209 protein-coding genes, 16 pseudogenes and 3 riboswitches (1 of these 228 only partly in view) are annotated in these 230,686 nt (G+C 39.5%); of the genes and pseudogenes, 48 read left to right on the top strand and 177 right to left on the bottom strand.

What is annotated here, in order from left to right:
- A protein-coding gene (gene hxlB, locus ACZ9AO_RS10115) for a 6-phospho-3-hexuloisomerase (protein ID WP_048686231.1) crosses the window boundary here: on the top strand, positions 1 to 543 show its 3' portion. 15 nt of this gene lie to the left of the window's left edge; the window shows 543 of its 558 coding nt (coding positions 16-558); its start codon lies off the left edge, out of view; its stop codon occupies positions 541 to 543.
- A 140-nt stretch (positions 544 to 683) separates the two neighbouring features.
- Positions 684 to 1,400, top strand: a complete 717-nt coding sequence (locus tag ACZ9AO_RS10110) for a 3-ketoacyl-ACP reductase (RefSeq protein ID WP_476108985.1) — start codon at positions 684 to 686, stop codon at positions 1,398 to 1,400.
- 168 nt (positions 1,401 to 1,568) lie between these two features.
- Here ACZ9AO_RS10110 and ACZ9AO_RS10105 read toward each other — a convergent pair whose 3' ends face one another.
- The 4 genes and pseudogenes from ACZ9AO_RS10105 to ACZ9AO_RS10090 all read right to left on the bottom strand — a co-directional run.
- A complete protein-coding gene (locus ACZ9AO_RS10105) occupies positions 1,569 to 1,790 on the bottom strand; it encodes an IS3 family transposase (RefSeq protein ID WP_476108984.1) in 222 nt (73 codons plus the stop codon).
- Between the two features lies 1 nt (position 1,791).
- A complete protein-coding gene (locus ACZ9AO_RS10100) occupies positions 1,792 to 2,013 on the bottom strand; it encodes a DDE-type integrase/transposase/recombinase (RefSeq protein WP_476108983.1) in 222 nt (73 codons plus the stop codon).
- Between the two features lie 14 nt (positions 2,014 to 2,027).
- Positions 2,028 to 2,444 (bottom strand): IS3 family transposase, encoded by a 417-nt coding sequence (locus ACZ9AO_RS10095; protein ID WP_476108982.1) that lies wholly within the window; start codon positions 2,442 to 2,444, stop codon positions 2,028 to 2,030.
- Positions 2,445 to 2,752: 308 nt separating this feature from the next.
- Positions 2,753 to 2,932, bottom strand: a pseudogene (locus ACZ9AO_RS10090) (Tn3 family transposase); the annotation flags it as partial.
- A gap of 1 nt (position 2,933) precedes the next feature.
- On the opposite strand from ACZ9AO_RS10090, the pseudogene ACZ9AO_RS10085 reads away from it, so the two are divergent.
- Positions 2,934 to 3,221: pseudogene (locus ACZ9AO_RS10085) on the top strand (Tn3 family transposase); the annotation flags it as partial.
- A 324-nt stretch (positions 3,222 to 3,545) separates the two neighbouring features.
- Here the strand turns inward: ACZ9AO_RS10085 and ACZ9AO_RS10080 are convergent.
- Positions 3,546 to 4,474, bottom strand: a pseudogene (locus ACZ9AO_RS10080) (IS3 family transposase); the annotation flags it as partial.
- A gap of 388 nt (positions 4,475 to 4,862) precedes the next feature.
- Positions 4,863 to 5,891, bottom strand: coding sequence for a zinc-binding alcohol dehydrogenase family protein (locus ACZ9AO_RS10075; RefSeq protein WP_289318555.1), 1,029 nt, complete (start codon positions 5,889 to 5,891; stop codon positions 4,863 to 4,865).
- A gap of 99 nt (positions 5,892 to 5,990) precedes the next feature.
- On the opposite strand from ACZ9AO_RS10075, the gene ACZ9AO_RS10070 reads away from it, so the two are divergent.
- The 5 genes from ACZ9AO_RS10070 to ACZ9AO_RS10050 all read left to right on the top strand — a co-directional run bounded on the left by ACZ9AO_RS10070 (position 5,991) and on the right by ACZ9AO_RS10050 (position 9,260).
- Positions 5,991 to 6,164: a transposase gene (locus ACZ9AO_RS10070; protein WP_476108981.1), complete on the top strand. Its 174-nt coding sequence runs from the start codon at positions 5,991 to 5,993 to the stop codon at positions 6,162 to 6,164.
- A complete protein-coding gene (locus ACZ9AO_RS10065) occupies positions 6,130 to 6,684 on the top strand; it encodes a hypothetical protein (RefSeq protein ID WP_251540075.1) in 555 nt (184 codons plus the stop codon). The genes ACZ9AO_RS10070 and ACZ9AO_RS10065 overlap by 35 nt, the downstream gene beginning before the upstream one ends.
- Before the next feature lie 720 nt (positions 6,685 to 7,404).
- On the top strand, positions 7,405 to 7,845 hold the full coding sequence (locus ACZ9AO_RS10060) for an OsmC family protein (protein ID WP_476108980.1): 441 nt from the start codon (positions 7,405 to 7,407) through the stop codon (positions 7,843 to 7,845).
- A gap of 375 nt (positions 7,846 to 8,220) precedes the next feature.
- A complete protein-coding gene (locus ACZ9AO_RS10055; protein ID WP_476108979.1) occupies positions 8,221 to 8,928 on the top strand; it encodes an IS6 family transposase in 708 nt (235 codons plus the stop codon).
- 104 nt (positions 8,929 to 9,032) lie between these two features.
- Positions 9,033 to 9,260 (top strand): DeoR family transcriptional regulator, encoded by a 228-nt coding sequence (locus tag ACZ9AO_RS10050; RefSeq protein ID WP_285856484.1) that lies wholly within the window; start codon positions 9,033 to 9,035, stop codon positions 9,258 to 9,260.
- Here ACZ9AO_RS10050 and ACZ9AO_RS10045 read toward each other — a convergent pair.
- From ACZ9AO_RS10045 to ACZ9AO_RS10015, 7 genes and pseudogenes are all read right to left on the bottom strand, one after another.
- Positions 9,205 to 9,372 (bottom strand): annotated as a pseudogene (locus tag ACZ9AO_RS10045) (recombinase family protein); the annotation flags it as partial. The gene ACZ9AO_RS10050 and the pseudogene ACZ9AO_RS10045 sit on opposite strands and share 56 nt — an antisense overlap.
- A gap of 157 nt (positions 9,373 to 9,529) precedes the next feature.
- Positions 9,530 to 10,867: a glucose-6-phosphate isomerase gene (locus ACZ9AO_RS10040; RefSeq protein ID WP_289318559.1), complete on the bottom strand. Its 1,338-nt coding sequence runs from the start codon at positions 10,865 to 10,867 to the stop codon at positions 9,530 to 9,532.
- A gap of 239 nt (positions 10,868 to 11,106) precedes the next feature.
- The gene (locus ACZ9AO_RS10035; protein ID WP_476108978.1) at positions 11,107 to 11,598 is read right to left on the bottom strand and encodes a hypothetical protein; all 492 of its coding nucleotides are present in this window, start codon (positions 11,596 to 11,598) and stop codon (positions 11,107 to 11,109) included.
- A 350-nt stretch (positions 11,599 to 11,948) separates the two neighbouring features.
- Positions 11,949 to 12,842 carry a phosphogluconate dehydrogenase (NAD(+)-dependent, decarboxylating) gene (gene gnd / locus ACZ9AO_RS10030; protein WP_476108977.1) on the bottom strand — a complete coding sequence of 298 codons (894 nt, stop codon included), beginning with the start codon at positions 12,840 to 12,842 and terminating at the stop codon, positions 11,949 to 11,951.
- 85 nt (positions 12,843 to 12,927) lie between these two features.
- The gene (zwf, locus tag ACZ9AO_RS10025; protein WP_476108976.1) at positions 12,928 to 14,382 is read right to left on the bottom strand and encodes a glucose-6-phosphate dehydrogenase; all 1,455 of its coding nucleotides are present in this window, start codon (positions 14,380 to 14,382) and stop codon (positions 12,928 to 12,930) included.
- A gap of 87 nt (positions 14,383 to 14,469) precedes the next feature.
- Entirely contained in the window at positions 14,470 to 14,634 is a 165-nt protein-coding gene (locus ACZ9AO_RS10020; protein ID WP_251540084.1) for a hypothetical protein, read from the bottom strand.
- 407 nt (positions 14,635 to 15,041) lie between these two features.
- A complete protein-coding gene (locus ACZ9AO_RS10015) occupies positions 15,042 to 15,407 on the bottom strand; it encodes a winged helix-turn-helix transcriptional regulator (protein WP_375564804.1) in 366 nt (121 codons plus the stop codon).
- Positions 15,408 to 15,750: 343 nt separating this feature from the next.
- On the opposite strand from ACZ9AO_RS10015, the gene ACZ9AO_RS10010 reads away from it, so the two are divergent.
- Complete coding sequence (locus ACZ9AO_RS10010; protein ID WP_072273098.1) at positions 15,751 to 15,918, top strand: aspartyl-phosphate phosphatase Spo0E family protein; 168 nt, start codon at positions 15,751 to 15,753, stop codon at positions 15,916 to 15,918.
- A 65-nt stretch (positions 15,919 to 15,983) separates the two neighbouring features.
- On the opposite strand, the pseudogene ACZ9AO_RS10005 reads toward ACZ9AO_RS10010, so the two are convergent.
- From ACZ9AO_RS10005 to ACZ9AO_RS09990, 4 genes and pseudogenes are all read right to left on the bottom strand, one after another.
- Positions 15,984 to 17,080 (bottom strand): annotated as a pseudogene (locus ACZ9AO_RS10005) (IS3 family transposase).
- Between the two features lie 308 nt (positions 17,081 to 17,388).
- Entirely contained in the window at positions 17,389 to 18,477 is a 1,089-nt protein-coding gene (locus tag ACZ9AO_RS10000) for a GerAB/ArcD/ProY family transporter (RefSeq protein WP_251540086.1), read from the bottom strand.
- Between the two features lie 26 nt (positions 18,478 to 18,503).
- Positions 18,504 to 19,583: a Ger(x)C family spore germination protein gene (locus ACZ9AO_RS09995; RefSeq protein WP_476108975.1), complete on the bottom strand. Its 1,080-nt coding sequence runs from the start codon at positions 19,581 to 19,583 to the stop codon at positions 18,504 to 18,506.
- Positions 19,584 to 19,611: 28 nt separating this feature from the next.
- Entirely contained in the window at positions 19,612 to 21,147 is a 1,536-nt protein-coding gene (locus ACZ9AO_RS09990) for a spore germination protein (RefSeq protein WP_251540090.1), read from the bottom strand.
- A 678-nt stretch (positions 21,148 to 21,825) separates the two neighbouring features.
- Between ACZ9AO_RS09990 and ACZ9AO_RS09985 the strand changes: the two genes are divergently transcribed.
- A complete protein-coding gene (locus ACZ9AO_RS09985) occupies positions 21,826 to 22,089 on the top strand; it encodes a hypothetical protein (RefSeq protein ID WP_476108974.1) in 264 nt (87 codons plus the stop codon).
- A 149-nt stretch (positions 22,090 to 22,238) separates the two neighbouring features.
- Here the strand turns inward: ACZ9AO_RS09985 and ACZ9AO_RS09980 are convergent, their stop codons facing one another.
- The 11 genes and pseudogenes from ACZ9AO_RS09980 to ACZ9AO_RS09930 form a co-directional block, all read right to left on the bottom strand.
- The gene (locus tag ACZ9AO_RS09980) at positions 22,239 to 23,930 is read right to left on the bottom strand and encodes an L-lactate permease (RefSeq protein ID WP_458349913.1); all 1,692 of its coding nucleotides are present in this window, start codon (positions 23,928 to 23,930) and stop codon (positions 22,239 to 22,241) included.
- Between the two features lie 371 nt (positions 23,931 to 24,301).
- Positions 24,302 to 24,602 (bottom strand): annotated as a pseudogene (locus tag ACZ9AO_RS09975) (IclR family transcriptional regulator domain-containing protein); the annotation flags it as partial.
- A gap of 9 nt (positions 24,603 to 24,611) precedes the next feature.
- Entirely contained in the window at positions 24,612 to 25,391 is a 780-nt protein-coding gene (locus ACZ9AO_RS09970; RefSeq protein WP_251540096.1) for a fumarylacetoacetate hydrolase family protein, read from the bottom strand.
- 24 nt (positions 25,392 to 25,415) lie between these two features.
- Positions 25,416 to 25,640, bottom strand: a pseudogene (locus ACZ9AO_RS09965) (NAD-dependent malic enzyme); the annotation flags it as partial.
- A 224-nt stretch (positions 25,641 to 25,864) separates the two neighbouring features.
- On the bottom strand, positions 25,865 to 28,045 hold the full coding sequence (locus tag ACZ9AO_RS09960; RefSeq protein ID WP_251540098.1) for a malate synthase G: 2,181 nt from the start codon (positions 28,043 to 28,045) through the stop codon (positions 25,865 to 25,867).
- A gap of 210 nt (positions 28,046 to 28,255) precedes the next feature.
- Complete coding sequence (locus tag ACZ9AO_RS09955; protein ID WP_251540099.1) at positions 28,256 to 29,722, bottom strand: FAD-binding oxidoreductase; 1,467 nt, start codon at positions 29,720 to 29,722, stop codon at positions 28,256 to 28,258.
- Positions 29,723 to 31,081, bottom strand: coding sequence for a (Fe-S)-binding protein (locus ACZ9AO_RS09950; RefSeq protein ID WP_048679958.1), 1,359 nt, complete (start codon positions 31,079 to 31,081; stop codon positions 29,723 to 29,725).
- 2 nt (positions 31,082 to 31,083) lie between these two features.
- Complete coding sequence (locus tag ACZ9AO_RS09945; protein ID WP_476108973.1) at positions 31,084 to 32,412, bottom strand: FAD-binding oxidoreductase; 1,329 nt, start codon at positions 32,410 to 32,412, stop codon at positions 31,084 to 31,086.
- 72 nt (positions 32,413 to 32,484) lie between these two features.
- Complete coding sequence (locus ACZ9AO_RS09940) at positions 32,485 to 33,171, bottom strand: FadR/GntR family transcriptional regulator (RefSeq protein ID WP_476108972.1); 687 nt, start codon at positions 33,169 to 33,171, stop codon at positions 32,485 to 32,487.
- A gap of 840 nt (positions 33,172 to 34,011) precedes the next feature.
- Positions 34,012 to 34,206, bottom strand: a pseudogene (locus ACZ9AO_RS09935) (flotillin family protein); the annotation flags it as partial.
- 39 nt (positions 34,207 to 34,245) lie between these two features.
- Positions 34,246 to 34,566 (bottom strand): annotated as a pseudogene (locus ACZ9AO_RS09930) (NfeD family membrane protein); the annotation flags it as partial.
- A 284-nt stretch (positions 34,567 to 34,850) separates the two neighbouring features.
- On the opposite strand from ACZ9AO_RS09930, the gene ACZ9AO_RS09925 reads away from it, so the two are divergent.
- Entirely contained in the window at positions 34,851 to 35,423 is a 573-nt protein-coding gene (locus ACZ9AO_RS09925; protein WP_048679976.1) for a biotin transporter BioY, read from the top strand.
- 263 nt (positions 35,424 to 35,686) lie between these two features.
- On the opposite strand, the gene ACZ9AO_RS09920 is transcribed toward ACZ9AO_RS09925, so the two are convergent.
- Positions 35,687 to 36,172 carry a YusW family protein gene (locus ACZ9AO_RS09920; protein WP_063593840.1) on the bottom strand — a complete coding sequence of 162 codons (486 nt, stop codon included), beginning with the start codon at positions 36,170 to 36,172 and terminating at the stop codon, positions 35,687 to 35,689.
- 99 nt (positions 36,173 to 36,271) lie between these two features.
- Complete coding sequence (trhA, locus tag ACZ9AO_RS09915) at positions 36,272 to 36,916, bottom strand: PAQR family membrane homeostasis protein TrhA (RefSeq protein ID WP_251540107.1); 645 nt, start codon at positions 36,914 to 36,916, stop codon at positions 36,272 to 36,274.
- Positions 36,917 to 37,077: 161 nt separating this feature from the next.
- Between trhA and ACZ9AO_RS09910 the strand changes: the two genes are divergently transcribed.
- The gene (locus ACZ9AO_RS09910) at positions 37,078 to 37,665 is read left to right on the top strand and encodes a DUF2087 domain-containing protein (RefSeq protein WP_476108971.1); all 588 of its coding nucleotides are present in this window, start codon (positions 37,078 to 37,080) and stop codon (positions 37,663 to 37,665) included.
- 60 nt (positions 37,666 to 37,725) lie between these two features.
- Here the strand turns inward: ACZ9AO_RS09910 and ACZ9AO_RS09905 are convergent, their stop codons facing one another.
- The 3 genes from ACZ9AO_RS09905 to ACZ9AO_RS09895 form a co-directional block, all read right to left on the bottom strand.
- A complete protein-coding gene (locus ACZ9AO_RS09905) occupies positions 37,726 to 38,325 on the bottom strand; it encodes a cell wall hydrolase (protein ID WP_052137268.1) in 600 nt (199 codons plus the stop codon).
- A 106-nt stretch (positions 38,326 to 38,431) separates the two neighbouring features.
- Positions 38,432 to 39,007 (bottom strand): GNAT family N-acetyltransferase, encoded by a 576-nt coding sequence (locus ACZ9AO_RS09900; protein WP_421163461.1) that lies wholly within the window; start codon positions 39,005 to 39,007, stop codon positions 38,432 to 38,434.
- Between the two features lie 39 nt (positions 39,008 to 39,046).
- The gene (locus tag ACZ9AO_RS09895) at positions 39,047 to 39,451 is read right to left on the bottom strand and encodes a secondary thiamine-phosphate synthase enzyme YjbQ (protein ID WP_048679988.1); all 405 of its coding nucleotides are present in this window, start codon (positions 39,449 to 39,451) and stop codon (positions 39,047 to 39,049) included.
- Between the two features lie 186 nt (positions 39,452 to 39,637).
- Between ACZ9AO_RS09895 and ACZ9AO_RS09890 the strand changes: the two genes are divergently transcribed.
- A complete protein-coding gene (locus ACZ9AO_RS09890) occupies positions 39,638 to 39,895 on the top strand; it encodes a VOC family protein (protein ID WP_476108970.1) in 258 nt (85 codons plus the stop codon).
- A 144-nt stretch (positions 39,896 to 40,039) separates the two neighbouring features.
- On the opposite strand, the gene ACZ9AO_RS09885 is transcribed toward ACZ9AO_RS09890, so the two are convergent.
- The 11 genes from ACZ9AO_RS09885 to ku form a co-directional block, all read right to left on the bottom strand.
- A complete protein-coding gene (locus tag ACZ9AO_RS09885; RefSeq protein WP_476108969.1) occupies positions 40,040 to 41,932 on the bottom strand; it encodes a PTS fructose transporter subunit IIABC in 1,893 nt (630 codons plus the stop codon).
- A gap of 4 nt (positions 41,933 to 41,936) precedes the next feature.
- Positions 41,937 to 42,857 carry a 1-phosphofructokinase gene (gene pfkB, locus ACZ9AO_RS09880; RefSeq protein WP_476108968.1) on the bottom strand — a complete coding sequence of 307 codons (921 nt, stop codon included), beginning with the start codon at positions 42,855 to 42,857 and terminating at the stop codon, positions 41,937 to 41,939.
- Entirely contained in the window at positions 42,857 to 43,609 is a 753-nt protein-coding gene (locus tag ACZ9AO_RS09875) for a DeoR/GlpR family DNA-binding transcription regulator (protein ID WP_048679998.1), read from the bottom strand. The genes pfkB and ACZ9AO_RS09875 overlap by 1 nt, the downstream gene beginning before the upstream one ends.
- 226 nt (positions 43,610 to 43,835) lie before the next feature.
- Positions 43,836 to 45,113, bottom strand: a complete 1,278-nt coding sequence (gene odhB / locus ACZ9AO_RS09870; protein ID WP_251540113.1) for a 2-oxoglutarate dehydrogenase complex dihydrolipoyllysine-residue succinyltransferase — start codon at positions 45,111 to 45,113, stop codon at positions 43,836 to 43,838.
- A gap of 1 nt (position 45,114) precedes the next feature.
- Positions 45,115 to 47,967: a 2-oxoglutarate dehydrogenase E1 component gene (locus ACZ9AO_RS09865; protein WP_063593846.1), complete on the bottom strand. Its 2,853-nt coding sequence runs from the start codon at positions 47,965 to 47,967 to the stop codon at positions 45,115 to 45,117.
- 376 nt (positions 47,968 to 48,343) lie between these two features.
- Entirely contained in the window at positions 48,344 to 49,111 is a 768-nt protein-coding gene (locus ACZ9AO_RS09860; protein WP_476109004.1) for a dioxygenase family protein, read from the bottom strand.
- A gap of 78 nt (positions 49,112 to 49,189) precedes the next feature.
- Positions 49,190 to 49,957 (bottom strand): polysaccharide deacetylase family protein, encoded by a 768-nt coding sequence (locus ACZ9AO_RS09855; RefSeq protein ID WP_476108967.1) that lies wholly within the window; start codon positions 49,955 to 49,957, stop codon positions 49,190 to 49,192.
- 104 nt (positions 49,958 to 50,061) lie between these two features.
- A complete protein-coding gene (gene metH / locus ACZ9AO_RS09850) occupies positions 50,062 to 53,511 on the bottom strand; it encodes a methionine synthase (protein WP_476108966.1) in 3,450 nt (1,149 codons plus the stop codon).
- Positions 53,504 to 55,351: a bifunctional homocysteine S-methyltransferase/methylenetetrahydrofolate reductase gene (locus ACZ9AO_RS09845; RefSeq protein WP_476108965.1), complete on the bottom strand. Its 1,848-nt coding sequence runs from the start codon at positions 55,349 to 55,351 to the stop codon at positions 53,504 to 53,506. The genes metH and ACZ9AO_RS09845 overlap by 8 nt, the downstream gene beginning before the upstream one ends.
- A gap of 103 nt (positions 55,352 to 55,454) precedes the next feature.
- Positions 55,455 to 55,553: riboswitch (SAM riboswitch) on the bottom strand.
- Positions 55,554 to 55,664: 111 nt separating this feature from the next.
- Positions 55,665 to 56,315 carry an MOSC domain-containing protein gene (locus ACZ9AO_RS09840; protein ID WP_476108964.1) on the bottom strand — a complete coding sequence of 217 codons (651 nt, stop codon included), beginning with the start codon at positions 56,313 to 56,315 and terminating at the stop codon, positions 55,665 to 55,667.
- Positions 56,316 to 56,807: 492 nt separating this feature from the next.
- Positions 56,808 to 57,650: a non-homologous end joining protein Ku gene (ku, locus tag ACZ9AO_RS09835; RefSeq protein ID WP_048687774.1), complete on the bottom strand. Its 843-nt coding sequence runs from the start codon at positions 57,648 to 57,650 to the stop codon at positions 56,808 to 56,810.
- A 150-nt stretch (positions 57,651 to 57,800) separates the two neighbouring features.
- Between ku and ACZ9AO_RS09830 the strand changes: the two genes are divergently transcribed.
- Positions 57,801 to 59,648 (top strand): DNA ligase D, encoded by a 1,848-nt coding sequence (locus ACZ9AO_RS09830; protein ID WP_476108963.1) that lies wholly within the window; start codon positions 57,801 to 57,803, stop codon positions 59,646 to 59,648.
- 424 nt (positions 59,649 to 60,072) lie between these two features.
- On the opposite strand, the gene dapF is transcribed toward ACZ9AO_RS09830, so the two are convergent.
- The 5 genes from dapF to ACZ9AO_RS09805 form a co-directional block, all read right to left on the bottom strand.
- Positions 60,073 to 61,059, bottom strand: a complete 987-nt coding sequence (gene dapF / locus ACZ9AO_RS09825; RefSeq protein ID WP_251540122.1) for a diaminopimelate epimerase — start codon at positions 61,057 to 61,059, stop codon at positions 60,073 to 60,075.
- 185 nt (positions 61,060 to 61,244) lie between these two features.
- Positions 61,245 to 62,546, bottom strand: coding sequence for an NCS2 family permease (locus tag ACZ9AO_RS09820; RefSeq protein ID WP_318292854.1), 1,302 nt, complete (start codon positions 62,544 to 62,546; stop codon positions 61,245 to 61,247).
- A gap of 156 nt (positions 62,547 to 62,702) precedes the next feature.
- Positions 62,703 to 63,275, bottom strand: a complete 573-nt coding sequence (locus ACZ9AO_RS09815) for a beta-class carbonic anhydrase (RefSeq protein ID WP_096337423.1) — start codon at positions 63,273 to 63,275, stop codon at positions 62,703 to 62,705.
- A gap of 89 nt (positions 63,276 to 63,364) precedes the next feature.
- A complete protein-coding gene (locus ACZ9AO_RS09810; RefSeq protein WP_476108962.1) occupies positions 63,365 to 64,159 on the bottom strand; it encodes a hypothetical protein in 795 nt (264 codons plus the stop codon).
- A gap of 513 nt (positions 64,160 to 64,672) precedes the next feature.
- Positions 64,673 to 64,993, bottom strand: a complete 321-nt coding sequence (locus ACZ9AO_RS09805; protein WP_034311189.1) for a DUF4870 domain-containing protein — start codon at positions 64,991 to 64,993, stop codon at positions 64,673 to 64,675.
- Positions 64,994 to 65,201: 208 nt separating this feature from the next.
- Between ACZ9AO_RS09805 and ACZ9AO_RS09800 the strand changes: the two genes are divergently transcribed.
- The 4 genes from ACZ9AO_RS09800 to ACZ9AO_RS09785 all read left to right on the top strand — a co-directional run bounded on the left by ACZ9AO_RS09800 (position 65,202) and on the right by ACZ9AO_RS09785 (position 68,126).
- Positions 65,202 to 65,981, top strand: coding sequence for an undecaprenyl-diphosphate phosphatase (locus ACZ9AO_RS09800; RefSeq protein WP_476109003.1), 780 nt, complete (start codon positions 65,202 to 65,204; stop codon positions 65,979 to 65,981).
- A 333-nt stretch (positions 65,982 to 66,314) separates the two neighbouring features.
- Entirely contained in the window at positions 66,315 to 66,869 is a 555-nt protein-coding gene (locus tag ACZ9AO_RS09795; RefSeq protein WP_034307447.1) for a GNAT family N-acetyltransferase, read from the top strand.
- 206 nt (positions 66,870 to 67,075) lie between these two features.
- Positions 67,076 to 67,468 carry a CidA/LrgA family protein gene (locus ACZ9AO_RS09790; RefSeq protein WP_034307450.1) on the top strand — a complete coding sequence of 131 codons (393 nt, stop codon included), beginning with the start codon at positions 67,076 to 67,078 and terminating at the stop codon, positions 67,466 to 67,468.
- A complete protein-coding gene (locus tag ACZ9AO_RS09785) occupies positions 67,443 to 68,126 on the top strand; it encodes an LrgB family protein (protein WP_063593858.1) in 684 nt (227 codons plus the stop codon). The genes ACZ9AO_RS09790 and ACZ9AO_RS09785 overlap by 26 nt, the downstream gene beginning before the upstream one ends.
- Positions 68,127 to 68,167: 41 nt before the next feature.
- On the opposite strand, the gene ACZ9AO_RS09780 is transcribed toward ACZ9AO_RS09785, so the two are convergent.
- On the bottom strand, positions 68,168 to 68,311 hold the full coding sequence (locus ACZ9AO_RS09780; protein WP_072273150.1) for a DUF2639 domain-containing protein: 144 nt from the start codon (positions 68,309 to 68,311) through the stop codon (positions 68,168 to 68,170).
- A gap of 52 nt (positions 68,312 to 68,363) precedes the next feature.
- Positions 68,364 to 69,452, bottom strand: a complete 1,089-nt coding sequence (locus tag ACZ9AO_RS09775; protein ID WP_476108961.1) for an undecaprenyldiphospho-muramoylpentapeptide beta-N-acetylglucosaminyltransferase — start codon at positions 69,450 to 69,452, stop codon at positions 68,364 to 68,366.
- A gap of 192 nt (positions 69,453 to 69,644) precedes the next feature.
- Between ACZ9AO_RS09775 and ACZ9AO_RS09770 the strand changes: the two genes are divergently transcribed.
- Positions 69,645 to 70,757 carry a mechanosensitive ion channel family protein gene (locus ACZ9AO_RS09770; RefSeq protein WP_476108960.1) on the top strand — a complete coding sequence of 371 codons (1,113 nt, stop codon included), beginning with the start codon at positions 69,645 to 69,647 and terminating at the stop codon, positions 70,755 to 70,757.
- 129 nt (positions 70,758 to 70,886) lie between these two features.
- A complete protein-coding gene (locus ACZ9AO_RS09765) occupies positions 70,887 to 72,242 on the top strand; it encodes an MATE family efflux transporter (RefSeq protein WP_251540133.1) in 1,356 nt (451 codons plus the stop codon).
- Between the two features lie 62 nt (positions 72,243 to 72,304).
- On the opposite strand, the gene ACZ9AO_RS09760 is transcribed toward ACZ9AO_RS09765, so the two are convergent.
- Positions 72,305 to 73,078, bottom strand: a complete 774-nt coding sequence (locus ACZ9AO_RS09760) for an SDR family oxidoreductase (RefSeq protein ID WP_082162913.1) — start codon at positions 73,076 to 73,078, stop codon at positions 72,305 to 72,307.
- Between the two features lie 157 nt (positions 73,079 to 73,235).
- On the opposite strand from ACZ9AO_RS09760, the gene ACZ9AO_RS09755 reads away from it, so the two are divergent.
- Complete coding sequence (locus ACZ9AO_RS09755; RefSeq protein WP_289350236.1) at positions 73,236 to 73,703, top strand: Hsp20/alpha crystallin family protein; 468 nt, start codon at positions 73,236 to 73,238, stop codon at positions 73,701 to 73,703.
- Between the two features lie 198 nt (positions 73,704 to 73,901).
- On the opposite strand, the gene ACZ9AO_RS09750 is transcribed toward ACZ9AO_RS09755, so the two are convergent.
- From ACZ9AO_RS09750 to ACZ9AO_RS09725, 6 genes are all read right to left on the bottom strand, one after another.
- Positions 73,902 to 74,660 (bottom strand): CAP domain-containing protein, encoded by a 759-nt coding sequence (locus ACZ9AO_RS09750; protein ID WP_476108959.1) that lies wholly within the window; start codon positions 74,658 to 74,660, stop codon positions 73,902 to 73,904.
- Positions 74,661 to 75,106: 446 nt separating this feature from the next.
- On the bottom strand, positions 75,107 to 75,544 hold the full coding sequence (locus tag ACZ9AO_RS09745; RefSeq protein ID WP_251540138.1) for a FixH family protein: 438 nt from the start codon (positions 75,542 to 75,544) through the stop codon (positions 75,107 to 75,109).
- Between the two features lie 19 nt (positions 75,545 to 75,563).
- A complete protein-coding gene (locus ACZ9AO_RS09740; RefSeq protein ID WP_251540140.1) occupies positions 75,564 to 76,979 on the bottom strand; it encodes a sensor histidine kinase in 1,416 nt (471 codons plus the stop codon).
- A complete protein-coding gene (locus ACZ9AO_RS09735) occupies positions 76,976 to 77,662 on the bottom strand; it encodes a response regulator transcription factor (protein ID WP_251540142.1) in 687 nt (228 codons plus the stop codon). Before ACZ9AO_RS09735 ends, ACZ9AO_RS09740 begins: the two co-directional genes overlap by 4 nt.
- 5 nt (positions 77,663 to 77,667) lie before the next feature.
- A complete protein-coding gene (locus ACZ9AO_RS09730; protein WP_251540144.1) occupies positions 77,668 to 78,630 on the bottom strand; it encodes a YncE family protein in 963 nt (320 codons plus the stop codon).
- A gap of 119 nt (positions 78,631 to 78,749) precedes the next feature.
- Positions 78,750 to 79,016, bottom strand: coding sequence for a hypothetical protein (locus tag ACZ9AO_RS09725; protein ID WP_063575892.1), 267 nt, complete (start codon positions 79,014 to 79,016; stop codon positions 78,750 to 78,752).
- A gap of 111 nt (positions 79,017 to 79,127) precedes the next feature.
- Between ACZ9AO_RS09725 and ACZ9AO_RS09720 the strand changes: the two genes are divergently transcribed.
- A complete protein-coding gene (locus tag ACZ9AO_RS09720) occupies positions 79,128 to 79,370 on the top strand; it encodes a hypothetical protein (protein ID WP_034307479.1) in 243 nt (80 codons plus the stop codon).
- A gap of 57 nt (positions 79,371 to 79,427) precedes the next feature.
- Here ACZ9AO_RS09720 and ACZ9AO_RS09715 read toward each other — a convergent pair.
- The 7 genes and pseudogenes from ACZ9AO_RS09715 to ACZ9AO_RS09685 all read right to left on the bottom strand — a co-directional run.
- Positions 79,428 to 79,574 (bottom strand): annotated as a pseudogene (locus ACZ9AO_RS09715) (DUF2188 domain-containing protein); the annotation flags it as partial.
- Positions 79,575 to 79,640: 66 nt separating this feature from the next.
- Positions 79,641 to 80,567 carry a CobW family GTP-binding protein gene (locus ACZ9AO_RS09710; RefSeq protein WP_476108958.1) on the bottom strand — a complete coding sequence of 309 codons (927 nt, stop codon included), beginning with the start codon at positions 80,565 to 80,567 and terminating at the stop codon, positions 79,641 to 79,643.
- A gap of 438 nt (positions 80,568 to 81,005) precedes the next feature.
- On the bottom strand, positions 81,006 to 81,539 hold the full coding sequence (locus ACZ9AO_RS09705) for a cupin domain-containing protein (protein WP_251540235.1): 534 nt from the start codon (positions 81,537 to 81,539) through the stop codon (positions 81,006 to 81,008).
- Positions 81,540 to 81,563: 24 nt separating this feature from the next.
- Positions 81,564 to 82,193: a methylthioribulose 1-phosphate dehydratase gene (locus ACZ9AO_RS09700; RefSeq protein ID WP_476108957.1), complete on the bottom strand. Its 630-nt coding sequence runs from the start codon at positions 82,191 to 82,193 to the stop codon at positions 81,564 to 81,566.
- Positions 82,190 to 82,849 (bottom strand): 2-hydroxy-3-keto-5-methylthiopentenyl-1-phosphate phosphatase, encoded by a 660-nt coding sequence (locus ACZ9AO_RS09695; RefSeq protein WP_251540149.1) that lies wholly within the window; start codon positions 82,847 to 82,849, stop codon positions 82,190 to 82,192. Before ACZ9AO_RS09695 ends, ACZ9AO_RS09700 begins: the two co-directional genes overlap by 4 nt.
- A 6-nt stretch (positions 82,850 to 82,855) precedes the next feature.
- On the bottom strand, positions 82,856 to 84,088 hold the full coding sequence (gene mtnW / locus ACZ9AO_RS09690) for a 2,3-diketo-5-methylthiopentyl-1-phosphate enolase (protein WP_476108956.1): 1,233 nt from the start codon (positions 84,086 to 84,088) through the stop codon (positions 82,856 to 82,858).
- 108 nt (positions 84,089 to 84,196) lie between these two features.
- Positions 84,197 to 84,350, bottom strand: a riboswitch (SAM riboswitch).
- Positions 84,351 to 84,468: 118 nt separating this feature from the next.
- Complete coding sequence (locus tag ACZ9AO_RS09685; protein ID WP_285856492.1) at positions 84,469 to 85,641, bottom strand: pyridoxal phosphate-dependent aminotransferase; 1,173 nt, start codon at positions 85,639 to 85,641, stop codon at positions 84,469 to 84,471.
- Between the two features lie 98 nt (positions 85,642 to 85,739).
- Here ACZ9AO_RS09685 and ACZ9AO_RS09680 point away from each other — a divergent pair, with 98 nt between their 5' ends.
- From ACZ9AO_RS09680 to mtnA, 3 genes are all read left to right on the top strand, one after another.
- Positions 85,740 to 86,522, top strand: a complete 783-nt coding sequence (locus ACZ9AO_RS09680) for a carbon-nitrogen family hydrolase (protein ID WP_251540153.1) — start codon at positions 85,740 to 85,742, stop codon at positions 86,520 to 86,522.
- Between the two features lie 71 nt (positions 86,523 to 86,593).
- Positions 86,594 to 86,747: riboswitch (SAM riboswitch) on the top strand.
- 78 nt (positions 86,748 to 86,825) lie between these two features.
- Entirely contained in the window at positions 86,826 to 88,028 is a 1,203-nt protein-coding gene (gene mtnK, locus ACZ9AO_RS09675) for an S-methyl-5-thioribose kinase (RefSeq protein WP_476108955.1), read from the top strand.
- 14 nt (positions 88,029 to 88,042) lie between these two features.
- Positions 88,043 to 89,089 carry an S-methyl-5-thioribose-1-phosphate isomerase gene (gene mtnA, locus ACZ9AO_RS09670; RefSeq protein WP_476108954.1) on the top strand — a complete coding sequence of 349 codons (1,047 nt, stop codon included), beginning with the start codon at positions 88,043 to 88,045 and terminating at the stop codon, positions 89,087 to 89,089.
- 174 nt (positions 89,090 to 89,263) lie between these two features.
- On the opposite strand, the gene ACZ9AO_RS09665 is transcribed toward mtnA, so the two are convergent.
- From ACZ9AO_RS09665 to ACZ9AO_RS09580, 18 genes are all read right to left on the bottom strand, one after another.
- Positions 89,264 to 90,151: an LCP family protein gene (locus tag ACZ9AO_RS09665; RefSeq protein ID WP_476108953.1), complete on the bottom strand. Its 888-nt coding sequence runs from the start codon at positions 90,149 to 90,151 to the stop codon at positions 89,264 to 89,266.
- Positions 90,152 to 90,265: 114 nt separating this feature from the next.
- Positions 90,266 to 91,729 (bottom strand): lmo1851 family serine protease, encoded by a 1,464-nt coding sequence (locus tag ACZ9AO_RS09660; RefSeq protein WP_476108952.1) that lies wholly within the window; start codon positions 91,727 to 91,729, stop codon positions 90,266 to 90,268.
- A gap of 281 nt (positions 91,730 to 92,010) precedes the next feature.
- Complete coding sequence (deoD, locus tag ACZ9AO_RS09655) at positions 92,011 to 92,715, bottom strand: purine-nucleoside phosphorylase (RefSeq protein ID WP_034307509.1); 705 nt, start codon at positions 92,713 to 92,715, stop codon at positions 92,011 to 92,013.
- A 228-nt stretch (positions 92,716 to 92,943) separates the two neighbouring features.
- On the bottom strand, positions 92,944 to 93,114 hold the full coding sequence (locus ACZ9AO_RS09650) for a YozD family protein (protein WP_064505166.1): 171 nt from the start codon (positions 93,112 to 93,114) through the stop codon (positions 92,944 to 92,946).
- A gap of 171 nt (positions 93,115 to 93,285) precedes the next feature.
- Positions 93,286 to 93,993 (bottom strand): hypothetical protein, encoded by a 708-nt coding sequence (locus ACZ9AO_RS09645; RefSeq protein WP_034307510.1) that lies wholly within the window; start codon positions 93,991 to 93,993, stop codon positions 93,286 to 93,288.
- 152 nt (positions 93,994 to 94,145) lie between these two features.
- A complete protein-coding gene (locus ACZ9AO_RS09640) occupies positions 94,146 to 95,912 on the bottom strand; it encodes an ATP-binding protein (RefSeq protein ID WP_476108951.1) in 1,767 nt (588 codons plus the stop codon).
- A gap of 14 nt (positions 95,913 to 95,926) precedes the next feature.
- The gene (locus tag ACZ9AO_RS09635; RefSeq protein ID WP_034307512.1) at positions 95,927 to 96,169 is read right to left on the bottom strand and encodes a YozE family protein; all 243 of its coding nucleotides are present in this window, start codon (positions 96,167 to 96,169) and stop codon (positions 95,927 to 95,929) included.
- 489 nt (positions 96,170 to 96,658) lie between these two features.
- Positions 96,659 to 96,934: a YokU family protein gene (locus ACZ9AO_RS09630; protein WP_034307515.1), complete on the bottom strand. Its 276-nt coding sequence runs from the start codon at positions 96,932 to 96,934 to the stop codon at positions 96,659 to 96,661.
- Between the two features lies 1 nt (position 96,935).
- Positions 96,936 to 98,339, bottom strand: coding sequence for a lysine 2,3-aminomutase (kamA, locus tag ACZ9AO_RS09625; protein ID WP_053535371.1), 1,404 nt, complete (start codon positions 98,337 to 98,339; stop codon positions 96,936 to 96,938).
- 118 nt (positions 98,340 to 98,457) lie between these two features.
- Positions 98,458 to 99,837, bottom strand: coding sequence for a sigma-54 interaction domain-containing protein (locus tag ACZ9AO_RS09620; RefSeq protein ID WP_476108950.1), 1,380 nt, complete (start codon positions 99,835 to 99,837; stop codon positions 98,458 to 98,460).
- Positions 99,838 to 99,919: 82 nt separating this feature from the next.
- Positions 99,920 to 100,768 carry a putative beta-lysine N-acetyltransferase gene (gene ablB / locus ACZ9AO_RS09615; RefSeq protein WP_476108949.1) on the bottom strand — a complete coding sequence of 283 codons (849 nt, stop codon included), beginning with the start codon at positions 100,766 to 100,768 and terminating at the stop codon, positions 99,920 to 99,922.
- 79 nt (positions 100,769 to 100,847) lie between these two features.
- On the bottom strand, positions 100,848 to 102,119 hold the full coding sequence (locus ACZ9AO_RS09610) for a peptidase (protein WP_095395353.1): 1,272 nt from the start codon (positions 102,117 to 102,119) through the stop codon (positions 100,848 to 100,850).
- 9 nt (positions 102,120 to 102,128) lie between these two features.
- The gene (locus ACZ9AO_RS09605; RefSeq protein ID WP_251540178.1) at positions 102,129 to 102,794 is read right to left on the bottom strand and encodes a 3-oxoacid CoA-transferase subunit B; all 666 of its coding nucleotides are present in this window, start codon (positions 102,792 to 102,794) and stop codon (positions 102,129 to 102,131) included.
- Positions 102,761 to 103,471, bottom strand: a complete 711-nt coding sequence (locus tag ACZ9AO_RS09600) for a 3-oxoacid CoA-transferase subunit A (RefSeq protein WP_048686783.1) — start codon at positions 103,469 to 103,471, stop codon at positions 102,761 to 102,763. The genes ACZ9AO_RS09605 and ACZ9AO_RS09600 overlap by 34 nt, the downstream gene beginning before the upstream one ends.
- Before the next feature lie 2 nt (positions 103,472 to 103,473).
- Entirely contained in the window at positions 103,474 to 104,838 is a 1,365-nt protein-coding gene (locus ACZ9AO_RS09595; RefSeq protein WP_476108948.1) for an aspartate aminotransferase family protein, read from the bottom strand.
- Positions 104,839 to 105,018: 180 nt separating this feature from the next.
- Positions 105,019 to 105,348 (bottom strand): hypothetical protein, encoded by a 330-nt coding sequence (locus tag ACZ9AO_RS09590; protein ID WP_458340736.1) that lies wholly within the window; start codon positions 105,346 to 105,348, stop codon positions 105,019 to 105,021.
- Positions 105,349 to 105,569: 221 nt separating this feature from the next.
- Positions 105,570 to 106,544 carry a S66 peptidase family protein gene (locus ACZ9AO_RS09585; RefSeq protein ID WP_476108947.1) on the bottom strand — a complete coding sequence of 325 codons (975 nt, stop codon included), beginning with the start codon at positions 106,542 to 106,544 and terminating at the stop codon, positions 105,570 to 105,572.
- 307 nt (positions 106,545 to 106,851) lie between these two features.
- The gene (locus tag ACZ9AO_RS09580) at positions 106,852 to 107,007 is read right to left on the bottom strand and encodes a YjcZ family sporulation protein (RefSeq protein WP_133347152.1); all 156 of its coding nucleotides are present in this window, start codon (positions 107,005 to 107,007) and stop codon (positions 106,852 to 106,854) included.
- Positions 107,008 to 107,302: 295 nt separating this feature from the next.
- On the opposite strand from ACZ9AO_RS09580, the gene ACZ9AO_RS09575 reads away from it, so the two are divergent.
- Entirely contained in the window at positions 107,303 to 108,391 is a 1,089-nt protein-coding gene (locus ACZ9AO_RS09575) for an SGNH/GDSL hydrolase family protein (RefSeq protein WP_476108946.1), read from the top strand.
- A gap of 51 nt (positions 108,392 to 108,442) precedes the next feature.
- On the opposite strand, the gene msrB is transcribed toward ACZ9AO_RS09575, so the two are convergent.
- Together msrB and msrA are read right to left on the bottom strand one after the other, a co-directional pair.
- Entirely contained in the window at positions 108,443 to 108,871 is a 429-nt protein-coding gene (msrB, locus tag ACZ9AO_RS09570; RefSeq protein WP_251540184.1) for a peptide-methionine (R)-S-oxide reductase MsrB, read from the bottom strand.
- A complete protein-coding gene (msrA, locus tag ACZ9AO_RS09565) occupies positions 108,861 to 109,403 on the bottom strand; it encodes a peptide-methionine (S)-S-oxide reductase MsrA (protein WP_476108945.1) in 543 nt (180 codons plus the stop codon). Before msrA ends, msrB begins: the two co-directional genes overlap by 11 nt.
- A gap of 182 nt (positions 109,404 to 109,585) precedes the next feature.
- Between msrA and ACZ9AO_RS09560 the strand changes: the two genes are divergently transcribed.
- A complete protein-coding gene (locus tag ACZ9AO_RS09560) occupies positions 109,586 to 110,326 on the top strand; it encodes a DUF4397 domain-containing protein (protein ID WP_476108944.1) in 741 nt (246 codons plus the stop codon).
- Positions 110,327 to 110,380: 54 nt separating this feature from the next.
- Here the strand turns inward: ACZ9AO_RS09560 and ACZ9AO_RS09555 are convergent, their stop codons facing one another.
- The 11 genes from ACZ9AO_RS09555 to ACZ9AO_RS09505 form a co-directional block, all read right to left on the bottom strand.
- Positions 110,381 to 110,965, bottom strand: a complete 585-nt coding sequence (locus ACZ9AO_RS09555) for a YpmS family protein (protein ID WP_063593886.1) — start codon at positions 110,963 to 110,965, stop codon at positions 110,381 to 110,383.
- On the bottom strand, positions 110,962 to 111,804 hold the full coding sequence (locus ACZ9AO_RS09550) for an SGNH/GDSL hydrolase family protein (protein ID WP_476108943.1): 843 nt from the start codon (positions 111,802 to 111,804) through the stop codon (positions 110,962 to 110,964). Before ACZ9AO_RS09550 ends, ACZ9AO_RS09555 begins: the two co-directional genes overlap by 4 nt.
- 277 nt (positions 111,805 to 112,081) lie before the next feature.
- Positions 112,082 to 112,672 (bottom strand): SCO family protein, encoded by a 591-nt coding sequence (locus ACZ9AO_RS09545; protein ID WP_063593888.1) that lies wholly within the window; start codon positions 112,670 to 112,672, stop codon positions 112,082 to 112,084.
- 153 nt (positions 112,673 to 112,825) lie between these two features.
- Entirely contained in the window at positions 112,826 to 113,668 is an 843-nt protein-coding gene (locus tag ACZ9AO_RS09540) for a DegV family protein (RefSeq protein ID WP_476108942.1), read from the bottom strand.
- 226 nt (positions 113,669 to 113,894) lie between these two features.
- The gene (locus ACZ9AO_RS09535) at positions 113,895 to 114,140 is read right to left on the bottom strand and encodes a DUF2535 family protein (RefSeq protein WP_309518832.1); all 246 of its coding nucleotides are present in this window, start codon (positions 114,138 to 114,140) and stop codon (positions 113,895 to 113,897) included.
- A 153-nt stretch (positions 114,141 to 114,293) separates the two neighbouring features.
- On the bottom strand, positions 114,294 to 115,040 hold the full coding sequence (tatC, locus tag ACZ9AO_RS09530; RefSeq protein WP_034307555.1) for a twin-arginine translocase subunit TatC: 747 nt from the start codon (positions 115,038 to 115,040) through the stop codon (positions 114,294 to 114,296).
- 85 nt (positions 115,041 to 115,125) lie between these two features.
- A complete protein-coding gene (gene tatA / locus ACZ9AO_RS09525) occupies positions 115,126 to 115,317 on the bottom strand; it encodes a twin-arginine translocase TatA/TatE family subunit (RefSeq protein ID WP_034307557.1) in 192 nt (63 codons plus the stop codon).
- Positions 115,318 to 115,511: 194 nt separating this feature from the next.
- Positions 115,512 to 116,780 carry a threonine ammonia-lyase IlvA gene (gene ilvA / locus ACZ9AO_RS09520; protein ID WP_202186864.1) on the bottom strand — a complete coding sequence of 423 codons (1,269 nt, stop codon included), beginning with the start codon at positions 116,778 to 116,780 and terminating at the stop codon, positions 115,512 to 115,514.
- Between the two features lie 150 nt (positions 116,781 to 116,930).
- Positions 116,931 to 117,416, bottom strand: a complete 486-nt coding sequence (locus ACZ9AO_RS09515; RefSeq protein WP_476108941.1) for a dihydrofolate reductase — start codon at positions 117,414 to 117,416, stop codon at positions 116,931 to 116,933.
- Positions 117,413 to 118,207: a thymidylate synthase gene (locus tag ACZ9AO_RS09510; protein ID WP_476108940.1), complete on the bottom strand. Its 795-nt coding sequence runs from the start codon at positions 118,205 to 118,207 to the stop codon at positions 117,413 to 117,415. The genes ACZ9AO_RS09515 and ACZ9AO_RS09510 overlap by 4 nt, the downstream gene beginning before the upstream one ends.
- A 57-nt stretch (positions 118,208 to 118,264) precedes the next feature.
- A complete protein-coding gene (locus ACZ9AO_RS09505) occupies positions 118,265 to 118,978 on the bottom strand; it encodes an anthrax toxin lethal factor-related metalloendopeptidase (RefSeq protein WP_476108939.1) in 714 nt (237 codons plus the stop codon).
- A gap of 223 nt (positions 118,979 to 119,201) precedes the next feature.
- On the opposite strand from ACZ9AO_RS09505, the gene ACZ9AO_RS09500 reads away from it, so the two are divergent.
- Positions 119,202 to 119,444, top strand: coding sequence for a hypothetical protein (locus tag ACZ9AO_RS09500; RefSeq protein ID WP_048686776.1), 243 nt, complete (start codon positions 119,202 to 119,204; stop codon positions 119,442 to 119,444).
- A 1,031-nt stretch (positions 119,445 to 120,475) separates the two neighbouring features.
- On the opposite strand, the gene ACZ9AO_RS09495 is transcribed toward ACZ9AO_RS09500, so the two are convergent.
- The 3 genes from ACZ9AO_RS09495 to ACZ9AO_RS09485 all read right to left on the bottom strand — a co-directional run bounded on the left by ACZ9AO_RS09495 (position 120,476) and on the right by ACZ9AO_RS09485 (position 122,865).
- Positions 120,476 to 121,006, bottom strand: coding sequence for a dihydrofolate reductase family protein (locus ACZ9AO_RS09495; RefSeq protein WP_476108938.1), 531 nt, complete (start codon positions 121,004 to 121,006; stop codon positions 120,476 to 120,478).
- A 274-nt stretch (positions 121,007 to 121,280) separates the two neighbouring features.
- Positions 121,281 to 122,051, bottom strand: coding sequence for a TerC family protein (locus tag ACZ9AO_RS09490; protein WP_476108937.1), 771 nt, complete (start codon positions 122,049 to 122,051; stop codon positions 121,281 to 121,283).
- Positions 122,052 to 122,247: 196 nt separating this feature from the next.
- Positions 122,248 to 122,865, bottom strand: a complete 618-nt coding sequence (locus ACZ9AO_RS09485; RefSeq protein WP_476108936.1) for a YpjP family protein — start codon at positions 122,863 to 122,865, stop codon at positions 122,248 to 122,250.
- Positions 122,866 to 123,300: 435 nt separating this feature from the next.
- On the opposite strand from ACZ9AO_RS09485, the gene ggt reads away from it, so the two are divergent.
- Positions 123,301 to 124,989 carry a gamma-glutamyltransferase gene (ggt, locus tag ACZ9AO_RS09480; protein WP_476108935.1) on the top strand — a complete coding sequence of 563 codons (1,689 nt, stop codon included), beginning with the start codon at positions 123,301 to 123,303 and terminating at the stop codon, positions 124,987 to 124,989.
- Here ggt and ACZ9AO_RS09475 read toward each other — a convergent pair whose 3' ends face one another.
- The 9 genes from ACZ9AO_RS09475 to ACZ9AO_RS09435 form a co-directional block, all read right to left on the bottom strand.
- A complete protein-coding gene (locus tag ACZ9AO_RS09475) occupies positions 124,990 to 125,769 on the bottom strand; it encodes a class I SAM-dependent methyltransferase (RefSeq protein WP_476108934.1) in 780 nt (259 codons plus the stop codon).
- Positions 125,770 to 125,845: 76 nt separating this feature from the next.
- Positions 125,846 to 126,274 carry a BrxA/BrxB family bacilliredoxin gene (locus ACZ9AO_RS09470; protein WP_048681014.1) on the bottom strand — a complete coding sequence of 143 codons (429 nt, stop codon included), beginning with the start codon at positions 126,272 to 126,274 and terminating at the stop codon, positions 125,846 to 125,848.
- 171 nt (positions 126,275 to 126,445) lie between these two features.
- A complete protein-coding gene (ilvD, locus tag ACZ9AO_RS09465) occupies positions 126,446 to 128,116 on the bottom strand; it encodes a dihydroxy-acid dehydratase (protein WP_034311212.1) in 1,671 nt (556 codons plus the stop codon).
- 282 nt (positions 128,117 to 128,398) lie between these two features.
- Positions 128,399 to 129,535, bottom strand: a complete 1,137-nt coding sequence (locus ACZ9AO_RS09460) for a conserved virulence factor C family protein (RefSeq protein WP_048681019.1) — start codon at positions 129,533 to 129,535, stop codon at positions 128,399 to 128,401.
- Positions 129,536 to 129,665: 130 nt separating this feature from the next.
- Positions 129,666 to 131,543, bottom strand: a complete 1,878-nt coding sequence (locus ACZ9AO_RS09455; protein WP_048681024.1) for an ABC-F family ATP-binding cassette domain-containing protein — start codon at positions 131,541 to 131,543, stop codon at positions 129,666 to 129,668.
- Entirely contained in the window at positions 131,540 to 132,184 is a 645-nt protein-coding gene (locus tag ACZ9AO_RS09450) for an HD domain-containing protein (RefSeq protein WP_063593896.1), read from the bottom strand. The genes ACZ9AO_RS09455 and ACZ9AO_RS09450 overlap by 4 nt, the downstream gene beginning before the upstream one ends.
- Positions 132,185 to 132,237: 53 nt before the next feature.
- Positions 132,238 to 133,083 (bottom strand): DegV family protein, encoded by an 846-nt coding sequence (locus ACZ9AO_RS09445; protein WP_048681030.1) that lies wholly within the window; start codon positions 133,081 to 133,083, stop codon positions 132,238 to 132,240.
- Positions 133,084 to 133,220: 137 nt separating this feature from the next.
- Complete coding sequence (locus ACZ9AO_RS09440) at positions 133,221 to 133,697, bottom strand: glutathione peroxidase (protein WP_034307586.1); 477 nt, start codon at positions 133,695 to 133,697, stop codon at positions 133,221 to 133,223.
- A gap of 78 nt (positions 133,698 to 133,775) precedes the next feature.
- On the bottom strand, positions 133,776 to 134,309 hold the full coding sequence (locus tag ACZ9AO_RS09435) for a hypothetical protein (protein ID WP_048681034.1): 534 nt from the start codon (positions 134,307 to 134,309) through the stop codon (positions 133,776 to 133,778).
- Between the two features lie 167 nt (positions 134,310 to 134,476).
- On the opposite strand from ACZ9AO_RS09435, the gene metA reads away from it, so the two are divergent.
- Entirely contained in the window at positions 134,477 to 135,385 is a 909-nt protein-coding gene (gene metA / locus ACZ9AO_RS09430) for a homoserine O-acetyltransferase MetA (protein ID WP_034307589.1), read from the top strand.
- 108 nt (positions 135,386 to 135,493) lie between these two features.
- Here metA and ACZ9AO_RS09425 read toward each other — a convergent pair whose 3' ends face one another.
- From ACZ9AO_RS09425 to ACZ9AO_RS09405, 5 genes are all read right to left on the bottom strand, one after another.
- Positions 135,494 to 136,189 carry an AIM24 family protein gene (locus tag ACZ9AO_RS09425; RefSeq protein ID WP_476109002.1) on the bottom strand — a complete coding sequence of 232 codons (696 nt, stop codon included), beginning with the start codon at positions 136,187 to 136,189 and terminating at the stop codon, positions 135,494 to 135,496.
- Entirely contained in the window at positions 136,189 to 136,884 is a 696-nt protein-coding gene (locus ACZ9AO_RS09420) for a class I SAM-dependent methyltransferase (protein WP_251542708.1), read from the bottom strand. Before ACZ9AO_RS09420 ends, ACZ9AO_RS09425 begins: the two co-directional genes overlap by 1 nt.
- Before the next feature lie 230 nt (positions 136,885 to 137,114).
- Positions 137,115 to 137,543, bottom strand: coding sequence for a transcriptional regulator MntR (mntR, locus tag ACZ9AO_RS09415; protein ID WP_048687667.1), 429 nt, complete (start codon positions 137,541 to 137,543; stop codon positions 137,115 to 137,117).
- A gap of 102 nt (positions 137,544 to 137,645) precedes the next feature.
- Positions 137,646 to 139,823, bottom strand: coding sequence for a DNA topoisomerase III (locus tag ACZ9AO_RS09410; protein WP_476108933.1), 2,178 nt, complete (start codon positions 139,821 to 139,823; stop codon positions 137,646 to 137,648).
- A 693-nt stretch (positions 139,824 to 140,516) separates the two neighbouring features.
- Complete coding sequence (locus tag ACZ9AO_RS09405) at positions 140,517 to 141,062, bottom strand: TetR-like C-terminal domain-containing protein (RefSeq protein WP_063593904.1); 546 nt, start codon at positions 141,060 to 141,062, stop codon at positions 140,517 to 140,519.
- Between the two features lie 181 nt (positions 141,063 to 141,243).
- Here ACZ9AO_RS09405 and ACZ9AO_RS09400 point away from each other — a divergent pair, with 181 nt between their 5' ends.
- On the top strand, positions 141,244 to 141,990 hold the full coding sequence (locus tag ACZ9AO_RS09400; RefSeq protein WP_063593905.1) for an SDR family oxidoreductase: 747 nt from the start codon (positions 141,244 to 141,246) through the stop codon (positions 141,988 to 141,990).
- Positions 141,991 to 142,101: 111 nt separating this feature from the next.
- Positions 142,102 to 142,809, top strand: coding sequence for an SDR family oxidoreductase (locus ACZ9AO_RS09395; protein WP_476108932.1), 708 nt, complete (start codon positions 142,102 to 142,104; stop codon positions 142,807 to 142,809).
- Positions 142,810 to 143,077: 268 nt separating this feature from the next.
- Here ACZ9AO_RS09395 and ACZ9AO_RS09390 read toward each other — a convergent pair whose 3' ends face one another.
- Positions 143,078 to 143,929 carry a helix-turn-helix transcriptional regulator gene (locus ACZ9AO_RS09390; RefSeq protein ID WP_476108931.1) on the bottom strand — a complete coding sequence of 284 codons (852 nt, stop codon included), beginning with the start codon at positions 143,927 to 143,929 and terminating at the stop codon, positions 143,078 to 143,080.
- Between the two features lie 121 nt (positions 143,930 to 144,050).
- On the opposite strand from ACZ9AO_RS09390, the gene fabF reads away from it, so the two are divergent.
- Positions 144,051 to 145,286, top strand: a complete 1,236-nt coding sequence (gene fabF / locus ACZ9AO_RS09385; protein WP_476108930.1) for a beta-ketoacyl-ACP synthase II — start codon at positions 144,051 to 144,053, stop codon at positions 145,284 to 145,286.
- 170 nt (positions 145,287 to 145,456) lie between these two features.
- Here the strand turns inward: fabF and ACZ9AO_RS09380 are convergent.
- The 5 genes and pseudogenes from ACZ9AO_RS09380 to ACZ9AO_RS09360 all read right to left on the bottom strand — a co-directional run.
- A pseudogene (locus tag ACZ9AO_RS09380) lies at positions 145,457 to 145,563 on the bottom strand (GNAT family N-acetyltransferase); the annotation flags it as partial.
- Between the two features lie 103 nt (positions 145,564 to 145,666).
- The gene (locus ACZ9AO_RS09375) at positions 145,667 to 145,894 is read right to left on the bottom strand and encodes a hypothetical protein (RefSeq protein ID WP_476108929.1); all 228 of its coding nucleotides are present in this window, start codon (positions 145,892 to 145,894) and stop codon (positions 145,667 to 145,669) included.
- Between the two features lie 635 nt (positions 145,895 to 146,529).
- Positions 146,530 to 147,474 (bottom strand): sporulation protein, encoded by a 945-nt coding sequence (locus ACZ9AO_RS09370; protein WP_476108928.1) that lies wholly within the window; start codon positions 147,472 to 147,474, stop codon positions 146,530 to 146,532.
- 601 nt (positions 147,475 to 148,075) lie between these two features.
- On the bottom strand, positions 148,076 to 148,504 hold the full coding sequence (locus ACZ9AO_RS09365; RefSeq protein ID WP_476108927.1) for a MarR family winged helix-turn-helix transcriptional regulator: 429 nt from the start codon (positions 148,502 to 148,504) through the stop codon (positions 148,076 to 148,078).
- 267 nt (positions 148,505 to 148,771) lie between these two features.
- Entirely contained in the window at positions 148,772 to 149,398 is a 627-nt protein-coding gene (locus ACZ9AO_RS09360; protein ID WP_476109001.1) for a fumarylacetoacetate hydrolase family protein, read from the bottom strand.
- A gap of 614 nt (positions 149,399 to 150,012) precedes the next feature.
- Here ACZ9AO_RS09360 and ACZ9AO_RS09355 point away from each other — a divergent pair.
- Positions 150,013 to 150,210 (top strand): annotated as a pseudogene (locus tag ACZ9AO_RS09355) (transposase); the annotation flags it as partial.
- 237 nt (positions 150,211 to 150,447) lie between these two features.
- Here ACZ9AO_RS09355 and ACZ9AO_RS09350 read toward each other — a convergent pair.
- Positions 150,448 to 151,083 carry an FMN-dependent NADH-azoreductase gene (locus tag ACZ9AO_RS09350; protein WP_048686842.1) on the bottom strand — a complete coding sequence of 212 codons (636 nt, stop codon included), beginning with the start codon at positions 151,081 to 151,083 and terminating at the stop codon, positions 150,448 to 150,450.
- Between the two features lie 236 nt (positions 151,084 to 151,319).
- Between ACZ9AO_RS09350 and ACZ9AO_RS09345 the strand changes: the two genes are divergently transcribed.
- Entirely contained in the window at positions 151,320 to 152,138 is an 819-nt protein-coding gene (locus ACZ9AO_RS09345; RefSeq protein ID WP_251542721.1) for a histidinol-phosphatase, read from the top strand.
- A 358-nt stretch (positions 152,139 to 152,496) separates the two neighbouring features.
- The gene (locus tag ACZ9AO_RS09340) at positions 152,497 to 152,658 is read left to right on the top strand and encodes a hypothetical protein (RefSeq protein ID WP_476108926.1); all 162 of its coding nucleotides are present in this window, start codon (positions 152,497 to 152,499) and stop codon (positions 152,656 to 152,658) included.
- Between the two features lie 141 nt (positions 152,659 to 152,799).
- On the opposite strand, the gene ACZ9AO_RS09335 is transcribed toward ACZ9AO_RS09340, so the two are convergent.
- The 17 genes and pseudogenes from ACZ9AO_RS09335 to ACZ9AO_RS09255 all read right to left on the bottom strand — a co-directional run.
- Positions 152,800 to 156,729 carry a TIM-barrel domain-containing protein gene (locus ACZ9AO_RS09335; protein ID WP_476108925.1) on the bottom strand — a complete coding sequence of 1,310 codons (3,930 nt, stop codon included), beginning with the start codon at positions 156,727 to 156,729 and terminating at the stop codon, positions 152,800 to 152,802.
- Positions 156,730 to 156,785: 56 nt separating this feature from the next.
- On the bottom strand, positions 156,786 to 157,934 hold the full coding sequence (nagA, locus tag ACZ9AO_RS09330) for an N-acetylglucosamine-6-phosphate deacetylase (RefSeq protein WP_476108924.1): 1,149 nt from the start codon (positions 157,932 to 157,934) through the stop codon (positions 156,786 to 156,788).
- Positions 157,935 to 157,959: 25 nt separating this feature from the next.
- The gene (locus ACZ9AO_RS09325) at positions 157,960 to 158,376 is read right to left on the bottom strand and encodes a PTS sugar transporter subunit IIA (protein ID WP_251542730.1); all 417 of its coding nucleotides are present in this window, start codon (positions 158,374 to 158,376) and stop codon (positions 157,960 to 157,962) included.
- Between the two features lie 45 nt (positions 158,377 to 158,421).
- Positions 158,422 to 159,237, bottom strand: a complete 816-nt coding sequence (locus tag ACZ9AO_RS09320) for a PTS system mannose/fructose/sorbose family transporter subunit IID (protein ID WP_268571806.1) — start codon at positions 159,235 to 159,237, stop codon at positions 158,422 to 158,424.
- A complete protein-coding gene (gene agaW / locus ACZ9AO_RS09315) occupies positions 159,227 to 160,003 on the bottom strand; it encodes a PTS N-acetylgalactosamine transporter subunit IIC (protein WP_251542735.1) in 777 nt (258 codons plus the stop codon). The genes ACZ9AO_RS09320 and agaW overlap by 11 nt, the downstream gene beginning before the upstream one ends.
- A gap of 41 nt (positions 160,004 to 160,044) precedes the next feature.
- Positions 160,045 to 160,524, bottom strand: a complete 480-nt coding sequence (gene agaV / locus ACZ9AO_RS09310; protein ID WP_251542738.1) for a PTS N-acetylgalactosamine transporter subunit IIB — start codon at positions 160,522 to 160,524, stop codon at positions 160,045 to 160,047.
- Positions 160,525 to 161,102: 578 nt separating this feature from the next.
- Entirely contained in the window at positions 161,103 to 162,089 is a 987-nt protein-coding gene (gene lacD / locus ACZ9AO_RS09305) for a tagatose-bisphosphate aldolase (protein WP_268571809.1), read from the bottom strand.
- Between the two features lie 13 nt (positions 162,090 to 162,102).
- Positions 162,103 to 163,038: a tagatose-6-phosphate kinase gene (gene lacC, locus ACZ9AO_RS09300; RefSeq protein ID WP_476108923.1), complete on the bottom strand. Its 936-nt coding sequence runs from the start codon at positions 163,036 to 163,038 to the stop codon at positions 162,103 to 162,105.
- Between the two features lie 328 nt (positions 163,039 to 163,366).
- Positions 163,367 to 164,533, bottom strand: coding sequence for an SIS domain-containing protein (locus ACZ9AO_RS09295; protein ID WP_476108922.1), 1,167 nt, complete (start codon positions 164,531 to 164,533; stop codon positions 163,367 to 163,369).
- Positions 164,534 to 164,552: 19 nt separating this feature from the next.
- A complete protein-coding gene (locus ACZ9AO_RS09290; RefSeq protein WP_350299233.1) occupies positions 164,553 to 165,455 on the bottom strand; it encodes an ROK family protein in 903 nt (300 codons plus the stop codon).
- 363 nt (positions 165,456 to 165,818) lie between these two features.
- A complete protein-coding gene (locus ACZ9AO_RS09285) occupies positions 165,819 to 166,577 on the bottom strand; it encodes a carbohydrate ABC transporter permease (protein WP_251542807.1) in 759 nt (252 codons plus the stop codon).
- Between the two features lie 89 nt (positions 166,578 to 166,666).
- Complete coding sequence (locus ACZ9AO_RS09280) at positions 166,667 to 167,587, bottom strand: carbohydrate ABC transporter permease (RefSeq protein ID WP_232522829.1); 921 nt, start codon at positions 167,585 to 167,587, stop codon at positions 166,667 to 166,669.
- An 84-nt stretch (positions 167,588 to 167,671) separates the two neighbouring features.
- Complete coding sequence (locus ACZ9AO_RS09275; protein ID WP_476108921.1) at positions 167,672 to 168,916, bottom strand: ABC transporter substrate-binding protein; 1,245 nt, start codon at positions 168,914 to 168,916, stop codon at positions 167,672 to 167,674.
- Positions 168,917 to 169,207: 291 nt separating this feature from the next.
- Complete coding sequence (locus tag ACZ9AO_RS09270; protein WP_476108920.1) at positions 169,208 to 170,485, bottom strand: Gfo/Idh/MocA family protein; 1,278 nt, start codon at positions 170,483 to 170,485, stop codon at positions 169,208 to 169,210.
- An 85-nt stretch (positions 170,486 to 170,570) separates the two neighbouring features.
- On the bottom strand, positions 170,571 to 171,620 hold the full coding sequence (locus tag ACZ9AO_RS09265; protein WP_476108919.1) for a LacI family DNA-binding transcriptional regulator: 1,050 nt from the start codon (positions 171,618 to 171,620) through the stop codon (positions 170,571 to 170,573).
- A gap of 399 nt (positions 171,621 to 172,019) precedes the next feature.
- Positions 172,020 to 172,751 (bottom strand): GntR family transcriptional regulator, encoded by a 732-nt coding sequence (locus ACZ9AO_RS09260; protein WP_285856612.1) that lies wholly within the window; start codon positions 172,749 to 172,751, stop codon positions 172,020 to 172,022.
- A gap of 124 nt (positions 172,752 to 172,875) precedes the next feature.
- Positions 172,876 to 173,066: pseudogene (locus tag ACZ9AO_RS09255) on the bottom strand (FMN-dependent NADH-azoreductase); the annotation flags it as partial.
- 128 nt (positions 173,067 to 173,194) lie between these two features.
- Between ACZ9AO_RS09255 and ACZ9AO_RS09250 the strand changes: the two are divergent.
- Complete coding sequence (locus tag ACZ9AO_RS09250; protein WP_476108918.1) at positions 173,195 to 173,362, top strand: hypothetical protein; 168 nt, start codon at positions 173,195 to 173,197, stop codon at positions 173,360 to 173,362.
- A 451-nt stretch (positions 173,363 to 173,813) separates the two neighbouring features.
- On the opposite strand, the gene ACZ9AO_RS09245 is transcribed toward ACZ9AO_RS09250, so the two are convergent.
- Positions 173,814 to 174,803: an MBL fold metallo-hydrolase gene (locus ACZ9AO_RS09245; protein WP_476108917.1), complete on the bottom strand. Its 990-nt coding sequence runs from the start codon at positions 174,801 to 174,803 to the stop codon at positions 173,814 to 173,816.
- Between the two features lie 271 nt (positions 174,804 to 175,074).
- Between ACZ9AO_RS09245 and ACZ9AO_RS09240 the strand changes: the two genes are divergently transcribed.
- Complete coding sequence (locus ACZ9AO_RS09240; protein WP_176474523.1) at positions 175,075 to 175,239, top strand: hypothetical protein; 165 nt, start codon at positions 175,075 to 175,077, stop codon at positions 175,237 to 175,239.
- Positions 175,240 to 175,742: 503 nt separating this feature from the next.
- Here ACZ9AO_RS09240 and ACZ9AO_RS09235 read toward each other — a convergent pair.
- Positions 175,743 to 176,005, bottom strand: a pseudogene (locus ACZ9AO_RS09235) (IS4 family transposase); the annotation flags it as partial.
- 302 nt (positions 176,006 to 176,307) lie between these two features.
- The gene (locus tag ACZ9AO_RS09230; RefSeq protein WP_251542813.1) at positions 176,308 to 176,934 is read right to left on the bottom strand and encodes a hypothetical protein; all 627 of its coding nucleotides are present in this window, start codon (positions 176,932 to 176,934) and stop codon (positions 176,308 to 176,310) included.
- Between the two features lie 400 nt (positions 176,935 to 177,334).
- On the opposite strand from ACZ9AO_RS09230, the pseudogene ACZ9AO_RS09225 reads away from it, so the two are divergent.
- Positions 177,335 to 177,562: pseudogene (locus tag ACZ9AO_RS09225) on the top strand (Tn3 family transposase); the annotation flags it as partial.
- A gap of 363 nt (positions 177,563 to 177,925) precedes the next feature.
- Complete coding sequence (locus tag ACZ9AO_RS09220) at positions 177,926 to 178,546, top strand: NAD(P)-dependent oxidoreductase (protein ID WP_476108916.1); 621 nt, start codon at positions 177,926 to 177,928, stop codon at positions 178,544 to 178,546.
- A 142-nt stretch (positions 178,547 to 178,688) separates the two neighbouring features.
- On the opposite strand, the gene ACZ9AO_RS09215 is transcribed toward ACZ9AO_RS09220, so the two are convergent.
- Entirely contained in the window at positions 178,689 to 179,429 is a 741-nt protein-coding gene (locus tag ACZ9AO_RS09215; RefSeq protein WP_476109000.1) for a VCBS repeat-containing protein, read from the bottom strand.
- A 407-nt stretch (positions 179,430 to 179,836) separates the two neighbouring features.
- On the opposite strand from ACZ9AO_RS09215, the gene ACZ9AO_RS09210 reads away from it, so the two are divergent.
- Both ACZ9AO_RS09210 and ACZ9AO_RS09205 read left to right on the top strand, forming a co-directional pair.
- Positions 179,837 to 180,418: a TetR/AcrR family transcriptional regulator gene (locus ACZ9AO_RS09210; protein ID WP_063593920.1), complete on the top strand. Its 582-nt coding sequence runs from the start codon at positions 179,837 to 179,839 to the stop codon at positions 180,416 to 180,418.
- A gap of 25 nt (positions 180,419 to 180,443) precedes the next feature.
- Positions 180,444 to 181,646, top strand: coding sequence for an MFS transporter (locus tag ACZ9AO_RS09205; protein WP_063593921.1), 1,203 nt, complete (start codon positions 180,444 to 180,446; stop codon positions 181,644 to 181,646).
- Between the two features lie 156 nt (positions 181,647 to 181,802).
- Here the strand turns inward: ACZ9AO_RS09205 and ACZ9AO_RS09200 are convergent, their stop codons facing one another.
- The 10 genes from ACZ9AO_RS09200 to murQ form a co-directional block, all read right to left on the bottom strand.
- Positions 181,803 to 182,531, bottom strand: coding sequence for a GntR family transcriptional regulator (locus tag ACZ9AO_RS09200; protein WP_476108915.1), 729 nt, complete (start codon positions 182,529 to 182,531; stop codon positions 181,803 to 181,805).
- Positions 182,532 to 182,644: 113 nt separating this feature from the next.
- Positions 182,645 to 183,511, bottom strand: a complete 867-nt coding sequence (locus ACZ9AO_RS09195; protein WP_048683641.1) for a MurR/RpiR family transcriptional regulator — start codon at positions 183,509 to 183,511, stop codon at positions 182,645 to 182,647.
- A gap of 25 nt (positions 183,512 to 183,536) precedes the next feature.
- Complete coding sequence (locus ACZ9AO_RS09190; protein ID WP_476108914.1) at positions 183,537 to 184,433, bottom strand: N-acetylglucosamine kinase; 897 nt, start codon at positions 184,431 to 184,433, stop codon at positions 183,537 to 183,539.
- Positions 184,434 to 184,467: 34 nt separating this feature from the next.
- Positions 184,468 to 185,571 carry a DUF871 domain-containing protein gene (locus ACZ9AO_RS09185; protein WP_476108913.1) on the bottom strand — a complete coding sequence of 368 codons (1,104 nt, stop codon included), beginning with the start codon at positions 185,569 to 185,571 and terminating at the stop codon, positions 184,468 to 184,470.
- 14 nt (positions 185,572 to 185,585) lie between these two features.
- Complete coding sequence (locus ACZ9AO_RS09180; RefSeq protein WP_034307713.1) at positions 185,586 to 185,915, bottom strand: PTS lactose/cellobiose transporter subunit IIA; 330 nt, start codon at positions 185,913 to 185,915, stop codon at positions 185,586 to 185,588.
- 80 nt (positions 185,916 to 185,995) lie between these two features.
- Positions 185,996 to 187,342, bottom strand: a complete 1,347-nt coding sequence (locus ACZ9AO_RS09175; RefSeq protein ID WP_336866515.1) for a 6-phospho-beta-glucosidase — start codon at positions 187,340 to 187,342, stop codon at positions 185,996 to 185,998.
- A 40-nt stretch (positions 187,343 to 187,382) separates the two neighbouring features.
- Positions 187,383 to 187,667 (bottom strand): hypothetical protein, encoded by a 285-nt coding sequence (locus ACZ9AO_RS09170; protein ID WP_063575835.1) that lies wholly within the window; start codon positions 187,665 to 187,667, stop codon positions 187,383 to 187,385.
- 69 nt (positions 187,668 to 187,736) lie between these two features.
- A complete protein-coding gene (locus ACZ9AO_RS09165; protein ID WP_476108912.1) occupies positions 187,737 to 189,026 on the bottom strand; it encodes a PTS sugar transporter subunit IIC in 1,290 nt (429 codons plus the stop codon).
- Between the two features lie 48 nt (positions 189,027 to 189,074).
- The gene (locus tag ACZ9AO_RS09160; protein WP_034307721.1) at positions 189,075 to 189,380 is read right to left on the bottom strand and encodes a PTS sugar transporter subunit IIB; all 306 of its coding nucleotides are present in this window, start codon (positions 189,378 to 189,380) and stop codon (positions 189,075 to 189,077) included.
- Positions 189,381 to 189,419: 39 nt separating this feature from the next.
- Positions 189,420 to 190,304 (bottom strand): N-acetylmuramic acid 6-phosphate etherase, encoded by an 885-nt coding sequence (murQ, locus tag ACZ9AO_RS09155; RefSeq protein WP_072273977.1) that lies wholly within the window; start codon positions 190,302 to 190,304, stop codon positions 189,420 to 189,422.
- A 329-nt stretch (positions 190,305 to 190,633) separates the two neighbouring features.
- On the opposite strand from murQ, the gene ACZ9AO_RS09150 reads away from it, so the two are divergent.
- On the top strand, positions 190,634 to 192,244 hold the full coding sequence (locus tag ACZ9AO_RS09150) for a glycoside hydrolase family 10-like protein (protein WP_476108999.1): 1,611 nt from the start codon (positions 190,634 to 190,636) through the stop codon (positions 192,242 to 192,244).
- A 163-nt stretch (positions 192,245 to 192,407) separates the two neighbouring features.
- Positions 192,408 to 193,580 carry an anhydro-N-acetylmuramic acid kinase AnmK gene (gene anmK, locus ACZ9AO_RS09145; protein WP_476108911.1) on the top strand — a complete coding sequence of 391 codons (1,173 nt, stop codon included), beginning with the start codon at positions 192,408 to 192,410 and terminating at the stop codon, positions 193,578 to 193,580.
- Positions 193,581 to 193,670: 90 nt separating this feature from the next.
- On the opposite strand, the gene ACZ9AO_RS09140 is transcribed toward anmK, so the two are convergent.
- The 10 genes from ACZ9AO_RS09140 to ACZ9AO_RS09095 form a co-directional block, all read right to left on the bottom strand.
- Positions 193,671 to 195,110 (bottom strand): NAD-dependent succinate-semialdehyde dehydrogenase, encoded by a 1,440-nt coding sequence (locus tag ACZ9AO_RS09140; protein WP_476108910.1) that lies wholly within the window; start codon positions 195,108 to 195,110, stop codon positions 193,671 to 193,673.
- Complete coding sequence (locus ACZ9AO_RS09135; protein WP_034307729.1) at positions 195,107 to 196,495, bottom strand: solute carrier family 23 protein; 1,389 nt, start codon at positions 196,493 to 196,495, stop codon at positions 195,107 to 195,109. The genes ACZ9AO_RS09140 and ACZ9AO_RS09135 overlap by 4 nt, the downstream gene beginning before the upstream one ends.
- Before the next feature lie 14 nt (positions 196,496 to 196,509).
- Entirely contained in the window at positions 196,510 to 197,661 is a 1,152-nt protein-coding gene (locus ACZ9AO_RS09130) for an iron-containing alcohol dehydrogenase (protein WP_476108909.1), read from the bottom strand.
- A gap of 133 nt (positions 197,662 to 197,794) precedes the next feature.
- Positions 197,795 to 199,399, bottom strand: coding sequence for a sigma-54 interaction domain-containing protein (locus ACZ9AO_RS09125; RefSeq protein ID WP_476108908.1), 1,605 nt, complete (start codon positions 199,397 to 199,399; stop codon positions 197,795 to 197,797).
- Between the two features lie 1,217 nt (positions 199,400 to 200,616).
- Positions 200,617 to 202,110: an aldehyde dehydrogenase family protein gene (locus tag ACZ9AO_RS09120; RefSeq protein WP_476108907.1), complete on the bottom strand. Its 1,494-nt coding sequence runs from the start codon at positions 202,108 to 202,110 to the stop codon at positions 200,617 to 200,619.
- Positions 202,111 to 202,164: 54 nt separating this feature from the next.
- Positions 202,165 to 203,130, bottom strand: coding sequence for a PDR/VanB family oxidoreductase (locus tag ACZ9AO_RS09115; protein ID WP_063593932.1), 966 nt, complete (start codon positions 203,128 to 203,130; stop codon positions 202,165 to 202,167).
- A gap of 5 nt (positions 203,131 to 203,135) precedes the next feature.
- Entirely contained in the window at positions 203,136 to 203,654 is a 519-nt protein-coding gene (locus ACZ9AO_RS09110; RefSeq protein ID WP_053535485.1) for a hypothetical protein, read from the bottom strand.
- A 12-nt stretch (positions 203,655 to 203,666) separates the two neighbouring features.
- Positions 203,667 to 204,656, bottom strand: coding sequence for a heme-dependent oxidative N-demethylase family protein (locus ACZ9AO_RS09105; RefSeq protein WP_476108906.1), 990 nt, complete (start codon positions 204,654 to 204,656; stop codon positions 203,667 to 203,669).
- A gap of 45 nt (positions 204,657 to 204,701) precedes the next feature.
- Positions 204,702 to 206,114: a purine-cytosine permease family protein gene (locus ACZ9AO_RS09100; RefSeq protein WP_476108905.1), complete on the bottom strand. Its 1,413-nt coding sequence runs from the start codon at positions 206,112 to 206,114 to the stop codon at positions 204,702 to 204,704.
- Positions 206,115 to 206,196: 82 nt separating this feature from the next.
- A complete protein-coding gene (locus ACZ9AO_RS09095) occupies positions 206,197 to 206,427 on the bottom strand; it encodes a hypothetical protein (RefSeq protein ID WP_048683687.1) in 231 nt (76 codons plus the stop codon).
- A 167-nt stretch (positions 206,428 to 206,594) separates the two neighbouring features.
- Between ACZ9AO_RS09095 and ACZ9AO_RS09090 the strand changes: the two genes are divergently transcribed.
- Positions 206,595 to 208,427 carry a sigma-54 interaction domain-containing protein gene (locus ACZ9AO_RS09090; protein ID WP_476108904.1) on the top strand — a complete coding sequence of 611 codons (1,833 nt, stop codon included), beginning with the start codon at positions 206,595 to 206,597 and terminating at the stop codon, positions 208,425 to 208,427.
- A 319-nt stretch (positions 208,428 to 208,746) separates the two neighbouring features.
- Here the strand turns inward: ACZ9AO_RS09090 and ACZ9AO_RS09085 are convergent, their stop codons facing one another.
- The 9 genes from ACZ9AO_RS09085 to ACZ9AO_RS09045 form a co-directional block, all read right to left on the bottom strand.
- On the bottom strand, positions 208,747 to 209,523 hold the full coding sequence (locus ACZ9AO_RS09085) for a YibE/F family protein (protein ID WP_476108903.1): 777 nt from the start codon (positions 209,521 to 209,523) through the stop codon (positions 208,747 to 208,749).
- Positions 209,523 to 210,659, bottom strand: a complete 1,137-nt coding sequence (locus tag ACZ9AO_RS09080) for a YibE/F family protein (RefSeq protein WP_406593518.1) — start codon at positions 210,657 to 210,659, stop codon at positions 209,523 to 209,525. Before ACZ9AO_RS09080 ends, ACZ9AO_RS09085 begins: the two co-directional genes overlap by 1 nt.
- A 614-nt stretch (positions 210,660 to 211,273) precedes the next feature.
- The gene (locus ACZ9AO_RS09075; protein ID WP_476108902.1) at positions 211,274 to 211,612 is read right to left on the bottom strand and encodes a VOC family protein; all 339 of its coding nucleotides are present in this window, start codon (positions 211,610 to 211,612) and stop codon (positions 211,274 to 211,276) included.
- Positions 211,613 to 211,866: 254 nt separating this feature from the next.
- Positions 211,867 to 213,282, bottom strand: coding sequence for an amino acid permease (locus tag ACZ9AO_RS09070; RefSeq protein ID WP_034307751.1), 1,416 nt, complete (start codon positions 213,280 to 213,282; stop codon positions 211,867 to 211,869).
- 51 nt (positions 213,283 to 213,333) lie between these two features.
- A complete protein-coding gene (locus ACZ9AO_RS09065; protein ID WP_476108901.1) occupies positions 213,334 to 214,095 on the bottom strand; it encodes a dimethylarginine dimethylaminohydrolase family protein in 762 nt (253 codons plus the stop codon).
- 189 nt (positions 214,096 to 214,284) lie between these two features.
- The gene (locus ACZ9AO_RS09060; protein WP_476108900.1) at positions 214,285 to 215,472 is read right to left on the bottom strand and encodes an amidohydrolase; all 1,188 of its coding nucleotides are present in this window, start codon (positions 215,470 to 215,472) and stop codon (positions 214,285 to 214,287) included.
- Positions 215,473 to 215,523: 51 nt separating this feature from the next.
- The gene (locus ACZ9AO_RS09055; RefSeq protein WP_476108998.1) at positions 215,524 to 216,867 is read right to left on the bottom strand and encodes a YfcC family protein; all 1,344 of its coding nucleotides are present in this window, start codon (positions 216,865 to 216,867) and stop codon (positions 215,524 to 215,526) included.
- Between the two features lie 165 nt (positions 216,868 to 217,032).
- The gene (locus ACZ9AO_RS09050; RefSeq protein WP_476108899.1) at positions 217,033 to 218,649 is read right to left on the bottom strand and encodes a M20/M25/M40 family metallo-hydrolase; all 1,617 of its coding nucleotides are present in this window, start codon (positions 218,647 to 218,649) and stop codon (positions 217,033 to 217,035) included.
- Positions 218,646 to 219,524 (bottom strand): dimethylarginine dimethylaminohydrolase family protein, encoded by an 879-nt coding sequence (locus ACZ9AO_RS09045; protein ID WP_476108997.1) that lies wholly within the window; start codon positions 219,522 to 219,524, stop codon positions 218,646 to 218,648. The genes ACZ9AO_RS09050 and ACZ9AO_RS09045 overlap by 4 nt, the downstream gene beginning before the upstream one ends.
- 174 nt (positions 219,525 to 219,698) lie before the next feature.
- Between ACZ9AO_RS09045 and ACZ9AO_RS09040 the strand changes: the two genes are divergently transcribed.
- Positions 219,699 to 220,439, top strand: coding sequence for an IclR family transcriptional regulator (locus ACZ9AO_RS09040; RefSeq protein ID WP_476108898.1), 741 nt, complete (start codon positions 219,699 to 219,701; stop codon positions 220,437 to 220,439).
- A gap of 76 nt (positions 220,440 to 220,515) precedes the next feature.
- Here ACZ9AO_RS09040 and ACZ9AO_RS09035 read toward each other — a convergent pair whose 3' ends face one another.
- The 3 genes from ACZ9AO_RS09035 to ACZ9AO_RS09025 are packed head-to-tail and all read right to left on the bottom strand — an operon-like array spanning position 220,516 to position 222,382.
- Positions 220,516 to 220,764 carry a biotin/lipoyl attachment domain-containing protein gene (locus ACZ9AO_RS09035; RefSeq protein ID WP_048687574.1) on the bottom strand — a complete coding sequence of 83 codons (249 nt, stop codon included), beginning with the start codon at positions 220,762 to 220,764 and terminating at the stop codon, positions 220,516 to 220,518.
- A 17-nt stretch (positions 220,765 to 220,781) separates the two neighbouring features.
- Entirely contained in the window at positions 220,782 to 221,072 is a 291-nt protein-coding gene (locus ACZ9AO_RS09030; protein ID WP_034307765.1) for an SAV0927 family protein, read from the bottom strand.
- Positions 221,073 to 221,104: 32 nt separating this feature from the next.
- Positions 221,105 to 222,382, bottom strand: a complete 1,278-nt coding sequence (locus ACZ9AO_RS09025; RefSeq protein ID WP_476108897.1) for a Glu/Leu/Phe/Val family dehydrogenase — start codon at positions 222,380 to 222,382, stop codon at positions 221,105 to 221,107.
- 516 nt (positions 222,383 to 222,898) lie between these two features.
- On the opposite strand from ACZ9AO_RS09025, the pseudogene ACZ9AO_RS09020 reads away from it, so the two are divergent.
- Positions 222,899 to 223,136 (top strand): annotated as a pseudogene (locus ACZ9AO_RS09020) (transposase); the annotation flags it as partial.
- A gap of 265 nt (positions 223,137 to 223,401) precedes the next feature.
- On the opposite strand, the gene ACZ9AO_RS09015 reads toward ACZ9AO_RS09020, so the two are convergent.
- Entirely contained in the window at positions 223,402 to 224,748 is a 1,347-nt protein-coding gene (locus tag ACZ9AO_RS09015; RefSeq protein ID WP_048687571.1) for an APC family permease, read from the bottom strand.
- Between the two features lie 414 nt (positions 224,749 to 225,162).
- Between ACZ9AO_RS09015 and speB the strand changes: the two genes are divergently transcribed.
- Entirely contained in the window at positions 225,163 to 226,131 is a 969-nt protein-coding gene (speB, locus tag ACZ9AO_RS09010; RefSeq protein ID WP_289350312.1) for an agmatinase, read from the top strand.
- Between the two features lie 220 nt (positions 226,132 to 226,351).
- Here the strand turns inward: speB and ACZ9AO_RS09005 are convergent, their stop codons facing one another.
- From ACZ9AO_RS09005 to ACZ9AO_RS08995, 3 genes are all read right to left on the bottom strand, one after another.
- A complete protein-coding gene (locus ACZ9AO_RS09005) occupies positions 226,352 to 227,416 on the bottom strand; it encodes a M14 family zinc carboxypeptidase (RefSeq protein WP_251540697.1) in 1,065 nt (354 codons plus the stop codon).
- A gap of 454 nt (positions 227,417 to 227,870) precedes the next feature.
- Positions 227,871 to 229,064 (bottom strand): M14 family zinc carboxypeptidase, encoded by a 1,194-nt coding sequence (locus ACZ9AO_RS09000; protein WP_476108896.1) that lies wholly within the window; start codon positions 229,062 to 229,064, stop codon positions 227,871 to 227,873.
- Positions 229,065 to 229,597: 533 nt separating this feature from the next.
- The gene (locus ACZ9AO_RS08995) at positions 229,598 to 230,683 is read right to left on the bottom strand and encodes a GerAB/ArcD/ProY family transporter (RefSeq protein ID WP_476108895.1); all 1,086 of its coding nucleotides are present in this window, start codon (positions 230,681 to 230,683) and stop codon (positions 229,598 to 229,600) included.
- Positions 230,684 to 230,686: the final 3 nt, after the last annotated feature.

The following is a 230,686-nucleotide window of genomic DNA, read 5'->3' as shown; positions in this document are numbered from 1 at the left end:
TATTTAGCAGAAATCTTAAAAGAGCTTAATCATTCAGCCGACTTAATCTCAGATGAAGAAGCTGAAAAACTCGTCAACGGGATACTTGAATCGAAAAAAGTTTTTGTCGCCGGTGCAGGCAGGTCCGGATTCATGGCCAAATCCTTCGCCATGCGGATGATGCATATGGGAATTGATTCTTATGTAATCGGTGAAACTGTAACTCCCAACTTTGAAAAAGAGGATATCTTAATCATCGGATCCGGATCCGGGGAAACGAAAAGCTTAGTCTCCATGGCTGAAAAAGCAAAAAGCATTGGTGGTAAAATTGCAACTGTCACGATATTCCCTGATTCCACTATTGGACAGTTAGCAGATATCACCATTAAATTGCCTGGATCCCCCAAAGACCAATCAGAGGGCGATTATAAAACCATCCAACCAATGGGCTCACTATTTGAGCAGACCCTTTTACTTTTTTATGATGCCGTCATCTTGAGATTCATGGAGAAAAAGGGGTTAGATACCAATAAGATGTATGGCAGGCATGCCAATCTTGAATAAAACATAGTCCTAAGAATGTAATAACCAAAAGACCGCAAACATACTAAAGAAACTTTGCGGTCTTTTGGTTAGTCTTTAAAACAACATTATTTTGTTATTATTAACAATTATTCTAAATTTTTTTAAAAAGGAATGATATCATGATTTCATTAAAAGGAAAAACTGCTTTAATTACTGGGGCAGGCAGAGGAATCGGGCGTGCTACTGCGATTGCTTTAGCAAAAGAAGGAGTTCATTTAGGATTGATTGGATTAACGATGTCAAATCTTGAAAAGGTAACCACGGAACTAGAGCAATATGATGTGAACGTTTCAGCAGCAACAGCAGAGGTAGCCGATCTTGAAGCAGTTCATCAAGCTGTTGAACACATCAAATCAGACCTAGGTTCTATTGATATTTTAATCAACAATGCAGGTATAGCTAAATTTGGCGGTTTTCTTGATTTAACTCCTGAAGAATGGGAAAACATCATCCGAGTAAACTTGATGGGTGTATATAATGTAACAAGAGCCGTTTTACCTGATATGATTGAAAGAAAATCAGGAGATATTGTGAATATATCCTCAACTGCGGGCCAAAAAGGAGCACCTGTTACAAGTGCTTACAGCGCTTCTAAATTTGCTGTTTTAGGACTAACGGAATCACTCATGCTAGAGGTAAGAAAGCATAATATCCGTGTAACGGCTTTAACACCAAGTACAGTTGCAACTGATTTGGCCATTGAAAACAATCTTATTAGTGGAAATCCTGAAAATGTTATGCAATCAGAGGATTTAGCAGAGCTGCTTGTAGCCGGGTTAAAGCTTCATCCAAGAGTCCTAGTAAAGACTTCAGGATTATGGTCAACTAATCCTTAATTGAGAAGCGATCGTCTCTTCTTGTCTATATTGGTTAAGAAGTAGGCTAGTTGTAAAGTGTACCCTTTATAAAGGACATTTCTAAAAAAGGGATTAGGCAGCCTAAAGAAGATGATCTCTGTATTGTGGAGAGACCCCAGTCAAATAGACAGAAATAAAAAAGACCATTTAAGCAACCTGTGTTCTATATTGATATGGACTCAGGTTGTTTAATTTTTTCTGTAAGCGATGATGGTTATAGAATCGAATATACATACTTACAGCACCTCGAACCTCTTCAGAGGTACCGAAAGAGTTCATATAGAAACACTCCGATTTAAAGTGGCTGAAGAAATTCTCCATACAAGCGTTATCCAAGCAGTTTCCCTTTCTTGACATACTGGATTGCATTTTATATTTTTTTAAATAGGTTATTGTATTGGTGGGAAGTGTATTGGTACCCCTGGTCGCAATGCTGAAGAGTTCCTTTAACATTCCGTTTTTTCTTTGCTTTTTTTATTGTTACAATTACAAGTATTAAGTCGTTTCTCCGTCTGACTTGGTAAGAAATGATTTCATTGTTATAGAGGTCTTTTATGGCGGATAGGAAAAGTCTCTGTCTATTAAAAATCAAATATGTAATGTCAGTTACCCATTTCTCATTAGATCTGGATGCATGAAAATCCCTATTAAGAAGGTTTTTAGAAATGACATAGACATATGCTTCTTTCTTCCCGTAATAAGGTTTCCTTTTCGGAAAAGGGACTTTAACCCTAGCTCCCGCATAAGACGCTGGACACGCTTGTGGTTCAGGTTTAATCCAGCCATACCTTTTCCTCTTCGATACCCATAGATTCCTTTGAGTTTATTGTAGCATCCTATAATTTTTTTCTTAATCTCTACATCATCCAGGTGCTTTTCAGAAGGGGATATTTTACGTTTTAACCATTTGTAGTATCCGCTTCTTGATACATGTGCAATTTCGCATAATAACTGAATAGGATAGTGTTCCTTGGACATTTCCCTAATTACCTCATACTTTTTCCTTGTCGTTACTGCCTTCATTCCCCCTTTTACATCTTTAAGAGCTTTTTTAGCATTTCGTTCTCCGCCTCTAAACGTCTGATTTTTTCTTCTGGATCCTTCGGAGCTGTTCTTGGTCTGCCCTTACCAAGCCCCTTCGCGTCTTCTTAAGTATTGCCTTTTCCCCTAAATTCCAGAAATCTATTTTCATGGTAGTTCATTAAGAAATGATTCAATATTCAACTATATTTAGCCATTGACCATCAGGACCAATTGTTATGTGAGGGATATGTATCTCAATATGCATGAAGATGCCATGAATGAGGCGCAAGCCGTATTAGTGAATTTTGAATAGCATCTCTTGAATTGGTATGAATAATTTTTGTGTAATACGATGAGAACTGGTCACTGGTAAATCGATAAATTGTAGTTCCTTTTCCTGTTCCGTAATGAGGATTTGCGTCTGCGTGCAAAGATGAAACTCCAACCTGCATTCTCATTCCATCTGACGAAGAAGTTGTACCGTCACCCCTTCTAGATGGTTTATTGCATCATGAGACCGACTTAAATATAGAAGAGCAATTCACTGACACAGCAGGCTATACAGATCAAATTTTTGGATTAACGCACCTATTAGGCTTTAAATTCGCCCCAAGAATACGAGATTTGTCAGATTCAAAACTTTTTACATTAGAAAAGGCAAACGAGTATCCAAAATTAGAGTCCTTTTTACGCGGTCAAATCAATATAAAAATTATTAAAGAAAATTATGAGGATGTTTTACGATTAGCTCATTCTATAAGAGAAGGAACTGTTTCAGCATAAAAATCCTGTACCTGACTTTCTCCTTTTGATACATCCAGACCAATGACTGAATTCATACTTTATCTCCTCCTAGAAATACAATATTAGTCTGTATCCCCTAGGGCTTTTTGTAATGTCATAGGTTCGCTTGTTAAACGGGATCGTTGTCCCAACCAGCCTGAAACATGGTTATACAAGTAGGGGGTAAACAGTTTAGCTGACGGGATTAAATCCCACGGGTGCGACGTTCTACCCCGACTACCGTTATATTAAGACCATATGAAAAAAGGTCAACCAGAAAAATAAACTGTACCCTTTGTAAAGGACGTTAAAAAAAGGTTAGGCCACACAAAGAAGATGATTTCTGTATTCTACAGGGGTCATCTTCTTTAAATTCCATTGGTATCTAAACCTATTATAATACGTCATATAACTTCTTATTTCCTTTTTAAGTTCTTCTAGAGTATTACAAGGTTTAATATAGGCTTCATCTTTGAAATGACCAAAGAAGGACTCTAGAGGAGCGTTATCCCAACAGTTCCCTCTTCTTGACATGGATTGTCCAAGTCCTAGTTTTTTTACGTGTTTCTGAAATGTGGGACTAGTATAGTGTACTCCTTGATCAGAGTGAATAAAGGCCCCTTCGGCAAACTTTACTCGTTTATTCTTCATTAACTTTACTAACGTATCTGTAGCTAAATCTAATGTCAGTCGGCTAGACACATTATAGGCTAGTATTTCATTCGTTGAACTATCTTTAATCGTTGATAAATAAGCCTTCTGTCCATTGTCATAATATAAATATGTAATATCAGTAAGTAATACTTTTCCTGGAATTGCTTGTTTAAACTCTCGGTTTAATAAGTTCGGCAGAACGGTGTGTTCTTGAGTGGCTTTCAACATCTTCTGGTAAGGGTTGGTTCTTCTAATTGGACAAACAATCTTGTATTTTCTCATAATCCTTCGGATTCGCTTCAAGTTATATGTAATTTGAAACTGTCTTTCTAACGTCATCTTAATCTGTCGTGCACCTTTTTTACGGCGTTTAAATTGAAAAGCTTTTAAAATATTCACTTTTAGTATCAAGTCTTTTTTCTTCTTTCCTGAGATTCTGAAGAAAAGTAATTATAATAACCAGAGCGCGAAACTCCTGAAATCGAGCATAAGAAAAAAACCATATTTTTAAGTTCGTACTTTTCAATCACTGAACGTATTAAAAGAAACCTCTGTTCTGCAGAGACTTTTACTCGTTTCTCTCCAGCCTTCTTAGTGTTTTTTAGACATTTGATTTTTCCCCGATTCTGCCATTTTTATTCATTATAAATAAAAATACCCTATAGAGCAGACCTTTTTTAAAGTGTCTACTCTATAGGGTACAGTTTAAAATTTGGCTAACCTTATATTACGAACGGGTGCAAGAGTTACAAAAGCAACGCTGCTTGGCGTTACTTTTGTAACTAAAAATACTTTTGATAAAATTCTTGCCGGTGCTTTCCACTTAGCTGTGAACTGCACCTCCAATTGTTAGTTAAGTCTAAGAATTGGGGTGTAGTTCACAGCAGTCGGCCTTTTATTTATTTCCCATTGCTTATAATCGTATCACCGATTTATCGGGCAACGGAATTCTATTATTTTGTACTTTCCACGAACAGGTTTTTAAACAAAACCCTCTAGAACAACTTTGCCAATCGTCCTATTGCTCTCCAATAACTTGTGGGCTTTACGAAGATTCTCTGCTGAAATGGGTTCAAGCACTTCGGCGAGCGTTGTCTTCAATTTTTGATGGTCCACTGCATCAGCAATCCGATTAAGCAACAGGTGCTGCTCAATCATATCATCCGTTTCATAAAGTGAGCGCGTAAACATAAACTCCCACACGAAGGTGACGCTTTTTTGCTTGAGCAGTTTGAGGTCAAGCGGAGAGGTCGGATCATCAATTGCGCATACAACCCCTTGGGGAGAAACGGCTTCGCTGATGCCGGCCCAGTGTTTCTCCAAAGCATTCAGGCAGAAAATGTACGGTACGTTTGGAAACCCAATTGCTTGAAGCTGCGGAAGTAGCGGGTCATGGTGATCGATGGTATAGTCGGCGCCCATTGATCTAACCCAATTGACAGTTTCCGGCCGGGAAGCAGTCCCGATTACAGTAAGCCCCGCTTGTTTTGCAAGCTGAGTGGCAATGGACCCTACACCCCCGGCTGCCCCAATGATCAGCAGGGACTTTCCTTCATTGGCACGCGGATCTTGGGAAATTAACATTCGGGTAAATAACGCTTCCCAAGCTGTGATAGAGGTTAGAGGAAGGGCTGCGGCTTCCGCGAAATTCAAGGAAGCGGGCTTGCGTCCAACGATTCGTTCGTCAACCAGATGATATTCACTGTTTCCGCCTTGTCGTGCAATACTACCAGCATAAAAAACTTCATCACCTGGACGGAACAACGAGCAATCCGGTCCCGCCTCTTCAACAATTCCTGCTACATCCCAACCTAAAATTTTAGAGACTTCTTCAACTTTGTCTTTAGGCGCCCGCACCTTGGTGTCAACCGGATTGACCGATATGGCGACTACTTTAACCAAAATGTCACGACCCGTCGCTCTTGGTTTCTCTATAACTACATCTACCAGGCTTTTTGGATTTCCAATTGGAAGGTACCGGGTAAGTCCTACCGCCTTCATTGTATCCATGATAAACCACATCCTTTCCTAAACAGTATACCCTATGCAAGTAATGATTTATAATAGGGTTTGCCATTCTAATACTACCATCTTTCATACAAAATAAATGTGTTTTTTGTTCTATTTCATGAACTACTTTTTATCCTGCTCTTTCTTCAGGCGCTTTATAGACTGTCTGATGATACAGTGATAGAGAACGCCCGGGTTAATCTTGCTTATAAATGGTTTCTTAGATTAAATCCGGAGGATGTCCTCCGACCCTTCCCAATTAAGCCGGTTTAGAAATCACCGGCTTGGAGCCGATAATGTAGTAAAGGTTGTAGACGCCATAATAAATCAATGTATTGATAAAGGGCTGATTAAATCAAAGTCTATCATCCTAGATTCCACCCATTCTTATGAATGCATCCAAGCAAAAGCGAATCAAAGTATTGACGGAGCAGCGAACAGGTTAATACGAGCTGTTAAAAAGAAAAATAAAAAGGTATATCAGGAATTGCCTAATTTACCCAAGCTCGAAGAAGCTTCCGATGAAACACTTGCCAAAGAAATGCTTCATTATCTGGCTGAACTCGTCGAAATGGTCGAAGAAAAAATTCCTTACGCCAAAGGCGCCATAAACGAAAAGATGACAATTGCCAAACAAATTGTGGAAGACGAATGCCTATTAGCGAAAAAGGGAATTCAGTCTGCCATGGATCCCGATGCCCGCTTTGCCTGGAAATCCACCACCAAAAATTTCACGGGATATAAAAGCCATCTCGCTTTGACTGAAGAAGAAATGATTACGGGGTGTAACTGAACGCCTGGAAATAGCAGATGATGGGAAATAGTTCAAATCCCTGGTAGAAGCAAGCCAGAAACATTCCCTTGAAATTGAAAATGTATTCGCAGATACAGCCTATTCAGGAAAAGATAACCAAACGTATCTTCAGAAGGAAAAGATAAAAGCCTATATCCCATTGAATCTATCTGTTTATGGTAACGTGAAGAGGCCTCTTTTAGGTACGATAAGGAAAAAGACCAGGTTCAATGTCCAGCCGGACAGTGGACCACCAGAAAGGCAAGAACGGGGAAAAGCAAAACCTATTCAATTTCAATTAAATCCGAAGAACATAAAAGGCAGATGAAATTCCTTGAATCGGGTGACTACAGGAACGGAAAAAGGTGCGCTTGCTAATTGAACATAAGAATGCTGAAATGAAAAGGGTTCATGGTTTAACCAGGGCAAAGTTTATTTGGCATGCGAATACAAACTTACCTGACTGCATTCACGGTCAAGGTGAAAAAGGCCTCCCAGTAACCTGGAGGAGGCTTTGAAAGTAAAATAAGAAAAAAGAGCACCTAATAAATATAAAAACATTCATTGGGTGCTCTTTTTAATACTGCCTTTGAGAAATCGTGACTTTTTACAGGACTCTCTTATTGGGGTCATCTTTTTTTCCTATACGTGAATATCTATATTCTATTTGGGACAGAATAAGTCTGTTCCAAAATGAGCGTAAAGGAAGGATTTATTTTTTTGGAAAATAAATTAAACTTTCATGTAACTGGAAAATCTAAGGGAATGCAAACTATTGCAAAATCTGACCAACATACAATCACTATTGATGAGCCACCTGTAATGGGAGGGGAGGATACAGGTCCCGACCCATTAACTACTTTCCTATGCGCTTTGTCTGGCTGTGAAAATGTCGTTGCAAATGTAGTGGCTAAGGAACTAAAGTTTGACCTTCAAGGAATTGAATTTGATATTCGTGGCGTTGTCGATCGAAGGGGAATTATGGGGGATCCAAACGTTAAGCCTTATTTCGAAAAGGTTACTATTGATACCAAAGTACAAACAAGTGAAACTGAAGAAAGGATAGCTGAATTACAGAGAATTACCGATTCCCGCTGTCCGCTTTATACAACCTTGAAGGCTGCTGGGGTTGAACTTAAATCGAAATGGTCAAAAGCTTAATTACATAACCTCATTAGAATACAGATCCAAAAAAGCCCGGTGACTAGCCAACGGGTTTGGTTTTATCTGATGAGGTAATTATTGTGAAATTTAGGCATGACAAACAGTCAAGAATTGGTCATACTCCTATTTTATTTTTTATTGCCATATAAAAAGAGCGTTGCTTCTTTGTTTACTTTCCGAAAAGTCGAGCAAAGAAGCCTTTTTTTTTTTTGCTTTTTCCGCTTCTCTTTCTCATTTAATAGTTTCTATTTCCTCTTTAGCACTTCTTTTTAAGTTGCTTCCGTGGGCTAAAAAATTCCTGCGTTTTTTCTTTGGATGGATCGAATACCTTTATCTTTGATACTATTACTCTAAAAAAGGTGTGTGATCTGTATGTCTAAGGAAAATTTATTTAAATGGAAACAATATCAACCAGAAATTATTCTTCTCACTGTCAGATGGTACCTACGATACAACCTTAGTTTTCGTAATCTTGTAGAAATGATGGAGGAACGTGGCCTATCAATGGCTCATACAACGATTATGCGTTGGGTACATCAATATGGCCCTAATTTAGATAAGAGAATTCGTCGGCATCTCAAGCAGACCAATGACTCGTGGAGAGTAGATGAAACATACATAAAAGTAAAAGGAAAATGGATGTATTTGTATCGTGCAGTTGATTCAGAAGGGAATACGATTGATTTTTATCTAAGTGAATTAAGAGATAAACAAGCAGCCAAGCGCTTTTTTAAGAAAGCCTTGGCTACTTGCCGTTCTACAACTCCACGTGTGATTACGGTTGATAAGAACCCAGTTTATCCTGTAGCGATTCAAGAGTTAAAAGAAGAAAAAAGTATGCCAGAAGGCATACGAGTACGACAAATACGGTATCTGAACAACATTGTGGAACAAGATCATCGTTTTATAAAAAAACGGGTTCGTTCCATGTTGAGATTGAAATCGTTTCGAACAGCCACCTATATTTTGAGTGGTATCGAAGCTATACATATGGTTAAAAAAGATCAACCTCATCAACGGGCAAATTCTGCCCAAAATGAGGATGAATTCATTCATATGTTGTTCGGAGTAGCTGCTTAATCCCAAAGTTAACAGGATATTACTATTATGTTCTATTTCATTATTTTTGCACCAGAACCAAATTTCACGAGTGAAAAGTAAGGTTAAAATTTGGAGGTGGAGAAATGCTTCCACAAGATAGACAAAGTGAAATCATGAAACAACTACATGAATTTAAAACAGTCAAAATTTTGGAACTAAGCAGAGAGTTAAACGTAACGCGAGAAACAATACGAAAAGATTTACCACAAATTTTTATAAGTATACATAGTCATGAGATTAAAAGGGGGAACAAGCATCCAGACGACTTATTACATCTAGCAATGAGTAAAGTCCATCTCTATCCTTTATAGTCCCAGTAAATTTCTCTTGAACCATTTTTTCACAGCCTCACTCGGAAAGTAATATAATTTGTCGGTCTAAATTTTGGTCAACTGTCGAAACTCGAGCATAACCGATTATCATAAAGAAGCCTCCTGCACAATTTAATAATCTAATTGTACAAGAGTCATCATTTTTGCAAAGTATTTGGTAAAACTTTTGGTAATTATTTTTGGCAACCTATAAAATTAGTAAAATCAAGCATCAGTATTTCTCATAAATATTGTTACAAAACCAATCATTATTTTGATAAACGCTCCATGAGAGTAGCTTTTTCTGCTTCAAAACCAGGTTTGTCAAGTAAAGCAAACATATTCTTCTTGTATGCTTCGACTCCAGGCTGGTCAAATGGGTTAACTCCTAATAGATGGCCACTAATCCCACATGCCTTCTCAAAAAAGTAAACCATCTCACCGTAAGTGTATTCATTCATTTCATCCAGTTCAATCACGAGATTAGGTACTTCTCCATCTATATGGGCCATAAGGGTACCCTGAAATGCACTTTTGTTGACTTCATCCATCGTCTTACCTGCCAGGAAGTTTAATCCATCAATATTTTCTGGATCCTCCTGAATAGTCACTTCAATTCGAGGTTTCTTAATCTGTAAAACCGTTTCTAAAAGGTTTCGTCGACCTTCTTGTACATATTGCCCCATGGAATGCAAATCCGTTGAAAAATCAACGGAAGCAGGGAATAGCCCCTTTTGATCTTTTCCTTCACTTTCCCCAAACAGCTGCTTCCACCATTCCGATACGTAGTGAAGGGAGGGCTCATAGTTAACAAGCACTTCAATTGCTTTTCCCTTATTGTAGAGTACATTTCGGACCGCAGCATACTGATAGCTCTCATTTGTCAATAAATCAGAATTGTTGTATTTACGGGCTGCTGCTGCTGCCCCTTCCATCATATGATCAATATCAAGTCCTGCTACGGCAATTGGTAAGAGACCAACTGCTGTTAGCATAGAATACCTTCCACCTACATCATCCGGAATAACAAACGTTTCATATCCTTCTTTGTCCGCGAGCTTTTTTAATACTCCTTTTTCCTGATCTGTAGTGGCAAAAATACGTTTTCTCGCCTCTTCTTTTCCGTATTTTTTCTCCATATAGTCACGAAAAATTCGGAAAGCAAGGGCTGGCTCTGTCGTTGTTCCTGATTTGGAAATGACGTTAACAGAGATATCTTTCCCCTCTAATAGTTCAAATAAATGAGATATATAAGTAGAACTGATATTGTGACCGGCAAAATACACTTTTGTCTTATCGTTCATTTGGTTATGAAAGCTATGGGACAAAGCTTCTATAGCTGATCTTGCACCCAAATACGAACCACCAATACCAATTACAACCATTGCGTCTGAATGTTTCTTGATTCTTTCAGCAGCTTGTTTAATTCTTTCAAATTCACTCTTATCATAGTTTAGTGGCAAATGGACCCAACCAAGATAATCAGAGCCGGGGCCTGTTTTTTCATGTAGCATTTTATGAGCCACTTTTACAAATTCACTTAGATTATCTACTTCACTCTTTTTCATAAATGCTAATGCATTGGAGTAATCAAACGAAATAGTCATACATTACTTCCCCTTTCAATCAAATTTAGCTTAGCTGCTTCAATCGGAGATCCTTTTCCCTAAAAAAGGTCTCTCGGCATAGTAAAACGTTTCATGTTAGTGCATTCTCCTTTTCTACAGTATATAAGGGAAGTTTTTAAAAACACATTTAAACTCCCCTTTTCAATTTTGAAAAATCCTTAGTGGGACCGTGTAATTATCAATAGCGTACATTAAAAGATAGTTAGTATTAAGAAAACTCAATGGTCCCTCACTACATTGGCACTTAGTATGTCTTCTGTTTTGATTTCAAGTAATATTTCCAAGAATCTTATCGTTCCTAATACTTTTCGAGTGTCTCCCTCATTTTGAACATTCTCCATTTTCTTTTGTTGGATCAGTTCACTTATTACTTGCTTGAAAGCATTGGTTTTTATAAGCCATTCTCCAACCAGTAGCTTAGTTGAGTCTCTCTCGTGTTCGGTTTTGACAGCAAATAAACTTTCGGTATCTGTCTCTTTTAACGTAATTGAATTAAATTCTTCGCTCATTTGAATCCGAAAATAATTCCTTTCACTATCATAATATTTTCCGTCCCTTAGAAGAAAATACTCTATCCCTAATACTATTTCATAAAAGGGCTCATTATCTGATGGAGAATGGAGTTCTTTTACTTCGATATTCTTCACCATGTCTAAATAGGTTTCTAAACCATATTGTGTGTTAATGATTTTTGCATCAAATATGTTCATGATGTCACACCTCAATATTATTGTTTTATTTTTTTGGCTCTGTTAAACTTGTCTGTTGGCTCCAGGTGCTCGCTTTCCGCGGGCGAGCCGGGAGCCTCCTCGGCGCTGTGCGGCTGCGGGGTCTCCCTTGTCCTGTTTTTCCCGCAGGACGTTGAATCATCATCCGTGAATAAGCACCGCACGAGAAAATGTGAATGCATCTTCGAGGAGTCTCGCTCCTTCCGCTTCAATTAACATAGTTAGCACTATCAACGACTTAAGTAAATATACCAATTTTGGGGATATACCAAACTAAAAATCCAATGAATTTCCGGCTCATTTTAAACGAAAGACATATACAGCAGATGGCTTTATGATTTTTCCACAGCATGTCCACCAAATTCGTTTCGCAAAGCAGCTACCACTTTACCCGTAAAGGTATCATTGTCTAAGGAACGATAACGCATTAATAAAGACATAGCGATAACAGGGGTAGCAGCTTGAAGATCTAATGCTGTTTCAACTGTCCATTTCCCTTCACCAGATGAATGCATAATGCCTTTAATTTCATCTAATTTTGCATCTTTAGAAAACGCGTGTTCTGTCAATTCCATGAGCCAAGAACGAATAACCGAACCATTATTCCAAACTTTTGCTACTTTTTCATAATCAAAATCGAATTCACTTTTTTCTAATACTTCAAATCCTTCTCCAATCGCAGCCATCATTCCGTATTCAATTCCATTGTGAATCATTTTTAAGAAGTGACCACTACCTGCTTTTCCAGCATATAAATACCCATTTTCTACAGCTGTATCTCGAAAAATGGGCTCGACAATGCTCCATGCTTCAGGATCTCCCCCAATCATATAACAAGCTCCATCCCGAGCACCTTCCATACCCCCGGATGTGCCGGCATCCATAAAGCTCACTCCCACTTCCTTTAGCTGGTTGTATCGACGAATGGATTCCTTATAGTGAGAATTACCAGCTTCAACCACGATATCTCCCTCACTCAGAAATGGTGTTATCTCACTAATAACGGAATCAACAACGGAGTGTGGAACCATAATCCAAAAAACTCGTGGCTTTTCTATTGATTGAACAAGATCTTGTAAGCTAGATGTACCTTCAGCCCCGTATTTCATTATATCTTCAACAGCATTTGTATTTAGATCAAATGCTACTACATCATGTTTATGGTCAATTAGGTTCTTTCCTAAATTTAGCCCCATTTTTCCTAATCCAATTAATCCTACCTTCATCATTAATCCTCCTTGAGTATTTCTATATTTTTTGAGTTTTTCATCTATAGCAGAATGGATTCAAAGTATAATCATAATCTTTCTTTTACCACCATCTATAACCATCCTCTTCCAATAATTGATGAGCAGCTTCAGGTCCCATCGAGCCAGATTGATATGAATGAAGTGGAACAATATTTTCCTCAAATGTCTCTAAAATAGGCTGTACCCATTTCCAAGATAATTTCACTTCGTTCCAATGAGCAAAGAAGGTAGAATCTCCACGCAGAGCATCAAATATTAAGAGTTCATATGCTTCGGGCACGTCTTTTTTACTCGCTGAAAAATCAACAACAATAGGTTCTAACTTTCCATTAATCGGATTTTTACTATTTAACTGCAACGAAACACCTTCATTAGGACTTACATTAATAACTAATAGATTGGGTTCAGCATTTTGGATTTCATTGGTATACAAATTCTTTAATGGGTTTTTGAATTCAATCACAATCCGCGTTAATTTTTCCGTCATTCTTTTTCCTGTCCGGATATAGAATGGGACCCCGTCCCAGAAGGAATTATCAATCCAAAGACGAGCAGCAATGAATGTATCGTTTTTAGAAGAAGCATCAACGCCAGGTTCTTCTAAGTATCTGACTACTGGTGTACTGTTTATTTCACCTGATCCATATTGGCCACGAACGACGTGGATACCTACAGTATTTTTCTGTAATGGTCGCAGAGATTCCATAACTTTTCTTTTCTCATTACGGATATCTTTTGCACTAATCTGATTTGGGAGATGCATGGCTGTCATCATCAACAGCTGTAGCATATGATTTTGAACCATATCACGAATAGCGCCTGCTTGGTCATAATAACCAGCCCTCTCTTCTACACCAACTGTTTCACTAGCCGTAATTTGCACATTGGCAATAAACCGATTGTTCCAAAGTGATTGCAGAACAGGATTGGCAAATTCCAAGGCTTCAAGGTTTTGAACCATTGGTTTTCCGAGATAATGGTCAATCCGGAAAATTTCATCTTCTTCAAAAGCTTTGCTTAATTTTTCATTTAAATCTTCAGCAGATTTTAAGTCATACCCAAATGGTTTTTCGATAATCAATCGTTTCCATCCCTTTGTCGAACCTAAGCCACTCTTCTTTATGTTTAAAGCAATTACATCAAAGAATTCAGGAGCAACAGAAAGATAAAACATTCTATTCTCTTCAATAATCTGGTCTTTTTCATTTTGTTGAACGAATTCAACTAAATTCTTATACCCTTCAGTATTCATGAAATCTAACTGGCAATAACGAAATGCTCTTACAAACTCTTGTTTTTCGGATTTATCATTTATCAAGTGTCTAGAAAAAGTGTATAGCGAGTCTGTTACATGGTTTTGAAAATCAACATCAGACATTTCGTCTATTCCTACACCAATGATCAAAAAAGAATCTGGTAATTTTTGATTCAAATATAAATTAAACAAGGCAGGGTAGATTTTTCGCTTAGCTAAATCCCCAGTTGCCCCAAATAAGACAAACGTCATAGAATCCACTTTTCATTCCTCCACATTTTCAAATAGAAAAATGTCTGATTTTCTTCGTTTTTCCCTACAAAAACAACAAGGATTTTCGCTATTGCGTTATCCTACTTTTGGATGTAAGATTCGTTTATTTCTCCCAGCTTGTCCGGTAATAATGATATCTTTTAATTGAGAATGTCCACATTTTGGACAGGTTTCATTATTTATGGTGATGGTTAGACATCTTTCACAAACTTTTCGCTGCTTAGTTTTGAACTTTCCCATGCGGATCTCTCCTTTCGTCAAAAGCAACAACATGTATAAATTATTAAATGAAGTTTCACTTCATCTCACCATGCTTGTAGTAGTATTCTCTTAAGGTTTGGTAGTATTCTTTAAGCTCGCTATTACTTGAGCAAAATCAGTATATTACGTAAGTTATACTTTTGAAAGTACGTACTTTATTAACATATAGATACATTGGTATAACATAGTGTTAAAAATAACACTATAAACATGAATCCAATACCAAGTAACTGATTCCTTTATTATATGTTGTGTTTTTTCAACCTTTTAAATACGTAGAGATACAAAAAAAAACCACGGACAGCATCTTTATTAAGATAGCTAACCGTGGTTTTTTAGTATATGAATTTTTTACACTTTTTCGAACCCCTAGGAGAAACTCTTTTTTACTGAATAGACGATTTGTTTTCTGTTTCTTTTTCTAATACATTCTCAATATAATCTTTACCCCAGTCATACATAGCATCCAGAATAGGCATCAGACTTCTTCCATACTCAGTGAGTGAATATTCAACTTTTGGCGGAACGACAGGATAGACTTCACGATGAACAATCAAATGGTCTTCAAGTTCACGCAATTGATTAACAAGCATTCTTTGAGTGATACCAGGCATGAGGGTCTTTAGTTCACCAAAACGTTTGGTTCCTTCTTTTCCTAGATGCCACAATATCAACATTTTCCATTTTCCGCCAATAATCGAAAGAGTCAATTCTTTTTCACAATTAAACACTTTTTCCCCAAGATTCGGCATTTATTTCACCTCCAACTCTTATTATGTCCCATAGTATACTTTTTGTTACTATATGATAAAATAGTGCATACTTTCTATTTAGTAACATAACCAGTATACTGACTATCGTACCGTTAGTAAATAGCTATCATTTAGCTGATCTTAAAATCATGGATGCAGCTGATATGAAGTTAGCCAAGCATCTGCAGCAGGCGCTGATATCATTCTACTGTGACGTATTGCAGTATAATTTTATGTCGATTTCCCTACTTATTAGCAAGTTTAAGAAAAAACATTTTAATCATTACATAATTGTAATATAATCCTAAAATAGAAATTATTTACCCGCAAAGGAGTATTCAAAATGTGCGAAATAAAAATGTATAGAGAGTTAGAATTAAATATAAAGAGCCTAAGAAAATTACTTATAGAAACTGGTGTTAAGAAAGGTCTAAATCATCAGGAAACACTTGAATATAGTGAAAAGCTAGACAAGTTAATTCTTAAGAAATCCCTAATAAATAATTATTAAATACTTTAAAAATTTACCAAAGTCATGGATTTGAGTCAATATTTTGGACACAAACAAGTTAAATCTTAAGCTGTATTTGTCATTTGATCTTCAATGGCTTGTGGAGTTTTATATCCTAAGCTGCAAGTGAATTCTTTTTCGGTTTACCAACCTTCAATAAATTGGAATATCGCTAATTTAGCTGTTTGGTAGTCTAGATACTGTACATGGTTGACTTCTTCCTTCTTTAATATCGCATGAAAAGATTCAATACTGCATTATCGTACGGGCAACCCTTCTGGCTAAAGGATCGCTTAATATGATGTTTCTGGGTATGTTGAGTAAACTCACTGCTTGTATATTGTGAGCCAAGATTCGTATGAAGAACTAAGCCCTCCGATGGCTTTTGTGAAGAGTGAGCGTTATCGAAAGCTTTTTATGACCAGTTCTGTCGCCATAGAACATGAAAAGGAATACCCTACTATTTCCTTAGAATGAAGATCCAATACAGAAGCTAAATAACACCATCCGTCTTTTAACGTGTGGATATACGTAATATCAGCTACCCATTTCTCATTAATGGTCTGGGTATTAAAGTCTCGTTTAAGCAAATTACCTAACTGAATAATCTTTTCTTTTGATGGATAAGGATGGTATTTTTTCTTCCTGATAGAACGAATATTCGCTTTGTTCATTAGGCGTTGAACACGCTTTAGACTTAGGGAAAACCCTTTGGTTAATAAGATTTTATGTATCTTGGGAGCACCATAACGTCCCTTTCTTTCTAAGTAGATGAGATGAATTTTCTTCGTAGCTCTTGGTTTCCCTGTTCGCGATTGGATACGACAAGTCGAAGAGACTGATAATGGCTGCTTCTTGGGATTTCTAGTATTTCACACATCTTCTGTATGGGATATTGTTTCTTGTGTTCCTCTATAAATTAAGTAAGATCTGTCTCAGTTACTTTTTCGCGAATATGGCCATAGCCTTTTTTAAGATTTCAACTTCTTGCTTTAACCGAAGGTTTTCCTTCTGTATGGCTGCTAATTCCTTTGGAGTCATGGACTCTTCCCCTAAACCGAATGGAGTAAATTCTTTAACCCATTTATAAATGGTCTTCTGATACGCCATATTCGCCGCATAATTCTTTGACCGAATTACCCGAGTGATAAAGATCTACAATAGTCGTCTTGAATTCATTATTATTTTTTTACCTGTATTCTTACGTTCCAAGACGGACACATCCTCTCAAAAATCATTGTAAGGACTTAACTAAAATGTGTCCATGAAACTATACTAACTCCACATCAGTGTGACAAATCCCCGACGCAATAAGGCGAACTAAAACCTCACTTAGTTTAGGATCATCCATTGTAATTTCTGTGATTTGGAATGGTTCACCTTCCCAAATGTAACTGCTGACCTTTTCTGTTGAATCCTTACAAAACGATTTGCCCAGATTGTATTATAAGTTAATAGAAGCTTTCTATCCTACTTATTTATTTTATGCTTAATATGAATGTACAAAAAGAGAAAAGGGATATATAAATACACAAAGTAAAAAGCAATGTTTGAATACATTTCATTCAATCGCTCTATTTGACTCCTCTCTTTGAGCACATTAGCTAGAATAAAGAATAGGACCAGTACAATGAACAGACTTATACGTTGTTTCACATTTATTACTTTCTTAATAGCACGACAACCTGCCCATATTTTCACACTGATATTGGGTAATATGAGAAGTAACCAAATCGAAACAACGATAAATTCGACTCTTTCTATTAGAGGGAATTTCGCAATTTTCATTTGAACTAATGTTGGCCATATTGTATGGTTTAATTGTCCTTCACTAAAGAAAACAATTGTGATGAGTGCTACTATTAGATAAAGTAAGCTTGAGACCAAAAGTCCAAAATGGGCCCATTTTTGTGATCTGTCTGGATTTTTTATGAATGGGTAGAACATGAATAAGGTCTCAAAGCCAACATACTGAAACAACATAGCTTTAGAAGATGATACGATTTCCTTCAGAGAGTGGTTAAAGACGGGTAATAAATTGTTAAAATTGGCAAATTCCAACGAAAAAAAATTAAGAGGAAACAGGATAATAAAAGGTATAATAGTTCCCCAGAAACACATTCCAGTAATCACGCGGAATCCACCGGATACAACGTAATAAATGAGGACTAGAAGAATGAGGCTTATTTGCCAGGTCTTCATTAAGGGAAACAGCCAAACTTGAACAACTTCAATATAAACACGGAAAACAATTAACGCTAATATAAGAAAGTAGAAAATCACGAAAATGTTGAACAGTCCGCCAATCCATTTTCCAAAGCAAAATTTGTGTACATGTATGACATCATTTTTAGCAATTCCAAGAATACGATAGATCATCCAAACTAGTATATGAATGCTTATACTTGATAAAATGATGGATATCCATGCATCATAACCTGCGTCCTTCATTATATCTCGTTGAAAACTCATGATTCCTATGCCAATAATATTCGTGTAGATCAGAAAGAAAACGTAAAAGGAAGATACTAAATGTCGTTCGTCTAGTAATGATTTCACGTGGCTCCTCCTCTTATTATGCAGACTTACTCTTCAATACCTGTATTTAGGATGTCAATATTTGTGTGTACAGTGGTTTTTACTTCTGGGTATATGTCCATAAACCGTTGATAGTCCCAATTTCTTGAGTTGGCTCTAACCTTTTCTCCCAACCCAATGGGATCTACATTGTATCCTTGTGTCAGTGAAATTAAACGTTGGACCTCTTCCTTAAAATGTTCATTTAAAATTCCTTCCAATTTTACAATATCTTTATCTTTTTTCAAATCAAACCAGGATGATGCTTTTTCAATCTCTGCATGGATGGTTAAATCGATGAATATACTCGGAGTGCTTTCGCTTTTCTCAACCGTATATGTAGTTTTTGCATCCAGGTTTTTCAAGATAATAAAACCTTCCTTTTTATTTTGCGTGATTTTGGTTTTATATTGTCCATTTTGAGACCCATCAATTAATGTTTTTAGAATTAAGGACTGTCTTAAATTAATATGATTTATGTACTTCCCGTTTTTTAATAAAGCTAACCCGTCAATTTTAATTTGATTTTCCTCTAGGATAAGGTAAGGTAAAATTTGATCCCTCCCTTCTTGATGAAAATTGTTCAAAAACATGTGCAGATTCATTTTTGGCAAATTACCACTTTCAATGTTTTGATTGATTTTTTCACTTAAATGGAATGAAAGATTCACATGTTTACTGGATTGAAGTATATCTTCGGCTGTGTTTTCAGCAATGCCCAACTGCATTCGACTCGCTGTATTTGGATTTCGGGCAAAATTAGTGATAACATCTTCGATCCCTTGTGTGGCATATTCCTTGCCGAACAATACAAAATCTAATTTTCCTGTCTCAATAGGATAGGCTGATTTTGCATTCATTCTCGGGAGTATGTCTTCATATGAATCAGACACCGTTTTATAAATCTTCAATTTGACATTTCCCTGCTCTGCAAAAGTAGGATAAATAGCAATTCCTTTAACTTTGCCTTCTTCCCGATCATATCCTAGAGCTTCAATTATCTGAACTTCATCAATGATCCTCTCATGTATAACACACCCTGATAAAAAGAAAGTTAAGCTAAAAGTTAACAGAAAACATAATTTCATTTAATTCACCTTTATGATCCTTTCCTGATTATTCATCAAAATCACTTTTCTTTTTTTTGTGATTATGTGGGTGGTATCTCCAAATTGATTTAGGACGTAAATAATTTGGCCTTTTGGATGTTTTACTATAAGGGGAACGGATCAGGCTGTCCGTTAAATCCTCAGGCCTAAAAGGATAAAATGGAACGGTATAGGGTGTTCCTAAAGATTCTAACCGTGTAAGGTGAATGATTAAAAAGGCAATCCCGATAACGATACCTAGTCCCCCCCAAATGGATGCGAAGAGAATTAAAGGAAAACGTAAAAAACGTATAGTGTTCGACATTTTATAAATGGGCGTAGTAAAGGATGCTAAGGCAGATAAGGCGACTATAATGAGTAAGACATTACTTGTAAGGGACGCCTCAACTGACGCTTGGCCGATAACAATACCGCCCACTATTCCCAATGTTTGTCCTACCTTTGTAGGTAACCGGACTCCCGCTTCACGTAATAGTTCAATCGTGAATTCCAGAAAAATCACCTCTAATACCGGCGGAAATGGGACATTATAACGAGAAGTACTAAGTGAACCGAATAAATCGTTTGGAATCATCTCGTAATGGTAAGTGATAACGGCTATATAAATAGATGTTCCAAAAATGGAGAAAAGGACACTGAATACCCGTATTAAACGAAAAAAAGATGCAAGAATCCATGGGAGAAAGTAATCTTCAGGTGAAATAAAATAATCAATGATCGTAGAAGGACCTGTAATGACATATGGCGACCCACTACTTAAAACAGCTACTTGTCCGTTAATAAGAGCTTGAACCGCCCTATCCACACGTTCAGTTGGCAGAAGCAAAGGAAACGGTGTAAGGGAATTATCTTCTATAAATTGATGCAGCAGAGCAGTATCAAAAATGACATCAAAATCAATATCTTGAAGCCGTTGGGTCATGGTATTAACATGCTGCTCACTCGTAATCCCATCAATATGAGCAATAATAACTCGAGTATTTGAAGTAGAACCAATGTTTAGTTCCTTCGTAATTAGATCAGTTGTATTTATTTGTTGTCTTAATAAATGTATATTTACATCAATATTCTCAAGAAACCCAATTTGTGGCCCCACCACACTAAACTCATTTTCAACGTTATTTTGTTCACGCAATCCAGCTTTATCATTAGATAAGAGAATTAAAGCAACCCTTTGATCATTTTCCTTCATTTGAAGTATCGCATACCCTTTAAGTAACTTTGATTCAGCTTCGTTCCGATTATCCGTTATTATAATATCTTCTATTGCGATGATTTTCTTTATATCATCAATTTTCTCTAGCCTGTCTAGTTCAAAAGGGGTTTCTCGGAAAATCATTAAAATTTTCAGTTGAAGTTGTTGTTGATCGACCAGTGTATTGTAGTAAGAAATGATTAAATGTCCCGCTTCATCCGTAAGTGGAAATTGTTTAAAATCACTGGATTTTTTAACCTTAGCAAACAGCTGGCCAATATCTTGTGAATTCTCAGTCACGGCCTGTTTGTCTTTATTATTTCTAATCTTTCGTTTTTTGAAGAACATCTAATCACCTCCCTATTACAAAGGAATTTATCTCCTTCTATATTATGTAAAGGCATCCCCATATTTATGTAATCCGTTTTATAATAAGTGAAAACTTTATCCTCTCCAGTTTACATAATATAAATATGGCTGTAAGCAAAGGACCATGATCCTAATATAAATAATCCCTGTAGGGGGAGGGGAGGACTGCAAAACACAAATTTACAAATTTAAAACTTTTTCAAAATAAAAAGAGCCAAAAGGCTCTCTTAAATCATCGAATGGAGTTTAAACTCTAATGCTCCCCTCAATTTTATACCTAATTCAAAATACTCATTTAAACCGGTCCATACATTAACCCAATAGAAAGTCCTGTCCCGCAAAAATTAAAGAAATGGAAGTATACGTAAAAAAAGAGAACGTTTAGTAACATTTCCCTACCCATTTATTCTCCAACATCACACGATTTGTTTTTTGTATGATCATAAGGGATGAACATTTTTGTATACGCTTCCATTTCTAACAAGTTAGTTTCATCGTAAATGAAAAAGAATCTAGAACCTCATTTAAAGTTGTCCCTTCTGATAAGGTTCTGGATAAAAGATAAATATATTCAAAGCTTAATAGCGTAGTAATATACTTAACTATTTATAATTACAAAATAACTTAAGTTCATACTTTATACGGGAGCTGTTTAGTATGTTAACATTCCTAGCATTATTAATGATCATTGTATTCATTGTACTTCTCTCAAAAAATAAATTATCTGTTTTCGGGGCATTAACAATTATTCCATTTGTTTTTGGAGCAATTGCAACCTTTGTAACGGGTGCTTCCTTTTTGGACCTCTTTGAATGGATTAAAGAAGGTATTTTATTTAGTGTAGATGAAGAAACAGGAAAGGTTCCTAATTCTATAAGTGCGTCATCAACTTCATGCGTAGCTATCTTTTATTTCCAATGAAAAAAACACCATTTAAAAGTCGTTTGACAAAGCTGCGACTTTTAAATGGTGTTTTTCTTATTTTTATCAACTCATATTGATCTCATTTTTATCAACTCATATTGATCTCATATTTACTCTAAATAAAGATATTTGCTTTGCAATCTTACTTAAGGAATCATCCAGGATAACACCCCATTTTGCAAATATGTCATGATTCCAACAATAATCACCAGTATAATACTATGCTTTATAGTGAATCGAAACAAATCAGATTCTTTCCCTGCTAGGCCTACTGCGGCGCAAGCTACTGCAATTGATTGAGGCGAAATCATCTTTCCGGTAACTCCGCCTGAAGAGTTTGCTGCCACTGCGAGCACCGGATCCATGCCTATTGAAGTAGCTGTAACTTTTTGCATGTTACCGAATAGTAAGTTGGCTGAAGTATCAGAACCAGTAATGAACACTCCTAGCCAGCCTAGTATAGGAGAGAAGAAAGGGAATAAAAATCCTGTTTTCGCCAATACCATCCCCATAGATGTGCTCATTCCTGAAGAGTTTGTTACATAAGCGTATCCTACAACAGAAGCGATTGTGATAATGGGAAATTTAAGTTCGTTTAGTGTTTCACCGAATGTAACAATCCAACCCTTCCAAGAAATTTTTACAATATATTTCGTAATGATTGCTGCAATCAGAACCGCTGTACCAGCAGCACCTAGCAATTCCAGCTTGTAAAAGGCAGGTATCGCTTCTCCCGCAGCGTTTATAATCTTATTATTTAATAATGGAACGTTGGGTATAAACGAAAATGCATGCCCTATAGAATTAATCGTTGATAAAACAACATTTGTTCCTTCATAGTGTCCTGTTAGTGCCTGCTTTATGGTTGGAATTCCCCAAAGGGAGATTACTCCCGTTAAAACCAGGAATGGTGACCACGCTTTAAAAATTTGTCCGCCGGTATAAGTTAGCTTGTGGCCAGAAGGTTCATTTACAGCAAGTGTTGCAGCCATTTCTTGTTCGGCTGAAAAACGGAAGATGGTTTTCGGTTTCCAAAATTTAAGGAAAACTGCTAAAGCAAGTAATGAAACAAGAGCCGATAAAATATCCGGAAGTTCTGGCCCAAGGAAGTTAGAGCTTAAGAATTGTGTTACAGCAAAAGTAATACCAGTTACTAAAATTGCAGGCATGACTTCGAAGGCTTTTTTAAAGCCTGCCATAATCACGATTAAATAAAATGGTATGACTACAGATAAAAACGGTAATTGGCGACCAACCATTTTTGAAATCTCCATCGCAGAAATTCCGGTAGGCCCCTCAAGCGCAATAATTGGTGCTCCTATTGCACCAAATGCAACCGGTGCTGTATTGGCAATTAAACACAAGCCAGCTGCATATAAAGGATTGAACCCAAGACCAACAAGAAGTGCAGCAGAAATGGCAACAGGAGCACCGAAACCAGCGGCTCCTTCAAGAAATGCCCCAAATGAGAACGCTACCAATAGTGCCTGAAGACGACGGTCTTCCGTAAGTGAAACAACTGAATTACGAATAATATCAAATTGTCCTGTTTTTACGGTTAATTTATAAAGGAAAACTGAACTGATAATGATCCAACCAATAGGCAAAACCCCGTATACTGCCCCGTGTGTAGCAGACATAATCGCCATTTGTGTTGGCATTCCAAATGCAATAACCGCCAACATCAATGCAATTAATAGCGTCGTGAGCCCTGCCAGATACCCTTTCATTCTCTTCACTGCCAATGCCCAGAAGAAATAAAGTATTGGAATTACTGCCACGATAGCGGATAAAGCGAGGCTATCTCCTACCATTGTAAAGTTTTGTGTATATGTCATATTGTACCCTCCAATTTATAGTCCCTAAAAGTAACCGCTTACATATTTTTATTAAAATATGCTACCATTTCTTCTGGTCTAATTTACAAGAAAGTGAAAAAAATTTGAATCCACTGAAAATATTCAATTTTTTCGTGTTGTAAAGTCCGGATGTTTCTGATTTTATCTTGGTTGCGTAATGATAAAATCATAATAGTGCTTGTCCGGTAAAGGGACTATAAAGTACTTTAAACCTTTAGTTACTAAAGGTTTATTGCGACTAAGGTGAGATATACAAAAAGAAATTTGCCCGATTATTTTGGAAAAAAGATATATCGGGCAAATTTTCTTTGAAAAAAAATCCTAAAAATATATTGGAAAGTAATTCCACTTTAAAATCCAAGCCTTGTTGAAATTTTCTTTCCAATTCGAATCATCTGTAACTGTAGTAGATCGATTCGCTGTTCAGTCATACGCATTGTTGGACCAGATCTGATGCCAGCAGCAATGACTTTCCCCGAATGATCGAAAATAGGAACGGCAATACAAGTAATTACGTATTCATTTTCTTCTAGCATAAACAACTAGATGGATAACCTTATTTGTGGTATTCTCCAGTTCTTGCAAGTATTGCCTTGCTTCCGATCTCAAATCAATTGATTCCAGCAATTTGGAACTAACCTCTAAAAATTTTAACCGTACCTAATACGCTCTTGCCCCTTCTTTAGCCGTAACAAATGTATTTCGAAGATTTCCAATTTCCTTTATTTCACATTCTATAACGTCGCCTGCGCCGACCAACTCTGCTCCAACAGGACTACCTGTTAATATTACATCTCCCGGTTTAAGTGTCATAACTTTTGTCAGATAGGAAACCATTCTGCGAATTGGAATAATCATCAGTTCAGTTGCACTGTTTTGTTTTTCAACATCGTTCAGTTTTGCTTTGACCTTTACATTAAATGGATCAAGTACGGTTTCAATAACAGGACCTAATGGAGTGAACGTGTCAAATGATTTACCAATTGTCCAGTGGCCATCCTGGTGGAAAAACTGAGGTGCTGTTACGTCATTTCCAACTGTGTATCCAAAAACATAATCCAGTACGTCGGATTCAGGCACATTTTTTGCCTCTTTCCCAATGACAATCGCTAATTCGGATTCAAACTTTACTTCCTTGATACCCTCTGGAATGATAATTTCATCTTCAGGTCCAATCACTGATGAAGTTGGCTTAAAGAAGAATACTGGAATTTCCGGGAGCTGTTCCGGAAGATCCTCCACATTTGAAACGAAGTTTGCACCGATTCCAATGATTTGATTTGGTTCTAGGGGTGCAATAGACTTAACTTCACCCTGAGAAAATGTTTGGCCTGTATACTCCCAAGCACCAAAAATATCGCCCTTAATTACTCTTATTATACTTTTTTCTTTAACACCTGTATGAATGGAAGAATTAGCTATAAACCTAGTAAACTTCATTGTTTTATTGCTCCTCTCAGACTTCTATTTCGGTTTTTTTCTCGCAACACCAGACTGTATTGCTGCCTCTGCTACAGCATTGGCGACAGATTCTACTACTCGGTTGTCGAAAGCATTTGGTATTACATAATCATGTGTCAGTTCTTGCGGCTGAATTAAGTTTGCAATTGCATAAACCGCTGCCACTTTCATTTCCTCATTAATTTCAGAAGCGAACACCTGAAGTGCCCCTTTAAAAATCCCTGGAAATTTCTACAGCTACTTTACATTTACATTTATTTTCCCTTTAGTACTCATATGAAGGTCTAGTGCTTTTTCCCTAAGTTCTTTCATAGCTTCAACTCCCCCAATCTGTTATCACTATTTAATAATGAAAGTTAGTTGTTGAAACTGCAGTACTTCAATTAAATTAGCAATATACTCTTTACATTGTAAATCGTGACGTTGTAAAAAATAGAATGTCCCCTAGTTGTTTATTGTTTTATAGCAAACTTTGCTTTTGCTTCAATGCGGCGACGATGCAATATTGGCTCAGTGTAGCCACTTGGCTGATTATAACCTTCAAAAATCAGGTCACATGCAGCTTGAAATGCCACCGAATCGTCAAAATTCGCAGACATTGAGCGATATGCAGCGTCTCCAGCATTTTGTTCGTCTACTACTTTAGCCATACGCTGAAGCGTCTCTAGCACTTGTTCCTTTGTTATGATACCGTGGTGTAGCCAGTTCGCCATGTGTTGGCTGGATATACGTAAGGTTGCACGATCTTCCATTAGTCCCACGTCGTTGATATCAGGTACTTTCGAGCAACCAACTCCCTGGTCCACCCAGCGAACAACATAACCTAGCATAGTTTGAGCATTGTTATCAATCTCTTCCTGTATTTCCTCCGGGCTCCAATTAGAATGTTTCGCAACTGGGAATTGTAAAATGTCATCCCTCAAGTCTCTAGATTCACTGATCTTTTCATTTTGGACCTTCGTTACATCAACTTGATGGTAGTGCAGTGCATGCAATGTAGCTGCGGTAGGTGATGGAACCCACGCCGTAGTTGCACCTGTTTTTACATGTCCAATCTTTTGTTTTAACATTTCATCCATCAAGTCCGGCATAGCCCACATCCCCTTTCCAATCTGGGCACGCCCCTGGAAGCCGCTTACAAGGCCTGTATTAACATTCGATTTTTCATAGGCTTGCAACCAAGTGGATGATTTCATTTCACTTTTTCGAATCATTGCTCCCGCTTCCATAGAGGTATGGATTTCATCACCAGTACGGTCTAAAAAGCCGGTATTTATGAATACTACCCGTTCCTTAACTTCGCTTATGCAAGCTTTTAAGTTTAAAGATGTGCGGCGCTCCTCATCCATAACACCAATTTTTAGAGTATTCCGTTTTAGACCGAGCAATTCCTCTACTTGATCAAATAGATGGTTGGCAAAAGCGACCTCTTCTGATCCATGCATTTTAGGTTTAACGATGTAAATGGATCCTTCGGATGTGTTTTGGTATGGGCCGTTTCCTAAAAGAGTATGTTTTCCAAGAAGACTAGTGATGATTGCATCTAAAATTCCCTCTTGGATTTCCTCCCCATTTTGATCTAAGATTGCATTATTCGTCATTAAATGACCTACATTACGAACAAACAAAAGTGAACGACCTGACAAAGACAATTCTTCTCCCGTCGGGGTCAAATAAACGCGATTAGGATTAAGAGTTCTTGTCATTGATTTATTGCCTTTTATGAAGGTAGCAGATAAATCTCCTTTCATTAATCCTAACCAGTTACGGTAAACTAGAACTTTATCCTCGGCATCTACCGCAGTTACTGAATCTTCACAGTCCATAATCGTCGTTACTGCTGCTTCTAATAGAATATCTTTAACGCCAGCCTCGTCAGTTTTTCCGATTGGATGACTGAAATTGAATTGAATTTCAAAGTGCAGGCCATTATTTTTCAAAAGTACAGCACTTGGATTTTGTGGTTGTCCTTGATAGCCAGTTAATTTCGATTCGTCCTCAAGTCCTGTCGTTTCTCCATTCCGGAGTGCAACATTCAGCTTTCCAGACTCAATTGTGTATTTTACAGCATCTTTATGAGAAGCTTCCCTTAATGGAGCTGCTTGGTCAAGAAACTCTCTTCCAAACTCAATAACCTTAGCACCACGAACTGGGTTGTAGCCACCTTCTCGATGTGCACCTTCTTCTTCACTGATTGCATCTGTACCATAAAGTGCGTCATAAAGGCTTCCCCAGCGGGCGTTGGCGGCATTGATTGCATAACGAGCATTATTAACTGGAACAACCAGCTGCGGTCCAGCTTGGATAGCTACTTCGGCATCCACACCTTCAGTGGTAATCTTGAAGTCTTCAACCTCTGGTTCAAGATATCCAATTTCTTTTAAAAATGATTTATACTCTTCAAAATCAAAATCATTATTATTTTTTCGATACCAAGCATTTATTTGATTTTGAATCTCTTCACGGTGTGCCAATAATTCCTTATTTTTAGGAGTTAATTCATTTATCAAATTTTCTAAACCAGACCAAAACTGATCACGATCCACTTCACTACCTGGTAGAGCTTCTGAATTAATAAATTCAAATAATTCCGTTGCAACTTGAAGATTCCCTGATTTAATATATTTTGTCATTATAAGTTCCTCCTTGTAAATCAAGATTTTATTTAGATAATTCTTCTCTGGAAAAAAGTAATTTGTTCACTCTAGGTTGTACTTATCCTAATCGCCCTGTTTGTTTGTTATTACAAAACAATGTTTCTTTATCTGTGTATAAAAACGATGGCACGAGAAATGAATTGGCTTCATCCGTTTTATGGACTGCGCCTTACCAGACAAACATATTTAAGATATAGCAGCTGCTTCTTTTTCTTTTAAATCTCTTTTTATCTCAACACAGCGTCCCGGCATCGGGAATAATTTCCCGGCATTTAAAAGGTTATGAGGATTGAATACTTCTCGAATATCTGTTTGTGCAATAATCTCTTCGTCAGAAAAGACGAAACGCATTTCCTCTATTTTTTCAATCCCCACTCCGTGTTCACCTGTAATCGTCCCCCCAACATCAGCACATGCTTTTAAGCAGGCACTACCAGCTGCCAGGGCCTTTTCGCTTTCCCCAGGGATTCTGGCATCGAAAAGAACAAGTGGATGTAAATTCCCATCACCCGCGTGGAAAATATTAGCGATTCGCAAGCCATATTCTTCGCTGATTCGATTGATTTTGTTTAATACCTCGGGCAATTTGCTTCGTGGAATGACACCGTCCTGTACTAAATAGTCCGGTGAAATGGCTCCCATGGCACCAAATCCTGTTTTACGATTGGCCCACCATCTACCTCTTTCGAGTTCATCCTGTGCTACCTTCACTTCAAGTACATTCCTGTACTTACACACTTCCAAAATTTGTTCGATTTGCTCTTCAATACCTGCTGAGATTCCATCCACTTCAATGAGTAGGACAGCCTCAATATCACTTGGATGACCTACTGGAAAAGCAGCCGCCTCCACTCCCTCAATCGCTGTTTTATCCATCATTTCAAGCGCTGCCGGTACGATTCCTGCTGAAATTATATCAGACACGGCCTGACTTCCGTCCTCCACTTTATCAAAGTAAGCAAGAACAGTTTGTTTCGCTTCCGGGTTTTTCAATATACGAACAGTGATTTTCGTTACAATGCCTAATGTTCCTTCAGAACCTGTCAACAGACCGAGCAAATCATATCCAGGAGAATCAGGAATTCCATTTTCACCCATTTCTATAATTTCCCCGTTTGGCAGTACTACTTCCAGCCCTAGGATGTGATTCGTGGTTACTCCATACTTAAGACAGTGAGCCCCTCCAGCATTCTCTGCGACATTTCCGCCAATTGTACAACAATATTGACTAGAAGGATCCGGAGCATAATAATATCCTTTATCAGAGATAGAGTTCGTGAGTTTAAGATTGATAAAACCAGGCTGTACAACAGCACGCCTATTTTCGAGATCAACGCTTAATAGCTTCTTCATCCTTACCAGACTGATAATGACTTCTTCATTTAAAGGTATAGCACCGCCGCTTAATCCAGTTCCAGCGCCACGGGCTAGGAACGGCAGTTTATTTTCGGAACAATATTTAACTAGTTTGGCTACTTCCTGAGTATCTTTTGGAAACACAACCGCTTTAGGTAAGTGTCTATGAAGCGTAAATCCATCGCTATCATAGGCAAGCAGATCCTCTTTGTGAAATAGAATTGAATTGGCGTCGCCAACAATCGCCTCTAAATTTTTTATATGTCGATCATTCGATTTTATTTTTTTCGGTGCCATTTACTGTCCCCCCTTTAGATCATCCTCTTTTTGATAAGCCCAATCCAGAAGCTGAATTGTATGGACGACTTTTTGATTTCTACCATATTTCTGTACCCCCATTGCCATCTGAAGCATACATCCTGGGTTACCCATTGAAATCATCTCAACATCGCCTGGCACATTTTGCATTTTGCTTTCTAGCACGGCACCGGCCATTTCCGGATTAGTGATGTTATATATACCTGCACTTCCACAGCAGCGATCAGCGTTTGGCATATGTACCATTTCAACTCCTGGAATACTAACAAGAAGGTCTCTCGGTTCCTGGCGAATTCCTTGACCATGTGCTAAATGGCATGCGTCATGATATGTGATACGAGTGTTCAATTCAGCTTTTGGTATTTCATAGCCTGTTTCATGAATATATTTAGAGATATCCTCGACCTTAGCGGAAAATTTTTCAGCTTTATCATGCCATTCAGGCTCTTCCCGAAACAATTCAGCATATTCCTGAAGCATACAGCCGCATCCTGCTGCGTTAACGATTACTTTATCAGCATCCTTAAACGCTTCGATATTCTGTTTCGCCAGCTTTCTTCCAGTTTCACGGTCACCGGCATGAACATGTAAAGCTCCACAGCAAGTTTGGTTTTGCGGAATTGTCACATCATTTCCGTTTCGTGTTAAAACATTAATCGTGGACTGATTAATATCACTGAACATAACGTCCATCACGCAACCTGTCATAAACGCCACTTCGGCTTTCGTTTTTCCTAATGCTTTGATCACTTTTTCATTTTTGTATTTTTTGCGTACAGGCTCTTTAATTTCAGGCATAATTGCTTCCATCTCAATTAAATGCTGTGGCATAATATTCATTAACCCTATTTTGCGAACCACTTTCTGCAATCCGCTCTTCTGATAGAACTTTAATAAACTCCCCACTGTATTCAGTCTGTTTTGATGTGGGAACATTCCTTCAAGTACTAATCTACTTACTTTTCCTTTCACTCCTGTCAATGGAATCGCCTGTCGAATTTGTCCGCGAGCCTCTTCAATTAATCCTCCGACATCTACATTCGCCGGACAAGCAGTGGTACATGCACGACAGTCAAGACAAGCAAAAACAGGATCCATGAATTGTTCGTTCACCTCAAGCTTTCCTTCTGCTACTGATTTGATAAGATGAACACGCCCACGGGGAGAATGCTGTTCCTGGCCTGTTAGCTCATATGTTGGGCAGGATTCCAAACACATACCACAATGTACGCAATCTGCCCATTTGTTTTCATCAGGCTTATCACTCCATAGATAGTTGCTTAAGCTATTAGATGTACATGATGGATCTTGCTTTATATCAACTTCTCTCAGACTCACTATTAAATCCCTCCCACGAATCTTTTATTATTAAGTACTCTATTAGGATCGATCTTTGTTTTAATTCCTTCTAACAAGAAGAAATGTGATGGTTTTTCACCCCATACATCAATTTGCTGACGGAGCGTTAAAGGCAGATGCTTCACAATCACATAACCACCCAATGCTTCGACGGATTTTCTGAGCTTTAATATTACCTGTTTTAATTCTTCATCTTCAGTTCCCTTTAGGTTAACCTGGCATATTCCATGACCTAGTCCACCATGTGCTTCTACTGTAAGAGTACTAGAGTGATGTAAAATGTGGCTTTCTTTAATGACCTTCAAAACATCTAGGTTAACAACGCCTATTTTCAATGCCGCTTCTATCTGATTTCCACTAGCAAGTGTTGCCCCATTTGGAGAAATCGAATAAAATTTTTCCCAAAAAGCTTGTGCCTGATTTTGTGAAAGCACTGTCATTTTTGCGTTAGAAGGTTGGATGTTCTTTACAAAATCCTCCTGGTAATGAACAGAGCTCTCCACATCTTCAAATGAAATTGCTAAGGTATAAACGTTTTGACCCGTTAACCTTTCCGACAAAGCAGGATTTAGCAGTTCCAAAGCGATTGGTTCCATCACTGAATCCAACAACTTAACTGCTAGTGACCGAACTTCTTCGAGATTTCCATCGGGAAACACTAACAGTCCAAGGCTTTCGTACTTTGGTATTGGTCTAAGCTTCAAAGTCACTTCAGATAAAATACCAAGTGTTCCCATCGATCCTATAAAAAGTTTGTTCATATCGTACCCAGCAACATTCTTTACTACATTACCCCCAGCTCTTATGATACTGCCATCCGGGTAAACCAAGCGAAGTCCTATTACCACATCTCTGGAAGAACCATAACCCAATCTTTTGGGACCGCTTTCATTTGAAGCGATGATTCCGCCAATTGTCGCATCTTCAGGCCATACAGGGTCCAGCGAAACCTTCTGATTATGTTGTGCCAAATATTCTTGCAATTCTTTAAATGAAGTACCTGCTTTGACCGTTAATGTCATATCTCCTACAGTATGTTTGACAATTCCTTTATATTTCGATAATGAGAGTAAAATATCAGCTGTTTCAATCAATCCTCCAAAACCTCGCTTGGTTCCGCCTCCTACCACCGTTATTTTTTTCCCTTTATCGTTTGCATACTTTAAAATACTTGCTATTTCTCCCTCTGTTTTCGGGTAAACCGATACCTGACCACCATTCCCAAGTGGATGTCTTTGGTTTATCCCATCAACTAGTTGCACATCAGGTAAAAATGACTTCAAATCTGATAGAAGATCCACTACGATCAAAACCCACGCCTCCTTTTTGTTTCGTAATATCCAACATCGTTTCTATATTGTTGCAAAAAAAACATTTAAACTTCATACCTTTTGTAAAATATTGTTTTGCAAAATTTCTTCAACATAATGTAGGTGGTTAATCATCGACTGATTAGCTTTTATAGGGTTCCCCATCTTTATTGATTCATAGATTTTATCATGTTGTTCATCCATCGTTTTTACGATGTTCTCATTCTCTTGAATATACCTGTGAAAATCAATCATTGCCTTCTTCATGGTGGTTGAAATGGTTTGCACTAATTGGACCAGGCTTTTGTTTCCTGTCGCATTAGCAATCGCCATATGAAAGTGGTAGTCCCCTTCCCAGCCATTGATAGAGAGGTTTGAAAGGATTTCTTCCATACGTACCAAATCTTGTACCGACCGATTGGAAGCAGCCATTTCCGCAATGCCTGTCTCCAATATTTTCCTGACTTGAAATAAGTCTTTTATGTCTTCACAGCTGGGGATTAACATATGGTTGGTAAACAATTTTGTGGAATCAAATTCGCAAATGTATGTACCTTCCCCTTGTTTCACGTAAACAGTACCTTTTCCTTTAAGTGTTGTGATTGCATCTCGGACAGCGGAGCGTCCAACACCGAATAAATCACATAATTCCCTAACGGAAGGTAGCTTTTCACCTGACTGGAATTTGCCAGACTCAATCATCTTCTCTATTTCTTCTTCGACTGTTTCCGATACTTTCTTGGTGATTATTTTCCCCACATTTACACACCCACCCTCTATCCTTTCAGACATCACATATCCGATAAGTTATATTCTTACATTTATTAAAACACCTTCCAATATATATTTCAACAAATAATTCAGAATTTAGAAAATAATTAAAAAATATTTATTATGGATTATTGGAGACATACACGATCGCCAGGCCGAGCTTTGCTGTTTCTTAATGCACTAAACGTTGTTTCACCAGCACACATAAGTGGTGCTGCTTCTAATATATATAATTCATTCGCCCTTTAGACGGAATCTGTATAGCTTTCATCATTTTCATCACATATTAGCTCCTACAGTTTAGTAATGGAATTTTTGAAAATAAGATAAAAAATAAAATAGTTAATTGTTTAATAGAATGTTAAGTTACCTTTATTAAGGTCTGTTTTTTAGATTAGTGATTTCAAAAACTGCCTGATCAGCTGCCAGGAGTGCACCTTCAAGATGTCCCCCATATTGTGAATATTATATTGCTGATAGTGTCATTTACGATGATGAATCTTATTTTGTCGATAAAATGTATGATTTTGCATTTAACAAAGCATCCTACCTAGCAAAAATAAAACGAGATTTCTCTGCATATGTTGATTTAAATACGTTGACTAAGTAGGTTTAAAGAAAAGACTTGTCTTTAAATACATTACTAAGTTTAAGTATTATGTACATCCAAATCGGTTTCAAACATTTAATAATAGCCAAAACTAAAAACGATTTAGGCTTAAAAAGCAAAAAAATAAACAACCAATCATCCTTGGTTGTTTATTCTCTATAAGTAAGTCCAATAACCTCAGCCTTACTAACAGTATAATTTATGTATATTCTTAATCGTTACTCTTCCTTGCCTGCTGCCATATTCATATTCGCTTCGACCTCCTGGCTGATGGTGGTAAACGGTAAATTTCGCTTTCCTGAGAAATTCTTAAGCAGGTCTTTGACATCAATTCCCGAGGATGCCTTTAATGACTCCTGCAAGGATGCCATTAAATCCGTTGCATATCCAGTCACTTTATTAGCCCCGCCATTCAGGTCATTATCATGAAATGTCAAACTTTCTTCAGCTGATGAAATGGGAATCAAAACAAATACCTTCAGTAAAGTGACGATGGTAAATGAGATGATGAGGGAAATGCCGGCACACAATCCAGCATTAAGCCCTGAAAGCGATTCAAGCAAAAAACCACTTGCAAAAAACACGGTCAAAAAGCTAAAAATGAGCGTAGGGTTAAATATATCAGGTAATTCAAGGCCGGAAAATATATCATTAAACAAGATAAATAAGAATATTACCCCCCCCCGAATATAATTAATCCATATAAATAGACAGTTTCTAATGGAACCCCAAATAACTCCATCTCTTTCATCCTTTAAATTCGATTTTTCCAAGCCGCATACTGCTTTAATGGCCCAGGGTAATTATTTTACCAGCTTTATTAATATATGGTTATAATCCCCTCCATTTACTTCGCTTACCATTCATACGAATGATGCATTCAAAAAGTTTCATTTATTTTCCAAGTTTTGAATTTACACTTGGAAAACCCTGTATTCTCTAGGACCATTATTGAAATAAAATGCATAATACCATTGACAGTGTTTACTTAACATATTAAAATTCTTTATATGTCAACTCGTTATAACACAAGGTTTACATAAAGGGAGGAAGCACGATGAAGGAGCGTCATGAGAAGTTAAGAATGATGATGGTTACAGCATTATTTGCAGCACTTATAGGAATACTTGCCCAAATTACAATTCCACTGCCCTTAGTTCCAATTACAGGACAGACTCTAGCTGTTGGACTGGCAGCAACGATACTGGGTTCACGTTATGGAACCTCTTCCGTTTTATTATACTTGTTCATAGGGGCAGCGGGAGTACCGGTTTTCGCTGAAATGTCTGGGGGACTAGCTAAGATATTCGGTCCGACTGGCGGTTATTTATTATCCTATATCCCGACAGTATATATAACGGGTCTGATATTGGAAAAAACCCGTTTCTCCGTTGCAATGGCTTTCGTTGCAAATACAATCGGGATGATAATTACTTTGGTAATCGGTACGGTTTGGTTAAAATATATGAGTTCATTATCTTGGCCAGTGGCATTTGCCAGCGGTTTTGCACCATTTATAATCGTAGGCGTTTTAAAGGCATTCCTTGCATCTTGGCTTGGCATCACGATCCGTTCAAGGTTAGCGTCGGCTAATATGCTGCCTAAAAAAAATGCACCAATTTCCCAATGATGGGTAAATGAAAGAGAGGGTACCGCTTGTGGTATCCTCTCTTTTCTTCTATATTCAACTTCCAGATCACTGCAAAAAAAAAGACTCTTAAAAAAGAATCTTTTTTGCAAGTGTTTATTGCGGTCCTATCCCCATAAGTCCGAATATGAATAGCAAATGTATATTATCCCCTTTGCTAACCGTAATCATTTTACTATAGGAACAGTAATTTGACAACTATTGTCGGCACATATGAATACGCGGAATATAGTAACGTATTTTAGTTACTTATTATTCACTTTATATTCTTTTTTCGTACTATCTTCGAAAACAACCTCTAAATCAAATTCTTGATAGTCATCCTTCAAATTAAAAGCTTTTGTCACTTCTTGAATGACTTCCTCATCTGTTGAATCTTTAGTGAATGTCAATTTTTCTAGAATAGGGGTCAATTCTTTCATTGCTTCATCACCGTGAACTTCGTGTTTGTTAAGTTTGTCCTCGATCGAAGCTTCTGTTTGAGCTCCCATTGTATCATATTCAGCTTCGTATTCGTTATCATTGCCGGTATAATCCACTTCTAATTGAAAATCCTTATATGTGAAAGGCAGTTTTTCATTATTATCCGTACCTGTTTCAGGATTATTTTCCGCTTGATTTTCATTTTCCTGAACCGGCGGGTTTTTCACTTCATCGTTTTCTTCGCCGCATCCAGCCAAAACAAGCATAGCGGCAAACGGCACTGATAATATTTTGATTGATCTTCTCATTAGTTTTTTCCTCCTTTAGTTTGTATACCTTAATTATTTCCTGATCGGGTCATTTAAAACCTCAACCACTCTCTCAAATACATCAAATCGGCCAAGTGATCATTGTGGAAGGATATAAAACAATACCGCAAAAAAGTGTGTGGCCGTTCCCCCAAGCACGAATACATGCCAAACCGCGTGATGGAACGGAAAACCGCGCCAAACATAAAAGATGGCTCCAAACGTATAAAGCAATCCCCCTGCAATCAGTAACTGAATACCCGCTGCAGGCATCGTAGCTGTAAGGGGTCCCCAAACGATAACGATCATCCACCCCATGGCAATATAAAGAATCGTCGAAAGGAAGAGGAATTTTTTCACATAGAAAGCTTTGAAGACGACGCCAATGATTGCAACTCCCCAAATGATCCCCAGCAGGGTCCAGCCTAGTGACCCTTTGATCACAAGAAGCATGATGGGCGTGTATGTTCCTGCAATGAATATATATATGGCTGAATGATCAAAGATTTCAAATATATCCTTTGTTTTACCTTCTGGAAAACTATGCACTAAAGTGGAAGAGACGTATAAAAGAAGCATGGAAACACCATATATGACCGAAATGACTACATTCCAAGGCGATCCTGTTTGGGCTGAGATTATGATTAAAAACACAAGTGCGGCAATACTCAACAAAACGCCGACACCGTGGGTTATCGCATTGACCACTTCTTCTTTTTTTGTATAAACATGAGTATTGGCCATGTTACAGCTCCTTAATTCCGGATTATTTTTTTTTAGTATTCCCCTAAAGTATACATCAGATCTTCCAAGCAATATAGAAAAGTGAATAGTAACTTGATTAACTGCCACTAATTAGATTATTATCTAATTAGATGATAATCTAATTAAAAAGGGGGATAAAAGTGCAATTAGAAAAATTGGTCGCTTTCCACAAGACGATTGGTGATGTGACAAGGATCAGGATAATATCCATCCTGGCAAACGGTCCAAAACACGGACAGGCACTTGCGGGAATACTAAAATTGACGGCTCCGACCATCTCACACCATTTATCGAAATTGAAAGACATTAATTTAGTGAAGGATCGGAGGGAAAAAAATACGGTCTATTATTTTTTGAATGAAGATGTCCTGAAGCATTATTCGTCAGCATTGTCTAAAATGGTTTCAACTAAGGGGGACTCCAATAAAATGGATAATCAAAAGCTGATTTTAGAACATAATAAGATTCTTGAAAACTTTTTTACGCCAGATGGTCGACTAAAAACCATACCAGCACAGAGAAAAAAGAAAATGATCGTACTTCATCATATTGGAAGCCTTCTGGAAAAGGGACGTAAATATCCAGAAAAGGAACTGAATGAATTCATCCAGTCTTTCCATGATGATTACGCAACCATAAGACGTGAACTCATTATCGGAAGCATCATGTACCGCGAAAACAGCATTTATGAACTGAATCCCCGCGAAATGTGGGCTGATATCGGTTAACCGTATTCTAAAATAAAAGAACCGGCTCCCCATTTGGAAAGCCGGTTCTTGAGATGCAGTTTATATGGCAAAATGGTGTCCGCCAATAATTTTTATTACTTCTAATTGTTTCATCCATTCGCTGTCCGAAATACTGGGATTCCAAAAATACAAGGCATCATTTGTGTAGCCATGAATAGCCAATGCTTCATTGACAGCTCTCTTTGCATCATTTCCTGCCGGTTTGTTAATACTGCCATCACCAACAGGCGAGAATTGGTTTTTTTGATAAATCACTTCCCGGACCGTATCAGGGAATTCATTGCTATCAAGGCGATTCAAAACAACTCCCGCCACCTCGACCTTTCCTCTGTATGGTTCCCCTTTGGCTTCTGCATGCACAAGCCTTGCTAATAATTCTTTATCTTTATCATTCATTACATGCGGAATAATCAATGTTTTACCAGGTTCGGCAACATTATTTACGTTATGATTGACTTCTTTTAACTTACCGATCGGAACACCGTGCTGCTTTGCGATATCCCATATCGATTCACCTTGTTTAATGACATGTTTGGTTGCCCCATCAGAAGCTTTACTTGTCGTTCCCTTAGGAAAAGCTATACCAAGTACGATGACACTTAGAGTCATTATCACGGATATTAATACTGATAATTTCATCCTGTTACCTCCTCGTTAAGCACCTTCCTAGGATAACAGACCATATGGGAGAAAACAGTGCTAAATTTTTTCCAAGGAAATGAAGGAAAAATTTTCTCAGTTCCATTTACCTTCGGAATTTTAATGATTCCCACTCTTCCCGCAGCATTCCCATTCTGATTGAATCATAATAATAACCATCATGATAGCGGCATTTTCTCATTCTTCCCTCTACTTGCATGCCCACCTTTTTTCCAACTTCAATCATACGTTCATTACCTGACCAAGTTGTAAGTCCAACCCGCTCAATCTCCAGGTTTTCGAATAAATACCCAATGAACATCATTAATGCTTCTGTTCCATGACCGCCATTCCAATACTTGGGATCGAAAATAGTAATACCGATTTCAAGCCAGCGTGAAGCTTCATGTTCCCAGTAATATACAACAGATCCAATAATTTGATCGTTTTTTTCCATTAATAGCTCGGAGTAAGCCCCGATTTTCTCATCATAAGTTTTATGCTTCGTTTCTTTATCGATAAACGTATGGAAATCAATGAGTTCAAGAGGGAGATAAGGTGCATCCCACTTTTTCCATTCCGGATCGGTTTCGCCATATTTCAGGCTCCATAAACGTTTTAAATCGGCTTGTTTAACATTCCTCAATATGACTTTGCTTCCTTCAATCCGAACATCATCCAATCCGCTTCCTCCCACTTCATCCATGCTGTACCTTCCATTTTACTGGTCGACACATAATTTAATAAAATATTGCCTTTCTCTGGGACCGTCGAATTCACAAAAATACACACCCTGCCAAGTACCAAGGACTAAGCTCCCTTTATGGATGATCACCTGTTGTGAAGAACCAACCGTACTTGATTTCAAATGGGCAGCCGTGTTTCCTTCCATATGTAAATCCAATGTATGGTTCCATGGGTATTGCTCATCCAGTCTTCTTAATATATCCTTTTTGACATCGGGGTCAGCATTTTCATTGATCGTGATCCCTGCAGTCGTATGTGGACAATATATAAGAGCTACCCCCTCTTGAATCCCCTTTTCCTTGATGAATGCCTGTACTTCTGTCGTAACATCTATCATATCATCCCTTTTCACCGTTTTTAAGGTATTTTTCTTCAGCATGTACATTCACTCCTTTTGTTCATTTTAATACTCCTATACCCATAAACATAAAAATTCATGCTTTCTTAAACCATCCACGACTAAAACATAAGGAAATCTTATCGATAGCAATTAAAAAAATAATCTATCCTTATTGATCTTTTTATTTTAAAATTGGATATATAAGGAATTGGGAGGAGTTGCAAGATGAACTTCATTTTTAAGTCAATCGACCATTACCAATTAGCATCTCCTAAAAATACCGAGGACCAATCAAGGAAGTTCTTCACTGAGATACTAATGTTCCGGGAAGTGAAAAAGCCTCCGTCATTAAGTTCCAATGGCGGGTTATGGTTCGAATCGGGATCGATCAAGATACATGTAGGAACGGAGGATCATTTCATTCCCGCAAGAAAAGCGCACCCAGCACTTGAAGTTGAAAATCTCAACGAATTTAATGACTAAGCATATTTCTTTTACAGAAGATGGAAGGTTGCCTGGTGCGAACCGTATATATTTATCCGATCCCTTCGGCAACCGGATCGAAATTTTGGAATGGAAATAATAAAAAGCGGGCCCATTTATCTCGGACCCGCTTTCGCAACATATTTATTTTTGTTTCTTTTTCCAGAATCCCAATATTAAAGCGGTAATGAGGGCTCCTATTAAAATCGCCAGCAAATAGCGGAAAGGATGGTTGACTAGGGGGATGACGAATATACCCCCATGCGGCGCTGGCAATGTTACACTAAAAGCCATTGACAGCGCTCCTGCCGTCGCTGACCCAATAACACTGCTGACGATAACCCGCAATGGATCCGCCGCCGCAAAAGGAATGGCTCCCTCTGTAATGAACGATGCACCCATGAAGTAGTTAGTGAAGCCAGATTTCCTTTCCATTTCACTGAACTTACTTTTAAAGAATGTAGTTGCAATTGCGATTCCAAGAGGAGGAACCATTCCACCAGCCATAACTGCAGCATGTGGTCCGAAACTTGATGCTTCAATGGCTGCAATTCCAAAAGTGAATGCCGCTTTATTTAAGGGGCCACCCATATCCACAGCCATCATACCCCCAAGAATCAAGCCGAGGAATATTGCGTTCGTGCCGGATAAGCCCTGCAGCCAATTGGTCAGGCCCGTGTTAATTGCAGTTACTGGTTCATTTACGAGAAATATCATGATAAACCCTGTAATTAACATCCCGAATACAGGATAGAGTAAAACCGGTTTAATGCCATCAAGTGTTTGCGGTAATTTGGAAAACAATTTTCTTAATAGTAAGACGACATAACCTGCAAGGAAACCGGCGATCAGTCCGCCAAGAAAACCGGCATTAGCCTGTGCTGCCAATAATCCCCCTACCATACCAGGGGCAAAACCTGGACGGTCGGCTATACTTGAAGCAATGAATCCAGCGAGTATTGGGACAAGTAAGAAGAAGGCACCATTTCCCCCGCCAATATCACTTAATGCTTTGGCAATGGGATTATAATCCGGATTTGCCGGATCGGCTGCCTCGATTCCAAAAAAGAAAGAAAGCGCAATCAAGATTCCGCCCCCGACGACAAATGGAAGCATATTACTTACGCCATTCATTAAGTGCTTGTAAATCCCCAAACCTCCTTTAGCTGATTCACCTTCATCATTTTTATCATTTCCAGTTCCATTGTAAACAGGTGCATCCTGATTCACAGCTCTGGTTAACAGTTCCTCGGTCTTCCGGATCCCATGGGCAACAGGGACAATAATGACATGTTTTCCATTAAAACGATTCATTTCAACCTGCTTATCGGCCGCAACGATAATGGTATCCGCCTCATCAATTTCTGCGGCGGTTAAACCATTTTTGATTCCTGTGGAACCATTTGTTTCCACTTTGAAATCGATTCCCATTTCCTTCGCTTTGGCCTTTAACGCATCGGCAGCCATATAAGTATGGGCAATTCCTGTTGGACAAGCTGTAACGGCAAGGATTTTAACTCCTTTATCGTTACCGCTGGCGCCATTACTCGATTGCTGCTCTTCACTTTCTTCTTCATAAGCTTCCATTTCTTTTTGATTGATTATCTCCAACACTTCCTCACCAGAAGAAGCAGAAATCAATCGGGCCCTGAATTTATCATCCATCAGTAACGAAGAAAGCCGGGAAAGAGTTTCCAAGTGATCTGCATTCGCTCCTTCACTGGCTGCAATCATAAAGAACAAATGGGCCGGCTGTCCATCAAGCGATTCATAATCCACACCACTGACCGATTTGCCGAAACAGATGGCAGGTATCTTTACAGCATTTGTTTTTGCATGCGGTATGGCTATCCCTTCACCAATCCCTGTTGTGCTTTGCTCTTCACGTTTTAAGATGGCAGCTTTGAAACCATCCACATCATTTAACCTATCTGTCTCGGCTAACTTTCCTGATAGTTCATCAATGACTGCTTGCTTTGTAACACTTTGCAGATTGATTATGATTGTATCCAATTTTAACAAGTCTGTAATTTTCATAGAGTCAGCCTCCTGTTAGTTGATTGATAGCAATTTGCGGTAATAACTCTTCAATTTTATCCAATGTACCGAGATCGGATGAAAAGGCTGTAGCACTTCCTGCCGCAAGACTGAAGCGGAAAGCAGATAGAATATCCCCTGTCCTTTCATATGTCCCGATGAAACCTGCGACCATGGAATCACCGGCACCCACTGAGTTGATGACATTCCCTTTTGGAACATTTGCGGAATATGATTCTCCTCCCGAGCAAAGGACGGCACCCTGTCCCGCCATTGAGACAATAACGTTTTGTGCTCCTGCTTCAACCAATTTTGCGCCATATTTCCTAGCATCATCAACCGTACTTATTTCGGTGGAAAAAAGCTCACCCAGTTCATGATGATTGGGCTTTATTAAAAATGGCCGGTGTGGAAGGACATTCAGTAATTCCTTGCCACTCGTATCCACCACCACTTTAATGCCATTATGGATACAAGACCTTGACATGGCTTCGTATACATCCGAAGGAACGCTTGGAGGGATGCTTCCTGACAAAATGAGGATATCATTATTGTTCAACTGTTCAATCTGACTAAATAATTGTTGATAATTCCCTTTTGAAATGACTGGCCCTTGGCTATTTATTTCTGTCTCAAGCCCTGTTTTCAATTTTATGTTAATTCTTGTATCTCCAGCTATTTCTGTAAAGTCCGTGAAAATCTCTTCCTGTCTTAAAAACCTTTTTACAAATTCACCTGTTTGTCCACCGATGAAACCTAACGCTGTTGTACTATTTCCCAGCCTTTTTAGCACACGGGAAACATTGATTCCTTTCCCTCCAGGGAATTTTGCATCATAACTGGTTCGATTCACCTTGCCCATTTGAAAGCTCTCCACTTCGACCAGGTAATCGATGGATGGATTAAGTGTCACTGTATAAATCATTAAATGGTCACGACCTTTACCTTTGGATTTTTTTGAAGGTAAGCAACAGCCTCTTCATCATTGCTGTCAGTAAGGATAATGGCATCGCTTACATCTGCTACCTTGGCGAAAGTAGCTTCATTAAGTTTTGAACTGTCAGCAAGCACGTAGGTCTCGTTAGAGAGGCGTAATGCCATCTTCTTCAGCAGGGCTTCCTCCGGGTCGGGTGTTGTGAAACCCAATTCTTGATGGATGCCGTTCATTCCCAAGAAACATTTATCAAAACGGTATTCATTCAAAAACTGTACAGCATTACTTCCTATAATCGCATTTGTCGAAAATTTTATGGTTCCGCCAACTAACACTGTTTTGATTTCCAATTCGATGAGTTTTGGAATATGCATAAGACCATTTGTCAGTACCGTTATATTTTTATCTTTTAAATAAGGAATCATTTCGGCAGTTGTCGTGCCTGCATCAAGATATATACAATCATTTTTCTCTATGAATGAAGCCGCCAGCTTTGCTATAAGTTGTTTTTCAGCTCTTGCTTTGTATTGCTTTTCCATAGTTGTTGGTTCAAGGCCTTTTCTTTGCAGTAAAGAGGCCCCGCCATGCACGCGTTTCAAGAGCTTCATTTCTTCGAGTTGCACTAAATCTCTCCGAATGGTCGACTCCGAGGCTTGTAACTGATCTACAAGCTCCTGCAGCTTTACCGTTCCTTGTTCTTTAAGGATCGATAAGATGAACTGGTGCCTTTCAGTTGTCAACAATTCGCCCACCTCACTTTAATATCATCATCATATATGAAAACGAAAGAATAATCAATCATAAACGTTTAAAAATAATCAAATCCATTCAAAAATACATTCAAAAACATTCATTTTTATTAGAAATGAACTTTCTTGAATTTCATTATCTTTTTTTCTATGAAAATATCCTTTCTGTTCAACAAAAAAAACCCCCATGTCAAGATGACAGGGGGGTAGTATTATTTTATTAGCCTTGAAGTAAAAGTTGTTCTGGATCTTCAAGCATATCCTTGATGGCCACTAAGAAACCAACTGCTTCTTTTCCGTCTACGATACGGTGATCATAAGATAATGCAAGGTACATCATTGGTCTGTTTTCGATTTGGTCTCCAACAGCGATTGGACGAGTCTTGATTGTATGCATGCCCAAGATCCCAACTTGAGGGGCATTCAAGATTGGTGTTGATAATAGGGAACCGAAAGTCCCTCCGTTAGTGATGGTAAAAGTACCACCTGATAGATCTGAAAGTCCCAGTTTGTTGTTACGCGCTTTAACAGCTAAATCCGAAATGTTCTTTTCGATTTCAGCAAAGCTTTTGCGGTCAGCATCCCTTACAACCGGAACGACAAGACCTTCATCAGTGGATACTGCTACACCGATATCATAAAAGTTCTTTTTCAGGATATGGTCGCCTTGGATTTCAGCATTCAATAACGGATATTTTTTCAATGCGCCAATGACCGCTTTAGTGAAGAATGACATGAAACCAAGTTTAACATCATTTGTTTTCACGAAAGAATCCTTATGGCGGTTACGCAATTCCATGACTGCAGAAAGATCGACTTCGTTAAAAGTAGTAAGCATGGCTGCTTCTGATTGTACTTGAACTAGACGTTTGGCAATGGTTTGACGACGGCGTGTCATCTTAACCACTTCAATGCGGTCATCATTCACTTCAACAGGGGCGGCTGCTTGTTTAGCTGCAGGAGCTTGTTTTGGAACTGCCGCAGGTGCTGCAGGAGCTGCAGGTGCATTACTTGCTGCTTCTACGTCTTGTACACGTACACGACCTAGTGGATCTGCTACAGGCACTTGAGTCAAGTCAATTCCTTTTTCACGAGCCAATTTCCTTGCAGCTGGTGATGCAATAACTTGTTGAGTGGATGATGCTTCTTTCGCTTCTGCTTTAGGAGCCTCTTTAGCAGGAGCCGCTTGTTCAGCCTTAACTGGTTCTGCTTTAGCTTCTTCAACCTTAGGAGCTTCCGCTTTTGGAGCTGCTGCAGCTGATCCATTTTCATCAACGATGGCGATAGCCTGTCCGACTTGGACAGTATCGCCTTCTTCTGCTAAATGTTCCGAAAGTGTACCAGTATAATCTGAAATGATTTCAACGTTCACTTTATCCGTTTCAAGCTCAAGGACATATTCTCCTTTTTCAACGTGATCACCGGGTTGTTTTAACCATTGCGCAATAGATCCTTCAGAAATTGATTCTGCTAATTCAGGTACTTTTACTTCAGCCATTTTATTTCTCCCCCTCATTATTGCGTGTAATTGCTTGAGTCATAATCCGTTGTTGTTCATTTTTATGGACAAGTGGATCTCCCTCAGCCGGGCTTGATCTGCGCTTCCTTCCTATATATGTTACTGAAAGATTGCCAGGAGCCGCTGCATTTAGGCGAGGTTCAACAAATGTCCAAGCACCCATGTTTTTAGGTTCTTCTTGAGCCCAGAAGATTTCTTTAAGATTTGTATATTTTTTCAGGGCTTCTTGAACTCCAGTGAATGGGAATGGATAGATTTCTTCGATACTGATGATTTGCAACCAATCCGTATTTTTTTCAGTTGCCGCTTTTTCACGAAGTTCAACCGCCAATTTACCAGTTGCAAAAACAATGCGTTCAACCGATTTAGGTTTTTTGCCCAATGCTTTGGTTTCAACGAATGATTCAAATGCGCCTTCACTGAATTCTTCTGTTGTAGAAGCCATCACTTGATTACGAAGCATACTCTTCGGTGTCATGATGACAAGCGGACGTACTTGTTCTTGATCCAAAATCTTAGCTTGTCTTCTAAGGATATGGAAGTATTGAGCTGCCGAACTTAAGTTAGCAACTGTCCAGTTGTTTTCAGCTGCTAATTGAAGGAAGCGTTCCAGTCGTGCACTTGAGTGCTCTGGCCCTTGTCCTTCATAACCGTGTGGAAGCAGCATGACAAGACCTGATTTTTGACCCCATTTAGCACGGCCAGCCGCGATGAATTGGTCAAAGATCACTTGTGCTGTATTAGCGAAGTCACCGAATTGGCCTTCCCATAATACAAGTGTCTCAGGAGCAAAAACATTATAACCATATTCATAAGCCAGAACTGCCGTTTCCGTAAGCGGGCTGTTATGAACAGCGAATGAAGCTTTGGCAGTTTCAAGTGTGTGAAGTGGTGAATATGTTTTTCCATTAACACTATCATGTAACATGATATTTCGTTGTGCGAATGTTCCACGCTCTGAATCTTGTCCTGTCAAACGGATTGGCGTGCCGTCACTTAAAATCGAAGCAAAAGCCAATGTCTCGGCATGTGCCCAATCGATTTTTCCTTCAGGACCAAAGGAATCCAAGCGACGTGATAAAATCTTTCCTAATTTTTTATTAGGGGTGAATCCTTCCGGCCACTTAACAAGTTCTTCGTTAATTGTAACAAGTTCTTGTTTCGGAACTGCCGTTTCAATGGCTGGAAGTCCTTTTTCAATAATCCCAGGAGGATTACATTCTTTGGAAGCTTCCGGTTTATTTCCGGAAATTTTCGCATATGCATCTGCAAGCCTTGTATCCACTTGCTCAGCAATCGCTTTAACTTCAGCTTCAGTGAACTCGCCGGATTCAATAAGTTTTTTCCCATAAAGCTCTTTTACGGTTGGATGCTTATGGATTAATGCATACATTTCAGGTTGAGTCACCAATGGCTCATCCATTTCGTTATGGCCGAAACGTCTGTAACCGATTAGGTCGATCAAGAAATCCTTGTTGTATTTTTCACGATATAGGTTAGCAAGGTTCACAGCAGCCATACATGCTTCTGGATCATCTGCATTTACATGCACGATCGGCACTTCGAAGCCTTTTGCCAAATCACTAGCATATAAGGTTGAACGTGAATCTTCACTTTCCGTTGTAAAACCGATCATGTTATTGGCGATGATATGGATTGCGCCGCCAACTTGATAACCGCGTAAACGGCTTAAGTTAAACGTTTCAGGTACAATTCCTTCACCTGGGAATGCAGCATCACCATGAATCAGGATTGCAAGAGATTTGGAAATGTCTTGCACCGGGAATCCTTTTTCTGTACGGTCTTCTTGAGCCGCACGAGAATACCCTTCCACGATTGGACCGACTACTTCCAAGTGACTTGGGTTATTGGCAAGTGTAATCCTTGCTTTTTGTATATTAGCTTTAGTAATCTGTTTATCCAGACCCAAATGATATTTAACATCACCTGTCCATCCATTGTTAATGCCTGTCGAACCTTCGGAAGGAACCAAATCTTTATTCGGTGAATGTTGGAATTCAGAGAAAATGACCTCATAAGGCTTTCCTAATACATGTGCAAGCACATTCAAACGTCCACGGTGAGCCATGGCAATATTCACATTACCCGTTCCGTTTTGGACAGTTTGTGAAATCATTTCATCTAAAATCGGAACCAAAGCATCCAGTCCTTCAATAGAGAAACGTTTTTGCCCTACATATGTGCGGTGAAGGAATTTCTCGAAACCTTCTACTTCATTCAATCTTTTAAGTAATAGTTCTCTTTTCTCTTTTCCCACTTCCGGGAACATGTTTCCAGATTCGACCATATCAGTAAGCCATTGCTTTTCATCCAAGTCATTAACATGATGAAATTCAAAGGCTATCGTTTTTGTATAGAGTTGTTTTAGGTATTGTACGGCTTCGTATCCGTCTTTAACGTCTTCAGGTGATTCCGGACAAATTAAGTCCGCCGGTATTTTCCTTAAATCATCTGCAGTCAAGCCATATTTTTCAAAGTGAATTTGTTCAGTGTCCAGAGCTTCTTCTTTTAAAGGATAAATATTTGCAGCAAGATGCCCGTATGCACGGATATTTTCAGCTAAATTAACTGCAGACATAATTTTCTTCATTGGAAGAACTTCTCCAGTTTGTACAGTTGATGCACTTACAGTCGTTGTTTCTGCCGATACATCGAATGAAGGAGGACCTGCTACTTCAAAAAAGTTTTTCAGTTCCGGATCCACTTCTTCCGGGTTGGCTAGAAATAAATCGTATTGCTCCATGACATACCCAAGGTTTGGACCCGAAAAAGCTTTCCAGTGGTCTAATACCTTAGAATCATTGATGGTCATTTTGTAAACCCCCAAATTTTTCTCATAATTTTTTTCATTACGTTTTATCCATCCCCAAATTTCTTTCTTCTAAATTTTCCCCAAATATATGATATATATAAGATATATAATAAATAACTTTGGTTATTGAATAATAAAATTTTAAAGGATAAAACGTTTTCAGATGTTATATTAACATGTTTTTGTCGAAATATCCAAAGGTTAAACCACTTTATACAACCTTTTTTCAACTATATTTCTGCTTAATTCGTCAAAAATCGCTTTTAACTGTCTTTTTTGCTCATTTAAGTCTTTTTTTCGCTAAAAAAAGATTTTTGTATTTTTGTATAATGATTATTTTTCAGGTAAATTTAACTAGTTTGAAAGCCCTTTCACCTCACTCAAACTTCCAAGCTGTTAAACTTAGATTGCCATATTGAAAGCTTCTGTGCAGAAGAGCCGCTTTTTTATTGTCATCCCCTGAGCCCATTGCGATGACCAATGGAATGAAATGCTCTTTGGAAGGCACAGACTCTGTACTGTAAGGGGCGATATCTTCATAATTGAACAAAGATTGCAAATCCCATTTCAGGATTTTTTCTTCGACCCAGTTTTCAAACTCGATTGCCCATCCCTCTGCAACATGCATATCTTTCTGAATATGAGTGAAATTATGGACAATTCCGCCGCTTCCTATGATAAGGACATTATTTTCCTTTAATTCCCTCAACGCTTTCCCAATTTCATACTGCTTGTCCAATGGCAGCGAAGGACTAATGGACATAGATACGGTCGGGATATCAGCTTCGGGGTACATGAGGTGCAAAAGCCCCCATGCTCCATGATCAAGGGGGCGCCTTTCATCAAGTTCCCCCAATACATCTATCCTGGACAATAAGGTTAAAATTCGATCTGACAGCTCCAGGCATCCCCTCGCAGGATATGTTATCTGAAATATTTCTTCAGGAAATCCAGCAAAATCGTAAATGACTTCATGCTTCCCCACTGCAGAAATCATTTGATCTTCATTTTCCCAATGTGCTGACAAAATAACGATGGCAGCAGGTTTCTTCATAGTTTGCATATACTCCTTCAAAAAAATAGTATAGCTATTCTTTTCCAAAGCTAATAGCGGTGTTCCATGTGATAAAAACAATGATGGCATCATAGAGACGTTTAATCCTTTCGCATTGTAATCTCAATATCCTATACCTTAATTTACTATAGTTAAACAATGTGTTCATCAATTAAATTGCATTTTCGGCGTAGTCTCGTCAATAGTATCAAAGGAATATCCTTCTTTTTTAAGGAATTCAATTATATCAGGCAACGCTTTCACAGTGTTTTTCATACTATTGATATCATGCAATAAGATATTAACATGCTTTTGATTTTTCATCCCTTTTTGTACAGCAGTAATGATTTGTTGTTCACTTATTGACGGACTGAAGCCATCTGTCGAGTCAATGGACCAATCAAAATAAATATACCCTTTTTCCTTTAGTTGCTGAAGGATTCCATTGATGATTGGTTTCGTTGACGCCTGATGCCGCAGACGATTATTCGAGCCGCCAGGAAGGCGCACAATACGGCTTTTTATCCCATACTCCTCTTGCAGCATGGTTTCAAGCCTATTCAAATCTTGAAAGAAACTCTCAGTCGACCGATAAACGATGGAATAATCATGAGTATAAGAATGAAGGGCGATTGAATGACCGCGGGATATCATTTCCTGATAACATCTCTTTGCGTATGGTTCTTCGTTACCTTTAACGAAAAATGTGGCCTTAACATGATAGCGGTCCAAAATATTCAATATCTCCATGGTATTCAAGGATGGTCCGTCATCGAAGGTCAAATAAGCGATTTTCTGATTCGCCTTACTTTTTAGCAGCGGTGTCATCTCTTCAGGAACCACTGCATGCACTTGAATGTTTTGCACATCCACATCAAAAAAAATAATAATGAAAGAACTCGCCATGACAAGAATTAATTTTAGCATCTTCTTCATAGGTACTGCATCCCCTTCCTTTTGACCATTAAGGTGTACCAGTTAAGGGGTTTCATGCGCAATAAGGCAGCGGTAAAAAATACCGCTGCCTTTATTAAATGAAGTTATCGATCGACATTAAAGTAACGAGCTTCAGGATGTGCAAAAACAATGGCTGAAACGGAAGCCTCTGGTTCCATCATGCATCCTTCAGTCAATTCTACGCCAATATCTTGAGGTTGCAACAGGCGGAATAGCTTCTCCTGGTCTTCCAGATTAGGACAAGCAGGATAACCAAATGAAAACCTTTGCCCTGTGTACTTAGCTGCAAATCGCTCTTTCATGGACATATCAATCGGATCGCTTATACCTAAATCATCCCGCATTAATTGATGAATTCTTTCCGCGAACCCTTCAGCTGTCTCGAGAGCAAGAGATTGAAGGGCGTGATTTTTCAAGAAATCACCTTCAAGCTTCAGTTTTTCCGCCCATTTCCTGATTCCTTTTCCGGCAGTGACCAGGAAGAAACCAACATAATCCATTTGCCCGGAGGAGATCGGTTTTGCGAAGTCCGCTAAACAAAGATGCGGATTCGTATCTTGCCGGGGGAAGTCGAAAGTTTCCAAAACCTCATGATGATTGTCCGGGTTGTATATAAATAGCTTATCTCCTTCGCTTTGAGCAGGGAAAAATTGATAAACTGCATGCAAACCATAATCCGGTTCCGTCTTTAGGAATTCGATCAATTCGTCAACGAGATCATTGAGCTGCACTGCTTTTTCATTCCCTTGCTTAAGCAACTCGGCAACTTTTCCTTTTAACCCCAAATGATGACCAATCAGCATTTGCCTATTTATATATGGCTGGACGACATCCAATGGATAGTTTTTCAGGACGTGACGTTTGATATCACGCGGTGTTTGAACAGGAACATCGCTTAAAGGAGCCGCTGTGGACTGCTTACGAACAGGTTTTTCCAACGTGGCAGCAATGGCGGCATTCGCTTTCGACCTTTCTCGTTTCTCGACCAACTCTTCCAAGTACACCACTTTTTTGTCGGCGTCATGTAAAATATTCGTTACCGCCAAACCATCCATCGCATCTTTGGAATATAAAACCGGCCCTTCATATTCAGGTGAAATTTTAAAATCGGTGAATTTACGGGATAATGCTGCCCCTCCAACTAAAATGGGGGTATCTATTCCCGCTTGCCTTAAATCCTGCGCAGTTAAAACCATTTGCTGTGCAGATTTGACAAGTAACCCAGATAGGCCAATGATGGTTGGCTCATGTTTTCGAACCTCTTCAATGATTTGTTGCGGTGCGACCTTTATTCCCAAATCAATGACTTCATAGCCGTTATTGGATAGGATGATATCCACTAGGTTTTTCCCGATATCATGCACATCTCCCTTGACGGTCGCCAACAGGATTTTCCCTTTCTTAGCACTATCTTCAGAGTTTTCCATAAGTGGTTCAAGGTGAGCTACAGCCGCCTTCATCGCTTCAGCACTCTGAAGCACCTCTGCGACAATAAGTTGGTTGTCATTGAACAGCCGCCCCACTTCACTCATCCCATCCATCAATGGTCCATTGATGATTTCCAATGGGGTATCACCGCGCTCTATCGCTTCATTTAAATCATCAATCAATCCTTCTTTCGTTCCTTCGATAATATAGTAACCAAGACGTTCGTCCAATGGCAGGATCACACCATCATCCTTCTTCTCCGCTTTTTTCCCACGATAAAATTCGGTAAAAATCGCTAAAGTTTCAGTTGAAGTCTCAAACAGGAGTGCCTCCGCCAATTTCACTTCCTCTTCCGGTATCAAGGCGAAACGTTCAAGTTTTTCTGTATTCACGATAGCATAATCGAGACCCGCTTTTGTACAATGGTAAAGGAAAACGGCATTTAATATTTCCCTTCCCCTCTCCGGCAGACCGAAAGAAACGTTGGAAATCCCAAGTATCGTTAGGCATTCCGGAAACTTTTCTTTAATCGCCTTTATTCCATTCACCGTCTCCAATGCAGATCCAATATATTGTTCATCCCCGGTGCCTACAGGAAATACCAGCGGATCAAAAATGATGTCATTTTTGTTTAGACCGTACTTATTGACGAGCAAATCCACAGATCGCGTAGCCACTTCCAATTTCCGTTCAGCATCAACGGCCATCCCAATTTCATCAATGGTTCCTACGACAACGGCAGCACCATATTGATGGACTAAGGGTACTATTTTTTCAAAGCGCTCTTCACCATCTTCAAGGTTTATGGAATTAATGATCGATTTTCCTTGTGAATGTTTTAATGCTTGTTCAAGTACGACTTCATCCGTAGTGTCGATGACCAATGGGACTTTCACTTTTTTGACGACCTCTTCTACAAACTCCTTCATGTCGCCAAGCTCATCCCCATCAGGATCAGCAAGACAGATATCAATGACATGGGCGCCTTTCTTTACCTGGTTACGTGCAATTTCGGCAGCTGGCTCGTAATGCTTTCCACGTATCAGCTCCTTGAATTTTCGGGAACCGATAACATTCGTTCTCTCCCCTACGAATAAAGGACGCATTGAATCATCATAAATAAGCGGCTCTATCCCTGATACGGCATGACCATGGGCAGTTTCCGTAATTGTACGGGGCTTCATGCCTTCGAGTACCCTGGAAAGTTCTTTAATATGTTCTGGTGTCGTACCACAACATCCGCCTATGATATTGACCCATCCCTTTTCGGCAAATTGCTTCATTTTCTCTGCCAGGGATGTAGGTGATTCATGATAATGGCCTTCTTCATCAGGGAGCCCGGCATTCGGATAACAGCTGATGGCACTATTTGATATATCTGCAAGTGTCCTGATATGGTCTATCATGAATTCCGGCCCTGTTGCACAATTTAGGCCGACAGCTACGGGCTTCATATGTTCAACCGATAAATAAAAAGCTTCTATGGACTGGCCGGCAAGTGTCGTGCCCATCGGTTCGATTGTTCCTGATATGATGACAGGCACATCTTTTCCCGTTTTAGCGAATGCTGCTTTGATTCCAGAAAAGGCAGCCTTGACATTAAGCATATCCTGACAGGTTTCCACCAACAGCAAGTCTACCCCGCCATCCAAGAGACCCAGTGCCTGCTCTTCATAAGAATCTGTTAAAACATCAAAAGTCGTTCCGCCCGTTACGGAAAGCGTTTTTGTAGTGGGGCCCATCGAGCCAGCTACATATCTTGGCCATTCATCATTGGAATACTTTTCACAAGCTTTAACGGCAAGCTCAGCTGAAATTTTATTTAGCTTGTAGGCAATCGTACTTATTTGGTATTCCTCAAGGACGATACTGGTCGCTCCAAAGGTATTTGTTTCTATGATATCTGCGCCCGCTGCTAAATATTTTTCATGAATGGATTGGATGATTTCCGGTTGCGTCAGTGATAAATATTCATTGCAGCCCTCGAATTGTTCCCCGCCAAAATCGTCTGCTGTCAAATTCTCCGCTTGAAGCATCGTTCCCATCGCCCCATCAAGTAGGAGAATCTTAGAATTTAACTGATCTTGAATCGCTTTTTTATTCATGTACTGCCACCTCTGATGTCTGTTTACTATCGACTTTTCTAATATATTTCGTAAGTTCCGCCGTCATTTCATAGCGAAGGAATGGAGTGATTAAATATATGCCCTTGAATTTTTCCCTAGCCGCGTCCACCAGTTCCCGCGCGATATTCACCCCTTCAATCCTTGACTTTACAGGGTCATCCCCCGCTAGAGCCATGGCCCTTCTAACATTATCAGGCAATTTGATGCCTGGGATCTCATTATGGATGAATTCGGCGTTCCGGGTGCTTGTTAAGGGCATGATACCGATGAAAATCGGGGTTTCTAGATGTTTTGTCGCTTCATATACTTCTTCGATTTGCTCCACGGAATAAATTGGCTGTGTCAAAAAGGATTGAGCACCGCAGGCAATCTTCTTTTCCATTCTCAGTACGGCTTTATCCAGATATTTCACATTGGGATTAAAAGCTGCCGCAATTTTAAAATTTGCCCGTTGACCCAAACTTTGACCAGAATAGGAAAGACCTTCATTAAATTGTTTGACCATACTTATCAGGTCAAAGGAAGATAAATCATAAACCGAAGTGGCACCCGGGAAGTCCCCAATTTTTGAAGGGTCTCCGGTGATGATCAATATTTCGTTCAGCCCTACCGTCTGCAGACCCATTAAATGTGACTGCAGGCCAATCAAATTTCGATCACGGCATGTTATATGCACCATCGGATTTATATTCAATTGGTTCTTCAGTAAATTAGCCAGTGCATCATTCGATATCCTTGGTGAGGCAAGTGAATTATCCGCTAATGTAATGGAATCGACCCCTGCTTTTTTCAAAACCTCAGCACCAGTCATGAAGCTCTCTATCCCTAGCTTTTTCGGTGGATCAAACTCAACAAGAATCGTCCGTTCCGTTTTGGCTTTTTCGTAAAGGGGAAGTTCCAATTCCCTATCGTTCACTTCAATTACTTCTATTTCACGGGATTTCGTAAATTTCTCTTTCACGGGAGCCAAACTTCCAATTGCATGCTTTACAGCTTGAATATGCAGTGGAGTCGTTCCACAGCACCCTCCTATGATCGCGGCGCCTTGCTCACGAAGTTCCAGGGCACTAGAACCGAAATATTCCGGCACAGCTTTATAAACGAGCCTCCCATCGACATAATCCGGCAGGCTGGCGTTAGGGTAAATGGCAATCGATGCTTGCTTTGGCAAACTCACTTCTTCCAAGGCCCGAATCATATGATGTGGTCCGAGGCGGCAATTCACACCAACCACATCGGCACCCAATTGCTCGAGTTTTTGAAAGGCTTCATTTAAATGGATTCCATTTTGAAGATTACCCAGTTCATGCATCGAGACATTTGCGATAATCGGCAGTCCCGTTTCATTTTTAACGATTTGCAGGACGGTTTCCAGTTCTTCCAGGTCATAAAATGTTTCCAGGAGAATCCCATCAGGATTTTCCATCAACAGACTGTATAGCTGTTCACGAAAACCCCGTTTTATCTCTTCCATGCTTAAATCCGATTTCCTGATACTCCGCTGAGCCCCTATGGTACCGAAGACGTATGCTTTTCCTTTTGCCGCTCTTTTAGCAAGAATGACTCCCTGGCGATTGATTCTACTCACTTCATCTTCAAGTCCATACCGCTTCAATTTATTGAAATTGGCTCCGTATGTATTCGATTGAAGGATATCTGCACCAGCTTCCAGATAGGCTCGATGGATGGACTCTATTTGATCTGGGTTCGTGCAGTTTAATTCCTCATAACATTGATCAATGCCATTAGAGTAAAGCAAGGTCCCCATTGCCCCTTCTCCAACCAGCATTCTTTCTTTTAATTCTTTACGAAAATTCATCATTACACCCTCTCTCAAAAACAATCCTGTTTTTGCCGTATTCTATGAGTATGAGAGAAAAGGAAAAAAAACCTTCTCAAAGAAGAAGGTTTTTGAAACATTCTCCTCATCTATCAAGCTCTGCTTGCTGGATTTAGCACCTTTGCCTAAGCTGGTTGCTGAGGTTTCTTCGGGCCAGTCCCTCCACCTCTCTCGATAAGATCCATTTATATAATTTTCATAAGATTTCAAAATTTGATTATATTTAATTTACATTAATAATCTGTCAATTTCAATACCTGATCGACATTTTTTTCACTTTTGCAAAAATCATTCAATTTTTTTCTGCTTGAACCCTCTTCAAGATCCTTTGTTTCCAGTCTTCCGCTAACGAGTCTAGTGAAAGTAAAGCCTTAGCTCCTTCCAGCCCATCTCGTTTATGAAGGATGACCTCTGCTGCGTAATGGACAGAAATTTTTTCTTGTAGACGATCTATTAACACAATCTCGTTTTGTTTATTTATCGTTCCTTCTTGAAGTACTCTAGCAAAATAACCAGTGAAACTCGTTTTCAGTACGAGTTCCAAAAACTTAGGTTCTTGATTGAAGAAGGAAATGGTCGAACAAGGTATCCTCCCTTGGTTAATTTGAACAATCACATCGCCTATTTGATAAATATCGCCGATATACGTTGTTTCTTCCCTCATCCCCGCTATAGTTAAATTTTCACCGAATGCAGGGATATCCAGCTTTTTAGAGAATTTTTCATTCCATAATGAATAATGCTCAAATGGGTAAAAGCACAAAGCCCGATCAGGACCTCCATGGAACTTTACATTACCGACACCATCACCGATTATGCCAGATTTAGTCACTGTCAAATTATCCTGTGCTTGTTTATCCATGGCTGAAAAGATATCGATATTCGAAAAAATTTCATGTTTCGGCTTCCCTGCATGTAGTGATTTAATTTTTCCATTTTCCATTTTGCATCTTCCATTCATATTAAATTTATATCATCCTATATGTATAAATTATACTAAAAATCCATTTTATTCAGTACCTTTTTATATGTATATGAAATGAAAAAGCCATATGAGCAGTTAATGGGCGAAATATCATTGATTTCCAGAAAAATTCATAGGTTAGTTTCAGTAATTTAGTTGCTATTTCAGAATTAAATATGGTAGAATATGAACACAATATATAGTCGAAAACTACAACCGTTCGCCTATATGTTGATTTTCACGATTGAATTCCTCATTGTCGCTCTTTAGGGAGCGAATTTTTTTTGCTTTCATTAATATCCACTAATTTCCTGTAATTCCATTCAGTTTCTTGCATCGTGATCGACTCACCTATTTGTACTTTCCTCCCCTCCTTATCAAGTCCCTTTCAATTTTTTATTAGAAGCCTGATCCTTGCAAAAACAAGCAGAAAGCCGAGCGACATCATCCGTCTTCCGCTCAGCTTCCTGTTTACGCTTGTTTCTTTTTTTTCGGTGCCGCTTTCTTTCGGGTCGTCTTTTTCTTTTCCGGTTCATCATGTTTTGTACGGTCTATGGATGCCTGTAATGCCTCCATTAAATCAGTTACATTGTTGGAAACTGGTTCTTTTGTTTTCGCTGTAATCGTCGTCTGTCCCGTTTTCTTTGATTCAATCAATTCTAGTAACGCGGTTCGATAGTCATCGGTGTATTTTGTCGGATCGAAAGTAGTCGTTAATTGATCTATCAATAATACGGCAGTATCGATTTCTTTTTTTACTATGGTATCATTGGCAGGGATATTCGGAACATCCGCTGTGGAGCGGACTTCATCCGGATAATGAATCGTTTCCATAACCAAGGTATTATCAACGACTCGGATTACCGCCATTTGTTCTTTGGAGCGAATGATGATTTTTGCCAACCCCACCTTATTCGATTCCTTGAGGGCCTGCCTCAAAAGGGAATAAGCTTTTATCCCCCCGTCATTTGGGGACATGTAATAACTCCGGTTAAAATAAATGGGATCTATTTCTTCAATTTTAACGAAATCCACGATTTCCACGGCTTTTTCTTCGTTTTGTTTTTTCAGTTGTTCTAGTTCATTGTCTTCCAATACAACAAACTTTCCCTTTGTATACTCAAAAGCGCGGACTATATCATCCTTCCCCACTTCTTTCTCGCATACTGGACAAACCTTTTCGTATTTAATCGGTGTATGACATTCCTTATGCAACGTCCTTAAAGATATATCCTTATCCTCCGTTGCAGCATGAAGTTTGATCGGAATGTTCACCAAACCGAATGATATGCTCCCCTTCCACATCGTATGCATATTCGTCACCTCATAACTTATTTTTGATAAGAAGAACAATTTTATTATTCCCCTTTGTTCAAAAAAAAACGAAAAAACAATTGCCAACTCTAACACTTCGTTTTTTTGGCAAAATAATGTTATCAATTATTTGCGGAGGTAAATACAAAAATGAAACCGATGCTGCCTACCTATTACCCTGAAGCCCCCAACTCCAAGGATTGGCGTTATGAAGTCAAATATGACGGCTTTAGGGCTATTTTAACGATAGACTCCGATACCATAAGCATTTCGAGTCGGAATGAAAAGGAATTATCACCTCAATTCCCAGAAATCATTTCTTTCATCAAAGACCTGGACCTGGAAGATTATCTCCCGCTTCAGTTAGATGGAGAATTGGTCTGGCTTACGAATCAGGCGAAGGCGGACTTTTTTCAAATACAGTGGCGAGGACGCCTTGGGAAACAATCCTTAATTTCAGAAAATGCCCGTTTTTCCCCATGTCGGTTTATAGCGTTTGACCTGCTTCGCATCAGCGGAAAAGAGGTAGCAGATAAACCTATGGTGGAACGAAGGGAATTGATGTTGAATATGGGGGAAAAACTCGGTCTTCCTATGCCTCCTGATCCCACCGATAAGGCTTTGATACAATTAATAGAGAGTTTTGACGTTTTGGATATTGCCTTGAATAAGGTCACCTTGTTAGATGGCGAAGGGATTGTCGCCAAGGAAACTCGGGGTGCTTGGCAAGAAGGAAGACGTACAACATCTTGGATTAAGGTGAAAAATTGGAAGACCGTTTCTTGTTTCATCACAGCATTGCACAAAGAAAATGGCTACGTTTCCCTTGCAGTATTCAAAGAAGGTGCCGTAACGAAAATCGGAAGTGTCAAAAATGGACTGAGTGCTAGAGATAAAAGTATATTGCATCAATTGATCAAGCAAAATGCATCAGACGAAGACGCACAATTTTTTTATATCCATCCATCCATTTGCATTGAAGTTCAATTCTTACACGTTTATGAGGAAAATGAATTGCGTGAACCTCAGTTTTCGCAGTGGCTTTTACAAACTTCTCCCGACGAATGTACCTGGGAGAAATTCGTGCTAGGGCAATATACATTTCCAGATACTGTACAAATAACTTCAAGGGATAAACCGCTTTGGAAAACAGAAGGTAAACAGGTGGTAAAAGTAGAATACCTTCATTATTTACGGGAGGTTTCAGCTTTCTTCTTACCCTTCTTGAAGGATAAGCTTCTTACCACGATCCGCTATCCTCATGGAACTTTGGATAAAGAAAGATTTTTCCAAAAAAACAAACCTGATTATGCGCCTGACTTTATTAAAACGTTCATGGATGAGGATATCGAGTATATGCTGTGTAACGACATTGAAACTCTCCTTTGGTTTGGTAATCAACTTGCATTGGAATTTCATGCCCCATTTCAGAAAGCCGGTAAAACAAGACCCGACGAAATCGTCCTGGACTTGGATCCTCCTTCCATCGAATATTTCTCCTTTGCGGTAAAGGCTGCACAGGAAATAAAAAAGGTGATGGAATCATTAAGGATTAAAGCTTTTGTAAAAACTTCAGGTAACAAAGGACTGCAAATTCACATCCCTCTGCCTGAAGACAGATTTACTTATCAGGAGACACGCATATTCACTGACTTTCTGGGTGATTATTTAACAAGTTCCAATCCGAATGATTTTACAACGGAAAGAATGAAAATAAATCGGCATAATCGACTTTACTTGGACTTTGTGCAGCATAGTGAAGGAAAAACCATCATTCTTCCTTATTCCCCACGGGGAAATTCTTTCGCTGGTGTGGCTACACCTTTGTTTTGGGAGGAAGTGAACGAAAGTCTCCAGTTAAAGGACTTTACGATTGAAACCATACCAAACAGAATAAAAAGAGACGGGTGTGCGTTTATGGATTACCGACTGGTAGATAATGGACCAGCCTTTTTGGAAGTATTGTCGTTCCTAAAACAAAAAAAGACCAATAACTAATTGGTAAGATGGAAAGTTGCTCTAGAAAATCGCTTTCCGCGGGCGGTCCGCCCTCGGCGCTGGCCTGCGGGGTTTCCCTTGGCCACGCTTTTCCCGCAGGAGTCTCGTACCTTACGTTCCAATCAACTGGGACGTTTCTTTAAAGAAAAACTCTAGGCTAGTCTCATCCCGAATAATGTTTAAGACTAGGTTACCTTCATGTTTTTTTACTATAATCTTTAATGGATTGAAGAAATTTGCGACACTCCTGCCGAATAACTGGCTAGCCGAGACCCCACAGGCTCTTGAGCCGAGGAGGCTTGGCAGACAGTCGGCAGACAGTCGGCGGAAAGCGAGCGGATCTCTGAAATCAACTGCAACTTTAAATAAGAAAACTGCAGGAAAACTCGCTTTTTTCGAGTTCGCCTGCAGTTTGAAAATTTCATTATAATTTTGTTTTCAAATACCTTTGCACTTCATCCTGCAGCTTGGCATATAAGCTTGTTTCCAATTCAAAATCCTCTTTTCCAAGCATTTCAAATTTTTCAGGCTGATCTAAGTCTATTTCAATCGATACCTTGAATTCATAGGTTGCATTCCCGATTAAATCAATTGAATATGTTTGGCTTTCTTCATCATGGTGGACCACGCATTTAACTTTTCCACCGTTATTGTAGACAGATATTTCACTTTCCAACGCGTTTAACCCAACAGAGCATGTTACTAGGCTAGAAGCCGACATCGCCGTTCCACATGCATTCGTGAATCCTACTCCACGTTCGAATGTCCGCACATAAATGCTCCCTGGTTCCAAATCTTTCACAAAGCTGACATTGACACCATCAGGGAAAAGCTCATTCGGTTGATTGACCTTTGTTGAAAGTTTTTCCTGCAAATCACTTTGTAAAACATCACTATCGACAAGTGAGATCAAATGTGGATTAGGAACCGCTAATGCCGAAAATAAAAGGGTATCATGCAGTTCCGGTAATGTTTCGTTTTGCAGCTGTTCTTTATCCAATACAAGAGGTAGATCCCTCACATTAAAACTTACCGGGGAAATTTCCACCTTGAAAGTCGGAATCCCCTCATAAATATCTTCCGTTTTTTCGACGAGTAAATTAGCCTTCATGGTTTCCACGATCATTTTATCGAGCCCAAGAACGTCATACGCGTAACGTGCCACACAGCGAAGTCCATTACCGCACATTGAGGCTTCCGATCCATCTGCATTAAAGACACGCATCCGGCAATCAGCATGTTCACTTTTCATTACGAACAAAATACCATCCGCTCCAAGCCTCTCCCTATTGCATAGGGCCTTCGCGAAATTTTTCCGCTCTTCTTCAGTAAACGTCAGGGTAGTAGTCAATTCATCAATGATCAAGAAATCATTTCCTGAACCATGGCTTTTTAAACCTTCAATAATCATCCTGTCACATCCTCTAATATGCTGCTTGTCATTTATCATTTTTTTAATATTCTATATCATAGCATTTTCAAGATGGATGTGTCATCGCGTAAATCATAATAAATCCATTTTTTTTCGACGAAAAGTCCAATAAGAAAAGCGGTTGGAATATGAATTAACTCATACCAACCGCTCTTTTATGATTATTAACCGATCATACCGATGATGAAATAGACGATAAACATTCCGGCACTCACATACATCGGGGCTGACACTTCTCTTCCTTTTCCGGTTACAAGCTTCAAGAACGGGTACAGGATGAAACCGAATGCCATTCCATCGGCAATACTGTAAGTGAAAGGAATGATCGTAATGATCATGATTGCAGGTATGCTCTCGGTTAAATCGCTGAAATCCAGCTTTTTTATATTTCCGAGCATCAAAATGCCAATGATAATTAATATGGGGGCAATGGCGCTATCAGGGATTACTTTAATCACCGGTATAAATAGCAGTGATAGAATGAATAGCACGCCCGTCACCACTGAAGTAAAACCAGTCCTGCCTCCTGATGCGATTCCTGCTGCCGTTTCAACTGTAGCAACAGTAGGACTCGAACCGAATAAACCTGAAAACAGAACGGATACACTAGTCGCCTGCAGCGACTTTTTATAGGCACCCTGGCGGTTTATGCTGTCTACATGCCCGTGCACAAGACCAATATTTTCAAAAACAAGAACCATCGTCATCGCAAATACACTTATCCAGAATTCAATCCGGTTTGCTTCCAAGAACGATAATGAAAAGAAGAGATCGCCGTAGGAAGCAGTGTTTATGCCTGAAAAATGGATTTCCGATAGTTGAACCGTCCCGAACCAATAGGCAATGAGGCTGCCTGCCAGGATGGTAATCATGAAATTACCGGGGACATTCTTGATGAACAGCGTGATTGCCAGTAAAAAGGTCAACACCGTTGCACACACAGCTGGATCGCTTAAATCTCCCAGTGCGACGATTGATGATGAACCTCTTGTGATTATCCCGCCCTTTTCAAGTCCGATCAGCATCAAGAATAAGCCAAGACCAACAGATATGGCTTCTTTTATCGAAATTGGAATCGAATCACTGATTATCTTGGAGTATTTTGTAAAAGCGATGATTACAAAAATTACCCCCGAGATAAACACAGCACCAAGAGCCGATTGCCAAGATAGACCCATTCCTTGAACCATGGTATAAGCAAATAGGGCATTGACGCCCATTCCTGGAACGAGAAGGATTGGGACGTTCGCCCAAAGTCCTATCATGACACAGCTAAAAGCAGATAAAAGAATCGTGGCAATCACTGCAGCATTAATCGGTATGCCCGCTTCCGATAAAATCAGGGAATTCACGATGAGAATATAGACTATCGTAAAATAGCTGACCACTCCAGCAAGGATTTCACGTTTTCCATTCGTTCCATAGTCGGAAAAATGAAAAAACGTTTCCAAGTTTAATTTCTTCATGTTGTATCCTTATTAAATTTATCCCTCGCCCACCCGTTTGTATTAGTGACAAACTACACTTGGCGATTTTAACAAAAAAAAGGATAAAAATAAATAGCAATGATAAAAATTTGAAAAAAACTGTCGGAAATGAGCCCGACAGCCTCGATGAATATATTATTTTTGTTCTTGCGAATACCCATCGACTACCAATTCCAGCTTCCCTGTATCAGGCGAAATGATTAGACCATGTACAGGAATATTTTTAGGAATCAAAGGATGTCCTTTAATCACTTCGACACTGTTCTTACAACTTTCATAAACATCATCAAATCCACGGAGCCAACTGCGGATATCGATTCCTGCAGCTCCCAGTGTATCGATGGTACTCTTTGGTATATCACGTTCGATCATCTTGTCCATTACAGAGTCGGCATCGACTGATGCCATCCCGCAGTCATGGTGAGGTATGACCAATACTTCATCTGCCTTTAGCTCATAAATAGCAACAAGGATACTCCGCATGACACTTCCGAATGGGTGGGAGACGATTGCCCCTGCAGTCTTCAGGATTTTGATATCGCCATTTTTGACATTCATGGATTTTGGCAAAAGTTCAACGAGCCGAGTGTCCATACAGCTTATGATGACCATACGTTTCTCAGGAAACTTGTCCGTTCTATACTTAACATATTCACCTTTTTCTACAAACTGTTCATTGTAATCAAGAATCTCATTAAGTAAACTCATAATTTACCACCTTTTTATTTTGTATTGAATCTATGTATCTCCTATTATTATATCAAATTTTTAAAAGATTTGCTAAAGGGGAACCATAGTCAATTTGAACGATGATTCAAAGTGGCTGCACAGAACCCAAAGACAATGATTTTAGGAATTTCAGCAACATTTGATGAAAAAGAAAGTATGGGTGTATTAGTCTTGAATCGTTTTCCCCACTCCAAAGGCATCCAGCCTTCTTGGTATGAAGCGATCTTTTCCCCGTCTTTTGTGGCAATCTCGAAAGAATTCACAGTTCCCGGCGTTTCAATTGGCATCCATTCCGTACCATCTTCCTTATAGATCATTCCATTGACGTTTACGAATGACCGATTTTCTTGATACAATCCAATAATGCCGCCCTGATCATCCAGGATCGTCATTTTATTGAAAAGCCCCCTTTTGATATGGTACTTAGCCAGCAAACGCCCCTCATGGTCCACCAGTTCATATCGCTTGGCCAATAGCATCGACAAGAAATTGGGAATCATCCACATGAACCACTTCATATTCAAATCACGTACCTCGCCCATTAGTGACCCATTCGGCGCAAAGAGAAGCAGTCGCAAAGTCGGTGCTGGCATAAACGTCAATAAAACATGTTCATTTTCTAATAACCCGGCATTCGTCCCGATGTGTTCATCAGGCAATTCCTTCATTCTGTTTTCATATATGCGATGACTGACAAATTGAGCAATGCTAAAGAAAATAAAAGGAGATGTTATCAATAATATATTGCCCGGAATCATCGCAAAAATATGGCAAATGAAAAAGACAACGGCCAAAAGAAGAGATACCCAAGATGCATGAAAATTTGAATTGCTCGTTTTCTGATAATATTCACGTATATTCATATCCCGCTTTGCTCCTCACTCCTTACAAGAAAGATTACCGCCTTTAGGACGGCCATTGATTAGCAGTACCACAACCCGCCCGGCATCCGCTTCCTAAACGTGCATAGAAGCAGTTATCATAATACTTTATTCGCTTTAGTGTGATCTATTCCCTCTTTAATGTAAGGGAATTCCCAACACGGACCAAATAAAAAAGGACTCCGAATTGAACGGAATCTTATTGTAGACAGAATGGGGTCCTACCCAATTTTAAAACAAGACTAGATTTTTCTTAATGTTACTGTATTCCTTATTGGATTGAAGTAATTTGCGACTCTCCTGCCGAATTACTGGCTCGCCGAGACACCGCAGCCGCTAGGCGAGGAGGCTTGGCAGGCAGTCGGCGGAAAGGGAACGGATTTCTGAAATCCACTGGAACGTTTTCAAATAAAAAACTGCAGACAAACTCGCATTTCTTCCAGTTTGTCTGCAGTCTTAAAAGACTCCGAATGAACGGAATCCTTTTACATCATTCTATAATATCCTGAAAATCAACGGGAATCGATAATCCGTTCCTTCATAAGCCCTAACAGCAGCAATGATGGTGAATACGACTAATGCTATCCCGATTACCGGCAATAGCAAGAATCCAACCAATACTATAGTGAGTATCCCTGCGACTATTGAATATACGGTGTAGGAAATGAAAAAATTCAAGTATTCCCTTCCGTGATAATCCACAAATTGTGACGAGTCCTTCTTCAATAACCAAATCACCAAAGGACCGATAAATGCTGTAAAAAAGCTGATCACATAAATAAGGGCAGCAAACACTCTTTCATCTTTAGTAGGCATAGTGTCTTCTCCTCCTTTCTCATATAAATAATTACGAATCAAACGAAAAATAGTTTCATTTTTCCTCTCATTATATTCGAAAGAAGGTATATCTGGACTGCCTTTTCTTGATATGAACAATAAAATCCGGACATGTTCATCGGTCTTGAGCATACAGTTTAAATAATGGATTGTCCTATACCTTCTAGAATGGAGTGATGTTTTTTTGCTGAATGAATTTCAAGCCTTCATCCTTGGGATCATTCAAGGCTTGACTGAGTTTTTACCTATTTCAAGCACTGGACATTTATATTTAGGACGGCATATTTTCCACCTTGACGAGGCCGGCATTTTTCTGGATACCATGCTCCACATCGGAACCTTGCTGGCGTTATTGGTCGTCTATAAGAGTGACATAATTGCCATTTTGAAAAATCCTTTCTCCAAAATGACTCTGCTTCTCATTGCTGGGACGATTCCTGCCGTGATTGCCGGCATTTTACTTGGTGATTGGTTTGATGGCCTTTCAAAAACAGGCGTGACCATAGGCTGGGAATTTTTAGCAACCGGACTGATTTTATGGGTAGCCGACGGAGTAAGAAAAGGCGGCAAATCCCTTCATGAAATTTCGATTAAAGACGCGCTGATCATCGGTACTTTCCAAGCTGCTGCCATCATGCCAGCTCTTTCGCGCTCCGGCTTAACTATAGCTGCTGGCCTCTTCTGCAGACTGGATAGGGCCACTGCAGCCTATTTTTCCTTTTTGCTTTCCATTCCTGCCATTACGGGTGGCATCGTATTTCAGATGAAACCGATTTTTACAGGAGAAGTTGAACGGCTTCCACTCACTGCGCTTTTCGTCGGAACCCTTTCAGCAGCAATCTTTGGTTATATAGCCGTAGTATGGATGATCGATTTCTTAAAAAAGCGTTCACTCAAAATATTCTCCATTTATGTATGGGCCCTTGGCGTAATCATTTTATTCATGCAATTCACAGGTAAATTTTAAAGAAAAAAGCGGGCGAAAAAAGCAGTTTTTCATGGAAGAATGCAGACGGTTGCCTAAAGATTTCACCCTTCGAGAAAAAGTTGAAATTTGACGAAAAAAAAAGGCAAAAAACCTATTCCCAAACCGTTTTTTTTTTAGTATTATACCTTCGTAAGGTTCTTTAGATTTGCATACTTTCTGACAATAAAAATAGGGAAGGCAAATGGTGCGCCACCGGTTTCCGGTTCTAGTGGGTTCGATTCCCACCCCGAAATTTTTTGATGAACGACTTAAAAAATTTCGAGGGTGGGCAGCGACTACGCATAAGAACTGCCCTCAAACGGAGGGACGGAAATGTTAAAAAAGAGAGATTTCACAGATTGTTTTTCTCTTTATGAACAAATGACGCATCCAGATGTCTTCCCTTTCGTGCGCCATAAGGTAGATTCATATGAAGAATATGTTTTCATTACTAAGCAAACGATTGAAGCCGAAGATGCTGGGCAACTCATTTCACGAACAATCTTGGATGAATGGGAAAATCCCATCGGTTGTATTTCTTTATACGATATTGAAAATGGTGCAGGTTTCTTAGGCACATGGCTTGGCAAGCCTTATCATGGAAAAGGGTATAATGCCATCGCAAAAGACGCTTTCTTCAAAGAGCTTTTTTTCGAGCTCGGTTTGGAAACGGTCTTCATGCGAATTCGAAAAAAAAATATCCGCTCCATAAAAGCCGCAGAAAAGCTTCCCTATGCCGTCAATGCCAACGAAACAAGAAAATCCCTTTATGATCAAATCAATCATGAAGGAGATATCTACGATTTGTATGAAATCCCTAAAGATTTATACACCTTTCATATCCTTAGACAGCATGATGATGACGAACAGCAGTTACTTGAAGCATAGAGCGAAGAACATTTTCAATATGGCTTTGTTTATCCTTTCATATAATGGCCGGAGCTTCCATACCTGGAAAGCTCTTTTTTCCAGTTTCACGGGATGTTTAACATAGATTGCTGCAAATCCCTATTCTTTTTAGGGATATTTTTTTATAATGAATACAATTGACCAATTCAACAATATATTCAAAGCGTCATTGAAAGGACTTAATCATGAAAAAAACATTTGCTTTTATCGTGCAGCTTATCTTCCTGCTCATCATTTGCAAGCTTGGCTATTATTTAGCCAATTTACTTCACTTACCTATACCAGGTAACGTCATCGGCATGATTCTGTTATTCGGTTTATTACAGACGAAGGTCATAAAAGTCGAATGGATTGAACTTACTTCAGGATTTTTGGTAAAGCACCTAGCCTTTTTCTTCATTCCCATTTCAATCAGTTTAATGACGATGGGATGGCTTTTCATTGAATTCGGTTTGCCTTTGGCACTTACATTGGGAGTCAGCCTGATATTTGGATTCATCGTTTCAGCATGGACCGTTCAGAAGCTATCCCATAGAGGAGAGGTTAAACAGCATGACAGCGCTCATCACAATATATAGCATCTTGATAACCATCCTTGCCTATTTCATTGGAAGGAAAATCTATGCTAAACATCCATCACCTTTTACGACGCCCGTATTTTTCAGTACGGTTACAATTATTCTCGTACTGCTGATCAGCGGTTTGGACTTCAAGGATTATTCACCAGGAAAAGACATCATCACCTATTTCCTGGGACCAGCTACCGTTGCTTTGGCCGTCCCACTTTATAAAAATAGAAAAATAATCGTTAAATATGCAATGCCGGCAATTAGCGGCATGATTTTTGGTCTCCTTGCCACATTGATCATTGCCTTCGCCATCGCTAAAGCATTTTCACTTCCGCCATTCATATTCCAAGGATTGGCAGTTAAATCCATTACAGTGCCCATCGCGGTTGAAATCACGGAACTTTATGGCGGAAATTCCAATATATCAGCTGCCTTCGTCGTTTTGACAGGGGTGCTGGGTACGATGATTGCTCCAAAAATGATGGATAAACTAAACATTACGATGCCCTTCGCACGTGGTATCGCATATGGTACGATCGCTCATGGTCTCGGAACGGCTCAAGCTGCCCAGGAAAGTGAGTTTACCGGGGCTGTCGCAGGTGCGGCAATGGCTATCGCAGGTATCCTTATATCCTGTTTCTTTCCTTTTATAAGTAAATTCCTATAAAAATAACCGCAACGTCAACGACGTTGCGGTTATTTTTATGATTATCTTTTTTGCAGATCCTCGTATAAACGCCTTAGGATATAAGTTTTATACAGCTCCAGCTTTCTTTTTTCAATTGGATGGTAGCTAATCCCTGCGGCTTTTAGCTGCTGAATGAACCATCCTTTGGAATATTCATAAGCCATTCTACCCCCTCCTCTTTTCGAAAAAGATATGCTGAATAGAGGGGAATGATACTTATTTTTTTGCAGCTATTACTTTAAGCAGTAATTCATACATTTCAGCTGCCGTTTTGAATGGGCGTTTTTGACGCATTTTCTCTTGATATTCATCCGATTTTTTCAATAAATCCGCTAATGTAGCATTAAAAATCCGATCATTCAGCTCTTCTTCTTGGATTACTTTACAAAAACCCTGTTTTTCAAAACTTGACGCATTCAGGATTTGATCTCCACGGGATGCATTGGCACTTAGAGGGATAAGCAGCATCGGCTTTTGCAAACCAAGGAATTCAAAGATAGAATTTGAACCAGCCCTTGACACAACGACATCTGCAGCCGCCAAAAGATCGAATAATTCTTCGTGCACGAATTCAAAAGGAGCATATCCCCTTTGTTTCAATTCGCTTTTCACATTTCCCTTCCCGCAAATGTGAATAATCTGATAATCCTTTAATAAGGCATCAAGGTTATCTGTAATTAAATTATTGATTTTAACGGCCCCAAGGCTTCCGCCCATAACGAGTAGCACCGGTTTGTTATTCGTGAATCCACAAAATGCTTTACCAGCAGAAGCGTTTCCCGTAAAAATGCCATCGCGTAATACAGCGCCAAGATACATGGCCTTCTCTTTTGGAAGTTCTTTTTCCGTTTCTTGGAAGGTAGTGAAAATTTTCGATGCAAGTGGCATCGCGATCTTATTAGCCAGACCAGGCGTATAATCCGATTCATGTATCGCAATCGGAATCCTCAGCATCCTGCCTGCCAAAACGACTGGAACCGAAACGAAACCACCTTTAGAAAAAATGAAATCAGGCTTGGTCTTTTTTAATATTTTTCGTGCATCAAAAATCCCTTTTATGACCCGGAAAGGGTCTTTCATATTTTCAACAGAAAGGTAACGTCGGAATTTCCCAACGGAAATCGTTTCATAACGGACCTCGGGAAATTCCGTTTCGATGATATTTTTTTCAATGCCTTTTTTTGAACCAATATAAGTAACATCCCAATCATTCTTTAAAAATTCCGGGATGATTGCTGCATTAACAGATACATGACCGGCAGAACCGCCTCCGGTAAATACTATTTTCTTAGTCAATATTTCCACCTTCCAAACTTAAAAAATCACTTTGCATACATATTACCATATATCCTTGCCATTAATAACTTGAAAAAGTATTCAGTGAACCGAAATCCCCCATTATGTATGTAATTATCGATTATTTTTCCTTTTTCAGCGTGAATATATTATAATCTTAGTATTCTACAATACTACAAGATACAATGGAGGAGTAATACATTGCAAGAAGTTTCTGAATCACTCAATCAATTTGATGGAATCGAAGCCTGGACCAAATTAGGAATTTCCATAGGCATTTTTCTAATCTTCCTTTTGCTTCGAAAAGTATTTACTACATATATATTCAAGTTCTTTCTACGGATTGCAGAAAAACGTAAAGTTGAATTTGCCGCCAACTTAATGCTCGCAATAGAACAGCCAGTAAGATGGCTTATCGTTTTGATTGGGGTTATCATTTCACTGCACTACTTTCCGATCGACTCACCTTCGGCTGAATTCAGATCGAAAATATACAGATCGTTTTTTGTCTTCTTATTCTTTTGGACGATTTTTAATATCAGTTCGATCTTAACCATTTTATTTCCGAAATTGGTAAGTAAATTCGGACTAGAAGTCGATCAAATCGTCATGCCGTTCTTTACGAAAATCATAAACATAATCATCATTGCTTTTGGGGCTTCCATCATTGCGGAAGAATGGGGATTTAATGTCGATGGATTTGTTGCAGGGCTTGGTTTGGGTGGATTGGCTTTCGCACTTGCCGCTAAAGATACCGTCAGCAATTTCTTCGGGGGTATCGTCATCGTTACCGAAAAACCTTTTACCATAGGAGATTGGGTCAAAACTCCAAGTGTGGAGGGAACCATTGAAGACATCACATTCCGAAGCACTAAAGTTCGGACTTTTGCCCAAGCTTTAGTTACAGTCCCGAATGCGACCCTTTCGAATGAACCGATCATCAACTGGTCCAAGATGGGTAAAAGACAGATTGCCTTCCATTTGGGTGTTAATGTCACGACACCAAAAGAAAAATTGGAAAATGTCATTAAAGACATTGAAAGAATGCTTATTGATCATCCTGAAGTACATCCGGAAACGATTTTGGTTAAATTTGATGAGTTCAGTCATTCCGGTTTCAACCTTTACCTATATTTCTTCACGAAAGCCACGGACTTTGGAGGATATTTATCAATCAAAGAAGATGTGAACTTTAAAATAATGGAGATATTGGAACAGGAAGGTGTACAAATTGCCATTCCTTCACAGGCATTCATTCTTCAAAAAGACTCAGATATGGAAGCCATGAATGATTTTGAATCCATGCGCGACTGACAAAAAAGACTTGCCCCAAACGGCAAGTCTTTTTTGTTTCAAATAAAAACTCTTAAAACATCACATGCTTATGTGATATAATTCTTTCATTGTGTTGAAAATTCCAAATATTGATATTGAGGTACTTTGATGAATCAGACTTATACTAAATCACAAAAGATCCGCCTGTTATTTTATATATTGATACCTATCCTGATCACCCAAATCAGCATGTATGCCATGACTTTTTTTGATGTGATGATGTCGGGGCAATACAGCACTCAGGACGTTGCTGGCGTCTCCATCGGCAGTTCGCTATGGACACCCGTGTATACGGGGCTGAGCGGGATATTGATTGCCTTAACACCCGTGGTTTCACAGCTGGTGGGTTCCAGGCAGTCCAAATCCGTTTCCTATTCCGTGATGCAGGCCATTTATTTAGCTGTAGCTTTAGCCTTGATCATTTTAATCATTGGAGCATTTTCTCTGAACCCCGTATTGAATGCCATGGACCTTGAAGATAGTGTCCACATGGTGGCTCATGATTATTTGATCGCCCTTTCACTCGGTATCATTCCTTTATTCATTTATAATGCGTTGAGGGCTTTCATCGATGCTCTGGGGCAAACTAGGATTTCCATGATCATTACCTTATGTGCGCTCCCGGTAAACGTCCTTTTTAATTACCTGTTAATATACGGGAAGTTTGGATTCCCTGAACTTGGCGGTGTCGGTTCCGGGTATGCCACTGCCATTACCTATTGGTTAATTGCCCTGGTGGCCATACTGGTCGTGATAAAAATAAACCCATTTTCGACATATCAGGTTTTCACTGAATTTTTCCGGGTTTCCTGGAAAGAATGGAGGGCCTTATTATTGATTGGGGTACCCATCGGGCTCGCTATTTTCTTTGAAACAAGCATTTTTTCGGCTGTCACCCTTTTGATGAGTAAGTATGATACCGTTACGATTGCGTCACATCAGATTGCCATGAATTTTGCGTCACTGCTTTATATGATACCGTTAAGTATATCCATGGCATTGACGATTGTCATTGGATTTGAAATTGGGGCAGCCCGTTATAAAGATGCCAAAGAGTATAGCTGGATTGGCATTTCGATGGCCTTGACGATGTCACTCGTTTTGTCGACCATCCTCTTCCTCTTCCGTGAACCTGTGGCCTCTTTATACACTAAAGATCACGAAGTAATGATGCTGACATCACATTTTTTAATATATGCCATCTTCTTTCAGATATCGGACGCCCTGCAGGCACCTATTCAGGGCATTTTGCGTGGATATAAGGATGTAAATGTCACATTTGCCATGTCACTGGTCTCCTACTGGATTCTCGGGCTTCCAATTGGCTATTTCTTTGCAAAGTTTACGGATATGGGAGCCTTTGGGTATTGGATCGGTTTAATTTCCGGTTTGGCTCTTGGGGCTATAGGCTTGGCTGCTCGCTTACGGTACATTCAGCAAGTAAAATATAAAAAAATGGCATAAAAAAAGTGGGGCTGGATTACACCGGCCTCACTTTTTTTATACCGAATTCAAATTCTAAATCATTAGGCTTTATATATTTTCCCAAGAACATCCTTACCACCTGTTACCGGTATGATGCTCCCGGTAATGAAATCTGATTTTTCATCACAAAGGAACGTGATCACCCTCGCTATATCTTCCCCCGTACCCGGTCTGCCGACTGGAACCGTATCATCCTTTTCTGCTCTCGCGACCCTTATTTCCTTCTCTTTCCAATCCCCTATGATATCACCAGGACAAACCATATTCACGGTGATTCCATGAGTAGCTTCTTCCGCAGCCAAAGTTCTTGTCAAGGAGGTCAAGCCGCTCTTTGCAGCGGCAAAAGCAGAACGATAAATCCAACCTGGTGCAGTTTCACACCGTTCAAACCCTAAGGTAATGACTCTGCCCCAGTTTCTGCTGCGCATTTGTGGAATAAGTTCCTTCGCAAAATAGAAAAAACCATTTAAATTTCCGTCCATGATGTACTTCCATTCATCGCTTCCATAATCAGTCATCGGTTTACGATCATGCATATATGGCCCTGCGTTATGAATGAAGATATCAACATGGCCAAATGTCTCCGAAATCTTTTGCAATATATTCCGGCAATCTTCCTCACTTGACGAGTCACCTTGAATCGCAATTGCCTTAACATGGTACATTTCCTGTAATTCATCCACTAATGCTAAAGCTGCCTTTTTACTTTTTCGATAAGTAATGATAATGGACATTCCATTATCCGCGAGTGAAAATGCCATCCTTTTGCCGATACCCGTTGCTCCACCAGTAATAAAAGCTACTTTTTCATCCACAGGCTTACCCTCTTTATCAATGGATTTTACTTAATTATACATAAGTTTATTCCATTTTCTATAATTTAGTAATTATAAAAAAGAACCTCTGGGCTTTAGCTGCATAAAATATAACAAATAAACCTGTCAGACCATAAGCAGGAGAGAGGAATTCAATATGTTTCCCTGGAATTCACTTTTTTCTTTTAAGAATAACCCGAACCAAAAGGAATTCATGAAAAATATGCAGCAAAGTGATGTTCAATCGTTCATTGAAAAGGTATTTTCACAAGTGATCCCTGACAATATGCAAGGTATGATGAACCAAAATGATGGCGGCTCACAAAAAGTAAATGCCAGATCTGAACATCCTTTACATGCCGAAGTATTTGAAACCCACTTATATGTCTTCGTAAGAATTCCAATACAAGATGAATCTTGGCTAAAGAAAATGAAACTTTACCATACATCTAACCAATCCATCATCGAGGGGATTCCTGAAGAGTCAGATCGGCATGTCATAACACTCCCCGCACCTGTAAAGAAAAAAGGGGCATCAGCCCAATATAAAGAATCAACATTGGAAATACGGCTTCAAAAAAGTTTCAATACACAGTATTCAGAAATCGATGTATCGGAATTTTAAGTGGCTTCACCGGGACCTCACTTATGTTAAGGTGCGGTTCCAGTTATTTCTTGGTTCAATTTTTTTTAGATTTGGGTACATTATAGAGAACCAATCGATGTCACAATTGATTTTTTTCACATGGAATGGAATGATCCATTCTCGCAAAAAAAAAAAAGCGCACCCCAATTTAATGGGATGCACTATTCTATTAATCTATTATTTACCGATGAATTGTTGAGTCCAGTAGTTACCAGATTCTACGTAACCTACTCCAATATGAGTAAAGCTAGAATTCATGATGTTTTCACGGTGTCCTTGGCTATTCATCCAAGCTTGTACCACTTCTTCAGGTGTTTGTTGACCTTGTGCGATGTTTTCGCCAGCTGTTTTATAGCTGATTCCGAATTGTTTCATCATATCGAAAGGTGAGCCGTAAGTCGGGCTATTGTGGTCAAAGTAGTTTTTATCTTTCATGTCTTGAGACTTGATACGTGCAACTTTGCTCAACTCAGTGTCGATTTTAAGAGCTGCCAAACCTTGTTTTTCACGTTCTGCATTCGTTAATTTAACAACTTCTTGTTCAAAAGCACTTAATTCAGAGCTTGTCTCTGGTTTTTTATCAGTTGATTTTTCAGGTGTTACTTCTGGTGCTGCAGGTTTTGCTGCTGGTTTTGATTGGTTCGTTGTTCCAGCTTCTTGTTGAGCTGGTTTTTGAGCTGGTTTTTGAGCTGGTTTTTGAGCTGGTTGTTGAACTGGTTGTTGAACTGGTTTTTGTTGTGCCTGCGCTGCAGGTATAGTGATATTGTATTTAGCTAGGTATTGGTTAAGGACTTTTTGCATATCCTCTTTATTCGTAGTTTTATAAGTTACTTGTTTCACTGTATCACAGTTGGCTGCTTCAGCTTGGTTAGCTCCTACTCCTGTGAATATAATAGCTGCAGCCGCTGCTGCTGACATAATCATTTTCTTTTTCATTCGTATTTCCTCCTGTGATGTTCATTTTTTGTTGTGCTTTGCTTCTGGAATTATCATAACATGCACTTTTTGTAATAAAGGCACCATCAATTTCCATCAAATTCACAGGATGAGAATGAAAATATATTTATGATCCAAGTTTCAGTGAAAACAAGCATAAACGCTTTAACTATCTATGTTTCTGCCATCAGTATAAATACTCATATTTTTCCAGTAATTATTTGTCAATGGTAGTTACATAGAACCATTTCCATGGAATACTAATAACTTTTAGTTGACATATCGTTACTAACCGAATTATTATGACTTTCTTTACTTTTATGTTACAAATTTTTCGGTTTCACTTCAACATTTCGTCATTTTCCCCCTATCGTCTTGAACATTTTTCCAAATAAAAAAACAATCCGGATTTAAGCCCGAATTGTTTGTATTTGATGGTACATTCATCATTTCATTTCTTCATCATTCATCTCGTCCATTTCTTTTTTTCCGCCATTTTGTTCGGGAGTACTTGGTTTACCTATGACGAATTCTTTCTTTGGCATGTTGTGCATGTCCCTTGCCGTTACGTGGGCATATACATAATAGGTTCCTTCTTCATCAAAAGCCTTTTCCAGTTCATATATACCGTTCCCTTTATGTTTTACTGCTATCTTGTCATGGTCCTCGCTATTCGCAAGCCAAATTTCAAAACTGACATCATCCGCATCTGTCACGACTTCGTCCCCATATGTTACTTTTGCCTGAAATTTCACAGGCTCATTCACTTTACCCTGAATTGGATCGACAGCTAAATCGACGTTTAACATTTTTGGAATTTCCTCTTTCTTGCCGCATCCAGCCAAAAAAATTAACGCCATGCAAAATAACATGATTTTTTTCATATTTGAACGTATCCCCTTTTTATGAATTCCATTCTTCTTTTATATTCGGCAGGATGACCCTGACTGATGTTCCCCTTTTTTCCTTGCTTTCTATTTCGATTTTACCATTTTGTAATTCCACCAATTTTTTGACAATGGACAGTCCAAGCCCTGAACCGCCATCAAAACGGCTGCGTGCTTTGTTCACACGGTAAAAACGATTCATGATATACGGCAGATCCGCTTCCGGAATCCCGTTGCCCGTGTCAGTTACCAGCAGTTCGCAATCATCTTTATGCTGAATTAGGGTAATATGAATCGCCCCTCCGGAATCCGTATACTGAATGGCGTTATCAAAAATGTTATGTAAAATCTGTTCCATCCTTCCTTCATCCCCAAAAATAATCGGGTCTGGATCCAGGTCTAGCTTCAAGCCCAATTGTTTTTCCTTTATTATCGGTTCATATTTCACAAGTACGTCTTCAATGAATTGCGCATAGGCAATCGGGGTTTTATTTAACAAGAATGGAGCACTTTCCATTTTTGATAAGTCCATAAGATCTCCCACAAGCCGCTGCAGCCTAAGAGCCTCCCTTGAAATGAGTTGAAGGTATTTCCGTTGCTCTTCATCATTTTTCACGACACCATCCAATATGGCCTGCGTATATCCCTTTACGTAACTAAGGGGGGTTCTGAGCTCATGTGCAACATTTTCTAGAAATTCTTTTTTTCTTTCTTCTTCCAAATGGATGGAATTGGCCATATCATTAAAGGCTATTGCCAGTTTACCTATCTCATCATGACTCCTTACCTCGACCTGTATGTCATAATCCCCCTGTGAGACACGATGGGCCGCAGTCTCGATTTCCTTAATCGGACTGACTAGCTTTTTCAACCATTTAGTAGTAAACAAAATCGCGACAATCAAAAATAATAGAACCGCCGCCAACCATTTTGCAGCAAATTCCTTAAATAAGACCGTAATGGAATCTACAGGAATATATGTATAGATGATACCTTCGAGGCGATTTTCGTCAATCAGGGGTATGATCGCCGCTACGATGTTCTTTTCAAACCTTTTCTCATATCCTTCTTTTTCAACGGCTTTTCCATCTAAAAGCATTTGCCGTTCTTCTTCAGAAATAAGGGTATCGTAATTGATTTCAAAAGGCAGACAAGCACTCAATTCCCTGGGATTATTGACGACAAAGACTTCGCTGTCGTTCTTACTGTTAAACCATTCGACTTTTTGCTTAAAGTCTTCGCTGATTTCACCGCCGGAATAATCCGCCCCTAGCAATGATGCTTCATTGACTAAATCCGTTTTAAGCTTCTCCACATATAGATTTTTATAATAATATTGAGAAAGGGAGTAAGCGAACAGCACGGATAGGATGATTGCGGAGATAATGGTGAGCCATAATTTAAAAGAAAGGGTTCGCCATTTATCGATCATTTCTTTTCCTCTATCTTATAACCGATTCCCCAGACGGTTTGAATGTAATCGGCCGCTCTTAATTTCATTCGTAACGTTTTAATATGGGTATCCACAGTACGTAAAGATCCTCCATACTCACCGCTCCATACATTTTCAAGCAGTTGTTCACGGCTGAGTGCCTGGCTTTTATGACGCATGAGGAATAACAGCAATTCGAATTCTTTCAAGGTTAAATTGATTGGCTTCCCTTCCACTAAAACCGTTCTGGATTGTAAGTTCAAGCTAATTTTACCGAATCGGACATGGTTTTGATTCTCTTCATTCAATGATAATTTCCCTGTCCTTCGCAATACCGCTTCGACCCTTGCGACCAATTCTCCTGGATTGAACGGTTTAACGATATAATCGTCGCCGCCAAGCTTCAGCCCTTTCACCTTATCCCATTCTTCACCTTTCGCACTGACAAATATCACAGGGATCTCCCCAATTTCACGAATTTCTTCACAAACGGAGAAACCGTCCTTACCTGGCATCATGATATCCAATAGGATTAAATCCACTTCCTCTGTTTCAACCATACTTATAGCTTCTTTTCCATTCGCAGCTTGAAGGCATCGATAACCTGAGTTCAGCAAATACATTTCAACTAGATTACGCATATCTTCTTCATCATCCACGACTAAAATGGTGTAAACATGCATGTCATCTACTCCCTCAACATCAATTGGAATGGACCTTCGCCGACTTTGATCGTTTTTTTAACATCGACTGTTTCAGCATCCATTACATACACTTCATCACTATCATATCCCGCCACGACCACATCTTCATTAAAGTTCGCCATTTCAAAGGGGTTTACGCCGACCACTTTGCTTTTGACTTCCTCATATTGATCATTCAATTTATATAAGGAGCTAGTCCCATGACTAAGGACAAATATTCCTTCATCATTTTCCAGGAACTTTATCGGCATGGTCGGGGCCTTAAGCTTTTTCTTCAACTCTCCCGTTTTTGCCGAATAAATATATAGATCTTCTTCCACTTGATCCCCATCACCGTGTCCTCCGATCCATATTTCATCCTTTTCTTCCCTTAATAATGTGCCTGTGCTGGAACTATGTACGGGAAATTCGAAATCGACCTTTTTCGTTTCAAGATTTATCACTGAACATTTGGTATCACCAAAATTAATAACATACAATCGATTCGCTTGCTCTCCTTGAAGAACGGTCAAGGGGCTTTTACCAACCTTGACAATATCCTGTTCCTCCCCATCAGCATTTAAAAAATAAATGGAGTGATTCGATTGATTGACCGCCACGATGCTTTTACCATCACGTAACAACTGCATATTGACGATCCCTTTCCCAATTTCCCAACTGTTTATCAGTTTTCCTGCAGATAAAGAGTACACTTGGACTTTCTCCATCTCTTTTCCATAAAGCAGGATAGTATCTTTGTCTGCCAGGAGCAGGGCTCCGGTAAATGGTTCTGAAATATCCCATTTTGCAAAAGCATGATAGTTTTCGTCTATGAAAGTCAGTGATGTATCCTTGATATTGACAGTTGCCAGGAAAGATTGACTTTTATTGATTTTAGTAAATGCATTACCGCTATTACACCCCGTAAGCAGTACGATGGCAAGAAAAAGCCCAATGCCCCACTTCATAATTTTAAGCTCCTTATTCATTAAATATCTATTTTTTAAAGATTTTAACAATGATTTGTGAAAAAAGTATGAAGCATAAAAGAATATTTGCTAACAAGCATCCGTACACACTCAAAAAATCATAATCTTTCCAATTCAGTGATATAGGCCATTACAATCGCATTTTTCATTTCTTCCGAAAGCGAAGATTCCATCACGCGTTTAATAGAAAGGTAAAATTTCTCCAAAACTGGTTTTCGGGCGCGGGGATGGGCGTTTTCATCCAAAAGCTCTCGTCGGATGAGTTCCGGCAACACTTCCCTTCCCCCTCCATCGTTCACCTTACGATTGTTCCAAATGCTTAAATAAGCCACCAGTAATTCTTCTTGCCTGACATTTTCTTTCATAGTATCCCTTCCATCCATTACTAATTTATACATATTAATGTTCAAGTTTGTAAAGACTATCTTAATAATAAGATATCATGCTTTTTAAAATCCAAAAAAGGAGTGAGTACAATGTCTCAAGTATACCGCTGTCCGAATTGCCGGACAAATAAATCTCGCTTCAATCTCATTCAGCAAGTAGCAACACCCATTAAAAAGGATCCCCAATCCGGTGAGATTGTTGAACAATATTCGAACGACTCCCTTCTGCCATTCCATCTAGCATATAATGGTCCTGAAGTTCGGGTTCAGTGTGCTGCATGCGGATTGATAGAAGACGAAAAGACATTTGCCGCCTTTGGAATGCAACAATAAAAATGGTCAGACCCCTATGTGGGTCTGACCATTTTCTCAATCATTTCCTACTGACATCTTAGCCCGGTCTATGGCAATTGGAATGGCTTTTCCATCCTCATATCCTTCATCCAATAAAGCATTCGCGATTTCTATAGCCTTTTCCCTAACATCTTTATCTAGATTCTTCATCGAGTTTGGGTAATCGTTCTTATTCCATGGCACTAATACCGCCTCCTTAATAAGAAAGTCTTCTTTTCATGTTTCCCTTCTTTAATGGGCGGTAAACGTTTATCGGGCCGCTTTCGCTTCCAAAGCTTTTAACTGACCAATCAACATTTCCTTATCCAACTTTTCCCCTATCATGACGATATTCAATGGCATTTTCATCATTTCATTCATATACATCGGCATTCCGTAGGAGTATTGAAATAAATGCGGGTATTGTGAATGTGTGAAGGAAATATATCCTTTCATTCGATAGACCGTTTCCGGCAGAGCCCTAAGCCACTCTTCAAAGTCGGTTTGTGCCACAGCACCTTCAAATGTATGAACGATTGCAGTTAAGTGCAAATGGTCATGTACATCAAGCTTTTGATGTCCATTATGCCTTTTTCTTTGTATTTGCTGCAATGATGCCAAGGAAACGGCTGCATACTCCGTCAATAAACATACAGCATCCGTATTCAGCGCCTGTATCGTATATATTAGCTGTGCGGCCTCCATCTCACTTACCATATCCGCTTTATTCAATAAAATGAAATCGGCATGATGGATTTGCTCTGCAAGCAACTGTCGAAGCTGCGGAGACAGTTCCTCCCGATCGCGCCACCTTAATAAATCGACGACCGTGATGATCCCTTTATACTCCAGCTTTTTGGCGAAAATCGGCGACATGATGCCATCCAATACTTCAACTGGATGAGCTGCACCCGTCGTTTCAATATAAACCGCATCCAGTTCATTTTCGGTTAGTAACTCATGAAGCTGAACCTCCAGTTTATCTTGAATTGTGCAGCAAATGCACCCGTCAAACAACTCCTTCAGAGGCACTCCATCACCAATGAGTCCGCTGTCAACCGATACACTGCCGAGCTCATTTAAAAGCACTGCCACTTTTCTGCCCGCTTCACTTTCCTGTTTTAAAATATTTCGAAGAAGCGTCGTTTTCCCGCTGCCGAGAAAGCCGCCCAATATGTACACTTCGGTCGTTTTCATTCTTATCTGCTCCTAAATCCGGTTAAATTCGATTCCGTTAAATTTTATCATAATTAGCTTACTAAAGCACTTGCCGGATTCACATAAAAAAACCAGCCCGTAAGCTGGTTTCAGACTAGGCATATTCGAAGAAAAGCGAGTTCGACTGCAGTTTTTTATTTAAAAACGTCCAGTCGATTTCAGAAATCCGCTCCCTTTCCGCCGACTGTCTCCCGAGCCTCCTAGACGCAAGCGCCTGTGGATTCTCGGCTAGCCAGTTTTTCGGCAGGAGTGTCCCAAATTTCTTCAATCTTGCGAGATTTCTTTCCTATAAAATAGAAAAAACACAAAGGGATTAATCATGTTTTTTTAAAAAAATCAAGGTTAGGTGAGACCATTCCGACTTCCCTTTTTTCTACAAATAGAAACCAATCCGTAAGCTGGTTTTTCAACATTGATTCATGCTTGAACTTCGTCTTTTTCGTAAATCGGCACCCATCCCGCAGCTGTTACGAAAATCCGGACAGCAACAGTTTTCCTATCTTCCGCGAGCGTGAAATAATGTCTTGTTGATTCTGGTACACTAATAAGATCTCCTGGATTAAGCCGTACATCAAACCACTGTTTATTATTGCCTTCAATGGCAAAGATACTCGTTCCGCCTGCTATGAAACGCACTTCATCATCTTCGTGATGGTGTTCCTGCTTAAAGTTTTCAAGCATTTGATCCAAGTTCGGGTTTGCATCGGATAATGTGATGATATCATGGGCTTTATAGCCTCTTCTTTCAGAGATTTCCGCTATCTCTGATTGGAATGTTACAAGGATTTCCTCCTTGTCAGCATCTGTTAAATCGTATTTTTCCACAAGATGGGCAGGTAATTTAGCAATGTCCCATTGCTCATAAATAACCCCTTGTGTTTCTAAAAAACCTTTTACCTGTTCACCGTTTTCAATAACCTCGTTTGTTTCATGGAATCTGATCGTCGCCATCATTCATTCCTCCTCTATGAGTATTTATCTTATAGAACCTGTAAACGCCTTTTGTTGATTAAGCAACAGTTGATATTGAAATAAAAATTCGCAAGCTTCAAGTATTCTTTTTGCTTCGAATCCGCTTTTGCCCCAAACCGTAATGCCATGATTGCGTATCAGCACAGCGCCAGAGTCTCCTTCGACATGCGGCTTGAACTTATCGGATAGCAGCGGAATGTCAGCGTGATTATATATGATTGGAATCCGAAGCTCCGAATCTTCATCCCACCGACCGGTCGCTTTAATGATTTCATGATTACGAAAGGAAACTTGGCCTTCATCTCCGTACAATTCCGATATCACATTATTTTCAACTGTATGGACATGGAGTACACAGTTCGCATTGGTTTTTCGGTAAATGTCTGTATGAAGTAAAGTTTCGGCCGATGGTCTTAGGTTCGTTTCTTCAACTGGTTTTCCTTTTAAATCCACCAGTAAAAAGTCCGAATCCGATTGCTTCCTTTTATCCTTACCGCTTGCAGTAATATAAAAGAAAGGGCTTTTGGGTTCGCGGATGGACAAATTCCCGCTAGTTCCCATAAACCAATCCCTTTCGGCCAGTTCAGCTTTAATATCTGCCAACTCCTGCCATTCTTTAGAATGAGTGCTCACGCTTTAACCACCTCCTGCTGCTTTATAATGTCAATTACATCAAAAAATGTTTCGAATCCTTGATGTGGCATTCCTTCCCTATCGCATTTTTCAAGCAGTATGTCACGGGCTATGACAAAATCGGCCTGTTTTGCCGCTTCAAAATCCGTCACTGAATCTCCAATAACGAGTTTAAAATCTTCCGGACCCGTAATTTTCCTCATAATGGATGGCTTGCAGCAACCGCAATCATTATTACATTGCTCATCACAAGCATGTGGCCACTCAATATAAATCTTTTCCTTATCAAAAAATGCATGGTTGCAATAAACGGACTCTGTTGGCAAGATATCATTCAAAAGGGGTGCAATGAAAAAATCCATGCCCCCGCTTACAATATATAAAGGGATATTGGCTTGTTTCGTATACTCAACGAATTCATAAAACCCCGGACGAATGCCGGCCGTTTTTCTTACATATTGGATGATGTCATCCTTCAAGCCACTATCAAGCAGGGAAAACATATCCCCAACTCCTGAAGATATACTGATTTTTTGCTGAAGGACACCGTCTTTCAACGCTTCCCATTCCGGAGGCGCAAATTTCTTCATAATTGAAATGATATTATCTGTGTTGGTGATCGTTCCGTCAAAATCACAAAAGATGATCGGTTTCATTATTTCTTATAGGCCTCCCCACAACACAAGAGCTTTTTTTAGGGTTTCTTCCTCAGCCGCCGCTTCAGAAAGTTCCTTTCCTGCTAGAACGGCTTCCACAGCAAAACGGAATGCCTTGGCACCGCCCTCTGCTCCGTCAGGGTGCCCGTGAATTCCGCCTCCGGCATTAATCACACTATCAAGCCCGAAATCCTTGATCAGGTCCGGAACCATGCCCGGATGAATGCCTGCCGAAGGAACAGGGAAGGCTTTTTTCCATGAAAGATCATCTTTTGTCAGAGCTTCAGCAATCGCTAAGGTCTCCGTTTTTTCAAGTGCGACATTTCCATAAGGAGAAGGGAACAAGGATAAATCCGCACCTGATATTCTTACTAATTTACCAAGCAATAATGGATAGCCGATACCATAAAATGATGAAGATGCCAATGCCCCGCTATATGCGGGGTGCGCCATGATCGGCAGCTTGATACGATCATGTTCACTCAAGGCCTGTAATACATCCAAACCATATGTATGAACGTTGAACAATAAAGCATCTGCCCCTGCTTCAGCCGCTTGCTCTGCCTTATCCAATAATTCAAATGTTTTCCCTGATAGATTGACAGCATATAAAGTCCGGTGGCCAGTGGTTTCATAGACTTCATTCAATATTCTTTTTCCCGTTTTTATTCTATCGAAAAATGGAGTCAGTTCCTGGTCAAAGAGGATCTCATCATCCTTAACTAGGTCAACACCTCCCAATGCTTGTTGTCTCAGTTGCTCATTATGAAATGTTAGGTCTCTTCCCAATACGCCTTTAAAGATGCTCATCACCAAGGGCCGGTTAAATACGCCAACCTTTTCCCTTATGCCTTCAATGCCAAATTGCGGCCCGGGAAAAGCTTTTTGAATATCACCGACAAAATCCAAGTCAATAAGTTTTATTTCACCGTCCAATGAAAGTTTACCGAAGACCGTTGTAAGGATTGCGGGTAAATCATTGGAAAAATTCCTTGCCGGATAGGCAATTTTAATCAGCGAACGGTATACTTTCCGATTAAAGTAGCTGTTTGCCCTCTCCTCTTCAGATAGGGGTGTCACCGATACGACGCGTCCCTTATGTTTTTCCAGTTGTTTCTGTACCAAATGTGGCAATTCCGTCCATGTCCCCACAGTCAGACCCAAGGCAATGCTCTCTGCTTTTTTCTCATGATTTCCATTAAAGTCATGAATTAAATAAGTAGCGACTATATCGCTCATTTGATCACTCCTATAACACGTTAGTAAACTCTCGATGTCATTAATAACCTGAGATGGTCTCAAAATGGCAAAAGCCCCTTCATAAAGAAGAGGCTTTAAAAAGCCATCTTCTTATCTCCCAGCCCTCGGCTGCAAGAATTAGCACCGTGCCTTGTGGATTTCAAAAAAATCCGGCGGAAGGATTCCGCCCCATTTTACAATGGAATTACGGTCGGTTGCTGGGCTTCATCGGGCTAGTCCCTCCACCTGCTCAAAATAAGAAAACGCTGATATATAAGTTGCATCCAAGTATCGAAAGATTAAGAATTTATTTTGTATTCTGACAGGTAATTCCTACTTTGTCAATAAGTTTTAACTATTTAAAGGTGAACCTTATTGCATTAAAATAAGTTTAATGTACGTATTCGTTCCACAGCCTCTTGCAGCCGTTCTTCCGAAGTCAGTAGCCCTACCCTGACATAACCTTCGCCAAATTCACCGAACCCATTCCCTGCGGCAACAGCTACATGGGCATGCGTTAATAAATAGTCCGCAAAACTCTCGGACGTAAAACCTTCAGGTACTTTGAGCCAGGCAAAAAACGATGCCGCTGGAGCTTTGACATCCCAGCCGATGGCCCTCAATCCCTCAATGAAAACATTCCTTCGCCCCTCGTACATCTGCACTAACTGCTCTACACAGGTCTGTGAGTCAAGCAAAGCGCTTGCCGCAGCTTCTTGTATCCCCGGGAAAAGACTCACATAAAGATGGTCTTGTAATAGTTCAAGAGCTTCTATTACACTCTTATTGCCCACTGCGAAGCCGACTCTCCACCCTGCCATATTGTATGTTTTCGATAGGGTGTATATTTCAACTCCTACATCCTTCGCTCCCTCCGCCTGGAGAAAGCTTATCGGTTTTTTTCCGGCGAATCCTATCGCCCCATAGGCGAAATCATGGACCACACATATTGAATGTTCTTTTGCAAAGGAGACGGTTTCATCAAAGAAACTTTCAGTTGCAGAAGCGCCTGTGGGATTATTCGGATAATTCAAGAACATCATTTTGGCTTTATCAAGAACTTCTTTATGTATGTCATCGTATTTCGGAAGAAAATCATTTTCTTCTGTCAAGGGCATCAGTTCGGTCTTTGCCTGGGCTAAAACAACACCGGAAAGATAATCCGGATAGCCGGGATCTGGAACAAGAATCGTATCACCTGGATTCAATAAACACTGCGGAAGTTCGACAAGACCTGCCTTTCCCCCGAAGAGAATCGCCACTTCAGTATTCGGATCCAGCTTGACACCGTATTCTCGTTCATAAAAGACGGCAGCAGCATCTTTTAAATATTGATGTCCCCGGAATGGCGAATATTTATGATTAATCGTTTTTTCAGCGGCAGACTGCAAACTTTTGACGATATGTTCCGGAGTCGGCTGATCAGGGTTTCCCTGGCCTAAATTAATGACATCATGTCCTTGCTCCGTGATTGCATTGACTTTTGCTACTAGTGAAGCAAAAAACTGCTTGGGCAGGTCCTGAAGCAGCCCGGATTTTTCGAATTGCACCATTTATACACCTTCTCTGAAATTTCTTGAAATTCTAGTCACAAATGATATATGTTTATCGTAGTCTTGTAAAGCATTTTTTACATGTGGGGGTTTTAACGATGAAGTGGAAAATAGCTTGTATTCAAATGGATATAGCCTTCGGGCAACCAGATATCAATTTTCAGGTTGCAGAACGATGGATGGAAAAAGCAGCTCGGTCCGAGCCCGATATCGTCATATTACCAGAGCTTTGGACAACCGGATACGACTTGACCAGGCTGAATGAGATTGCTGATCAAGAGGCAGAAAAAACGATTGAATTTCTTAAAACACAGGCACAGAAACACCAGATTCACATCATCGGCGGTTCCATTGCAAAAAAAACAAGCAAGGGAATCTATAACACCATGATCATCATCGATAAACACGGAAAGCTCATTAAAGAATATGATAAGCTTCACTTATTTCAATTAATGGATGAACATCATTTCCTGCAGCCAGGTGAAAAAGATGGTTTATTTACTCTTGATGAAAAAATATGTGCCGGGTTCGTTTGTTATGACATTCGTTTCCCTGAATGGCAGCGGGCCCATACCGTTCAAGGCGCGGAAGTTCTATTCGTTACGGCTGAATGGCCAAAGCCGAGACTCGATCACTGGAGAGCCTTATTGATAAGCCGTGCCATCGAGAACCAAGCCTATGTTGTAGCCGTTAATCGTACAGGTTCGGATGTCAATAATATATTTGCGGGCCATTCCTTGATTATTGATCCATGGGGGAATATCATAAGTGAAGCCGGAGAAGGAAACGAACTATTGACAGGCACCTTGGACTTCAACAAAGTTACGGAAGCACGTAACAAAATACCTGTATTCGAAGATCGCCGTCCTGATTTTTATTAATTTACCCATTGACAAACTATTTAAAAAGTTGATATTATTTTCCCGAAGATTAAAATTTCAGAAAACATTTACTCTTATCAAGAGCAGGCTGAGGGATAAAGGCCCTATGAAGCCCAGCAACCGACTGTAATACCATTGTGAAATGGGGCGGATTCTCCGCCGGATTATTAAATCCACAGAGCACGGTGCTAATTCCACCAGAATTCATTTTCTGGAAGATAAGAGGTCCGAAGCCAAAACTTCTGCCTCTTTCTATATGAAAGAGGCTTTTTTATTCTTATTTTGAATCTGGAGGGGAAAAGAATGACTCAAAACCATTCAAATTTTAAGAGATTGACAAACGAAACAGCTATAACCCTTGCAAAAAAACTTGGGTTGGTCAATGCGGATGCAAGTTTGAAATGTAATGAAATCGGCGATGGAAACTTAAATTATGTTTTTCATATTACAGACACGGTCACAAACAAAGGTATAATAATCAAACAAGCGGTCCCTTATGCCAAGGTACTTGGTGAAAGCTGGCCGCTGACATTGAAAAGGGCAGCCATTGAAGCGAATGCGCTGATTCATTTCAGAAGTTATTGCCCCGAATTCGTACCGCAAGTCTACTATTCGGATGAACAGCTGGCCATCACAGTCATGGAGGATTTATCGCACTTGAAAATCGTTAGAACAGGATTGATTGATGGCGATTCATATCCATTGCTTTCACAGCATATTGGTGAGTATGTTGCGAAGACGGCATTTTATACATCCGATTATCATTTAGAACCCTCCTCGAAAAAGGAGGTGGCCCGACATTTCACGAATCCCGAACTCTGCAAAATCACTGAGGTCTTTATTTTCACGGATCCATTTTTTGAGGAACTCCCGGGAGATTTCGAGGTGGAATTGACTGATGCCGCCAAAAATATATGGAATGATCAAGAAGTGATACTTGAGGTCGCCAAGCTGAAACAAAGCTTTGAAACCGAGCAGGAAGCCTTACTTCATGGAGATTTACATACTGGAAGTATATTTGCAAGTGAAACTGAAACAAAGGTTATTGATCCTGAATTCGCTTTTTATGGGCCCGTTGGTTTTGACCTTGGTCAATACACCGCCAACCTTCTTTTTCAGGCAATTACACGAAATGACGCTGGTAAGGAAGAGATTTTCTCACACCTTCATGAATTTTGGAATGCCTTTGAAGAAACTTATACCGAATTATGGGAAGCCCAAAATAAAAGCCCATTCCGCCATGTGAAAGGGTATCTGCCTTATTTGCTGACAAAATTCAAAAAAGATGCATTCGGTTTTGCAGGCTGTGAACTGATTCGGCGAACCATTGGCCTTTCCCATGTTGCCGATTTAAACGTCATTGAAAATAAAGAAACAAGGATCGCAGCCAAAACGGCAACATTGGAAATCGGTACTTTATTAATTAAAAAACGGGAGGAATTGGATGTTCCAGCCGTCATTGAAGCGTTGAAGCAACGGACACTGCCATCTTACTCAACCATTTAAAAGGAGACCTGAACATGACTACAATAGCACCCTTACCATATTCGGTACATTGGGATGATACCCATATTACATTATTAAATCAACAAGCCCTTCCTTCCATAACTGAATTTATAGAACTTCATTCTGTTGATGATGTATATGACAGCATTTTGACTTTAAAAGTTCGCGGTGCCCCTGCAATTGGACTGACGGCAGCATTTGGTGTTGCACTTGGTGCCAAGCAGGAAACAACCGCTGATTTAGGGGAATTCAAGAAAAATGTAACGAGGCATATTGAAAAACTCGCCTCTTCACGGCCTACTGCAGTCAACCTTTTTTGGGCTTTAAAGAGGATGGAGAACACCTTGCAGGCTGCGCAAAGCATTTCAACTGCCAAGGAAGCACTTGTAGCGGAGGCTAAAGCCATCTTTGCTGAAGATGAAGAAATGTGCAGGAAAATCGGGGAACATGGTTTATCCCTATTCACTAGAGGTGATTCCATTCTAACGCATTGCAACGCTGGGGGAATTGCCACGGCTCGGTATGGCACAGCCTTGGCTCCCTTCCATCTGGCTAAAGAAAAGGACTTTCCGCTAAAAGTGTATGCATGTGAAACCAGGCCTGTCCTGCAAGGGGCGCGTTTGACTGCTTGGGAATTGATGCAAGCGGGGGTGGATGTCACATTAATTTCTGATAATATGGCTGCCCATACGATTCACCAGAAAGGAATAAATGGAATTATCGTCGGGGCCGACAGGATTGCGGCCAATGGAGATACAGCCAATAAAATCGGGACATTGGGATTGGCCATATTAGCCAAGCACTTTGGTATCCCCTTTTATGTGGCCGCACCATCAAGCACATTCGACCTGTCTATCGAATCCGGCACATCCATCCCGATCGAAGAACGGAATGAAGCGGAAATCACCTTCATTCAAGGTGTAAGGATCGCTCCGGAAAACGTGAAGACTTTCAATCCAGCCTTTGACGTTACACCGAATCATCTAATTACAAGCATCATTACCGAAAACGGCATCATAACACCGGATTTCTTCAAAAACATTCCGCATTTTGTTAATTGATCCAGGTTCCTTTATTGGTGATAAAAAACGAGAAGGATTTCTTATCCCTCTCGTTTTTTAAAGGTGATCGAATTAAGATTATTCTTGCGAGGTCTATAATACAATATTAAATTTCGAACATCTTCAGTTAATATAAGGATGTCTTCGATAATAAAAGATAATTGGACATTCTTATTATTTTGAAAAGAACTCCTGAAGTGCCTTTTTATTTTCAGTGCAGTCCATTTCCAAAACGGCTCCGGACTGGGGATATATTTCATCTTTAAAGCTTCCTTCCACTGGAACTCTTAAGGTTTCGACGGTGTCCGGTGTATGGAAAACGGCTTTTGGTCCCATTTCCATTATTGTGCTCAGACCAATATCTGTATCCAAGTACGATAGTCCTTGTTCTATGATACTAGGAAGGGCTGCCATCCCTTCGAAGGATGAGATTTGATTTATAAACGCTGTTTTTAATTGAACCATTACTTCTTGTTGACGCTCAATCCTTCCAAAATCACTTTCATCGTCATGTCTAAAACGGACAAATTTCAATATTTCCTCCCCATGTAAAACATTTTTACCGACGCTTGCTTGAATGCTCATATCATCAATGATTTCCTGGTCCACATTCACCGCCACCCCCTCAGGGGCAAGTAAATCGACCATCTTCACGAATCCCTGAAAGTCAATTACCGCTACATGGTCGACCTTGACACCGAAGTTTTCCTGTATGGTTTTCTTCAGCAATTCCCTGCCACCATAATAATAAGCTGCATTTATTTTGTTATATCCTGATTTATTCCCGGGGATTTTCACATAACTATCACGCATAATCGAAGCCAGCTTCAGTTTTTCCTGCTCAGGAAAGTATTTTGCCAGGATAATCGCATCTGATCGTGATTTTTCCTCTCCCCTTGTATCAACACCAATTAACAGAAATGTTTTCACGCTTTCCTGGTTCTCTTCTTTGGTTAGTTTTTTTTCCGTACCTGCATTTCCATTTTGTTTGGGTAAAGGGGCATAAGTGCAGGCTGCCAGAATCAAGATCAATAGATATATGAACAATACCTTTTCTTTCATTACCTCACCTCATCGGAAAATTACCCCTATTCTCTGCCTAATATTGGAATCCTATGCATGAAACGACAAAAAAAGCCTGCCAACGATAATCGCTGACAGGCTTTTAGGGCTAAATCATTTATTGATTTCTTTCTTTAATACTTCTACCGCCTTTTTCACTTGTGTGTCATTCTTAAGGATTTTCTCCTGGATGACCTGCATCAATTTCACGGTAGTATCATCCTTAATGGTGCCAGTTTCTTTAATTTTTTGTTCCCTTTGGAATGCTATGACCGCATTCGTGGTTGCTTCATCAAAGAATCCATCTATCTTACCTGGATCATGGCCCGCTTCCTTCAGCATCTCTTCAGCTGCTTTCACTTCACTCGAAGAATCGGATGCTTTCAATTCCTTTTCAGGGGAAATGTACGGAAGGCTGGCATAATCAGGAAGCTTCACATTAATATCCGGCTTGATCCCTTTTTTATGAATCCAATTGCCTTCAGGAGTCAACCATTTAGCTGCCGTATATTTGAAGTTAGATCCATCTTTAAAGGGTTTTTCGGCAGTCTGCACTGTCCCTTTCCCAAATGACTTGACACCAATCAATGGAATGTCCGCAGATTCACTGACAGCAGCTGCAACGATTTCAGAAGCACTGGCACTTCCGTCATCAATCAGCACGACTACCGGGATTTTCAGTTCTCCATCATTCACCGATTTTTCGACTTGTTTTTTCCCGCTGCGATCCTCAACCTGAAGGACCACTTCCCCATTAGGTATGAACAGGCTTGCCATTTCTATTGCTTGTTCAAGCAGTCCCCCCGGGTTTCCCCGCAAATCCAATACGAGACCCTTCATATCCTTCTTGGACATTTCTTCAAGCGCCGTTTTCAGCTCTTGGACTGTATGTTCGGAAAAACTGGTCACTTGAATTTTTGCAACTCCATCATCAAGCATTTCCGCATAAACCGTCTCAATCGGAATTGTGTCCCGTTTAATGGTGAGCTCAATCGGTTCCGACTCACCAGCTCTTGAGATGGATAGATCCACTTTCGTACCCTTCTCGCCCCTGATTTTCAGGACAGCTTCAGAAGAGCTTAGCCCTTCAACGCTTTTACCGTCCACACTTAAAATGATATCATTCGGCTTTACCCCTGCTTTTTCTGCTGGGGACCCTTTTATCGGTGAGACGACCATGATTTGTCCATCCTGCTCCTGAATCTCGGCACCGATTCCTTCAAAAGATGAAGAGATGCTTTCCTGGAAAGTCGATGCTTCCTTTTTATCCATATAAGCGGAGTACGGATCATCCAATGATTTGATCATTCCATTAATTGCCCCGTCAACAAGTTTTTCTTCATCAATCTCTTCATAATAGTTATCTTTTATCGTATCGTATGTAGAATACAGCTTTTCAAATTCCGAATGCTTATCCGGTGCTAATGACTCTACTTTTTCATCTCCAAAGGTCAAGGCTATTGTAGTAATCCCTGCAGTTAGAAATATGACCAAGAAAATCCCCATAATGAACGTAAACTTCTTTATTTTAATGAATTTCCCTGCCTCTTTTGGCTGTTTTTGATTTTCTTCTTCCACTGAAGCCTCACCACTTTCATTCTTCATGACGATATAAACGATTTCATTCCTATTTTATCAGCTTTCATGCCAATCGAAAAATAATAGTTATCAAAAATAACAACTTATAGCCATATGTATTTTTTAAAAAAACTTCAAATCATGGAGAATGCTCCAAGGACAACAGGCATCTCCTGATATTACAAAAATGCGGATACCTGGAACAAATGAGCCTGTATCCAACCTGCCATTATACAGCATCACTTATTCCTGGTCACCCGCCTGTCATTTACATCCAATTATCAGTCCTGGATAGCTGCTTCCAATGCCACTTCAACCATTTCGTTAAAGGTTGACTGGCGCTCATCCGCCGACGTTTCTTCACCAGTTAAAATGTGATCGGAAATGGTCAATACAGATAAAGCTTGGCGTCCAAATTTAGCAGCAAGCGTGTAAAGGGCCGCTGATTCCATTTCTATCGCAAGTATTTGGTATTTTGCCCATTTTTCCAATTCACTATTATCGTTATAAAACTGATCGGCCGTAAATACATTACCGACCTTCAATTGCAAGCCCTTTGCCGTGCCGGCGTCATAAGCTTTTCTAAGTAATTCGAAATCCGCGGTCGGGGCAAAGTCCACCCCGCCGAAAGTCATACGGTTCATTTGGGAATCGGTGGAAGCACTCATTGCAAGGATCACATCCCTGACTTTTACATCTTTTTGAATCGCTCCTGCAGTTCCCACACGAATCAACTTCTGGACATTATAGCTATTCATCAATTCATTCACGTAAATCGAAATGGATGGGACACCCATGCCTGTACCTTGTACAGAAATTCGTTTTCCTTTATATGTCCCTGTATATCCAAACATGTTACGAACTTCATTATAAAGTTTAGCATCCTCTAAAAATGTTTCAGCAATATATTTTGCACGCAACGGGTCCCCAGGAAGTAAGACCGTTTCCGCAATTTCATTCTCTTTTGCACCAATATGTACGCTCATACGACTATGTCCTCCTTAACTTGTGGTTGAAATGATATTCAAAAACTACTATACCATATCAACCACAAGTTAGGAAAATCGAACCTTATCTGGAACTTGAAAAATGGAAATCACGAAACGACTTTTGGCACCCTTCCTAAATCGCAAACAAAACGGCGGAGGTCCGCCGTCTTTTTTTAATGGTTAATAAAATTAAGGGAAAGGAAGCTGCTAACCGTCTAATGACAGCTACTCATCGACTTCTTCATCAATTATGCATTTTTCAAGAAGATATTCGAATGTGATGTCAGCAAGATCTTCAACTTCAGCTTCTGTTGGAAGATAGCCCCGTCTTATCAATTCTTGAAAAAAGAATTCCGCTATCTCTTCTGTATCGATAAAAACCTCAATTTCTCGCAAATCATCGCCCCCTTATTTAAAGGTCTATGAATGTGTAGAGACAAATATACCAGTAAGGCATCCCTTAATGGAAAAACATATGAAGGGTCTATCGTTATCAAGTTCCATTCGTGTTCAATTTGAATGGATACTTCTATAGGGAATCTGGAATTTGCCCTTTATAGATGCCTTTCACTTCGTTTGCTTCTTTTTATGATCTGGATAAATTTCCTCTGCCGCCTTTTCTATTTTAGCGAGGGCGATCTTCATGATGTGACGATATTCATCATCGCCAAAATGTTCGTAGAGCTTACAATAATCATTATATAAATCCAACAGGCCATCAATCATTTCCTTTTTTTCATCTTTTGTCATTGTCATTTCTCGCTCACCTTTACCAGGGTTGTTTTGTTTAGCAATGATAGCAAGCTCATTTTTCTTTTGAGGAAGGAGCAGACCCAACTTTTTAATGATTCCATCTGCTCGTTTAGCATCGGCAATCAAAGTCAGTTCTTCTTCATGCGCTTCAAGCCATTCACCATCAGAGATTCTTGATAACTCATAGATTACATCCTCCCAGGCATTTTCCTTATAGCGCCAAATTTCCGTTCGATAGCCGATAATCTTGAAATAATCCTGTTCATATCCATCCACTTGGACCAAGTCACCTAATAAAAATTTATATTCAATATCGATTTGTTCTTTCGGATAAAGGATTTCTCCTTCATATTCATTTATCGATTGCAATGTTTTTTCGATATAAAGACCTTCACTATAGTTCACTTCATACACATAAGCACCATCGAGAAATTTCACATCGGTTATATTCCCGACTGTCCCATACATTGTTATTACGACTGTATCGCCTAATTTAAATTTCGGCTGTTTTTTTTTGCCCATAAGAGACATCCCCCAATATGGTCCTTATCGTTTGATTAGTAAATTATATGCACAAACAAACATGGAGGTTAATGGAAATAAGCGGGCATTTTGCTCATTTAGCTAATTAACCGGCCCATTTATTTAAGGGCACTACAACCAAAAAAACCGCCTCATTTAATGAGACGGTTCGTAGTGGGGATTGTGAGCGTCACTTTCGTTCCTTCGTCGCGGACGCTCTCAATTTGGAATTTCCCTTTTAATTCCTCCATTATCTGAATGCATGTCGCCACACCTAATCCGTTTCCATCCGGTTTGGTGGTATAAAAGGGCATACCGATATTTTTTAAATTCTCGGGACTGATGCCTTTTCCATCATCGCTGATCACTAATCTTATATATTGGGAGGTGGAATTGTGATGCAGTTCAATCTGCCCCCTTGCTTCGATGGCTTCACATGCATTATTCAAGACATTCAAGAGAACCTGCCTTAACCGGTTCCTGTCTGAATAAACAATGACGGATTGTGTCACACCATTAATTATTCTTACATGAGAACTCGGAATTGAGGAAGTATAGGTATCTATAATTTCATCAAGGAAATCCTTTAAATCGATTTTCTCCCATTCCAGTTGATGCGGTTTTGCCAAATCAAGAAGTTGTGTCACAAATACATTGACCCGATCCACTTCATGAAGCATGACATCGCTATATTTTTCTATCAATGATTTATCATGATCCTGGCTCTTCAATAGTTGAAAAAAACCCTTTATTGTCGTCAATGGGTTCCTGATTTCATGGGCGACACCGGCAGCTAGCTGGCCTACATATTTCAATTTTTCCGTACGGACGATTTCCTTCTCACGATCTTCTATCGTTTCCATCATTCTTAGAAAGGCAAGGTTCAATTTTTCCATTTCCTCGAAGCTTCTTTTATCGGAAATGATGAATTCCTTTCCTCCTATGAAATCCTCTGTCGCTTCGACAAGTTCTTGAACTGGCCGAACGAGGGTCTTTGTTAGTAAATAGACAGCCAGAATGATAGAAACAAAAACGATGCTGTAGATGGTCAGGTACCGTGTCAATAGGTCATTCAAAGGCTGAAACACCTGCTTCTTATCAGCACCCACAACAACAAACCATTTATTCTCTGTTTGTGCTACCGTATGGACAGGCTGGATGGAATATATTTTTTCCCCATTCTCTTCACTGTATAATTCATCCGTTAACGATGCTCCCATCAGCTTATCTTTCGTTAATCCCATTTCTCTCAAGGCAGAATCCTGCATCATGCCATGTGGGTCTTTTTTCGAAATCATGATGCCTTCTTGGTTGATCATGTAAAAGTTGACTGGGTATTTATCGCTAATTTCATTAGCCTTTTTCTCCATCATCTCCCAAAGCCCTTCCAATCGGAAAGCTGTGGATACGACTCCGATCATTTCCCCTGAATTATCATATACCGGAGCACTCAGAGCTATAATCGGTTCTGAGAAAGCCCGGGTTTTATATACGTCTGAAAGGAATTCATGACCTTCTATTGCCTCTTTGAACCATATTCTCTTCGCGAGGTTATCCCCGATCATTTTATTGGATGTATCTGCAATGACATTGCCTTCCATATCCAAATGCAAAACTCCGTAATAATTTCCTTTTGCATCGATAAACTTTTTTAGTTCATCTGACTTCTCTTCTTTTGAGTGGCCAGGATTGATGATTGCAGAATTTGCACTCATTAACTTCACATCACTGATCCGTTCGTTCAAATAGCTGTATGTTTCATTTACAATATTCAGTGAACCTGCATTCAGGGCATTTTTTGCTTCCTTCTCCAGAAGGGAGCGTTGTGATCCATAGGATATGATTCCCAAAATCAGAAGAGGAACACTTGCAATAAGTAAAGAATAAAGCAAAATTCGGGTTTGAAGGCTTTTTAACATCCTTCCGATCCTCCCTATTCCTGATCTCCCAATATGAGTCCTTCTTCTATTTGGACATACTGTTCCCACGCTTGATCGAATACCGACATACTTTCGAGATAGTCTGCATTCAATTCTAAATAACTGCTCAGTTCATTATAATCAGTCGATTGTTTTGGGAAGCCATGATCCTCATAGGCATAATTGGCAAATTTAGTGATTGCATCAATTTCCTTTGGTTGTCTAAATTTCATTAAATATAAATAAAATGGTCTCATGATGTCGAGCCCCCCCTAAAATAACTATGATTTCTGCTTTAATATATCGGAAACTTTCGCTTCCGTCCACTTTTTTAAAAAACAATTTGGTTTTTTCTTCCTCATTTTATGAAAACCGCGATTTTTCAACACAAAATGCATACGTTAAATTACGAAGCTATACTAACATATCGTACTCATTCCATATTGATTACATCCTTTTAAGATTTTTTTATATGATTCGATAAAGGAAAGCGAAGTGCTTAAATATTATTTATCCTACTCTTCAACCAATAAACCCCATTCCCATAATAAAACACGCGGCGCATGTCCTAACATGCTGCTTGAAGGCTGGCGGAATTTCTTCAAAAACTTATTAGCCAATTTAAACGCTGGCGATCATTTTCTGAAATGGAAAATCCCCTTCACCTAGGATAGAAATAGTGGTTTACACTATTCTGTCTAAAATGAGGGGATTAATTCATTTATGGAAATGTAATACACCTGCCGCTAAAAGTCAAAGTAATTACGTTTCAACAGCCTTTTCATGTTCATTAGCTCACTGTACTTCGTTTGTTTTTCAAGCTTTTTCGAATCAATTAAAAATAATTGATCTTCAATTTCCTTCACTATTTCATCACTTTGAAAAAAGGCATCGCAACTTTCACAATGAGATGAAGGGGTTTCCGTAATTTCAACCGCCCTCGAACCATCCGGCAGTTCCCAATACACAGTCCCCTTTACTGATGCAAGCTTCCCTTTCTCACACCATGGACACATCTCCATGCTATTCATCCCCCTTAGGAGTGCTCTTTTTTTGCTGTGCCTGGAATTTCTTTTCTTTTAACAAATCACGCTTTTCACGTTTGTTTTTCAATGAAGCATGCTCTGGGTTGGTCACGTAATTTTCCCGTCGGTTCATTCGCTTCAGCCCTTCAGGCACTAAATTGAATTGCTTGTCGTTCATTAAACCAGATACACCTATATCTGACTGTTTTTCTTCCATATCAGGATATACCCCTTTGAAATAATCATCTGCAAGTCCTGGTGTATATTGCTCAGGTTCAGGATATGTGGTTATCACACCTTCAAAATTGCGCAGTACCGTTTTTGTTGGAGATTGTGAAAGGATATAATTCGGCTGCAGGGTGATTTTCCCTCCCCCTCCTGGAGCATCGACGACGAAGGCAGGTACAGCATACCCGGATGTATGGCCCCGGAGCCCTTCGATGATTTCAATTCCTTTTGAAATGGGTGCCCTGAAATGACCGATCCCTTCCGAGAGGTCGCACTGATAGATATAGTAAGGGCGGACACGGATCTTAACAAGATCATGCATCAGCTTTTTCATGATTGCGACACTGTCATTTATCCCCGCTAAAATAACTGCCTGGTTGCCTACAGGTACACCCGCATCGGCAAGCATCTCACATGCTTTCTTTGACTCTTCGGTAATTTCTATCGAGGTATTGAAATGAGTATTCAGCCAAACCGGGTGATATTTTTTTAAAATGGCACATAAATTTTCAGTGATTCTTTGAGGAAAAACAACCGGTGCCCGTGTACCTATCCTGATTATTTCAACATGAGGAATTTCCCTTAAGTTTTTGAGGATATATTCAAGGATCGTGTCATTGATCAATAATCCGTCCCCGCCGGAAATAAGGACATCCCGAACTGCCGGTGTGTCACGTATATAACCGATTGCAGCGTCCAATTGTTTTTTGGGCACGCCCATGCCAATTTGGCCTGAAAAACGTCTTCGCGTACAATAACGGCAGTACATGGAACATTGATTCGTCACCAAAAAAAGAACGCGATCCGGATATCTATGGGTCAATCCCGGTACAGGGGAGTCCTCATCCTCATGCAGGGGGTCTTCCATGTCATATTTGGTTTTATGCATTTCTTCCGAGATTGGGACCGATTGCATCCTGATTGGACACCTTGGGTCATCTTTATTCATTAACGAAGCATAGTATGGGGTGATATTCAATGGAATGGTTTTTGTGGAAATCCTCACACCTTCCTCTTCATCCGGAGTCAGGTTTATCACTTTTTTCAAATCATCAACTGTTCGGATCGTATTTGTAAGCTGCCACAGCCAGTTGTTCCATTGTTCTTCGGTTACATCTTTCCATAGCTCTATATCTTTCCAATTGCGATCTGGCTTATATAAGTCAAATAACATGGTTATACCTCCTGAGTTATGATAGTAGTATTAAATGCAAGAAGGGTGCCAAAATGACCCAAAAATTCGAATGCCCATAAAAAAAACCGGACTGCAGGCTACATCCGGATTTTTTCCATCAAACATGTTTTTTTATTTTATATTGCAAGGTCTGTCTTGGAATTTGCAATAGCTTCGATGCTTGGAAAACGTTACCGTTCGTTTGAAGAAGGGCCTCGGTAATCAATTTTGTTTCCATCTCAATCATGGCCTCACGAAGCGGAAGTATTTTTTCGGATGGGTTGCGCTTCTTTAAAAACTGGGGCAAATCTTCAAGATTCATAACATCATTTTCCGTATGGTTCATCATGAATTCTATCGTATGTTTAAGTTCCCTTACATTTCCAGGCCAGTGATATTTCCGAAAAAAATCCTTTGTCTTCTCATCCATGCCTTTTATGGACAGCCCTAATTTACTGTTAAATATTGATATGAAATGTTCAGAAAGAAGCTCTATATCATCAATCCGTTCCCTTAGCGGAGGCAGCTCGTAGCTCAATACGTTCAATCGGTAAAATAAATCCGGCCTTAGCCTGTTTTCCGATACGGCCTTTTTCGGATCAATATTCATCGCTGCCATGATCCTGACATTCACCTGTACACTTTTTGTGCCACCTATCCTCCTGATGAACCCATCTTCAAGCACGCGCAGGAGCTTTGCCTGCAAGTCAATCGGCATCGATTGCAATTCATCCAAAAACAAGGTTCCGCCGTTGGCCAATTCAAACAATCCCTGTCGCTCCACAGCACCAGTGTAGCTTCCTTTTGCCGTACCGAATAGAAGCGATTCCAATAAACTTTCTGGTAGGGCCGCACAATTTTGCGCGATGAAAGGTTCTTTACTGCGGCTCGATTCCTGGTGGATGCTTTGAACAAAAAGCTCTTTTCCTACACCGCTTTCCCCATAAACCAATACCGATGAGGTGGAGCGGGCAGCCTTTTTACCTTGGGATATCAAACCTTTAAACCCCTTATCACTTGTCAGGATTTCAGTGAAAGAATACAATCCGCCGTTCCCAGTCGTTTTCCTTTCAGGACTTTTGATTGTCTTGAGCGAGCTTTCCAGATCAGCTAACCTTTCCGATAATTGCTTCAAGCTTGAATAATCCTTTGCAATTTCTATTGCACCTATCATAAACCCATCTACATATATGGGTAGAGTAGTATTTAGCGTCTCAATGATACGCCCATGAGCATTTACATACGATTGACTATAGTTATAGATTGGTTTTTCAGATTTAATGACCCGGAGTAACGTCGATGATTTGTGATTCAAAGAAGGGAACGCTTCAAGCAACGGTTTCCCGAGCACTTCACTTCTTTTCATCCCATCAAGATTGGCGGCCACTCCGTTATAAAAGATGGTCTGTCCTTTTGGATCTATCACATGAATGCCTTCATCAATGGTTTCTAATATCGCTTCCAACACTTCACTTGTATTAAAAAATTCACTAGGCAAGCTATCCCTCCTCAATACCTTCTTGCTAGATGTATATGAGGAAATGCCAAAAACTTGTCATAAACCGCCTAAAAATGAGCATTCAACTAAAGTTTTTCACCCAAAGATTCATATCTTCCAGTTTATCAAAGATATAACAATTATTGGCCAAACGTCCGCGGTACGAGTATCCATGCTGATGCAATGCAGCATTCATGCCGAACGAGAGCGACCGGGCAATCGAATAGATACAATAAATGCCGTGTGAAATAAGATAGTCTTCAAGCGCGGAAATCAAGTGTTTCATCAAGCCGTACTGCCGATGTTCCGGCAATGTCGCACAATCAGTGATTTCTGCATTATGGTAAAAGGAATTAATTTCTGCGGAAGCAGCACTGACGATCCTCTCTTCATGGACATAAATATAAAAAACCGTTCCCATTTCCATGCACTTTTTCACATATACCGGATCATTCATCGGTGTGGGATACACCTCGAAAACTTTCCCATACAGTTGGGCCAGCTGAAGTGCATCTGCCACTTCAGCTTTACGGCCTTGATAGGCTGACGGCGGTTCATCCAGTCCGGATTTAATCGGCAGCCTCTGAACATCGGTAAGGATTTGATCTTCCCTTTCCCATTCAGCACTGTTGCGCCTTTCAATCGTGTTATATTTAACAAGGAAGAAACAATCGCTTCCCAAAAAGAATTTATCGATGCTTCCTTCATATAGAAAGCCCTGAGCAAGCAATGCCATAACGTTTTCCTTGCGGGACTTGAAGATGATTTTTTCTGCTGATATGCTTTTAGCCACCTTCAAAGATTCCTCCACGCATTCTTGAAAGTGCCCTAGATAATCATCAACCCTGATTCGCTTATTAAAATGGTCGATCGTAATATGTATGGTGCACATTGGCTTTTGAATTCTTTTTTCGATGATTCCAGCCTCCATTTGTCCCGCTCCTTTCACATCTTCGAAAATTGTTGCGAAAGGCCTGACCCTTCCTGGGATCAGACCTTGGGAAAAATGATTATTCCTGGTCCACCCCACACCATTCAATAATGGTCAATGCGATGATTTCCGCAACTTCCATCATTTTATCCACCTCTATATATTCGTTCGAATCATGGGCCATCTTCGTTTCCCCTGGTCCAAACACAACGACGGGGGTAGAACCAACCGATGAAAGATACCCTCCATCCGTCGCCCATGGTGAAGCTTCGACAAGCGGTTCTTCCCCGACCACTTTTTCATAGTATGTGCCAATTGTCTTCATGAGCGGGTGATTGATTTCAAGATTGCCAGGCAGCCATCTGGCCCCAAACCATTCTAATTCAATAGGTCTTTCTTTGAACCATGCATCACTCTCGTTTAAAGCATCTATTCGCTCCTTCAGCGATTTTTGTGCCTCTTCCATGGTTTCTGTAGGGGCGATGCCGAATCTTCCTTCCAGGACGGCTGTATCCGGCACGGAGGAAGGCCAATTCCCGCTTTGGATGCTACCAATATTGATTGGAATGGGGATAGGGACATTTTTATAGAGTGAATGACGGAGTGACTCATTCCGTTCTTGTTCAAGCATCTTGATTTCTTTCATTACAACAACCGCTTTATCAATTGCACTGACTCCTTCATACCTAGTGCCTCCATGTGCAGACTTGCCTTTTATTCTCAGACGAAACCACATCGAACCTTGCTGTAATGGGAATAGTTTCATATTTGTAGGTTCCGGAATGATTGCACCATCAGCTTTATACCCGCGTATGACTGCCGCAAGTGTGCCGGCACCACCGCTTTCCTCTTCAATCACACTCTGAAATATCAAATCCCCCTTCAATTGGATTCCAGATTCGACGATCGCTTCAATGGCCAGCAATAAAGATACATTGCCGCCTTTCATATCCGTCGTTCCCCGCCCGAAAACTTTCCCGTCCATCAACTTGCCGCTATAGGGTTCATCGTGCCATGCTGCATGATCACCTTCCGGAACTACATCAATATGTCCGTTTAAAATAAGGGATTTCCCCTTGCCTGTTCCTCTTCTAATGGCCACAAGGTTCGGATTTCCTTTAAAATCCCTGCGGTCGCAATAAAAATGGGGATGTTTTCTTAATTGTTCATCCCCGATTTCCCAAAGATCTATTTCCAGACCAAGTTGTCTGCACTTCTCGACCACTATTGCTTGTGCACTTCCTTCTTGGCCCCTTTTGCTCGGTTCCTGAACCAGTTTTTGCAAAAGCTGAACCCCATTCATCCGATGTTCATTCAGCCATGTTCTTATTTTTTCCTCATACATATCCATTCTCCTCTCTCATTCTTTTAATTTGTGGATGTTTTCAGAGACAGTAAACGAGGCTTCGGTCCGATTCCTGATTTCCTCAATGCTGGACGTATCAAATACATCAGTTAATAGGAGGCCCTCCGAAGTTACGGAAAACACGCCTAATTCGGTGATGATCATATGTACGCATTTCTGGGCTGTTAACGGCAACGTACATGTTTTGACTAATTTAGACATGCCCGCTTTATCGTTATGTTCCATCAAGACAATGACCTTTTTTGCCTTTGCAGCCAGTTCCATTGCACCGCCCATGCCTGGCACCCGCTTTCCCGGAACAATCCAATTAGCGAGATCCCCCGCTTGACTTACTTGAAGGGCTCCTAGAATCGTGATATCCACCATGCCGCGACGTATCATTCCAAATGCAACAGTACTGTCGCAGTAAGAAGCCCCGGCTCTAATGGTGATCGGCAATCCCCCAGCATTGCAAAGATGCGCATCTTCCTTCCCCGTTTCAGGAGTACTGCCCATTCCCACAAGGCCATTTTCTGCATGAAACATAACTTTATGATCATCCCAAAGATGATTCGGTACAAGTGATGGAATGCCAATTCCCAAATTGACCAGCATCCCATCGCTTATTTCTGCTGCTGCCCGTTTCGCTATTCTGTTTCTATCCCCTGTTCCCAAACCCATTTCCAATCGACTCCTTTTGATGGAATGATATAATCCACAAAGGCACCCGGTACAATGATGTTCTCTGGATCCAAAGTGCCCAGCGGAACGATTTGCCTGACTTCGACTATAGTGATCTGTCCGGCCGCAGCAACGATTGGATTCGTATTCCTGGCACTTTTATCGAATAGAAGATTTCCATAAGGATCTGCCATTTCTGCGTAAACAATGGCGATATCTGCAGTTAATGCCGATTCCACCAGATAATTTTTCTTACCTAGCTTTACGGTTTGCTTGCCTTCCCTGACGATATCGGCTTCCATTCCAATATCGGTCAATATTCCGCCGAGTCCCATCCCTCCGGCCCGGATGCGTTCGACAAGAGTCCCTTGCGGACAGAACTCCACTTCGAGTTCACCATTGTTCATTAATAGTCCTGCATTGGGATTGGAACCGATATGGGAAACGATGACTTTTTTCGCTCGGCGCTGGGTGACCAGTTTTCCGATTCCGATATCTGGGAAACCTGTATCGTTCCCAATCAAGGTTAAATCCTTAATACCTGATTCCAAAATCATATTGATCAATCCCGGAGGCGTCCCTATGCCACCGAATCCCCCAAATAGGATGGACTGTTTATCTTTAAAGTGATGGCGGACATCTTCCAAACGACAAATCTTCTGGAATGTATTTTCCACCACTATGACTCACTTCCTTGTTGTGATGATCGTTTACCTATCGAATCATTAAATTGTCCAAACGTTATATCGACCCTCATTAACAATTCAGCACACTCCTCTTCCGATATCGTTAGCGGCGGGGAGATGATGAGCGCTGCCCCTGTTACACCGTCAAGGCCTGCAGCTGCGGGATAAAGAAGGATTCCGTTCCTCATTCCCAATTCAATGATTTGATTGGTCACATCTGCGTCCTTCGGAAATGGGGCCTTCGTTGCTTTATCCAGGACAAATTCGATGCCAATCAATAAACCTCTCCCGCGTATATCACCGATAAAGGAATACTTCCCTGCCAACTTTTTCAGACCCCTAATCAGATAATTTCCCCTGTCGGCTGATTTTTCGACAAGTTCATTCCTTTCGACATATTCTAAAACCGCCAAAGATACCGCACACGATAACGGATTTGCACTTAAAGTATGACCTCCTATAATTGACTTCGAGCCTTTCATTATGGGTTCCATCACGTTTTTGGTCATTACTGCTGCCGCTATTGGGGTATACCCCCCACTCATACCTTTACCTAATGTCACGATATCAGGTTCCACATCCCAATATTCGGAAGCAAGCATCTTACCGGTACGTCCAAATCCGGTCATTACTTCATCCGCAATGAATAAAATATCATTCTCTTCGCAGATTTTCTTGAGTTTTTGAAAATAACCGTCAGGAGGAACAATGGCCCCTCCGGCTGCGCCGATAACAGGTTCTGCAATGAACGCCGCTATATTTTCACTGCCAATGCGTCGGATTGATGCTTCCAATTCCGAAGCACAGGCCATTCCGCAAGTATGTTGGTCAAGTTGAAGTGGACATCGGTAACAATATGGAGGAGATACAGAAGGATATGATTCAAGCAAAGGAGTAAAGCGTTCCCGGCGAATCGGATGTCCAGACATTGAAAGAGCTCCCATCGTGATGCCATGGTAGCTCATCCACCTCGATATGATTTTCTGTTTCTTTGGCTTCCCTTTTTCCTGCCAATGCTGAATGGCAATTTTCAATGCCGTTTCAGTCGCCTCGGAACCGCTGTTTACAAAAAAGCTGTATGTCAGTTCCCCTTTGGTCAATTCTGCAATTTTCCCGGCGAGTTTCTCTGCAGCATCGCTGGTAAATTGGGAACGATACACAAATGAAACCTGTTTAGCCTGTTTTACCATCGCCTCAATGATTTCCTGGACTCCATGGCCAATATTGGCTGTAACAGCACCGGATGAAGCATCGAGGTAATCCTTTCCATTTTTATCGTATAAAAACACTCCCTGACCATGACTGATAGTCGGGTAGTCTCCTCCCAGGACCGGTTTGATCAATGAAGACTGCTCCATAAGCCCACACACTCCTTCTCTATAAAAACAAATGCCATATAGTAAAGTGTATGTCCAGATGAAGGCAATCTTGCTAAGGAAATTGGCCTAAGCATGTATACGGATAATTTCTTGGTTTCATGGGTGATTGTCCAAAAATGGCGACAAAAAAAGTGTATCCGCGAGAGATACACTTTTTTCTTACAATACGCTATTTAGTTTTTCTTCACGAATGGATTCCAAAAAACTTTCATCCTTTAAAACAGCCAACACATTTTTATAAAAAGCAGTTTTATCGATAATTGAAGTATGTACATATTCATACTCTTTTAAAGACGGATGACGCAAAACATTTTTCATGCAGGAATGACAAACTTTTTTAGTTCCTAACTTATAGTAGTTCAAGTTACTTGCATCCCCGTTAGAAGTGTCTTCGTTACATACGGAACATGTATGGCTCACACGGCCTTTTTTATTATACTCGGCCAAAGCCCCTTCTAAACGAATGGATGCTGGAATTGTTAATAACACATAATCACCTTTTCTATTTTAAATCTCTTAGTATTATATCAGAAAAATAAAGAATTTGAACTATTAGACTCATATTCCCTAATAATGCTTGTAAAATAGGACAATTTCCAGGGCTGACAAGAGGAAAGACTCCTAATATACACCATAATGCAAACCATATTCATACATACCCCCAACAGATTAAAACACCGTCCATTTTTTGAACGGCGTCTTCAAACTGTTCATGGAAGGATCTGGATCGTCGCTTTTCCGTTCTTCACCTTCATTACTGCTTTTGAACCAACCGGCACAGTTACAAAAGGATGAACATGACCAAAGTTGGCATTAGCAATCACGGGTATGCCATTTATCTCCTTTTTGGCGGCGATGATTTCCTGCAAAGCATATTCAGTCATTCCTGAATCCTTTTGGAAACGGCCGATGACGATTCCTTTAATCCCACTTGCACCTGGCTGATGGAGCAAGGATTGTAAATCCCGGTCAAAACTGAATGGATGGCTTTCTTCGTCATCTTCTATGAAAAGGATACTGTCCTTTAAAGATGGCATGTACTCTGTACCTTGTAATAGATTGAGTGTACAAAGATTCCCCCCCATGATTGTCCCGGCAGCTTCACCTTCCTGAATGACCATGTATCCAGCATTCGGGTGGAAAGTTCGGTCATCCTGTTCCAAATGCCAAGAATCGTCACTCCACGTTTCACTTGGTTCAAGATAAAAGTCTTCACTTTCAATTACGGCCTTTTTAAAATATTCCATCGTATATTCCAGACCAGCCTTCATCCCGAACGTCGAAAAATGAGGACCTGAATATGTAGTTAAGCCTGTTTTATTATAAATGGCCAATAAAATTGCGGTTATATCACTATACCCCATCAACACTTTTGGATTTTCCTTAATCAAATCATAGTCGATATACCGTAACAATTGGTTAGCGTTATACCCCCCGATGGCTGTAAAAATTCCCTTAACATTCGGATCCCTGAACGCATCATGCAAATCCTCGATCCGGTCTTCGATCGAATTCGAGAAAAAGTCATCATGGAACAAAACCGTTTTACCATATGTCACTTTAAAACCAAGCTCAGTCAATCTTTCTTCTGCCAATCTGCGTTGTTCCCCTTTAACAATCGCCAAGCTTCTTGAAGGAGCAATTACGCGAATTTCATCCCCTGCTTGTAAACGGGAAGGTTTCATATCTTTATCCCCCTAAATTAATTACATTCTGTCGTTATTTTAGCAGAAATGGTTTACAAAGAAAACTAAGTCCCTTATCGTATGTCATTCACCGAGCTAGTTTCTTTGAAATCTTACGTCATTCCCGATGCACAGAAATCAGGAATAAAAAAAGGAATGGCTGTGTATCGCCTGTCCCATGATCACCTGGATTTATCCAATACGATTCAGTCAACAACCATGGAATCAGAAAGGTCCACCGTCAAACCACCAATTTCCTTACATAAAGAAAAGACCAGCTTTATCAACTGGTCTTTGGGTTATTGAATTAGCAGCAGAATGAAGCACCGATGATAATCAATAGAATGAACAAGACAACGATTAAAGCGAAGCCTGATCCAAATCCGCAGCAACCGCCGCCGCCGTATCCACCGCCACCATATCCGTATCCTGGTCCTGCAACATTTCCACCATATCCGTACATTAAGTTTCACTCCTTTTAGAATTCTGTTTTCTCTTTACACCTTACCATATGTCGAGACGCCCGCCTTGGTCTGTGCATTTGCCTATTTTTCTGGATTTAAGAAAAAACTTCAATCAACACCATCTTAAGCTTTATTCATTCAATGGGCTGAAATCCCACGAGTAACCATGAAAATTGTCACAAATTTATTGTGTTACTTTAAAATTGGGATATAATAAGGAAAAAACAATTCTTAGCCTCTTTAAGCTATCTCATACCTACATGGATACATAAAAGGCAATACGGGGGAACATAATTGAAAACGAACGCAAAATCCTTCATCCCTTTCGCTGCAATCGCCACGATCCTTCTAGTCAGCTATATCCTTCAAAAAGTTCCTAAAACATATGGATCAGATGATTCGATAAATGTTTATCAAAAATTCCAATCAGGCCAGCCCATTCAGTATCTCGTCATTGGTGACAGTATCGGAAGAGGCTCGGGAGCTGAAGAGCCTAATCTAACATGGTTCAAACAGCTAGAAAATAAGATGAATGATGCCAATGATATTCCTTTACACGGTGACTACGTGGTCCAAAGCGGATCAACTGCTTTTGAGGGCCTATTCAAGCTTTCCCAAAGAAGGAAGCATGATCATAAAGATCTGATTTTCTTCGTTTTTGGTGAAAATGACCGCAAATATATGAATGCCGATGATTTTACCATGACATATGAAGCGTTAATGAGAAAGGCAAAACGGCTCCACCCTAACGCTGAGTTATTCACAATAACTGAGAGTTCCTTGAAATATGAGGAATTTGCGACAGCCATCGGACTTTTATCCAAACATTATGGTGCTACAAATGTGGATATGCGGCCAATATTCAAAAATTCAGGATATACGGAAAAACAGCTGACCAAAGATTTGGTACATCCAAATGGGCTGGGGTATAAATTATATGCCGATGCCATTTATGAACGGTTCCTGGATAACATCAAACAAGAGAAAGCTGTAGCGGGTCTTCCATCTAAGCTGCATGCCCGTTCTGGTTTTGAATTATCGGAAATTGACCACTATGAAAAAATGAGCGGTTTCCGGCCAATGGGCGGTTATTTCACTAGTAGTGAAAAGGGCAGTGTGATTCAATATACCTTCAAAGGGAGTATGCTTGGTGTGAAACTGCTTAGAAGTCCTGATGGCGGGGAAGTGAATGTATGGATCGACGGAAATGAAATCACGACTTTGAATACATGGTGGCCATTTGCCCGTGAAAGATATTTATTTGTCACTAATGGGCTTCGCCCCGGTTCACATACTGTCCGTTTTGAGGTGACTGGCAGGACTAAAGCAATGGACCTGACCGACATTCCATATGTCCGGATCGCGTCAATCATCACAGATTGAATATTACTCAATAAATAACCCCCTATCATAATCTGATAGGGGGTTTTCCAATCAATCAAAAAGCTTTTTATATTCCCCGTATCCCTCTTTTTCAAGATCTTGGAGCGGGATGAACCTTAATGATGCAGAATTGATGCAATAGCGTAATCCTGACGGTCCCGGCCCGTCATTGAAAACATGTCCCAGATGAGAATCGGCAGTTTTTGAGCGGACCTCGATCCTTCTCATACCATAACTCGTATCGAGGTTTTCCACCACTTCCTCTTCTTTAAGCGGTTTAGTGAAGCTTGGCCAACCGCAGCTTGAATCGAACTTTTCCTTTGAAGTGAAAAGAGGATTACCTGAAACGATATCCACATATAATCCTTCCTCCTTCAAATTCCAATATTCATTATTAAAGGCTGGTTCCGTTCCATTATTTTGCGTGACTTCATATTGTATCGGAGTGAGTTTCTTTTTTAATTCTTCTTTACTTTTCATTTTTTTCCCCCCAGTGATGTTGTATAAATGCTTTGCGTCCTGAGCCAATCGAATATCTTTCATAATGTTCAGGTTGCTTTTTATAGTAATGCTGGTGGTATGTCTCGGCTGGATAAAACGTTTTGGCCTGTATAATCGGGGTTACGATCGGTCCGGAAAATTTCCCGCTCGCCTGCAGCTTAGCTTTGGATGCTTCTGCAATTTCACGTTGGTTTTCGTCATGATAAAAAATGGCCGTTTGATAAGAACTCCCCCGGTCATAAAATTGCCCGCCAGGATCTGTCGGATCAATTTGCTGCCAAAATAACTCAATTATCTTCTCATATGAATATACGTTTGGATCAAAGGTGATCTGAACAGCTTCATAATGTCCCGTGGTTTCAGAACAAACCTCTTTGTATGTGGGATTTTCCGTAGTCCCGCCTGTATAGCCGGAGATCACGGATTCGATGCCAGGCTGATCATCGAACGGTTTCACCATGCACCAGAAACATCCACCTGCGAATGTTGCTTTCTCTAATTGCTTTGTCAAATGAAAAACCTCCTTTTTTACAAACCACCATTGAATGCATTTTAACGCTTTTATATATCCCTGTAAAATAATATGCCGAGAGCCTTTCACGAAAATGTTCAATTCCATTTTAGAAAGGAGACACACGCCCAAGCATGATTACATATGTTAAAAACATGATGGAAAAATGAGAGGTGTTGGAAATGAGCGATAAACAATCATATCCACAAAAATCGGAAACATATGATTTACTATCGTCTTATAAAAACAGCGATCCGCAATTGCATGATTATTATTACCATAAACATTTGAAAAGTATCGAAAATTCAACATACAGAAATGAACAAATAACTGTCCTACTGTCTGCACAAGTCCGCTTCTTACATGCTGTCCCAACAGCTCACCCATTTGATGTTCATGTAAATGAAATGCGTATCCTCAAAAATTTCTCATATAAAGAGAGCAATGGTTATTTACCACTGCCCCCTGGCAAGTACAAATTGGATATATACCGCAGCGGGCAAAACACCTCACCTCTATTAAGCTGTAAAGTGGCTCTCGAAATCGGAGCTTCCTATACCATTGCTCTAACACCTACCGTGGCTAACGAATCGTTGAAAATGTTACCTTTCGAGGATAACCCATCTGTTCCTCCAAATGAAGCAAAGGTCCGATTCATCCAGCTTTCACATGATTTACTCTCGGTGGACATTGCGGTCAAAGGCGGAGATGTCGTCTTTGATCAAATCCATTTCAGGAAAGCAAGCGAATATCTCACTATTCATCCCATGATAGTTGACTTCGAAGTGAGGAAAGCTGGAACAAAAGAAATCGCACTCCCTTTGCCAAACAAGGCATTTCAAGAAAATACTTCCTCAACCATTTATATAATCGGATCGAATCGGGAATCATCCTCACTAGAAACCCTAACGCTCTCCCCATAAATGGATAAAAAACCAGGATGCATCGATCCTGGTTTTTTATCCATTTATTCACGATCACTGTAATGATGATGGGATGGTCAATAAAAATGAAATGTCATCATTTTTCAGATCGAATTCATTCGCCTTCACCCTTATATCGCTTTTCAGTTCCATATCCTGTAATGACACATAAATACTTTCGTCATTGGGACTTATGCTAACCCATTCAGGCATATTATATCGCTCATTAATTAAATTCATTACATATGAAACAGGAAGGTTCATTTTACCGACTGCAATTGATTTTTGCTTAAGAATCAAATCCCCATTCTTTTGGGCAATTGGTTCAAAAGTCAATTTCATTTCCACTTCACGGTTGAAAAATGGCATTGTTCCGTATAGCTCAACCTCATCCGTTAAATACACTTCATAGTGAATGGATCCCGTCAACCCCTCTTTATCCAGATACTGGTTGATTAATCTTGTCAAATCTTCCCGATTCGTGTGAATTTGAAATTGGATATCTTCTTCGTGGCTTACTTTGGGTATCAGCTCTTTATCTTTAGTCGGCAGATTAACTAAAATCGTTACAAACAGGATGACCAGGATGTTTAAGGCTAATAGGGAAATAAACAAAGTCTTCCATTTGACATTTGTCATTCTTGGTCATCATCTCCTTTGGCACTCGCTTCCAATGTTTCCTTTCCGATAGTGGTAATATCCATATCATTATAGATTCTTGTCGCAATTAATTCATATCCGCGGTCATTTGGGTGAAAATAATCCTCGGCATAAAGCAAATCTTCTTCGGAATTCTCGAAAATGTCTGCTATTTCAATAAAATAGGCTGAATCATATTCTTCAATGATCTCTTTTCCACTTTCATTCCAATCATTCATGATCATATCAAGTTCATAAAAATCTCCGAACCATTTGGAAAATGGATTATAGACGCCTACAAGGTATATTTGCGCAGAATCATTTTCGGAACGAACCTTATCAAGTATCTGCCTTAATCTTTTTTCATACCCTATTTTTGCCGAATCAAACTGATTCAGTTCCAGATTGGAGAAATTCTGTTTAAAGACCTTCATGATATCATTTCCACCGATTGTGACGACAATCGAGTCAGCTTGCTTTATGTCTTCTTTAATCCTAGTATTATCCAGTCTCTTCAATAGTTGGTCGGTCCTATTTCCACGTATGCCATGATTAATCATCTCAACGGAAGTAATCGATGGTTCTTTTTCCAGCTTATTTTGTAAATAAGGCAGATACCCGCCATTATCTTTACTATCACCGACACCTTGAGTCAAGGAGTCGCCAATTGACACGATTTTCACAGGGTCCGGAAAAAAGCTAGCAGGAATGGTTTCCTTTTTACTCAGCTCAACTATGCTTTTCTGCTGAACAGATGGCTGATTTGAGGCTGTTTCATTTTGACTGCAGCCTGAAATCCAAACTAGGCATATGAAAAGACAGGTGATTTTGTACCTCATGACCCTCACCTTCCTACCCATATATTATATCATGCAGAAAACGAAAGATTGCAAACAATATACCTTCATTGTACTTCCAGAATTGAGCATTCCTTACTATACAATATGAAAAATGCTGTGAATTAAAGCTAGTCCTATAAAAATTAGCATGTACTGAGCATGTAAAATCATTCTTCACTACCGCTGTTTCTTCAAAAACTTATTGCTCATTTTCACCATCGATAAAGCTCGATAATAAAGATGGATGAAAACAGAAAGAACAGGTCATTTAACCTGTTCAATAATTCTGTAAAATTTTAATATGCTTAATGATTTCATCAATCGGAATATCCTGCAGACCTGTATAATCCATGATGATCTTTCCTTCTTGATCAATCAGAAAAAAACTGGTCCCATGAATCACCTGATCTTCTGCTTCTGGTTTTTTGACGATCGTTTTAAAGTTATCCAATGCGAACTGCTCGATTTCTTCCTGTCCATAACCGGTCAGAAAGTGCCAGTTGCCGTAATCCACATTGAATTGGTCACCAAACTTTTTTAAAACATCAGGTTTGTCAATTTCCGGATCCACGGAAAATGAAACGAACTCTACATCCTTAATCCCTTCATCCTTCAATTGCTGCTGCAGCTTCGTCATATTCGAAGTCATGGGGAGACAGACCGTCTCACAGCTCGTGAATATAAAATCCGCTACCCAAACCTTTCCTTTAAGATCGCTTTTTGAGAAAGGCTTCCCCTCCTGATCGATATAACTGAAATCCTCAAGGTCCCAATTTTTGGCATCAGGTACACCATTGGAACCGCATGCTGTCAACAGCAATAAAATTGATGCTCCCATAGCTGCCATAAGCAATTGCAGCTTTCTCATCCCTACCCCGTCCTTTATGTATAAAATATTCTGTTACTTCATTTATTCTAACAGACCAACCGGAATGAGGACAGCAACTATTTCTACGAATTAAAGACAATTGTAAAAGTGACAAAACCGCCGCCAAACGCTGTTTCATATGGTATATCATTATCAGTCCCAATAATACATGATCGCCATGGCGCCTTCACCTGTATGGGTACTGACAACGGCAGTCGTTGCTTCTATCTTTATGTCTTGATATCCTGTTAAGTCTGTAATGGCCTGGCGGACCTTATCCGCTATTTCAAGGCCATTCGCATGTACAAAACCGATGCCTCTAATCTTTTTGCCTTGAGTATCTTCTTTGAATTTCTTGATGATGAACTTCACGACCTGTGACTGGCTCCTGGCTTTGGATACAGGGTTCAGTACACCATCATCAAGAAGTGCAATCGGCTTTATGTGCAGCAATGAACCGATAAAAGCAGAGACTTTGCCAATCCTTCCACCCTTAACGAGGTTATCAAGTGTTTCTATGACAATGATTAAACTTGACTGCCTTTTAATATGTTCCATTCGTTCAATTATCTCAACTACGGATTTCCCTTCCTTCGCCATCTTCGCTGCCTCGATCACCTGAAATGACATCGCTTTTGAAATGAATTTCGAGTCAAGAACGGTAACCTTCGTTTCAGACATGCTAGCTGCGCTTTCCGCTGAGCGAACTGTACCGCTCATGCCACCTGTCATATGTATGGAAATAATCTCGCTGCCGTCTTTTCCGAGTTCATCATATACCTCCACAAAGGTACCTACGGCCGGTTGTGAGCTTTTTGGCAGTTCTTTTGACTGGTTCATCCTTTTCAGGAATTCTTCTTGTTCGATTTCAACCTTATCCAAAAAAGTCTCCCCATCTATAAAGATCGATAAAGGGACCATTGTAATATCATAAAATTCCAGTTCCTCTGGTGTCATATCTACTGTCGAGTCTGTTACTATCTTTACTTTATTCATCATTACACATCCCTAAATTAACATATCTATTGTATTATACCTATTCAAGGTAAGCATTCAAACCAAAGGTTTCTTTTTTCGACTGAAGTGATACTTATCTTTTGAAATGATTACACAAAAAAAGACCGTTCCATGAGCCAACTAAAACACATGCCGATACATTCGATATTGCCTGGCATTCGTGTCATCTCTTTTAACGGAGAAGTTAGCTATGGAACAATCCGCATTAAGCATTATTGAGTAAACTTCCAAAAAAAAGCTTGTTATAAACGGGCCATTTGAGTACGGATGCTAAATAATGCTTAAATGAGTAATTTTCTTTATGATCTTTATTGGCAAAAACTTTCTTAACAAATACTTCCAAACGCAGGGTCAACATAAAAAAATTCGGATCACTAGGCAGTAAGACAGGTATTTCTGAAATGGTGACCTTATGTCCAAAACAATCTTTGAATTCCAAGCATTTGAACATCAAAATATCAATCCTCATTTTTAACCGATTGCTTACATTATACACAATAAATCCAAAAGTATAAATATTCAAATGTGTAAAAAAACAGAGAAATCAGATTGACAATCATAAAAAAAAGACCCATAAGGGCAAAATGCCATTACGGGCTTCTTCTTATAAACCTTCCTCGTAGGTGTCTTCCCGCAAGCTTTCACGTCTCACCCTTCGTTTATAGACGACTTTAGATAAAGAAATACTGATTTCGTATAATAACAGCAATGGAACCATCACCATAAAGTCCGACATAAAGTCAGGCGGCGTAATCGATATCGCTATGACAACCAGTACAAAGTATGCATACTTCCTTAATTTTTGAAGCACATAAGGATTTATTATGCCAAGGGAGGTCAAAAACATGGTAACGACAGGAAGCTCGAATAAAACAGCAAAAGGTATCGTCATATTAAATACAAATGAAAAGTACTTATCAGCTGTAAAACTGGTTATGAACATCCCATCACCCAATTCAATCAAAAATTGAAGAATGGTCGGGAAGATGACAAAATAACCGAAAGCAAGCCCTCCGATAAAAAGCAGGAAAAGTGCTGGAATATAGGCAAGGGTCGCCCTCACTTCATTTGGCATCAAAGCGGGTTTAACGAATAACCAGATTTGCAGGGCAATTACCGGTATCGTTGCCGCAATGGCTACGACACCTGCAAGCATGAAGTAAATCCAGATAATATCACTTGGTCCCAATACCATCAGGTCAAAATCGAGATCTTTCACGAACCAATTATAAATCTCCTCAACATAAATAAAGCTGGCGATAAAAAAAATGACAAAAGCAACAGCTGTAATGATGAGCCGTTTTCTCAATTCATCGAGATGATCGATGATATTTAATTCCTTATCTTCCAAAGTTGATCACGCCTTCATCTGAAAATCCGTATCTTTGTTACAGCGTAAAGGCGCAAGACGATTCCATCTTACGCCCAGCATTCAATCATTCATGATTTTTTTGTTGTAGCTTCTTATCTTCTTCATAATCACCTTTTGTTAAATCACTTGTGGATTTTTTAAACTCACGAAGCGTTTGTCCAAATGCACGGCCAATTTCTGGAAGTTTCTTCGGACCAAAGATAATTAATGCCAAAATTAAGATGAGAATTAGACCAGGTACTCCAATGTTCGACATGGATACATCCCCTTTGGTGTTGTAATTAGACCTACTCCGATTATAATACCATTTCCAACCAATTGAAAGGGAACTGGCAATTCGTCATAGAATGGTAACAATTATCGACAGTATGCCCATATACGACTGGGCCGGCAGAATAAAATGTAAAAACATAGGTATTATTCTATCCTAATTTAACATTTTGTCCATGTTTAAATCAACAAGTGAAATAAATTACTGTCTTTATTGACCTCTACGAAAGAGAATCCTTTCTTGTTCATCCTTTGAATGAGCCCTTCATAATCATTTTTATCTTTTAGCTCAATACCAACCAGGGCCGGCCCGCTTTCTTTATTATTTTTCTTCGTATATTCAAAACGGCTTATATCATCATTCGGTCCCAACACCTCATCAAGGAATTCCCTTAAAGCGCCAGCACGTTGTGGAAAATTCACGATAAAATAATAAAGCAGCCCTTCATATAATAAGGATTTCTCTTTAATTTCCTGCATGCGCCCAATGTCGTTATTGCCTCCGCTGACCATGCAAACAACCGTTTTTCCTTTGATTTGTTCTTTATATGAATCCAACGCGGCTACAGATATAGCACCTGCAGGTTCAGCGACAATCGCATGCTGATTATACAAATCGAGAATCGTCGTACAGATTTGGCCTGAAGGTACGACAACGATATCTTCCAGGTTTTCCTTACAAATCTGATATGTCAACTGTCCCACACACTTGACGGCTGCTCCGTCAACGAATGTATCTATTTTTTCGAGTTCAGAAACTTTCCCTTCCTTGAAGGAGTATTCCATCGAAGCAGCACCTTGCGGCTCAACTCCAATGCATTTCGTATTTGGGGAAACCGATTTGAAATAACTCGATACTCCGGCCATTAACCCGCCGCCGCCCATAGCGGCAAATACATAGTCGATTCCATCTTCACAATCGTTCAAGATTTCTACAGCCGTTGTACCTTGCCCGGCGATTACCTTTTCATCGTCAAATGGATGGATAAAGGAACGCTCTTCTTTTTCACAGCATTCCATCGCCATGGCAAATGCATCATCGAATGTATCCCCAATTAGGATGATCTCCACATTATCCCTGCCGAATAGCTGAACTTGATCGACTTTTTGCCTTGGAGTTGTAGCAGGCATATAAATTTTCCCGTGAATGCCCAATTGGCTGCAGGAAAAAGCAACACCCTGTGCATGGTTTCCTGCACTGGCACAAACGACCCCGTTCTTCGTCTCTTCCTCGGTCAGGCTTTTCATTTTATAGTAAGCCCCTCTTAATTTAAAGGAACGTACGTGTTGTAAGTCCTCGCGTTTTAAATAAACATTACAATCATATTTTTCAGAGAGCCTCTGATTTTTTTGTAAAGGAGTATGTAAAACGATTTCTTTCAGTTCTCTATAGGCAATTAGAATATCTTCCAATTGAATCCCCCTATTCTTAGATGCAGTCTGATTCATAACAATCCCTCATTTCCTTTCTGATGAATTCAATCATTATAGCACTTTACTGTTATTAATGTAATTGATTTTTCTAAAAATTCTTTCTTTTGTTTGTTCCATACCAAAAAAATCCGATTATGGTCATTTCCCCATAATCGGATTAGCACTTTATTTTTTTTGTAGAATAATAAAATCATGTGCAAATCGATTTTTTTCATCGATGCTGCCTGGGTTTGAGGAGATTTCATCCCATTCATTTTCATCAATCTCGGGAAAGAAAGTATCCCCTTCGAAAATTTCATGAATTTCCGTAATATACAGGCGGTCGGTAAAAGGAAGGATTTCCTTGAAGATTTCGGCTCCGCCAATTACGAAGACTTCCTCTTCATGGTTATCTGCGAACCTTTTGATTTGTGCAATATCATGTAATACTACGCAGCCTTCCGCTTTAAATTCCTGATTGCGGGTGACGATGACATTTTTGCGGCCAGGCAGGACCCTGCCGATCGATTCAAATGTTTTTCGCCCCATGACGATTGGATGGCCCATCGTCACTTTTTTAAAGTACTGCAGATCTGCTGGTAAATGCCATGGCAGTTTATTGTTTTTACCTATCACACGATTTTGATCCATTGCCACTATCAACGATATCATATGCTAACCTCACCTTTTATATGGGGATGGGCTTCGTAATTTTCCAAAACGAAGTCCTCGAAGCTAAAATCAAAGATATTTTTCACATCTGGATTGATTTTCATGATTGGCAATGGTTTCGGGTCACGAGTCAACTGCAGTTCCACTTGTTCAAGGTGATTAGAGTAGATGTGGACATCCCCGAAAGTATGTACAAATTCGCCAACTTCCAAATCACACACCTGGGCGATCATCATCGTTAAAAGCGCATACGAAGCTATATTAAAAGGAACACCTAAGAAGACGTCCGCTGAACGTTGGTATAGCTGACATGAAAGCTTGCCATCAGCAACATAGAATTGAAAGAAAGCATGACAAGGCGGCAAGGCCATTTCATCCAGTTCCCCAACATTCCAAGCACTGACTATCAATCTTCTTGAATTTGGGTTGGTCTTGATTTGTTCGATCAATTCACTGATTTGATCGATTTGCCTTCCATCGGCCGTTCCCCAGGAACGCCATTGATGACCATAAATCGGGCCTAATTCCCCCTTTTCATCCGCCCATTCATTCCAGATGCGCACACTGTTTTCCTGAAGGTACCCAACGTTTGTATCACCCTTCAAAAACCATAATAGTTCATGGATAATCGCTTTTAAACTAACCTTTTTCGTTGTAAGTACAGGGAATCCATCATTTAAATTGAATCTCATTTGATATCCAAAGGTACTGATCGTTCCTGTTCCCGTACGATCACCTTTTTGCGTTCCATTTTCGAGTACATGCTTACATAAATCTAAATATTGCTTCATGATAAACCACCTTTTCTACTTTCATTCTCCTTATTTTAACGTATTATTGCCTAATGTTTAATCTAATTGTTTAATAAAATTATAAGTCTCGGGTGCTTTTTGTCTAAGCAATTGATTTTGTTCATTGTTCACATAAAACATGGCAAACGTTTCTGCAAAGTATTCCTCAGGGTAGTTGGAAAAATACGTAATCCCAGGAAACAGCCCACCCACTTCCTTACCCCAAATCTTCAAATAATCCATGTCTTCACGGATTCCATTAAACACTATATTATCAATGGAGTGCCCCAGCTCATGCAGTTCCAAATTAACCGAGCCATGCCCGTTGCCTTTGTCACTCGCTCCGATTTTAACCAATACCGTATGTGATCCGCCCATACCAGGTACATCATCCCAAGTTGTTTCTTTATTCAAATAACCACGCGGAGTTTTCCCCTTTAATTTGGCCGCGGATTGATTTTCTGTTATATCGCCATCGAATAGTTTGATCCTCACACCACTTTCCGCTGTTTTCACCAAAAGTGAATGAGGCAGTTTATTAATGGTTTCAGCAATTTTCAGTGCTTCCCCTTCATCGTACTCCTCTTCTGGAAATAAAAATATTCTTTGCAATTCTTTATTTCCCTTAAAAAGTTCAGCCTGTCTTAAAAGATTATCTTTGGGTAAATTCCGCCATTTTACCCCATCATCTTTCGCTAATGAATAGGAGAGCATTGAGAGTAAAAAGACAAACAATGCAAATATAGATAACCACCATTTCTTCCTTTTCACACTCTTCTCCCCTTTCTTCATTCTTCATGTATCGTTAAGGAAATATATGTATTTAAAATCTCTAAATCTTTCATACTATTATATTAGTATAACATATTGCCTGGTTGTAAAAGTTCTATGTTTTTTTGGTAATTTTGGTTGCGTATTCATCCTGAGAAGAACCATTGATCCGCGGTTTTCATATATCAACAATATATAATCGTAAAAGGTTTAAGGTGATCGCATGGAAACCAATAATAAAAAAGCCATCTTGAATGAGCAACATGAACTTGCTGAAGAAGTCCTTGATATTTACAGTTTAAAAGTGTTTATCATTCTCGACCTTTTTCTGTTCTCCATTTTCTTTGGCATACTGCTGCATCCGCTACTGTCTTCTCTATGGCTTAACTTTTTATTGCCTTTGCTTTTTTTCACTACATTTACCGCCCTTCTTCAAATACTTGATATTTTCCATAAAAAAAGCTGACATCATTTTTGATGTCAGCTTTAGACTGCAGGTGAATACGAAGAAAAAGCCTTTCACCTTCAATTTTTTCTTTGTATTAACATTTCAGAAATCCACTCCCTTTCCACTGACTTCCTGCCGAGCCACCTCGACGCAAGCGCCTGTGGGGTCTCAGCTACCCAGTTATTCGGCAGGAGTGTCGCAAATCTCTTCCATCCTTTAAGGAATACTGTAAAAAACTATGAAGATTAATCTAGTTTACTTTTAAAATTTTGGTTCGGGGCGAGAGCAATTTGGAACTCCTTTTGCCGGAAAATTGATGGAACCGCAAGACTGAAGACGAATTGGAAGAAGAGCCAGTTGCCCTACAATATTTCTAAAAAAAAGTTCCAGTGATTGGAACGTAAGGTACGAGACTCCTGCGGGAAATGCGTGTCTAGGGGAGACCCCGCAGGCGCAAGCCGAGGAGGCTCCCCGACCGCCCGCGGAAAGCGAGTGCCTGGAGTGGAAATCAACGCTCAAATTTTACAACCCTTCAAGAAAAAAGTTCCAGCTGATTTCAGAAATCCGCTCCCTTTCCACTGACTTCCTGCCAAGCCGCCTCGACGCAAGCGCCTGTGGGGTCTCAGCTACCCAGTTATTCGGCAGGAGTGTCGCAAATCTCTTCCATCCTTTAAGGAATACTGTAAATAACTATGGAGATTAATCTAGTTTACTTTTAAAATTTTGGTTCGGGGCGAGAGCAATTTGGAACTCCTTTTGCCGGAAAATTGATGGAATTGCAAGACTGAAGACGAATTGGAAGAAGAGCCAGTTGCCCTACAATATTTCTAAAAAAAAGTTCCAGTGATTGGAACGTAAGGTACGAGACTCCTGCGGGAAAAGCGTGGCCAAGGGAGACCCCCGCAGGCGAGCGCCGAGGAGACTCCCGGACCGCCCGCGGAAAGCGAGTGCCTGGAGTGGAAATCAACGCTCAGATTTACTAAACCCTCAAAAAAACGTTCCAGTTGATCGGAAGAGGTGTACGAGACTCCTGCGGGCGAAGAGCGTGATTATTTTTTAATATAATGAAGCATAGCAAGTTGACCTAATTTTTGTACTTTGGTTAATTTGAAATTCACAGTAATATCATCTCCGATATAAAGGGAGATTCCTTTCCCTAAAATAATAGGTGCAATGGCTAGTTGGAATTCATCAATCAAATTTTCTTTGAAAAATTCAAGAGCTAAGTTTCCTCCGCCAATTAACCATATATCTTTACCAGGCTTTTGTTTTATATTTTTGATGAAGGTTTTGACATCTTCATCAATAAATGAGGCATATTCATCTGATCCACTAACAGATTTAGAAAATACATAATTTTTATAATCACTATAAGTATAATTCATATCAAATCCACGAATGACATCATAAGTTCCTTTTCCCATAACAACAGTGTCAATTCTTTCGAGGAGTGAATTGTATCCAGAATCTCCTTCTACTTCTGTTGATTCTAACCACTCTAATGTACCATCATCATTTGCAATATAGCCATCAATCGAAGTACCAATGTATAAAATATTGTTACGCTGTTTTTTATTCAACTTACAGATCCCCCTCGGAACATAAACTTGATATTTTTTCATATAAACCATCTTGTAATCCCATTGATACTTCCTCCAGGGAAGATACTCACTTAATTTGATTCTCCTTCTTTCACTAACCTGTGGCGTTAGTTGAAGAAGAACAAGGAATTCCCATTGATAAAAACAATGAACTTTTTTATGAAAAATCGGGAAAGGGTTCGGGATGAGACCATTCCGAAACTTTGGTGACAAAAAGCTGACATCATTTTGATGACAGCTTTTTAAATGGTACTCAGCCATGTTCCTTGACCTTTTTCCCTTTCTTCAAATGATACACGATTGTAGTGCCGAAAATCAGTAAAATAAAGGCAAAAAAGATCGCAGGCGGGATTTCGATCCCTGCAACTGCCATTAACATTTTTATAGCAATGAATCCGATAAGGACATAAGCGGCAGTTTCCAATTCCGGAACCTTATCTATCAATTTTAGAAATACTCCGGCCACTCCCCTCATCATCAAGACACCAATCATTCCGCCTGTCAAAAGGACCCAGACTTTTTCACTCACCCCGAAAGCGGCCAAGACACTATCGACGGAAAACGCTATATCCATCAATTCCACTGACGCAACCGTTCCCCAAAAAGTACCAAACATACGGATCAGTATGCTGTTTTTACTCATTCCCTGGATATCTTCGTCGATCCCAGCTTGTTTTTTTCTTTTATCCCTAAAGTATTTAAACGAGAGCCAACCAAGGTAGGCGGCTCCAATCACCTTCACCCACCAAAGCTTTATGAGGAAAACACCGATTCCAATCGCTATAAATCTAAAAGCATAAGCACCTAACAAACCGTAAAATAATGCTTTTTTCCGTTGTTTTTCCGGAAGGTGCCTCACCATTACAGCTAATACAAGTGCGTTATCCGCTGATAGCAATCCTTCCATTAAGACGAGCGTCCCGATCAACCCCCAGCTCACAGGGTCGGATAAAACCTCCATCCACATATGCCAGTCAAAAAATTGAGCATACGTTTGCACGATGTTATTTAACAACTCTGACATGATAAAGACTCCTCTGTTCCTATAACAGCAAAATTAGAAAACCTTTTAAAATAACATTGTTCCCAGTTATGATAAAAAATTTACTTTAAGTTTAAACACAAAATAAATACGTTGCAGGACAACGTATCATTCGATGCTTATTATAGTTTCATTTCATCATACTCTTCCACTTAAATAAAATCAACGAAACCAACCACTATGAGAGCTTTTGTTTACTCGTCCACTCTGGCGGCGTATTTTTATCCCAATATATTTTCCCTATATTATAATGGGTGGCAAATGAATCATGATAGGTATGATAGTGAAAATCGAACCAATGTCCCTCCAGTGGTGGATTTTCCTGCCTGACATGGAATCTGATGATATCCTTGCCGCTGTTTGAATCATAAATATGGAATATTTTCTCGGCCCTGCCGGCACTCGGCTGCTCAGTGATGGTCAATTGCTGTAATTTTTCATCTGGAAATTGTGCAGCCATTTCTGTAATGGCTTCTTCCATTTTTGGTAATATGACCATTTTGAATTCATCGCCAATTTTTGGATTGATCTTATCGCCAAATTTCATAAATGCGTTTTCCTCTGCCTTATTCAGGATGTCCGATAAAAACTCCTCCCGGTTGAATTCCTCTTCAAGTTCAGTCGAATTCTGCGAAGGAAGATAAGCTAATCCCTCTTCCTCCACTAAGCCTTTTTTAGTATCCTTTAACGAATCGGCTTCCGCTAACCACGCCAGATCTGAAGGAGTAACAAGACCAAACGTCAAAACGGATACTAAAATGACGAGACTTTTCCTGAACCATACCGCTGCTTTCAACTCACACTCCCCCTCCTTTTTTGTATTGTCTTTATATTTAGTATACTTTTATTTTTTGGTAATTACGAATATATAGTTAACCATGTTTTAAAAATCAAAAAAAAGGATAAATACCTATATAAAGTTTATGAACTCGAACTTTTTAATAAATATCAATAAATTTACATTTAAATGAAGGATTTTGACGATTTTTGGAGAAATTAATTAGATTCAAGTCTTTTTAAGGAGGGGTCTTATATGGCTTCGACTGCCATGGTGGCTTTATGTCTTGTAACATTAGCATTTTTCGTATATTTATCATTTGCTGATTAAGAATAAATGAATACCTACGAAAAATCTCCTTGTCATTTTTCTACAATGACAAGGTTTTCTTTTCACTCAAACATAAGTTTACCTTTTTGGCAGATAAAAGGACTGAATAATGGAGGAATCATTTTGAAAAATAACAATGAAAAGATAAAAGATAAGGATTACAAAAGGGAAACTGCGAAAGGGAGCGCCGGAATGGTCGTTACAGCTCATCCTGTAGCAACTTCCATAGGGGAAAAAATATTACGTGAAGGTGGAAATGCTGTCGATGCGGCCGTCGCCATCCAATTTGCCCTAAATGTTGTTGAACCAATGATGACTGGTATCGGCGGAAGTGGTTTTCTTATGGTATATAATGCAAAAGATAAGGAAACGAAAATATACGACGGCCATGTAAGGGCACCTAAAGCCGCACATAAAGACATGTTTCTTGATGAAAAAGGGGAAGTCATCCCTTTTAAAGAGAGATCTATCAAAGCAACAGCGGTTGGCATTCCTGGAATACTGAAAGCTATGGATGAAGCACTCGCCGAAAATGGCAGCAAGCCGTTGGCAGAACTTATCGAGCCTTCCATTGAATTTGCAGAAAAAGGAGTTCCAGTCAATTGGGTTCTATGCGATGCTCTTAAAAACTTTGAATATCGATTGGGCGATGAAGCGCGTAAGTTCTTCATACCAAACGGAAAACCCTATCAGGATGGCGATTTGCTGATTAAAGAAAAATTGGCGAATACCTATCGGATATTACAACGTGAAGGAATTTCCGCTTTTTATGAAGGTGAAATCGGGGAGGGCATCATTTCCTGCATACAAGAACTTGGAGGGTTCATGGAGCTTTCTGATCTAAAGGACTATAAAGCTACTATCGATGTACCAATGTATGGGACTTATAAGGATTATTTAATTGCTTCATCATATGCGCCAAGTGCCGGCGGATTCACGGTCATCCAAATCCTGAAAATTTTGGAAAGCTTCCAAATCGAACAATATGACGCCCGTTCTTGGGAAAAATATTATTTAATCGCAGAAGCGATGCGTCTGGCATTTACAGATAAAAAAGCATTTCTCGCTGATCCCGAATTTGCCGAATTGCCATTGGCGGGTCTCATGAATGATGAGTATATAGCTAAACGCCGCTCATTCATTAATTTCAAGTCGAGAAATAATGCCATTGACTTCGGAAACCCTTGGATTTATGATTCCGTGAAGCAAAGGGAGGTCATTCCTCAGCCTAATGAAGAAGAGATCAGTGAAACGACGCACTTCACTGTCCGTGACAGATGGGGTAATATCGCAGCATGCACTTCTACAGTGGAACATCCATTCGGATCAGGCATCATGGTTTCCGACTATGGTTTCATGCTGAATAACGAACTGACTGATTTTGATTCCATTCCAGGCGGCATGAATGAAGTGCAGCCCAATAAACGCCCAGTCAGCTGTAAAAGCCCGACCATCATCTTTAAAGACGGCGAGCCGATCTTGACGTTAGGGTCACCAGGAGGACCAACCATCATCAGTTCAGTCGTACAAACGATCATTAATGTACTCGATTTAAAAATGGATTTGAAAGCAGCCATCGAAGAACCTAGAATTTTCACTCCGATGGGGCCTCATATTGAATGGGAGCCTGGAATGGATATGACTAGCAAAGGCCACTTGGAAGCAATGGGCTTCGCCTTTAATGAAGTTCCCCACTCAATAGGGAATGTACAAGCGATTCAAATCAACCCTGATGGCTCGAACTATGGTGCTGCCGATTCAAGCCGGGAAGGCTGTGCCATGGGTCTGGACGAAACAGATTATAAATCGTGATCACTGGATGGAAATGAAGCCAAAATGGAATTTGGATGTTTTTCTTTTTATTACCTCAAATCCAAATTCCTCAAAGCGGGAGCTGCGGTAATGGTCTTTCAACACGACTCTCTTGCGCGCAACCCGCTTGGCTTCTTTCATTATTTCCACCGATAGATCCTTACCATCCGCAAAATGAGTCAGTCCCCTGATACCATTCGATTCCTGAATCGTTTCTTCAAACATGGGATCGAAATATACGACATCAAAATGATTATCCGGCAATGTTTTCAATATTTCGTAATGATCACCCTGCCTGACCTCTATTCTTCTCATCGCAGAAATCATTTTTTCTTCTGCATCCTCCCATGTTTTCATTCCACGGTCCACGAGCAAGGCCAAATATTGATTTCCTTCCAATCCGACAACCTGTCCATGTTCACCCACTGCGAAACTTGCGACAATCGCATCAGAGCCCAATCCCAAGGTACAATCAAGCACAGCGTTCCCTTCATTTATATCTCCGGCAATGAGAAATGGATCACTCTCTCCGCGCATTATTCTTTTTATACGGATTATCGCCAGGTTCGGATGAAAAAAGAATGGTTCATTTTCCTGGTATCGAAATAACTCCATCCGCTTTTTACCAAAAACAAGGCAATCATCTTCATTATGTTCCGCTTGGATATCTCTCACCGATCGTTTTCTTCTTGCTATAAAGGGGATTTGCAATTCTTCAGCTAACCTTTTGGCTAATATCATCGTTTCTTTATCGGCTCTTCCTACTGTTGTGACAAACATGAACCCTACCCCTTCATACTCTCTTAAAATTTGAAAAGAATGCCCTGTTTCCAGGACATTCCGCTTCATCACTTATTTACTTACTGAACGCTGCCAATAAATTTTCCATGATGGCTTCCATTGGCTGTCCTTCTATATCATGGCGCGGAATGAAATGTACGACCTCTTTGCCCTTTAAAAGAGCCATGGATGGTGAAGAAGGTTCTATTCCATCGAAGTATTCGCGCATTTTAGCTGTCGCTTCCTTATCTTGGCCTGCGAATACAGTTACCAAATGATCTGGCTTATTGTCCGCTTGGAGTACGGCTTGAGTAGCAGCTGGACGGGCTAAACCGGCAGCACAGCCGCAAACCGAATTCACGACAACAAGTGTCGTACCTTCTACCGATTCCATAAAGTTTTCAACCGCTTCAGCGGATTCCAGCTCATTAAAACCTGCCTGCACCAGTTCCGCGCGCATTGGCTTCACCATTTGTTTCATATATTCATCATATGCCATCGACATAAAAAAACCTCCTTGGTTACAATTCTTCAATTAGTTTAATAATACTATATTCTTGAGTGTATATGCAAAAATGACGCTTAAAGCTTTGTAAAATTTCATTGTTCTTCACAAAGAAACATGGTGACAGAATCCAGTTTCATTCTGCCACCATGTTTTAGTCTTCCTCTTAACTTAAACTTTCATCACTCCGCCTGAGCTGGCATTCGTCACAAGTTTGGAATAACGTGCTAAATAGCCTGTCCTGACCTTTGACTCGAAGCCTTTCCAATTGGCTTTGCGTTTTTCGAATTCTTCATCGGAAATTTCCAATTGGATTTTACGATTATTCAAATCCAATTCGATGATATCTCCATCTTCAACAAAGGCGATCGGGCCTCCCTCAGCTGCTTCGGGGGATATATGACCAATGCTGATGCCTCGGGATGCTCCTGAAAAGCGGCCATCAGTGATCAAACCGACTTTCGCTCCAAGTCCCCTCCCAACGATTTGGGAAGTGGGTGCCAACATTTCCGGCATTCCCGGCCCACCTTTAGGCCCTTCGTAACGAATGACCACTACATCCCCTTCTTTAACCTTTCCGGTAATGATTCCGGAAAGTGCATCTTCCTGGGAATCGAAACAAATGGCTGGACCCCTGTGATAGCCACCAACTGATGCGTCAACTGCGCCCACTTTTACGATGGAGCCTTGAGGAGCAAGGTTACCGAACAATACCGCAAGCCCGCCACGCTCAGAATGCGGATTATCCAATGGATGGATTACATCCTTGTCCAATATTTCACAACCGGCAACATTTTCGCGGAGCGTCTTACCTGAGACAGAAAGGCAATCTCCATTAAACGCACCTGGTTTTTTGAGTAACTCATTAATGACGGCACTTACACCACCGGCATTATGTACATCTTCAATATGGTAATCGGATGCCGGTGCAATTTTCGCTAGATGCGGTACGCGGTTAGCTATTTCATTTATGCGTTCCATCGGATATTCAAAACCTGCTTCATGTGCCAATGCAAGCGTATGAAGCACGGTGTTCGTCGAACCGCCCATCGCCATATCCAAGGCAAATGCGTTATCAATTGCATCAATCGTCACGATATCACGAGGCTTGATATCCTGTTTGATTATCTCCATCAACTGTTTAGCGGATTTCTTAACGAATTCCTTACGTTCTTCGGCTACCGCCAAAATCGTTCCATTTCCCGGTAGCGCAAGTCCCAATCCTTCAGCCAGGCAGTTCATGGAGTTTGCTGTGAACATTCCTGAACAAGAACCGCAAGTAGGGCATGCAACTTGCTCGATCTCCTGCAAATCCTCTTCATTGATATTACCTGCTTGATAAGCACCCACCCCTTCAAAAACGGATGTTAATGAAAGAGATTTACCATTTTTATCTTTACCTGCTTTCATGGGTCCGCCGCTTACGAAAATTGTAGGAATATTGACACGAAGTGCTCCCATCATCATTCCCGGCGTTATCTTGTCACAGTTTGGAATGCACACCATACCGTCAAACCAATGTGCCGATACAACAGTTTCCACGGAATCTGCGATGATTTCACGGCTTGGCAAGGAATAGCGCATACCAATATGACCCATTGCAATTCCATCGTCTACCCCGATCGTATTAAATTCGAAAGGAACACCGCCCGCTTCGCGAATCGCTTCCTTCACTATTTTTCCGAATTCCTGAAGGTGGACATGACCTGGAACGATATCGATGTATGAATTACAAACCGCGATGAACGGTTTACCGAAATCTTCTTCTTTAACCCCTGCTGCCCGCAACAGACTTCTATGTGGAGCTCGATCGACCCCTTTTGTAATCATGTCACTTCTCATATTTGATGTAGACATTTGTTGTACCCCCAATTTCCGCTAAATGTTTAATGATTCAGAATAATATAATTTTTAGTATACTCTAAAAATTCTAACATATTTATAGACAAATGCAACCATTCTTCACTAAATATCTACAAAAATCATTTTACTAAAATAATAGAGTTCCAATTTATAGATTCGACCTCAGGGGAACCCCTTTCAAACGATTGGAAATGATCCTAAAAAAATAAAAAGGCATGCGGATTATATCAGCCGCATGCCTTTTTCCTGGGTCATTTCAAATCACTTGTCATTCGCTTGTCTTGATTCTGTCATTTGCTTCCAAACCGAACCTTTTGCTTCTTCACCATTTTCTATACGGTCTATGGCCATCTTGACCTGCAGGGCCACCTCGAATTCAGGATCCTGTTCCGCTTGTTTAAGATAAGGGAGGGTCGTTTCATTTCCCACTTCGTATAAAAACATCGCGGCCCGCCATCTAACCAATTTATTTTTATCCGAAAGTGATTGTGACATTTCTCCCATCGCTTCTTCAAAGCCAAGATCTGATAAACAATCACCAGCAGTACGTCTTACGGCCGCACTTTTATCTTTCAAGGCTTTATACAAGCTCGGAAGCACTTTTCTATCTTCAATCATGCCCAAGTATACTACCGCGAGCCTTCGAATGGAGACTTTACTATCGGAGAGTGCCATATCCAATACTGGAATATCATCAACCGTAGGATCTTCCATTTGTTCTAAAGCCTGATAACGCTTTTCCCAGCTTTCATCATTCAGCATTTCTGCAGTCAGTTTAATTTTTGGACGTTTCAAAATTGCTTCCTTCGTATCGACCATTTCTTTTGCGGCTGCAACTAGCCGATTAATTCGATCTTCCGGATAAGCTGCGATCAGTTCATCCGATACTTCCTTCACGATATCTTCCATATCACCATATCTTACGCCATAATCCTTCCATTTTCGAAGCAGGACTACATTATCATCTTCTTTTTGGGCAGCGGCAATGCCCTTTATGAAATATTCCGGTAAGGCAAAACGTTTTTCGTGTTGACTATCACTTGCTTTAATTTGCATCGGAATGCCCTTGAATTGTTGAATGGCAACAGTTACTTCACCGTAATGTTCATTTAATGCCGCTTGTTGATTTTGTTCCTCGGTTTTTTCACCAAAGACCTGACGGATTTGGACCAAGATATCTTTCCAATCATATTTCGCGTTTCGCTCAACGGCTAAGAAGTCCGCAACATGATATACCCCTTTCACTCCCTCGATCGTAAATAAATCCCTTATCAGCTTGGGTGCTTGGTCAGCTTGATCTTTCTTATAATTATTGCTTTTACCAGCTAATAGCTCTTCTGTTAAATTGATTTTCATTGTATTCGGACTTGGTGTAGGTTCTATCGACTTAATTTTCAATGCATTTCTCTCCTTTTACAAGACGTTTCCATGTACTAGATATTATCACATCGGCAACAGATTCTCATGCAATTGAGATTGGCAAAAAAAAGACTGATCCAAGTTTACTTCCTTGGACCAGTCACCACGCTCATTCTTCTTCCAATTTTTCCGCTAAATACGCCCATCTTTCCATCAAATGGTCTAATTTATCCGTTAGTTCCTTTTCTTCTTCAAGAAGCAGGCGGACTTTTTCAAAATCGCTTCCCGCTGCTGACATTTCTGATGTAATGTCTTTCAAGCGCTGCTCGGCCCGCTCCATGTTCCCTTCTATCTCTTCCCATTCCTTACTTTCCGCATAGGTTAGTTTTTTCTTTTTCTTTTCGGTCCGGTTCATCTGTGGCTCTGGTGCTTTTACTGGCACAGCCTCTTCCGTCTTGTCTTCCAAGAACTCTGAATAAGAGCCGTAATAGAAGTCAATGTCACCTTTATTCTTGAAAACAAGAAGCTGGTGGCACGTTTTATCCAAGAAATACCTATCATGTGATACAGTAATGACTACCCCTGAAAATGTTTCTAAATAATCCTCAAGAACGGTCAAGGTTTGCGTGTCCAAATCATTCGTCGGTTCATCCAAAAGCAGGACATTAGGTGCCGACATCAATATGTTAAGGAGATATAATCGCCTTTTCTCCCCACCGGACAGCTTACGAATTGGCGTCCCATGCGATCCCATTGGAAATAAGAACCTTTCAAGCATCTGCGCAGCCGATATGAAACTACCATCTTTAAGGGCGATTGAATCCGCCGTTTCCCGAATATACTCTATCATGCGCAAATTCTCATCCATATCGACGCTTTCTTGCGTATAGTATCCTATTTTCACGGTTTGCCCTTTTTCCAGGTTTCCTTCATCTATGGATTCCCTACCTGCCAGGATATTCAACAAGGTTGACTTTCCGCTGCCATTATTACCGACGATCCCAATTCGATCACCTGGTTTGAAGAGGAAGGAAAAATGGTTGATGATGGTTCGATCACCGAAGGATTTAGATACATCCTGCATCTCAAGTACTTTTTTCCCAAGACGGGCACCGCTTAATTCCATTTCCAGGTTCTCGGTTTTCTGCTTATCCTTTACACCTGATTCCAATGTTTCGAAGCGTTGGATCCTGGCCTTTTGTTTCGTTGTCCGAGCCTTTGCACCTTTACGGATCCAGGCCAGTTCTTTTTTGAATAGACTTTCCTTTTTCGTTCTTTCAGCCGATTCATTCTCTTCACGAATGGCCTTTGATTCTAAATAATCCGCATAGTTTCCTTTGTATTCGAAAAGCTGGGTCTGGGCAATTTCCCAAATCTTATTGGAAACACGATCAAGGAAATATCGATCATGGGTTACAAATAAAACGGATTTTTGATATTTACCTAAATATTCTTCAAGCCAAGTGATGCTTTCAAAATCGAGATGGTTCGTAGGCTCATCCAAAATCAATAAATCAGGGGTCTCAATCAAGGTTTTTGCAAGGGCCGCACGTTTTTTTTGGCCGCCTGACAGTTCCCCCAGTCTCCTTGAATGATCAGGAAGACCAAGCTTGGTCAGTATCGTTCTGGCATTGGCACTTGTATCCCAGGCGCCTAGCGTGTCCATATCCTGCTGCTGTTTTAACAAACGGTCCTGTATTGCGCTATTCTGCGGGTCTACTTGAAGTTGAATGAGCGTCTTTTCATACTCTTTAATCAACGAAAATACAGGAGTTGAACTTTCATACATATATTCCATGATCGTCAATTTCTCATCAAAATGCGGATCTTGGGACAGATAGGAAATCGTATAATCATTCGGATGATCCTTCGTTCCTAAATCACTGTCTTCCAGCCCTGCGATGATATTCAATAATGTCGATTTACCGGTACCGTTTATCCCAACGATCCCGATTTTTTCCCCTTCGGTAATGGAAAAAGAGACATCTTTAAAAAGCAGCTTTTCCCCTTGGGTTTTCATTACATGTTCCATGCTAAAAACTTTCATAATCGTACATCCCATTCCTTATTAAATTCCTCTAAAAATCCTACCATATATTCATGCCTTTCACTAGCAATCTTCTTGGCTGTACAAGTATTAAGCATATCTTGCAAGCGCAATAATTTTTCATGAAAGTGATGAATGGAAGAGCTTTTGCCATTCCTGTATTCCTTCTTGGTCATGTTTTCCCTAATGGGCAATGAAGGATCATACATAAGCTGTCCCTTCTTTCCGCCAAATGCAAATGTCCTGGCTATGCCTATGGCACCGATAGCATCCAAGCGGTCCGCATCCTGAACAATTTCAGCCTCTATCGAAGGTAGCCTCAACTGCCCTGCACTAAATGAAATTGTATTGATGATCTGTTTAATGGCATCAACACTATCAATATCCAACTTTATTTCATCAAACCAAGCATCAAGCTTTTTCCAGCCCCCATCGGCTTCCTGGTTTAGTTTATCATCAGGGATATCATGAAGCAGAGCCGCCATTTCAATGATGAACTCATTTCCTTCTCGTTCTTCTTTTGCAATATGTAAAGCCAGCTTACGAACCCGATCGATATGGAACCAATCATGGCCGCTGGCATCAGAATTCAATTGGTCATATACATACTTCTCCGTTAACTCAATCATCGTTTGTTTCATTTCACCACTCCATGTCCTTTCTATTTTACCATGGTTCTCAATAATGGTGTGCTTTAATCTTCATTGAACCAACTGAGCCCAATCGTCTGTTCACCGGTATGCACCCCGATGGCGCTCCCCAGTGGGGATACATGGGTCAACACATGAGGGAATTCTTCGGAAATCCTCTTTTTCCATTTTTGTGCCTGCTCCGACACTCCACCATATAATATGGTGCATTCTTTTACTTTTCCCGCTTCGACTGATCTGTGAAAATCAGTGAAGATCTGTTTTTCCGCTTTTTTAAGGTTCCGAGGTTTAGATTTAGTATGGAGCACACCATTTTCGATTGAAATGATGGGTTTAAAGCTCAATAGGCTTCCTAGAATATACTGTGCGTTTGTTAACCTGCCGCTGCGATGCAGCTGATCTAAAGAGCCTATCATTACATAGGTCTCATGGTTATCCGCATACATTCTCGTTTTGACGAATGCTTCATTGATGGAATCGCCATTCTCAATATAATGCATGAGCCGTTTCAAGATTAATAGCATTGGAAAGGAAATAAGTAAAGTATCAAAAACGTCAACAGGGATCGTAACCATTTGTGCAGCTTGCCTGCTCGCAGAAACCGTCCCGCTCAATTCACTGGAAAGATGTACGGCTATGATTCGATCATAGCGTTTTTCAAGCTCCTTATATAATTCCTGGAATCGGCCGACCGAGGGCTGTGACGTTGTGGCTGTGATTTTTTCCTCACCCATCCGCCGGTATAATTCCTCAGGTAATAGGTCGACGCCATCTTCATATTCCTTCCCATCGATGATGACGACCATCGGAACGACGTATACATGTTCATTCAATGATAATTCTTCATCTAAAGTTCCCGTACTATCTGTTACCCATGCAATTCGTTCCATGGTTTCCCCCCTCATTTGTGTCTTCTATTATATTCAATATCCCAACCATCTGTCCCCTTTTAACGGATGCATGCAATAAATATCTTCCCTCAAAAAAAAGCCCAACTGAAACTTTCCGTTGGACTCGATTTCATAATTCATATTAATTTTTTTATATCTTCTTCCATTTCCAGAGGTTTTGTTTTAGGTGCAAACCGGCTGACGATATTTCCATTACGATCAATCAAGAACTTTGTAAAATTCCATTTTATCGATTTGGACCCCATCACTCCAGGAGCATTTTCAGTCAGATAGCTGAATAAGGGGTGGGCTTCCTTTCCTTTGACATTCACTTTTGCGAACATCGGGAATGTTACACCATGATTCAATTTGCAGTATGAATCGATTTCCAGATCATCACCAGGCTCCTGATTCAAAAACTGATTACACGGAAAACCAAGCACGACTACCCCATCCTCTTTATATTGCACATACAGACTTTGCAAATCATCATACTGTGGCGAAAAACCGCATTTGCTTGCGGTATTCACTATAATCATCACTTTCCCTTTATATTCCTCAAGCGAGATGGTTTCGCCATTGATTTTATTGACTTCAAATTCGTAAATGGACATGTATGATCTCTCCCTTTAGTATGATGATTCATTTTACCGTATTTAAAGGTAGGTTTACCAACTTTAATCCTTATCCTATCATCCCGGAATCTTCACTGCTTGTATGGATTGAATCAAATACTCTACCATGTCTTCCAAATCATCCATTTGCTCTTCTCTTACAAGCCTTCCAAATGAAATTTTATATATAGAAGAAGTAATGGTTTGCTTTTTTTTACTGACCGTTTCGCTGGTCGTCACTGAAATGATTCTCTGATCTCCCCAAATTTTTTCCAGATCATTCAACAATTGTTCAGCATTCACTTCATCAAGCTTTTTAGGAAAAGAAATGAATATATTGACCGTGCATCCTGAATGCGTATCATCAATAGCTGCATCGAGTAACTCCGAACTTAGGTTATGTAGGGAAGCGTGCAGCTCAATGGCACCGCTAATCGAAATGGGCGCGATTGGGTTTTTCAATTCCATCTCGATCTTATATGATCTGGACATGGTTGAGAGATTCACTATATCATCTCGGTTTATGACCAATATATCCCCAATGAAATCACGATCGTAAACCGCTCCTTCCAATACCACTTTCATGTTTTCAAATGCTGTAGGATCAAACAATCTCCAAACACCTCTCCAACTTCATAGTTAATGTTTTCCGATCTTCCCATTTTAGCATTCCCAGGCCATTTCCTTCGGGTTTTACAAGAAATTATTAAAATAGCTTTTCTATTCAATAATTTTCTATATAATTAAAATATTATGATTTTTGAAGAAGGAGGCTAATCATGCCAATCAGAATTCCGGAACAACTGCCAGCAAGGGAAATTTTAGAACAGGAAAATATCTTCGTAATGGATGAGGAAAGAGCTACCAATCAGGAAATCCGTCCATTGAATATATTAATTTTAAACCTAATGCCAGAGAAAGAAAAAACGGAGGCCCAGTTACTGCGCTTTCTTGGCAATACTCCCATTCAAGTAAATATATCATTCCTGCGCTTAAGCACACATGAATCAAAGAACACAAGTAAATTTCATTTAGATCAATTTTACAAATCATTCAATGATATTCGCACGAAGAAATATGACGGCTTGATCATTACAGGCGCTCCAGTGGAAAAGCTGGAATTTTCAGACGTTAATTATTGGGAAGAACTCCAGAGCATCATGAACTGGTCAAGTGAAAATGTCACATCCACCCTACATATCTGTTGGGGGGCACAAGCTGCCCTGTACCATCATTATGGAATAGGCAAATACGAACTTCCAGAGAAATGCTTCGGGGTATACACTCATGAGGTCCTTGAACCGAATGAAAATCTAGTCCGCGGATTCGATGATTATTTTATGGCCCCTCATTCACGCTATACGGATATTGACTATCAAAAATTAGTTAACCATCCTGAATTGAAGGTTCTCGCACAGTCCGATCAAGCTGGTGTATTGATGGCTGCTTCAGTTGATGGAAAAAGAATTATGGTTACCGGCCATTTCGAGTATGATGCCGATACCCTTGGTGAAGAATACAAGCGCGATAGGGAACGCGGGATCAATACGCAACTCCCTGAAAATTACTTTCCTGATAACGATCCGACCAGGATACCTCTTCACCGCTGGAAGAGCCATTGCAGCCTGATGTTCTCGAATTGGCTGAATTATTATGTCTACCAATCAACCCCTTATGAGTGGGATTGAAAGGGTAAGAAAAAAGAAGCTTTCACTTTGAAATGAATCGCTTTTTTATGGCAGACACATCCGATCATCATGGGAAACAACCTGAGTAGCTGACTCAGGTTGTTTGTTTCATAATTCCTTATTGCCGAAATATACCTCTTCAAAAGGTTGGACGACCACAAATCCTTGTCCTTCGAATTTCATTTGAACGGATTCGCCGCTTCCCCTTCCAAAAAACGACTTCAATGAAACATCCGTTACGAATTCAGGCTGCAATTCCCCTGACCAAGCTACTGTGGCATTCGGGTCCGTATAAACCGGATTCCCAGGTTCCACCATTAAAGTAAGAGGCTCATAATGGGAAGTGAATGCGACCATGCCTCTCCCCTCGAGCCTTACGTTGAACAATCCGCCTGCCAATAACCCGGCAATGCGCCGCATCATTTTTATATCCCATTGAATCCCCGGCTCAAATGCGAGTAAATCATTTCCGTTAACACAGATCGATTCACCATTTAACTGTAAAATGGAAATCTTCTTCCCTTGATCCGCAACGTATAGCTTGCCTCTTCCGGTCGCTTTCATCAAGGATGCACCCTCACCGGTTAAGGCTTTTTTAAAGAGTTTACCAAGACCATGCTCCAAAATACCTTCCCGCTCGAATTTAATGTTGCCGCGATAAGAAACCATCGTTCCCATTTTTGCCCAAATCTGCTTTTCCAAATTAATCTCCAGAATTCGTTCCGTTTCAAGTTCAAATAAACCTTGCCCTTTATCCTGCTGTTTCGTCTTTTCAACGAATTGATCGATTTGATACTTCTCCATCACTGCCCTACCTCTTTTTGAAGGAGGAAAAGCCACATGAACGATACAGCTTGCTTTAATTCCTTTGAAAAATGTCCGAGTTTTGTATAGTCCACCCCTCTCTTTGCTACGCCGGTATCAGCCACTGCCTTCCATCCCGTTTCTAAAGCCATTTTTTCAAATTCCCACGGCTGCATGGTATTCATGATGACTTTATCTCCTAATAACCGGTGGAAGCTGAATTTTTTTCGTGGCTCAGCTGTTGGACCAAGTATTCCAAAACAGACATAACCTCCAGGCTTTATTACCCGTTGAATTTCCTTCATCACCGTTAAGGGTTCACCCGTATATTCCAAAGAATTAATGACCATTGCCGCATCCATTTCTTCATCTTCAAAGGGAAGGTTATAAAAATCCCCTTGCAGGAAAGAAAGTCCTGGTTGTTGAGCGGTTTTCCCCTTTGCAAATTCAATCATCACATTGGATAAATCAACTCCAGTTACTTTAAATCCCGCTTCGGCCAATTTCATGGAACCAACTCCATCTCCACAGCCTATGTCAGCCACCTTCACTCCCGAAGGTACATATTCAGAAAAGAAGGGAATGATGTTTTTCCTACTCCCCGTTTCCCACATTTCTTGCGAATTCTTTACCCACATAGGTGCAAAAACATCCCATTCCTTTTCCGACTCTTTATGCCATGTATGTATATTCATAAGAAATTCACCCTCCCATTTAACCCCTAATCAATAAGTTACTGAAAAACACAAAAACACTTCGTTTTCCCGAATCAAAATACCGGGGCCTCTTTATAGCTATTCTGTTCATAATCAAAAAATCCTCTTTTAAAACGTCACCCCCCTTTACACCTTATTTGTAAAATGAACCATGCCCGGTTCAAGAAGACAGATGATATTAAAACATAAAAAAAACTGCCAGCGGCAGCTTATTTTGAATTTTCTTCATTTCTTTTTTGTATCTTTCGTAAATCTTCGACACGGTCAGGAGATTCTTCAAAGAATTCAACCAGGTCTCCAATCCTATCGATGGCATTCCAACTAAGGTGGTGTTCAATCCCCTCTACATCCTGATAAATATTTTCTTCCTTGACCCCAATCAACCTTAGCATCTGTTCTAAAAGTTCATGGCGGTAAACGAGCCTTTTACCAACTTTTTTCCCATTTGCAGTTAATACGAGACCCCGGTACTTTTCATATATCAAGTATTTTTCCTGATCAAGTTTTTGAACCATTTTTGTAACAGAAGATGGGTGGACGGAAAGATTTTCAGCAATATCGGAAACTCTTGCATATCCTTTTTCTTCAATAAGTAAATAAATTTGTTCTATGTAATCCTCCATGCTCGGTGTAGGCATTAGGAATCCTCCCATTCAAACGCATATCTAAAAATTTTACTATATATACGACCCCGAAACAAGAAGTTATAAGTCTCAGGGCGCCTTTAATGAAGTCTTTCCTCAAGTTTGCTTGACGTTTTGTTCTGTCGGGAATGTAAAACTGATCTTCTTTTCAGAGTCGGACCAAGATAAAATGGCATCAAAGGTCTTTTCCCCTTTCTTAAAACCGCTTATCAAATCCGTTTCACCGCTCGCCAACAGCTTTTTTATATTTGCTTGACTAATTTTCTTATTAAGGATTTTTTTGGATATTGTGAAGTTACACTTTGTTTTTTGATAACTTACACATCCATAGAATTCCCCTTTATCGACAATCTTTGAACCGCATAGTTTACAGCTGCCTACAGATGCGGAACTTCTCTTTTTAGGGCCGCTCCGTTGAATCGACTCGGTATCCAGCCCTTGAAAATCCCAGCTTTCGGATGATTCCACGGCATCACTGATAATTTTTGCTGACATCTTTTTAACAGCTTCCATAAAGCCTCCAGCTGAAGCCTTCCCTTCACCAATTTCCCTTAATCGCTGTTCCCATTTGGCTGTCATTTCGGGTGAAGCCAGGATTTTCTCCCCGATTGCAGTAATCAGCACTTTCCCTTTATCTGTCGCAAACACCTGGTTTTTTTTCACATTGATGTATTTACGGTCTTTGAGCATGGTAATGATGCCAGCCCGAGTTGCTTCGGTTCCGAGACCCTCGGTTTTCATCAGTACTTTTTCCAACTCTTCATTATCCAGATGCTTTCCGGCAGTTTTCATCAAAGTGATCAGCTGACCCTCTGTATAACGCTTAGGGGGCTGGGTTTTTCCTTCTTTCACCTTTATATTGGCGACCTTTCCAGAATCCCCTTTTGAAACGGACGGCAAAATGATATCATCATCATCCTTGTCATTATTTTGGAAAATCACTTTGCGCCATCCCTCTTGAATCTGCTGCTTGCCTTTAGAAATGAATTCGGCCCGCTTATCGACGAGCGTTTTAATGGTGGTGTAATCGAAAATGGCCTTCTCATAATGGGCCGCAATCAACCTGCGAACAACCAAGTCATATATATTCCGTTCTTCAGCGGAAAGCCGCTTTGGGTCGGTTACCTGCTCCGTCGGAATAATGGCATAGTGATCAGTCACCTTCTTTTCATTTACAAACCGTTTATTATTCATGATGTTCGGTTGTGGCAAAGGAAACAGGGATTCATATTCTGAAAATCCGCTTAGTTTTTGCAAAATATCGGGAAATGTTTCGGCTTCCCCCTCCGTCACATAATTGGAATCTGAACGTGGATAAGAAACGATCCCTTTTTGATATAAACTTTGCACGATATCAAGCGTCTGTTTCGGTGAATATTTATAAATCTTGTTCACTGTCGCTTGCAATGACGATAGATTAAATAACAAAGGCGGCTGAAATTCTTTCCTTTCAGTATCCATTTCCGTTATTTCAACTTCCTTACCCTTACAAAAGGCGGCAATTTTATCAGCCATTTCTTTTGTCTTGATTCTCGGGTCATTGTTCAGCTGCCATTTCCCCTGATATTTCTTACCGTCCATCTTGAAATCTGCGAACACCTCCCAGAACGGTTCAGACTTGAATTGCTCAATTTCCATTTCCCGCTTCACTATCAAAGCAAGAGTCGGTGTCTGAACCCTTCCAGCTGAAAACACATCCGAAACGCCCCTTTGTTTCAACAAAATACTATACGCTCTCGACGCATTCATTCCCACAACCCAGTCCGCGCAAGCTCTCGTATACGCTTCATAATAAAGCGGCCTGGTTTTTTCTTCGCTCTTCAAATTTTGAAATCCCTCATAAATCGCTTTCGGGGTCAAAGAGGAAATCCATAAACGTTTCATCGGTTTATTGACATTGCATAAGTTAACGATGTTGCGTACAATCAATTCTCCTTCACGCCCGGCATCACCTGCATGAATGATTTCATCGACTTCTGGTTTCCTAAGCAAAGTCTTCACAACATTGAATTGCTTTGCCTTTTGTCGGGTCACTTCATATTGAAATTTCTCAGGAATCATCGGCAACGTTTCCATCGACCATTTTTTCCATTTTGAATGATAGGTTTCCGGCGAAACAAGTTGACATAAATGTCCGACGGCCCAAGTTACATAAGCTCCATCGGGGAAAAGTTCATTCGGCATGATTTCTATATAGCCTTGCTGTTTTTTCGTTTTAAATTGAGCCGCTAGCGTTGAACCTTGATCTGGTTTCTCCGCAATGATTAGCTTCATGATCATCTTCACCTAATCCGTTACAAAATATCTTTCCCCTATCATTATACCTTAATTATCACAATCGGCTAGATATGACTTCGTTTTTAACGGACTGTTCTAAAGTATTGTTTTTTTCTATGATTTATAAAAGCTAAAGGAATTGGTTCAACATTAAGTAATCAACGATAGTCTTGGTTTGATTGCGACCCGGCCCTTCTATGGAACGTTAATTGGCAAAAGAACTAAAGTCACTTTAAAAAATGTTATTAATAAAGAATACAAAGATAGTTGAGTTGCCTATTGAAAAATACTTAATACCTGTTGAATGGAGTGATTACAAGCAATATGGACTAACTCATATAGTCTGTTTAAATGCTTTTGCTATAGCCGGCAATAAAATTATTCCTTCTAACCAGTCAAACATTAAAGAAGTATAAAAGATCTAGCAGTATATAGATATTTGATTGGTCTAGTGAAGGATCACTGAAATATCTAAATGGTGTTAGTGGTTTCAAAACTCTTAGCTAAAAAACATCATTGAACCTGTAGAAAGAGATTCTTGAATTCCCCATTTTCAAATATTAAAATGGCCGAAAAATCAAATTGATTTTCGGCCATTCTTATTCCTTATTCCACCAAGTATTGATAAGGGAAGGACACATTATCCCCCTCATTCCTTAATAAATAAGAGAGACTTTTTAAGCGATGAATCTATAAAATCCTCTCTAATAAGTCCCCTACTTTCTCTGCCATTTCCTGCGGTGGATAAGGCATGCCATTTTTTAACCACCATTCCACTACACCTACATAAGCATTTGCCACAAATTCGACAACTACATCTTCACTCTGACCAAAATTTTTTCCTTTTGTTATATCCACGTCTTTTTTGAACTCTTCGATATTATGCTGAACAAACCGGCTGCGAAAGTACGGAGCTCCCTCACTTGCCAACATCGTCGAAAAAAATAAATAATTACGTTCAAGATATTCCATGCAGTGTACAGTCGATTCAATCCACTCCATTTCAGCTTCCGACTCACAAAGGTTAACCATGTTATTGATATGTTCTTCTATGATTTTATCTAACAGATCAAATTTATCCAAGTAATGAAGATAAACAGTTGCACGGTTAATATTTGCCCTATCAGAAATATCCTGAATGGTCATGCTATCAAAATTTTTTTCTGACATCAATTCAAGAAATGCTTTCTTAATTGCCTCTTGAGTTCTTACAATTCTTCTATCCACTTTTGCCATATTGACACCATACTTTCCTTGAGATAGTCAACAATTTTTATTGACTTGTTGTTTAAACAACAAAACTGATTAAATTAACGATTTATATGCCTTGTTTTGTTTAATTTTGTATTTTAAATTATAGACAGATGTCGAGAAAACATCAATTGTAGTTTTATTTTACATGAAAGGATGAAACGAAATGACAATTGAAAACAAAGTGGTTGTAATTACAGGCGCAAGTTCAGGTATTGGGGAAGCAACAGCTAAGCTGTTAGCTGAAAAAGGGGCAAAAGTTGTACTTGGCGCAAGACGTGAAGAGCGTTTAGCAAAATTAGCTGAAGAAATTGGATCGAACGGTGGTCAAGTGGCTTATCGCGTCACAGATGTTGTTAACCCAGATGATAGTCAGCAGCTTGTTCAACTAGCTAAAGACACTTTTGGAGGTGTCGATGTAATCTTCTTGAACGCTGGACTAATGCCTAATTCACCACTTTCCGAATTAAAAACTGACGAGTGGAACAGCATGGTTGACGTTAATATTAAAGGTGTATTGAATGGTATCGCAGCAGTATTGCCAACATTTACTTCGCAAAAGTCTGGACATATCATCACTACGTCATCAGTAGCTGGGCTTAAAGCTTACCCAGGCGGTGCTGTTTATGGCGCAACAAAGTGGGCTGTTCGTGATTTAATGGAAGTTTTGCGTATGGAATCTGCCCAAGAAGGTACTAACATCCGCACAGCTACTATTTATCCAGCAGCGATCAACACGGAATTGCTGGATACGATTACTGATAAGAATATTTCAGAAGGTATGACTGCGTTGTACGAACAATATGGGATTGCACCTGATCGAGTTGCCAATATTGTGGCATTCGCTATTGATCAGCCAGAAGATACGAACATTAATGAGTTTACAATTGGACCAACAAGTCAACCTTGGTAATAATATAAGATAAAACTAAGAGATTCATTTTCTTCTCGGAATATTATACAGGTTTTAATTGGAGTAATCTCCTCTGCTCAAAATTATTATCCGAAAAATGGAGGAATTAACATGTCAAAGGATATCAAAGTTGCTCTTGTCACTGGCGGAAATAGAGGAATTGGATATGAATTGGTCAAACAATTAGCTTTGATAGGTTTTAAGGTTATTTTGGCAAGTCGGGATCCAGAGATGGGTCATAAAGCGATACAACAACTTAGGGAGTCAAATCTGGACGTTTCGTTTGTGTCGATAGATGTCAATAATCAAGAAAGCATCCGTCAAGCTGCGGTAGCAATAAATGAGAAGTATGGAAGATTAGACGTATTGATCAATAATGCTGGCGTGTATCTGGATGAGAATAAACAATTATTGAATATGGATCCATCAATTTTAGAGAAAACAATGGCAACCAATTTCTTTGGAGTTTACCATATGATCCGTTCCTTTATTCCCCTCATGGAAAAACAAGGCTATGGGAGAATCATAAATGTTTCCTCAGAATATGGGGCAATGAGCGAAATGTCATATCCAGGAGTAGGCGCATATAAAATGTCTAAATTTGCCCTGAATGGATTGACACAATTGATAGCTGCAGAAATCAAATTTGATATCAAAATAAATGCGGTCGACCCGGGATGGGTAAGTACAGATATGGGGGGACCATCTGCTCCAAGAACTCCCGAACAAGCTGCTGAATCTATCCTTTGGTTAGCTACTACTGGAGCTGAAGGACCTAACGGGGGATTCTTCAAAGATGGAAAACGAATCGATTGGTAGCAATACTTCATAAGCAAATTATTTGGTGTTACAGCTTTGCAATTGTTATTGCTTTAGAACCAATTAAAGAAAAAATCCGGTTTTCCTTTGCCTAACTAGGATAACCGGATTTTTCTATAACTTGGTGAAGAAATATACCTAAACTAAAATGCACCGTCAGTCAGTTCCATAAGAAAAAAGGCTGCCTCAGCAACCTGCCTTATTGAAGTAAAGCACCTTAGTTGAAGTATTTTGCGAGTATTAATTCAAAGACTGTAGATATGCTGGTTTATGAACTTTCAATGGAGATTTCATTAATCGTTTTTAATTTATCTTCCGTAGCTGTTCCCTCTACTGGTGTATAGATACTGCATCTTAAGTCCATGTCCCCCTGGACTTGGAGAGAAGTTAAATTAAACAGCATCTTTCCGGCTTTGGCATGTCTAAATTCAATCATCATTTCTGGAGCTTTACTCACTTGACTTTCTTGCCATAAAGATTGAAATTCCGGGTGAGAATCACTCATTTCTTTAATAAATAGGTTATACCACTCATCACCTAAGTAGTGACCATAATAGGCACGAAAAATGGAAAGAAATCCTTTAACAAAATGCTCCCAATTCACAGCTAATGTTTTTAGTTCTTTTCTTGTAAATAATAGATGGATCAAATTTCGTTGGTCATCAGGGAGTTGTTCAAAATCTAGAAATACGTGAGCGGCAGCATTGTTCCAGCCTACAATTTGACAATGTCGATCTGTAATGATAGTAGGGCAATACGTTAACTCCGCTAAAATTCTTTCCAAAGAAGGACTAAGTTTTGGCTGATCCTTCTTTCGATGAATAATGGATGATTTCATTTCTAAAGCTAAATCATATAGATACTCTCGTTCATCATTATTTAATTGCAGAGCTGTAGATATGCAATCCAATACGCTTGTAGAGACCTTTATATCCCGACCTTGCTCTAGCCACGTATACCAAGTAGTACTAACTCCCGCCAAATGTGCAACTTCTTCTCTTCGTAAGCCAGGTGTTCTTCTCCGTGTACCAGCAGGTATACCTATAGATTCAGGCGTAATTTGGGATCGCTTCGTTTTCAAAAATGTAGACAAAGCTTCAAGTCTGGTTTTATCATTCATTTCTAAATCCTCCATCATAACAATTTAACTGGGTAGTTATTATACCAGGATAAACGCTCACTTGTAATAGGATAATCCCGAAGTATAATACAAGTATACTATTCATTTGGGGTGAAGAAAAATGGAAAGAGTCGTTATTACCGGAATGGGAGTAGTCTCTCCTATTGGAAACAACGTAGAAAAATTTTGGAGAAATCTGACTGAAGGTAAATCAGGCATTTCCTATATTGATACATTTGACGTAAGCAACCATAAAGCAAAAATTGCAGGAATTATTCGTGATTTTAATGCAGATGATACTTTAGGAAAAAATGAAGCCCGACGTCTAGATCGCTTTTCTCAATTTGCTTTGGCTGCGGCTGAACAAGCTTGGACTGATTCTAAATTAGAAATTGATGATATCAATCTAGAAAGACTTGGCGTATATGTTGGTTCGGGGATAGGAGGAATTGAAACATTGATTGAAAATGTGGATACTCTTCGAGAGAAAGGTCCAAGAAGAGTCAGTCCAACCCTGGTACCAGCCATGATTTCTAATGCTGCCGCAGCCCAAATTAGTATCAAATGGAACGCAATGGGACCTACTATGTCACCTGTTTCTGCTTGTGCAATCGGAAATACCGCTATTGGTGAAGCATTCAGGCTTATTCGCTTTGGAGAAGCTGATGCCGTTTTTGCTGGAGGAGCAGAGGCAGCTATTACAGATTTATCTTTAGCTAGTTTTGGTAATGCTACAGCATTATCAACGAGAAACGATAATCCAGCTAAAGCTAGCCGTCCTTTTGATGTAAATCGAGATGGATTTGTCATGTCAGAAGGAGCAGGAATTTTAATCTTGGAATCTTTATCTCACGCTTTACGCAGAGATGCAAAGATTTATGCTGAAGTCATTGGGTATGGTGCAAGTTCTGATGCCTATCATATGGTAGCTACACACCCAGAAGGCAAAGGAGCCTACCTTGCAATGAAAATGGCTTTGAAAAACGCAAATATATCTCCAGAAGAGATTGATGTTATTAGCGCTCATGCAACAAGTACAGAAGTGGGAGATCGATCTGAGACACTGGCGATTAAAAAGCTATTTGAATCAAAAGCTTATCAAATCCCAATAACAGCTAATAAATCTATGCTAGGTCACATGTTAGGAGCAGCTGGAGGCGTGGAAGCAATCGCTTTGGCAAAAAGTTTAAAGGAAGGAATTATTCCTCCAACCATCAACTTAGAAAAGCCTGATTCATTATGTGATTTAGATTATGTACCAGGTGTTGCTCGTAAAGTGGAAATAAGTACTGGGCTATCCAATTCATTTGGTTTTGGAGGTCATAATGCAGCTATCGTTTTAAAAAAATACGAGTGAATTAACTTTCACTCGTATTCTTTTCAATTATAATTAAAGTCCTCAATAGTACCTTTAGTTATTGATCGTATTGGGTCTTATTGGAAATTAACTACGAAAAAGCCCTTTTTCTTCGATTAAGGGCTTTTTCTTGTTCATAAAGCCATATTTTTCAAATACCTATTAGCTACATCGACTAATTTAGTTAACAAAACAGTTAAGATTCCTTGTCCACGATAGTTTACTGAAGTAAACATATTAGTTATGTAAGCCTTATTCCACTCTTATTGGTATTGCACCATAAGCAATAATTCTTCATTATCTTTTTATCATCAATATAATCAAGGTCTAAATTTTTCTCGATTAAGAAAATGACCAAAAAAAAGATCTAGTACAAATGACTAGATTCTCTTTTTAATATCTTCCCTTATCGATTCAATGATAGTACCTGATAAATTTGCTGGAAGAGATGAACCATCCTCAAAAACCCATGCATTAATTATTTCAAGATCTTCTTTTTTAAAAGTAATGCTATAATCTTTTTCATTGTGAGTAATATCGGCTGTAACCGATTCTTCACCATCAAACTCGTCATCAATAATCATATTTTTTATTTCATATGGCTCCACGATGTAATCTCCTTTTTATCATTCTTGTATATAGAATTGGCTTTAAATGATTGTTTATTCATTTTTTTATGCCAACTCAAAAAACAAAGGGCTACTTTCAGAAGATGAAAGCATGTCAATTCCATTAAATTTGTGGTTATCATAGTGCAGCATTCATATTTTCTCTCCTTCCCTACTTCATTTTTCAGATAATAATAATTTCCCCAAAAGGATATAACCAGAAAACCCTTATGTTTTGATTGAATTTATATAGTAAAAATCAATCATTAATTTAGGAGGAATTAGTTTACCTACATGTTTTTTCTTTTCTTGATTCATATTATCCACATAAAATGATTAGCTTCTAGATCAACTTCACCTAATCCAATTAACAACAGATAGAGATATTTCGTTTTTAGTTGTTCTGGGAAAGAGAATGGAGATTTCAGACTGATGATAAAACTTGTCTAAATATAGGAGGATTAGGGGAAAATCAGAGCATATGCAAAAAGAAGTAAGTTGCACTGTTAAATGTCCTCTACCAGGCTTCTTATAAAATAAAACAAGCGTTACTTACTGATCAAAGTAAGTAACGCTTGTCTACCAATTCTTACCCACGCACTGATTAGTGGCACTTTTTTATTCTCTAATTATTTTTAGGATTCCCCATCCCCATTATCAAAAAATGAATCAAATCCGCCATCAAAATCCTCTGTTGCTTCTTCAAACATTTCCTCTATATCAAAACCTTCCATCATCTCAGTGAATAACATAGTCCCTAAAACACCCACTGCTAACCCACCAACCATTCCAGGTATAACGTTTCCCATTTGGGAAGAGCGACCATGAGGATGGTTTGTGGAATAGGAGAACGGCTGTGTAAAAGCATAAGGCTGTTCAATTGCCTCCGATATATACTTTCCAAGTAGCTTATGAAGATCGTCTTCTTGCTCAAGAACTTTTTGATTTAAATGAAACTCACGTTTTGCTTCAATTTCCTTGTAGCCGCTTTTACAGTCAACTTCCATCCAGACCCTGATACCTGATTCTTCATTGGCAAACCGCATTTCAACTTCATTTACTTGTCCCATGAATTGTTGAGTGGGAAAGAACGCAAATTCCTGTCCATATTGATCGAGTTTACCTGAGTCTGCTGTCTCGCGAAAACCTAATTGAGCCATCGCATTAAAAATGGATGTGATCGATTTCTCCGATTGGATGACTAGCCGGTCTACATCTTTGCGGTCGACCCCTCCCTCAATATCAAGATGTGTATCCAGATAGTATGAGACAGTTCCCCTTGAAATAGGTATATTCGTAGGTAGGACGTAATGAAAAGGAATCACCTTACGTTCTTTGGGCTGAATACAATCTCGATTAACTAATGGTATATGTGCGACTTCCTTAGTAACGCTTCCTTGTTTTAATACCACATTCATCATCAACCGGACAGTCACTTGATTGATTTTCTGTTCCACCTCACCGCCTTGAATGACTAGCTGCCCTTGAATGCTTTCTCCCGCTTGATAATTATGATTGTCACATTGTAAATCTACAGTTGCAGCTCCTTTTCCTAAGCTTGCTAAGAGTTTTTTTAACATACGTCCTCTTCCCTTCGTCAAACCTCTATTAGAATTTATATGTAAAATGGGGCGTATTTAGAAAGAACAAGAAATCCATTTGTATTTTATGAGATCTCTAATCCCTGATAGTATTACGTCAAAAAATGAAAATAGTTTCAAATAATTTGCCGCAGTTAGTGATCTTCCTTTGATAATGGAGTTCGTCATCTTTAATGTTGCTATTGATGGATTATTAACATTAATTATTGTTAATTCAGGGGGAAATCCAGTGATAATATAAAAAAGAGAGTTCAATTTTCGCTCAAAAAAAAGAATGCCAGGAGCTAACAATTCTTCGTCCTGACATTTTTGAAAGTACTCTAAAAATAAGAAGATATCTTTTTTATGATATATCCATTTCCCGTAACATTTTTAGCCATTCATCTAATTTATCCTCGATGGTAAAACAAACCTATTCTACCCCTCTTAAATGCATGCGCTTACATTCAACTTCGGATAAACACTTCTCTCTTTCTCAACACATACGGTCATAATTACCTTACTGGGCTAAAGGTATATTCCTATCTAAAATATATAGAAATAACCGACTTCACGTTACTTAAGGGATATAAGAACCATATTATAATTTCTCGATTAAGGATTGCAATTCCTCTTGAAGGTTTCCTTTTGAAAAAGCTGATTTCAGAATTTCATGAACAGTATTTAAAGAAATTTGTAGTTTTTCTTCACCTAATGTAGTTAAACGTGTGTAAATACCTCTTCGATCATCTTCGCATATTTGCCTTTGTAATACGCCGCAGCTTTTTGCTTCAAGCCTGACTACCAGCCTGGATATAGCACTTTGACTTAATCCTACCATCTCTTGTAATTGTTGTAGCCTCAATTGTTTTTCGCTTGTTTTGGATAAAAAGTAAAGAACGTAAAACTCTTTCAATGAAAGGTTATGATTTTTTTGCAAAGCACTTTCCAGCTCATTCGTAATGCTCATTTGAATATTTGTAATCGAGAGCCAATTATCTAAATACTTCTTTTCTTGGTTGTTTTTCATGCACATACCACCCTGTTCTATCCTATATAATAAAATTTGACACTTTAATTGATTATCTTAAGGCATATAAATTGTTCTAAAATACTCCATAAAAAATAACTTTACCAAAGCCAGAATTTAATGGTAAAACTTATTTAAAAAAGTGCGTGCCATATTGGCCGTTTCCATGTAAGTTATATGGTTCTTCTCATTTTAGACGAGTTTCTTCTTTTTGTCTAAAATTGAGCTAATCCATAAAAAAAGCAGTCAAAATGACTGCTTTTTTCTTTAACGCATTGTAACTGAACAGGACCCTTTTTCATTTCCACCCCAGTTAAGTGAAAGCTGGTCTCGATCTGAAAGAGGACCGACGCCACTTGGAGTACCGGTAAATATTATATCCCCTTTTCCAAGCCCAAAATGCTCTGCTGTAAATTCTATAATGGTTTGCAAATCAAAAAGTAAGTCTTTAATATTCCCGACTTGTACACGCTCTCCATTTTTTAAAAGGGAAAAATCCAATTGTTCACATGCTTCAACACCTGGAAATGGAATAAAATCACTAACAACTGCCGAATTTTTGAATCCTTTAGCCAAAAGCCAAGGATGCTGTTTTTGTTTTAACTGTGATTGAACATCTCTAAGTGTCAGATCCAACCCAATGGCCATGGAATCTACTATTTCATCTACTTTCATTCCTGATTCGAACTGTTTTGCGATATGTATGACAAGTTCAGTTTCAAAGTGAACGGACCCCTGATTACTCGGCAACGTAATTGACTGACCGTTTGCTTCCACGAGCGAATGAGTCGGTTTTGAAAATAAAAAAGGGGAAGTTGGTATTTCATTATTCAATTCTTTTGCATGCAAGACATAGTTTCGACCAACACAATAGATATTTTTAATGTCTTTCATCATAAAACCCACTCTTTTCTTTTAAGAAATAAATATTTAAATGATAGTAAAACAATTTGGAAATTCCCTACTCATGACAATTGTAAATAGGATCAAAATTATAATTACGGGATTGTTCCAAGAAATAAGAAAAAGCCATCCGATTTAAGTATATTTTATATTTTTCTGACTTTTTATACAATGATTAATATAATTCCATGTTGGAACAACGTTAGGTCGGTCTGGATTTTAACTTGCGGATAAAATACGAAGTCTTAATGCGCTATGATTGGTGAAGAAGAATACATCCACATAATTATTTTTTATTTTGAAAAAAAAGAGCCAACATAAATTGTTGGCTCAAACTATAGACAAACTCGATGAAAATCGAGTTTGTCTATTTTTATGGCTTGTACAAATACGGACGTTGATTTCCACTGCAGGCACTCGCTTTCCGCGGGCGGTCGGGGAGCCTCCTCGGCTTTCGCCTGCGGGGTCTCCCCTAGACGCGCTTTTCCCGCAGGAGTCTCGTACCTTCCGTTCCATCAACTTTGTCTTACCTTTTAGATAGAACACTTTTACCTAGAGTCATTTTTGTTTTAAATATAGAAGTATTAAAACCTGAGGTGATGAGGATGCTTTCTAAACATGATTCTATTCAGCGAGATCAACTTGAAATGATTTCTTTAGATCAACTGGTGCCACCGAACCATTTGGTTCGTAAAATGGAGGCTACCATTGACTTCCCTTTCATTTATGACTTGGTGAAAGATATGTATTCAGAGGTAGGAGGCCCAAGTATTGATCCAGTTATTTTAATTAAACTGACTTTCTAATGGAAACCATAGTTGAAACAAATATGGCTTACTTTCGCTGCCATTAATTTAAAGAAGAAGGCCAATTGGACATGGCGAGGACCAAAAATGGCCTAACATAGTGGGTTCGTAGAGCCCCAATCTCTTTAACTTTAGGAGAAATTCAGAGGGAATTTCAAAAGGGGTTCAGAATTTTTTAATTCCGAACCCCTTTTGTCGACAAACTGAGCCAACATAAATTGTTGGCTCTTTGATTTAAAAAGTAGAAGCTAAATCTTTTGAACGTGCTATAGCATTTTCTTTAATTTCTTGTGCTTTATCAGGCATTGCTGCATGTCCTTCAACGAATAAACCTTCAAAGGAAGGCACTCCGAAGAATTGCATAATGATATTTAGATATCGGTGACCCATTTCCAGTTCAGCTGCCGGTCCTTCTGAATAAATACCACCACGAGCTTGAATATGCAAGGCTTTCTTATCAGTTAAAAGACCAACTGGGCCTTGTTCGGTGTATTTAAATGATTTACCTGCAACAGCAACGGAATCAATATATGCCTTCATTACTGGCGGAAACGAGAAATTCCATAAAGGCGTTACAAATATATATTTATCGGCCGCTATAAATTGCTCACATAACTCTGAAAGTCGACTAACTTTTGCTTTCTCTTCCGACGAGAGTTCTTCAAAACCCTTTCCAGATTGAAGTTTCCCCCAACCACTGAAAACATCCACATCAATTTCAGGAATATTTTCTTTATAAAGGTCAATATTCACAATTTCATGGCTAGGATTTACTTCTTTATAAGTGTCAAGAAATGCTTTTCCAACGGCCATACTGTAAGATTGTTTGTCATCATGAGGATGAGCCGTGATATACAATACCTTTGTCATTCAGTATCTTCCCTTTCTTTATACATATTTGAACATTCTAGTTTGTCTAGGGAATTCAACTTTTATACACTTACTCGAACTAAAATATTTTTAATTGATAGGTATAAAATCCGTAAGATAGAAATTCGTTTTCGAGGGTAGTAAGGTATAAATCTTCTTTCAATTTGTGAGAAAGGATATGAATTTTGGATATGATAAAATAAGACAATCTGGTTCACTTTAGGAGGACTAAGAAAATGACGAATTCAATAAAATTTGATCTCCACACTCACCATGAACGCTGTGGACATGCTATCGGCACAATTGAGGATTATGTAAAGCAAGCCATCGAATACGGATTGCATTATATTGGGATTTCTGATCATTCTCCATATTTTTATAGTGAGGACGACCATCTCTACCCAACTATTGCAATGGCAAAAAGTGAACTTGTCCCTTATATTGAGGAGATACTTCGCTTAAAAGAGAAATATGCAGGCAAAATTCACGTATTATTAGGAATGGAAAGTGATTTCTACCCTGATCACATTGAAGTCTACCGTGATCAATATCTTTTACACCCTTTTGACTACATAATTGGATCTGTTCATTATGTTCAGGATATTAGCATTTTTAAAAGAGGGCGTTGGAATGGCTTAACCTCTAAAGAACAGTCAAAAGTAAAGGATGAATATTATGAATTAATACAGAAATCGGCTAAAAGCGGAGTGTTCCAAATCTTAGGCCATATTGATGCAATGAAAGGTTTTTATCCAGCCTTTTCTTCCATTGAGACAGACAGTATTGAAAAAACGCTAAAAATCATTAGTTCAGAAGATATCGCCATTGAGATTAATACCTCTGGTAAAACGAAAGATTGTGGTGGGTGGTATCCAGCAGATGACATTTTAGAACGAGCTCTTTTCTATGATGTGAAGGTAACCTTTGGATCAGATTCGCATACACCTGAACGTATTGGCGATGAATTTGAACTAGTTAAAAAAAGACTAAAGGAGATCGGCTTTTCTGAGTGGGCTTACTTTGTTAAAAAGGAAAGGATTCTCACTCCACTTTGATCTTTCAGTCATTAGAACAGGTCCGATCATTAGAGCTTCCTGTAACCATGTGGAATGAACTTTTTCAATCCTTTTGCTACTAAGAAGGCCGAAGTCCAAAAATTAATTCGTGTACAGGGGTCGCTACTGAATCCTGTTACATCCCTCAACTGATCAATAAATCGGTACCATTTTTTTTTATGGGCATAAAATAATCATTATGCATTCTGTCATAAAAATTATCACGATTGCTTACAAGTTTTTCCCCGTTCATTTCAATGAATTCCAGTCATCGACCTATTTTTTGCATAAAATAAAAGTATTTAGGGAATTAATAACTAACCATTCGTTTATCTTATAAAAAGGAGTTGATTTTGGGATGATTGATAACCCATTGCATAAAGAGAATGACGAAACCATTGTAGGGTCAGTTGAAGGTGGTATCAATTCTTCAACAGGGCGATCCGAAGCCCCTCCAAAAACCCAGTCAAAAGATCCTGAATTCGATCTTTTTGGCACAGTATTAAATGGGTATCTTTAATTTATACTTCCTTATTGAATAAATTTTAAAAAAGAAGAGCACATATTGGTCACGTATAATATGTGCTTTCCTTTTATTAAATTCAAGCTCCCTTTCCGTTCATGATAATTCCTGTTAATGATATTCCTTTTGCTCTTCAGGTTAGTCTATCTCACCTGGTTCTACTCCTGGAATTAACACTTCTCCAATTTTATCAATGGAGTCAAAAGCTGTATTAACCAGCAAGGACCTTGTTATTGGCATATCAAAATCAATATCTTTTTTAGCCTTGAGCCTTATGGTGGCTAATGTATTTTTACCCTCTAATGTTTGTTGAGATCCTTTATGGGAAAATGCCGCCATAATCCGCTGCTCTGTATTTCCTATACCTGCAAGTATAGAGTAATTTAACATATCCTTAGTTACATTGGTTGGTTGAACAATACTTGAATCACATGTACCTTCTGGTGGACATTCTTTAACCAATTCATACTTATTCGGATCTAACTTCAGCTCTAAATTAAAGGCATTGATATCCTTCAATTCCTTTCCAATTATTTCCACTAAAAATTCTTCTCCTGCCTTTAACTGTTGTTTATTAGGTCTAATATCCAGTAAACCAGCAATTGGCCTACCAGTTGGTATAAGTGGTGTTTTTCCTAGCTGTCCTGCTACATACATTAAATCATAAGCATCAATTACCCCATTGTAATTAATATCAACCTTCGATACCTGATTCCATGCTGTATCTGTTGTATCAACACCCATGTAGCTAGCAAAGAATAGTAGATCTTCATCATCAATTGCACCATTTGGTATATTTTCACCCACAACCGTTCCAACTGTTTTATCTTTTTTATATGGTCTAAATTCTTGAGCAGAACCAAATTTTCCTACAGCATCAGTAATTGTCAACTTGATGTATCTAGCTGTCACATTATCGTTAAAGGAAATGGTTTTAACATCTTTATTTCTTTCGAACGTTCCATTAGTGATAATATTTTTGTACGTTTTACCATCTAAACTGACATCTAAATTATATTTTAAGATGGTTCCATTTCCAGCATCAGGTCTTGGAAGATACTCTAGCTTATCTAATTGGTAAGCTAACTTCATATCAATTTCATAGGTATGAGGCAATACATTTCCATCAGACCATTCAGTATGCCATAAAGTATTATCGTCACCATCCACAGCTTTTGACCCTTCACTGCCCGGTTGTTCACTACTTACTTTTGCTGTCATATTCTTAGGTACGTTTCGATATCGATCAAGCTTTGTTCTAGCTTTAACTTCATCACTCCAATTTGATACTCCCTTTGAATTTGCTGCTCTAACTCTGTAAGAATATTCTGTATCAGCTGTTAAACCTGAATGAACATAGAAAGGTACTTGTTCACTATCGGTTGCCTTAAATACATTTGTATAGATTACACCATTAATCAATAAATCATAAGTATTGTTACCATCAACTTCATCCCAATTTAATTTGATACTTTTATCCGTAATATTTTCATCTTTTGCTCCCAGGTCTGTTGGAACATTTGGTACTGCTTCATCCACTACATCCTTAACTTCGGTATTATTGAAACCATCTACTATTAATTTAATGGTATTTGCTGAAACATTAGTTTTCCCAACCTTAACATAGAGTTTAGGTGATGTAGTAATCTCCGTTTTTTCAAATTCTGAACCCTTTGTAGAATATTTGTTAAAGGATGGATTTTCATTAAAGAAATATACATTATCAGAACTTTTGTATTCTTCTTCAGTTGTGACTTTTCTTAATACAACATCTTTACCTCCAACTTTAACAGATATTTTCTTTGGATTTTTACGTGTATTTACAATGAATTCTGTACCTTTATTCCTGACTATGCCAGTATATCCTTTTCCTTTTGCCTTCCCAACAGTTATAACAACTCTTTCACCTTTAACATCTGAAGTGATATTGGTTCTAGTGTTTTTATCCTTTTTATATTCATTGGTTTTCCCATCATCTTCATATAATGTAAATTTTGATTTACCAGATGGGTACACGTCAAATATTCTATTATCAGAGCCATCCAATTGATTAATAGAATTGTTTTCAGGTGACATGGGAATAATAGCACCAGTCTTAACAAACACAGGGGTCTTCCATAATGGAGCACTAAAATTATTGATGACTGACCCACCCTTATACTGATCACCTGTAAAATAATCGATCCAAATTTGATTTTCATCTGGAAGGTAAATTCCGTTTCTTACACCAGCTCTATGATCATTTTCATTATATACTGGTGCCACTAATAAATTAGGTCCCCACATATATTGATATTGTGTTTCTGTACCATACGTATATGGATCATCAGGGTATTCTAACATCATCCCTCTAATCATGGGCATTGATTTTGATGTTGATTCTTCTGCAATCGTATAGATATACGGCATCATTTGAGCTTTCAATTTTAGATACATTCTATTAATGGATGCATATGGTTCTCCATAATTCCAAGGATTTTTCCATTTGCTATAATCGTCACCTGATGATGCCCATCCATCCATATCTATTTGAATAGGAGTGAATGCCTTCCATTGGTAATCTCGTGTCTGAATGACTTTATCTCCGCCAAATATACCATCCATATCTGAACCGACATTCGGATTACCTGATAAGCCTGCTCCAATGTAAGTTGGGATATGCATCCTAATATATTCCCAATCTCCTCCATATTGGTCACCAGACCATAATGATGCATAACGTTGCGTACCTGCCCATCCATCAAGTGAAATGACGAAAGGACGTGCTCCTTGAGAGTTTTCTGCTTTTTGTATTCCTTCCGCTGCTTGACGAGTTGCATTTAAAGCCATTGAATAACCTTGTCCAACCCATGCAACATCAGTCTTTATTGCTCTTACACCAGCTTGGACTTCTCCGTCAAGGTCTCTGCGTAAAGGGCTATCTTCTGGTAATCCGGGATCTGGATATAGATTACTTTGTGTCCATAAACCTACTTCAACATCTTTCGCATTAGCCTCTTTGACAAAACTCTTTAAATTATCTAATCCTCCATAACCGCAACCATACCCATCATTTGGTAAAAACCAACCTAAAGGCATATCATTACTGCCATATTCATTTAAATTATTTAGTCCATTATTTAATAGTGTTCTTTGGTCCTTATGACCATTATGAGTTCCGTTAAAGCAATCTGCCTTCCCTAAATAAAACCCATATTTCGGCATTAGAGCAGCTTTACCGGTTAATTCAGTATATTCACCAATGATCTCTGGAATTGAATCTTCGACAAAATAATAAGCATCAAATCTTTTTTCATTATGAGAAAAGGTGGCCGTCTTAGAAAAATTATAAGCTCCTGGCTTAAACGTATTACGCATTACACCATATCCTTCAGTACTTAAATAAAATGGAACCGGACTAGAAGCAGCACCTGCATCCCAACCGCCACCAATCGCAATATTTATTGAAGTATTTTTATGGGAATAGTATCCATTCTGTTGTCCGCCACCATAAAAATATTCATTCTCTTTTGTATCAAGAGTTTGCAATGTTTTTTCATCATTATATTTAAGCGGCTCTTTTTCACTCCAAAGAACTTGGGATTTTGTTTTATCATATAAGCTCATCTTTGAAGTAGCAATTTCAATTCTTAACTCTACAGATTTTGTAGAAATCTTATAAAAATTGGCATCGCTTTTATTAACCTTTACATTTATTTTTCCGTATTCTTTATTGTAATCGCTCACACTTTTTTCAATTATTTTTGTGACGTGATCAGGTTTATTTGGAGTCGGATATTCTGGAAAATCTCCTGCTGGGTCCAAGTGCAATCTAAATAGGTTGTCCTTAAGGAAACTAATTTTTATATTTTCACCTGTTGAAAAATCAAGATAAACATCATTTCCGTCTTTTAGGATTTTCGTTACCAGGCCAATTTTCTTATACGTTTCATTAGCAACAGCCGAATTATTTAAGATTTTATCGTCCGAGGCTTTACCAGTTAAAGGAACTATTATTAAACATAAGAAGACTAATAAAAACAAGCTTGCAAATTTTTCAAGATTAGCAATCTTCATTTTTCTTTTCAACAAAATATACCTCCCTTACAAATTAATGATTCTCTTATTTTTTTGTCTTCTTCATTTCAACCTCTTCTATACTTGACTACACCATCAACAGCAGTGGCTAGAACATCTAACTGCTCATTCAGGACTACGTAATCAGCTATTTTCCCACTTGATATGCTACCGAATTCCATATCTTTTCCTATGCTTGCTGCTGGTGATAATGAAGCACTGTGCCATATTTTATATAGCTGCTCACTGCTCCAACTTTTTAAATTTTTCACTCCATCTATTAGTTTCAAAGTGCTGCCAGCTAAGGATCCTGTTTCTGTTCGAGCCATGCCATCTTTCATTACAACAGTGAATTCACCTAGTTGATATTCTCCATCAGGCATTAACCCTGCGCGCATACAGTCCGTAATTAGTACCAGCTTGTCCCCTTTAACACGTAACGCCAATGTAGCAATGTCTGGATGTACATGAAAACCATCACAAATTAATTCAGCAAAAGTGTTAGGATTCGTTAATGCAGCACCTACCACACCTGGGTCACGATGATGTAACCCTGACATCCCGTTAAATAAATGGACAAAGTTTTGGGCACCCGCATTAATGGCCCTCTTACAGCAATCATGACTTGCGTCCGTATGTGCTATGCATACAAATACACCGTCTTTACTTACATTATTAATAAACTCCAACGTGTTTTCTCGTTCAGGTGCCAGGGCAATTTTTACAATGGTTCCTTCTGAAAGTCTCTTTATTTCTTGAAATTCCTCATAATCTGGATTCCGAAAATAAATAGAATTTTGGGCTCCTTTATGTTGTTCAGAAAAGTAGGGGCCTTCCAGAAAAATCCCTTCTGATTGTGCGCCAGCTAGTCCTTGTCTGACCGCTTCTGTAATCGCTACAATAGCTTGATTCAAATCTGTTTTAGACGATGTCAATGTTGTTGGTAAAAAACGCGTAACACCAAGTTGTAAAATCGCTTTCGAAATTTCATGAACTGCTTCCGCAGTTCCGTCCATTATGTCATACCCCTTAATCCCATGAATATGGGTGTCAAATAAACCCGGGGCAATTATATGTCCACTCCAATCGATAACATCGGAACCTAAGGGAACCGTCTCTGAAAATCCACCAAATAATCCATTACTCACTAGTAAATATCCACCTTGTTTTTCTTCATTCTCCATTAAATATCTCTCTGCTTTAATATAATATTCCACCTTGAATCCGCTTCCTTTTTTACGCTTATATTCCAGCTACATCTTCTTCTGTTTGTTGCTGTATTTTTTTAAATTCCTTAATATTTTCTTTACCATCTTTTATCATCTTATCGATAAATGCATCAAGACTGAGTTCCCGATGAAATATTCCGCTCAACAACATAGGTAAGTTTGTTCCGGCTACCACTCGAATATTATCTTTACCTGAAGCTATCCTAGAGCACACATTAAATGGAGTTCCACCCGCCAAATCTGTAAAACATGCCACTCCTGCTCCTGTTTCCACCTTATCAATAGCTTTTTTGACAACCTGCTCAAATATCGTTACATCTACTTCAAATGGAATAACCTCTACTTGCTTTATTTCTCCAGCAATTAACTGAACCGATTCAAATATTCCATTTGGAAAAGAACCATGTCCTGTCAGCACAATTCCAATCATTTATCTCATCCTCTCTTATCAGTTTTTAGTGTTAAGATATTAAGATTATAAAATATTAAAGTAAGATCCTATTAAACCGACTACAACGGTTAGGCCAATCAACATTAAAGGAGAACGCCCCTTTTTAAGTAACCAGTACATTAGTATCGTATATACTAACGGCAGCATTGCTGGCATGATCATATCTAATACATCTGTTTGGATATTTAATTTTGCGTCTCCAGATTTCCAAACATATTCAACTTTAAATGCGACATAAGTGGCAATTAAACCACCAACTACTGTCAAACCAACAATTGATGCAGCGCGGGAAACGAATTTTGTACCATTTTTTAGTTTCACAATTGCTTTAACACCTGTTTTATATCCATAGTTCATTAATCCGAACCGGACACCAAAGTGAATAATATTAAATGATATTAAGAATACGATTGGTCCAAGGGGGTTCCCCTCTACCGCTAATGAAGCACCAATTCCAGCTGTAATCGGTAATAAAGTAAGATAAAACAATGCATCCCCTATACCACCAAGAGGACCCATCATAGCAACACGAATACCACGAATAGCCTCTCTATCTTCTTTCTTTTGTTCCATTGCTAAAATCACACCCATAATAAATGTTACTAAAAACGGATGCGTATTAAAGAATTCCATATGGTCTTTCATTGATTTACTTAAATCTTTTTTATTTTTATGGATATGCCTTAGACCTGGTAAAATGGAGTAAAGCCATCCGGCCGATTGCATACGTTCATAGTTAAAAGATGCTTGTAATAGTAAAGAGCGCCATACTAAGATTCGTAATTGCTTCTGTTGTAAATCCGGAGCTTCAGTTACATCTTCATAGTGATTAGATGCCATCGGTGATTTCCTCCTCACTAGGCTGATATTTATCTGGACCTTGTTTTTCTTTGTTTTGGTAAAAATCATACAAGGCGATTGCCAAACCAATTAATGCGATTGCCAAAATTGGCATTTCTAAATAAGCTGCTGCGACAAATCCTATAATAAAGAACATGATATATTCGACTTTCATCATAATTTTCAATAACATCGCAAATCCAATGGCTGGCATAATCCCTCCGGCTATGGACAATCCGCCAATAATCCATTGTGGTACTGTTTCAACAAATCCTGATGCTTTTTCCGCTCCAAAGAAAATGGGTAAAAACGCTATAACTGCATAAAATGTAAACAGAATGAACAAGCCTAAATAATTTATTCGTTCAATCCCTTTATAATTTGCTTCTAGTGCATATTGATCGGCTTTGTGCATCATTGGTGCAAATACTGTGAAAAACAAGGTAATTAACCCTTGTACTGCTACAGCAAACGGTATTGCCACCCCAACTGCAACTTTTGGGTCCTGACCAGCAATAATACCAAATGCTGTTCCAATCACTCCCCCAATAACAACGTTCGGTGGTTGTGCACCAGCAAGCGGCACCATACCCATCCATATTAACTCCAAAGTTCCTCCAACTATTAAACCAGTCTGAACGTCCCCTAAAATTAGACCTACTACAAGTCCCGTAACTACCGGACGGTGAATATGGGTTAATCCATTAAATAGATCGACACCGATAATCCCAGCCCATAAAGCAATTAATAATGCTTCGACTAACATAAGTTATCCCCCCCTAAAATTCACTTTAATCCGCTATTCTTTTAAAATAAATCTAATATATTTAGTCCCTTTTCGCTTGGTACTCTTCTTAAATCTAACTTCACGCCTAGTTCTCCCAGACGTTTAAATGCAGCGATATCTTTTTCATCAACAGATACAGTAGATGAAATCTGTTTTTTCCCTTCTTCATAATGCATATTTCCAATATTCAACTGCTCAATTTGCACTCCGCCTTCCTTTAGCGCCAATGCATCATGCACATCTTTTACAACTAAGAATATTTTTTGACGAGAAGACGCTTTATGAATGACGTCAATCGTTTTTTGTAAGGAAAAATAGCGTGATTGAATAACATCAGGCAATACCATATCCATTAAATTTTGTTGAATTTCATCTGTGGATACCTTGTCATTTGCAACGACAATTAAGTTTGCCCCCAAATGGTTGACCCATGTAACCCCCACTTGACCATGTATTAAACGATTATCGATTCTGGTTAATAAAATATTTGGAGCTGACATAAAAATTCTTCCTTTCATAAATGAGATTTTACGACATTTTAAGATTTGAATTCCAATTGGCTTCAAAGTACGAATTTTAAGAGTTAAAGGAGAAAATTGCCTCAATACTTCCTGTTATAGAATCGACTAAACGCTCATCATTACCAATAATATTCCTTAACAATTGAAAGCGTTTGCAATGCAAATGAAAGAAAGGCAGTCAATGAACTCATGGAAATACTGGGTTGCAGACCCCGGATTCTGTAGATATATTTAGTAAAAGGACGAGTGGCCATATACTTCACAATTTACATTAATAAATTTCTTCACATCAAAATTATCTTTCATGATCCCTGAGCACACGCATGTTCAATCATTTTTCCTCGAGTAACTCAGGGATTTCAGGGTAAGCCCCCTGGCTGCTTCAACTTCGTTAAACTATAGCAGGAGCGACAGGATTTGATTGAAGGCATTGAATCTTTCCTTCAATTAATTGAGTGACAACCGCTTTATTCATTAATTATTGACTCAGTTGATGAATCACTTTTTTACCTCTAGTTCCTGTTTTCATTAAAAGACACGGCGCTTATATTGAATCCTTATTTTACTTTCTCAAACCAGGAACTGGCTGTCTCTTTCAATACTACATTCAGTTCTTCAATATTTCTTTTACCTGTATCTTGTAACCAGGCACGGCCTGCTTGTTCTCCACTAATAGCAAATGATGCCACACCATCTTTCCATGTTGCCCGGCCACATAACACACCGTTAAAGGTAGAACCGGATTCTCTGGCAAACTTCAATGTTTCTTGGAATAGTTTTGCACTTACACCTGCACTCAAGAAGATAAACGGCAGTTCTGTTGCTTCACTCTGTTCTTTGAAAAGAAAGGCAGCTTGTTCTTTACTATAAACAGCTTCGCCTTCTGCATAACCTTCCACAAAGTTCATATCTATCGGAACTTCAACTTTCAACACATCAACTTGATATTGAGGTTTGGAGAACTCCTTCATGGCCCTGATCACTTTATTCGGTTTCACTTTTGCGTACTCTTTACTTTTTACATCATTATTTTCCGCATCATAAGTGACAATTTCCAAGAAAAATGGAAGATCCTCAGCCGCACACTCGGATCCAACACGTTCCATATAGACATGCTTATAGTTATTAATTTTCTCTTCTTCATCTACATCATAATAAAGTAAGAATTTGATAGCATCAGCACCGGCTTCCTTCAAACGTTTTACTGAACATTCCGGTAATAAATCAGGCAACCTGCCCACTTCTGAGGCATCGTAACCGGTTTTTTCATAGGCCACTAATAAACCTGCGTTCTTGTCGCGGACCTTTGCTGCCGGCAGCCCATATTCTGGGTCCAAAAGTATAGCAGTTGCAAACGGTGTTAATTCCTCAGAAACCAATTCTTTGAAACGGATGATACCATCATCTCCCACTAGATTTGCATCGCCAGACGCAATCATTTTTTTCAAAGAGCCACGTTGATCGATGGCTAATGCTCCAATCACGCCATTTTCATCCGATAAACGTTTAAGAGCTTCTAATTTATTTTTGGTGAGATCTAACATTGGCATTCTCCTATCAATCTATTTTTTTAACTTTTACGCAATCATAGTACTTTTTTAATTTTCTTATATTTACAAAACCAGTTACGGCTTCCATTGCATTCAACATTCCTGTGGTCATAGCCGTTTTCAGTACAGACTCCACCGTTTGATTTCGGTTCAGTGCCACAGCTAACCCAGCAACGGTCGCATCTCCGGATCCTACAGGATTGACCACATCTATTTTTGGAATCGTAACCTGATAATAATCATCCCCATGCCTGACAAAGGCACCTTTATCACCCATGGACACGACAATCCACTCAATCCCCTTAAAAATCTCATGGTTTAACGTTTGTTTCATATCGATGTTTCCAGCTTCAGCTTCGAAGCCCAACAGCTGAGACAATTCCGCAATATTCGGCTTGATGGCAAACGGTTTTTTCTCATGTTTCAAGACTTGTTTTAACTCTTCCCCTGACGAATCAACAATTACGGGCTTTTCCTTATTACAACTGATTTCAACCATTTTACGATAAAAGTGAGTTGGTAACCCTTTCGGTAAACTACCTGAAATCGTAACAAGGGAAGCTGTTGTAAGCAGGCATTCGAATTTCTCTAAAAAAGCTGTCCCTTCTTCTTTGGATAACGTCGGTCCAGATTCTAAAATCTCTGTTTGCATTCCCTCATGAAGAATGGCTATACAATTTCTTGATTCTTTTTCGATTCTCAAAAAGTCATTGGGAATATTACTTTCATTTAATTCCTGAACAATGTAATCACCAATCGTTCCGCCTAACACACCTGTCGCCAAGACCTCGTCTTCCATTTGTGAAATCACTCGGGCAACATTCAAGCCTTTTCCACCAGCCGTTTTTCGTACCGTTTCCACCCGGTTGACATCATCAAACTTGAATCGATCAACCGGATAAGAAATATCGACAGATGGATTCATTGTTACGGCTAAGATCATCGTAATCACTCTTTCTGGTTATTGTTTAGGCTTGACCATCCATGTAAGCCATGATTAAATCAAGCTCAGGATTAAACTCGATAAAGTCAGCCTAAGCAATTTTCCACAATCGTTATCGAACTGAAAACTCCTAGCAAGTGCAGTACATGCCATATAAAAGGTTTTGCCGCAGTGGCATTACCTCATTGCCGACATTGGGTCTTTTCTCTTAATAAATATCGGCTTAAAACAGGAGCTACCACCTTATCCTCAAGAAAAAACCAAATCTGCAAAATACATATTGATATGCTTGTTTCCCCTTCATTACAAAGCGTTCAAATACCTTCCTTTACTTATATTCGTAAAGGGTTACGCCCTTCACCACACGGTTAACCGTTCCTGTCGGTGAAGGTGTGTCAGGTGTATTACCGACTTTTACGGAAGCTAGCAGTGAGACAGTTTGCCCAACCATGACAAAGGGTAATGCCAGGTAAACATCCGGTACGGATTGAGCATCCCTGCCAAATAAAAACGTGTTCCCAATAAATCTGGATTTGCCATCGACTTCAATGGCACAAATGTAGTTGGCAATGTTATCACGCTGCAATTCACTTAACATATCCAAATCATATTGACGTGTATAAGGGTGATTGGAAACAAAAACAAAAACCAACGTTTTTTCATTGACAAATGATTTAGGCCCGTGTCGGAATCCCAATGGCGAATCAAATGCTGTAACAATTTTACCCGCTGTTAGCTCTAATACCTTTAACTGCGATTCTCTCGCTAAGCCTTCTAAACTTCCTGAGCCCAGATAAATGATCCGGTCAAAATCACGGTCGATAATTTTTTGGATATCCTCTTCTCTACGAATAACACTTTCACCCATTTGGTGAATCGCCTGGACAATTGACCCTTTTTCCTCCAGTGGCAGCGGATCAAAAATGAGTAATGTTGTTAGTGTCATGCATGAGTAGCTGCCAGTCATGGCAAAGCCTTGATCATTAGCTTTTTCGGGCATCAATAACAAAAGATTGTGTTCATCACCTTTGGCCCTTTTCGCTAACTCGCCATCATTAGCACAAGTAATCGTTAACTGGTAGAAGTTCGTTACGATTTGTTCTGCTAATTCAACGGCAGCTACACTTTCGGGACTATTGCCGCTTCGAGCAAATGATACCAACAAGGTTGGGAAATCTGCTTTTAAAAATTCATAGGGGTTTGACACCAAATTGGTAGTCGGAACACTCAGCAATTCCCATTTTTTTTCATCCACTTTTCCTTTTAAATAAGGTGTGACAGTATCACCGACATAGGCAGAAGTTCCGGCACCTGTAAAAATGACACGTATTCGTTCATGTTGCTCAGCCAGTTTTTGCAAAAATGCTTGAATCTCTACGTGTTTCTTTCTATATAATGAATAGGTTTCATCCCATAAAACAGGTTGTTGCTTGATTTCCTCTGTTGTAATCGATGCACCTAACGATACTAATTTTTCTTTATCAAGTGTAAACATCTTCAACACTCCTCCTTTTTTATAATCTTTCGAAAACTCGCAACCCTGCACCAACGACACCATTATCTTGCTTTAATGTGCTGATGCTCATTTGCCCTAAAATATGTTGTTGTTCAGGTAATTGGTAGCTTTTTAGCTTTTCTTTCATTAACTTAAGCAGAAAAGGATTATTTACGATGACACTGCCTCCGAAAACCATTTTATGTGGATCCAATAAACAGGAAATCGAATAAAGTCCTTGAGCTAAGTTGTCAGTCACATCTTCAATGATGCGATATTCACAAGTCCCATTTGCATAGCCTGCAAAAACTTCTTTAGTGGAAATATTTTCAACTTGCAATTCCTTTTCCGCCAACTTTTCGATGGCAGGCCCAGCAGCCACTTTTTCCAATCGCTTAATTCCCTTATTGTCTGCCTTCGAAAGTACCGGTATCAACCCAAGTTCCCCGGCGAATCCTGCCCCCCTGAAAAATGAACCATTTTGAATGATGGAACATGAGATTCCGGTACTAATAGTCACATAGACAAATGTCTCGTTCCGCTTTACCTGAGCTGCCTTCCACTCGGCAAATGCCGCCATATAAACATCATTGTCAATACTTATTTGTTCGAGTCCGAATTGCTCCCGTAAACGGGCAGTGATGGGGAACTGTTTCCAAGGTAAATTATTTTGAAAAATAGCTACGCCATTTTCACAATCAACTTTACCTGGTACACCCACACCGATGCCCTCTATGTCATCTAGGGAATAAGATGATTTTTCAAGAACTTGTTCCACTGCTTCTAAAACTCTGGCAAACATTTTTTCCCGATCTGAAGGATCACTTTTTACATCCACGCGCTTTAGCAATTCTCCCGATTCCGTAATGATACCCGCTGCAATTTTTGTCCCTCCAATGTCAATGCCGATTGCATTTTTCATTTTCCTGCACCTCTTATTCCTCTCCATCGTTTACTTTTTGAACAAACGATTCCGAACACTTTAGTCTTTCCCCACTTCCAAAAATAGTAAACTAATTCAGACTTTTTGTACCACCTTATATGGTTGGGTTGTTGGTACAAGTTTATTTTAATAAAAACTCATAGCCAAAATACTATGAGTTTTTTTAAAACGTAAGTTCAGGATTAGAGTGTCTAAATAAGCCTGCCTTCCAAAAACCATACTTACAAACTATACTTATTTATTTTACACCATCACAACTTGTTGGGTCAACCCATCAAGTTGTGATGTCCTAGAATTAATCTTAGGTTTAAGTCCCCGATTGAATCGTGTACATTTTTCTATTTATTTTCCGCCTGTTACTGCAATTCCTTCAATAAATTGTTTTTGCAAGAAGATAAATAAAATCAGCATTGGCAGTATCGCTAAAAAGGAGCCTGCCATAAGTATAGGATAGTTAGTTAAATATTGACCTTGAAGCGATGACAATCCGACAGAAAGTGTCATTGCTTCAGGAGAACTATTTACGATCATTGGCCACATCAATTCATTCCAGCTCCAAAGAGTAGTGAAAATGCCCAAAGCAATCAACCCAGGTTTCGCGAGGGGAAGCATTACTTTCCAGTAAATTTGAAAATGATTACAGCCATCAAGTCTGGCCGCCTCTTCTAGTTCTTTTGGAAGTCCCATAAAGAATTGCCTTAACAGGAACGTACCAAATGCACTAAACAGACCTGGTACTATCACCGCCTGTAATGTATTTAACCAGCCAAGATCCACCATAATCATATATTGCGGGAGTAAAAACACTTGTCCTGGTACCATTAATACCGATAAAGCTAACATGAACAGAATGTTCCTACCTGGAAATTCAATCCGAGCGAATGCATAGGCGGCTAACGAACACAAAAATAGCTGCCCTGCCGTCCGGACGACCGTAATTATAAAGGTATTAAACATAAATTTGAAAAAAGGCAGAAGTCCAAAAACCTCTATATAGTTCCCCCATTGGAAATCCTTAGGGATTATAACAGGCGGAACGTGAATTGACTCAGCATAAGTTTTTAATGAGGTTAAGATCATCCAAAAAAAAGGCATGACCATTGCCACGGATCCTACAATAAGGACGAAATGGATAAGGAATGTCTTACTTGTTACAAACTGCCTCGTTCTTTCCAATGGTTCTCCCTCCTTTAGTCATAATGAACCCATTTTTTCTGTAAGACCATTTGGATTGCAGTGATGATCAGGATTACTATTAATAATAGAACAGCGATTGCTGCTGCATATCCCTTATCGTTTAAAACGAAAGCGTGCTGATAGAATAAATAAACTACCGATTGTGTGCTTTCCAAGGCTGTACTGCTTTTTCCAATCATCATGAAAATTAGATCAAACACCTGAAAAGCTCCAATTAGAGAAGTGATGCTAACAAAGAAAATAACAGGAGAGAGCAGTGGCAGTGTAATTTTAAAGAACACACTGATCGGCCCTGCTCCATCCATTTCCGCCGCTTCATAATAGGACTTTGGAATTCCTTGAAGACCGGAAAGGAAAATGACCATATTATAACCAATTCCACTCCAGATTGCTACCACAATAATCGAATATAAGGCAATTTTCGGATCACTTACCCACTGTGGACCCTTGATCCCAAATAAAGACAAAAGATAGTTTAGCAGTCCGTAATCAGAATTATAAAGCCATTTCCAAACCATTGCGATGGCTGCAGGCATTGTAATTACGGGTAAGAAATATAATGTGCGATAAACGGATTTCCCTTTAATTTTCTGGTTTAGGAGTACCGCTATTATAATAGAGAAGAAAATCCCGATTGGGACAGTGATAATAATATAAATCCCCGTATTCTTAAATGATTTCAAAAGGTTAGTATCCTCAAGCATCCGCTTATAGTTATCTAACCCCGTCCACTCATATTGACCAAATGCTCCCCATTCGGTGAAACTAAAATATAAGGTCTGAAAGATAGGCCACAGGTAAAAAATGAACAAACCGAGCATGGTAGGGGCAATCATGAGATAAGCCCAAAAGAAGTCTGAACTTTTCCTTGTCTTCGTTAAGTTGGAAACCTTAAGTTTTGCATTCGTATTCACTTCAACCTGTAGAGGATGTTCCTTCACTGCATTCACTCCTTTTAAGGAACGAAGAGAAGAATCATCTTCTCTTCTTCATTTTTTCTACTTCTTGGATAGTGCCTCATTTGCCTTTTCTGTTAACTCTCTTACAGCGTCGTCCACACTTTCTTCTTCACTCCAAACCTTTTTAAGAACGTCCGTTTCATACTGCCAAATTTCTCCTGTCCTTATAACACTAGGCAGTGGAACAGAATAATCGACACCATCAATAAAGGCCTGAAGATTTATATTTGGAACGGCTTGTATCCAAGCATCCTGTGTATCATTATAAGCTGGAATAACCGTCCCTGTTTTCGCAAATATATCTGCGGCTTCTTTAGAGCCTAGAAACTGGACAAACTTCCATGAAGCGTCTTTATGCTTTGTGTTAGCCGCAATAACATTGGCTAGCCCATGAATGGCAACCGCGCGCTGTTTTCCTTTTGGTACTACAGCAACATTTATATCAGGATTATTCTTATACTCTTGTACCATCCAAGGACCATCAAACATCATCGCTACTTTTCCTGAAGAGAATAATTCAGAAGCGGCTGTTTCTGTCATTTGAGCCTGTGTTGGAGATAATCCCTCCTTTATGAAACTAATGTTATAGTTAAGTGCATCAATGGCCTCCGGTTGATCAAATCCTACGGACTTGCCATCGTCAGAAATAATATACCCGCCATTTTGCCAAATAAAATCATAATAACCACCTTGGTTGCCCATTGTTGCAGCAAAGCCCCAAATATCTTTGTCATTATTTGTCAGTTTTTTAGCGACTTCCTTTAACTTATTCCAATCCCAAGTGTCATCTGGATATGGCACACCTGCTTCATCAAAGATTTTTTTGTTATACCATAAGCCTGTTGTATCAAAGTCTTTTGGAATACCAAATATTTCTCCTTTAACAGTATAAAGATCAATTAAAGACTTTGGATAATTATCTAAGCCATAACTTTCTTTTTTTGCAAGGTCAGTAAGTGGGAGGATTACCTTACCTTCTGCATATTTCTCAACATGTGCACCGTTCATCCACATAACATCTGGCAACGCCGCGCCAGTTGCAGCAGTCTCAAGTTTTTGAAAATACTGGCCATAAGGAGTTATCTCCGTTTTCACTTTAATGTCCGGATATTTTTCATTAAATAATTTGATAACTTCATCAATGGCAGTCACTTGCTTCTTATCCCAAAATCCATAAGTAATTTCCACTTTTCCGTCGCCTGATGCAGTGTCATCATTACTACATCCAGCTAATCCTATTAATCCTAAAATTGCGGTTAAAAGCATTATTAGCCATTTTTTCATCATGTTACCTTCTTTCAAATAAAGTTTTATAGATTGCTAACAAATTACTTCTTGAACACGAATGGTTTTGTGACAATTTCCACCATGATAACCCTTACATTATTTATTCCATTAAAAATTTTACTACAGCTTTAATTAGAAATACGTACGAATGCGATTTGTATAGGGCTTACCACCTCCACTAATAAAATAGACTCGGAAAATAAAACCAGGATATGAACAAATCTTCTTTGTTGAATTTACACTCCAAAGAAAATGGTAGATGGTACCTTTCTCTTAATATATGGAAAGTTACTTACCTCTTGGTTTTTCTTTTAAACTATTATAATAATGGTCAATATTAATAGATTGACCCTGTTTTAGCCTTGACTCTTCAGCAGCAAATGCCATTAGGTGACTTCTTACTGAAGCAAGTGCGGAAGAAACGCTATCTTGTTTATTCCCATATTGAATTTCTCTCAAGAAAGTCCTAATGATGCTGTTATCTCCACCACCATGTCCACCAACTGGATTGTCAAATCTTATTATCGTTTCATGCTTCGTGAGAAAATTAAAAATCGAAATACTATTTTTCTCCATATTCCCACGTATTTCTCCTTTTGTTCCCATTATTTGAACAATACGTGTTTGCTCCCTTGTGAACCCGCACATACTAAACGTCGCTGTTGCTCCACCCTCGAATTCCATATTTACAACTTGATGATCCACCACATTATTATCTGAGCGATATACGCATTTTCCAAATGGAGTTTCATTTAATGCTTTAATTATTCCTTCATTTGTATAGTCCTCTGTAAATTTCCTTGCCCATCCTTTTCCTTCACCTAGATAATACCTTCCAGCATGAAATGGGCATTCATGTTCAACAGGACAGCCATCTAAACATCTTTTCGGTGCTCCAACTGGTGCATTTTCTTCCTTAAAGTGCATAAGCGAACCATATGAACTAATGCGTTTACACTCCTTGTCTATTACGAAAGAAATAATATCCATATCATGACATGATTTTTGCAGAATCATCGGACTTGTTCGTTCTTTATTATTCCAATTGCCACGTACAAAGCTATGCGACATATGCATCACTTCTACATTTTCATTTAATTGCAGCGAAACTACCTCACCAATTTCTCCTGATGAAATAATCTTTTTAATTGTTGCCCAAAATTCTGTATACCTCAATACATGGCATATTGTAAGATGTCGATTATACTTTTGGGCTGCTTGTTCCATCGCTATGCATTCCATTGGATCTGGGGACATAGGCTTTTCCAACAAAACATGATAACCCAGTTCCAATGCTTTCATGGTCGGTTTAAAGTGATTGCGATCAAGTGTACAAATAATAGCTACATCTGCAATTTTTCTTCCTGAATTGAATGCATCTTCCCAAGACTCATAACTATTTTCGTTGGAAATATTATGTTCTTGTTGAAATTTAGTTCTTCTTTCTTTATTCGGCTCAGCTACACCTGTGATCTTTAATTCATTAGGGTATTCTAAGGCATAAGGTGCATAAGCTCTTACCCCTCTGTCACCTGCCCCGATTATTATTGCTGTCATTTGTTTCATGGTTTACTCTCCTATCTTCCATTTTTCCGATAGTTTTCCTGATTTACTCCAAACGTTTTCCAACAAATTTCAAAAAAAGAACCGCTTAGGTTCGTTTTATGTTAGATGATTCCCGAAGGACTAATTCAAATGGCAATATGATTTTTATCGGAAGCTTAATCTTCCCTTCTACCATTTCCATAATAGTTTTAGCTGCAATTCTTCCCATTTCATATTTAGGGATTTCTACCGTCGAAAGCTGTGGAGACGAATATTTCCCCATTTCAATATTATCAACCCCAAAGAAAGCGATATCCTCTGGAATTCTAAGTTTATTTTCTCTGACAGCTCTCATGGCAGGGATGGCCATCAAGTCACTCGCACAAACCATTGCTGTTGGCAAATGCAATGGATCTCTTTTAATCAAAGTTTTCATTTTTTCATAGCTGTTTTCCATTTTCCACTGTGTATTCATTACCCAATCAGATTGGATGGTTAGCCCGGCTTCTTCCATGGCATGTTGAAAACCTTTAAAACGATGTTCTGCATACAAATTTTCAAAAGTTTCATTAACACCTCCACCAATAAAACCTATGTCCTGGTGACCTTGCTTAACTAAATACTGAACCACCATTTTAATAGATTCCTCACGATCGTAGTCTACGATTGCTATATTTTTATTTGTATAAAAAAAGTCCAATCCTACTAGAGGTATATTTTGTTGAATATATTCAATAGTACTGTCATTAATCTTATCGATAAGAAGCAGTCCTTCAATCCCCGAATCATGTATAGTCTTAAGAAGTAGCGTCTCGTTTTCAAGTTCATCCCTGGTAATACTAATCAGGTTGTAATCATGATCTGTTAATACATCACGAATACCTGTATAAATATTTGCAAAGTAAGGGTTAATTTCCGCTTGTTTTGGATTGGCTACCCACCCAATTTTCATTGTTCTTATGTTATTCTTTCCTTGCTTGTTTGCAACTAAATTCCGAGCATTCTGATTTGGTATATACCCTAACTCCTTAACAGCCTCCCAAATTTTTGCTTTTGTTTCCTGGTTAACATTTCGTGTCTGATCATTTTGAATTACTCTAGAAACAGTAGAAATGGAAACACCTACATGTTCAGCAATATCCTTTAATCTTATCACTAATAAAACACCTCTTAATTATGTACTTAAGCGCTTTCTTATAAAGGATAACAAATATTTTTATCCTTTATAAGGAAAACATTTTGAATGTTTATAATGTTTTTAAGAGTAGTTTTATTTCGTTCACATTTCCGCTTAACACCCAATGGGTTGTAGGTACAAGTTGTATTAAAAAAAGGTTCCAATAAACTGTTTTTGCCGACAAAACCCTGTAGTTAACTGAAAATTATGACTAAATTAAATATATACTCCATCCGTTAACCTGTCAACCCAACAACTTAAATAAATAAAAAAATTCGATTCCTTGATATTGAAATGTAATTATCTCTTACATTTCATGTTAGCGGGTTTTTGGAACATAAAAAACTCATAGACATAATGCTATGAGTGATTCAACCTTCATGTTAATTCCGTGTAAAAGCGGCAGCGATCGCCTCGAACAATGGATATACAAAACTCAACAGGCATTCCATTAATATCATAGGCTGTCCGTTCAAGCAACAGTGCCGGACGGCCTTCTTCCGTTTGAAGGTACTCACTTTCTTCAGCACGAATGAGTACGGGTTCAAATGCTTCTTTTGCTCTGGTTACTACTATATTAAATTGTTGTGAAAATAAATCATATAATGAAATTTCGCCAACTTTTTTAAGTTGCTCCGTATCTGAAACCACGTATTTCGGTATGAAAGATGATTCCATAATATACGGCTCATCGTCGGCACAACGAAGGCGTTTCATTTCAATGACATTCTCATCTTCTCCAAGCAGCAGCGCTTCCCTGATTTTTGCCGTTGATTTAACTTCCTCTATTTTTAGAATGATATCTTTAGGGTTCATTCCTTTTTCTTTCAATACTTTGCTAAAGCTGTAAAACCCCATCAATGACTGTTGTAATTTGGGTTTTGCCACGAAGGTACCTTTTCCTTGAATTCGGTAAAGGATGCCTTCCTGTACTAGCTCCTCAATTGCTTTTTTAGCTGTGTTCCGGCTCACACTGAATTGGTCCATTAATTGATTTTCAGATGGGATTTTGTCACCCTGTGTCCAATTCCCCTTTTCAATAGCACCCTTCAGCCTCTCCATCAATTGGTGATAAAGTGGAATTACACTTTCGTGCTCCAGTGGTTTCATTATAATAAGCCTACCTTCCATCCATACTATCCATACTTACATTCTTTTAACAAATTATATCACTTATAGTGTCAACCCAACAAGTACAGTTGGGTTAGGAATATAAAGCGTTACAAATATTTTTTATGAATTGCTCACATAATTCTGAGAGCCGACTATCTTTTGCTCTCACTTCCGACGAGAGTTCTTCAAAACCCTTTCCAGCTTGAAGTTTCCCTTAACCACTGAAAACATCTACATCAATTTCAGGAATATTTTCTTATAAAGGTCAATATTCACAATTCCATGGCTAGGATTTACTTCTTTATATGTGTCAAATTCTTCAATAGTTCGTTTAGGAGAAATGAATCAACCTATACATGAATAATATCAAAATTTAAATAAAAAATATAAAAAGGTTAAAGGTTTAGCCTTTAGTAAAAATAATGAAGGAGACTATTAAAATGACACAAAAACAACAATATCAGCAAGCTATCATTGTTGCGCAACAAGCCAAACAGGCTATACAATCTGCCCAAGAGAATGATAATCCACAACTATTCCAACAAGCACAGCAACAGCTTGAAGAAGCTCAACAACAACTTCAAGATGTTCAACAGTCTTGGTTCTAATTTCATAAGTAATGAAACGTTCTGGATCAAAATGAATAAAATCAAGGTGAAGAGAGAGTGAAAAAATAAGCATTATCATAGACTTCCTGGAGCCATTCACGATATACATGTCGGGGATTTTTTTCGTTTTGTCTTCCTTAATATTTGACTTTAAAAAAGCCTTGCTTTTGGTCTATGCAGGCAAAAGCAAATTTTGGTTTCTTTCCGTCATTTTTTCCTCTATTCGTATAAGAACCATATAATATTCCTCATCTTTTTCACTGATTTCTTCTGACGGACGGCCTAGCTCTGTTTTTCCTTCTTTACCTAACTAAAAAAGGAATCCTTCTTTTTGGATTCCCTTTAGAAAAAATATGCATTTTTTTGGCTTTGGTAAGGCAGCTCGTGTTTCAAACTCTCATGGCATTAATTGATAGGAGTAACTCATTTGCTCGCTGAAGCTCTGTCCGTTTTAGTTTCCCGAGTTCGCCTCGTTAACCGGCTGCTGTAATTGTACCTTGTCCCCTATTTCAATGGACAATAAATCCTCACCTATTAAAACGGTTCCTCCATATGTTTTTTTAGTTCTTTCGAGCAAATCAGCTTTTTCTTCAGTTAATCCTCCCAATAATACTATATGTGAGTACACAGCAAGTTTTGGTTGTATCTGGCTAAAGACTTTACCTGCTTCTTCCGGTGTAGTGTGAAGATCAAGTATATTGGCGATTGATTCTGATTCATTATCAGGTTTTGCCGCTGCAACCTCATGAATTACCACATCAGCACCTTTGGCAAATTTTATAAGATTGTCATTATAGCGGGTGTCACCTGAGATAACTACTGAATGTCCTTTGTAATTAACCCGATAACCGAAAGCCGGCTCTATTGATTTATGGTCAACCTTGAAGGCTATTACTTCAATTCCCTTTTTGTTATAGATAATACCCTCCTTGATATCATTTGCGACAATACTTGCTCCTTCAACGTTCCCATTTCCAGAGTCATCCCTTGCATCCAAATCGGCTTTAAATGCTTTATTCATATGAACCATCATTTTCTCGGTTCCCTTAGGTCCCCAAATCTTAAATGGTTGCTCTCTTTTCCCTCCTGTTGGTAAGGAACCTGTAAGCCATACGTCCGATATGCCGATTGTATGATCCGAATGCAAATGCGTAAGGAATAACTTATCAACACTGCCTGGTAACATATTCGCTTTATATAATTGTAAAGCGGTTCCGCGTCCAGCATCAAAGAGGAGTTTTTCATTACCAACTTCTACAAGAGTAGCTGGACCGGAGCGGGATGTACTTAAAAGTGGAGAACCTGTTCCTAATAGGGTTACTTTAAAGTCGGTTTGCTGGTCCACTGTTTGGCCAAATGAAGGAAGAAATAATGATAATGATAGAATTATGGTCACTACCAACAAAAAACCAAATGAATTATTCCTTATTCTTTTCTTCATAACAAAAACCTCCTGTCAGATTTTTTGACTTTACACAAGGAAAACCCATTTGTTTCTAATATAAAACTTTGTTTCAAAATCAAATGTGCAAGCTAAATATTACAATTTTTATAACATTCAGTCAATAATAACCAAAAGAAAACATGTATGTTGTTTCAAGTTTCCATCCAGACAACAGTACTCAATTTGGGAAAGAAGCGGAAATAATCTAAGTGAATATTGGATGAATCGTTCATACTAAATAAAAAATACTGTTCAAGAAGGAGTTTATATGCCAAAAGAAAAAAATAATCCAGCTCAGCCAAAAAGTCAGGTTAGTCGATTAAACGACGTGATGGAAGTGGATACAGATGTCAATGAAGATCCTAATCGGGAAAAATTATTGGACGAATCCGTTGATGCATTTCTAAAATCGAAAGAAGGACAGGAATATTAGAGGCGGAATTGTGGTCGCTATTGTCTTGTTTTAAAACGTTTTTATATTTTTTCTACTTTAAATGGGCCTCTCATGAAGCTTTTGAGCGGCCCGTTTTGTTTATTTATCATTTCTTCTTGGGGTACCGCCACATCGCCATCAAGCTACGCGCGCAAGAGATAATATACAAGGATGTTCTCTTTAATTTGCTATGGTAACACTAAAAATACCGCATGACAAAAATAACCATCCAGGTTGAAATTGATTCATAAGCTCTTCCGTTCTAACTGAATAAAGAGAGTACCTTTCTTTACAGTCCCATTCCGAAAAAACTCTGGTTCACCATTCTTATGATATATACGAGAATTCAACTTCAAACGTGAGGCATAGTAAGAACCTTCATTATTCATTTTCTGTAAGCGTGTAAGGCGAAATACCCTAAATCCCTTATCTATAAGCCTTTCGGCTAAATGGTTAGTAGACCTGTGGAACCGAAGGTGGTTTTATCATTTTCTCTCCCTTTTCCTACTAAACGTGGAGGAACTCCCCACCCGGCTCATGAGGACACCTGTAGATGCTGCGAGGCGGCTACACAATTGTGTGAGTGGTGTACTCGCGACTGTTGACTAAGCCATACACATAAAGCAATTAATTCTTGTGCTTGATATTTAGTTGTACGTTGAACAAAACCAACTTCTTTAGCTAATTGTTGAAGAGAAGATGGAGATAAGTAGTTTTGAAGCTCTTGAGAAAAGAGATTCATTTCGTCTGAAACAGAAAAACTCATAGAAAACGCCATCCTTCCTGTATATTTCTACAAAAAGAATAACGTTTTTTTATGATGATACAAGTTCACCTTAGCTTGATGGCGATGGGGTCCCGCCAACATTTTAACAAAAAATATACGCTAAGCCTTCGGATGTGACCGGACCCAGCCGTCTCTCTTCTATAAAGTCTGTTTTTATGAAGTAAATCTTTTTGTTCTTGATAACCAAATGGAAATATTTGTTTTTGTGTGAATGCGTCGAAAATATATAAAGGTGAACTAAACATTGTATATTTTCGACTTGTTGCTAAAGTACCAGTGTTTCATTCACATCTGTACTTGAACTGAGGCTCTGTCTGTATATAAAAAGCATTTCTTACTTGTGCGCTCCAATTTGCAAAGGCTGATCTCCATTCAGGAGTGTTAAAGAATTGATCTACAGTTTGAGTTTCAGAATGCCAAACTATAAATAGGTTGAGTGGGGCAATTCCTCCTGCCCAAATTCCATTATTTGCGTCAGTATCTTCTTCCCTTACTAATAATAAGGGTAGACCAAATTGAAAAGCCATTGAAGGTTCTACTTGTGAATAAACTGATCCTATCCAAAATGGAGTGGATGGTGGAAGGGGTCCTGCATTGACATCAACTGTTTGAATTTTAAAACGACGAAGGTTTACTGCCAACATTCCATAGCTTGATGAAACTAACCGACGAATATCAGTTAAAATGGATTCAGGATAACTTTCGCTTAATGGTAATGTACGCGGAAAAAGCAAAGCATTCTCAATCTCTAAAATTAGACGGTTTAGAAACCGTTGTTGGTTGTCATTTAAATGAGTTGTCGTACTTAAAAATATAGGAATACGATAAGCACGGTCAATACACTCTTGGTGTGCCGATTCTATTTTCGCTTTATCTTTACGTAAAGAGCTATGCTCATTATTACTCACTTTCTCTTCATCCTTGCGTGAAGAGCTATTCTTATTTTTACTCACTTTCTCACCTCCTTTTTTTATTAGTATATGAAAAAGGAATAAGTGAGTTTGGACATAACAGGATTTCATAATAGAAAGGCTTTATAAAACAAAAATTAGTAATTTTAATAAAAAATTTTTTTAATTTATCTGAAGCAGGAAATAGGTAATCTACCATTAAGCTATCCACAATAAGCTTTTGAATGAAGTCAATGTTGAGGAAAAAATATAACCCACAACAAGATTGTGGGAAAATGCTATATAGATATGAATACTTTGTGTTCAAAATTAACCATATTATTATGTTTTATTCGGGGAACCGTATTAAAAAAATGGTAAAGCAGAGAACCAAGCTGATTATATGTTTAAAGGATGCAAACATGTCGAGCTGCGAGAACGTGCGTTATAAGATCAACTCCACCGGGCAACTGCATTAAACATTATCATCAATGCGATTAGTTTGGATCACGCTGAGCAAGCAACAAAACACCGTAAAAAGCATGGTAAACTTCAGGAAGAACTACTAAACCATATTTGATGGGAACATATCAATTTCTTGGGCGAATACAAATTCATTTTCAGGCAAAATTCGTCTCTCGATTAATTACGACCGCTGAAACAACTAGAGGTTGAGTGACTGGCGTTCGGGTTATACCGCTCGGACTATTGGGCTTAGAGTAAGAAAAAACGCTAAGCCGGTCATATCCGAAGGCTTAGCGTATATTTTCGTTAAAATGTGGCGGGACCCCATCGCCCACAAGCTAACAATAACGAGTTACCCCAAAACGATAAAAACGAGTAAGATGCACAAAATTTTCGTTCTTGGGGTATTATGGTATCATACCTTGAGGGGTACCGCCAGCAAACGCTGAATTATGATGTCGTATTGCACTAAAGCTCCAATTAGTCGAAAATGACGATACAATGTTATTGGAATGATTGTATTCGAAAAAAGGAGGTCGTTTCCATGAATATTTTAATTTTGGGTGCAACTGGACGAGTTGGGGGTCAATTAGTTATTTATGGTTTGCAAGACAATCATCATGTTACCGTTTTAGTTCGCACTCCAGAGAAGATTGCTATAAACAATGCCAATTTAACCATTATTCAAGGTAATGTTTTAAATAAAGATGATATCGTACGTGCCATGCATGGAATTGATGTAGTTATTAGTGCACTTAATACTGATGGGACAACAACTTTATCAGCAAGTATGCCACTAATTATCGAAGCTATGGAAAACGAAGGTATACAACGAATTATAACCATTGGAACGGCAGGTATCCTCCAAAGTAGAACAACCCCAAATTCTCTGCGTTATCAGACAAGTGAATCAAAGCAGAAGTCTACCCGTGCAGCGAAAGAACATCATGAAGTTTTCGATTTGCTTAAACAATCAACACTTCAATGGACAATTGTCTGTCCTACGTATTTGCCGGATGGAAAGAGAGTTGGTATATATCGTATAGAAGGCGACTTTTTGCCGGAGGATGGTATTGAAATATCCGTTCCGGATACAGCAGAATTTGCATTTAACCAAATAAAAAGTAACGATTTTTTAAAAGCACGTGTAGGTATCGCCTACTAAAAATTCCAATATGCATGAATCCCCTTCGATTAAATCGTATAGACAGCCGGTCAATATTCTTCGTCAATGAACACTGTCAGGTGAACCATTGCCAGGAATATTTTCCGGTCTTTTGGGCGAAGATTTTGCCTGTACCATTGTGCTATATTTTCTCTCCGAAAATAGCCACATTCTGCCGGTCAGGAGCAAATGCTTTCCCGTTCCATTTCAATACGGTCTGTACAAATCCCAGTGAGTCGGCATTGTACCTCCCTGCGATCCTCTGATACGCTTCGAGCTCATATATGCCATCCCTATTGAAATCAACCGGATATAAACCAGATAAAGGATTGACCCATCCTTCAATCGGCGCCTTCAATATACCATCCTTGTTATAAATTTCAGATAAATATTCCTGATCCTTATAAGTCAGGTCAATAATGTACCTTTCTTTTAGGTAATGACTGGTCACCTTTACTTTGTATTGGTTTTCATAATGAACATCGTATTGAAAGGATTCATTGAATGAATCTGAATTAAAAATGGTCATGAGTTGACCGTTAAGGTAGGAAAAAACATACGCATAAATGGAACCCCCGCTTCCTCCTGTATCAATGACCACTAATATGTCATCCCCCTCATTACCTGTAAAATCACCAAGAAAAAGGGTCGGATTATATCCTGCGTCATTTTTCATGGGAACTTGTTCATATTGATTAGTCCTCCCATTTTGGATAACCAAAGTTATATTCCTCCAAAAGGGACTATCAGGGGTTTTGTTTGCGGTAAGAATAACATTGTCCTTTGTCCCGTCCCCATCAATATCTCCCTGTCTTGAGGTCACTATGACTGTTCTGTTGGAGTTCATTTGTCTTGATAGAACGGTTTGGAGGTTCAATTGCATGTCTACCAGTTCCTGTTTGGAAGGATAAGGATTCTGAAACGACAAGGCGTTATCTATCGTTTGCAGTGCTTCATTTGTTAATCCGGCCCTACTTTGGGTCTCAGCCAAACAGTACCAATAATAAGGATGATTCGTTTCTTGTATTTTTGTGTAATAGTAATGAATCGCATTTCTGATGTCATACATATCCAACTTCATCCCACCTGCCTCTTTATTATCCATATAGAATTATATGCAGGAATTTTGTGAATAGCCTTGAGTGCATATCTATGTCCTTTTCAAATATAGCGCCATAATTATCAATGATTTCGGGCATAATACCTTTTTATTAACATATTCGCTTGCATATATTTATGTAATTTGCTATTATAACTGACGAACGTTCGTTAAATAATGAGGTGATATTATTGAAAAGTAATGAAATTAAGGAAGCCGCTCTAAAATATTTCACGATTCATGGTTATGAAGGAGCTTCGCTTTCTCAAATAGCTGAAGAAGTCGGCATGAAAAAGCAATCCATTTACGCTCATTTTAAAGGCAAGGATGATCTTTTTCTGCAAGTTTTACGTGATGCGAAAGAGACGGAGCTATCGTCGAAACTCCAATATTTCAGTAAAGTTGATTCAAAAAATCCTGAAAAAGATTTATACGGATTCCTTCAATTGGTCATCGACCTTTTCCAAAAAAATGAGCATATAAAGTTTTGGCTGCGTATGTCCTTTTTTCCGCCAGCGCATCTTGAAAAAGAAATCGGGCAGGAAGTGATAGATATCGAGGAAAAGGTGCAGGCGATCCTGGAATGTAAATTCCATGATTGGATCAATGCCAAATTAATCGTCGAAGATGAAGCCATAACGCCGACCTATGCATTCTTGGGAGTCGTGGATTCCATTTTGCTTGAGCTTGTATACGGCAATGATGAGAAACGGCTGAAGGATAAATTAACAGCCTCCTGGAAAGTGTTTTGGAGGGGTATTTCACAAAAGTGATTTACAAAGAAAGTGGTGTTAAAACATGAATAAACCAATTAAAGATCAAAAGGCGGTATTAATTATTCTTCTAAGCAATATATTCATTGCTTTTCTGGGAATAGGACTCATCATCCCCGTTATGCCGTCATTTATGAATATCATGCATTTATCCGGAAGCACGATGGGCTATCTGGTTGCCGTATTTGCGGTTTCACAGCTTGTTATGTCTCCATTCGCAGGTCGTTGGGTTGACCGTTACGGCAGAAAGAAAATCATCATCATCGGCTTATTCCTTTTTGGTGTTTCGGAACTAATCTTCGGTGTAGGGACAAACGTGTCGGTGTTTTATTTATCAAGGATCCTTGGCGGAATCAGTGCCGCCTTTATCATGCCAGGTGTTACTGCATATGTTGCGGACATTACATCCGTTCAAGAACGGCCTAAAGCAATGGGCTATATTTCAGCCGCCATTAGCTTGGGCTTTATAATAGGACCAGGAATCGGTGGCTTTGTTGCAGAATATGGTATACGCTTGCCCTTCTTCCTTGCGGCGGGCATTGCTTTTATAGCTTGCCTTTCATCAATGTTCATTTTAAAAGAACCGATGACAAAGGAACAGCTTGCAAAAGTTTCTGCTAATACAAAGCAAACGAACTTTATCGGCGATTTAAAAAAATCTCTGAATCCGCTTTACTTTATTGCGTTCATTATTGTATTTGTACTCGCTTTTGGTTTGTCAGCCTATGAAACGGTTTTTAGCCTATTTTCTGATCATAAATTCGGCTTCACGCCGAAGGATATTGCCATTATCATTACAATAAGCTCTATTTTCGGAGTTGTTGTGCAAGTATTCATGTTTGGAAAGCTGGTAGATATTCTCGGCGAAAAGAAGCTTATCCAATTATGTTTAATCGTCGGGGCCATTTTTGCGGTAGCATCCACTATGATTTCCAGTTTTTTGGCAGTACTAGTGGTAACTTGTTTCATATTCCTTGCATTTGATCTGCTTCGTCCGGCATTGACGACATTTTTATCAAAAGCTGCCGGGAAAGAACAAGGATTCGTTGCTGGAATGAACTCCACCTATACGAGCTTAGGGAATATCGCCGGGCCATCCATGGGAGGATTGCTTTTTGACGTAAACATCCACTACCCTTATCTTTTCGCTGCTGTCATTATCGTCATTGGTCTTGGCATTACAGTCATTTGGAAAGAAAACCGATTGACAGAAAGCTTAGCGAAATAATGAAAGTCCCGGATTGTTAATCGTATCTTTCCTTTCTATCTGGCAAATTCTCAAACTTGAAAAATGATATTCTACTAAAAAAACCCCCTTGTCCATTTTTGGGCAAGGGGGGTTTTTAGTAATCTTTTGAGAACGGGATTATTACTACCATTTTGCTCAAGATAACCGCTCCAAATTGATTTTGAATGTATATCGATCAGCCCGGTAGACAGATCTGACAACCGCAAGTGGTTGATTGGTTTCAAGGGTACTTCTTCGTTCTATCAGCAATACAGGGGAACCTTCAGCTACCCCGAGCATTTCCGCCTCTTTTTTTTGAGCGATGGCGGCTTCAATTACCTGTCTGCCATGCTGGATTTTTAAGCCGAACTTTTTTTCAACATAATCATGAATGGCACTTACAGCTATTTCTTCCGTAAGGTCCAGGGCATGATCTTTAGCGATGTATAGCTTTTCATATGCCATCGGCAACCGATCAGCAAGCCTTACACGATCCAGTTCGAAAATAGCAGTTCCTGCTTCAACCTCAAGCTTTGCAGCAAGTTCATGATCTGCCTTGACCTCCGTAAAACTGATAACTCGCGTACATGGTTTAAGTCCTCTTGAAATCATATCCTCTGTAAAGTTAGTCAGACCTTGCAAGGGCGGCTCCGATTTTTGTTCGGCAACGAAGGTTCCTTTTCCGCGCTGCCTGTATAAATAACCGCCATTCACGAGGTTAGAAATGGCCTGTCTCACCGTCATCCTGCTTATACTATATTTTTCAGTGTATTCTTTTTCTGAAGGAATCATCTCTCCTGGCACCAATTCAAGACTTTGAATCGCTCCTTTAATCTCCTCTTCAAGTTGATGATAAATGGGACTCGGAGAATTCTTTTGGATCATTCAGCTTACATCTACCTTTCATCGTGATGTATATTTTTACAAGGCATCCTGATCAGAAACATCTCAAGCTAAAATTTAAGTTCGTTGATTTTATCCGTTTTATAGGGCGTCATTTAGGTATCCAAATTCCTTTTAGTGAATTTCAATACCGATTCCCTTGAACGTTCAATTTCATTTTTATTTTCATTATAGTATTTAGAAACATACGCATAGAAAATAATGCTGACCGTTAGAAATTGAGCAAAAAGCGAACTTGTTGCAGCACTTCGGAATTTAGCCTCCGGTGCACGTACATGATTTAGTGACATATCAACTTTTTTAGTTAGTCCATTGTTCCCCAATCGCGATAAACCAATTGTTTTAATGCCATATGCTTTAGCAATATCAACGAGTTCCAGAATTTCTTCAGTTTCGCCACTATTGGATATACAGAAAAAAACGGTATTCTTTGATGATGCCGCAAGTGCAGTGGCCGTAATATGCGGGTCTTGATTGGCACTTACAATCTTTCCTAACCGTAACCATTTCTGTGTAATATCTTCAGCAACGAGCCATGATGCCCCTAAACCATAGACATAAATCACATCTGCACTCCTCATGGTTTCAATGATATTGTCAAGAACGGCCTCATCCAAATAATGTGCCGTTTCTTGTATGGCCTGGACAGAGTTGGACACTATTTTATTTTTAATCGATGCTATTGTTTCATTAGGCTCAATGTCATGGAAACCTTTTTTCTCCGGCTGGGAAATCAGGGATGATAGGGATACCTTCAGTTCTGAAAAACTATTAACTTTTATGGAATGACAGAACCTCGTAACTGCCGAACTGCTGGCATTGGCATGGTCAGCCAATTCATGTATCGTCATTCTTACTATATCTTTTGGATTTTCTAAAATATATTGTGCAATTTTCTTTTCTGATTTGGGCAATTGGTTCAATAAACTTTCAATTCTTAATATAATATTTTCGCCGTGCATATGATTTAGTCTCCTTGATCTTTACTTACTTTAAATGCTTCATTGCTATGTAGTAACAACCCAAGGTAGCTGATACGTCTTCTAAAACAAATTTCACATTTGGGTTTTCAAGTTTAATATGATTGATGAATGAGTTTTGCACCAATGGTATATTTGTCAATATGCTACCTTTTAATGCAATTGTAACATTCTCACACAACTTTAACTTCTTGATAACCTCAAGCGTTTGTTTTGCAAGGTGGTACCCGGCCTGATTCAAAATATTTTGGGAGAAGCCATCACCCTTCTCCGCATGTTGGACAATTAGGGGAACAAACGCGGCAATCTCGGATTTCGTGGCAGAATAAATGAATTTCTTCAGTTCCATTACACTAAGATAGCCAAGTTTTTTCAGTATCGACTCGGTTAAATGGCTATATTCATACCCCTCATCCTCTTCTTTCGTCATTCTTATAAAAGCCTGCATGGCGATCCAATAGCCACTTCCTTCATCCCCAAGAATGTGTCCCCATCCACCAGCCGATTTCTCGATTCCTTCATGGATTCCGATACTTACAGATCCAGTTCCGGATATGGTCAAAATGCCATCATTTCCTTTTAGCAAAGCAGCATGAGCGATAATTGCATCATTTACAATGGTGAACGGGGCCTTAAATGCCTTGCTTAATGCACTTTTTATGCCCTGCGGATTTTCAACTCCTCCATAACCGGCTAATCCTAAACAAATGTATTGGCAGCTGCCATCATCAATAGGAGTCATGCTTTGTTCAATTGCCTGTATAATGTTAGCGGTGGCTTGTTTTTCATTAATAAGCAGGTTTCCAAACCCCGCTCTGCCTTCACTAATTTTATTACCATCCATATCATAAGCCACTGCTTCAGTTTTGGTCCCTCCGCCGTCAACACCGATAATATAATTCATGTCATTCTCCTATTCAGTAAAAAAGGAAGGAATATCACCGTTCCTTCCCTGATCCATTAATATTGAATTGGAATTTCTCCCATGGTTCCAAATAATCGAGGAGAAAAATTTCCTCTTCTGCTATTCGGCCAACTACATTCGTTTTCCCCGAATTCTTCATTTCCTTCAATGCAATCTGCAATTCCCCTTTATATTGTCCATAGAGCTCGTTTTCAATTAAAATATCACCGCGTCTAATATCAGGCGTATATGTTGGTTTAAATTCTTCGCTCTTATATTTCACGCGTGATTGAGTCGAGCGAATCAGATAATCGGAAACATCTCCACGGTAAAAATGGAATTCTTCCAATACTATTTTTTTCTCCAAAGCTGTTATGGTTTCGTGAAGGTTCACATTAAATGTTAACAGACCGCTGTTTACCGAGCTAAGCTGTTTCAATTCATCTTCAGATGCGTAAGCATTTGCTATGATTACATCATCAATCAATCCTGTAGCATACAAATGTTTCGCTTGTGTTGTAATCGGTAATTCCCGGTGCATTTCCAATGTACATAATCCTTCCATTATAGGCCAAGGTCCGTACGTTGCTGCATGTGAGCTGATGAAAGCTGCCGTGCGGATATTATGCTTTTTGAATGACTCACAGCATTTAATGAAATGCGGATAGCTCAATCCTGCATAGCGATGGGGATAGAAGTTGTGCGATCCAACTAAATTTTCTATATTTGGTTTGTAATCCATGATATTTTCTAGATACTTCGTTGCATTACTCATGTTTATTTCAATTTTTAGACCATATGGATTATGTGTCATGATCGACTCTTCGTTGCCTGTAAAACCCATGTCCAGCCTGATTCCATACGCACCTAATTCTGCAAAAAATGATAAATCATTATACGAAATGCCTAGTGAACCGAATACTCGGGGAGCAATATCGACCATCACTTCCATATTCAATTGATTGGCATAATCAATCGTTTCTTTAAATTCTTTTAAAATCTTCTCTTTGTCTCCTTCGACAGAAAGCAAGCAAGTAAAGATCTTTTTGAAGCCATATTTGTGTGCAAGTGCGATGTATTCCATGTCTTTTTCAACGGTTGAATGCTCTGGATAGATAGATATACCGAGTTTACCCATTTTTAATCACCTCTTTACTGTTGTGGGGCTAGCTTTTTTACTATGCGAATCATGTGTTCTATTAGTTTTTGTTCGCTCATTGCAGTCATCAAGTGATCTTGAGCATGAATCATCAATAAAGTTTTCTCACTTGGAACTCCATTCAATTCTGCTTGAATGAGCTTGGTTTGTGTCTTATGGGCCATGTTCAATTCTTCCTGGCCTTGTTTAATTAGTTCCTCTGCCTTTTCAAAATTAAATTCTTCCGCTTCTTTCAGTGCTTCGAATGCTAATCCTCTTGCATTTCCACTATGTGATATTATTTCAAAAATTTCCATTTCGTTATTGTTCAGTTCAGTTGACATATCATTACACTCCCATTTTATGTTAGATTATGAAGGTTCATTGGATTACTGTAATCCAGATTCACTGCTTAAAACACCATTCACTTGATGTTCGGAACAGCACTTTCACTGAAGAATCGCGGTAAGTATTCTTCATGCGCTTTTAAAAGTTTTTGTAAAACCATTTCCGCCAGGTCATCACTTGGGATGAGTGGGTTGATGGTTAAAGCCAATAACGCTTTATCATAAGAACCTGTAACGGCTGCCTCAGCACCAATTCTCTCAAATGATTTGATTTGTTGAATCAAGCCATGCACTTGTACGGGTAATTTACCCATAGCCAAAGGAATTGGTCCATTCTTGGTGACGATACAGCTTACTTCGACTGCTGAATCATAATCAATATCAGTAAGTGATCCTTTGTTTTGTACATTTAGCACTTGAATGTCTTTTTTATCATTATAAATAGAAGAAATGACGTTACATGCTGCATCACTATAGTAAGCTCCACCGCGCTGCTCTAGTTGTGGAGGCTTGATGTCAAGGGTTTCATCCTTGTATAGGTCAAATAAACCTTCTTCTAATTTTTTCACAACTTCAGCTCGAGTTTTCCCTGATTTGAATGCTTCCAACTCTTCTTCTAAAATCGTTTTTGTTTTGTAATAATACCGATGGTACGGGCAAGGCACCACTCCTAAAGATTTCAAAAACCTTCTGTTCCAAGCCAATGGGGCAATATTCTTCATTGTCAGCTGAATTTCAGGATTGCCAAGCATTTCAAGCACTTTATCTGTTACTTCTTGATCATCAACGAACACATGCATCCCGAATACCATGTGGTTTAAACCGGCGAAATCTATGTGCACTCTCTTCATATCGACACCAAGCATGCTAGAAATAGACATATGCATATTAAATGGAACATTGCATACTCCAATGACTTTTTTATGCTTGCTGTAGCGAAGCAGGGCTTCCGTTACCATCCCCGCCGGGTTTGTGAAGTTAATTAACCATGCATCAGGGCAGAGCTCCTCCATTTCTTCTGCAATTTCCAGAAGTATAGGTATCGTTCGTAATGCCTTGGACAATCCTCCTGCTCCATTTGTTTCTTGACCAATTAATCCTAATTCCAACGGGATCCTCTCGTCCTTGATTCGTGCATCAAGTAAACCCACTCTCATTTGAGTTGTGACAAAATCAGCATCTTGCAAGGCTTGACGGCGGTCTAACGTTAGATGTATTTCCATTGGAAGTCCTGCTTTTTCAACCATCCGTTTTGCCAAAGTTCCTACAATCTCCAGTTTTTCTTTTCCTGCCTCAATATCCACTAACCACAGTTCCCTAATAGGCAACTCATCATATCGTTTTATAAATCCTTCTATTAATTCTGGCGTATAACTCGAGCCTCCACCGATTGTGGCAATCTTCAGCCCTTTTTTCATTTCCATTTCCCCAACACCTCATCGTAAGCTAATCTGGATTCTTCATTCATTTATAGATTATTGCATAACAAACCAGTGCACTTACCGCTAATAAAGACAAGAATAATAGTGTTGCTTGTTTCTTGTTTTTAAACTTACCTTCAACAAAACAAACAACCATCGTCAATCCTGCGCTTATGGCAAAGGTATTTCCTAAGTACAGTGATAATTGTTTATTTATCTCAAAGGCATCCATTAATCTGTTAAAGATAAAATTAAAAACAAGAATGAAGCCAAAAAATAGAAAGGCACTTTTGTAACTAAAAAAGTGAATTCTGGATGTTGAATTCATGTCCTTTCCCCCTCTCAATTTATAAAAGGAGTTTGGAGCATTAGTCCCAAACTCCCTTTTAGGTATTCCTTATAAAGCGATATTTTTATTATCCGTTGTTTCTACTACGTTTTCCTGCGCTAAAAGCTTTTTATCGTACATCTTAAAGAATGGCAGATAAATAAGGACCGAAATGGTTAAGTTCACCATCACGAGAACAATGGCTCTCCAATCACCGCCAGTTGAAAGGTAGGCACCTATTGGAGCGGGCAATGTCCAGGGAACCATTACATATGTCGGATTCACAAGTCCGATGGACGTTGCTATATATGCAAGTGTTGCTCCAATCAGCGGTGTAATGATGAATGGAATAATCAGTACCGGGTTTAGTACAATCGGCATCCCAAAGATAACAGGTTCATTGATGTTAAAAATGCTCGGCACAATTGTTGCTTTCCCCATTGCTTTACTATAGCTGGACTTCGCCGTTAAGAGCATGGCTATGACTAATCCCAATGTTGCACCAGATCCACCAATCCAAATAAACCATTGGAAGAATGTTTCAGGAGCTATGTGGGGAATTGCCTTTCCAGCTGCAACTGCTGCCGAGTTATTCCCCAAGTATACTTCCCATACCGGACGAGCTACGGCACCTACTACCGATACGCCATGAATACCAAATGACCAAAAGAATGTAATCAAAAATACTGGAATTAATACACCTGGCAATGTATCGCCAGCACTGATGAGTGGTGCAACCGCTTTATCAACAAGTGAATGTAAATCAACAGCAAAAACGACTGTAATTAGAGTCATGACAAGCAGGACAATTGAAACTGGAATTAAAGCTTCAAATGAACGGGCTACTGAAGTTGGTACAGAATCCGGCATTTTAATCGTGATATTTTTTGTTTTACAAAGACGTAAAATTTCGACAGCAAAAATGGATACAAGCATTCCTACAAAAAGGCCATGGCCTCCGAGATTTGTCATTGGCAAAACAAACCCCACATCATCCATCATCTTTACACCAATTGTGAACAAGAAGGCTGCCAATGATAGTAAACCTCCAGATAGCGGATCAAGTTTATAGCTTTGAGATAAACTGTAGCCTATACCAAAAGTAATATATAGCGTCATGATAAACATCGTTAATCGATATGGTATTAAAATTTCAGCTATATGTTTTGCAGACCATTCACCTAATGCAGTATCTGCTGCAACGGGCGGAAATGCAATGATCAAGAATAAACTGCCAAAGATGATGAATGGTAACGCGGAAACCACACCATCCCGAATTGCGCGTAAATGCTTTTGCTCAGACAATTTAGCCATAGGTGTTGAAAGATTATTTTCTAAAAAAGCTACAAACTTGTCCATTCGTGTTTTCCCCTTTTACGTTTAGTGATAAGAATAGTGGTCCGTTTATTATTTTGCTAGTTCCGTTACAAGTTTTAGTAGCTTAGGTCCGCCAAGAGGGCTGTAGGCTTGAGCTGGAATGGCTTCACATGGGACGCCCGCTTCATCTGCAGAAGCCTTAAAGCCATCGAAACGATGTTTGACTTGCGGAGCTACCATCGCAACATCCCAGCCATTTCGTACTTCTGCATCGAATTCTTGAGTGCCGACCGCCAATACTTCTATGTTTATACCCTGTTTTTCCCCTTCCTTTTTTAAAGCGCTTACAACGATTGCACTGGACATTCCACCTGAACATACGAATAATACCTTCATTATTTGTTCCTCCAATTTTTTATTTTTTTATAAAAAGCGTTAAATCGTTTTTCTTATGAATCCTTGTGCCTTCACTAAACGATTTGAGGCTTCTTCATATGATACATTCGTTAATATCATGACAATTGCAATTTTAGGCTGGGCATGTGCCTTTTCTAAAAATTCATCTGCAATTTCATAGCTACAGTCAGTAGCATCCATGATAATACGTTTTGCACGTTCAACCAGCTTTTCATTAGTTAACTGTAAATCTACCATTAAATTTCCATAAACTTTTCCAACTCCAACCATTGAGGCGGTGGAAAGCATATTGCATACTAACTTTTGCGATGTTCCAGCTTTTAAACGTGTAGAACCCGTCAGGACTTCAGGCCCGTTTACAACTTCAATCGCAACTTTTGCAATCTTACCTATTTCGGAACCTTTGTTACAGCTTATCGACACAGTTCCTGCACCAACTTGATTGGCATATTCCAATCCAGCAATAACATATGGAGTGCGTCCACTAGCTGCAATGCCCACTACGACGTCCCTGTTTGTCAATTCGATTTTCTTCAAATCTTCAGGACCTAATTCAAAACTGTCTTCAGCACCTTCAACCGCCTTAATGAAAGCCTTTTCCCCACCAGCTATGAGACCCACTACTTCACTCGGATCAGTATTGAATGTTGGGGGACATTCTACTGCATCCAATAAACCGATGCGCCCGCTTGTTCCCGCACCCATGTAAATTAATCTGCCGTTTTTATTCATGGCTTCAACGATCATCTCCACAGCTTTAGAAATTTGCGGAAGTTCTTTTTTTACACAATGGGCAACTTTAATGTCTTCTTCGTTCATCACTTCTAAAAATTCAAGAGTTCCCATTTCATCTAAACTCATGGTCTTTTCATTACGACTCTCTGTCGTTAAATGCTCTAGCATACATATCATCCTTTTTTATTTCAGTGGTGAAAGTGGTGAAACTTTATTAGCTAAAGAGACTATATCACTATTAAAAATTAATTTCAATATTGTGTATACATTTTTAAAAATTAATTTTAAAATAAAAGTAAGATAACTAATGATTGTTATCTTTCTGCTAAAAATTAAAGGTGAACCGAGTGGCCATTTCGTGAACCAAACCTACGATTCTTTTTATTGTTGGATTTTATCTCAGTTTTCATAGGTGATAAATACATATATTCATTATTTGTTAACGCTTACAAATAATTAAATATAAATATTAGTAATGAAATGAGGTTGTACTATTGATGCATGAAAGAATTACAAAGAAAAAATTTGGTTCATTGGCACTAGCCGCTTTGGTGGGAGGATCACTTCTCCTTCCAGCTGATTTGATTGCAAAAGCAGAATCAGGGACAATCCCGCAAGCAACTACTTATGTAAAACAGGAACTGCGGGCAACTTGGATTGCAAGTGTGTTAAATATTGACTGGCCGTCCAAACCTGGTTTATCCATATCAGCACAGAAAGAAGAATTCATAAAATATTTGGATGAACAAAAAGCGATGGGGATGAATGCTGTCGTTATGCAAATCAAACCCACTGCGGATGCTTTTTATCCTTCTGAATACGGTCTTTGGTCAAAATATTTAACAGGGGTCCAAGGAAAAGATCCTGGGTATGACCCTCTTGCTTTCATGGTAGAAGCGGCACATGAGCGTAATATGGAGTTCCATGCGTGGTTTAATCCGTACCGCATTACGATGCCTTTAGGTAAAACAGCTGAAATATCGGATATTGATAATCTTCCAGAATCTCATCCTGCTAGAAAGCATCCGGATTGGGTCATTCCATATGGACAGCAATTGTACTTTGACCCAGGCATTCCTGGCGTACAACGGTTTGTGATCGATGGAATATTGGAAGTTGTAAAGAATTATGATATCGATGCAGTCCATATGGACGATTATTTCTATCCTTACAAGATTGCAGGAGTACCTTTCCCAGATGATATTTCCTATCAAAAATATGGAACAGATAGATTTACAAATGTTGAAGATTGGCGCAGGGATAATGTAAATAACCTTGTTAAGAATATAAACGAAGAAATCAAGGCAGAAAAATCATATGTGAAGTTTGGTATAAGTCCATTTGGAGTTTGGCGCAACAAAGCAGTTGATCCCACAGGATCTGACACTGCCGCTGGACAAACGAATTATGATGATTTATATGCAGATACCCGAACATGGATCAATAATGGATACATTGATTATATTGCCCCTCAATTATATTGGAATATAGGATTGCCAGTAGCTGACTATGCCAAACTTCTAGATTGGTGGACAAAAGAAGTCGCAGGAAAAAATGTTCAACTCTATATTGGACAGGGAGACTATAAAATTAATACAGAGTCCAATGGTGTGCAAAACTGGTTCAATCCTGAAGAAATGCCAAACCAGTTAAAACTGAATCGAACATATAAGGAATTTGATGGAAGCATGCATTTCAGTGCCAAGGATTTACGGAAAAACCCTCTTGGGATAGCGGATCGCTTAAGCGAGGATATTTATAAGCATCCCGCATTGGTTCCAGCCATGCCTTGGATTGATGATCATGCACCAAAGGCCCCAAAGGTGAGCAAGGCCACACAATCAGGAGATGGGATACAATTCGAAATTCAAGATCATAAGCAATCAGATGCCACCTATTATGCCATTTATCGTTTTGATGGGAAGAAAAAAGGAAACATTGAAGATTCAACGAACTTACTTGCCACAGTGCATAAAGAAAATACAAGTCAATTGTTTAATGACGGCAGTGTAGAAAAAGGAAAGACTTACACATATGTTGTGACAGCATTGGACCGCACCCACAATGAAAGCAAACAAACTAAACAGATTGATATAAAAGTAAAATGACCTTCAAGAAATAGAATTATAGTTTAAGAGGCGCTTCTCAGTGAACAATGGACGTAAAGCATCCATAAACAATATATTGGAAAAGGTTTTATCTTAATAGCATAAACTGTTGCATATTATGCTATATCAGGATGATAAAAGAATTGAAGTAGGTGGAATGACGATGTACATAGTTGGATTAATGTCCGGAACATCACTGGATGGAATTGATGCCGCACTTGTTCGGGTGAATAATAGTGGACTCGAGACTGAAATGGAAATGATTGAGTTCATGACATGCCCGTTTCCAAAAGAAATTGAAAAAGAAATTATGCAGTCTTTATCTGCAGATACATCCAATGTGCAGTTAATATGCAGTTTGAATTTTAAATTAGGGAAATTATTTGCCAATGCCGTAAAGGAAGTTTGTCATAAAGCTGGATTTCCCATTAATAAACTGGATCTTATTGGATCCCATGGCCAAACCATTTACCACCAGCCTTTACAAGAACAAAATTATATACCCTCCACTTTGCAAATTGGGGAACCTGCAGTAATTGCTCACGATACAAACACACTTGTAATCTCTAATTTCCGTACGATGGATATGGCTGCTGGTGGACAAGGAGCTCCACTTGTTCCTTTTACCGAATACATTCTTTATAGAAGTGAAGCAAAGGGACGATTACTTCAAAACATAGGTGGCATTGGAAATGTAACGGTCTTACCCAAGCAAGCATCTCTGGATGACATGTACGCTTTTGATACAGGTCCTGGGAATATGATCATTGATGAAGTATGCCGCCAATTGTTCAATATAAGCTATGACGAAGGTGGAAACATAGCTAAACAAGGGCAAATTAATGACGAACTTTTATCTTATTGTATCAGTCATCCTTATATTATGAGCCCTCCACCTAAATCAACGGGCAGGGAATTGTTTGGAAAGCAATATGTAGTAAAACTATTAAAGATGTTTGAATCGGTTCCGAACCAAAATATTTTGGCAACAGTAACGATGTTTACAGCAAAGTCCATTGTGGAAAACTATCGAAATTTCATCTTTCCAAAAACCAATATTGAAGAAGTGATCATTGGCGGAGGTGGCAGCTATAACAAAACGCTATTAAACATGATTCAATCACTGCTTGGAAATTCTATTCGAGTTTTGACTCAAGAAGAGTTGGGATACTCTTCTGAAGCAAAAGAAGCGGTAGCCTTTGCATTACTTGCAAATGAGACTTTCCATGGTCATACAAGTAACGTTCCCAAGGCTACCGGTGCTGACTCCGATGTCATCCTTGGAAACATGACCTTTCCTCCTTCCTATCTGAAGGGACGTAAAAATGCATTTTAACCATTGAAAAAGAGTGGAAGGCACATCGATAATTGATGTGCCTTCCACTCTTTTTTTGCCTTAAGAATCATGGCGGACCCTTCTGTTTTGTTACTGGCTAAGCTGCATGGAGACATACTTCACTTCTAAATATTCATCCATGCCGTAGTGTCCCCCTTCCCTGCCTATACCGCTTTCCTTCATGCCTCCAAATGGCGCTTGGGCAGTGGATGGGGCACTGTCATTAATACCGACAATCCCATATTCAAGAGCATCCGAGTAGGCAACCGCCTTATTAAGTGACTCGGTATACACATAGGCTGCCAAGCCAAAATTCGTGTTATTGGCTCGATCCATCGCTTCTTGATCGGTTTTGAATGTACTGACTGGCGCAATTGGCCCAAACGTTTCTTCCTGCATGCACAGCATATCATCCGTTACATTGGAAAGTATGGCTGGTGCTATGAAATGGCCTTGTTTTTCATCGACTTTTGAGGTGCTATGGATTATGGCGCCCTTACTTGCAGCATCCTCCAATTGAAGCCGAACCTTTTTAACTGCTGCTCCATCTATTAATGGACCAAGATCGGCTCCTTCCATTCCATTTCCAACCTTCAAAGTTAAAACGGCTTCTTCGAAAGCTTGTAAAAACGGCTGTTCAATTGTCTCATGGACGAATATCCTGTTCGCACAAATACATGTTTGTCCAGCATTCCTGAATTTCGATTGAATCAAACCATTTACTGCTTCTTCGATATTCGCATCCTCAGCAATGATGAACGGAGCCAATCCACCGAGTTCAAGCGAGACTTTTTTCACTGTTTCTGACGCCTTTTTCATTAGATGTTTCCCTACTGGAGTGGAGCCGGTAAATGTGATTTTCTTAACACGTGAATCATTCATCCACACGTCTGATACATCTCCCGGTTTTTGTGTAGTTACAATATTTATCACACCAGCCGGAATGCCCGCTTCATGAGCACTTTCAACCAATAGCAAAGCGGTCAAAGGCGTTTGTTCCGCGGGTTTGATGACCACGGTACATCCCGCAGCAAGAGCAGGCGCCACTTTTCTCGTGATCATGGCAGCAGGAAAATTCCACGGGGTAATGGCAGCAATGACACCGACTGCCTGCTTTTGCACTAAAATACGCTTTGATGCAACGGTGGCTGGTATGATTTCCCCATAGTTGCGCTTTGCTTCTTCAGCGAACCATTTCACGAAACTTGAGGCATACTTCATTTCACCTTTTGCCTCTGCCAATGGCTTTCCTTGTTCCAAGGTCATGATCGTTGCGATTTCATCCAGCCTGTTCTCAATAATTGTATACCATTTCTCAAGTAATTCCGCCCTATGGTATGCACTCGTTTTCGACCAAGTCAGAAAAGCAGCTTGAGCTGCATCCACAGCAGCCTTCGCCTCTTTTTCGTTAGCGTCCGGAACATAGCCCACAGGCTCCAATGTTGCTGGATTTTCCACTACAAAATGACTTTCTGTATGAATAGGTGCTCCGTTAATATAAATTGGCCATTTTTCCACTACTTTTTTCATGATGCTTTACTCTCCTCTTCTTCTCCATGATCTGTAAAAGTCTTATCATTCTCTCCTTTGAAAAAGTCCTTGCCATATAATAGGGCACATAATAGAATTCCTGCAGCAAACGCCATGCCAGCACCTTTTATAACAAGGATGGCAGCAACGACACCTGCAATTCCGAGGTCGCGTTGGCTCTTCGCCTGCATCACGCCTACGCGTACACTAACATATCCTTGAACCAAAAGCGTCAAGGCCAAGGCGACACCGAGAATGGGTTCCACCAGGCTGACTACCGGCAATAAGAATAACCCTGTATTCGTACCCCAACGGAACGAGCCGGCACCGCCGAAGAAAGAATTCATGGCTTTCTTGCCATTCTTGAACCGTTCCACAACCACGACCTGCATGGCTGCCCACAATGGACCGCACATTGTTATATCAGGTCCGATAAAACTCATGATCACATTTCGGCCGCCAAAAATTAAATGGGCTCTGTTTGGATTATAGTCCACTTTTTCATCTTCCCTGACCTCATCGGATTCAGAAAGCAGCGCTTTTGTTTTGAGCACATCCCCGAATACGACTAAATAAGTAGCAAAAACAGCTGGAATCGCACTTAAAAAGAAGGTCAAGGCAGGAAAACCTAAACCGAAAACAGTATAGTCTGACCAAAGCGTAGCAAAATCCGGACTGCTGAATCCCCATTGGATATCAGGCCATTTTGCTTCTCCAAAAATTGGGGCTACAAAGACCGCGAGCAAAATTGCCGGCAATATCCCTAAATTCCCTATGAATACCCAAACTTTATTTCGCATTTTCAATTTTCCAAAACTTTTCGAAAAAAGCAGATAAAAGGCAAAGCCGATACAAATGCTAATTGTATAAGGAAATAAATCAAACTTTCCACCCACTTCAAAAATGGAAACGACAGCACCAATACCCGCCCCTAAAATAATGCCTGATTTGATTGCATTCGGCACTAGTCGCACGACCTTACTGGCAAGTCCGGTCATTCCTAGCAATATCGATAAAATACCTAATGTTAATTGAAACGCAACGAGTGCATAGACCCGATCAGGCCCCTCCGGAAATTGCCCGACGAACAATACAAGCAATGGAACCGCAGGTGTAATCCAACCTGGTATAACCGGGTCCCCGAGTAAATGATGTGCCAAGTATAATAATCCATTCAAGATAACGACGGCTAGAGCCACATCAAAAGGCATACCGAGATGGTCTGCAAGCAGCGTAATCGCTCCAAGGTCAACTGCACACATCAATAATCCTTGAACGTAGTCAGGCCACTCAAAACGATAATGGACAAATGGCAGTCTAATCTTAAAAGGTCCCGCAGGTATATACGATGTCTCTTCTCCGTAGCGGCGTTTTTTCCATTTCATAATGTTTCCTCCACTTAAAAGCCATAGGCTGAACGGTATATTTTTTCGATATCCCGAACGTTTAATGCACGGGGATTATTGCGAAGTAAACGGACTTGTTTGATGGCCTCGGCAGCCATTTCACTTAAAGCCGATTCAGGAATCTCAAATTCACTTAGTGACTGTGGTATATCAACATAGCGACAAATTCTGGTCATCGCCTCTATAGCTTTATCCGCTGCCTCATCATCATTTAAATGATTGACTTTCTCTCCAAGTGCTTCAGCAATGTCGCGAAACCTTTCCAAACATGCAATTTTATTCCACTTCATGACAAATGGCAGTAATAATGAATTGCTGACTCCATGTGATAAATGGAAGCGGCCTCCAAGCGGATAAGCTAAGGCATGAACAGCTCCAACACCTGCATTGCCAAAAGCTAACCCTGCCATTAGGCTTCCAGTGATCATCGCTTCCCGTGCTTCCAGATTATCTGGCGCAGCATAAGCCTTTGGTAAATGTACAGCGATTAACTTCATGGCCCCAATTGCCAAAGCATCTGTAACGGGCGACGCAAATTTGGAAATATAGGCCTCTACGGCATGAACAAGTGCATCCACTCCGCTCGCAGCAGTCACACTTGGCGGGCAAGTCAGCGTCATGACGGGTGATACAATCGCTACATCCGGTAAAAGGTACGGACTTACAATTCCCTTCTTTACCTGTGCTTTTTTATCCGATAAAATCGAAATATTCGTCACTTCTGACCCGGTCCCTGCCGTCGTCGGTATGGCTATTAAAGGGAGACCTGGAACTTCAATCAAGTTCGTACCGAAATAGGTCTCGATGCTGCCTGAATTCGTAGCCATGACGGAAGAGGCTTTTGCAATATCAATCGCACTTCCACCGCCTACTGCAATCAGTCCATCATGTTTTCCGTCCTTGATTGTCCGTACACAATGCTCAACGATTTCAATTTCCGGTTCTGGATCCACATCCGAGAAAATACCGTATGCTGATGAAAGTAAATCCTCAACCCTTTGTGCAACCCCGGCACCCACTAAAACTTTATCTGTAACGATCAACGGATTCTTCATCCCTAATCGCGTAGCCTCATCAGTCAGCTGCTGTAAAGAATCTGCTCCTGTCACCAATTTGTTAGCCATAGAAAATATAGAAATATTCATGGTTATCTCCCCTTTCATGTTTTTACTAATGCAGGAATCATGCCAAAGTATGAAAACGCTTAATTTATAAGGGAGAAACCTTTTTTTTCATGGGTAACAGGATCAAAAATGAGTAGAAATCAAATCAAAAAAACTAATTCGATTCGTTTTCTAATCGAATGTGAAATTTTTTCATTTTTTGCACCAAAGCGCTTTGACTGATATCCAAAGAAATGGCAGCGGCCCTTGTAGTCCCATATTTTTTCATCGCATTCAATATCAGTGAACGCTCCAGCTCGGAAACGGCTTCCTTCAAAGAATGTGTTGTAGTTTTTCTTGATAAGACCGGCTGGATGAAAGATGGTAAATTAGGTAAATCAATCGTATCATCATAAGTCGTGACGACCAGCCGCTCTGCAAGACTCGCAAGCTCACGTATATTACCAGGCCACGAATAGTTCGTCAGCCATTCATAGCATTCCGGTGTCATCTTTTTCTTTTCATTATATTTTTCATTGAATTTTTTCAAATACATTTCTAAAAGCGGGATCGTTTCTTCCTTTCTCTGGCGTAAAGGCGGGACTTCAAAGGAAACGATATTAAGCCGGTAATAAAGATCTTCGCGGAAAGATCCTTCTTGCACGAGGAAGGCCAGATCGCGATGGGTGGCTGTAATTAACCTGACATCCACTTCTTTCATTTCGGTAGAACCCACTCTCATAAACTTGTTTTCTTCTACCACTTTCAAAAGTTTCACCTGTAACTCTAAAGGTAAATCACCAATTTCGTCCAAAAATAACGTGCCACCATTCACTTTCTCAAAAATCCCCATTTTTCCATTCTTAAGGGATCCGGTAAATGCTCCTGGTTCATATCCAAAAAGCTCAGATTCCACCAAGTTCGCTGGAATGGCTCCGCAATTTAATTCAAGGAAAATTTTTTCCTTCCTGGAGCTTTTGGCATGTATGTACTTGGCGATTAAACTCTTCCCTACTCCCGTTTCCCCCTGCAACAAGATCTTCGCATCCGTTTTAGCTACTTTATCAGCCAGTTTGAATAAAGGAGTTGTAGAAGGACCAATGATTATTTCCTGTAAATTCACCTGTTCCGAGCCAGGCAATAATTGAGATATAGGTTGGAAAGATAACTTTTGGCTGTCAATCGTATACTTCATCCGGATTAATTCAGTAATATCCCTGACACTATTTATGACAAATATGACTTCATTCTGTGGCGATAGAATAGGTGTGGCCGATACGATAATCTTTCTACCATTTCGAATTCTTTGTGTCAAAGTAACTTGATTCTTCGTTCGAATGGAATCCAATGAAGCTGAAACGGATATCATACCTTGCTCAATTAAATAACTCATCGGTTTTCCGATGATTTCCTCTTCTCTTATTCCAGTTATACGTTGATAAGCTTGATTGATAAATAATGTCGTTCCAACACCATCCGTGATATACACGCCATCATACAGAGCATTAAAAACAACCCTGCATAAATCACTCTCAAAGAATGCTTGAAATTGATCATATGGTATTGAGTAATTCCGTAAATTTTGCAGCGGTGCATTAACCGTAATGAAATGAGAAATGGGCTTCGTTAAATCACTCTGCTGCACTGCAGCAGATAACGCCTCTATTGTCAAAAATCCGATGAAATCCTCTGAATCATCCAAAACTTCCACTTCAGTGCTTCCGATGGGGAAACATGATATTGCTTCCTCCACTGTCATATCCGAATAAAACTTAGTCATCAATATCCACTCCCTGACTGGTCTTTACTATTTGATAGAACGCTTCCTCCTTGATTGAAGACTAAAGTCCTGTCGGCTTCCTAGTCTATTCAATTAAAGATGGCAATGACCTTATTAACCTATATAGTGAGCATTATGTAATGTTTTTTCCTTTTTAATGATACTATGTAGACAATCAACGACACCAAGAATAAATGCTGCACCGGTAAAAACGATTCAATCTCATTGCCCTATTTCTGATTAAAACGATAAATAGCATTGGTAAGTTACTTTTATCATATCAATGGTGTTTTTTATGCTCAAATCCATTTTCACTCATCACAGGAAAACTTGTCCTTTTGTTGCATTATAAAAATGCCTGCGAAATGGCTCATACCTTAAGATTGTTTAATTTCAGATACTTAAAGCTTATGAACAATTTGTTAATTGTTTTAAAAAGTTTCTCGGCAGTTTGAAAAAACCTAATCCGTATTTGGATTAGGTTTCAGACTGTAGATAAACTCGATGAAAACTCAGTTTGCATTGAAAAAAGTTGCAGCTGATTTCAGAGATCCGCTCCCTTTCCGCCGACTGCCTGCCAAGCCTCCTCAGCGCAAGCGCCTGTGGGGTCTCGGCTATCCAGTATTTCGGCAGGAGTGTCGCAAATCTCTTCAATCTAGTGAGGGTTTCATCCGTATAATCTAGTAAAAAACATGAAAGATACTCAAGTTTAATTTTAAAATCTTGGTTCGGGGCGAGTGCAATTCGAAAACCCTTTTGTCAAAAAATTGATGAAACCGCCAGACTGTAAACGAATTGGAGAAGAAGAGCCAGTTTCCCTACAATATTTCTTAAAAAAGAAGTTCCAGTTGATTGGAACGTAAGGTACGAGACTCCTGCGGGAAAAGCGTGGCCAAGGGAGACCCCGCGGGCGAACAGCCGAGGGCGGACCGCCCGCGGAAAGCGAGTGCCTGGAGTGGAAATCATTACACATAACCCTTTCAGGAAATCCGCTCCCTTTCCGCCGACTGTCTGCCAAGCCTCCTCAGCGCAAGCGACTGTGGGGTCTCGGCTAGCCAGTAATTAGGCAGGAGTGTCGCAAATCTCTTCAATCCGATGAGGATTATGGTAAAAAACATTCTCTCTATTCGGACTCCTAACCCCATTTTGTCGCCAAACTGAAACCTAATCCGTATTTGGATTAGGTTTTTGGTTTGATTAAAGAAAGTAAGTGACGATTATTTAGGAAACCAGCCGACGGGTTTTACGTCGAGATTAATGTTGATTTGTTTAATTTCCTGGTATTCGTCCAAGCCGTATTTTCCTAAACTTCGTCCAATCCCGCTCTGTTTGTAACCGCCCCATGGCGCCTCGACATATGTTGGATGATAATCATTTACCCATGTGATGCCTGCCCGTACCTTCTTGATCACACGCAATCCTTTTGCACCATCGTTTGTGAAGACGCCGCCTGCAAGGCCGTAGTCTGTATCATTTGCCAGTTTAATAGCTTCTTCTTCATCTTTGAACTTTTGAATGACAACGACTGGACCGAAGATCTCCTCTTGTACGATGCGCATGTCAGGTGTTACATCGGTGAAGACAGTCGGTGCAATGAAGTACCCTTTGTCAAGACCGTCATCAACAAGACGGTAACCGCCTGCCGCAAGTGTCGCACCTTCCTGTTTGCCGATTTCAATATAGTTCAAAATGCTATTCATTTGCGCTTCGCTGACAATTGCCCCCATGTTGCTGTCTTCTGCAAGTCCAGGTCCAACTTTAATTTTATTTGCGCGTTCAACATAGCGTTTTACATATTCATCATAAATGCTTTCTTCAACTAGAATTCGGCTGCCTGATGAACAAACTTGGCCGGCACCGAAGAAGATGCCAAATAATCCGTAATCGACGGCCGTCTCTAAATCTGCATCTGCAAAAACGATGTTAGGTGATTTACCGCCAAGCTCAAGGGAAATTTTCTTTAAGTTGCCCGCTGCCGCCTTCATGATAGAGCGGCCAACATCCGTACTTCCTGTAAATGAAACAATGTCAACTTCGTTGCTTTCCGCAATGGTTTGACCGACAACGGTGCCGCGGCCCATCACCATATTAGCCACACCTTTCGGGATGCCTGCTTCCTCCAGGATTTCGAATAATTTCATTGCTGTTACAGGTGTCACTTCAGCCGGTTTATATACAATGGTGTTCCCTGCCGCAAGCGCCGGTGCGATTTTCCAGACACTCATTAGAAGTGGGAAATTCCAAGGTACAATCAAACCGGCTACACCTACTGGCTCACGAACAACCATCGCTTGCACGGGAGCGGGAACTTGATACGTTTCCCCTTCTGGATGAAGGACCAAACCAGCGTAGTAACGGAAACACGCGGCGGCATCAGTAATATCGAAACCTGCCTCTGCTTTAAGTTTCCCGTTGTCCATTGTTTCAAGAATCGTTAACTCTTCGGCACGTTCATCAATTTTATCAGCAATTTTATATAGGTAGGAAGCACGCTCCTGTGCTGTTAGGCCTGACCAGATTCCACTTTCAAAGGCTGCCTTCGCTACTGAGATTGCCCTTTCTGTATCTTCTTTGGTGGCACGCGGAGCTTTTGCAATGATTTCCTGTGTTGCAGGATTGATTACCGGGATTACTTCATTTGAAGATGAGGCCTGCCACTTACCGTCGATGTAATTTTTAAGCTCTAATACTGCCGTTTCTAATATTGTCATGTTTCATTCCTCCGGTTTTCATTATTTTTTATTAATCTGAACGGAATTTAATCGTTACAGTTTTAAGACCAGTCTGTCTTCCTTCGCACGTGAGCAGCATGTCAGGATTGACTTTCGTGTTTGACGGTTTTCTTCGCTAAGGAAATAATCCCGGTGATCCACTTCACCTTCTGCAACATCCACCTCACAACTTCCGCACCCGCCAACTTTACAAGAATAAGGCGCATCGATTCCTTCCCTTAAAAGCGCATCAAGCAGTGTTTCACCCTCATGAACGCGGATGGACCGATCGCTGTCTGTAAGGTCGACGATGAAAGGATCTCGCGCCCCATCATTTTTTGTCGCAAATAATTCGAAGTGGATCGCATGTTCCGGATAACCATAGGAACTGGCAGCTTTTCGATACTCTTGCACCATCTCGATTGGTCCGCAAAAATAGACGTGCGTGCCAATGCGATGATCCATCATCGTCTCGGGCATCATTCTGCGTTTGTCTTCTGCCTGCGAAAAATAAAAGGTGCATTGATCAGGGTATTTGGCTTTCAGCAGATCATAAAAAGCACATAACTCCGGAGTGCGTGCTGCATAATGGAGTTCGAAGGTTTGCCCTTCGGCGGCCATGTCTTCCATCATTGCCAGAAATGGGGTTATGCCGATTCCAGCTGCATAAAAAGCATGATGCTTAGCTCGAAAGCTGAGAGGGAAGTTATTTTTAGGAAAACTGACTTCCAACCTGGAATCTACCTTTACTTGATCATGCCAGAAAGCCGAACCTCCGCGTGATGCCTCATCACGCCGAATGGATATTGTATATTTATTGCGGTCCCTTGGGTTGCTGATAAGGGAGTACTCTCTCTCGAAAATCTTATCTCCAGCAGGCATGTAAGTGGTCAAATGCGAACCGCCTGTAAATGCAGGCAATGGCTTTCCATCAACTGGAATCAACTCGAACTGTTTCACGAATGGAGTTTCTTGAATGATCTTGTTTACTTTCATTTGAATATTTCCTACTACCCGCATGATGATCAGCTCCCTACTTCTTCTTTTCCGATCGGGATGTATGGGTAACCAATATAACCTTCCCGTACGATTGAGTAAAAAGGACCTATTTCAAGACTGGCTTTGCAATGGTCACATTCTGCAATTTCTGCTTCTTCTTCGACTTCCGACACTTCGAAACATTTCATGCAATATACGTAACGTCGTTTAGGCCCGATAATCACCGTCTGGATCTCAGCTTCAGATAGACCAGCCTCCACTCCGAGCGAGAAGATCATCACGGCATTGTTCCATGCAGCCGCAATATAAAATTGGGTGCCCATCTTTTGTGACAGGATGAGTCTCTTAATCTCCTCTTTATCTTCCATTCCGTTAATGGATAGACATTCAACAGGCACTGTACCTTCGATTTCAGAAGTGAAACTTTTCGCCTGATCATATCCGGCTTGATCAGAAATGACAACAAACTTTCTTCGTTCATTCCGAGGGGTAAATTTATTTACGATCGTAATGGATTTATCAAACAATACTGGACTATTGTACAAGGCCCTATCCTCCTACTTATTTTTTATCTTCGCTTTTTTCTTTTCATCGATACTCCTCAAATATTCGACCGATTGTGGAAGGAATGGGGCAATTCCTTTGTATTCAGCCATTGGTCCGGGAATATCCTGCAGTACGCTATATGTCAGATCAAACCACTCCTGGCGCAATGTCAAATCCTCTAGTGGCAGGAATTGAGTATTCAATACGAATAGAATGGCGTTGCTTCGTGGCATGCGATAAAATTTTTGTTCTTCAACACGCAAACGAACAAGTTTACCTGCATTTTCCGGTGTTATTTCAGAACGTTGCGGTCCCCAGACATCCATCGTTTCATAGTTGACATCCCATCGGTCAGCCATCAGATTCCAGTTGATGCGTGTCCATGGCTTACCTGGCTCGATGGATAACAAAAACTTACGAACACGCTCTGCCAGTTCATCGCCCTTCCGCGATACAAATGGAACAGGTGCATGGATTTCATCAAAGGACATGCCTTTATTCCAGTTAGCTGAGAAGAGTGCGGCGTATGAAACTTGCCCCACTTCCAAATAAAAATTACTATCGCGATGAACCATTAAAACAAAATCATTATGGAAATGGCGCCCAATATAATCAAGCGGCTCATATGGAAGCGTACTGGCATCGCCATACACGAATGAATCGGTTTCCCCGAAAATGTGGTTCTTGAAAGTCCATTTGTCCCCATCTTTACTGACCTCGAAATGCTCCGGATAGCGATCAGCTGCCATGTCGATCAGCATCTCCAATACTTCCCATTGCATTTCCATTGTGTGTGAAAAAGATTGAAACCTTATATGCGGCTGTTCTTGAAGGAGACGACGCTTCGTTTCCACTTGGAGTTTGTATTCTGGTGTAACTTCAATACAGTTAATGTTTGAGAGTCTTTTCAAATCGTTTGAATAGCGATAGTTACCTGAAGTGAATGGAAATGGGAATGTATCTAAATCAGTTGTTTTAAAATCTAAACTTTGTGTAAACATTGAACAATCTCCTCTCGTTCCCTAGATTCTTTAAAGAGCATTTTTTCATTTAGCTTCCTTTAATTCAACAGATGGACGATCCATGTCAACTTCAAAACGGAAAATGTATTTAGATGAAACATAATAAGTGACTAAAGCGACAAAGTATGTTGGAATTCCGGCAGCCGTATAAAGGAAAAAATCACTTGCTTCAAAAGTCAATGGATTATAGAGTGCCCAGTAAACGATCGTTCCAATGACCACCGTGAGAACGGCAGACGGGTTAATGCCTTTCCAATAGGTATAAGAGCCTTGTGTGTCATACAAATCCCTTATTGAAATGCGTTGACGCTTTACAAAAAAGTAATCTGCTACGACAATGCCGCCAAGTACAGCCATAATAAAAGAAATGACAGCAATGAATGAGCCAAATGCATCGTAGAACGTTGAGCTTAGAAGTAAGAATATAGTCGGTACGGTCGTTCCCATCGCAATCATCCATGATTTTTTTGGGAATACAGTTTTAAAGCTGACAGCTTGTGAGTACATAAGGAAAATGGCTGCACCGACATTCCCAATCGAAAGTAAAATCAAGCCAATGAAGCCGCCCCAACTTCCTGCTATGGAAAACATCCAGTCAGAAGGATTAAGTGAACCAGCGACTAATGCAGCAAGGGCCCCAACTAAAGCAGCGATACAGACGATGATTCCATAGCTGTAGAATCCCGCTTTAAATGCGCCTCCCTCTGTTTTGGATAAACGGCTGTATTGGCCAAGATACGGAAGCCATGAAAAGCCGAGACCGACATTTAATTCCAGGGCTGTCGCGAATGAACGAGAAGTCGTTTCAAAGGGTTCAGAAGGAAGTATATGGGCAACTTTCGTGAATCCCTGTCCAAACAAAACAATTGCGAGTATGCCAAACATGAGAACCATAAAAACCGGCACGGCCACTGCGGTATATTTTTGAATCGCCACCGGTCCCCTCACGGTTACAAGAAATGCACAGATAAAGAGTAAAATCGAGAAAAACGGCGCCCCCATTGCTTGGCTTGAAAAAATGGCTGGCATCCCCATCCAATTAGCAGCCTCTGCCAACGCCTGGCCGGACATAAAGAGCGCAATGGAAATGTAGCCGAGAGTTAAAATAAGAAAAACAAAGAAAAAGATATTGGATCCTAAATACCCTAGTGAACTTCGAAACCCTACAAAAGTGTCTATGCCATAACGTGCAAAATAAAGGGTAATAGGAACAATCAACAGCATAGGGAAGGCGTTACCGAATAAAATCGCTGCAAGTGACTGCTTCGCGTCAAGCATTGTACCTGTATATCCACCAGTTAACAGCCCAAAAGATGAGAGGCCAATAACAACTTGAACTAAAATTAAATCCCGTAGGTTAAAAATCCGGTCGTTTTTACTTGCCGGTAAGAACCCAAAGGCCACATCCTTTGAAATGGAGGAATTCTCTTTGCTCACACGCTTCTCTCCCAACTATTAAAATAATGATTGTATGGCTTGAAATAAGGCTGTCATTGTTCTTGGTGATCTAAACAACATTTCAGACAAGTGTATAGATTAGGTAGGCGATGATTAAAATCATGAAAAAAATAGAACCTGACGCATCACTCCATTTCATTTTTTCGATTTTCACAGCATCTTCCTGCTCATACGCATTGATCCGCTCATTCAAATCTGAATATAGATTTTTAATAAAGGGATCTTCAGAATTGATATTCTGTTGGAACTGATTCTCTTTATTCAAAATCGCTTCTCCCTCCTTTGCAATCATGCTTTCTAGTCCCTTCTCTTTACTTATTGCAATAACCATGCCAATCAGAAAGCACTATGCTAACAGGGTTTTCAATAGGAAGAATATTCATTTCTGAAACTATTGAACAATTGTGAAATTTCTGTAATATGAAACTAGTAAGTTAAATGAAAGGCAGGTAGACATAAATGGATCACTTCACCTCTGCACTCTTGTCTATTTACGACCAGCTTATTGTGACAGATAAAAATGGCACCATCATGAAATCGACCGGAACAGGGAATACCTTATTCCATACAATCAAATCCGCCAATGTCGGTGGTTCCATCAAGGATGTTGAACAAGATTTATTTTCTACAAGCTTGGCAGAAGAGATAATGGGCAAAAATGAGAAAAGATCTTTCATGCAGTCCTCATGGCAGGGGCATGAGCTGCTGATGACGGCATACCCGATTGAATCCGGGGCATGGGTCTGGGCTTACAAAGAAATTAAAGACTCATATCCAGATACATCAAGTGGGCAATCGGGACCATTATTGGAATCGAAAAAGCCAACTTTTCCATTTGTGATCCGCAGTAAACCGATGCTTGATGTTCTGCATAAAATGCAAATGGTTTGTGATGTCAGCGCAACCGTCCTTTTATTGGGGGAATCCGGTGTAGGAAAGGAAATAGCCGCCAGGGCCATACATAATATGGGTAATAGAAGCGACGGACCATTTATACCTGTCAATTGCGGCGCCATTCCGGAAAACCTGATTGAAAGCGAACTGTTTGGCTATGTAGAAGGGGCTTTTACCAGCGCACGGAAAGAAGGCGCCAAGGGAAAATTCACACTGGCCCATAAAGGTATCTTATTTTTGGATGAAGTAGGCGAGTTACCGCTTAACGTACAGGTAAAACTGCTTCGTGTCCTTCAGGAACGAGTTGTCACACCAATTGGAAGTACGACCTCACACCCTGTTGACATTCAAGTGATTGCCGCAACAAATAAATCGCTCGAAAAGATGGTGAAAAAAGGTGAATTCCGAGAAGACTTATATTATCGTCTTCATGTCGTGCCTATCCATCTTCCGCCGCTAAGAAATCGTGTGGATGAGATCCCCCACCTGGTTCAGTTTTTTTTACAAAAGTACAATACACTGTACAATCGAAATGTAGCGTTCACCCCGGATGCAATCGACTTGCTTTGCATCTATCAATGGCCCGGTAACGTGCGAGAACTTGAAAATACAGTTGAAAGACTTGTGATTACTAGCGGAATACCGGAAGTGGATGTTGCTTTGGTTAAAGAGGTGCTTCCATTTAAAGAGCCCAAACCCCCTTCACTACCCGTCATCGATTTCCTAATGCCTTTGCAGGAAGCCGTTGACCTTGTGGAAGAACAACTCATCAACATGGCGATGGAACAATATAAATCATTGAAACTGGCGGCAAAGGTATTGGAAGTCAGCCAGCCGACGATGAGCAGGAAATATAAAAAATTACGAAATAAAATGGAAGAGGCAAGCTTTTCACCAGTGGATAAACGGGCCATTTTAGAAGAACAAATAAACCAGCGGCTTCGATCCATTGCCGTTGTGACCGCAGCTATCATTCCAGCTGAAGAGGTTATCAGTCTACAAAAAAATATGAACCGGCAACCTTCCTATTCCCAGAAATTAAAACAAAAACTTACCATGATTCAAGAAAAGGAAGGCGTAATTGAATGGGTCTTTATATTTATCATGACGGAGGATGGAAGTCTGATTCACCTCGTTGCAGACAAAGGCTTTGTAATTGAACCGGGGGAAGAATATATGGGTCCCCCGGAAATGGTCAATGTCGCTTACCAAGCGTTTAATGGTAAAGCGGGTGTTACTCCCATATACGAAGACAGGTACGGTGAGTGGAAAACAAGCTTTGCGCCAATCATCGATGATGACGGCAATATCGTAGCTATTGTCGGATGTGATTACAGCAAAGCCTATTTCAATTCAGAAATGCAACGTCTCCGTAAACAGCTAAACATACATGTTTGATTTCGGCATGCAGTCCTATTATCGAATTGGAGCCCTGGGTAAAAAAAGTAAAGCTGATAACAGGAGCCGTTTTGAACGGGCTTCTGCTGTCAGCTTTTTCGTTATTATCAAACCATATATACATCATGAACGTTATGAAGGAATTAAAATGGCAGTAAGCTTATATAGGCAATATGGCATCTTGTTCCTCCACCAACCTCCCTCAAAAAAATGAAACGGTTAAGCGTATGGAGCAGAATATGGATAATCATTTGCAAAAAAACCAAAGACTTATTCCGATTATACAAATGAGTGCCCATAAGCTTTTTTGCCATGAAACCTATATAACTTTCTCTTTATTTTCTCCTTTTTTCACCAAAAAATAAGCAGTAATCAAGGCTGTAATAGGAATTATCAGGGCTACTCCTGTTCCAGCACAAAATATTGTGATCATTTCAGCACTGAATATTTTTGAGTTTACTATTTCTCCAACAGAATAGGACAAATCTTTAAACCATATAAGCAATGCCAAATAGCCTCCAAAGAAAGCAAAAAATAGTGTATTCGTAGATGTCCCTAAAATATCCCGCCCAATACTCAATCCAAATGTGAATAATTCCTTCTTGCTAATGGATGGATGGTGATGATACATTTCTCGCATGGGAGATGCAATGGCCATGGCTGTATCGATAATCGCGCCAATAGTACTCATAATAATTACTGAAGCTCCAATTTTAACAAAATCCACCCCAATATAAAGGGAAAAGATGCTAAGCTCTTCTATTTCTTCTTCACCGAAACCTTGTATCATCGCATTTTCCGTCACAATGACAATAAAAAAGAGTACAATAACAATCGTGATAATAGTAGAAATGAATGCTGTTTTTGTTGTACTGTTCACTTCGTTAATGAAAAATAAATTAATATAACTAATCACCATACATGCAATCAATGTTACGATATACGGATCAATATATGGATTAGTCATAAAAATGATGGTGAAAAGTAACACACCAAAGTTTAGGAACAAAGCAAAAAATGAACGTGCCCCTTTTTTTCCGCCAATCAAGATCATTAATATAAATAGTATAAACGCTAGCAACACTAATACATTCATTATCTTTCCCTCTTTCGATTAATGAAAAAAATAGAGACATATAGACCGATCGGGATAGTTAACACAATTCCGATACCACCTGCAAGAGCACGGGCCAATTCCAATGTTAGGTTCATGGAAAGGGTAAAACCCAATGCAGAATTATTTTTCAAATACAAAATAATCATAGGAATGGAACCACTTATATAGGCAAAAAACAAAATATTTGTCATGGTCCCCATAATGTCTTTTCCAATCTCTAATCCTGAAGTTTTAAGTGCTTTTACTGATATGTGGTTATTCTTTTCATACAACCCGAAAATCGAAGAAGACATGGTAATGGCTATATCCATTACAGCTCCTAAAGAACCGATAAATAGCCCTGCCAAAAACACCATTTTATAAGGACGAGTGATAAATTGCATCTCTTCATATCGAAGGCCCTTTTCGGAAGTTAACCACATAACAAGATAAGCAATGAACAGCGATAAAAAAGTCCCTAATAGTGTCGCAATAACCGCTGCATAGGTTTTTTCATTAAAACCATTAACGAGTAAAAGGGAAAAGACCGTAAATAGTATGATACTTATACTGCATATCAAAACCAAACCAATGTTTGATGTATTCAAATAAAAATCTAATGCATATGACAATAATATGGCATTGACTGCCAAACTAATAATTGAAAGCAGGCCTTGTTTTTTTCCAACGATAAGTAATGTAAAGATAAAAACCCATGCTACAATCAACACAAATTTATCACGTTTTACGTCTTTTATTGTTCCAGTTAACTCTGAATTTTCTTTAGTCTTCGTATCAATCGAAACAAATAAATCATTCCCAACTCGATATTCTTGATCAAAAGCTCCGGATGAGGAATATTCATTTTTTAAATGAATTAGCTTTCCTTTTTCTTCTCCATTTTGTATTTCGGCTATTATACTCTGGGTAAATAGTCGATCTTCATTTTGATACATATCATTCAATTCAGTTGTATTTTCCAGATTTGTTTTGATGACTTTGGCTATTGGTCGTTCATAGAATGAATAATTGTGATGAACAAAGATAACAGACAAGACAAAACAAAGTGCGATGACGGCGTACAAAGAAACCTGCTTGTATCCCATTTTTTTAAATTTATTTACGATAACATTCAAAATAAAACCTCCAAATATCGGGTGGGCAAAAAAAGCAGGGAGGAGCCAGAATTGATTGGCTCCACCCCGCCTTACTAGTATTTGATTTTATTTATCTTATCATGAATGAATTTGGTTTGCGAAAACAAAGTCCGATTTACCACCTTAACGTCTCCCCGGTAGGATGGGAAGAACTAAATTTCATAAAATACTTGTCAAGTCCCTTCATTCCTGATTTTCTCACTATATTGTCAATACCATCAGTTGTGAAAAACTAAGGGCAATACTACAATTTCCTAAGTAGTATTGCCCTAAAATTCATATAATTATGCTTTAGTAAAATCGCGAATGATTCAAGAATACACAGAAGGTCTTTTTAAAATCTAGTATCTCTGAGATGCTTGGTGGATTTCTAGAGCATGACTACTTCCAACACTCCAACTTTGGAATTTCCCTAGATTACAATGAATGTAGGTATTTTCATTTTTTCCATCAATTGATTTTGAACAAATTCTTGCATTTCCATTGCAGTACTATTTTGTGTAAATCCAGCATTTTTAGTACTTTCACTACCATCTTTTTCATTTCTCCACCTAATTCATCTTTAGAAAACGGCATTTCATCTCCATATACTTTTAACTCAGTACTTCAACGTTAAATCCTCCGGGCGCTTCTACGTAGAAAGTATATCTGTGTAAATGTTGTGGAGGTTTTACCTTGAATCCATCCTCCTTCAACCGCTGATTGATCCTGTTAACTTGTTCTTCATTTTCTTGTATGAATCCAACATGAAAAGTCTTGGGGTATTGTACATTGCTTCCTTTCATCAGAGTCAATATGGAACCATCATCATCTTTCATTGCAGCGAACCCATCTCCCCTACCTCCTGCACATGTCAATCCAAAGTATGTTTCTAAAAACTCACGTGAAGCTGTAACATCATTAACAGTTAAATTTATGTGATTGATTTTCATTACTTCCCCCAATTTTGGTATTATTGTTTTCTCACGGTAAAAAAGTTAATTTTCCACAGGCCCGTCGAGATGTTGTTAGTCACTTTGTAATCGGACTTGTTATTTCTCCCTCCCTATTTTGTAAGGTATTCCTTCTTTTTAGTGAAAATGACAGTATCATCTTTCCGATTCAGTGAATAATCATCCAAGTTACCGCAATTAAAAGATTTAAAAAGGCCAACCAGTAAAAACTGGCTAGCCTTCGGTCAACTCTATTACAATATTTTTTCATTTTCTAAGTTCGTGTTCGACTCTGCTTTCTTAGCCAATTTAAATTTATAGAATAATATACAGGCTACCAAAAATCCTATTCCATAAAATAGTCCAACCCGTTGAGTAGGGTCAAAGGCAAGGAAAACTAGAATCAGCGAACAAAAGCCTAAACAAAACAACGGGACGAATGGGTAAAACGGTACTATGTATTGTAAGTCTTCCGTTTTGCCACCCGCTTTAATAAATTTCTTTCTAAACATATATTGCGATAAAGCAATTCCCATCCATGAAATCGTGACGGAGATACCCGCTATGGACATTAGTATCACGAACACAGTATCCGCCGCAATGAAGCTAGTCAATAATGAGAGAAGCGAAAAGCATATTGTAAAAAGAAGGGCATTCAAGGGCACTTTCCTTTTGGACAATAGACCAAACACTTTTGGTGCCATCCCATCATGGGCCATCGACCAAAGCAACCTTGTAGATGCATAAAGACATGAATTCCCCACTGAAAGAATGGCAGTTAATATAATGAAATTCATGATACCTGCTGCATAAGGAATCCCCGCTATCTTCATCAAAGTTACAAAAGGACTTTCCAATAAACCTAATTCCGAAGAAGGGAATATGGCGGAAAGGATGATAATGGACGAAATGTAAAAAACAATGATTCTAAATAGTACGTTTCGAATGGCTTTAGGAATGTTTTCTTCAGGTTTTTCACTTTCACCTGCCGCTATTCCTATAAGTTCTGAGCCTTGATAAGAAAATATTACATTCATCATTGTCACAAAGATAATTGTAATGCCGCCAGCTGGAAATAGACCAGAAGGTGCCAAATTCTCGAAGAATGGGGTTGGACGATCAGATAAAGAGACAAAACCAAAGATACCAGCGATTCCAATCAAGATAAACAAAATCACTGCAACGATTTTTATTCCAGCAAACCAATATTCCGCCTCTGCAAAACCTCTTGTCGTTAATGCATTCAATGTAAATAAAAGCACTATGAACACCGCACACCAAATCCAGGTAGGACTATGGGGGAACCATTGTTTCATCAATATTCCTGCTGCCGTAAATTCAACTCCTGCAGTTGCGGCTGAGCCTACGAAATACATCCATCCTAGAGAGAAACCAGCGGAAGGCCCAATATATTCGGCAGCATATTTTTGGAATGATCCTGTAACCGGCATATGAACGGCTAGCTCGCCAAGGCAGACCATGACCATATACAAAATAAGACCGCCTGCTAGATAACCGATCAGGGCTCCTCCTGCCCCCGCTTGGTTAATTGTATAGCCAGCATTTAAAAAAAGGCCTGTACCAATTACGCCGCCAAGTGAAAGCATAAATAAATGGCGTCTTTTCATTGAGCGTTGCAGCTGATCATTATTCTCCAGTCCATACCCCATATAATCACGTCCTTATCTTATCTATTAGCCTATGCCTTCTCCCAAACCATCTTAGAACCTCAATGAAAGACAACTAAGGCCGCCATCTTGTTTTTGAAATTCAGTCATTTCCACTTCAATCACTGTGTATCCCAATTCTTCAATTTTTTTCTTTGTACCCTCAAACCCTTTCGGGACAATAACGCAGTCGTTCATTCTGACGCAGTTACCGGAATATTCTTCTTCCTCTTTTACGATGATTTGATTAAAGCTAGAAAAAGCCTCATGATTAATGAATTCCCCTGCCACTAATAAGTTATTGTCTCCCAAGTAATTGACACCCGTTTTTAAATGAAAGAATTTCTTAAGGGGAATGATGGTCGTGCCATAACCATACTTACCCATGATATCTTTGAACTGCAGAGCACCTGCTTCATTCGTTCTGGTTGAAAGTCCAACATAGAAGTGATCCTCAACTTGCATTACATCCCCGCCATCTAACATACCTGGAGATTGAATATATTCGATTGTGTTATAAAAGTCCTTTAAAACTTCTTTCATTTCATTAATCTCACCATTCCGGCTTTCTGCTCCAGGATTGGTTACGAGGGCACATTTTGGCGTCAACACCGCGGTATCTTCCACAAACGTGGAATCAGGATACCTCTCATCCGATTCGAGAACGGTCACTTTCACACCGCATTGTTTTAATGCTTCTACATAAGCCTCGTGTTGTACAAGCGCTTTTTCATAATTCGGGTTTCCTAAATCCGATGTTGTTAAGCCATTTACAAAACTTTTTCCAATCTTTCTTACAATCGCGTGATTAAACATATATATTCCTCCTAAATAGGTAGTTTATCTTTTTATAATGTGGAATACCTTTATGCTCCTGCCGTACTTTAAATGAAGTTTCGTTTATTCCAGAAGCGGAAATTATAGATTTATAGGCATGGTAGAGAAAAGAGACAACCGAAAGCCTTTCTTAACTATAAGGGGTGTCTCTTCTTAGCCCATGCTTTCTCAATTATTTTGATGACCGCATAAGTTATCCGCTATTCCTACAAAATATCTTACTCCATACCCTAAAGCCTTCTCATCGACTTTAAATTTAGGATGGTGCAAAGGATAAGCTTTTCCAAACTCATTATCATGGACGCCTAGAAATTGCATGGAAGAGGGAACGATTTCGGAAAAAGCCGAAAAATCTTCTGTCCCAAACATGGGATCATCAACCTGGATGATATTATTTTCCTCAAAAATACCTTCCATGACCGTTCTTGAAATATCAACGGCAGCTTTATCATTCACCACCGCTGGATACCCTAAATACCAAGTGACTTCACATTTTGCCCCATGCGTTTCTGAAATCCCCTTAACGATTTGCTCTAGATACTCCCTTGCTTTCACTCGGCTATCAGAGTCCAAGGATCGAATGGTACCGCCGATTTCTGCATATTCAGGTATGACATTGAGCGCACTTCCGGAATGGAACTGGGTGACTGAAATGACAGGTATCCTAAGAGCTGAAATTTTTCTGGAAACGATATGTTGAATATTCGTCGTTATTTCTGCACCAATGATAAGCGGATCTACCGTTAATTCCGGAGTCGACGCATGACCGCCCTGCCCAATGATTTTAATTTCAAAATCATCGGCTGCTGCACAGAATACCCCTTCCCTTAAACATATGGTTCCTGTTCGTTCATAAGGAGTAACATGCAATGCAAATGCATAATCCACTCCTTCCATGACCCCTTTTTTCACCAATTCCTGAGCTCCTCCTGGCAGAACCTCTTCTGCGTGTTGGAAAATAAACCTGATTTCTCCATTAATCTCGTCTTTTTTCCCGGAGAGGACTTTTGCAGCACCTAATAACATCGCAGCATGTGCATCATGTCCGCATGCATGCATAACCCCTGGATTTTTTGATTTATATTCAATATCTGCTTCCTCTTCAATCGGGAGTGCATCAATATCTGCACGAAAGGAAATCGTATTCGATTTTCGGGGTGATTTTTTTGCGCCTTTGAGAACCGCTAATACACTCGTTTCCGTAGGTCTTGTCACTTCTAATCCTGTAAAGGTTTTTAATTTCCTATAGATGAATTCGGAAGTCTGGTGCTCCTGATACGAGAGCTCCGGATTTTCATGAAAATGACGTCTCCATGAAATCACTTCATCCACAACTGTCTCCTGTATTGTCTTCATCATAAATGCCTCCCTGATCACTTAGTGCCAATATTCAGATTTTTTAGATCTTTAAAAAGGGCCATACTGCATGCTTTGAGCAATGATCAAAAAGATAATCGCTACGGCAACCTGAATCAATAGAAAGGGAAATACCCATTTTACCCATTTCGTGAATGATATGCCTGCCACTGCCAGTCCAGCCAATAGCACTCCAGAAGTCGGAAATATCATATTTGAAATCCCATCCCCTAATTGGAAAGCTAAAACTGCCGTTTGTCTTGTCACACCCATTAAATCCGCTAATGGAGCCATGATCGGCATCGTCAATGCTGCTTGTCCGCTTCCTGATGGAACAATGAAGTTAAGGAATAATTGGACAATGAACATTCCGATTGCATTTATGGCGGGAGGAAGCTGCTCAACCAATCCTGCAGCATAATATAAAATAGTATCAAGCAATCCGCCACTTGTAATGATGACCAAGATTGTCTGAGCAATACCTATTATCAATGCCCCTGAAACCATATCGCCCGCTCCTGAAATAAAACCATTAGCCATCTTGGACGGAGTCAAGCCTCCGATTAGGCCCATTATGATCCCGCTTAATAAAAACAAGCCGCCAATTTCACTTATATACCATCCTAATTTAATAACTCCATAGACTAATAGGATGAAATTCACCAATAAAATAATTAAAGCAGCGCTATGTCTTTTGCTCATCCTAAAGTTTTTATCAAGTTGTCCATGTTCTTCACGCCTAAATTTCCCATATTCACCCAGTTCAGGGTTTCTTTTTACCTTCATTGCATGGAAATAGATGTACAATACTGTAACGACATAAAACACTGCAAGAAGAGCGATCCGCAATCCCATTCCCGAATACATGGGCAATTCTGCAATGCTTTGAGCAACTCCAACATTAAATGGGTTCGTAATGCCCGAAATGAATCCAGTCGCCAAAGTTCCAAGGATGACGATCGCAAAACCAGTAAGTGCATCAAAGCCTAATGCGATCGTCATCGGAACAATGATGGCGATATAAACTAAAGCATCTTCAGCAGAGCCGATCAGTGTCCCTAATGATGTGAAGATTAATACCATCAACGGAATAAGCAATTTTTCTTTTGTTCCGAATCGGACAGCCACAAACTTAATGAAAGAATCCAGTGCCCCTGTTGCCTGCATGATTCCCAGTGCCCCGCCAAACAAGAAGACGAACAAGATAATTGACGCTCCTTCAATCATCCCTGCGTGAATGCTGCTGAACATTTCCAATAATCCCACAGGTGTTGATTCTACGAATTCAAAAGAAGTGGGATCGACTACACTTCGGCCATCCTTTTCAATTCTTTCATATTGGCCTGCTGGTAAGATGTAGGTTAGAACCGTCACTATCACAATTACGATAAACATTAATACAAAAGGATTAATCCCTTTTTCCGGTAACTCCGTTAGTTGGTTAAGTGGCTTATTATTCTGATTAAGCGGCTCGGAAGTGATTGGACCATTAGGCAGGTCATTCATATTAATACCCCCAGTTAAGTTTAATACTATTAATCCAGTTTCCCTGTAGGACCATCACTTCTCAACCAAACACTTAAACATACTCTTTATTAACTTCTCAAGCAAAACGGGCGTATGGACAAAGGCGCTATCGATGTGAAGGCGCTCAGTACGCTGATGGGCATCCTTGCCGAATGGACCCACATTTAGTACGGGTGCCTGAAGTTTTAGCATATCGGCAAAAGGAATGCTGTAAGTATCGCCCCAGACTGGTGTATTTTTTTCAAAAGCCGTCCAGCCATCAGAATCATCAGTATATTGAACATAGCTTAAATCGCAAAGGCCATTAAAATAATGAATTTGGCTGACTTCTTCATCAAACTTTCTGGCAGTTTCCTGCATTAATTTCACAGATTCGATGATAAGCGGATCATCGGACGAATTGACGGCTGGATAATATGGCGGTGCGAACAGCAATACGATGGCTGGTGAAAGCTCCTGACATTGTATCATCAATTTTTCAGCGATCCGCACTGATTTTTCCCGCTCATCCAAATCCTTGTTTCCTTTAACTTCACTCTTTATTTGCTCAACAAAACTCCCGCCAAATTTGCCCTCGGCATATGAAAGTAACTTTTCGTAGCGCAATACTTTTACTTCGCCTACACCCTCAATTTGTTCACGCAGACAAAGTTCTTTATAAGATTCATTGCATTTCATCGCTGCTTCGTTTGCAACCTGCTCGAATAGATCCATTATTTCTGCAGCTGATCTTTTCATGATGAACACATTATAAAGCGCGGCTGCCCGATAAGGTGTCTGAGTTGAATATTGTAGTTTTAGATCTTTTTGCTGAAGCGAAACTGGTAAAGGTGTTTCCTCGCCAAGGTCACTTTCCAGAAAAAGAGTGTTCCACTCCATGAGCTGCGTGAGAAACGAGGCTATATAGTTAGCCGTTATTCCCTTTAATGGCTCACCTACATGAGTTTCTTTCCCATAAAAAAGGGCAGCGGGCATGATTTTCCCTAAAGTTCCGGAATAAATATAATGTCTATTATCACCCGGTTTCTGTGAAAAGGACGGTTCACTATTAAAAAACATTTTATAGGTAATGTCATATTTATCACGTAAGGTCACAAGTTCTTTAACAGCTGCCCTCATTCCCGCAGAATTCACTTCCTCATCTGGAACCGTTAACAGCAGGAGATTGATCGGCCATTGTTCGATGCTTGCCTTTTCGATAATAGCCATATGAAGGGCAAGCCCCATTTTCATATCCATCGTTCCTCTACCAAACAAGTACTTTCCTGATTCCAGATCAATGCGCGCTTCTTCCGGCAGATCATCTTTCCTATCATGAAGTTTTTTCGTGAGCTCCTCTGGTTGAAATGCAAGAGTCTCAAGGTCACCGTATTCTTCAGTATGAACCGTATCAAAATGGCTAATTAATACAACGGTCTCCTTGCAATCGGGATGTTTATAAAAGGCATTGACAAAATTCCTTCCTAAATCTGCCTCGTGAAGCGATAAGTATGCCGGGTTCCTTTTAAAATAATCAAGCTCCCTTAATTTCTCTTGCACCTTATAAGGGAACGTTCGCTCCCCTGGTGTAAGAGTACGGCTTTCCCAGCTAACAAGTTCACACAACAAAGCACGGAGCGTTTCTGGAGCACCCCATAGTAATTGACTCATTTCAATCCCCCTTCATCAATATTTGTACGCACCACCGGACAGGTTAAACAGGTAGGACCTCCAGTGCCTTTGAAGCTGATTTCAGTTCCTTTGTACTCATAAACTGTCGCTCCCGCATCAATAAGCTTTTGCTTCGTGTAAGCGTTACCAGAAGGTATCACGCAAACCCGCGGAGCAATGGCAAGCACATTACAACCCAAGTTCAAGTACTCATCAACCGGCACTTCGATAAGTTGAATACCTCGTTCAATAAGCAGTTTTCTGAAAAAGACAGGCATAAGGCGAGAATGAACTACCGCTAAATCATGGTCGACCATGCTGATGAAAGACATGAGATGGAGACACTCTGCCGCTCCTTGATCATGCGGAAGCTGAACTACGATGAATTCATCCACAAGATGTGCGGTCATTTCCTTTAATTGCCGAATGGCTTCAGCGTTTGTACGATAACCATGTCCGACAACCAAGGTCTTATCATCAAGCCAAACGATATCACCGCCATCCGCGACCGCATCACCCGTTAAATACCCAATGATCGGGATGTTCTTTTCCTTACAGTATTCCTTGTATACAGTCGCTTCAGGCTGCCTCGATTCTTTCCCCGACTTTAAAATAATGGCTCCTTGGCTAGTGAATTTGACTGGGTCATGCGCATATAAGGAGTCAATGCCAACTACCGAAGATGCTGGCAAATAATCGATGTTTGGGACATATTTCTCCAAAATGGATATAAAGTTCTCATACTCCGTTAGCGCTTCGTTGAAATCTGGCTCTTCCAAAAAGTTGAAGTTCTCCCACGTTTGGCTTAAATGCTCTTGACTAATAAAAGCTTCTTTCGGATGTTTTACAATGACACGTTCCAATGGTTTGTACATGGACGAACAAAATGTCACTGCCTCCCCCTCCTTTTCCGCATAGTGGAAAACGTTTCCGCTAATAGGAATTTTTCTTTTATTATAAATTTAGTTTTGGTATAATGTCAATATGTTTTAAATTTTCAAATAAATTAACTTTTATTTATCTTGTATGGAAAGATAGGTGGTTTGTATATGCAATCAATTGACCGCGCCATGAACGTTATAAAGGTGCTGGTATCCAATTCTTCGGAAAACTGGCTGTCAATTACGGAACTTTCCCAAGAATGTGATCTTCCTGTCAGCTCCATGCATCGTTTGTTAAAGGCAATGTCCTTGCATGGATTAATTCAACAGGACGGGCAATCCAAACAATATGGTTTGGGGAATATTTGGCTCGAATATGGTTTACGCATGTATGACAAAATGGATTACATTAGTCAAATAAGGCCTGAACTCGAAAGGCTGATGAACAAAGTGGAGGAAAGCGTCTATCTAAGCCAACCAATCGGGATGGAATCACTCGTTATCGAAAGAATCGACAGTGAAAAAAGCCAAATCCGGGTTTATGACCAGCTTGGCTCACGTGTACCTATGCATATCGGGGCTGCCAATAAAGCGATGCTCGCCTATATGCCATATAATCAAACGAAAAAAATCGTAGATGCTCTTCTGCCAACTCAAGAAAGAGCAGCTTTTTGGGATATATTGCAAGAGACTAAAAAGAAGGGACATGGAATCAGTCACAGTGAAAGAACAGAAGGTACATGTTCTGTTGCCGTGCCGATATTGAACCATTTTGGGGAAGTTCACGGTGCTGTGAGCATTGGCTTTGTCAGCTTTAACCTGACAGATGATAGACTAGATTTCCTCATTAAGAATGTGATGGAAACTGGCACTCGGATTTCTGCAAAATTGGGGTATAGGGGACCATGAAAATAAGAGAGCAGTGGAGGATTATCGAATAAGCCGAAAAAGAAGATGAATCATTTCATCTTCTTTTCGCTTTATATTAATCGCTGCCGGTCACAAATAAATCTTCTTTAAAATAGGCGAGGACCTCGCCGGCCACCACAGGTTCGCCCTCCAATACCTCCAAAGTTTCAATTTTCCCGCTGACACCAATATCAATGATTTCCACACTTCCATCTGCCTTCTTAATCTGAAATAATTGTTCCCATTCGTAAAATCTGGAATTTTTGGATATTGAAATTTTTTCAACCCTGCCATCACAAGGGCTAAGAATCACATCAACGTACATTTACATCATTCCTTCCTTCAGTATTCTTCAAAATGAAATGGGGTTTGTAAAACTAACCTAAGAAAGTTTTGGAACTCAGATATATCTTCTTGTTCAATGCCGAGAGTCGGAGCCCAGTACTGATCCAAATTAATATCATTGGCACAAAGCAGGATCATTCTTCCGCTTTGCATGGAAGTCACCATTGCTTTACCGAAAAACTGGGCCGAATATACAATGGTTACATCATATCTATAATCTTGTGACAATAAGCAATAATGATGAATAGCCTGGTTTTCTTTATTTTCGGAAAGAATATCAAAATTCAACGGTTTGTCTCCTTTCTTGTAAACTAATTCGTTCAGAACCTGATCCACCCCCGAAGCTGGGATGCTTCCGCTATTTTGCGAATCCCTTCAATATAAGCAGCCACTTTCATGTTCACGGAATATTTTTGTGAAGTATGGTAGACATTCAAAAAGCTGGCCGCTATCTTTTCCTTCAATCGTTCATCTACAAGCTCTTCCGTCCAGTAATAACCTTGGTTGTTCTGGCACCATTCAAAATACGAGACTATCACCCCTCCTGAATTCGCCAAAATATCCGGGACTAGCACTATACCTTTATCATCGAGAATCTTGATCGCTTCCTTTGTCGTCGGCCCATTTGCTGCTTCAATCAGGATTTCACATTTTAGTCGTTTTGCATTATCCTTATTCACCACTCCGCTAATGGCTGCGGGGATCAGCACATCACACTCTTTTTCCAATAATTCTTGATTGGATAATGAATCTTTGTATAAGTTCGAAACGACCCCAAAAGAGTCCCTGTTATCCAAAAGGTAAGGAATGTCCAATCCATTCGGATCATATAAACCTCCAAGTTCATCCGCTATTCCGACAACCTTAGCCCCCATTTCATGTAAATACAATGCTAAATGACTGCCAACATTCCCGAATCCCTGGATGATTACCCGCATGCCTTCAATAGGAATCCCCTTTAAATCACAAATCATTTGAAGTGTATATAATACGCCCTTGGAAGTGGCTTTTTCCCTGCCCTTCGATCCTCCTAATCTCAGAGGCTTTCCTGTAATGAAGCCAGGTGAATCGAATTCCCTGATGTGATCATATTCATCCAGCATCCAGGCCATGATTTGTGAATTCGTATACATATCTGGTGCCGGGATATCTTTTGTAGGGCCCACTATTTGACTTACTGCCCTGACATACCCTCTGCTTAATCGTTCAAGCTCAGATGAACTCATCTGTCTGGGATCACACACAATGCCGCCTTTTGCCCCTCCGTATGGAAGATCGGTTATTCCGCATTTCAAGCTCATCCATCCGGCTAATGCCTTAACTTCTTCAGGAGTGACATCCGGGTGAAACCGGATTCCCCCTTTCGTTGGGCCGGCTGCATCATTATGTTGAGCACGATACCCTTGAAACATCCTTGTCTCGCCATTATCCATTTGAATAGGAATACAGACTTCCAGAAAACGCATTGGCGCTTTCAGAAAATCAAAAACCTGCTCTGGATAGTCCAAAACATGAATCGCTTCTTTTAAGATATCCTGGAATTCTTGCAGTGGATTATCCAATTGACGTTTTTCAATAACCTTAATTTTCTCTGTCATTTTAGCACCTCTCTTTTATTCTTATTACTTATTAAGCAACTTTCATGCCAGCTTTGAGGATATTGTATGAATAGCACCATACCGCCATTTGCCCTCATCCATATCACACATACAATCATCAGGACATATGTATTAATTCATAAGCAATTCAGATTTGCATATGTAAAAAGTGATGATTAAAAACATAAAAAAAACGCATCCTTTTTAGAATGCGTCCGGCTGTAGTCAAACCCCGATAATAATAAATTCTAACGTAGCCTCCAGGCACTCGCTTTCCGCGTGCGGTCCGCCCTCGGCGCCTTTGCTCCTGCGGGGTTTCCCTCGACACGCTTTTCCCGCAGGAGGCTCGCACCTACCCTTCCAATCAACTTTGTTTATCTTTTAAATAGAACCCTTTTGCCTACAGTCTTATTTGTTTAAAAAAAAGAAGTATTAAAACTTGAAGTCAAAAGGATAATTTCTAAACATGATTCTATTAAGCGAAATCGACTTTAAATGTTGTCATTTGGAGCAATCGAACATTTGGTTCGTATAATTGAGGCCGCCCTTGATATCTCTTTCATTTATGACTTGGTAAAAGATATGTATTCAGAGGTAGTACGCCCAAGTATTGACCCAGTCATTTTGGTTAAACTGACATTCATTCAATCTACTCTATTTATTCGATTGATGCATAACTATTGAAGAGGTAAATACGAACGTGGCCTATGCTGGTTCTTAGGTTATGTCAGATAAAGGACCTCACTTCTCTACTACTTATGGAAATATTCGCTGATGCAAAAGAAAAGCCATGGCATGCTTTGGACAACAAGCGGACGTAAAATATTGTCGGTGCAGGCGACTCTTACATGAATATAAAGAAGATATCCAACTTGACAGGCAAGGGCCAGAAATGGTCGCGGTCATCTATTCTTTATCCAATTAAAAATCAAAAAGGTTTGGGAATGAAACCATTCCTAAACCTTTTGAAGTCAATAAACTGAAGCATCCTTATCGGATGCGTTTTTCCTTGCAAAGTCTTATAGCTGAATTTCTTCAACTTGGTATTGGGGCGGTGCCTTCCTGAATGCCTTTGTGATATATAATAGATAACAAAAACCAATAATGAACCAACTTGTCCCCATTATCAGGGAACTTGCCTCAAGGTTGATCCATAGAATGCCAATTGCTATAGCTCCAATTAAAGGCATAATTAAGTATTTAATACACCCCTTTACCGTTCGGTGCTCCTTTTCCCTAATGATAAAATGGCTGATCACTGAAAGATTTACAAAGGTAAATGCCATTAATGCACCAAAGTTGATCAGTGACGTTGCTGTCACTAAATCAAAGAATAAAGCCGACATTGAAATGACTCCAACTATGAGTACATTAATCGCTGGTGTCTTCCACTTAGGATGAATAAATCCAAACCATTTTTCCGGAAACACTTTATCACGTCCCATAACATACAAAAGACGGGATACGCTGGCATGCGATGCTAGTCCCGAGGCTAGCGTATTGACGAAAGTCGTACAAAGAAAAATGGATTGAAATAGCTTCCCGCCTACATAAAGGGCGATTTCCGGTAATGCAGCATCCGGTTCCTTAAAACGGGATATGTCCGGAAAAAAGAGCTGAATAAAGAAAGATGCGGTAATGAAGATGATTCCACCCCATAGCGCAGTTAAAAATATCGCTTTTGGTATCGTTTTTTTCGGATCCGGCGTTTCCTCAGATAGGGTCGTTACCGCATCGAATCCCAAAAAGGAAAAACAAAGGATCGTAGCCCCGGTTATTATGGCCGAGAAGTCCATCCCTTCATTTACGAAAGGCATTAATGTAAACACTTCTCCTGTACCTTCTCCATCATTCAAACCTTTGACAACAAGAATGATGAACACTGCCATGATGGCAATCTGAATTAAAACAAAAAGCGCATTAAAGTTAGCAAGTACATTGACGCTCCTGAGATTGAGAATGGTGACGATTGCTACGAACAATACTACCCAAATCCATGTAGGAACTCCTGGAAATAATGCTGTCAGATAAATTTTGGTCAACAATGCATTGACCATAGGTAAAAACAAATAGTCTAACAACGAGGACCATCCTACCAGAAATCCTAAATGCGGGTTTATCGCCTTTTGCGTATAAGTGTAGGCAGAACCTGCAGCAGGAAAAACCTTTACAAGTTTTCCATAGCTGGCAGCTGTAAAAAGCATCCCCACCAATGCAACGATATAAGCAGTCGGCACATGGCCGCCCGTAATCCCAGATACAATGCCGAATGTATCAAATACAACCATGGGGGTCATATATGCTAACCCCATCATAACGATTTGCCATAATTTCAGTGATCTTTTCAATGTAACCTCATTTTCCACCTATCATTCCTCCTTGAAACCGCTTTCAAACTAGTGAGTTCAATTTCTTAACCAGAATAATCCCCATGCCTCCCTCTTTTTTAAAAGTTTTACCTGTATATATACCTTTATGCAATTTCTGTGCCACATGATTTCGGTTTATTTCGACAAACGAAAAACGCCTTAATTCCTGTATTCTTACCCGAAATTTGATTGATTCACAGATATGAAGTCTTCCAGCATCTCTTCATTGACGATTCAATTTCCCATAACTTATTCGCCTTTGCATACACAAGGCCCATGTTATCTTGTAAAAACCCTCATTAAATCACTCACAGTGACTTGGCATGATAATTGCATGATTAATCATCTATAGGAATTCATTTAATGAGTTTCAAAACTACTATAGTTATAAGAAAATGGAGGAATAGAAAAATGAAATATCCTTTATCACCTGATGTTAAACCAGAGTTTTGTACCACCGGATCATTTATGCGCTTACCTTCTTCAAGAGAAAATGCCAAATTGGCAGTGGTAGGTATGCCTTTTGATACAGCTGCTTCATTCAGGGTAGGAGCCCGGTTTGCTCCACAGGCAGTCCGCCAAGCATCCATGACGTTGTTTCCTTATCATCCCATTCACAAGGTATTTCCGTTTGACGAATGTAATGCAATTGATATCGGGGATGTTTCGGTGATTCCCCATAATATTCATCGAAGCTATGAGTTAATTGAAAAGGCTATGTCAGACTTGATGAAAAACGGGATCATTCCAATAGGCATCGGAGGAGATCATTCAGTAACATTGGCTAATCTAAGAGCAGCCGCAAAAATCCACGGTCCTGTTGCACTTCTTCATTTTGATTCACATACAGATACCTGGGATACTTATTACGAAGAAAAATACTGGCATGGTTCCCCGTTTATCCGTGCATATGAGGAAGGTTTGCTCCAAACGGATAAAGTTTTCCAGATTGGCATCAGAGGTACGCTCAATCATCCAGGAGATTTAGATTCCAGTACAGAACTAGGGTACAATGTGATAACTACGCCCGAGCTGAAGAAGAGAGGAATCGAAGATGTCGTGAAGGAAGTCAAGAAAACCATTGGGGATACACCATGTTTCTTGACATTTGATATTGATTTTGTCGATCCATCCTGCGCCCCTGGAACTGGCACATTGGAGGTCGGCGGTCTAAATAGCTTTGAAACCCTTGAGATGATACGCTCTCTGCAAGGATTCAACTTTATTGGGTTCGACCTAGTGGAAGTCCTCCCGCCGTATGATCCAACACAAATTACATCACTATTGGCAGCCACCATCATTCATGACTTTGCCAGTCTAGTAGCCTTACAACTAAAAGAAGAACAAGAAAAGGAGAATTCAGCCGAAAAAAGTTTATAGGAGTACCACACTAACAATTAATGAAGGGACATTTCAGGTCCAAACTGTAATCGTTTCAAAAAGGCATCTGCTATCAGTGAAAGCAGATGCCTTTTTTTCTATGTAATCTTTATCCTTGTCCTGCTACTTCGACTATAAATCATTCCAAATAACAACTTCGAGCTTCTATCGGTGAAAAAATAAAAAACACATCCCTTTGAAAATGGGATGTGCCATCCTTTTATTCGTCTGATTCTGCCCCAGGCCGATTGTATTGTGTAGGCAGGGTGTCCCAAAAGCTTGCATCGACAGTTTCAATTGAATCATCGGCAAGAGCTCTTACAGCTGCATCCAAAGTGGTTACTGTTTGCTTAATTAGATAGCCATTACTTTTTTGTCCAAGCGCTACAGACTCGACATTGTGGTCCGACATACCTCGCATCTCAAAGAGCAGTGTGGCAATGTCATAACGGACGGCTGCACCATTACGGCCTATATTTTCTCCAGAACCGCCATCATACCTACCAATATGCCCCCAACCAGTTGGTTCAATGGAGTTATATACGACAGCACCCAGTTTTTTTGACGCTTCTAACACTTCAGGCTTTACGTTCGCGTTTGTAGGATAAAGAATCGAACCTGAAACAAGTTCACCATCTGTTTCGCTTAGCGTCCCTTGATGATGTAAATCTATCATGTAATCTATATCGTATTTCGCAAATACTTTTTCGTGTAAAGCCTTTACTTCTACTTGCATGGAATCAGTTTTTTTATCATGCTCACGGTTTAAGTCGATCCCATTTGCATTTGCCCGTGTTAAATGCCGATCACCTTTTGCTAAATAGTCATCAAGAGGGAAATTAACATCTCCCATGGCTCCATCTGCATTTAACATGGGAATGATCAGTATATTAACATTTTCCAATAAACCTTTAGTCTTATTCGTGCCTAGATGTTTAATGAATTCGAGAGCACCCTCAGTAGTCAGTTGTTCATTTCCATGCTGTTGCGTTAAAAATAGTATGGTAGGATTCTTAGGATTTGACATGTACTTCGCTAGGTAAATGTCCCTTCCTTTTACCGTTTCCCCGATTACTTCCAGTGCCAGCCTTTCTTGTTTTGCATCCTGCGTTTCAAGATAGCTCACCAGGCTTTCATATGTATGAAGATTTGAAGTTGTCACTTGACCATTTCCAGCACTGGGGCCATTTCCAACCGCTCCGACTGGTAACGCAACAGCTGTTACTGCGCCTAACGTCATTAAACTAGATAATGAAACTGATAGAACTTTCTTTTTAAAATTCAAAATAAACCCTCCTTATTAAATATAATAACCAAGAAATATAACTATTATTAATATTCTGACATTTTTACTACTTTATGTTAATAGTGAAAAATGACTATGTTTCCAAATAGTTTTCTTCTACGCAATATAACTTGAAAAGAATTATTTCTATAAAGGCGATATTCAAAAAACATTTTTGTTCCCGTTGAAGAAAATCGAGTTTGTCTATTTTTATGGCTTGTACAATTTGGACGTTAATTGGAACTTAGGGCACTCGCTTTCCGCGGGCGGTCGGGGAGCCTCCTCGGCTTTCGCCTGCGGGGTCTCCCCTAGACGCTTTTCCCGCAGGAGTCTCGTACACCCGCTCCAATCAACTTTGTCTTACCTTTCAGATAGAACACTTTTGCCTAGAGTTCCGTCTGGTTACTTCAATATAGGCTGGAAGTTGATAGAACTATCATTTCCTCAATTTTTATTATTGCCTGCCCTCCGTCAGTGGAATTGACTCGTATTGTTCCGGATTGATTTTATATACAGAGCCATCAGTAACTCCATCAATTATTCCATATAACCCTCTTTCAACTGATTTAATAAGCATGCCTTTTTTCTTTTGGCCAAAAGACTGTGTTTGACCTCTAACTTCAAAGAGTACTGTCCCACTTCCGTTTAAAGCAAAGGCTCCTAAAGCCGTTCCAGGAAGGTTTTGGTTTTGCGGATACAAGGATATATTCCCATATGGAGAATTACCTTGTTCTTTCATGGCATTATATACCGCCACATTCAATTGTCTGGAAAAATCATAATTATAGTTTTTTGCATATTTGGCATAATCTTGTCCTGAAGGCGAGCTTGGATCAGGTACAAATTGAGCGGAAATCGAGTAGGTGACTAAATCATCCGTTCCATCAACTTCGTAATAGGGAGCTTGGTGATGCAAGTCCACAAAAATCTCCACCTTTCCGTATTGCTTCAGTAGAGACTTGTAAACATCACGTGTTGTTTGTGATTCAGGTGTTATGAACCAACCAGGGGTGGATGATTTTCCAGGGAAGTCTTTAGCTTGGGGAATATAATTTAAATCAGGATTAAAGTCACGATTGACATCGAAACCAGGTTTGGACTCATAATCGAATGATTCATTTTTGTATGTATAATAGTTCCAAGATGGATTCGCTCCTGCTAACTGCGGAAACTGGTCGACGACCTCTGCCCAGGTCATATCATTTCCCCTACGGTTCAATTCAGCGGCATCGGGATTCATTTTAGGCAAAGCGACAAGGGTAATTTCTTTACGGATTTTTTCCGCTTCAGATGAGTTGGTCCCCAAAAACTTCAAGATATTCAAGATGGCATCCGTACCGGTTTTCTCATTTCCATGGATCTCACTTTGAATTAAAACGACTTTGTCGCCAGTTCCCACGGTTGCTTTATAGATTTCTCTATGTCTATTGGAATATCCAGCTACATCCACTTTTACTTTACCTTGGCTATCTCTCGCAATTTGTTCTAGCGTTTTCCCTAGTTCAGCATGATCTGTAAAACCTGAAACCGAATAAGTTTGTTGAATCGGTGTTCCCGGGGATGTTTCATTAGCTGCAAATGTTGGTGCCGCAATACTCGCCGATAAAACGGCCACTCCCAGAGTTGAAATAACTTTCCTGTTTTTCATATGACAACAATCACTCCCTTAAACTATTTTTCTATCTCATTATACAAAAAGGAAAAGTAGAAATATGTTGGAATTTGATGTCGTATTATGGGTTTTAATGATCGGGCATATGTTTTTTTAAAAACATTGTAGTAATGTCCACTTGGACGGACTTAAATCATACATTTTGTTCTGTTTTCCTACCAAGACGAACTGACTAAACCATACCACTACTGCCTTTCTCTATATCCCTCCTCTTCTTCATCTGTACAGGTTTTATCTATGAAGCAGCAAAACTTTCCAAATTGCCAAGTAACTATAAGATTTCCGCTACATCATTATTCAGATCATGATTATCTGCTATTTGAAAAAAGTGCCAATTCTCCCATACAAAAAGATCCGCGACATGTGTATCACGGATAGTTCCCGGAAGTCCTTAAACATGTAAAAAGTCGCCAAGTTGCAGCGAATACTGTCCCATTTTTGATTAATTCCGTCAGTCTCATCCAGATGCAACATCAACTTGAAAATATCTAATGTGATGCAAGCTGCCCTTACTTTTTTCTAATTTTCCCAACCATTAATAATAACAATGGCAGAATAAAACAAATTGTTAAGGAAAAAGGTGTCCAAGCTACAGCTATAAAGTTTTGATAATGTACTATATCGGGATGAGAAAAGATAGTAAAAGTGAGAATTAGAAAAGCTAATGGGAATAGAAGAATTTTGTAATTTTTTAATCCTAGCAATTGAGCTAGTCCTAAGGCGAGTCCATAAAAGCATATGGTCAACTTAAAATACTCTGTAAAAACCCATATGAAGGCCACAATGACCTCGACCCTTTCAAAAAAATTACCAATGCTTATCCTCATTCCCAGTTTATAAGAAGGGTAGGTCAATCTTGCTGTATTATCAGCACCCAATACAAGGATACAGAAAATGATCACTAAGAATAGAACGCCGCCACCTAATATAGTCCCTAAATAAAAGTTTTTCTTCATTTCAGCCTTTTCATGTACATATGGAGTGATCATTAAAAAGAAAACAAGCTGAACATAAGGCAGGGCTAAAGAGTGATATGATCCCCTCAAAATCGGTTTCATGCCTCCTTCAAATACAGGTTGCAAATTTTCGATTTTGATGTCCGGGATAAGAAATACGAATAATATGAAAAGCAGCAGTACAAGCCAAGGAAAAAAGATTAATGCCGTTCGGCAGATGACTTCCAATCCTAGCCGTGCACCAAATAAGCTTGTTACTATAAACAAAATCATAATCATTTCCATAGGTGTCTCAACCAGAACCTGTGTTGAAAAAAAATTCCCAATTTCACTAAGTAACGCTGAAGAAAGGTAATATAAATATAATAGGAATAGCAGTGCCGAGATCTTCCCGATCCATATTCCCAATATTTTTTCATTAACTTCTATATAATTCATGGATGGGTAAAGTAAGGCGAGCCGGGTAAATAAGAGAACGAAACATAACCCGATGAGAGTAGCTATAATATAGGCAATCCAGCCATCCTGTTTCGCTAATGAAACAAGTACGGAAGGTAAAGTAAGTATCGCTCCTCCAATGGTGAATATGGTGACCATTATAAGAAATTCACCAGAGCTGATTTTTCCTTTTTCAAGCATATT

The organism is Peribacillus sp. TE19612 (assembly GCF_056279465.1).
This window is presented reverse-complemented; position numbering and strand designations above follow the sequence as displayed.

What these genes read in the sequence shown, in the direction of transcription:
- ACZ9AO_RS10020 (WP_251540084.1), bottom strand. Translation starts at nt 14,634, where the DNA reads ATGGGAAAGTTCAAAACTAAGCAGCGAAAAGTTTGTGAAAGATGTCTA.
- ACZ9AO_RS10065 (WP_251540075.1), top strand. Translation starts at nt 6,130, where the DNA reads ATGTCCTCCGACCCTTCCCAATTAAGCCGGTTTAGAAATCACCGGCTT.
- ACZ9AO_RS09515 (WP_476108941.1), bottom strand. Translation starts at nt 117,416, where the DNA reads ATGATATCGTTGATAGTGGCAATGGATCAAAATCGTGTGATAGGTAAA.
- ACZ9AO_RS10055 (WP_476108979.1), top strand. Translation starts at nt 8,221, where the DNA reads ATGTCTAAGGAAAATTTATTTAAATGGAAACAATATCAACCAGAAATT.
- ACZ9AO_RS09445 (WP_048681030.1), bottom strand. Translation starts at nt 133,083, where the DNA reads ATGGAACGAATTGCATGGGTAACAGATAGTACGGGAACTTTAGATGAA.
- lacD (WP_268571809.1), bottom strand. Translation starts at nt 162,089, where the DNA reads ATGTTAGATCTCACCAAAAATAAATTAGAAGCTCTTAAACGTTTATCG.
- mtnA (WP_476108954.1), top strand. Translation starts at nt 88,043, where the DNA reads ATGACTACAATAGCACCCTTACCATATTCGGTACATTGGGATGATACC.
- ACZ9AO_RS10010 (WP_072273098.1), top strand. Translation starts at nt 15,751, where the DNA reads ATGTGCGAAATAAAAATGTATAGAGAGTTAGAATTAAATATAAAGAGC.
- ACZ9AO_RS09855 (WP_476108967.1), bottom strand. Translation starts at nt 49,957, where the DNA reads ATGAAGAAGATGCTAAAATTAATTCTTGTCATGGCGAGTTCTTTCATT.
- ACZ9AO_RS09535 (WP_309518832.1), bottom strand. Translation starts at nt 114,140, where the DNA reads ATGTTCAAATGCTTGGAATTCAAAGATTGTTTTGGACATAAGGTCACC.
- ACZ9AO_RS09920 (WP_063593840.1), bottom strand. Translation starts at nt 36,172, where the DNA reads ATGAGAAGATCAATCAAAATATTATCAGTGCCGTTTGCCGCTATGCTT.
- ACZ9AO_RS09550 (WP_476108943.1), bottom strand. Translation starts at nt 111,804, where the DNA reads ATGAGGTACAAAATCACCTGTCTTTTCATATGCCTAGTTTGGATTTCA.
- ACZ9AO_RS09785 (WP_063593858.1), top strand. Translation starts at nt 67,443, where the DNA reads ATGACAGCGCTCATCACAATATATAGCATCTTGATAACCATCCTTGCC.
- ACZ9AO_RS09895 (WP_048679988.1), bottom strand. Translation starts at nt 39,451, where the DNA reads ATGCTGAAGAAAAATACCTTAAAAACGGTGAAAAGGGATGATATGATA.
- msrB (WP_251540184.1), bottom strand. Translation starts at nt 108,871, where the DNA reads ATGAAAAGTAAAGAAGAATTAAAAAAGAAACTCACTCCGATACAATAT.
- ACZ9AO_RS09245 (WP_476108917.1), bottom strand. Translation starts at nt 174,803, where the DNA reads ATGAAGAAAAGAATAAGGAATAATTCATTTGGTTTTTTGTTGGTAGTG.
- ACZ9AO_RS09040 (WP_476108898.1), top strand. Translation starts at nt 219,699, where the DNA reads ATGCAATCAATTGACCGCGCCATGAACGTTATAAAGGTGCTGGTATCC.
- mtnK (WP_476108955.1), top strand. Translation starts at nt 86,826, where the DNA reads ATGACTCAAAACCATTCAAATTTTAAGAGATTGACAAACGAAACAGCT.
- ACZ9AO_RS09395 (WP_476108932.1), top strand. Translation starts at nt 142,102, where the DNA reads ATGTCAAAGGATATCAAAGTTGCTCTTGTCACTGGCGGAAATAGAGGA.
- ACZ9AO_RS09175 (WP_336866515.1), bottom strand. Translation starts at nt 187,342, where the DNA reads ATGGAAATGAAAAAAGGGCTGAAGATTGCCACAATCGGTGGAGGCTCG.
- ACZ9AO_RS09720 (WP_034307479.1), top strand. Translation starts at nt 79,128, where the DNA reads ATGTCTCAAGTATACCGCTGTCCGAATTGCCGGACAAATAAATCTCGC.
- ACZ9AO_RS09840 (WP_476108964.1), bottom strand. Translation starts at nt 56,315, where the DNA reads ATGGAAAATGGAAAAATTAAATCACTACATGCAGGGAAGCCGAAACAT.
- deoD (WP_034307509.1), bottom strand. Translation starts at nt 92,715, where the DNA reads ATGAGCGTACATATTGGTGCAAAAGAGAATGAAATTGCGGAAACGGTC.
- ACZ9AO_RS09750 (WP_476108959.1), bottom strand. Translation starts at nt 74,660, where the DNA reads ATGAAAAAGAAAATGATTATGTCAGCAGCAGCGGCTGCAGCTATTATA.
- ACZ9AO_RS09610 (WP_095395353.1), bottom strand. Translation starts at nt 102,119, where the DNA reads ATGGATATGTATGAGGAAAAAATAAGAACATGGCTGAATGAACATCGG.
- ACZ9AO_RS09725 (WP_063575892.1), bottom strand. Translation starts at nt 79,016, where the DNA reads ATGAAAGAAAATGTCAGGCAAGAAGAATTACTGGTGGCTTATTTAAGC.
- ACZ9AO_RS09555 (WP_063593886.1), bottom strand. Translation starts at nt 110,965, where the DNA reads ATGACAAATGTCAAATGGAAGACTTTGTTTATTTCCCTATTAGCCTTA.
- ACZ9AO_RS09455 (WP_048681024.1), bottom strand. Translation starts at nt 131,543, where the DNA reads ATGAAAGTTTTTAGCATGGAACATGTAATGAAAACCCAAGGGGAAAAG.
- kamA (WP_053535371.1), bottom strand. Translation starts at nt 98,339, where the DNA reads ATGTTATTTGACTTATATAAGCCAGATCGCAATTGGAAAGATATAGAG.
- ACZ9AO_RS09115 (WP_063593932.1), bottom strand. Translation starts at nt 203,130, where the DNA reads ATGCGGGTAGTAGGAAATATTCAAATGAAAGTAAACAAGATCATTCAA.
- ACZ9AO_RS09425 (WP_476109002.1), bottom strand. Translation starts at nt 136,189, where the DNA reads ATGGAGAAGTATCAAATCGATCAATTCGTTGAAAAGACGAAACAGCAG.
- ACZ9AO_RS09890 (WP_476108970.1), top strand. Translation starts at nt 39,638, where the DNA reads ATGAACTTCATTTTTAAGTCAATCGACCATTACCAATTAGCATCTCCT.
- ACZ9AO_RS09065 (WP_476108901.1), bottom strand. Translation starts at nt 214,095, where the DNA reads ATGTTTAATCACGCGATTGTAAGAAAGATTGGAAAAAGTTTTGTAAAT.
- ACZ9AO_RS09185 (WP_476108913.1), bottom strand. Translation starts at nt 185,571, where the DNA reads ATGGGTAAACTCGGTATATCTATCTATCCAGAGCATTCAACCGTTGAA.
- ACZ9AO_RS09165 (WP_476108912.1), bottom strand. Translation starts at nt 189,026, where the DNA reads ATGGACAAGTTTGTAGCTTTTTTAGAAAATAATCTTTCAACACCTATG.
- ACZ9AO_RS09325 (WP_251542730.1), bottom strand. Translation starts at nt 158,376, where the DNA reads ATGATTGGAATTGTGCTGACAGGACATGGTTCTTTTCCAAATGGAATA.
- ACZ9AO_RS09810 (WP_476108962.1), bottom strand. Translation starts at nt 64,159, where the DNA reads ATGAATATACGTGAATATTATCAGAAAACGAGCAATTCAAATTTTCAT.
- ACZ9AO_RS09135 (WP_034307729.1), bottom strand. Translation starts at nt 196,495, where the DNA reads ATGAAATGGAAAAAACGCCGCTACGGAGAAGAGACATCGTATATACCT.
- ACZ9AO_RS09735 (WP_251540142.1), bottom strand. Translation starts at nt 77,662, where the DNA reads ATGCATGTTTACACCATTTTAGTCGTGGATGATGAAGAAGATATGCGT.
- ACZ9AO_RS09285 (WP_251542807.1), bottom strand. Translation starts at nt 166,577, where the DNA reads ATGGTCATGCCTTTTTTTTGGATGATCTTAACCTCATTAAAAACTTAT.
- ACZ9AO_RS09475 (WP_476108934.1), bottom strand. Translation starts at nt 125,769, where the DNA reads ATGTTTGTCACAACAGTAGGAAGAGCCGATAAAGAAACGATGATATTA.
- pfkB (WP_476108968.1), bottom strand. Translation starts at nt 42,857, where the DNA reads ATGATTTATACAGTGACACTTAATCCATCCATCGATTACCTGGTCGAA.
- ACZ9AO_RS09830 (WP_476108963.1), top strand. Translation starts at nt 57,801, where the DNA reads ATGAAACCGATGCTGCCTACCTATTACCCTGAAGCCCCCAACTCCAAG.
- ACZ9AO_RS09820 (WP_318292854.1), bottom strand. Translation starts at nt 62,546, where the DNA reads ATGAAGAAATTAAACTTGGAAACGTTTTTTCATTTTTCCGACTATGGA.
- ACZ9AO_RS10105 (WP_476108984.1), bottom strand. Translation starts at nt 1,790, where the DNA reads ATGCAATCCAGTATGTCAAGAAAGGGAAACTGCTTGGATAACGCTTGT.
- ACZ9AO_RS09905 (WP_052137268.1), bottom strand. Translation starts at nt 38,325, where the DNA reads ATGAAATTATCAGTATTAATATCCGTGATAATGACTCTAAGTGTCATC.
- ACZ9AO_RS09050 (WP_476108899.1), bottom strand. Translation starts at nt 218,649, where the DNA reads ATGAGTCAATTACTATGGGGTGCTCCAGAAACGCTCCGTGCTTTGTTG.
- ACZ9AO_RS08995 (WP_476108895.1), bottom strand. Translation starts at nt 230,683, where the DNA reads ATGCTTGAAAAAGGAAAAATCAGCTCTGGTGAATTTCTTATAATGGTC.
- ACZ9AO_RS09500 (WP_048686776.1), top strand. Translation starts at nt 119,202, where the DNA reads ATGGAAACCAATAATAAAAAAGCCATCTTGAATGAGCAACATGAACTT.
- ACZ9AO_RS09345 (WP_251542721.1), top strand. Translation starts at nt 151,320, where the DNA reads ATGACGAATTCAATAAAATTTGATCTCCACACTCACCATGAACGCTGT.
- anmK (WP_476108911.1), top strand. Translation starts at nt 192,408, where the DNA reads ATGTACATAGTTGGATTAATGTCCGGAACATCACTGGATGGAATTGAT.
- ACZ9AO_RS09160 (WP_034307721.1), bottom strand. Translation starts at nt 189,380, where the DNA reads ATGAAGGTATTATTCGTATGTTCAGGTGGAATGTCCAGTGCAATCGTT.
- ACZ9AO_RS09765 (WP_251540133.1), top strand. Translation starts at nt 70,887, where the DNA reads ATGAATCAGACTTATACTAAATCACAAAAGATCCGCCTGTTATTTTAT.
- ACZ9AO_RS09970 (WP_251540096.1), bottom strand. Translation starts at nt 25,391, where the DNA reads ATGAAGTTTACTAGGTTTATAGCTAATTCTTCCATTCATACAGGTGTT.
- ilvD (WP_034311212.1), bottom strand. Translation starts at nt 128,116, where the DNA reads ATGAGAAGTGACATGATTACAAAAGGGGTCGATCGAGCTCCACATAGA.
- ACZ9AO_RS09130 (WP_476108909.1), bottom strand. Translation starts at nt 197,661, where the DNA reads ATGAATATTTCTATATTTTCTATGGCTAACAAATTGGTGACAGGAGCA.
- ACZ9AO_RS09845 (WP_476108965.1), bottom strand. Translation starts at nt 55,351, where the DNA reads ATGAATTTTCGTAAAGAATTAAAAGAAAGAATGCTGGTTGGAGAAGGG.
- ACZ9AO_RS09150 (WP_476108999.1), top strand. Translation starts at nt 190,634, where the DNA reads ATGCATGAAAGAATTACAAAGAAAAAATTTGGTTCATTGGCACTAGCC.
- ACZ9AO_RS09070 (WP_034307751.1), bottom strand. Translation starts at nt 213,282, where the DNA reads ATGGGGTATGGACTGGAGAATAATGATCAGCTGCAACGCTCAATGAAA.
- ACZ9AO_RS09120 (WP_476108907.1), bottom strand. Translation starts at nt 202,110, where the DNA reads ATGACAATATTAGAAACGGCAGTATTAGAGCTTAAAAATTACATCGAC.
- ACZ9AO_RS09270 (WP_476108920.1), bottom strand. Translation starts at nt 170,485, where the DNA reads ATGAAACAAATGACAGCAATAATAATCGGGGCAGGTGACAGAGGGGTA.
- ACZ9AO_RS10075 (WP_289318555.1), bottom strand. Translation starts at nt 5,891, where the DNA reads ATGGATACAATGAAGGCGGTAGGACTTACCCGGTACCTTCCAATTGGA.
- tatA (WP_034307557.1), bottom strand. Translation starts at nt 115,317, where the DNA reads ATGTCGAACATTGGAGTACCTGGTCTAATTCTCATCTTAATTTTGGCA.
- ACZ9AO_RS09195 (WP_048683641.1), bottom strand. Translation starts at nt 183,511, where the DNA reads ATGCACGGCGAAAATATTATATTAAGAATTGAAAGTTTATTGAACCAA.
- ACZ9AO_RS09595 (WP_476108948.1), bottom strand. Translation starts at nt 104,838, where the DNA reads ATGGAGCAGTCTTCATTGATCAAACCGGTCCTGGGAGGAGACTACCCG.
- ACZ9AO_RS09105 (WP_476108906.1), bottom strand. Translation starts at nt 204,656, where the DNA reads ATGTTTACACAAAGTTTAGATTTTAAAACAACTGATTTAGATACATTC.
- ACZ9AO_RS09980 (WP_458349913.1), bottom strand. Translation starts at nt 23,930, where the DNA reads ATGACATATACACAAAACTTTACAATGGTAGGAGATAGCCTCGCTTTA.
- ACZ9AO_RS09095 (WP_048683687.1), bottom strand. Translation starts at nt 206,427, where the DNA reads ATGATTGCAAAGGAGGGAGAAGCGATTTTGAATAAAGAGAATCAGTTC.
- ACZ9AO_RS09340 (WP_476108926.1), top strand. Translation starts at nt 152,497, where the DNA reads ATGATTGATAACCCATTGCATAAAGAGAATGACGAAACCATTGTAGGG.
- ACZ9AO_RS09180 (WP_034307713.1), bottom strand. Translation starts at nt 185,915, where the DNA reads ATGTCAACTGAACTGAACAATAACGAAATGGAAATTTTTGAAATAATA.
- ACZ9AO_RS09665 (WP_476108953.1), bottom strand. Translation starts at nt 90,151, where the DNA reads ATGAAAGAAAAGGTATTGTTCATATATCTATTGATCTTGATTCTGGCA.
- ACZ9AO_RS09295 (WP_476108922.1), bottom strand. Translation starts at nt 164,533, where the DNA reads ATGTTTACACTTGATAAAGAAAAATTAGTATCGTTAGGTGCATCGATT.
- ACZ9AO_RS09125 (WP_476108908.1), bottom strand. Translation starts at nt 199,399, where the DNA reads ATGACTAAGTTTTATTCGGATATGACAGTGGAGGAAGCAATATCATGT.
- lacC (WP_476108923.1), bottom strand. Translation starts at nt 163,038, where the DNA reads ATGATCTTAGCCGTAACAATGAATCCATCTGTCGATATTTCTTATCCG.
- ablB (WP_476108949.1), bottom strand. Translation starts at nt 100,768, where the DNA reads ATGGAGGCTGGAATCATCGAAAAAAGAATTCAAAAGCCAATGTGCACC.
- mtnW (WP_476108956.1), bottom strand. Translation starts at nt 84,088, where the DNA reads ATGAGCGATATAGTCGCTACTTATTTAATTCATGACTTTAATGGAAAT.
- ACZ9AO_RS09740 (WP_251540140.1), bottom strand. Translation starts at nt 76,979, where the DNA reads ATGATCGATAAATGGCGAACCCTTTCTTTTAAATTATGGCTCACCATT.
- dapF (WP_251540122.1), bottom strand. Translation starts at nt 61,059, where the DNA reads ATGATTATTGAAGGTTTAAAAAGCCATGGTTCAGGAAATGATTTCTTG.
- ACZ9AO_RS09440 (WP_034307586.1), bottom strand. Translation starts at nt 133,697, where the DNA reads ATGTCCATTTACGAATTTGAAGTCAATAAAATCAATGGCGAAACCATC.
- ACZ9AO_RS09170 (WP_063575835.1), bottom strand. Translation starts at nt 187,667, where the DNA reads ATGAATTCAACATCCAGAATTCACTTTTTTAGTTACAAAAGTGCCTTT.
- ACZ9AO_RS09035 (WP_048687574.1), bottom strand. Translation starts at nt 220,764, where the DNA reads ATGTACGTTGATGTGATTCTTAGCCCTTGTGATGGCAGGGTTGAAAAA.
- ACZ9AO_RS09645 (WP_034307510.1), bottom strand. Translation starts at nt 93,993, where the DNA reads ATGGGCAAAAAAAAACAGCCGAAATTTAAATTAGGCGATACAGTCGTA.
- ACZ9AO_RS09990 (WP_251540090.1), bottom strand. Translation starts at nt 21,147, where the DNA reads ATGTTCTTCAAAAAACGAAAGATTAGAAATAATAAAGACAAACAGGCC.
- ACZ9AO_RS09205 (WP_063593921.1), top strand. Translation starts at nt 180,444, where the DNA reads ATGAATAAACCAATTAAAGATCAAAAGGCGGTATTAATTATTCTTCTA.
- ACZ9AO_RS09925 (WP_048679976.1), top strand. Translation starts at nt 34,851, where the DNA reads ATGAAGGAGCGTCATGAGAAGTTAAGAATGATGATGGTTACAGCATTA.
- ACZ9AO_RS09695 (WP_251540149.1), bottom strand. Translation starts at nt 82,849, where the DNA reads ATGAAACCGATCATCTTTTGTGATTTTGACGGAACGATCACCAACACA.
- ACZ9AO_RS09370 (WP_476108928.1), bottom strand. Translation starts at nt 147,474, where the DNA reads ATGTTAAAAAAACTCTTAGCAAGCTTAGGAAAAGGAGCTGCAACTGTA.
- ACZ9AO_RS10040 (WP_289318559.1), bottom strand. Translation starts at nt 10,867, where the DNA reads ATGACTATTTCGTTTGATTACTCCAATGCATTAGCATTTATGAAAAAG.
- agaV (WP_251542738.1), bottom strand. Translation starts at nt 160,524, where the DNA reads ATGTCAGCTCCAAATATTTTATTAACCAGAATCGATAATCGTTTAATA.
- metH (WP_476108966.1), bottom strand. Translation starts at nt 53,511, where the DNA reads ATGAATAAAAAAGCGATTCAAGATCAGTTAAATTCTAAGATTCTCCTA.
- ACZ9AO_RS09350 (WP_048686842.1), bottom strand. Translation starts at nt 151,083, where the DNA reads ATGACAAAGGTATTGTATATCACGGCTCATCCTCATGATGACAAACAA.
- ACZ9AO_RS09680 (WP_251540153.1), top strand. Translation starts at nt 85,740, where the DNA reads ATGAAGTGGAAAATAGCTTGTATTCAAATGGATATAGCCTTCGGGCAA.
- trhA (WP_251540107.1), bottom strand. Translation starts at nt 36,916, where the DNA reads ATGGCCAATACTCATGTTTATACAAAAAAAGAAGAAGTGGTCAATGCG.
- ACZ9AO_RS09960 (WP_251540098.1), bottom strand. Translation starts at nt 28,045, where the DNA reads ATGACAAAATATATTAAATCAGGGAATCTTCAAGTTGCAACGGAATTA.
- speB (WP_289350312.1), top strand. Translation starts at nt 225,163, where the DNA reads ATGAAATATCCTTTATCACCTGATGTTAAACCAGAGTTTTGTACCACC.
- ACZ9AO_RS09075 (WP_476108902.1), bottom strand. Translation starts at nt 211,612, where the DNA reads ATGAAAATCAATCACATAAATTTAACTGTTAATGATGTTACAGCTTCA.
- ACZ9AO_RS09560 (WP_476108944.1), top strand. Translation starts at nt 109,586, where the DNA reads ATGAGCGATAAACAATCATATCCACAAAAATCGGAAACATATGATTTA.
- ACZ9AO_RS09410 (WP_476108933.1), bottom strand. Translation starts at nt 139,823, where the DNA reads ATGAAGCTAATCATTGCGGAGAAACCAGATCAAGGTTCAACGCTAGCG.
- ACZ9AO_RS09815 (WP_096337423.1), bottom strand. Translation starts at nt 63,275, where the DNA reads ATGAGTTTACTTAATGAGATTCTTGATTACAATGAACAGTTTGTAGAA.
- ACZ9AO_RS09085 (WP_476108903.1), bottom strand. Translation starts at nt 209,523, where the DNA reads ATGAATGTATTAGTGTTGCTAGCGTTTATACTATTTATATTAATGATC.
- ku (WP_048687774.1), bottom strand. Translation starts at nt 57,650, where the DNA reads ATGCATACGATGTGGAAGGGGAGCATATCATTCGGTTTGGTGAACATT.
- murQ (WP_072273977.1), bottom strand. Translation starts at nt 190,304, where the DNA reads ATGCTAGAGCATTTAACGACAGAGAGTCGTAATGAAAAGACCATGAGT.
- ACZ9AO_RS09580 (WP_133347152.1), bottom strand. Translation starts at nt 107,007, where the DNA reads ATGTACGGATATGGTGGAAATGTTGCAGGACCAGGATACGGATATGGT.
- ACZ9AO_RS09250 (WP_476108918.1), top strand. Translation starts at nt 173,195, where the DNA reads ATGACACAAAAACAACAATATCAGCAAGCTATCATTGTTGCGCAACAA.
- ACZ9AO_RS09790 (WP_034307450.1), top strand. Translation starts at nt 67,076, where the DNA reads ATGAAAAAAACATTTGCTTTTATCGTGCAGCTTATCTTCCTGCTCATC.
- ACZ9AO_RS09260 (WP_285856612.1), bottom strand. Translation starts at nt 172,751, where the DNA reads ATGAAACCACTGGAGCACGAAAGTGTAATTCCACTTTATCACCAATTG.
- ACZ9AO_RS09885 (WP_476108969.1), bottom strand. Translation starts at nt 41,932, where the DNA reads ATGAAAATTACAGACTTGTTAAAATTGGATACAATCATAATCAATCTG.
- ACZ9AO_RS09025 (WP_476108897.1), bottom strand. Translation starts at nt 222,382, where the DNA reads ATGACAGAGAAAATTAAGGTTATTGAAAAACGTCAATTGGATAATCCA.
- ACZ9AO_RS09400 (WP_063593905.1), top strand. Translation starts at nt 141,244, where the DNA reads ATGACAATTGAAAACAAAGTGGTTGTAATTACAGGCGCAAGTTCAGGT.
- ACZ9AO_RS09405 (WP_063593904.1), bottom strand. Translation starts at nt 141,062, where the DNA reads ATGGCAAAAGTGGATAGAAGAATTGTAAGAACTCAAGAGGCAATTAAG.
- ACZ9AO_RS09685 (WP_285856492.1), bottom strand. Translation starts at nt 85,641, where the DNA reads ATGGTGCAATTCGAAAAATCCGGGCTGCTTCAGGACCTGCCCAAGCAG.
- ACZ9AO_RS09215 (WP_476109000.1), bottom strand. Translation starts at nt 179,429, where the DNA reads ATGCAATTGAACCTCCAAACCGTTCTATCAAGACAAATGAACTCCAAC.
- ACZ9AO_RS09630 (WP_034307515.1), bottom strand. Translation starts at nt 96,934, where the DNA reads ATGGAGATGTGTCCATGGTGTGAGAAAGGGAAGCTTGCATCAGTAAAG.
- ACZ9AO_RS09220 (WP_476108916.1), top strand. Translation starts at nt 177,926, where the DNA reads ATGAATATTTTAATTTTGGGTGCAACTGGACGAGTTGGGGGTCAATTA.
- ACZ9AO_RS09320 (WP_268571806.1), bottom strand. Translation starts at nt 159,237, where the DNA reads ATGGCATCTAATCACTATGAAGATGTAACTGAAGCTCCGGATTTACAA.
- gnd (WP_476108977.1), bottom strand. Translation starts at nt 12,842, where the DNA reads ATGAAGGTAGGATTAATTGGATTAGGAAAAATGGGGCTAAATTTAGGA.
- ACZ9AO_RS09060 (WP_476108900.1), bottom strand. Translation starts at nt 215,472, where the DNA reads ATGAAGACAATACAGGAGACAGTTGTGGATGAAGTGATTTCATGGAGA.
- ACZ9AO_RS09510 (WP_476108940.1), bottom strand. Translation starts at nt 118,207, where the DNA reads ATGAAGCAATATTTAGATTTATGTAAGCATGTACTCGAAAATGGAACG.
- ACZ9AO_RS09995 (WP_476108975.1), bottom strand. Translation starts at nt 19,583, where the DNA reads ATGAAATTATGTTTTCTGTTAACTTTTAGCTTAACTTTCTTTTTATCA.
- ACZ9AO_RS09450 (WP_063593896.1), bottom strand. Translation starts at nt 132,184, where the DNA reads ATGAAACAAACGATGATTGAGTTAACGGAGAAGTATGTATATGACCAA.
- ACZ9AO_RS09730 (WP_251540144.1), bottom strand. Translation starts at nt 78,630, where the DNA reads ATGAAGTGGGGCATTGGGCTTTTTCTTGCCATCGTACTGCTTACGGGG.
- ACZ9AO_RS09045 (WP_476108997.1), bottom strand. Translation starts at nt 219,524, where the DNA reads ATGTACAAACCATTGGAACGTGTCATTGTAAAACATCCGAAAGAAGCT.
- ACZ9AO_RS09290 (WP_350299233.1), bottom strand. Translation starts at nt 165,455, where the DNA reads ATGAAAAATGCAATCGGCATTGACATTGGAGGGACAAAAATTGCAGCG.
- ACZ9AO_RS09055 (WP_476108998.1), bottom strand. Translation starts at nt 216,867, where the DNA reads ATGTTTATCGTAATTGTGATAGTGACGGTTCTAACCTACATCTTACCA.
- ACZ9AO_RS09490 (WP_476108937.1), bottom strand. Translation starts at nt 122,051, where the DNA reads ATGTCAGAGTTGTTAAATAACATCGTGCAAACGTATGCTCAATTTTTT.
- ACZ9AO_RS09780 (WP_072273150.1), bottom strand. Translation starts at nt 68,311, where the DNA reads ATGGCTTATGAATATTCCAAAGGATGGTTCATTCAGCAGCTAAAAGCC.
- ACZ9AO_RS09140 (WP_476108910.1), bottom strand. Translation starts at nt 195,110, where the DNA reads ATGAAAAAAGTAGTGGAAAAATGGCCAATTTATATTAACGGAGCACCT.
- ACZ9AO_RS10050 (WP_285856484.1), top strand. Translation starts at nt 9,033, where the DNA reads ATGCTTCCACAAGATAGACAAAGTGAAATCATGAAACAACTACATGAA.
- ACZ9AO_RS10095 (WP_476108982.1), bottom strand. Translation starts at nt 2,444, where the DNA reads ATGAAGGCAGTAACGACAAGGAAAAAGTATGAGGTAATTAGGGAAATG.
- ACZ9AO_RS09710 (WP_476108958.1), bottom strand. Translation starts at nt 80,567, where the DNA reads ATGAAAACGACCGAAGTGTACATATTGGGCGGCTTTCTCGGCAGCGGG.
- ilvA (WP_202186864.1), bottom strand. Translation starts at nt 116,780, where the DNA reads ATGAATCAGACTGCATCTAAGAATAGGGGGATTCAATTGGAAGATATT.
- ACZ9AO_RS09635 (WP_034307512.1), bottom strand. Translation starts at nt 96,169, where the DNA reads ATGAGACCATTTTATTTATATTTAATGAAATTTAGACAACCAAAGGAA.
- ACZ9AO_RS09705 (WP_251540235.1), bottom strand. Translation starts at nt 81,539, where the DNA reads ATGGCGACGATCAGATTCCATGAAACAAACGAGGTTATTGAAAACGGT.
- ACZ9AO_RS09605 (WP_251540178.1), bottom strand. Translation starts at nt 102,794, where the DNA reads ATGGGTTTGGGAACAGGGGATAGAAACAGAATAGCGAAACGGGCAGCA.
- ACZ9AO_RS10015 (WP_375564804.1), bottom strand. Translation starts at nt 15,407, where the DNA reads ATGCCGAATCTTGGGGAAAAAGTGTTTAATTGTGAAAAAGAATTGACT.
- ACZ9AO_RS09200 (WP_476108915.1), bottom strand. Translation starts at nt 182,531, where the DNA reads ATGATCCAAAAGAATTCTCCGAGTCCCATTTATCATCAACTTGAAGAG.
- ACZ9AO_RS09755 (WP_289350236.1), top strand. Translation starts at nt 73,236, where the DNA reads ATGTTTCCCTGGAATTCACTTTTTTCTTTTAAGAATAACCCGAACCAA.
- ACZ9AO_RS09745 (WP_251540138.1), bottom strand. Translation starts at nt 75,544, where the DNA reads ATGAAAAAAATCATGTTATTTTGCATGGCGTTAATTTTTTTGGCTGGA.
- ACZ9AO_RS09955 (WP_251540099.1), bottom strand. Translation starts at nt 29,722, where the DNA reads ATGGCACCGAAAAAAATAAAATCGAATGATCGACATATAAAAAATTTA.
- ACZ9AO_RS09390 (WP_476108931.1), bottom strand. Translation starts at nt 143,929, where the DNA reads ATGAATGATAAAACCAGACTTGAAGCTTTGTCTACATTTTTGAAAACG.
- ACZ9AO_RS09360 (WP_476109001.1), bottom strand. Translation starts at nt 149,398, where the DNA reads ATGAAAGACATTAAAAATATCTATTGTGTTGGTCGAAACTATGTCTTG.
- ACZ9AO_RS09275 (WP_476108921.1), bottom strand. Translation starts at nt 168,916, where the DNA reads ATGAAAAAATGGCTAATAATGCTTTTAACCGCAATTTTAGGATTAATA.
- ACZ9AO_RS09470 (WP_048681014.1), bottom strand. Translation starts at nt 126,274, where the DNA reads ATGTCGATGGCATATGATGAATATATGAAACAAATGGTGAAGCCAATG.
- ACZ9AO_RS09365 (WP_476108927.1), bottom strand. Translation starts at nt 148,504, where the DNA reads ATGAAAAACAACCAAGAAAAGAAGTATTTAGATAATTGGCTCTCGATT.
- ACZ9AO_RS09545 (WP_063593888.1), bottom strand. Translation starts at nt 112,672, where the DNA reads ATGAGAAAGCTGCAATTGCTTATGGCAGCTATGGGAGCATCAATTTTA.
- ACZ9AO_RS09240 (WP_176474523.1), top strand. Translation starts at nt 175,075, where the DNA reads ATGCCAAAAGAAAAAAATAATCCAGCTCAGCCAAAAAGTCAGGTTAGT.
- ACZ9AO_RS10110 (WP_476108985.1), top strand. Translation starts at nt 684, where the DNA reads ATGATTTCATTAAAAGGAAAAACTGCTTTAATTACTGGGGCAGGCAGA.
- ACZ9AO_RS09865 (WP_063593846.1), bottom strand. Translation starts at nt 47,967, where the DNA reads ATGACCATCAATGATTCTAAGGTATTAGACCACTGGAAAGCTTTTTCG.
- metA (WP_034307589.1), top strand. Translation starts at nt 134,477, where the DNA reads ATGCCAATCAGAATTCCGGAACAACTGCCAGCAAGGGAAATTTTAGAA.
- ACZ9AO_RS09805 (WP_034311189.1), bottom strand. Translation starts at nt 64,993, where the DNA reads ATGCCTACTAAAGATGAAAGAGTGTTTGCTGCCCTTATTTATGTGATC.
- fabF (WP_476108930.1), top strand. Translation starts at nt 144,051, where the DNA reads ATGGAAAGAGTCGTTATTACCGGAATGGGAGTAGTCTCTCCTATTGGA.
- mntR (WP_048687667.1), bottom strand. Translation starts at nt 137,543, where the DNA reads ATGCCTACACCGAGCATGGAGGATTACATAGAACAAATTTATTTACTT.
- ACZ9AO_RS09090 (WP_476108904.1), top strand. Translation starts at nt 206,595, where the DNA reads ATGGATCACTTCACCTCTGCACTCTTGTCTATTTACGACCAGCTTATT.
- ACZ9AO_RS09540 (WP_476108942.1), bottom strand. Translation starts at nt 113,668, where the DNA reads ATGAATAAAGTAAAGATAGTAACAGACTCGACAGTAGATATGACACCA.
- agaW (WP_251542735.1), bottom strand. Translation starts at nt 160,003, where the DNA reads ATGTTAGTCGAAGCATTATTAATTGCTTTATGGGCTGGGATTATCGGT.
- ACZ9AO_RS09640 (WP_476108951.1), bottom strand. Translation starts at nt 95,912, where the DNA reads ATGTTAAAAAGCCTTCAAACCCGAATTTTGCTTTATTCTTTACTTATT.
- ACZ9AO_RS09985 (WP_476108974.1), top strand. Translation starts at nt 21,826, where the DNA reads ATGTTAACATTCCTAGCATTATTAATGATCATTGTATTCATTGTACTT.
- ACZ9AO_RS09420 (WP_251542708.1), bottom strand. Translation starts at nt 136,884, where the DNA reads ATGAATATACATACATGGCATAAAGAGTCGGAAAAGGAATGGGATGTT.
- ACZ9AO_RS09585 (WP_476108947.1), bottom strand. Translation starts at nt 106,544, where the DNA reads ATGAAACCTTCCCGTTTACAAGCAGGGGATGAAATTCGCGTAATTGCT.
- ACZ9AO_RS09190 (WP_476108914.1), bottom strand. Translation starts at nt 184,433, where the DNA reads ATGAATTATATTATCGGTGTTGACGGCGGAGGGACCAAAACTGAAGCA.
- ACZ9AO_RS10035 (WP_476108978.1), bottom strand. Translation starts at nt 11,598, where the DNA reads ATGAACATATTTGATGCAAAAATCATTAACACACAATATGGTTTAGAA.
- ACZ9AO_RS09795 (WP_034307447.1), top strand. Translation starts at nt 66,315, where the DNA reads ATGTTAAAAAAGAGAGATTTCACAGATTGTTTTTCTCTTTATGAACAA.
- ACZ9AO_RS09860 (WP_476109004.1), bottom strand. Translation starts at nt 49,111, where the DNA reads ATGCCATCATTGTTTTTATCACATGGAACACCGCTATTAGCTTTGGAA.
- odhB (WP_251540113.1), bottom strand. Translation starts at nt 45,113, where the DNA reads ATGGCTGAAGTAAAAGTACCTGAATTAGCAGAATCAATTTCTGAAGGA.
- ACZ9AO_RS09000 (WP_476108896.1), bottom strand. Translation starts at nt 229,064, where the DNA reads ATGAAAAACAGGAAAGTTATTTCAACTCTGGGAGTGGCCGTTTTATCG.